The organism is Denitrobacterium detoxificans (genome assembly GCF_015062615.1).
Lineage (GTDB): Bacteria > Actinomycetota > Coriobacteriia > Coriobacteriales > Eggerthellaceae > Denitrobacterium > Denitrobacterium detoxificans_A.
Genome location: NZ_SUUH01000001.1, coordinates 222,366 through 453,051, shown reverse-complemented (window position 1 = coordinate 453,051; position 230,686 = coordinate 222,366). Strand labels below are relative to the sequence as shown.

At 59.4% G+C, this 230,686-nt stretch carries 182 protein-coding genes, 2 tRNA genes, 1 pseudogene and 1 riboswitch (1 of these 186 running past the window's edge); of the genes and pseudogenes, 133 read left to right on the top strand and 52 right to left on the bottom strand.

The window, feature by feature from the left end; all coding sequences use genetic code 11:
• The 7 genes from E7002_RS01955 to E7002_RS01925 all read left to right on the top strand — a co-directional run.
• Positions 1-425: the 3' end of a glycosyltransferase gene (locus tag E7002_RS01955; protein ID WP_303727243.1), read on the top strand. It extends 565 nt beyond the left edge of the window; the window shows 425 of its 990 coding nt (coding positions 566-990); its start codon lies beyond the left edge, outside the window; the stop codon is at positions 423-425.
• A gap of 108 nt (positions 426-533) precedes the next feature.
• Positions 534-2,054 (top strand): LCP family protein, encoded by a 1,521-nt coding sequence (locus E7002_RS01950; protein WP_303727242.1) that lies wholly within the window; start codon positions 534-536, stop codon positions 2,052-2,054.
• 83 nt (positions 2,055-2,137) lie between these two features.
• Positions 2,138-3,088, top strand: coding sequence for an LCP family protein (locus tag E7002_RS01945; RefSeq protein ID WP_303727241.1), 951 nt, complete (start codon positions 2,138-2,140; stop codon positions 3,086-3,088).
• A gap of 101 nt (positions 3,089-3,189) precedes the next feature.
• Positions 3,190-4,011, top strand: coding sequence for an ABC transporter permease (locus E7002_RS01940; protein ID WP_303727240.1), 822 nt, complete (start codon positions 3,190-3,192; stop codon positions 4,009-4,011).
• The gene (locus E7002_RS01935) at positions 4,001-4,843 is read left to right on the top strand and encodes an ABC transporter ATP-binding protein (RefSeq protein WP_303727239.1); all 843 of its coding nucleotides are present in this window, start codon (positions 4,001-4,003) and stop codon (positions 4,841-4,843) included. The genes E7002_RS01940 and E7002_RS01935 overlap by 11 nt, the downstream gene beginning before the upstream one ends.
• 76 nt (positions 4,844-4,919) lie before the next feature.
• Positions 4,920-5,645, top strand: a complete 726-nt coding sequence (locus tag E7002_RS01930; RefSeq protein WP_303727238.1) for a 2-C-methyl-D-erythritol 4-phosphate cytidylyltransferase — start codon at positions 4,920-4,922, stop codon at positions 5,643-5,645.
• Entirely contained in the window at positions 5,638-6,663 is a 1,026-nt protein-coding gene (locus E7002_RS01925; protein WP_303727237.1) for an alcohol dehydrogenase catalytic domain-containing protein, read from the top strand. The genes E7002_RS01930 and E7002_RS01925 overlap by 8 nt, the downstream gene beginning before the upstream one ends.
• Before the next feature lie 88 nt (positions 6,664-6,751).
• Here the strand turns inward: E7002_RS01925 and E7002_RS01920 are convergent, their stop codons facing one another.
• Together E7002_RS01920 and E7002_RS01915 are read right to left on the bottom strand one after the other, a co-directional pair.
• Positions 6,752-8,644 (bottom strand): MFS transporter, encoded by a 1,893-nt coding sequence (locus E7002_RS01920; RefSeq protein WP_303727236.1) that lies wholly within the window; start codon positions 8,642-8,644, stop codon positions 6,752-6,754.
• A gap of 262 nt (positions 8,645-8,906) precedes the next feature.
• Positions 8,907-9,581, bottom strand: a complete 675-nt coding sequence (locus tag E7002_RS01915; RefSeq protein ID WP_303727235.1) for a Crp/Fnr family transcriptional regulator — start codon at positions 9,579-9,581, stop codon at positions 8,907-8,909.
• A gap of 156 nt (positions 9,582-9,737) precedes the next feature.
• Between E7002_RS01915 and E7002_RS01910 the strand changes: the two genes are divergently transcribed.
• Positions 9,738-10,469 carry an ATP-binding protein gene (locus E7002_RS01910; protein ID WP_369692478.1) on the top strand — a complete coding sequence of 244 codons (732 nt, stop codon included), beginning with the start codon at positions 9,738-9,740 and terminating at the stop codon, positions 10,467-10,469.
• A 73-nt stretch (positions 10,470-10,542) separates the two neighbouring features.
• Here E7002_RS01910 and E7002_RS01905 read toward each other — a convergent pair whose 3' ends face one another.
• Entirely contained in the window at positions 10,543-10,884 is a 342-nt protein-coding gene (locus E7002_RS01905) for a helix-turn-helix domain-containing protein (protein WP_303727233.1), read from the bottom strand.
• Between the two features lie 121 nt (positions 10,885-11,005).
• Between E7002_RS01905 and E7002_RS01900 the strand changes: the two genes are divergently transcribed.
• The 3 genes from E7002_RS01900 (at position 11,006) to E7002_RS01890 (ending at position 14,137) form a co-directional block, all read left to right on the top strand.
• On the top strand, positions 11,006-11,398 hold the full coding sequence (locus tag E7002_RS01900) for a pyridoxamine 5'-phosphate oxidase family protein (RefSeq protein WP_303727232.1): 393 nt from the start codon (positions 11,006-11,008) through the stop codon (positions 11,396-11,398).
• 154 nt (positions 11,399-11,552) lie between these two features.
• A complete protein-coding gene (locus E7002_RS01895; RefSeq protein WP_303727231.1) occupies positions 11,553-12,410 on the top strand; it encodes a LysR family transcriptional regulator in 858 nt (285 codons plus the stop codon).
• A gap of 119 nt (positions 12,411-12,529) precedes the next feature.
• On the top strand, positions 12,530-14,137 hold the full coding sequence (locus tag E7002_RS01890; protein WP_303727230.1) for an FAD-dependent oxidoreductase: 1,608 nt from the start codon (positions 12,530-12,532) through the stop codon (positions 14,135-14,137).
• A gap of 158 nt (positions 14,138-14,295) precedes the next feature.
• Here the strand turns inward: E7002_RS01890 and E7002_RS01885 are convergent, their stop codons facing one another.
• Positions 14,296-15,258 (bottom strand): LuxR C-terminal-related transcriptional regulator, encoded by a 963-nt coding sequence (locus tag E7002_RS01885; RefSeq protein ID WP_303727229.1) that lies wholly within the window; start codon positions 15,256-15,258, stop codon positions 14,296-14,298.
• A gap of 296 nt (positions 15,259-15,554) precedes the next feature.
• Here E7002_RS01885 and ptcA point away from each other — a divergent pair, with 296 nt between their 5' ends.
• The 10 genes and pseudogenes from ptcA to E7002_RS09370 form a co-directional block, all read left to right on the top strand.
• Entirely contained in the window at positions 15,555-16,607 is a 1,053-nt protein-coding gene (gene ptcA, locus E7002_RS01880; RefSeq protein WP_303727228.1) for a putrescine carbamoyltransferase, read from the top strand.
• 59 nt (positions 16,608-16,666) lie between these two features.
• The gene (locus E7002_RS01875) at positions 16,667-18,121 is read left to right on the top strand and encodes an APC family permease (protein ID WP_303727227.1); all 1,455 of its coding nucleotides are present in this window, start codon (positions 16,667-16,669) and stop codon (positions 18,119-18,121) included.
• Between the two features lie 95 nt (positions 18,122-18,216).
• Positions 18,217-19,380 carry an agmatine deiminase gene (gene aguA, locus E7002_RS01870; RefSeq protein ID WP_303727226.1) on the top strand — a complete coding sequence of 388 codons (1,164 nt, stop codon included), beginning with the start codon at positions 18,217-18,219 and terminating at the stop codon, positions 19,378-19,380.
• A 4-nt stretch (positions 19,381-19,384) separates the two neighbouring features.
• Complete coding sequence (arcC, locus tag E7002_RS01865) at positions 19,385-20,347, top strand: carbamate kinase (RefSeq protein WP_303727225.1); 963 nt, start codon at positions 19,385-19,387, stop codon at positions 20,345-20,347.
• 204 nt (positions 20,348-20,551) lie between these two features.
• The gene (locus E7002_RS01860; RefSeq protein WP_303727224.1) at positions 20,552-21,079 is read left to right on the top strand and encodes a cysteine hydrolase family protein; all 528 of its coding nucleotides are present in this window, start codon (positions 20,552-20,554) and stop codon (positions 21,077-21,079) included.
• A gap of 256 nt (positions 21,080-21,335) precedes the next feature.
• Positions 21,336-21,953, top strand: coding sequence for an MOSC domain-containing protein (locus E7002_RS01855; protein WP_369692477.1), 618 nt, complete (start codon positions 21,336-21,338; stop codon positions 21,951-21,953).
• A gap of 208 nt (positions 21,954-22,161) precedes the next feature.
• Positions 22,162-23,442 carry an O-acetylhomoserine aminocarboxypropyltransferase/cysteine synthase family protein gene (locus E7002_RS01850; protein WP_303727223.1) on the top strand — a complete coding sequence of 427 codons (1,281 nt, stop codon included), beginning with the start codon at positions 22,162-22,164 and terminating at the stop codon, positions 23,440-23,442.
• A gap of 111 nt (positions 23,443-23,553) precedes the next feature.
• Complete coding sequence (gene metA, locus E7002_RS01845; RefSeq protein ID WP_303727222.1) at positions 23,554-24,498, top strand: homoserine O-succinyltransferase; 945 nt, start codon at positions 23,554-23,556, stop codon at positions 24,496-24,498.
• A gap of 231 nt (positions 24,499-24,729) precedes the next feature.
• The gene (locus tag E7002_RS01840) at positions 24,730-26,262 is read left to right on the top strand and encodes an ABC transporter substrate-binding protein/permease (RefSeq protein WP_303727221.1); all 1,533 of its coding nucleotides are present in this window, start codon (positions 24,730-24,732) and stop codon (positions 26,260-26,262) included.
• Positions 26,259-26,978: pseudogene (locus tag E7002_RS09370) on the top strand (amino acid ABC transporter ATP-binding protein); the annotation flags it as partial. The gene E7002_RS01840 and the pseudogene E7002_RS09370, both read left to right, overlap by 4 nt.
• Before the next feature lie 553 nt (positions 26,979-27,531).
• Here the strand turns inward: E7002_RS09370 and E7002_RS01830 are convergent.
• Positions 27,532-27,984 carry a DUF523 domain-containing protein gene (locus tag E7002_RS01830; RefSeq protein WP_303727219.1) on the bottom strand — a complete coding sequence of 151 codons (453 nt, stop codon included), beginning with the start codon at positions 27,982-27,984 and terminating at the stop codon, positions 27,532-27,534.
• A gap of 257 nt (positions 27,985-28,241) precedes the next feature.
• Here E7002_RS01830 and E7002_RS01825 point away from each other — a divergent pair, with 257 nt between their 5' ends.
• The 8 genes from E7002_RS01825 (at position 28,242) to E7002_RS01790 (ending at position 35,854) form a co-directional block, all read left to right on the top strand.
• Positions 28,242-28,526 (top strand): type II toxin-antitoxin system RelB/DinJ family antitoxin, encoded by a 285-nt coding sequence (locus tag E7002_RS01825; RefSeq protein ID WP_303727218.1) that lies wholly within the window; start codon positions 28,242-28,244, stop codon positions 28,524-28,526.
• Entirely contained in the window at positions 28,519-28,950 is a 432-nt protein-coding gene (locus tag E7002_RS01820) for a PIN domain-containing protein (protein ID WP_303727217.1), read from the top strand. The genes E7002_RS01825 and E7002_RS01820 overlap by 8 nt, the downstream gene beginning before the upstream one ends.
• Before the next feature lie 121 nt (positions 28,951-29,071).
• Entirely contained in the window at positions 29,072-30,007 is a 936-nt protein-coding gene (locus tag E7002_RS01815; protein WP_303727216.1) for an ABC transporter ATP-binding protein, read from the top strand.
• 142 nt (positions 30,008-30,149) lie between these two features.
• A complete protein-coding gene (locus tag E7002_RS01810) occupies positions 30,150-31,337 on the top strand; it encodes an ABC transporter permease (RefSeq protein WP_303727215.1) in 1,188 nt (395 codons plus the stop codon).
• Positions 31,324-32,550 (top strand): ABC transporter permease, encoded by a 1,227-nt coding sequence (locus E7002_RS01805; RefSeq protein ID WP_303727214.1) that lies wholly within the window; start codon positions 31,324-31,326, stop codon positions 32,548-32,550. The genes E7002_RS01810 and E7002_RS01805 overlap by 14 nt, the downstream gene beginning before the upstream one ends.
• Complete coding sequence (locus tag E7002_RS01800; protein ID WP_303727213.1) at positions 32,505-33,575, top strand: sensor histidine kinase; 1,071 nt, start codon at positions 32,505-32,507, stop codon at positions 33,573-33,575. Before E7002_RS01805 ends, E7002_RS01800 begins: the two co-directional genes overlap by 46 nt.
• Before the next feature lie 42 nt (positions 33,576-33,617).
• Complete coding sequence (locus tag E7002_RS01795; protein ID WP_303727212.1) at positions 33,618-34,247, top strand: response regulator transcription factor; 630 nt, start codon at positions 33,618-33,620, stop codon at positions 34,245-34,247.
• 188 nt (positions 34,248-34,435) lie between these two features.
• Complete coding sequence (locus E7002_RS01790) at positions 34,436-35,854, top strand: radical SAM protein (protein ID WP_303727211.1); 1,419 nt, start codon at positions 34,436-34,438, stop codon at positions 35,852-35,854.
• Positions 35,855-35,856: 2 nt separating this feature from the next.
• Here E7002_RS01790 and E7002_RS01785 read toward each other — a convergent pair whose 3' ends face one another.
• From E7002_RS01785 to E7002_RS01770, 4 genes are all read right to left on the bottom strand, one after another.
• Positions 35,857-36,675 carry a zinc ribbon domain-containing protein gene (locus E7002_RS01785; protein ID WP_303727210.1) on the bottom strand — a complete coding sequence of 273 codons (819 nt, stop codon included), beginning with the start codon at positions 36,673-36,675 and terminating at the stop codon, positions 35,857-35,859.
• Positions 36,676-36,839: 164 nt separating this feature from the next.
• Positions 36,840-37,364: an S-ribosylhomocysteine lyase gene (locus tag E7002_RS01780; RefSeq protein ID WP_303727209.1), complete on the bottom strand. Its 525-nt coding sequence runs from the start codon at positions 37,362-37,364 to the stop codon at positions 36,840-36,842.
• 137 nt (positions 37,365-37,501) lie between these two features.
• Positions 37,502-39,745: a DNA gyrase subunit A gene (locus tag E7002_RS01775; RefSeq protein ID WP_303727208.1), complete on the bottom strand. Its 2,244-nt coding sequence runs from the start codon at positions 39,743-39,745 to the stop codon at positions 37,502-37,504.
• A gap of 9 nt (positions 39,746-39,754) precedes the next feature.
• Positions 39,755-41,749, bottom strand: coding sequence for a type IIA DNA topoisomerase subunit B (locus E7002_RS01770; RefSeq protein WP_303727207.1), 1,995 nt, complete (start codon positions 41,747-41,749; stop codon positions 39,755-39,757).
• A 357-nt stretch (positions 41,750-42,106) separates the two neighbouring features.
• Here E7002_RS01770 and E7002_RS01765 point away from each other — a divergent pair, with 357 nt between their 5' ends.
• From E7002_RS01765 to E7002_RS01745, 5 genes are all read left to right on the top strand, one after another.
• The gene (locus E7002_RS01765; RefSeq protein WP_303727206.1) at positions 42,107-43,669 is read left to right on the top strand and encodes a class I adenylate-forming enzyme family protein; all 1,563 of its coding nucleotides are present in this window, start codon (positions 42,107-42,109) and stop codon (positions 43,667-43,669) included.
• A 14-nt stretch (positions 43,670-43,683) separates the two neighbouring features.
• Positions 43,684-45,234: a fatty acid--CoA ligase family protein gene (locus E7002_RS01760; RefSeq protein ID WP_303727205.1), complete on the top strand. Its 1,551-nt coding sequence runs from the start codon at positions 43,684-43,686 to the stop codon at positions 45,232-45,234.
• Between the two features lie 250 nt (positions 45,235-45,484).
• Positions 45,485-45,859 (top strand): GntR family transcriptional regulator, encoded by a 375-nt coding sequence (locus E7002_RS01755; protein ID WP_303727204.1) that lies wholly within the window; start codon positions 45,485-45,487, stop codon positions 45,857-45,859.
• Between the two features lie 28 nt (positions 45,860-45,887).
• Positions 45,888-46,757 carry an ABC transporter ATP-binding protein gene (locus tag E7002_RS01750; RefSeq protein ID WP_303727203.1) on the top strand — a complete coding sequence of 290 codons (870 nt, stop codon included), beginning with the start codon at positions 45,888-45,890 and terminating at the stop codon, positions 46,755-46,757.
• Entirely contained in the window at positions 46,754-47,449 is a 696-nt protein-coding gene (locus tag E7002_RS01745) for an ABC-2 transporter permease (RefSeq protein WP_303727202.1), read from the top strand. The genes E7002_RS01750 and E7002_RS01745 overlap by 4 nt, the downstream gene beginning before the upstream one ends.
• Before the next feature lie 90 nt (positions 47,450-47,539).
• Here E7002_RS01745 and E7002_RS01740 read toward each other — a convergent pair whose 3' ends face one another.
• The 3 genes from E7002_RS01740 to E7002_RS01730 form a co-directional block, all read right to left on the bottom strand.
• The gene (locus E7002_RS01740) at positions 47,540-49,066 is read right to left on the bottom strand and encodes a DUF2252 domain-containing protein (protein WP_303727201.1); all 1,527 of its coding nucleotides are present in this window, start codon (positions 49,064-49,066) and stop codon (positions 47,540-47,542) included.
• Between the two features lie 104 nt (positions 49,067-49,170).
• Positions 49,171-49,686: a flavodoxin family protein gene (locus tag E7002_RS01735; RefSeq protein ID WP_303727200.1), complete on the bottom strand. Its 516-nt coding sequence runs from the start codon at positions 49,684-49,686 to the stop codon at positions 49,171-49,173.
• 110 nt (positions 49,687-49,796) lie between these two features.
• A complete protein-coding gene (locus E7002_RS01730; protein WP_303727199.1) occupies positions 49,797-50,468 on the bottom strand; it encodes a Pr6Pr family membrane protein in 672 nt (223 codons plus the stop codon).
• Positions 50,469-50,809: 341 nt separating this feature from the next.
• On the opposite strand from E7002_RS01730, the gene E7002_RS01725 reads away from it, so the two are divergent.
• Together E7002_RS01725 and arsS are read left to right on the top strand one after the other, a co-directional pair.
• Positions 50,810-51,148, top strand: a complete 339-nt coding sequence (locus tag E7002_RS01725; RefSeq protein ID WP_066661297.1) for an arsenosugar biosynthesis-associated peroxidase-like protein — start codon at positions 50,810-50,812, stop codon at positions 51,146-51,148.
• A 126-nt stretch (positions 51,149-51,274) separates the two neighbouring features.
• The gene (gene arsS / locus E7002_RS01720) at positions 51,275-52,249 is read left to right on the top strand and encodes an arsenosugar biosynthesis radical SAM (seleno)protein ArsS (protein WP_303727198.1); all 975 of its coding nucleotides are present in this window, start codon (positions 51,275-51,277) and stop codon (positions 52,247-52,249) included.
• Between the two features lie 131 nt (positions 52,250-52,380).
• On the opposite strand, the gene E7002_RS01715 is transcribed toward arsS, so the two are convergent.
• A complete protein-coding gene (locus E7002_RS01715) occupies positions 52,381-56,088 on the bottom strand; it encodes a hypothetical protein (RefSeq protein ID WP_303727197.1) in 3,708 nt (1,235 codons plus the stop codon).
• Positions 56,089-56,305: 217 nt separating this feature from the next.
• Positions 56,306-56,743 carry a MerR family transcriptional regulator gene (locus E7002_RS01710; RefSeq protein WP_303727196.1) on the bottom strand — a complete coding sequence of 146 codons (438 nt, stop codon included), beginning with the start codon at positions 56,741-56,743 and terminating at the stop codon, positions 56,306-56,308.
• 103 nt (positions 56,744-56,846) lie between these two features.
• Here E7002_RS01710 and E7002_RS01705 point away from each other — a divergent pair, with 103 nt between their 5' ends.
• The 3 genes from E7002_RS01705 (at position 56,847) to E7002_RS09365 (ending at position 59,060) form a co-directional block, all read left to right on the top strand.
• Positions 56,847-57,824, top strand: a complete 978-nt coding sequence (locus E7002_RS01705; RefSeq protein WP_303727195.1) for an alpha/beta hydrolase — start codon at positions 56,847-56,849, stop codon at positions 57,822-57,824.
• 37 nt (positions 57,825-57,861) lie between these two features.
• The gene (locus E7002_RS01700; RefSeq protein ID WP_303727194.1) at positions 57,862-58,635 is read left to right on the top strand and encodes a carboxymuconolactone decarboxylase family protein; all 774 of its coding nucleotides are present in this window, start codon (positions 57,862-57,864) and stop codon (positions 58,633-58,635) included.
• Positions 58,636-58,700: 65 nt separating this feature from the next.
• Positions 58,701-59,060: a zinc-ribbon domain-containing protein gene (locus tag E7002_RS09365; protein ID WP_369692475.1), complete on the top strand. Its 360-nt coding sequence runs from the start codon at positions 58,701-58,703 to the stop codon at positions 59,058-59,060.
• Between the two features lie 171 nt (positions 59,061-59,231).
• Here the strand turns inward: E7002_RS09365 and E7002_RS01695 are convergent, their stop codons facing one another.
• The gene (locus E7002_RS01695) at positions 59,232-62,348 is read right to left on the bottom strand and encodes a hypothetical protein (RefSeq protein ID WP_303727193.1); all 3,117 of its coding nucleotides are present in this window, start codon (positions 62,346-62,348) and stop codon (positions 59,232-59,234) included.
• A 254-nt stretch (positions 62,349-62,602) separates the two neighbouring features.
• Here E7002_RS01695 and E7002_RS01690 point away from each other — a divergent pair, with 254 nt between their 5' ends.
• From E7002_RS01690 to E7002_RS01680, 3 genes are all read left to right on the top strand, one after another.
• Positions 62,603-62,779 (top strand): hypothetical protein, encoded by a 177-nt coding sequence (locus E7002_RS01690; RefSeq protein WP_303727192.1) that lies wholly within the window; start codon positions 62,603-62,605, stop codon positions 62,777-62,779.
• A gap of 124 nt (positions 62,780-62,903) precedes the next feature.
• The gene (locus E7002_RS01685) at positions 62,904-63,947 is read left to right on the top strand and encodes a prephenate dehydratase domain-containing protein (RefSeq protein WP_303727191.1); all 1,044 of its coding nucleotides are present in this window, start codon (positions 62,904-62,906) and stop codon (positions 63,945-63,947) included.
• A 33-nt stretch (positions 63,948-63,980) separates the two neighbouring features.
• Complete coding sequence (locus tag E7002_RS01680; RefSeq protein WP_303727190.1) at positions 63,981-65,672, top strand: bifunctional UDP-sugar hydrolase/5'-nucleotidase; 1,692 nt, start codon at positions 63,981-63,983, stop codon at positions 65,670-65,672.
• A 511-nt stretch (positions 65,673-66,183) separates the two neighbouring features.
• Here the strand turns inward: E7002_RS01680 and E7002_RS01675 are convergent.
• The 5 genes from E7002_RS01675 to E7002_RS01655 all read right to left on the bottom strand — a co-directional run bounded on the left by E7002_RS01675 (position 66,184) and on the right by E7002_RS01655 (position 73,297).
• A complete protein-coding gene (locus E7002_RS01675) occupies positions 66,184-67,755 on the bottom strand; it encodes an FAD-binding protein (RefSeq protein WP_303727189.1) in 1,572 nt (523 codons plus the stop codon).
• Between the two features lie 76 nt (positions 67,756-67,831).
• On the bottom strand, positions 67,832-69,490 hold the full coding sequence (locus E7002_RS01670) for an FAD-dependent oxidoreductase (protein WP_303727188.1): 1,659 nt from the start codon (positions 69,488-69,490) through the stop codon (positions 67,832-67,834).
• A gap of 207 nt (positions 69,491-69,697) precedes the next feature.
• Positions 69,698-71,068, bottom strand: coding sequence for a helix-turn-helix transcriptional regulator (locus E7002_RS01665; RefSeq protein ID WP_303727187.1), 1,371 nt, complete (start codon positions 71,066-71,068; stop codon positions 69,698-69,700).
• 596 nt (positions 71,069-71,664) lie between these two features.
• Positions 71,665-72,459 carry a protein-ADP-ribose hydrolase gene (locus E7002_RS01660; RefSeq protein WP_303727186.1) on the bottom strand — a complete coding sequence of 265 codons (795 nt, stop codon included), beginning with the start codon at positions 72,457-72,459 and terminating at the stop codon, positions 71,665-71,667.
• The gene (locus tag E7002_RS01655; protein ID WP_303727185.1) at positions 72,452-73,297 is read right to left on the bottom strand and encodes a Sir2 silent information regulator family NAD-dependent deacetylase; all 846 of its coding nucleotides are present in this window, start codon (positions 73,295-73,297) and stop codon (positions 72,452-72,454) included. Before E7002_RS01655 ends, E7002_RS01660 begins: the two co-directional genes overlap by 8 nt.
• 679 nt (positions 73,298-73,976) lie before the next feature.
• On the opposite strand from E7002_RS01655, the gene E7002_RS01650 reads away from it, so the two are divergent.
• Positions 73,977-77,687 carry an Ig-like domain-containing protein gene (locus tag E7002_RS01650; RefSeq protein ID WP_303727184.1) on the top strand — a complete coding sequence of 1,237 codons (3,711 nt, stop codon included), beginning with the start codon at positions 73,977-73,979 and terminating at the stop codon, positions 77,685-77,687.
• Between the two features lie 219 nt (positions 77,688-77,906).
• On the opposite strand, the gene E7002_RS01645 is transcribed toward E7002_RS01650, so the two are convergent.
• Positions 77,907-78,389 (bottom strand): GNAT family N-acetyltransferase, encoded by a 483-nt coding sequence (locus tag E7002_RS01645; protein WP_303727183.1) that lies wholly within the window; start codon positions 78,387-78,389, stop codon positions 77,907-77,909.
• A gap of 110 nt (positions 78,390-78,499) precedes the next feature.
• Positions 78,500-78,889 (bottom strand): helix-turn-helix domain-containing protein, encoded by a 390-nt coding sequence (locus E7002_RS01640; protein ID WP_090846776.1) that lies wholly within the window; start codon positions 78,887-78,889, stop codon positions 78,500-78,502.
• Between the two features lie 297 nt (positions 78,890-79,186).
• Between E7002_RS01640 and E7002_RS01635 the strand changes: the two genes are divergently transcribed.
• On the top strand, positions 79,187-79,459 hold the full coding sequence (locus tag E7002_RS01635) for a type II toxin-antitoxin system RelB/DinJ family antitoxin (protein WP_303727182.1): 273 nt from the start codon (positions 79,187-79,189) through the stop codon (positions 79,457-79,459).
• Between the two features lie 2 nt (positions 79,460-79,461).
• Complete coding sequence (locus E7002_RS01630) at positions 79,462-79,740, top strand: type II toxin-antitoxin system YafQ family toxin (RefSeq protein WP_303727181.1); 279 nt, start codon at positions 79,462-79,464, stop codon at positions 79,738-79,740.
• A 351-nt stretch (positions 79,741-80,091) separates the two neighbouring features.
• On the opposite strand, the gene E7002_RS01625 is transcribed toward E7002_RS01630, so the two are convergent.
• The gene (locus E7002_RS01625) at positions 80,092-80,724 is read right to left on the bottom strand and encodes an NAD(P)-dependent oxidoreductase (protein ID WP_303727180.1); all 633 of its coding nucleotides are present in this window, start codon (positions 80,722-80,724) and stop codon (positions 80,092-80,094) included.
• 168 nt (positions 80,725-80,892) lie between these two features.
• Here E7002_RS01625 and E7002_RS01620 point away from each other — a divergent pair, with 168 nt between their 5' ends.
• Positions 80,893-81,240 carry a helix-turn-helix domain-containing protein gene (locus E7002_RS01620; RefSeq protein WP_303727179.1) on the top strand — a complete coding sequence of 116 codons (348 nt, stop codon included), beginning with the start codon at positions 80,893-80,895 and terminating at the stop codon, positions 81,238-81,240.
• A gap of 175 nt (positions 81,241-81,415) precedes the next feature.
• Here E7002_RS01620 and E7002_RS01615 read toward each other — a convergent pair whose 3' ends face one another.
• On the bottom strand, positions 81,416-81,616 hold the full coding sequence (locus tag E7002_RS01615) for a Nif11 family protein (protein ID WP_303727178.1): 201 nt from the start codon (positions 81,614-81,616) through the stop codon (positions 81,416-81,418).
• Between the two features lie 531 nt (positions 81,617-82,147).
• On the opposite strand from E7002_RS01615, the gene E7002_RS01610 reads away from it, so the two are divergent.
• Together E7002_RS01610 and E7002_RS01605 are read left to right on the top strand one after the other, a co-directional pair.
• Positions 82,148-83,305 (top strand): ATP-binding protein, encoded by a 1,158-nt coding sequence (locus E7002_RS01610; protein WP_303727177.1) that lies wholly within the window; start codon positions 82,148-82,150, stop codon positions 83,303-83,305.
• Positions 83,306-83,523: 218 nt separating this feature from the next.
• Positions 83,524-84,027: an isoprenylcysteine carboxylmethyltransferase family protein gene (locus tag E7002_RS01605; RefSeq protein WP_303727176.1), complete on the top strand. Its 504-nt coding sequence runs from the start codon at positions 83,524-83,526 to the stop codon at positions 84,025-84,027.
• 168 nt (positions 84,028-84,195) lie between these two features.
• Here the strand turns inward: E7002_RS01605 and guaA are convergent, their stop codons facing one another.
• From guaA to E7002_RS01585, 4 genes are all read right to left on the bottom strand, one after another.
• Complete coding sequence (gene guaA / locus E7002_RS01600) at positions 84,196-85,782, bottom strand: glutamine-hydrolyzing GMP synthase (protein WP_303727175.1); 1,587 nt, start codon at positions 85,780-85,782, stop codon at positions 84,196-84,198.
• A 497-nt stretch (positions 85,783-86,279) separates the two neighbouring features.
• Complete coding sequence (locus E7002_RS01595) at positions 86,280-86,579, bottom strand: ferredoxin family protein (protein WP_303727174.1); 300 nt, start codon at positions 86,577-86,579, stop codon at positions 86,280-86,282.
• A gap of 24 nt (positions 86,580-86,603) precedes the next feature.
• Positions 86,604-88,559 (bottom strand): FAD-binding protein, encoded by a 1,956-nt coding sequence (locus E7002_RS01590; RefSeq protein ID WP_303727173.1) that lies wholly within the window; start codon positions 88,557-88,559, stop codon positions 86,604-86,606.
• A gap of 194 nt (positions 88,560-88,753) precedes the next feature.
• On the bottom strand, positions 88,754-90,088 hold the full coding sequence (locus tag E7002_RS01585; RefSeq protein WP_303727172.1) for a helix-turn-helix transcriptional regulator: 1,335 nt from the start codon (positions 90,086-90,088) through the stop codon (positions 88,754-88,756).
• 328 nt (positions 90,089-90,416) lie between these two features.
• Between E7002_RS01585 and E7002_RS01580 the strand changes: the two genes are divergently transcribed.
• Positions 90,417-90,698, top strand: a complete 282-nt coding sequence (locus tag E7002_RS01580; protein WP_303727171.1) for a chorismate mutase — start codon at positions 90,417-90,419, stop codon at positions 90,696-90,698.
• Positions 90,695-91,504: a 3-deoxy-7-phosphoheptulonate synthase gene (aroF, locus tag E7002_RS01575; protein WP_303727170.1), complete on the top strand. Its 810-nt coding sequence runs from the start codon at positions 90,695-90,697 to the stop codon at positions 91,502-91,504. Before E7002_RS01580 ends, aroF begins: the two co-directional genes overlap by 4 nt.
• Positions 91,505-91,980: 476 nt before the next feature.
• Here the strand turns inward: aroF and E7002_RS01570 are convergent, their stop codons facing one another.
• The 5 genes from E7002_RS01570 to E7002_RS01550 form a co-directional block, all read right to left on the bottom strand.
• The gene (locus E7002_RS01570; RefSeq protein ID WP_303727169.1) at positions 91,981-92,784 is read right to left on the bottom strand and encodes an ABC transporter ATP-binding protein; all 804 of its coding nucleotides are present in this window, start codon (positions 92,782-92,784) and stop codon (positions 91,981-91,983) included.
• A 20-nt stretch (positions 92,785-92,804) separates the two neighbouring features.
• Positions 92,805-93,845, bottom strand: coding sequence for an ABC transporter substrate-binding protein (locus tag E7002_RS01565; RefSeq protein ID WP_303727168.1), 1,041 nt, complete (start codon positions 93,843-93,845; stop codon positions 92,805-92,807).
• Positions 93,845-94,633 carry an ABC transporter permease gene (locus tag E7002_RS01560; RefSeq protein WP_303727167.1) on the bottom strand — a complete coding sequence of 263 codons (789 nt, stop codon included), beginning with the start codon at positions 94,631-94,633 and terminating at the stop codon, positions 93,845-93,847. The genes E7002_RS01565 and E7002_RS01560 overlap by 1 nt, the downstream gene beginning before the upstream one ends.
• 16 nt (positions 94,634-94,649) lie before the next feature.
• On the bottom strand, positions 94,650-94,982 hold the full coding sequence (locus E7002_RS01555) for a thiamine-binding protein (protein ID WP_303727166.1): 333 nt from the start codon (positions 94,980-94,982) through the stop codon (positions 94,650-94,652).
• Positions 94,983-95,037: 55 nt separating this feature from the next.
• Positions 95,038-95,151: riboswitch (TPP riboswitch) on the bottom strand.
• A 91-nt stretch (positions 95,152-95,242) separates the two neighbouring features.
• Positions 95,243-96,724 carry a LuxR C-terminal-related transcriptional regulator gene (locus E7002_RS01550; RefSeq protein WP_303727165.1) on the bottom strand — a complete coding sequence of 494 codons (1,482 nt, stop codon included), beginning with the start codon at positions 96,722-96,724 and terminating at the stop codon, positions 95,243-95,245.
• Positions 96,725-97,006: 282 nt separating this feature from the next.
• Between E7002_RS01550 and E7002_RS01545 the strand changes: the two genes are divergently transcribed.
• The 6 genes from E7002_RS01545 to E7002_RS01520 all read left to right on the top strand — a co-directional run bounded on the left by E7002_RS01545 (position 97,007) and on the right by E7002_RS01520 (position 105,462).
• Positions 97,007-98,146: a CDP-glycerol glycerophosphotransferase family protein gene (locus tag E7002_RS01545; RefSeq protein ID WP_303727164.1), complete on the top strand. Its 1,140-nt coding sequence runs from the start codon at positions 97,007-97,009 to the stop codon at positions 98,144-98,146.
• A 96-nt stretch (positions 98,147-98,242) separates the two neighbouring features.
• Positions 98,243-99,277 carry a glycosyltransferase family 2 protein gene (locus E7002_RS01540; RefSeq protein WP_303727163.1) on the top strand — a complete coding sequence of 345 codons (1,035 nt, stop codon included), beginning with the start codon at positions 98,243-98,245 and terminating at the stop codon, positions 99,275-99,277.
• Between the two features lie 97 nt (positions 99,278-99,374).
• Entirely contained in the window at positions 99,375-99,794 is a 420-nt protein-coding gene (locus E7002_RS01535; protein ID WP_303727162.1) for a GtrA family protein, read from the top strand.
• Positions 99,787-101,601 (top strand): hypothetical protein, encoded by a 1,815-nt coding sequence (locus E7002_RS01530; RefSeq protein WP_303727161.1) that lies wholly within the window; start codon positions 99,787-99,789, stop codon positions 101,599-101,601. The genes E7002_RS01535 and E7002_RS01530 overlap by 8 nt, the downstream gene beginning before the upstream one ends.
• A complete protein-coding gene (locus tag E7002_RS01525; RefSeq protein WP_303727160.1) occupies positions 101,594-102,652 on the top strand; it encodes a glycosyltransferase in 1,059 nt (352 codons plus the stop codon). Before E7002_RS01530 ends, E7002_RS01525 begins: the two co-directional genes overlap by 8 nt.
• Complete coding sequence (locus E7002_RS01520; protein WP_369692473.1) at positions 102,580-105,462, top strand: YfhO family protein; 2,883 nt, start codon at positions 102,580-102,582, stop codon at positions 105,460-105,462. The genes E7002_RS01525 and E7002_RS01520 overlap by 73 nt, the downstream gene beginning before the upstream one ends.
• Here E7002_RS01520 and E7002_RS01515 read toward each other — a convergent pair.
• On the bottom strand, positions 105,459-106,535 hold the full coding sequence (locus tag E7002_RS01515) for a glycosyltransferase family 2 protein (RefSeq protein ID WP_303727159.1): 1,077 nt from the start codon (positions 106,533-106,535) through the stop codon (positions 105,459-105,461). The genes E7002_RS01520 and E7002_RS01515 overlap by 4 nt on opposite strands.
• A 109-nt stretch (positions 106,536-106,644) precedes the next feature.
• Between E7002_RS01515 and E7002_RS01510 the strand changes: the two genes are divergently transcribed.
• The 21 genes from E7002_RS01510 to dxs all read left to right on the top strand — a co-directional run bounded on the left by E7002_RS01510 (position 106,645) and on the right by dxs (position 131,984).
• The gene (locus E7002_RS01510) at positions 106,645-107,733 is read left to right on the top strand and encodes a glycosyltransferase family 2 protein (protein WP_303727158.1); all 1,089 of its coding nucleotides are present in this window, start codon (positions 106,645-106,647) and stop codon (positions 107,731-107,733) included.
• Positions 107,734-107,846: 113 nt separating this feature from the next.
• Complete coding sequence (locus E7002_RS01505; RefSeq protein ID WP_303727157.1) at positions 107,847-110,966, top strand: CotH kinase family protein; 3,120 nt, start codon at positions 107,847-107,849, stop codon at positions 110,964-110,966.
• A gap of 69 nt (positions 110,967-111,035) precedes the next feature.
• Positions 111,036-112,352 (top strand): replication-associated recombination protein A, encoded by a 1,317-nt coding sequence (locus E7002_RS01500; protein ID WP_303727156.1) that lies wholly within the window; start codon positions 111,036-111,038, stop codon positions 112,350-112,352.
• A 48-nt stretch (positions 112,353-112,400) separates the two neighbouring features.
• Positions 112,401-112,976 (top strand): DUF948 domain-containing protein, encoded by a 576-nt coding sequence (locus E7002_RS01495; protein ID WP_303727155.1) that lies wholly within the window; start codon positions 112,401-112,403, stop codon positions 112,974-112,976.
• A complete protein-coding gene (locus E7002_RS01490) occupies positions 112,977-114,392 on the top strand; it encodes an AI-2E family transporter (RefSeq protein WP_303727154.1) in 1,416 nt (471 codons plus the stop codon).
• Positions 114,393-114,553: 161 nt separating this feature from the next.
• Positions 114,554-117,193, top strand: coding sequence for an alanine--tRNA ligase (gene alaS, locus E7002_RS01485; protein WP_303727153.1), 2,640 nt, complete (start codon positions 114,554-114,556; stop codon positions 117,191-117,193).
• Positions 117,193-117,654 (top strand): Holliday junction resolvase RuvX, encoded by a 462-nt coding sequence (ruvX, locus tag E7002_RS01480; protein WP_303727152.1) that lies wholly within the window; start codon positions 117,193-117,195, stop codon positions 117,652-117,654. The genes alaS and ruvX overlap by 1 nt, the downstream gene beginning before the upstream one ends.
• Positions 117,655-117,679: 25 nt before the next feature.
• Positions 117,680-118,816 (top strand): endolytic transglycosylase MltG, encoded by a 1,137-nt coding sequence (gene mltG, locus E7002_RS01475; RefSeq protein WP_303727151.1) that lies wholly within the window; start codon positions 117,680-117,682, stop codon positions 118,814-118,816.
• A gap of 14 nt (positions 118,817-118,830) precedes the next feature.
• Positions 118,831-119,367, top strand: coding sequence for a YqeG family HAD IIIA-type phosphatase (locus E7002_RS01470; RefSeq protein WP_303727150.1), 537 nt, complete (start codon positions 118,831-118,833; stop codon positions 119,365-119,367).
• A 107-nt stretch (positions 119,368-119,474) separates the two neighbouring features.
• Positions 119,475-120,644 (top strand): chorismate synthase, encoded by a 1,170-nt coding sequence (gene aroC / locus E7002_RS01465; protein ID WP_303727149.1) that lies wholly within the window; start codon positions 119,475-119,477, stop codon positions 120,642-120,644.
• A 4-nt stretch (positions 120,645-120,648) separates the two neighbouring features.
• Entirely contained in the window at positions 120,649-121,197 is a 549-nt protein-coding gene (locus E7002_RS01460; RefSeq protein ID WP_303727148.1) for a shikimate kinase, read from the top strand.
• Positions 121,179-122,282 (top strand): 3-dehydroquinate synthase, encoded by a 1,104-nt coding sequence (gene aroB, locus E7002_RS01455; protein WP_303727147.1) that lies wholly within the window; start codon positions 121,179-121,181, stop codon positions 122,280-122,282. The genes E7002_RS01460 and aroB overlap by 19 nt, the downstream gene beginning before the upstream one ends.
• Positions 122,283-122,330: 48 nt before the next feature.
• Complete coding sequence (locus E7002_RS01450; RefSeq protein ID WP_303727146.1) at positions 122,331-123,437, top strand: Xaa-Pro peptidase family protein; 1,107 nt, start codon at positions 122,331-122,333, stop codon at positions 123,435-123,437.
• Positions 123,438-123,475: 38 nt separating this feature from the next.
• Complete coding sequence (gene efp / locus E7002_RS01445; protein ID WP_303727145.1) at positions 123,476-124,036, top strand: elongation factor P; 561 nt, start codon at positions 123,476-123,478, stop codon at positions 124,034-124,036.
• 132 nt (positions 124,037-124,168) lie between these two features.
• The gene (sstT, locus tag E7002_RS01440) at positions 124,169-125,422 is read left to right on the top strand and encodes a serine/threonine transporter SstT (RefSeq protein WP_303727144.1); all 1,254 of its coding nucleotides are present in this window, start codon (positions 124,169-124,171) and stop codon (positions 125,420-125,422) included.
• A gap of 198 nt (positions 125,423-125,620) precedes the next feature.
• Positions 125,621-127,522 (top strand): acetyl-CoA carboxylase biotin carboxyl carrier protein, encoded by a 1,902-nt coding sequence (gene accB, locus E7002_RS01435; protein WP_303727143.1) that lies wholly within the window; start codon positions 125,621-125,623, stop codon positions 127,520-127,522.
• A complete protein-coding gene (gene accC / locus E7002_RS01430) occupies positions 127,522-128,868 on the top strand; it encodes an acetyl-CoA carboxylase biotin carboxylase subunit (protein WP_303727142.1) in 1,347 nt (448 codons plus the stop codon). The genes accB and accC overlap by 1 nt, the downstream gene beginning before the upstream one ends.
• A 2-nt stretch (positions 128,869-128,870) precedes the next feature.
• Positions 128,871-129,218, top strand: a complete 348-nt coding sequence (locus E7002_RS01425; RefSeq protein ID WP_066661525.1) for an Asp23/Gls24 family envelope stress response protein — start codon at positions 128,871-128,873, stop codon at positions 129,216-129,218.
• A 15-nt stretch (positions 129,219-129,233) separates the two neighbouring features.
• Positions 129,234-129,758 (top strand): transcription antitermination factor NusB, encoded by a 525-nt coding sequence (nusB, locus tag E7002_RS01420; RefSeq protein WP_066664910.1) that lies wholly within the window; start codon positions 129,234-129,236, stop codon positions 129,756-129,758.
• A gap of 13 nt (positions 129,759-129,771) precedes the next feature.
• Positions 129,772-130,023, top strand: coding sequence for an exodeoxyribonuclease VII small subunit (locus E7002_RS01415; protein ID WP_303727141.1), 252 nt, complete (start codon positions 129,772-129,774; stop codon positions 130,021-130,023).
• A gap of 104 nt (positions 130,024-130,127) precedes the next feature.
• The gene (gene dxs / locus E7002_RS01410; protein ID WP_303727431.1) at positions 130,128-131,984 is read left to right on the top strand and encodes a 1-deoxy-D-xylulose-5-phosphate synthase; all 1,857 of its coding nucleotides are present in this window, start codon (positions 130,128-130,130) and stop codon (positions 131,982-131,984) included.
• Here dxs and E7002_RS01405 read toward each other — a convergent pair.
• Positions 131,916-132,920, bottom strand: coding sequence for an EFR1 family ferrodoxin (locus E7002_RS01405; RefSeq protein WP_303727140.1), 1,005 nt, complete (start codon positions 132,918-132,920; stop codon positions 131,916-131,918). The two genes, dxs and E7002_RS01405, sit on opposite strands and share 69 nt — an antisense overlap.
• A 171-nt stretch (positions 132,921-133,091) precedes the next feature.
• On the opposite strand from E7002_RS01405, the gene recN reads away from it, so the two are divergent.
• Positions 133,092-134,720, top strand: coding sequence for a DNA repair protein RecN (gene recN / locus E7002_RS01400; RefSeq protein WP_303727139.1), 1,629 nt, complete (start codon positions 133,092-133,094; stop codon positions 134,718-134,720).
• Positions 134,721-134,737: 17 nt separating this feature from the next.
• Here the strand turns inward: recN and E7002_RS01395 are convergent, their stop codons facing one another.
• Both E7002_RS01395 and E7002_RS01390 read right to left on the bottom strand, forming a co-directional pair.
• A complete protein-coding gene (locus E7002_RS01395; protein WP_303727138.1) occupies positions 134,738-135,748 on the bottom strand; it encodes an MBL fold metallo-hydrolase in 1,011 nt (336 codons plus the stop codon).
• A 92-nt stretch (positions 135,749-135,840) separates the two neighbouring features.
• Complete coding sequence (locus tag E7002_RS01390; protein ID WP_303727137.1) at positions 135,841-137,226, bottom strand: CCA tRNA nucleotidyltransferase; 1,386 nt, start codon at positions 137,224-137,226, stop codon at positions 135,841-135,843.
• A gap of 162 nt (positions 137,227-137,388) precedes the next feature.
• Here E7002_RS01390 and E7002_RS01385 point away from each other — a divergent pair, with 162 nt between their 5' ends.
• Complete coding sequence (locus E7002_RS01385; protein ID WP_303727136.1) at positions 137,389-138,339, top strand: NYN domain-containing protein; 951 nt, start codon at positions 137,389-137,391, stop codon at positions 138,337-138,339.
• 64 nt (positions 138,340-138,403) lie between these two features.
• Positions 138,404-139,252 carry a bifunctional 2-polyprenyl-6-hydroxyphenol methylase/3-demethylubiquinol 3-O-methyltransferase UbiG gene (locus tag E7002_RS01380; RefSeq protein ID WP_303727135.1) on the top strand — a complete coding sequence of 283 codons (849 nt, stop codon included), beginning with the start codon at positions 138,404-138,406 and terminating at the stop codon, positions 139,250-139,252.
• On the opposite strand, the gene E7002_RS01375 is transcribed toward E7002_RS01380, so the two are convergent.
• Entirely contained in the window at positions 139,213-140,055 is an 843-nt protein-coding gene (locus E7002_RS01375) for a class I SAM-dependent methyltransferase (protein WP_303727134.1), read from the bottom strand. The genes E7002_RS01380 and E7002_RS01375 overlap by 40 nt on opposite strands.
• Positions 140,056-140,208: 153 nt before the next feature.
• Between E7002_RS01375 and E7002_RS01370 the strand changes: the two genes are divergently transcribed.
• Positions 140,209-141,294, top strand: coding sequence for a putative ABC transporter permease (locus E7002_RS01370; RefSeq protein ID WP_303727133.1), 1,086 nt, complete (start codon positions 140,209-140,211; stop codon positions 141,292-141,294).
• Positions 141,295-141,368: 74 nt separating this feature from the next.
• On the opposite strand, the gene E7002_RS01365 is transcribed toward E7002_RS01370, so the two are convergent.
• Positions 141,369-142,847 (bottom strand): DUF1846 domain-containing protein, encoded by a 1,479-nt coding sequence (locus tag E7002_RS01365; RefSeq protein WP_303727132.1) that lies wholly within the window; start codon positions 142,845-142,847, stop codon positions 141,369-141,371.
• 225 nt (positions 142,848-143,072) lie between these two features.
• Here E7002_RS01365 and E7002_RS01360 point away from each other — a divergent pair, with 225 nt between their 5' ends.
• From E7002_RS01360 to E7002_RS01345, 4 genes are all read left to right on the top strand, one after another.
• Complete coding sequence (locus E7002_RS01360) at positions 143,073-144,152, top strand: PTS transporter subunit IIC (protein ID WP_303727131.1); 1,080 nt, start codon at positions 143,073-143,075, stop codon at positions 144,150-144,152.
• A 119-nt stretch (positions 144,153-144,271) separates the two neighbouring features.
• A complete protein-coding gene (gene proC / locus E7002_RS01355; RefSeq protein WP_303727130.1) occupies positions 144,272-145,120 on the top strand; it encodes a pyrroline-5-carboxylate reductase in 849 nt (282 codons plus the stop codon).
• 96 nt (positions 145,121-145,216) lie between these two features.
• Entirely contained in the window at positions 145,217-147,811 is a 2,595-nt protein-coding gene (locus tag E7002_RS01350; protein WP_303727129.1) for a YhgE/Pip domain-containing protein, read from the top strand.
• Positions 147,808-149,994: a YhgE/Pip domain-containing protein gene (locus E7002_RS01345; protein WP_303727128.1), complete on the top strand. Its 2,187-nt coding sequence runs from the start codon at positions 147,808-147,810 to the stop codon at positions 149,992-149,994. The genes E7002_RS01350 and E7002_RS01345 overlap by 4 nt, the downstream gene beginning before the upstream one ends.
• A gap of 101 nt (positions 149,995-150,095) precedes the next feature.
• Here the strand turns inward: E7002_RS01345 and E7002_RS01340 are convergent, their stop codons facing one another.
• Positions 150,096-151,589 carry an MATE family efflux transporter gene (locus tag E7002_RS01340; RefSeq protein ID WP_303727127.1) on the bottom strand — a complete coding sequence of 498 codons (1,494 nt, stop codon included), beginning with the start codon at positions 151,587-151,589 and terminating at the stop codon, positions 150,096-150,098.
• Positions 151,590-151,997: 408 nt separating this feature from the next.
• Between E7002_RS01340 and E7002_RS01335 the strand changes: the two genes are divergently transcribed.
• Together E7002_RS01335 and E7002_RS01330 are read left to right on the top strand one after the other, a co-directional pair.
• Positions 151,998-153,692 (top strand): (2,3-dihydroxybenzoyl)adenylate synthase, encoded by a 1,695-nt coding sequence (locus E7002_RS01335; RefSeq protein ID WP_303727126.1) that lies wholly within the window; start codon positions 151,998-152,000, stop codon positions 153,690-153,692.
• Entirely contained in the window at positions 153,692-154,375 is a 684-nt protein-coding gene (locus E7002_RS01330) for a 4'-phosphopantetheinyl transferase superfamily protein (protein ID WP_303727125.1), read from the top strand. The genes E7002_RS01335 and E7002_RS01330 overlap by 1 nt, the downstream gene beginning before the upstream one ends.
• A gap of 30 nt (positions 154,376-154,405) precedes the next feature.
• On the opposite strand, the gene E7002_RS01325 is transcribed toward E7002_RS01330, so the two are convergent.
• From E7002_RS01325 to E7002_RS01315, 3 genes are read right to left on the bottom strand one after another with little or no spacing between them, the layout of a single operon-like run.
• Complete coding sequence (locus tag E7002_RS01325) at positions 154,406-155,440, bottom strand: Gfo/Idh/MocA family oxidoreductase (protein ID WP_303727124.1); 1,035 nt, start codon at positions 155,438-155,440, stop codon at positions 154,406-154,408.
• Complete coding sequence (locus E7002_RS01320) at positions 155,440-156,414, bottom strand: saccharopine dehydrogenase NADP-binding domain-containing protein (RefSeq protein WP_303727123.1); 975 nt, start codon at positions 156,412-156,414, stop codon at positions 155,440-155,442. Before E7002_RS01320 ends, E7002_RS01325 begins: the two co-directional genes overlap by 1 nt.
• Complete coding sequence (locus tag E7002_RS01315; protein WP_303727122.1) at positions 156,414-163,661, bottom strand: non-ribosomal peptide synthetase; 7,248 nt, start codon at positions 163,659-163,661, stop codon at positions 156,414-156,416. Before E7002_RS01315 ends, E7002_RS01320 begins: the two co-directional genes overlap by 1 nt.
• A gap of 163 nt (positions 163,662-163,824) precedes the next feature.
• Here E7002_RS01315 and E7002_RS01310 point away from each other — a divergent pair, with 163 nt between their 5' ends.
• The 4 genes from E7002_RS01310 to E7002_RS01295 all read left to right on the top strand — a co-directional run bounded on the left by E7002_RS01310 (position 163,825) and on the right by E7002_RS01295 (position 172,809).
• Positions 163,825-168,798 carry an amino acid adenylation domain-containing protein gene (locus E7002_RS01310; RefSeq protein ID WP_303727121.1) on the top strand — a complete coding sequence of 1,658 codons (4,974 nt, stop codon included), beginning with the start codon at positions 163,825-163,827 and terminating at the stop codon, positions 168,796-168,798.
• Positions 168,791-169,588: a thioesterase II family protein gene (locus E7002_RS01305; RefSeq protein ID WP_303727120.1), complete on the top strand. Its 798-nt coding sequence runs from the start codon at positions 168,791-168,793 to the stop codon at positions 169,586-169,588. The genes E7002_RS01310 and E7002_RS01305 overlap by 8 nt, the downstream gene beginning before the upstream one ends.
• Complete coding sequence (locus E7002_RS01300; protein WP_303727119.1) at positions 169,575-171,149, top strand: class I adenylate-forming enzyme family protein; 1,575 nt, start codon at positions 169,575-169,577, stop codon at positions 171,147-171,149. The genes E7002_RS01305 and E7002_RS01300 overlap by 14 nt, the downstream gene beginning before the upstream one ends.
• Before the next feature lie 88 nt (positions 171,150-171,237).
• Positions 171,238-172,809, top strand: coding sequence for a fatty acid--CoA ligase family protein (locus E7002_RS01295; protein WP_303727430.1), 1,572 nt, complete (start codon positions 171,238-171,240; stop codon positions 172,807-172,809).
• 85 nt (positions 172,810-172,894) lie between these two features.
• Here E7002_RS01295 and E7002_RS01290 read toward each other — a convergent pair whose 3' ends face one another.
• Genes E7002_RS01290 through E7002_RS01280 form a run of 3 tightly spaced genes read right to left on the bottom strand, consistent with a single transcriptional unit; the run spans position 172,895 to position 175,738 of the window.
• A complete protein-coding gene (locus tag E7002_RS01290) occupies positions 172,895-174,394 on the bottom strand; it encodes an ABC transporter ATP-binding protein (RefSeq protein ID WP_303727118.1) in 1,500 nt (499 codons plus the stop codon).
• Positions 174,391-175,113, bottom strand: coding sequence for an energy-coupling factor transporter transmembrane component T (locus E7002_RS01285; RefSeq protein WP_303727117.1), 723 nt, complete (start codon positions 175,111-175,113; stop codon positions 174,391-174,393). Before E7002_RS01285 ends, E7002_RS01290 begins: the two co-directional genes overlap by 4 nt.
• A 1-nt stretch (position 175,114) precedes the next feature.
• Entirely contained in the window at positions 175,115-175,738 is a 624-nt protein-coding gene (locus tag E7002_RS01280; RefSeq protein ID WP_303727116.1) for an MptD family putative ECF transporter S component, read from the bottom strand.
• Between the two features lie 176 nt (positions 175,739-175,914).
• Between E7002_RS01280 and E7002_RS01275 the strand changes: the two genes are divergently transcribed.
• Together E7002_RS01275 and E7002_RS01270 are read left to right on the top strand one after the other, a co-directional pair.
• Positions 175,915-177,798: an ABC transporter ATP-binding protein gene (locus tag E7002_RS01275; RefSeq protein ID WP_303727115.1), complete on the top strand. Its 1,884-nt coding sequence runs from the start codon at positions 175,915-175,917 to the stop codon at positions 177,796-177,798.
• Positions 177,795-179,543 carry an ABC transporter ATP-binding protein gene (locus E7002_RS01270; protein WP_303727114.1) on the top strand — a complete coding sequence of 583 codons (1,749 nt, stop codon included), beginning with the start codon at positions 177,795-177,797 and terminating at the stop codon, positions 179,541-179,543. The genes E7002_RS01275 and E7002_RS01270 overlap by 4 nt, the downstream gene beginning before the upstream one ends.
• A gap of 77 nt (positions 179,544-179,620) precedes the next feature.
• Here the strand turns inward: E7002_RS01270 and larA are convergent, their stop codons facing one another.
• Both larA and E7002_RS01260 read right to left on the bottom strand, forming a co-directional pair.
• Positions 179,621-180,871: a nickel-dependent lactate racemase gene (gene larA, locus E7002_RS01265; protein ID WP_303727113.1), complete on the bottom strand. Its 1,251-nt coding sequence runs from the start codon at positions 180,869-180,871 to the stop codon at positions 179,621-179,623.
• 66 nt (positions 180,872-180,937) lie between these two features.
• Positions 180,938-182,155 carry a 3-phosphoglycerate dehydrogenase family protein gene (locus tag E7002_RS01260; RefSeq protein WP_303727112.1) on the bottom strand — a complete coding sequence of 406 codons (1,218 nt, stop codon included), beginning with the start codon at positions 182,153-182,155 and terminating at the stop codon, positions 180,938-180,940.
• A 258-nt stretch (positions 182,156-182,413) separates the two neighbouring features.
• Between E7002_RS01260 and E7002_RS01255 the strand changes: the two genes are divergently transcribed.
• The 14 genes from E7002_RS01255 (at position 182,414) to E7002_RS01190 (ending at position 192,947) form a co-directional block, all read left to right on the top strand.
• Positions 182,414-183,811 (top strand): glucosaminidase domain-containing protein, encoded by a 1,398-nt coding sequence (locus E7002_RS01255; RefSeq protein WP_303727111.1) that lies wholly within the window; start codon positions 182,414-182,416, stop codon positions 183,809-183,811.
• Positions 183,812-184,055: 244 nt separating this feature from the next.
• A complete protein-coding gene (locus E7002_RS01250; protein ID WP_303727110.1) occupies positions 184,056-184,232 on the top strand; it encodes a hypothetical protein in 177 nt (58 codons plus the stop codon).
• 432 nt (positions 184,233-184,664) lie between these two features.
• Complete coding sequence (locus tag E7002_RS01245; RefSeq protein ID WP_303727429.1) at positions 184,665-184,916, top strand: TIGR03905 family TSCPD domain-containing protein; 252 nt, start codon at positions 184,665-184,667, stop codon at positions 184,914-184,916.
• A 133-nt stretch (positions 184,917-185,049) separates the two neighbouring features.
• Positions 185,050-186,177, top strand: coding sequence for an ABC transporter substrate-binding protein (locus tag E7002_RS01240; RefSeq protein ID WP_303727109.1), 1,128 nt, complete (start codon positions 185,050-185,052; stop codon positions 186,175-186,177).
• Entirely contained in the window at positions 186,164-187,066 is a 903-nt protein-coding gene (locus E7002_RS01235; RefSeq protein ID WP_303727108.1) for a hypothetical protein, read from the top strand. Before E7002_RS01240 ends, E7002_RS01235 begins: the two co-directional genes overlap by 14 nt.
• A 791-nt stretch (positions 187,067-187,857) precedes the next feature.
• Positions 187,858-188,778, top strand: a complete 921-nt coding sequence (locus tag E7002_RS01230) for a hypothetical protein (protein ID WP_303727107.1) — start codon at positions 187,858-187,860, stop codon at positions 188,776-188,778.
• Positions 188,779-189,036, top strand: coding sequence for a PqqD family protein (locus E7002_RS01225; protein ID WP_303727106.1), 258 nt, complete (start codon positions 188,779-188,781; stop codon positions 189,034-189,036).
• Positions 189,037-189,081: 45 nt separating this feature from the next.
• On the top strand, positions 189,082-189,654 hold the full coding sequence (locus tag E7002_RS01220; RefSeq protein ID WP_303727105.1) for an FmdE family protein: 573 nt from the start codon (positions 189,082-189,084) through the stop codon (positions 189,652-189,654).
• Positions 189,641-191,206 carry a nucleotidyltransferase family protein gene (locus E7002_RS01215; protein ID WP_303727104.1) on the top strand — a complete coding sequence of 522 codons (1,566 nt, stop codon included), beginning with the start codon at positions 189,641-189,643 and terminating at the stop codon, positions 191,204-191,206. The genes E7002_RS01220 and E7002_RS01215 overlap by 14 nt, the downstream gene beginning before the upstream one ends.
• Positions 191,207-191,318: 112 nt before the next feature.
• Positions 191,319-191,744 (top strand): hypothetical protein, encoded by a 426-nt coding sequence (locus tag E7002_RS01210; RefSeq protein ID WP_303727103.1) that lies wholly within the window; start codon positions 191,319-191,321, stop codon positions 191,742-191,744.
• A 362-nt stretch (positions 191,745-192,106) separates the two neighbouring features.
• Complete coding sequence (locus tag E7002_RS01205) at positions 192,107-192,265, top strand: hypothetical protein (protein ID WP_303727102.1); 159 nt, start codon at positions 192,107-192,109, stop codon at positions 192,263-192,265.
• A 27-nt stretch (positions 192,266-192,292) separates the two neighbouring features.
• The gene (locus E7002_RS01200; RefSeq protein WP_303727101.1) at positions 192,293-192,484 is read left to right on the top strand and encodes a hypothetical protein; all 192 of its coding nucleotides are present in this window, start codon (positions 192,293-192,295) and stop codon (positions 192,482-192,484) included.
• Between the two features lie 307 nt (positions 192,485-192,791).
• Positions 192,792-192,865: transfer RNA gene (locus tag E7002_RS01195), tRNA-Gln, on the top strand.
• 5 nt (positions 192,866-192,870) lie between these two features.
• A tRNA-Glu gene (locus tag E7002_RS01190) sits at positions 192,871-192,947 on the top strand.
• A 165-nt stretch (positions 192,948-193,112) separates the two neighbouring features.
• Here the strand turns inward: E7002_RS01190 and E7002_RS01185 are convergent.
• The 3 genes from E7002_RS01185 to E7002_RS01175 form a co-directional block, all read right to left on the bottom strand.
• A complete protein-coding gene (locus E7002_RS01185) occupies positions 193,113-193,526 on the bottom strand; it encodes a peptide deformylase (RefSeq protein ID WP_303727100.1) in 414 nt (137 codons plus the stop codon).
• Positions 193,527-193,673: 147 nt separating this feature from the next.
• Positions 193,674-195,167 (bottom strand): APC family permease, encoded by a 1,494-nt coding sequence (locus tag E7002_RS01180; RefSeq protein ID WP_303727099.1) that lies wholly within the window; start codon positions 195,165-195,167, stop codon positions 193,674-193,676.
• A gap of 207 nt (positions 195,168-195,374) precedes the next feature.
• Positions 195,375-197,426: a sodium:proton antiporter gene (locus tag E7002_RS01175; protein WP_303727098.1), complete on the bottom strand. Its 2,052-nt coding sequence runs from the start codon at positions 197,424-197,426 to the stop codon at positions 195,375-195,377.
• Positions 197,427-197,672: 246 nt separating this feature from the next.
• Here E7002_RS01175 and E7002_RS01170 point away from each other — a divergent pair, with 246 nt between their 5' ends.
• The 14 genes from E7002_RS01170 (at position 197,673) to E7002_RS01105 (ending at position 216,473) form a co-directional block, all read left to right on the top strand.
• Entirely contained in the window at positions 197,673-199,094 is a 1,422-nt protein-coding gene (locus E7002_RS01170; RefSeq protein WP_303727097.1) for an MBOAT family protein, read from the top strand.
• A gap of 12 nt (positions 199,095-199,106) precedes the next feature.
• Entirely contained in the window at positions 199,107-200,513 is a 1,407-nt protein-coding gene (locus E7002_RS01165; RefSeq protein ID WP_303727096.1) for a DHHW family protein, read from the top strand.
• 325 nt (positions 200,514-200,838) lie between these two features.
• Positions 200,839-203,217: a BTAD domain-containing putative transcriptional regulator gene (locus E7002_RS01160; protein WP_303727095.1), complete on the top strand. Its 2,379-nt coding sequence runs from the start codon at positions 200,839-200,841 to the stop codon at positions 203,215-203,217.
• A 114-nt stretch (positions 203,218-203,331) separates the two neighbouring features.
• A complete protein-coding gene (secA, locus tag E7002_RS01155; RefSeq protein ID WP_303727094.1) occupies positions 203,332-206,157 on the top strand; it encodes a preprotein translocase subunit SecA in 2,826 nt (941 codons plus the stop codon).
• Positions 206,158-206,205: 48 nt separating this feature from the next.
• Positions 206,206-207,294, top strand: coding sequence for a peptide chain release factor 2 (gene prfB, locus E7002_RS01150; RefSeq protein ID WP_303727093.1), 1,089 nt, complete (start codon positions 206,206-206,208; stop codon positions 207,292-207,294).
• A gap of 11 nt (positions 207,295-207,305) precedes the next feature.
• Entirely contained in the window at positions 207,306-208,124 is an 819-nt protein-coding gene (locus tag E7002_RS01145) for a transketolase (RefSeq protein ID WP_303727092.1), read from the top strand.
• Between the two features lie 13 nt (positions 208,125-208,137).
• Positions 208,138-209,109, top strand: a complete 972-nt coding sequence (locus E7002_RS01140; protein WP_303727091.1) for a transketolase family protein — start codon at positions 208,138-208,140, stop codon at positions 209,107-209,109.
• A gap of 182 nt (positions 209,110-209,291) precedes the next feature.
• Positions 209,292-210,008: a cell division ATP-binding protein FtsE gene (gene ftsE / locus E7002_RS01135; RefSeq protein ID WP_205630857.1), complete on the top strand. Its 717-nt coding sequence runs from the start codon at positions 209,292-209,294 to the stop codon at positions 210,006-210,008.
• Entirely contained in the window at positions 210,001-210,915 is a 915-nt protein-coding gene (gene ftsX / locus E7002_RS01130; protein WP_303727090.1) for a permease-like cell division protein FtsX, read from the top strand. Before ftsE ends, ftsX begins: the two co-directional genes overlap by 8 nt.
• A gap of 24 nt (positions 210,916-210,939) precedes the next feature.
• The gene (locus E7002_RS01125; RefSeq protein ID WP_066661720.1) at positions 210,940-212,223 is read left to right on the top strand and encodes a S41 family peptidase; all 1,284 of its coding nucleotides are present in this window, start codon (positions 210,940-210,942) and stop codon (positions 212,221-212,223) included.
• Positions 212,224-212,228: 5 nt separating this feature from the next.
• The gene (locus tag E7002_RS01120) at positions 212,229-214,271 is read left to right on the top strand and encodes a ribonuclease R family protein (RefSeq protein ID WP_303727089.1); all 2,043 of its coding nucleotides are present in this window, start codon (positions 212,229-212,231) and stop codon (positions 214,269-214,271) included.
• 99 nt (positions 214,272-214,370) lie between these two features.
• Complete coding sequence (locus tag E7002_RS01115; RefSeq protein ID WP_303727088.1) at positions 214,371-215,456, top strand: M20/M25/M40 family metallo-hydrolase; 1,086 nt, start codon at positions 214,371-214,373, stop codon at positions 215,454-215,456.
• 1 nt (position 215,457) lies between these two features.
• The gene (gene smpB, locus E7002_RS01110; protein ID WP_066661724.1) at positions 215,458-215,928 is read left to right on the top strand and encodes an SsrA-binding protein SmpB; all 471 of its coding nucleotides are present in this window, start codon (positions 215,458-215,460) and stop codon (positions 215,926-215,928) included.
• Between the two features lie 8 nt (positions 215,929-215,936).
• The gene (locus E7002_RS01105) at positions 215,937-216,473 is read left to right on the top strand and encodes a hypothetical protein (protein ID WP_303727087.1); all 537 of its coding nucleotides are present in this window, start codon (positions 215,937-215,939) and stop codon (positions 216,471-216,473) included.
• Between the two features lie 126 nt (positions 216,474-216,599).
• Here the strand turns inward: E7002_RS01105 and rpmB are convergent, their stop codons facing one another.
• Positions 216,600-216,791 carry a 50S ribosomal protein L28 gene (gene rpmB, locus E7002_RS01100; protein WP_066661728.1) on the bottom strand — a complete coding sequence of 64 codons (192 nt, stop codon included), beginning with the start codon at positions 216,789-216,791 and terminating at the stop codon, positions 216,600-216,602.
• Positions 216,792-217,099: 308 nt separating this feature from the next.
• On the opposite strand from rpmB, the gene E7002_RS01095 reads away from it, so the two are divergent.
• The 12 genes from E7002_RS01095 to ftsY form a co-directional block, all read left to right on the top strand.
• The gene (locus tag E7002_RS01095) at positions 217,100-217,450 is read left to right on the top strand and encodes an Asp23/Gls24 family envelope stress response protein (protein ID WP_066661731.1); all 351 of its coding nucleotides are present in this window, start codon (positions 217,100-217,102) and stop codon (positions 217,448-217,450) included.
• Between the two features lie 46 nt (positions 217,451-217,496).
• Positions 217,497-219,128, top strand: coding sequence for a DAK2 domain-containing protein (locus tag E7002_RS01090; protein WP_303727086.1), 1,632 nt, complete (start codon positions 217,497-217,499; stop codon positions 219,126-219,128).
• Positions 219,067-221,337 carry an ATP-dependent DNA helicase RecG gene (locus E7002_RS01085; protein WP_369692470.1) on the top strand — a complete coding sequence of 757 codons (2,271 nt, stop codon included), beginning with the start codon at positions 219,067-219,069 and terminating at the stop codon, positions 221,335-221,337. Before E7002_RS01090 ends, E7002_RS01085 begins: the two co-directional genes overlap by 62 nt.
• Positions 221,337-221,912: a 16S rRNA (guanine(966)-N(2))-methyltransferase RsmD gene (gene rsmD, locus E7002_RS01080; protein ID WP_303727084.1), complete on the top strand. Its 576-nt coding sequence runs from the start codon at positions 221,337-221,339 to the stop codon at positions 221,910-221,912. The genes E7002_RS01085 and rsmD overlap by 1 nt, the downstream gene beginning before the upstream one ends.
• Positions 221,909-222,418 (top strand): pantetheine-phosphate adenylyltransferase, encoded by a 510-nt coding sequence (gene coaD, locus E7002_RS01075; protein ID WP_066661738.1) that lies wholly within the window; start codon positions 221,909-221,911, stop codon positions 222,416-222,418. The genes rsmD and coaD overlap by 4 nt, the downstream gene beginning before the upstream one ends.
• A gap of 252 nt (positions 222,419-222,670) precedes the next feature.
• Positions 222,671-223,144: an ATPase gene (locus tag E7002_RS01070; RefSeq protein ID WP_066661741.1), complete on the top strand. Its 474-nt coding sequence runs from the start codon at positions 222,671-222,673 to the stop codon at positions 223,142-223,144.
• Between the two features lie 12 nt (positions 223,145-223,156).
• Positions 223,157-223,711, top strand: coding sequence for a DUF177 domain-containing protein (locus E7002_RS01065; RefSeq protein ID WP_066661744.1), 555 nt, complete (start codon positions 223,157-223,159; stop codon positions 223,709-223,711).
• 165 nt (positions 223,712-223,876) lie between these two features.
• A complete protein-coding gene (gene rpmF / locus E7002_RS01060) occupies positions 223,877-224,056 on the top strand; it encodes a 50S ribosomal protein L32 (RefSeq protein WP_066661750.1) in 180 nt (59 codons plus the stop codon).
• A gap of 94 nt (positions 224,057-224,150) precedes the next feature.
• Positions 224,151-225,173, top strand: a complete 1,023-nt coding sequence (plsX, locus tag E7002_RS01055) for a phosphate acyltransferase PlsX (RefSeq protein WP_303727083.1) — start codon at positions 224,151-224,153, stop codon at positions 225,171-225,173.
• Positions 225,174-225,226: 53 nt separating this feature from the next.
• On the top strand, positions 225,227-226,072 hold the full coding sequence (rnc, locus tag E7002_RS01050; RefSeq protein WP_303727082.1) for a ribonuclease III: 846 nt from the start codon (positions 225,227-225,229) through the stop codon (positions 226,070-226,072).
• Positions 226,073-226,075: 3 nt separating this feature from the next.
• Entirely contained in the window at positions 226,076-229,621 is a 3,546-nt protein-coding gene (smc, locus tag E7002_RS01045) for a chromosome segregation protein SMC (protein WP_303727080.1), read from the top strand.
• 3 nt (positions 229,622-229,624) lie between these two features.
• Positions 229,625-230,686 (top strand): signal recognition particle-docking protein FtsY (ftsY, locus tag E7002_RS01040; RefSeq protein WP_303727079.1); only part of this gene is annotated, 1,062 nt, incomplete at its 3' end.

The following is a 230,686-nucleotide window of genomic DNA, read 5'->3' as shown; positions in this document are numbered from 1 at the left end:
ACGCTTCGTTCGCCCACCAGTGCTGGATCGCCGCTCCGCGCGTCGTGCTTCTTCGCCAGGGCTACCTGCATTACCGCATCGATAACCAGGCAAGCTCCTCTAAGTCGTCCGCCAAGGTGTTCCAGGTTTGCTACGAATACCAGCGTACGTTTGATTTCCTAAGGAACCGTGGCCAGGACGCGTATCGCGCCTTCGCTCCGGCCCTGAACGCGGCGCGCTGGAATGGCTACAAGTGGAACTACAATCGCATTTCCGACGACAACCACCTGGCGTTTGCCCAGCAGTGGGCGCGCGAGATGGTCGATGCCCGCGAGGAGGGCATGCTCGACCTGTCGCTGCTGCCCGCGTCCGATGCGGAAAACGCCCAGCTCCTCATGAGCGATGCGCAGGAGTTTTGCAATCGCTTTCCCGACGAAATCGCCTAGCTGTCACTTATGTTTAATGGCCGCAAACGCCTGCGTTCGCGGGTAGGCTACGCCCGTTATGGGGTACTCTAAATGCTTATGTATGGCGTAGATAGCAAGAGGTAATCAGTGAGTCGCAAGAAGAAAGATTACAACGTGCCGCGTGGCGCCAATCGAATGCAGGGCAATCCCTACGCCCAGAACCCCTATGGTGGGTACGGCAATGGGGCGTATGGCGCGAATGGCGGCTATTCCGCGTACCAGAATGGCGGATATGCCCAGCCGCATCAGGCGTATGGTCGTCCGGCGAATGTCCAGAGCCCGTATTCCCAGAATCCCTACGGCCAGCCCCAGTACGGCAGGAACCCGTATACGAATAACACGCAGGGCCAGCCTTACGACTACGCTTCCAGCGCACGTCGTCAGAATGCCCAGCAGGGTCAGTACAACCCCTATACGCGCCAGGCCCAGCAGAACGCCTATCAGGCGGCCATGGGCGGCGCTCCCCAGAACGCATACAACTATCAGGGCTATTCCCGGGCTGCACAAGACCAGCCCGTCCACGGCCGGCATGCCAAGGGCGCTGGCGAGGCGTATGGCTCCCATGCGAGCATGCCCTCTACCACGGGCACTATTGGCAAGCGCAAGATGAAGCGCGGCAAGAAGATCGCCCTTATCGTCCTGGGCGTCATCTTGGCCCTGCTGCTGCTTGCGGGGGCGGCGTTCGCCTGGTACATGAGTTCCATTGATAGCGCCATGAAGCTCGACGATGCCGATGGCGTGAACGCCGCGCTTACCGACACGGCCATGGACGAGCCCTTCTACGTGCTCCTTCTGGGCAGCGATTCGCGCGAAGGCTCGTCTACGGAATCGTATAACACCACCAATGCGTCCGACGTGATCATCCTGGCGCGCGTAGATACCACGAACAAGCAGGTCACGCTCGTGTCCATTCCGCGTGATACCGCATGGACGGACAGCTCGGGCAATACCGTGAAGCTCGACCAGGCCTACCAGGAAGGTGGCGCCGCCACGAGCATCAAGGCGGTCGAGGGCATTACCGGCGTGAACATCAGCCATTATGCCGAGATTCGCTTTGCCCAGTTCGAGGAGCTCATCGATTCCCTTGGCGGCATCGACGTGAACGTGCCCACTACCGTTTCCTATGCTGACGCGCTTACGGGCGAGCAGGTCACGGTGGAAGCTGGCGAGCAGACGCTCAACGGGCAGGAAGCGCTCATCTTCGCGCGCGCCCGCCACGATTACGCCTCCGACGAGGAATCCAACAGGCAGAAGGCCGTTCGTCAGATTGTGGGTGCCATCGTCACGAAGATTCAGTCGAAGTCGGCCACCGAGCTCCCCGGCACCATCATGAAGATTGCCTCGTGCGTGGGAACCGACCTCAATAGCCAGGAGCTGCTTCAGCTTGCCCTGGCATTCAATGGCGGCGTTACCATGTACAGCGGAAGCGGTCCCTCGGCGGGCGATTATGATTCCGCCATGGGTGGCCTCTGGTTCTGCTACGATGACCCCACGGGGTGGTCGAAGCTCATGCAGGTTGTGAATTCCGGGGGCGACCCCTCTTCCGTAAGCTATTCGGGCGACGTGGTCACGCTGCCAGGATCTACGGAGGAAGTGACGGTCTCCTAAGAGGATAGACGCGCGGGGCTGGCGCAATGCAGGGTTTGCGTCGCATGGGTCCCGTTCGTTGAAATGGGAAAGGAATAGGGGAAATGAAGAGGAATGTTGCGAAAGCGCTAGCGCTTGCCCTGGCTCTTTGCCTTGGCGTATTTGGCTTGTCGGGGTGCTTCTGCTCGAAGCAGGAGACCACTCAGGAAGAGCCAACTTCGAATGTGTCGGATAGCAAGCCCGAAGTGGTTGTTCCCACCGAACCGTTCTACGTGCTCGTGGTGGGCGACGATAGCCGTACGGGCACCATCGAGGCGGAGAAGGAGAACCAGTCCGATACCGTCATGCTGGTGCGTGTCGACCCCACGACGTATCACATCACCATAGTTACCATTCCGCGCGATACCACCACGAACATCAACGGCACCGATACGAAGTTCGACCAGGCGTATCAGTATTACGGTATCGAGGGCACCGTTCAGGCTGCCGAGGACCTTACGGGCGTGAAGATCTCGTACTACCTCGACATGGGCTTTGTGGGCTTCGTCGACTTCGTTAACGACATCGACGGCGTCGACGTTACCGTGCCCATGACCATTTCCCTCACCGACATCATCACGGGCAACAAGATCACCGTCGAAGAAGGCGACCAGCATCTGAACGGCAACGAGGCCCTGGTGTACGCTCGCGTGCGCAAGGCGTACGGCGACGACATGGAGGCCATTCGCCAGACGCAGGACCGCCAGGTTCTGCAGAAGCTCATCACCAAGGTGAGCCAGATGCCCGCCGATCAGGCGAGCGCCGTCGTGCCCGTGTTCGTTTCCGCGCTCACCAATACCAACATGGATTCTGAAGTACTCGCGAAGCTGGTCGAGAACTTCTGCAATAACAGTGGCTCCATCACGTTTGATTCCACGAGCGGCCCGTATCAGGGCAGCATCGTGAACGACATCTGGCTTATCCCGCGCGACGAGGAAGCGTGGGCCGAGCTCATGGCCGTGGTGGATGCTGGCGGCGATCCTGCCACCGTTATCGCCCCCAAGAACGTCAACTAACGCAATGCGCAGTCCGCAAGCCGTCTCATCAGCGAAGACGCGTGTGGGTTGCGCCGTTGTGTGGTAGACTTACCGGGTTGCATTAGCTGGATGGACACAGATTGATAAAGACACTCACCAATATCCTGAAGGACAACTGGGAATGGCGTACGCAAATTGGCCATCTCGCTGTCTTCGAACTGAAGAAGCGCGCGCGTGGCGCCGTGCTCGGATGGGCGTGGCTCGCCATCAAGCCCATCGTCTTCGTTGTCGTTTTCTGGTTTGCTCTTGAAATTGGCTTGCGCGCAAGCAGCACCACGTCGGGGGCGTATCCGTACTTCGTGTGGCTCGTTGCGGGCCTTATCCCGTGGTTCTTCATGTCCGACATGACCAATACCGGTTCCGACGTACTGCATAGGTATCCGTACCTGGTCAACAAGGTGAAGTTTCCGCTCAGCGGCATTTCCACGTTGTATACGCTTTCCACCTTGCTCATCAATTCGGTGCTGTTCGTGATCCTCATGGTCATCTATACGGCGTATGGCATGCCTTGGGATATCTACCTCATTCAGGTTCCCATCCTGCTTGTGCTCATGTCGGTGTTCTGGAATATGGTTTCCATCATGAACTCGCAGCTCTCGGGCATGAGCAAGGACTTCGGCCAGCTCATGAAGGCGTTGAACAACCCGTTCTTCTGGCTTTCGGGCATCCTGTTCAACATGCAGATTCTGGGCCCTGCGGGCTTCGGCTGGGCGGCCGACATCATGCTGTTCAATCCCATCACGTTCTTCGTTACCGCATTTCGCGATGCGCTCTGCGAAAAGGTCTGGTTCTGGGAAGACCCGGTCTTCTTTGGATGCTTCTGCATCGTCTTCGTGGTAACGCTTGTCGTGATGGTTCTGGTGTATCGCCACTTCAACGAGGAGGTGTCCGATGCCCTCTAGCGCCGAGGAAAAGCTTCATCAGGTGCGCCTCGTACGTGATGCGCACAAGACCACCAGCGATGAGACCGCCATCCGCTTCGAGCACGTTACCAAGCAGTACAAGCTGTACAAGAACGAACGCAGCCGCTTCCTGGGCATCTTCAATACGAGGTCGCGCTCCTTGGTGGGCGTGGTGAATGCCAATGACGATTTGTCCTTCGAGGTGAAGAAGGGCGAGGCCGTAGCGTTGGTCGGTCGCAATGGTGCTGGCAAGTCCACCGCTCTGAAGATGATTACAGGCGTAAGCCACCCCACGAGTGGCACCATCACCGTGAACGGCCGGGTGAGCGCTCTGCTCGAGCTGAACGCCGGCTTCGATGGTCAGCTTACGGGTCGCGAGAACCTGGCGCTTCGCAGCCAGGTGCTGGGCATGACCAAGGCGGAGTTCCACGAGGTGGAAGAGCAAATCGTCGAGTTCGCGGAACTGGGCATCTACATTGACCAGCCCATGAAGATGTATTCGAGCGGCATGAAGGCCCGCCTGGGCTTTGCGTTGGCTGCCACCATCGAGCCCGACATCCTCGTAGTCGACGAGGCTCTTTCCGTGGGCGATCGCAAGTTCCGCGCGAAGTGCATCGAGCGCATGTCCGACATCATGTCGAACAAAGACGTGACCATCATGTTCGTGACGCACGAGTCCAAGGCTGCTCAGGAATTCTGCACGAGGGGCATTGTTCTGGAACAGGGCAAAATGATGTACGATGGTGACATCGAGGACGCTGTCGATTACTACAACAACGAAATCATTCAGCTGCCCGACAATGGCAAAAGCGCGCCAAACGCATCAGCGTAAAACACGTAGGGGGAGCGCGGGGTAGCCCGCGCTCGTTGGTTTTTAGACGATACGCATTCGATAGATAGAGGACGTAATGGTTTACGCGGCAATTCTCGCAGGCGGTTCGGGCACCCGTATGGGCAACCCCAACAAGCCCAAGCAGTTTTGGATGATGGGCGATCGCCCGGTAATCGTGCACACCATCGAGAAGTTTTGCCTGGTCGACGAGTTTCAGAAGATCATCGTGCTGTCTCCGGCAACGTGGCTGCAGCAGACGCAGGATATCGTGAGCCGCTACCTGGGTACATTCCAGCATCGCATTGACATCGTGGCGGGCGGCGCCGAGCGCAACGATACCATCATGAACGCCGTCGGCCATATCGAGAAGACGTATGGTATGGACGACGACACCATTATCGTCACGCACGATGCCGTGCGCCCCTTTGTCGATTACCGCATCATCGTGGAGAACATCGCTGCAGCGCGCGAGTATGGTGCTTGCGATACGGTGATTCCCGCCACCGACACCATCGTCCATAGCGTCGACTCCAGCATGATTGCCTCCATTCCGAATCGCGCGGAATACTATCAGGGCCAGACGCCCCAGTCCTTCAATGCCAAGCGCCTGAAGAAGCTCTTCCTGGAGCTTACCGACGACGAAAAGGCCATTCTCACCGATGCGTGCAAGGTGTTCGTTCTGAAGGGCGAAAAGGTTGCCATGGTCCGTGGCAGCGAGAGTAACATCAAGCTCACGTATACCAGCGACATGCGCATAGCCCGCGCCATGATGGAACAGGAAGAAGAGGGGCATCATGCTTAATTGCGTGTATCGCCTGGTTTCGCCGCGCACCATCGAGCCCGTGCAGGTCGATGTGGCGGTTGGCCCCGAAGATGTCGTCGTGCGTCCTACGCACCTTTCCATCTGCAATGCAGATCAGCGCTACTTTCAGGGGCGCCGTTCCGCGCGCGCCATGGCGAAGAAACTGCCCATGGCCCTTATCCATGAGGGAATTGGTCGTGTGGCTTGGAGTTCGAATGGTATGTTCGAGCCTGGTCAGCGCGTCGTTATGCTGCCGAACAACCCCGTGGAGACCGATGACGTCATCAAGGAAAACTACCTTCGCAGCAGCCAGTTCTGCGGCAGCGGATACGATGGCTTCATGCAGGAACTGGTTGTGCTGCCCACTTCTCGCGTCATTGCGCTTCCTGATTCCATCTCCGATGAAGTGGCGGCGTTTACCGAACTGGTGAGCGTTGCCGTTCATGCGGTTTCGCGGTTTGGCGAAATTGCCCATGTGCGTCGCGAGACGGTGGGCGTATGGGGCGATGGCAACGTGGGCTTCATCGTGTCGCTCGTCTTGCGTTCCATGTATCCCAACATGAACATCGTGGTGTTTGGGCGCAATGCCTACAAGCTTGCCGACTTTACGTTCGTGGACCAGACGTTTCTTACCACCGATGCGGCGAATGCGCCGCTCATCGACCACGCCTTCGAGTGCTGCGGCGGTGATGGGGCAGCGTCGGCCATTGGGCAGATCATCGATACCATCAAGCCCGAGGGAACCATTTCCCTCATGGGCGTTTCCGAGAACCCCGTTCCCGTGAATACGCGCATGGTGCTGGAAAAGGGCCTGCGCATGTTTGGCAGCAGCCGGAGCGGTCGCTTGGATTTCGAGCGCACGCTGCAGCTGTACCGCGAGCATCCGCAGATTGCCAGTTACCTGGAGTCCCTGGTGGGCACGGTGAACGACGTCGCGTCCATTCGCGATATCGCGCATGCGTTCGACGCCGATGCGCGTAAGCCCATGGGCAAGACCATCATGCGTTGGAATATGTAGCGCTTAGTTCGTGAACCATATGCGAAAACGGCGCCGCATTCCCGAGGGGAGTGTGGCGCCGTTGCATGTGCACTCGTGTTGTAGGGCGCTACAGGGCCGATTCCATGGCGTAACGCATGACGTCGGAGCGACTGAGCATGCCGGCTATCTTGCCGTTTTCGGTTACGGGTATCTTCTTGAGCTTGTACTGGGCGAGCAAGCCGCATGCCTCCTTGAGCGATGAGCCTGCCGAAATGGTGATGACGTGATCGGTGGCGATGGCGCTTACGGGCAGTTCTAGCAGCTCGTGTAGACGTTCGTCGACGCTTTGGCTGTTCACGGCTTCCATGAAGGTGTAGGGGCCGCTAATGGCGGGGTGCTTGTCGGCGAGGAACCGCATGATGTCGCCATCGGAGACGAATCCGACGAGCTTTCCGTTTTCGTCAACAAGGGGCATCCCGCTAACATGATGCTCGATCAGGCTGCGCATCGCCTTGCGTACGGGGATGTTTGGGGTAAGGCTGTATACCTCCGTGTTCATGATGCTGCCCAAGACCGAGGATGCGGCGGGCGTGTGTTCCGCTTGCTGCCTTTGCGCCGTGATGCGCTTGCGCGCGGCGAGCGAATGGGGGACGGCGATGGCAAGGCCCACCGTGGCGATGCCTGCGCCCACGAGCATTGCTATGCGGAAGCCCTCGGCAACGGCTAGGGCGTCGGGGATGCCCTGTGCTGCGGCGGCTGCCTGCGTCGAGGAAAGGATTCCCATGTAGAGCGAAGGCCCAATGCATGCGGCAATCTGCAGGAAGGTCGTATTGAGCGCGACTCCGAAGGGGTTGAGTTCTGGCGGGAGCGTTCGCAGGCCTGATGTTTGCGAGGGAGAAAAGACCATGCCGATGCCGATGAGCGCGACAAGCGCCGCCATGAACATCGACTCTACCGATTGCTGCGAGCTTACGATCGATGCCAAGACGAAGCCGACGAGCGTTACGGCAAATCCCGCGGGGATGAGTGGCCACTCTCCGAAGGTATCCATGGCGCGTCCGGCGAATATCGTGCATAGGGCATTCGCGAGCACGGGGACGAGGATTACCATGCCGGCGGCGAAGGCTTCCATGCCCAGCGCCCCTTCGAAGTACTGGGGCAACATGACCGAAAGCGAGAAGCTGCTCATCATGGCAATGGTGGTGAGAATGACCGTGGGCCAAAACGATCGCATGCGCAGGGGCGCAAGATCGATGAGCGGATGCTCGCAGCGTACTTGCCGCCAGGCGAATAGCGCAATCGAGGCGACCGCGATGACGAGCGCGACTCCTGCGATTACTGCGTTGATCGTGAGTTCTGCGAGCCCGTATGTAAGCGACGTGAGCAACGTCGCGGAAAGTGCGACGGAGGGGATATCCAGGTTTTCCCGTACCGTCTGCAGGTTGCGTACGAACGGGATGCCGAGTAGGGCAATGACGATGGAAGTCAGAATGGGGATGAGAAATACGCTGTGCCAGCCCAGGGCCGACACGAGGCCTCCCGTTACGACGGGTGCGAGCGCGGGACCGAACGTGATCGTGCAACTGCCGATGGCGACGAACGTGGCGATGCGATTGCGGGGGCTTACGACAAGGACGCTGTTTATCATCAGCGGAATGAATATGCCGCTGCCCAATGCCTGAACGAGGCGGGCGCATAGCAGCATGGCGAAGCTGGAGGATACGATGCCAAGGATGGATCCAGCTGCCGTGCAGGCTACGGCGCTGTAGAAGAGCGCCTTGAGGGGAACGCGGCGGAAGAGGAACGCCATGCAGCTTACCACTAGCGTGGCCACGATCATGTAGCCGCTTACGAGCCATTGCGATGTGGCCGAGTCGATGCCGTACTCGCCCATGATGGGCACGAGGGCCATATTGAGGAGGTTCTCGTTGAAGCCTCCGAGGAAGGCTCCTGCGTATAGTACGACCAGGAAGGGGACGGCGGAAGAAGAGCCGGGTGTGTTCGTATTGCTTGTGGGCATGCCTAACCTTTCTCGTTGTGCAAGATGCGGCACTGTTCTATGCCGCATTGCGGTTGCGGCGATGCTATTCGCTTGTAGGTGGGAATATGCACGCGCGGCAGCTGGGCTTACGCATGGTCGCTGCTCACTGCGCATATCAGTGTATCAGAGCGTGGATGCGCCTTCGAAAATCTCCGCATGGCATTGGTGCTGAATGCGCATGGGCTGGGTGCATGACGCATGCGCCATGCGTCGAGGAACAAGATGCCGAACGCGTCTCGCTTTAGCGCCCGTTTGCGTTGCTGTGCAGCACGAAATGGCTGCGCTTCGTTTCCAGGATGCCGTCGTCGCGCATTTTCGAAATCTCGTTCGACATGGCGCTTCTGTCGACTCCCAGGTAGTTCGCGAGCTGCTGGCGGTTGAATGGGATGTCGAACTCGTTGCTTCCCGCGCGTTCCGACTCGTGCGAAAGATACGAGAGCAGCTTGCCGCGAATGGACTTTGGGGTGGTGTGGAACAGCTGCTGGGAAAGCCCCAGGCTGCGTCGAGCGATCATCGTGGTGAGCTTCAGCGAGAGATGGCGGTGGTGCGGACACGCGTGAGGGCAGGTGGAGAGCGCCTTGCTCGCATTGAGGAACATGATGCGTGAGTCTTCCTGCGCGATGACGTCCACCATAAGGGGTTCGTTGGGTATGGCCGCCTGTTCTTCGCAGAACAGCTCGCCGGTCGAGCAGGTGCGCATAACGCGCGCGTCACCCCATATGTCCACGTTCTCGATGTAGACGCTGCCTTCTAGCACGAGCCCGATTTCGGACGTCATGTCGCCCATGTGGAATACGTATTCGCCGCTTCGGTAGGTTTTCACGTGGGACCCCAGGCACCCTAGCATCGAATCGATGTCCTCTTCGCTCGTGCTTCCAAAGAGCTCGGTGCGCTTGAGCGCTGACGTTTCGTTCATGGGGGTCCTCTTCTCGTAGGTGGGGTGGGGCGTTTGGCCCTAGGTTCGTGAAGATTGCTTGTTGCGGGATATCATATCCGCTCATTGTTGTAATCGCAACATACTTTTTCGGTGGGCGCAGATACTCTGCAGGAAGACGACGATTAGTGAGGAGCAATGGTGATTCGAAAGATTATCGAAATCAACGAAGAGGCATGCAATGGCTGCGGCATCTGCGTGGATGCCTGCCATGAGGGTGCCATCGAGATCATCAACGGCAAGGCCCGCCTGGTGCGCGACGACTTCTGCGATGGTCTGGGCGACTGCCTGCCCGAGTGTCCCATGGGCGCCATTTCGTTCGTGGAGCGCGAGGCCGCTGCGTATGACGAGGCGGCAGTTGCAGCTTCCAAGGCGAAGCAGGCTGCGTTTGCTGCGGCGGCTCATCGCCATGCAGGTGGCGGCTGCCCCGGTTCGGCTATGCGAACGTTCGACCGGTCCGCGCAGGCGGCTGCGAGCGCTCCTGCGTCATCTGCGGTGACGTGCGAATCGCAGCTGACGAACTGGCCCGTGCAGATCAAGCTCGTACCTACGCGTGCGCCGTATTTCGATGGGGCCAACCTGCTTATCGCCGCGGATTGCTGCGCGTATTCGTATGCGGCGTTTCACCAGGACTTCATTCGCAATCACGTATGCGTTATCGGTTGTCCCAAGCTTGACATGGTGGACTACACCGAAAAGCTGACCGCGATCATCGCGAACAACGACATCAAGAGCGTTGTCGTAACGCGCATGGAGGTGCCTTGCTGCGGTGGTCTGGAACATGCGGCCGTTGAGGCTCTGAAGGCGAGCGGCAAGTTCATTCCCTGGAGGGTCGTTACGTTTTCCCTGGATGGCCGCATACTCGAATAACGCTTCGACTCATCGTGTTGACTGCGAAGGGAGCCATCCCGTGGGATGGCTCCCTTTTCGTGTTTCGCCATGCCTACTTCTCGCTCTGCGAAAGGTAGGCGATGTACTCGTTTCCCCAGGTTTCGAGTGCGGAAAGCACGTTCTTGAACTTCATGCCCACCTCGCTGAGCTCGTATTCCACGTTGGGCGGTATTTCGGAATGGACGCGGCGGAGGACCAAGCCATCGTTGACGAGCGTCTTGAGCTGACGGGAGAGCGTCGTGTGCGTCATGCTTTCGGGCATGCGCCGTTGCAGTTCGTTGAAGCGCACGGGTCCATCCTGCAAGAGGTGGAGGATGTAGAGCGACCATTTTCCGCTGAGGACCTTTTGGGAGGTTACGTACGGGCACTTTCCAAAGAGTTCGTTCTGCTGCATGTTTGTCCTTCTAGGTATCGTAAATGATACTGGTATCAAAAAATATCGTACTTGCTTAGGCGAGACTACACTTGTTAAATGGTCCCTGCAACTGGTAAGAGCGAATACGAAAGGCATGCTCATGGAAAAAGCTCTCGACTATTTGGCGAAAAGCGGAACGTTCTACCTGGCTACGGTAGACGGCGATGTTCCCCAGGTTCGTCCCTTCGGCGCGGTATGCGAGTTCGAAGGCAAGCTGTACATCGTCACCAACAATCAGAAGGACGTGTACAAGCAGATGAAGGCTAATCCGCATGTTGCGGTAAGCGGCATGGTCGAGGGCACGTGGATTCGTCTGCGTGGTGTTGTGGCGGAAGACGAGCGTCGCGAGGCTCGCGTTGCCATGCTCGAGGCCAATCCTACGCTGACGAGCATGTACTCGGCTGACGATGGTCTCATGACCGTCTTCCGTTTCGAAGAGGGAACGGCTACGGTGTGCTCCTTCACCGATGCTCCCGTCGAGTACGCGCTGTAGGATTTCGGCTTATATAGCGCATGGCCCATGCACATGATGCTTAGGCGTCCGCTTCCGGTATGGGAAGCGGGCGCTTTTGCGGTTTGTCGTTGCGACATCCTGCGTAGCGGATGTCCTGGTCGTAGTATCATCTATCCAAAAGGGGAGGGATGATATGAGGACGACGCAGCTTGAGTACTTCAAGTCGGTGGCCCGTACGCTCAGCTTTACGCGTGCGTCGGAGGAATGCCATGTTGCGCAGCCGGCTATTAGCCAGCAGATCAAGGCGCTCGAAGATGAGCTTGGGTTCCCGCTGTTCGTGCGCTCCACGAAGGGCGTCCAGCTAACGGCGGCGGGCAGAGCGTACTACCACGATACGCTGGGCGTTATCGATGCGCTCGACAAGTCGGCCAAGCGTGCGCGCGCCATCGCGGAGGGCTCTGCGGGCGTGCTTACGGTGGGCGTGGCCAATTCTGGTCAGACGGCCTACTTCGACGCCCTGCGCGGTTTCATGGCCAGCTATCCCGAGGTCGAGCTGCGCCTGGCTCGTTCGCGTTCCCTTACGCAGCTTCAGGAGCTGCATGATGGCGCCTACGACATCATGGTCACTGCGGTGAACGAAGATGCGAAGGCGGTTTCCTATGCCGCGGTAGAGGTGAACGAGCTGTGCATCGTGGCGAGCGCCGATCATCCCCTTGCCAACGCGAAGGGGCTCGTTCCTTCCGATTTGCTTTCCTTTCCGCACATCATCGCCGATTGCGAGAACCAGGCTCTCGTGTATCAAACGTATCCGTATCTGGAAGGCTCTCCGGAAACGCCGCTCGTGCGCGCCGAAGACCAGGACATCGCCCTGGCAGACATGATCATGGGCTTGGGCGTGGAGGCTATGCCCGTGCACGTGGCGCAAGAGCTGGGAGCCGATTCCTGCATTCTGGATGTCGTGGGGTATCGTGCGAGCCTTGCCGTGGGATGGGCGTATCTTGCGAGCAACGACAACCCTGCGCTCGCCAAATTTCTCGAGTTCTTGAACTAGCGCATTACATCGGTCTATAAGCCTTTCTTATCGATTCCCGTAAAACCGATATTTTACGAATGGTCGCCCGCGGAATAGGGTAGGGCCATATTGGAAACACGGAGGGAAAAGAGGGAACTATGGCTGAAATCTCACGCCGTAATTTTCTGACGGGTGCGGGCCTTGCGCTTGCCGGCATTGCGGGAGCGGGTGCGCTTTCTGGGTGCGCTCAATCCAAGGGCTCTGCCGATAAGGCGGCTTCCGCCGAAACGAGCGAAATCAAGACGGCTGACGAAACGCGCGACGCCGATATCGTTATCGTGGGCTCTGGCGCCTGCGGTTGCTTTGCCGCATACGAGGCCGCAAAGCAGGGCGTGAAGAACATCCTGGTCGTTACCAAGTCGGGTAACGCAACCGACTCGAACTTCAACGAGATCAGCGGCACGTGCGCCGTCGAAACCGAGGGCACACGTTCGATTGGCCAGACGTTCACGCTCGTCGACCTGTACAAGCACATGATCGCCTATGCTCATTGGACGGTGAACGCCAAGCTGCTGCGCAAGTGCACCATGTTGCTGGCGGAAGATATCGACATCCTCACGAAGATGGGCGTCGAAACGCAGATCTTGGGCGATCGCTACAACGTTGGCTTTACCGACGTGCATGGCTTCATGACTCCCGATAAGGGCCAGCCCATCGAGCAGTACCTTACGGGCGAGGGCGTCGAGTTCATGTATGGCGCTCCCGCAACGCACATCCTCATGGAGGACGGCGTGGCCAAGGGCGTGCAGTGCGAGCAAAAGGGCAAGGTCATCAACGTGAATGCCAAGGCCGTGCTCGTGTGCACGGGTGGCTACATGGCCAACGAGGAAATGCTCACCGAGATCTACGGCGGTGTCGAAATCGCCAACATGGGTTCGAAGAACAATACGGGCGACGGCCAGAAGATGGTGCTCGAGGCGGGCGGTATGGAAGATCGCATCCATGGCCTGGGCATGAACGACATCTACGGCATGAACAAGAAGTCGACGCTTTCCGTGTTCAACGCCAACCCCCTCATGCAGCTTGCCTTCTATGGCGGTCTGGTAACCGATCCTTCTGGTAAGCGCTTCCTGGACGAGTACATGCTGGCTCAGCAGCCCATGAGCGGTGGTGGCGAGGCCACGCTGCATCAGAAGCGCTACTACGCCATCTTCTCGGGCAACGTGGTGAACTCCATGGCAACCCAGAGCTACTACGCTTCCATTGGCTCTCCTGCCGTATGGACGTCTGCCATGACCATGTTCAACGCCCCCATCCCCGACCTGGAGAGCAACCTGAAGAAGGGCAAGGACGAAGGCTGGATCTACGAAGGCGAGACCATCGACGAGCTGGCAAAGGCTGCGGGCCTGACCGACCTGCCCGAAACGGTGAAGAGCTACGATGCCATGGTTGCCGCCAAGGACGATACCGAGTTCTACAAGCGCGAAGAGTTCCTGTGGCCTGTGGAAGATGGCTCCAGCGTGTACTACGCATTCGAGTACAACCCGAGCGCCTTCAACACGTTTGGCGGTGCGCGCACCGACGATGATTGTCGCGTCCTCGATGTTGACCTCGAGCCGATTCCCGGCCTGTATGTTGGCGGCGTCGAGAACGGCAGCCTGTTCTGCACGCCGTACTATGACTGCGGCGGTTCCTGCTCGGGCCTGTCCATGGCTTCCGGCCGTATTGCCGCCCAGCATATGGCGGAGTACATCAAGCAGGCGTAAAGCGTCTCGTCTCCTGCTTGACTGTCTGCATAGCGCACCGCGGCACCGTGCCGCTGCGTCATAGCCGAATGGGAACCCTCCCTCCCATTCGGTTAGCAAAGAAAACGCGCCCACCTCTGCAGCGGTGGGCGCGTTTGCGCGTGCATGCAAGGCAGAAGCTAGCCCTTCCAGAAGTCGCGCTTCAGGTTCTCGCGGTTTTCCTGGTTCGTCTTCTTCAGGATGTTGTGCACGTGCGCTTTGATGGTGCCCAGTGCCAGCGTGAGCTCGTTGGCGATGTTCTGATTATCGCGGCCCAGTAGGATGAGGTGCAGCACCTCGCCTTCGCGCTCGGAAAGGCCGTAGCGTCTGCAATAGACGGGAAGCAGCTCTTCGATATGATGCTCGATAGGCACGTCCTCACGTTGGGGCGGTCGTTCGAATCGAATGGCCAGCGTATGGGCGGACCCGCGTATGGAAAACCAGGCAAGTACGAGGAGCATGACATTCTCGCTGAAGTTGCGCTCGGAAAGGTACAGCGGGAAATCCGACGAAACGAAGCCAGGGTCGAGTAGCAGGATGACCACGGTGTCTTCGAGCAGAATGCAGAGCACCAGCAGGGAACAGGCGATGAAGGGCTTTCTGAATCGCTCGAGGCGGATGATCTCCACCGGGTCGCTCGCGCGCCTGCGACGATGGATGCCATATAGCGAAATGAAAATGAGGAACGCCTGGCGCATGGAATAGTACAGGAACTGGCGCCAGGGCCCTTCGGGCAGCAGGAAGAGAACGGCGAGGCTGCCCACGAAGAACGCTACCAGCGGTCCGAACTCCAACGTGCGGTTATGCACGTCCAGATAGTCGCACACGATGAGCCAGAGGCATTGCAGGAACCCGCCGCCTACGATCATCTTCAGGATGGGGTAGTTGATGGCGTAGTACTGCGTGGAGTCGAAGACGAGGTTCTGCGACAGGAACTCTTCCTGGAAGATGAACGACACGTCGAAGAGGTAGAACAGGAACATGCCGGCGGCGTACAGAAACACCTTGCGATGGCATACTAGATGCGCGGAAACGCATACGGAAGCGGTGAGCGCGCAAATCACCAGAAGCGTGAGCGTGTATACGAAGAAAACCAGGCTCAAGATGCATTCTCCCCAAACGATGCAGTCTATTGAGGGAGAGTTTATCGCATGCGCGGGCGTTTAAACCACCGAACTTTGTCGCGATTGTCCATTCGAATGAAATCCCAGCTCAGGCGCTGGGTTAATTTGGGTATAGGCGTTTTGTCGCCAAATTAATCCCGATTATTTCTTTTCAATTCCCCCTCCCTTTTCGAATCTGTGCTCAGGAGGCATGCATCGTCCCATGCGATGCGCTTCGCAGCGGCGGGAGAGAGCCGCTGCGGGGGCCAGGTACTCGAATGAGAAAGGGAGTACAAATGGTAAAGGATTATCTGGATACCAACGACTTCACCAAGGAAGAGCTACTCGACATGGTCGATCTTGCCATGGCCATGAAGAAGAGCATCAAGGAAGCGGGCACGTATCCGCAGCTGCTGAAGAACAAGACGCTCGGCATGATCTTCCAGCAGGTATCCACCCGCACCCGCATCAGCTTCGAGACCGCCATGACCGACCTGGGCGGACATGCGCAGTTCTATGGTCCCGGTACCATCCAGCTGGGTGGCCATGAGTCCATCGAGGACACCGCCCGCGTCATGGGCAGCCTGGTGGACATCATGATGGCCCGCGTCGACCGCCACAAGGACGTGGTGAACCTGGCCAAGTACTCCGCCGCTCCCGTCATCAACGGCATGAGCGAGTACAACCACCCCACCCAGGAGCTGGGCGACCTGCTCACCATGATGGAGAACCTGCCCGAGGGTAAGAAGATCGAGGACTGCAAGCTCGCCTTCATCGGCGACGCGACGCAGGTGTGCGTGTCGCTCATGTTCATCGCTTCGAAGATGGGCATGGACTTCGTGCAGTTCGGGCCGAAGGGCCATCAGATCACCGACGGCGGCCTGCAGGTGGAGAACAAGGTTGACCTGCTGGCTATCGGCAAGGCCAACTGCGAGGTTTCCGGCGGTACCATCACCATCTCCGATGACATCGAGTGCATCAAGGGCGCCGACTTCATTTATACCGACGTGTGGTATGGCCTGTACGACGAAGAGGTTGAAGGCGCCAGCTACATGGACATCTTCTACCCGAAGTATCAGGTGACCATGGACATGATGAACTTCGCGAATCCGAACTCGAAGTTCATGCACTGCCTGCCCGCCACGCGTGGCGAGGAAGTTGTCGACGAGGTCATGGACGATCCCGAGCGTTCCCTGTGCTGGGTGGAAGCCGAGAACCGCAAGCATTCCATCCGCGCGATTCTTGCAGCGCTCTGCCCCCAGTCCCCGGTCAACGAAGCGGTGGCCGCAGAGGCCGCACGGGAAATCGACGCCGCCCTTGCCAAGTTCGGCAAGACCGCTCGCGCCTAGCAACGATGCCTGCCATGCGGCGGGTAGTCCCCGCCGCATTCTAGAAAAGGGGAGCCATCATGGCTGAAAAGAAATTTTCGTTTGCAAGCGTTATTCTCACCGTAATCTGCGTCGTGTTCGTGGCCGAGGCGGCGGCGCCAGCGTCGGCAATTGGCAACCAGCAGTTCTTCTGGTGGGTGTTCCTGATCATCACGTTCCTCCTGCCTTACGGCCTTATTTGCGCCGAGCTGGGTACTACGTACGAGGGAGACGGTGGCCTGTACGACTGGGTGCGAAATGCCCTAGGTGATAAGTGGGGCGCGCGCGTCAGTTGGTACTACTGGATCAACTTCCCCCTGTGGATGGCCAGTTTGGGAACATTGTTTCCCGACATCATCACCATGTGCTGTGGGGTGGAGTTCGACGTGGTAGGCAAGCTTGCCATCGAGCTTGTGTTCGTCTGGGTCGTCGTATTCCTGTCGTTCTTCAAAGTAAGCGACTCCGAATGGATCCTGAATGGCGGTGCCGTGCTGAAGGTGCTTATTGCGGTTACCGTGGGCGTTATGGGCATTTGGTTCGCGCTGACGTACGGCTTCGCGAACGACATGTCCGCCGAGACTTTCCTGCCCGATCTGACCAGTTTTAACTCGATTCAGTACCTGTCCATTATCTTGTTCAATTTCATGGGTTTTGAGGTAGTTACAACGTTCGCTAGCGACATGAAGAACCCCAAGACCGACATCCCGAAGGCCATTATCCTGGGCGGCATTGCCATCGCGGCCATCTACCTGTTCGCGAGCTTCGGTATTGGCGCGGCCATTCCCGCCGAGGAAATCGATCCCGATTTCGGCATGATCGTTGCCGTCATGACCATGGTGGGCGAGAACTCCTGGCTGTTCATCGTCATCTCGCTCGTGTTCCTGGTAACCCTGTTTGCGAACATGACCAGCTGGTCGTTCGGCGTGAACTTCGTTGCCGAATACGGTGCCAAGCACAACAACATGCCCTCCGTGTTCGCCATCGAATCGAAGAAGACGGGCATGCCCGCCGGTGCCGCCATCGTCAATGGCGTGGTTGCCACGCTGGCTCTGCTCATCCAGCTCATTCCCATCGAGGAGATTTCCTCGGGTCTGTTCTGGTCGATCTTCAGCATGAACGTGTGCTTCCTGCTGCTGGCCTATATTCCCATCTTCCCGGCGTTTCTGAAGCTGCGTAAGGTCGACCCCAACCGCGAGCGCACCTATGTCGTGCCCTTCAAAGGTGCTCTTCTGAAGATCGCCTGCGTTGTTCCCGCCATCGAGTTGGTTCTGGCTATCATCGCCACGGTCGTGCCGTTTGGCGCCATTGCCGAGGGTACGGTTGGCTTCGTGGAGCTGTTCCCGCTCATTGGCGTTGTCGTGGGTATCGTGGCTGGCGAGGTCATGCGCGTCGTGTGCGCCAAGAAGCGCGAGCGCGAGTTCCAGGGGCTTACCCCCGAGCTTTCCGAGAAGTGGCTCGCCAATCCTGACGAAGCCGATCCCGCGAAGCTCGCGTAGCAGTTCATTTACCCGGCGCGGGTTACCCGCGCAGCCTAGGCGGGGCGTTCCTCCTTTAGCCCCGCCTTCTCTCAAAGAATGAAAGAGGTCTTACTATGAAGACTATTTCCGAATCTGTATCCACCCCGAAGGCCGACGGTTTCCGCATGCCCGGCGAGTTCGAGCCCCAGAGTCGCGTGTGGATGGGCTGGCCCCATCGTACCGACACGTGGTCGTTTGGCGCCAAGCCCGCGCAGCGTCAGTATGCTGCCGTGGCGCGTGCCATTGCCGAGTTCACTCCGGTGACCATGTGCGTGAACCAGGTAGACTATGCGAACGCCAAGGCGGTGTTCGAAGAGGACGAGAACATCCAGGTCGTGGAAATGACCACCGACGATGCCTGGTTCCGTGACACCTGCGCCACCTTCGTGGTGAACGATGCGGGCGAAGTTCGTGCGAACCATTGGCACTTCAACGCGTATGGCGGCTTCGAGAACGGCCTGTACTTCCCCTGGGACAAGGACGAGCAGATTGCCGTGAAGGTGGCCGAGCTGGCAGGTGCGCGTACGTATCGCCCCGATGAGATGATCCTCGAGGGAGGTTCCATCACCGTCGATGGCGAGGGTACCGTCATCACCACCGACATGTGCTTGCTCGACCCCGGTCGCACGGCAAGCGCTACGGGCCTGGAGCCCTGGAGCGAGGAGCTGCGCGCCTATATGGAAGACCACCTGAAGTCATATCTGGGCTGCGAGAAGGTCATTTGGGTGAAGGATGGCATCGACCCCGAAGAGACCAATGGCCACATCGACGACGTTGCCACGTTCATCAAGCCTGGTGTGGTTGCGTGCATCTGGACCGACGACCCCGATTACCCGTTCTACAACGAATGCCATGCGGCATACGAGACGCTTTCGAACGCCGTGGATGCGAAGGGTCGCAAGCTGAAGGTCTACAAGCTTCCCATGCCCGTGAAGCCGCTATTCATGACCCAGGAAGCATGCGATTCCATCGACATTGACGAGAATGCCGAGCCGCGCGTTGCCGACGAGCCGCTCATTGCCTCGTACATGAATTACCTGGTGACCAACCACGGCGTCATCGTGCCCCAGTATGGCGACGAGAACGATGACCTGGCCGTTCGCACGCTGCAGGATATCTACGATGCCGAATGGGGCGAAGGCGTGTACAAGGCCGTGGGAGTGAAGAGCGAACAGGTTGTCTACGGCGGTGGTAACATTCATTGCATCACGCAGCAGCAACCGTCGGGAGGTAGGTAAGTCTATGGCTTTCGTCGATAACGATACGCGCGTCGTAGTGGCGCTGGGTGGCAATGCGCTGGGCGATACGCCCGAAGAGCAAATCGAGCGCGTGCGCGCCGCCGCGCCCGAGTTGCTCAATCTCATCACGCAGGGCAACGAGATTATCATCACCCACGGCAATGGCCCGCAGGTGGGCATGATCCAGAAGGCCTTCACGTACGCCCATCAGGTGGACGAGAAGATTCCCATGCTCGACTTGCCCGAATGCGGCGGCATGAGCCAGGGCTACATTGGCTACCACCTGCAGCAGGCGCTGGGCGTGGCGCTGCACAAGGCGTACAAGCGCTGGCATGTGGCGTCTGTGGTTACGCAGACGGAAGTCGACCCCGATGATCCCGCGTTTTCCAACCCCACGAAGCCCATCGGCGCCTTCCTTTCGGAGGAGCAGGCCAAGGCTGAAATGGCAGCGCATCCCGAGCAGAAGTACGTGGAGGACTCCGGTCGCGGTTGGCGTCGCGTGGTGGCTTCCCCCGATCCGAAGAAGATCGTGGAAGCGGAATCCATCCTGAATCTGCTCGACAACGACTTCATCGTCATCTGCACGGGTGGTGGCGGCGTTCCGGTAGTGCGCGACTACAACGACAAGGGCGCCTACCGTGGCGTTGCGGCCGTTATCGACAAGGACCTGGGCGGCGAGCTTCTGGCCGAGGACTGCAAGGCCGACGTGCTCATTCTGCTCACCGCGGTCGACCATGTGGCCATCAACTTCGGCAAGCCCGACCAGGTGGACCTGGAGGATATCTCCGTGGAAGAAGCCGAGCGTTACCTGGAAGAGGGGCAGTTTGGCAAGGGCTCCATGGAGCCGAAGGTTCGCGCGGGCATTCGCTTCGCGAAGAGCCGCCCCGGCCGCGTGTGCATCATCGGCAGCCTTGACAAGGCAGGCGATGCCATGGCGGGGAAGAGCGGTACGCGCATTCACCTGTAATGCGTTCAGTCGCTAGAAAGTAAGAAGCGGGCAGGTCGTATGGCCTGCCCGCTTTGCGTTTTAGCCTGCAATGCGCGCAATGAGCGCGTGGTTGCGGCCCGCGGTGCGCGCGTGGTTTCGGCGTATGGATTTGCGCATGCCCTAGGTTCTACGCACTCGGGGGCGTAGAGTGGTCGCAATTATTCTTACGACGGAGGAGCGCCTATGAAAGCCCTGGTTGTTGTGGACGTGCAGAATGATTTCGTATCCGGCTCGCTGGGTACGAAGGAAGCGCAGGAGATGCTTCCGCGTCTTATGAAGAAGGTCGAGGCTTTCGAGGGCGCTCTGTTCGTGACGCTCGATACGCATGGCGAGGACTATCTGCAAACCCAGGAGGGCCATAATCTGCCTGCCGTGCATTGCGTGCGCGGAACGTGGGGATGGGAACTGCCCGACGAGCTGAGTACCCTTACGGATGCCAAGGGCGCCGCGGTATTCGAAAAGCCGTGCTTCGGGAGCGTGCGGCTCGCGGAAGAGTTGGTGAAGCTGCATGCTTCCGAGCCCCTGGAGAGCATCGAGCTCGTGGGCCTGTGCACCGACATCTGCGTGGTTTCCAACGCCCTCATGATCAAGGCCGCCTTGCCTGAGGTTCCCGTTTCGGTGGATGCGTCGTGCTGCGCGGGCGTTACGCCTGAAAAGCATGAGGCCGCACTGGTTGTAATGGAAAGCTGCCAGGTAGCGGTAACGCGATAGCGGAATGCTTGATGTATGCCCGAAGGGGGCGGTTCCTTGCGGATGGCGTTGCAGGGGTTGAGCGTGGGATTGTTTATTCGCGGAAAAGGATTTTATGCTCTTTCAAGGAGATTGGGTGGTATACTTTCTCCAGCCTAATTAGCCGCGGCCCTTTGGGGCATTCCGTAGTGCAGCGGAACGCGGGATATGTTCATTGCACCGGGCGTGCGGGGTGGCTGCCGTTGCGTCGACTACAAGAAAGGTGCAATGGTTGGCCATGGCTGAATCTACTTGCACGAATACCTGCAAACGCATTCGCGAAAACGAAACCGCAAAGAAGCTGGCGAACGACCTTGGCGTCGATAATCCGTTGATGGTGTCCGACCAGGGGCCTGCGCCCGTTGAGGGCGACACGGGTGGCATTATGTCCGTGAACATTGCGCCGAAGAAGGGCATGCGCAAGGCCCCCGTTGAGCAGGGCGTTATCCACCTGAGCGCCGATTATGGCGTGGAGGGCGACGCGCACGCGGGCGATTGGCATCGACAGGTTTCGTTCCTTGCCGAAGAATCCATCCAGGTGGCACGCGATAATGGGCTCGATGTGGGCTACGGCGATTTTGCCGAGAATATCACCACGAAGGGCATTAACATCAAGCAGATGCCGCTTGGTACCTTGCTCGAGGTGGGGGACGCCCTGGTCGAGGTTTCCCAGATCGGCAAGATCTGCCATACGCGTTGCGCCATCTACTACCTGGCGGGCGATTGCATCTTCCCGCGCGAGGGTGTTTTCGGCTGGGTCGTAAAGCCTGGTGACGTGCGCGTGGGCGATGAAGTGCGCGTGGTGAAGCTGGGCGATGGCACGGTTAATCGCGCCTTTTCCGACAAGCCGCTGTAGCCTACTCGCTTCGTTCCGGTTCCAGAATGCCCGCATGCGCGCGTTGACGTGCATGCGGGCTTTTCGTAGCGCATTATTTCTTGGGATAGCTGCCTTTACGCGTGCGCATGAGCGCTTATCAATTATTTCTATTACGCGAAAGCGAGCGGCATGCGTATGCTATTGAGGTATTCGCGTAAGCGTTTTCCCCAGGTTCGAAAGGCTTGATATGACGTATCGGAAAGAAACGGAATGCGTGCAGGGTGGTTGGCAACCGGGAGACGCCCAGCCGCGTCAGGTTCCCATCTACCAGAACACCACGTGGCGTTATGCCACGAGCGAGCATATGGGCCGCTTGTTCGACCTGCAGGAATCCGGGTACTTCTATACGCGCCTTCAGAATCCCACCAATGATGCCGTGGCAGATAAGATTCGCCAGTTGGAGGGTGGTGCAGCGGCCATGCTCACCAGCTCGGGGCAGGCTGCCAATTTCTTTGCGCTCTTCAATATCTGCGAGGCTGGTAGCCATATCGTTGCGAGCTCGGCTATCTATGGTGGTACGTATAACCTTATTGCCGTCACCATGGCCAAGATGGGCATTGAGAGCACGTTCGTTTCCCCCAGTTGCACGAAGGAAGAGCTGGAAGCCGCATTTCGTCCGAATACGCGCGTGGTCTTTGGCGAAACTATCGCCAATCCAGCGCTTGCCGTTCTGGATATCGAGTTGTTTGCCCAGGTCGCTCATGAGCATGGGGTTCCGCTTGTCGTGGATAACACGTTTCCCACGCCCGTCAATTGCCGTCCGCTCGAGTGGGGCGCCAACATCGTCACGCATTCCACCACGAAGTACATGGATGGCCATGGTGCCGCGGTGGGCGGCGCCATCGTCGATGGGGGCACGTTCGATTGGATGGCCCATGCGAGCAAGTTCCCCGGCTTGTGCACGCCCGACGAAAGCTACCATGGCGTGGTGTATGCACAGGACTTCGGCAACGAGGGTGCGTTTATCACTAAGGCGACGGCGCAGCTCATGCGTGATTTCGGGTCCATCCCCTCGCCTCAAAATGCCTTCATTCTGAATCTTGGCTTGGAGAGCCTGCATGTGCGCATGGCCCAGCATTGCAAAAACGGCGAAGCAGTGGCCCAGTACCTTGCATCGCATCCGAAGGTTAGCTGGGTGCGCTATTGCGGCCTGCCAAGCGACCCGTATTACGCCTTGGCGCAGAAGTACCTGCCGAACGGTAGTTGCGGAGTAGTGAGCTTTGGCGTTGCCGGCGGTCGTGCGGCTGCCGAAAAGGTTATGGGTGGCCTGAAGATGGCAAGCATCGCAACGCATGTGGCTGATGCGCGTACATGTTGCCTGCATCCCGCGTCGAGCACGCATCGCCAGATGAGCGATGCTGAACTGGAAGCGGCTGGCGTAGCCCCCGATCTCATTCGCCTCAGTTGCGGCATCGAGGCAGCCGAGGATATCATTGCCGATATCGACCAGGCCCTTGCGCTTCTGTAATGCCGTTTTCGACCGCCCCGTTGGCTTTGCCTGTCGACGGGGTGGTCTGCCGTATGCGCCTCGTGCGCGTAAGCGGCTTGTTTGTTTCCGCTCTATTGGAAGGTGAGCATCATGCCTATTCGCATTCCCGATGCGCTGCCCGCAACCGACCTGCTTGCACAGGAAAATATCTTCGTGATGACCGAGTATCGCGCCATGCATCAGGACATTCGTCCTTTGCGCGTGGTGCTGCTCAATCTTATGCCCACCAAGGTTGCCACGGAAACGCAGATTCTCCGACGCCTCTCGAACACGCCGCTGCAGGTGGAGATTACGCTGCTGCGCATGGCGAGCCATGCTGCGAAGAACGTCTCGGAACAGCATCTCGATACGTTCTACCGTACGTTCAAGCAGATCGAGCATGAGCACTTCGACGGCATGATCATCACGGGTGCGCCGGTGGAGCGTCTTGAATTCGAAGACGTGGACTACTGGCCCGAGCTTTGCCAGATCATGGAATGGGGTGCGACGCATGTGCATTCGACGCTTCATATCTGCTGGGGTGCGCAGGCGGGCATGTTCTTCCACTACGGCATTCAGAAGCATGAGCTTGCACAGAAGATGTCGGGCGTGTTCAGGCATCGTCGTATCGTGGACAAGGTTACGACTCCCTTGCTGCGTGGCTTCGACGACATGTTTTGGGCTCCGCACTCGCGTTACACCGAAGTGCGCGCGGCCGATATCGAGGCTCATCCGATGCTCGATTTGCTTGCCGTTTCGGAAGAGGCGGGCGCGTATCTTGCGAAGAGCTCCGACGATCGCAATATCTTCGTGTTCGGGCACCCGGAATACGATCGCTACACCCTGGGCAATGAGTACGAGCGCGATGTTGCCAAGGGTATATTCCCGCAGGTGCCAAAGCATTATTATCCCCATGACGACCCGGCTCAGCCGCCGTATTCGTTCTGGCGCGCCCATGCTCAGCTGCTGTACACCAACTGGCTTAACTACTACGTGTACCAGACTACGCCCTATGATGTTCGCTTGGCTGGTGGCAAGGAGGACCGCGCGCTGTAGGGCCTGGATGCATCGTGCGCTATTGAGCCGCGTCGATGCATGCCCCTTGAGGGAGCCCTTGCAAGAAAGAGGCGCTGAGGTCGCGCAAGGTCGTAACCATTGCCTTCCACTCTGTGCGTTTGCATCCCTTTTCCTGTACGATAACAACGAGGGTTTGCATGGTGGCCGCTATAAGCGGAGGCCGTAAGCGTTTACGGTCGGGCTCGGGAAACATGACGGCGGGGTGACGGCATGGCAGGTAGGGCGATAAGGGTCATTCTGGTTTCGCTGTTCGCAGTGGTGGCGCTTGCGTTTGCGATTGCTCCAGCGCTTGCGTATGCAGACGAGGCAACTCCTGTGTATCAGACGCTCGACGAGCTGTCGGGCAAGCGCATTGCCTACGTGAATGGCAGCGTGTACAACCAGGCCGTTCAGGGCCGCATCGACGGCACTACCGAGGAATTCTATCCGTCGCTTGCCGAATGCGTTGCTGCCGTGGAGGCAGGCAAGGCCGATGCGGCGGTTCAACTTTCGTATTGCTGCCAGCTTGCCGTGAACAGGCGCCCGGGTACGGTGACGCTGCTGCCCGATCCGGTCGTTTCGGTGTCCGAAGGGTTCTTCTTCCCGCGAGGTTCGGCTCTTACCAGCCAGTTCAACGACATCATCAAGCGCTTTTCCGAAGATGGCACCCTGAAGGAGCTTGAGGAGAAGTGGGTCGCGGCAGACGAGTCGGGCAAGACCCTGCCCGAACAGGATTGGGACGCGCCTAACGGCACGCTGAAGTTTGCGACTTCGGGCGTTATCGAACCCTTCTCGTACGTTGGCCAAGGCGGGCAACCCAAGGGCTACGACGTTGAGTTGGCCCTGCTCATCGCTCGTGAGCTTGGCTACCATTTGGAAGTGACCACCATTCCCATGGATTCCATCTTCGCTGCAGTGGACACGGGCAAGGCCGATTTCGGCGGCACCCTTACGAACACGCCCGAACGCGCCGCCGTATGCGACTTCAGCGAACCCGTCATGCCCACCACCATTTCGGTCATCGTGAAGTCCGAAGAGTCGGCTGAATCCGCGGGGCTCTTCGGCGGAATCGCTACTTCTTTCCAGCGGACCTTCATCGAGGAAGACCGCTGGATGCTCGTCCTCTCTGGCCTGGGCGTTACCATTCTCATTAGCGTGTTCTCCGGCGTGCTTGGCTTGCTGTTGGGGTACGCCACCGTGCTGGCGCGACGCAGCGGAGTGCGCTGGGTTGGCAAGCTCGTGGATGGCTACCAAGCGCTCATGGGTCGAATCCCCATCGTGGTGGTGCTCATGCTGTTCTACTATGTGGTGTTCGGCTCCGTAGACGTTGCGGGCGAGCTCGTGGCGGTTATTGCGTTTACCCTGGCGTTCGGAGCAACCGCAGGCGCAACTATGTGGACGGCCGTGAAGGGCATTGACGTCATTCAAGAGGAAACGGGACTTGCGTTGGGCTACACCCGCTGGGAAGTGTTTTCCAAGATCGTCTTCCCGCAAGCGCGTCAGCAGTTCACGCCGCAGCTTATGGGGCAGTTCGTGAACTTGGTTAAGGACACTGCGATTGTGGGCTATATCTCGGTAACCGATCTTACGCGTGCGAGCGACCTCATTCGTGCCCGTACGATGGATGCGTTCTTTCCGCTCATTACGACGGCGATTATCTACTTCCTGTTCTGCATGCTTCTGGCTTACGTGCTGCGCAAGATTGCCGCGAGGTTCGATGTCACGAAACGTCCTCGCGAGATTCAAGGAGTCGATGAGAAATGAGCCTCATAGAGATACAACATTTGCGCAAGGAATATGGCGACGTCGTGCCCCTGAAGGACGTAAACGCTACCGTGGACGAGGGCGAGGTCATCTCCATCATCGGGCCTTCAGGTACGGGCAAGTCGACCCTCATTCGATGTCTCAACCGCCTGGAGACGCCTACCTCGGGTCAGATCATTGTCGATGGCATTGACATGTGCGCGCCTGATGCAAACCTGCCCATGATGCGCCAGAAGATGGGCATGGTGTTTCAGAACTACGCCCTGTTCAATCATAAGCTCGTCGTCGAGAACCTCATGATGGCGCCCATGGACCTGCTTGGCATGTCCAAGCAGGAGGCTTACGACCAGGCGCTCGATCTGCTGAAGATGGTTGGGTTGAAGGATAAGGCGCTCAGCTGGCCGCATGAGCTTTCCGGTGGACAACGCCAGCGCGTGGCCATCGCACGCGGCTTGGCCATGAATCCCAAGATCCTCCTGTTTGACGAGCCTACGAGTGCTTTGGACCCGCAGATGGTATCCGAGGTTCTCTCCGTTATCACCCGGCTTGCCGAGCGGGGGCTTACGATGCTCGTGGTCACGCATGAGATGCGCTTCGCTCGCGACGCAAGTACTCGCGTCTTCTACATGGACCAAGGTGAGCTTTGGGAATCGGGTACGCCGAAACAGATCTTCGAGAACCCTCAGCGACGCAGAACGCGCGACTTCGTTTTCCGCGTGCGCAATTGGAATTGGGAAATTCACAGCATCGACTACGACTACGCTGCCATGATGTCTTCGTTCGAGGACTTCTGTGCGCGTCAGTTCCTGGGGAAACGCATTATGTATGCATGTAAGCTCGTGCTAGAGGAATCCACTTCGAGCATCCTTATTCCATTGGCAAAAGAGTATGGACTCACCGACCCACGCATCGCCTACGAGCTTTCCGTAGGGGAGGGTGGCGAGCAAGCGGACTTGCGCGTTGACGTGGGCGAGCTTGCCGCTTGTGGAGTCGGCGACGAAGAGTTTAATGCGGTTGCCGACGATATTTCGAAGCGTATTTTGGAGAGCGCGATCTCGCGTTACTACGTGGACGAGTCCGGAGCGCCTCATTACGTAATTGGCTAGAACTGGTTTGGGGCTTTCCGAACGGTCGCAGCCGCGTTGTGCAATGCTAGCCGAGTCCGGCCAGCCAGTCATGCTCCTCCACGCTTGCCAGACCATGCCCTACAATGTTCGCTTGGCTGGCGGCATGGAGGACCATGCCTCGTAGGATCGCGTTGCCTTTGGCCTAACTTTGAAGATCGGCGCAGTCGTTTTCCGAAAGGACCTCTATGCCTGCGTCTATGAGCGCTTGAGCTGTCTTGCCCATTCCGGGTACGAGCGTGCCAGAAAACGTGCCATCGTAGACGAGTCCCTTACCGCACGAGGGGCTCTTGCTCTTCAGGATGGCCTGCTTGCAGTCATGCTCGCGTGCGATGCGCACCGCTTCGTGCGCGCCTGCCTCGAATGCGGCGGTTCTGTCGACGCCATCCGCATCGATTACGCGACCGTCGGGTTGCAGCTCGGCGCAAGTGCGTGGCGTGGGGAGTCCCGCCATGACTTCGGGGCAGATGGGGATAAGGGTGCGCGTGTCGGCTAGGTTCTGTGCGGCGGGGCAGGGATAGTCCTTGCCGTCGTAGCGACATGGCTCGCCCATCAGGCATGCGCTTACGAGTATGGGCGGTAGGTCGTTGCTCATCATGCGCTCGGTCGTGATCCTTTCGTGCGTGCGCTCTTGCCGTAGGCTCGTGCGTTTGGCGCTGGCGTCTACGTTGGCTGTCTTTTCGTCAATGATTCTTTGTCCTCGATTATGCGCGTGCAATCATAATAAACGGGAACCGAACGAAGGTTATTCTCGAGCTCGTTTTCGCCCAAGAGAGGGCAGGATAGATGCATTACCGTAATGCAGCATGCTATAATGCATTACGGTAATGCATTCCTTTTTTTGGGGTGGTTGGCATGGACGCAACATTGAACGTTCGTATGAGCACGACGCTTAAAGAGCGCGGTGATAAGGTCCTTCGCCAGAATGGCATTAGTACGTCCATGGCAGTTCGCGCGCTGTGGCAGGAATTGGCGTCTACGCGCGAGCTACCTGCGTTTTTACGCGAAGCCTCTTCCAATGCCCAGGAGATCGCTTCGAGGAAACGGGCTCTCGAATCGCTGGCAGGCATCGCTCAGGGGTCGTTGACGAATTGCACCGACGACGAGCTCGATGCGTTGGGGATGGCCCGCTATGAGTAGGGTCCTCATCGATACGAATATCTGGGTCGATATCGTGCTGAATCGCCCGAATCACGTTGCGGAATCGAAATGCGCCGTCATGGCTTGCTTCGATCAGGGCGATGAGGTGCTGGTTCCCGCTCCGTCACTCAAGGACATCTTCTATTTTGCGGCAAAATCGGCGGGCGCCGATGCGGGCTATGCGGCTGTTGGGTTGGTTTTGGAAATAGCCACGATTGTCCAAGTTGACGAATTGGTCTGCAAGAATGCCCTTTCGCTGGAACGTCCCGATTACGAAGATGGCATAGTCTCCGCGTGCGCGCTTGCCGAGCAGGCGAGCGCCATCGTTACGCGTGATGCCGCTTCTTTCAACGACCTTCCCATCCCCAAATACTCCCCAGCGGAATTCCTGGCAGTGCGGGGGTATGAACCGGTATCGGTGTAGTTGCGCGTTGCGTCAGCGCACATCATGACATTTGTCATGGGTGGTAGTGATTTCGCTCACTGGCGTGGGGTTTTGCTGAGCGGCACAATAGCTGTAGTAATCGACGGAGGAAGGATTAACTATGGCGATTGTGAACGTTCGCAACCTCGTGAAGCGATACGGGGACGTGCTTGCGCTCGATCACTTTAATTTGAAGATCGAGAAGGGCGAGGTCTTTGGCTTGCTGGGGCCCAATGGTTCGGGCAAGACGACGGCCATTAACTGTATCTTGCAACTGCTCACGTACGACAAGGGCGAGATTCACCTGTTCGGTGAGCCTATGAAACCTACGAGCTACGACTTGAAGCGCCGCATTGGCGTAGTGCCGCAGGACGTTGCCGTGTTCGAAGAGCTTACCGTGCGCGAGAATATCGATTACTTCTGCGGGCTGTACGTTTCCGACGCCGCCAAGCGCAAGGGTCTGGTAGACGAGGCCATCGAGTTCGTGGGGCTACGTGATTACGCGAAGTTCCGCCCCCGCAAGCTTTCCGGTGGTTTGAAGCGCCGCCTGAACATTGCCTGCGGCATTGCGCATAAGCCCGAGCTCATCTTCTTCGACGAACCCACGGTGGCCGTGGACCCGCAGAGCCGTAATTCCATCCTGGAGGGCATTCAGCGCCTGAACGCCGAAGGCGCCACGGTGGTGTACACCTCGCACTATATGGAGGAAGTCGAGCAGCTCTGCAACCGCATCATGATCATGGACCGCGGCGAGTCCCTGGCTGCGGGCACGAAGGATGACTTGGTGCGCATGGTGTCTACGGGTGAGAAGATCGAAATTGAGGCCCCCGACCTTCCGGGCGGGGCACTTGACGCACTTGGCGGCTTGTCGTTCGTGCGTCGCGTCTCGCACGATGGGACGACCATTCACGTGCTGTGCGACAACGGCCCCCATAATCTGGCGAGCATTCTGGGCGTGCTGCAGGAGCGTGCCGTGGTGTTCGGGCGCGTGTATTCCGAGCCGCCTACGCTCAACGACGTGTTCCTGGAAATTACGGGCAAAGAGCTGCGCGACTAGGGGCGAGGCCAATTCTGGCGGCGCATTTGCTCCTTGTTTCGCGCGCGGCGCGGGCCAAAGCCCGCTTGGCGCGAAGGCGGCGCAACTGCACTCGCCCGAATCGCCCTCGCTGACCTTAGTCCTGAAGGAGAGGCTGAGAAACGTGATTAATACCTTCAAGTACACGGTGCTGTCGATATTGCGGGAACGCAGCGTCGTAATTTGGGTTTTGCTGTTCCCGCTCATCCTGGCAACGATGTTCAATGCCATGTTCTCGGGGCTCGATGATGCGGCTTACGATTTGCCGATCATCCCCGTGGCCGTTGTTGACGAATCGCAGGGCCAGGCTGGCGACGCATTCGATGCCACGATGGATGCCCTGTCGGAAGGGGATGACGCGCTGCTGAGCGCTACGTACGTTGATTCGGCTGATGACGCGCGTGATCTGCTGAAATCGGGCGAGGCCATTGGCGTTGTGACGCTTGATGCGGAAGGATATCCCAGTTTGGAACTTTCCCCGGGTGTGGGCGACGTGGGCGTGTCCATGGAGCAGATCAAACGTACTGTGCTGGCTGACGTCATCGACGATTTCTGCCGCTCGCGTGCCGCTGCCGAGGACATCGCGGCAAACGACCCCATGGCACTTGCGAACGCCGACGTTGTAGCTTCGTTTTCCGATCGAAGCACGTATACGCAGGAACTGGCGATCACGCATAGCAAGACGAAGGAGTCTGTTCGCTACTTCTATGCGCTGCTTGGTTTTGCCGCGCTCATGGCTGCCATGGTAGGCCTCAACGCGGTGGGTCGCGTGCAGCCGAACATCTCCCCACTGGGTGCGCGTCGTGCGCTTAGCGGCACGAGCCGGGTTCGCATGCTCGTAGGCTGCATCTCCGCAAGCTGGGTTGTGAGTTTCTGCGCGCTTATGATTGCCTTTGCCTACATCCGCTTCGTGCTTGGCGTCGAATTTGGTGGCAGGGAGGGGGAATGTGTGTTCGGTCTGGCCGTCGCCGCTCTCATGTCCACTTCGCTGGGTGCGCTTATTGGTGCGCTGCCGGGGGTTCCCTTCAATGCGAAAAGTGGCATTCTCACGGGGCTTACCTGCCTGCTTTCCCTGTTTGCCGGCCTATACGGAACGCCTGCCATGCGCTTGGCCGACCAGATTGCGCACGATGCCCCTTGGGCGGCCCTGGTGAACCCAGCCAAGCAGGTTACCGACCTGTTCTACAGCCTGTACGTATACACCGACCTTACCCCGTTCCTCCAGACGATGGGCGCTCTGCTGGTGGCGACTGCCGTCTTCGCCTTCATCGCTGGACTGCTTATGAGGAGGCAGCGCTATGCAAGTCTTTAAGGCCGCACTCAAGACATTTTTCCGTCACCCCATCTACCTGCTCATTTACGTGGTATGGCTGTCCTGCATGGGCCTGTTCATGGGCATGAGCGTAAACGACGTCGCTTCTGATGAGTACATTGCACGTCCTACCGTTGCCGTGGTCAACCGCGATGGCGGCGAGCTCTCCCAGGGGCTGGAAGCGTTCGTGCACGAAAACTCCGAGGTCGTTTACGTAGAGGATTCGGAACGTGCGCTTCAGGATGCCGTAATGCAGGAGCGTGCGAATTACATCCTGATCATTCCGGAGGGCTTCTCGAATGATTTCTCTGCTCAGGCGGCTAACGCGAGTGCCGCACCCCAGGTGCAGACGGTCGTGAGCACGCAGTCTGCCGAGGTTACGATGATGGATAATCTGGTGGATGAGTATCTGAACGTTGCCCGCTCCTACACGCTGGCGCTTGCCGATGGCACCCAGGCCGATGTGGTGGCTCGCACCGATGCCGCCATGGAGCATGCGGCTGACGTGGCCGTGGTGCAGGTAGCCGATGCGGTGCCTGTGTCTAATGGGTATCTGCTGTATATGCAGTTCGTGAGCTATACCATTCTGCTTTCGATTGCCATCTGCTCCGCCGTGGTCATGTCTCGCTTTGGGCGTGAGGAGACGCGTCGTCGCATTAGTTCGTCTCCAATTCCCCAGATGTCGGTCAACCTGCAAATTGCTGCCGCATCCTTCGTGATTATGCTCGTGTGCTGGGCGTTCGTGAGCGCCTTGGGTCTCGTGGTGTTTGGCGGCAAGCTCGCGGGCGTTGGGGTCGATGTCATTGCGAGTGCCGTTGTCTCGCTGTTCTGCTATTCGCTCTTTGGTTTGGCGTTTGGCTTCTTCATTGGGCAGATTACGAATAGCGAGTTGGTAATGAATGCCGTGACGAACATTCTTGGGCTTGTCATCTCGTTTCTGGGCGGCGTGTGGGTTTCGCTTGACTTGGTGGGCGAGCCTATCCTGACGATTGCAAAGTTCACGCCCGCGTACTACTACAACGAGGCACTTCATACAGCGTTCGATGCAGCTGGTGGCGGCTTCACTTCGGAAGTGCTTGTTAATCTGGGTATCGTGTGCCTGTTCGCCTTGGCAGTATTTGCGGTTGGCATGGCCATTTCCCGCTTGAAGGTTGGTAGAATGGGCGCATGGAACAGCTCATCGACAAAGGTCTCATCGCGCTCTGCTGCCTAACGGCATTCCTCACGCTCGCCATTGACGCGTTTACGTTCGGGGGGTTCCTCATCGCGCTTGCGGTTTCCGCGCTCGGTGAGGTTCTCCCTCGTACCATTCGTCTTGCACTTGCCGCATGCTACTGTGCCGCGGCGCTTGCGTGCCCCCAACTCATCGCCTTTCTGCCTCTCATCGCCTATGACTGTATGCGCGATACGCTGTGGGTGGCGCGGTTTGCTTGGGCGATTCCGCTGCTGGCTGGTCTTCGTGCATGGCAGGCCTTGCCGTGGGCCGTCGTGGTGCTCATGTGCGTGGTTTCCGCTGTGCTGGCGTGGCGCACCACGTCGCTCGTCGCGGAGCGCGAGCATTTTCGTACGCTGCGCGATGATGCGCGCGAAGCGTCCATGAAGCTCGAAGCGCGCAATCGCGATTTGCTCGAGGCGCGTGATCTTTCTGCTCAGGTGGCCACACTGGCTGAGCGCGGTCGCATCGCTCGTGAAATCCACGACAACGTGGGGCATCTGCTCACGCGCGCCATCATGCAGGTTGAGGCGTTCAAGGTGGTTCACGCGCAAGATCCCGCTTTGGCGGGCGAATTCGATTCGGTTGGCGTCACGCTTCACGAGGCCATGAAGACGGTTCGCTCGAGCGTGCACGATTTGCGTGATGAGGCCACGGACCCTCGCAGTCTCATGCAAGCCGCGCTTGATGGATGCGGCGTTCAGCAGGTTCAGCTGACGTACGATGCCAAGGCGCTTCCGGCCGATGTGGCGCGATGCTTCGTTTCCATTGTGCGCGAGGCGTCCACGAATACGTCCAAGCATAGCGATGCCACGCGCATAGACGTGCACGTGCGCGAGCTTTCTGGCTTGTTTCAGCTGGTTATAAGCGATAACGGCACGCGTGGCGAAGCCGCGCTCGACGCAGGGTCGGGCATGGGGCTGCAGACTATGGACGATCGCGTGCGTGCGTTGGGTGGCATCTTGCGTGCAGGGTGGCAGCAAGACGGGGGCTTCCGCGTGTTCGCGACGGTTCCCCGGCAGTAGCGCGGTTGGCATGCCGCGCAGATGGAAAGGATGTTCGACCAGATGATTCGAGTCATCGTTATTGACGACGATCCGTTCGTATGTGCTTCCCTGAAGACGATTCTTGGGGCGCAGCAGGATATCGAGGTCGTGCAGGTTGGCTCCTCGGGCGAGGAGGCCATTGCGCTATACGGGGAACATGCTCCCGACGTACTGCTCATGGACATTCAGATGGCTCAGGGCGACGGCTTGAGCGCTGCCGAACGCATCCTGGCGGAACACCCCGACGCACGTGTTCTTTTCCTTACCACCTTTGCTGACGACGACTACATCGTGCGGGCACTTCACCTGGGTGCGAAGGGCTACCTCATCAAGCAGAACGTAACCGACATTGCACCCGCCGTGCGAGCCGTCGCTGCTGGACAGAACGTGCTGGGTGATGAAGTGGTGGGCCATATCACGCGCGCTTCGAATGGCCGCCCTTCGGGTGATGATCTATTCAAGTTGGGGCTCACCGAACGCGAAGTTCAGGTGGTGGAACTTGTTGCCCAGGGGCTGGACAATCACGAGATAGCCGCCCAGCTCTTTATGGGGGAGGGCACGGTGCGCAACCATATCAGCTCAATCCTTCAGAAGATGCAGCTGAAGAACCGCACGCAGATTGCGGTCATGTACTATCGCAGCATGCAATGAATTTCGTGAGCGGTTCTTTTTGTATCGAAGGTCTGTCGTAACGGGAACTTTCTTGTTGATATGGCGTTGAACAGGGATCGCCCTTGGGCTATCCCGGTTCTTGTCTTCTTGCTGACGACGGCTCCAATACCCTTGCGCTGCTGTATACTGAGACAAATGTTTACTTAGGGTCTTGAGGGTACGTTAGTATGGAAATCCGCAAAGTCCGCTTTATCGAGCCAGGTGTGCCGCCGTATCGTCGGTCGCCCTTGAACCTGTTTGTCTACGATCGCTATATACGCAACCCGTCAACGGGCCTTATGACGTTGGCTACCATCGTGCAGCATCAGGTACCCGATACGCTCATGTACAGCGAGTCGATTTCGAAGGTTCGCTGGGATGATTGCTACGACGCGGATGTCGTCTTCATTGGCGCCTTCACCTTTGCGGCTCCGCGTGGGTATGCCATTGCCGATAAGATTCGCCGTCATTCCAAGGCCATCGTGGTCATAGGCGGGCTGCATGCCACGGCATGTCCCGAAGAAGCGGCCAAGCATGCCGATTACGTGCTTCTGGGAGAAGGCGACGAAACCATCCTGGCGTTCCTGGATGCCCTGCGGGCGGGCCAGGTGCCCTCCTTCGATGGCATTGCGCGCTTCGACGAGGACGGCGTGCTGCACGATGCTGGCATGCCCAAGCCTCCGCATGACATCGATACCATTCCCAATCGCCACCTGGTCTGGAACTACCACAAGATGGCTGGTCATAATACGTTGTGGGGTCAGGTGCATGCTTCGCGAGGCTGTCCGTACAACTGCGACTACTGCGCGCTCGTTCGCTTGTATGGGCGCAGGGTGCGCACGCGCAGCCCGCAGAACGTGGTGGAGGACATTCGCCAGTGCATCGCCTTTCACGACGAGGGACGCCATCGCATCGCCACCATGCTTTGGCTTACCGACGACAATTTCTTCGCCGATAGGGAATGGGCCCTTTCGGTGCTCGACGCCATTATCGAGAGCGATATCGACTATCGCTTCACCATTCAGGCGCGCTACGAGGTGGGCTTGGATGATGAGATGCTCGAGCGCTTGGCGAAGGCGGGCTTCGTGGAATTGTCGCTGGGCATCGAGTTCATCGACGATGATTCCTTCCAAGAGTTTCACAAGCGCAGCACCACCAGCGAAATCGAACGGGCCATTGCGAATATCCACGCGCACGGCATTCGCGCACGTGGCCTGTTCATCTTTGGTGCGCCAGGCGATCGCCCGGGCGTGGGGAAGGCAGTAGCCAATTTCGCCATCGAAAACGGCATTCAGGGCATGCTGCTTCAGTCGATGTACTTCATCCCCGGCACGCCGGTCTACGATCGCTTCAAGGACGATTTGCTGCATACGAACTGGGAGAAATGCGTGGGCAACGTGGTTCATCGGCCGCGTGACATCACGCCGCGCCAGCTGCAGCGCGAGATGATCGTCTGCAGCAAGACGTACTATTCGTGGCGTCGCTTGCTTCACTCGCTCGTGCATGACCGCGGTATCGATCGCGTGCTGTTTGCGGGCGAGTTCTTCTGGCAGATGAGCGAACGTTCGCGCTATCGTCGCGAGCTGCGTAATCTACCCGACGAATAGGTCTACAGTCGTACCAGGCCGCACTTGGCGCCATAGGCGTATATCGTGCAGGGGCCTTGCAGCGGGAAATCCGCTGTTGCATCCTGCTCGGGATACAGGCGTTTGATGCGAACCAGGTCGTCTCCCACGGCGGCGATGAATGCCAGATGGTCTTCCTTGGTCATGGGGTGGGGAATGGATACGTGCTGGCGTCCGTCGATGGTGCTAATGGCGGCTTCAAGGTTGCCTTCGTTCTGATACACGGGAAGCGGGTCGAGTGCGTTCCCGCAGCAGCCTACGACCGCCTCTCCCATCGACCAGACGATGTTTCCGCAGTCGGGGCATGCGTAGAAAACGCTGCGTTTCGCGTTCGCTGATGCATTTTCGTTCGTAGTGTCCTTCCAGCGCTTCAGCGTGGGCATGACGGCACCCATGAACGAGACCGCCTCTTCCTGCGTATACCCTGTGGCCTCCATGAGGTAGGGAACGTTTCGCTCGATGAGGTCGTCAAGGCCGGGGCTCGTGAACTCTCCGTCTTTGTAGCACCAGGCGCAGTAGTCGCGGTTCTCCGATCCGTCGGCGTTCGTGCCGTAGGGCATGTTCGGTACGCTAAAGGGCGTGCCGCAGCATTGGCAGGCAGGTTCGTCGGGAAGGCCAAGCAAGTCTACGACGGGAATGCCCAGTACGCTTGCAAGCAGCTTGCGCATGTCAATGCTCGGCTCGCTATCGCCGTTTTCCCAGCGGCTCACGGCCTGGCGGGTTACGTACACCTTCGCGGCGAGCTGCTCTTGCGTATATCCTGCTTCTTGGCGTGCGGCTTTTAGTGCTTCGCTCGGTGTCATGATGCTCTCCTTTCCCTGTGTTGCTTCAAGCATACGAGCGCATAGGGGCGAAGTCACGCAATGAATGATTGCGTTTGCCTGCACGCCCTTTAATGGAAAAGAAAACGCCTCCCGGCTCGTGCGAGCAGAAGGCGTTCGTGTGGTGCGCTATGCGATGCGGTTCTCTACGAGTCGAAGAACTCCAGGCCGTTGTCGAGCGTGAGCCGTTCAGTCATGGGGTAGTCGAAGATGAGGCTCTTATCGGCGCCCTCCAGGTACTCCACGAATTTGGCGGCTTCCCACTTGGCCATGGGCAAATCGTGCATGAGATAGTTGCCGCAGTTCTCGGGCTGAGCGCCGGGAACCTCACCCTCGAAGTCGCGCATGTACTTGAACGAGTCGAGGATGATATCGAACATGTCGCGCGAGGAGGGGTGGCCCTTCACGATGATGTAGAAGCCGGTGAGGCAGCCCATGGGGCCCCAGTAGACCAGCTTGTCATTCCATTCGGGGTGATTGCGCAGGTAGGTGGCAATCACGTGCTCCATGGTGTGCATGGCGGCAGGGGCAACGACGGGTTCTGCGTTCGGCTTCTTCACGCGAATGTCGAACGTGGTTACCGTTTCGCTGCCCAGCGTATCCACGCGGCTTTCGAAAATGCCGGGGACGATGCGATTGTGGTCCACGGAAAAGCTCGGGATCAGGTCCATGCTTGTGTCCTCCTTCGAATTGATTCGGTGTTCCTGTTGCATAGTAAGCCGTAAGCAGGCTGTTTGGAACGAGAAGTTACGAAATCGGCGGTAATTCCAAGTGTTTGGCTAGGAATTACCGCCGAGATAGCGTTTGCTTACATGTCGAACAGCGTCATGCGGTCGCCGTCGGAAATAACGATGCCGGGGGAAGGCAGCTTGGCAACGACGAAGTGCGAGGCGTCCGCTTCCGCTCCCAGGAATTCCGCGGGTTCGCCCACGGCGATGATCTCGCGGCCGTTCTTGCAGGTGAAGGCAACCAAGCCCTGGGTGTTGTTGGTGGTCTTCGTCTTTAGCAGCGAGGTGTTGAACGTGATCATGCGGTTGTCGTTGGAAAGCAGCGTGACGTCCTGATCCTGGGAAAGGATGATGGCGCCGATGAGCGGACTGCCCACGTAGATGGCGTTCTTCAGCTTCTTGCGGTTCTGCTTGGTCTTGTAGCCCGCAAGCGCCACACGTGCGGCGCGGCCATTGCGGAACAGGTAGAGCACGTCGTTGCTGTAGTCGCCCGGGTCGAGCACGTAGATGATGTTCTCTCCGTCTTCCAGCTCTAGCTCGGTGGGCAGGAAGGTGCCCAGGTCGGCCGATTTCGTGTCGGAAAGGGTGCTGACCTTCAGCTTGTAGCACTGGCTCTTGTCGGTGAGGACCATGAGCTCGTTCTTGTTTGCCGACGGGAATTCCAGCCACACGGAGTCGCCGTCCTTGTACTTCAGGTCGGCGCCGGAACGAAGCACGCGGTCGGTGAGCTTCTTCAGGTAGCCTTCCTTCGAAACCATGATGGTAACGGGGTAGTCCTCGATTTCGGGCTCCAGGGAAACCTCGACGATTTCCTCGGCGGCCACGATGCCCGTCTTACGCGGCGTGACGTACTTCTTGTTGATGGCGGCCAGCTCGTCGTAGATGACCTTCTTGACGTTCTTATCGCTGCTCAAGATCTCGTTCAGCTTGGCGATTTCCTCGTCGAGCGTTTCGATGTCCTTGGTGCGGTTCAGGATGTACTCGCGGTTGATGTTGCGCAGCCTAATGTTTGCCACGTATTCGGCCTGCACCTGGTCGATGTTGAAGCCCTTCATGAGGTTGGGCACAACGTCAACTTCCAGCTCGGTGTGGCGGATGATGTCCACGGCCTTGTCGATGTCGAGCAGGATGGCTTCCAGGCCGTGCAGCAGATGCAGCTTCTCGGTCTTCTTGTTCAGGTCGAACTGCACGCGGCGACGTGTTGACTGCACGCGCCAGGCAACCCATTCGGTAAGGATCTCGCGCACGCCCATGACCTTGGGATAGCCGTCTACCAGCACGTTAAAGTTGCAGCTGAAGGTGTCCTGCAGCGTAGTCATCTGGAACAGCTTGCCCATAAGCTGCTCGGGGTCGGTGCCGCGCTTCACGTCGATGGCGATGCGCAGGCCAGAAAGGTCGGTCTCGTCGCGGATGTCGGAAATCTCGCGCACCTTGCCTTCCTTGGAAAGCTTGATGATTCGGTCGATAATGACGTCGGTCTTGGTGGTGTACGGAATTTCGTAGATTTCGATGATGCGCTCGTCGGGCAGGTAGCGCCAGCGGGAACGCAGCTGGAAGCCACCCAGACCCGTGTTGTACACGCGCTCCATTTCCTCGCGCTTGTAGATGAGCTCGCCGCCCGTGGAGAAGTCGGGAGCGGGCATGCTCTGGAACAGGTCGTAGTCGGGGTCCTTCAGGAAGTGCATGGTGGCATCGCAGACTTCGTTTAGGTTGAAGCCGCAGATGTCGCTGGCCATGGCAACGCCAATGCCCTTGTTTGCGGAAACGAGCACGTTCGGGAACGCGGTGGGCAGCAGGCGCGGTTCCTGCATGGCGCCGTCGTAGCTATCCACGAAGTCCACCGGGTCCTTGTCGATGTCCTTGAAGACCTCGGCGCAGATGGGGGAGAGCTTCGCCTCGGTGTAACGCGAGGCGGCGTAGCTCAGGTCGCCGGAATAGTATTTGCCGAAGTTGCCCTTGGATTCCACGAACGGCGTGAGCAGCGCTTCGTTACCCGAGGCCAGACGCACCATCGTCTCGTAGATGGCGGCGTCGCCGTGCGGGTTCAATTTCATGGTCTGGCCAACGATGTTGGCGCTCTTCTGGCGGGCGCCATTCAGCAGGCCCATCTTGTACATGGTGTAGAGCAGCTTGCGGTGCGAGGGCTTGAAGCCGTCGATTTCGGGGAACGCACGAGACACGTTGGTGCTCATGGCGTACGGCATGTAGTTGACCTCGAGCGTTTGGGTGATGGGCTGTTCCAGCACCTCGGAATGCAGGCCGATGACGTTCGGGTTGTCTACGTGCTTCTTTTTGGGAGCGGATTTCTTCTTGCTAACAGCCATGACGCCTCCTTACTGCAGATCCAGCTGGTCGAGATACTCTTTGCCGTGTTCGGCGATGTGCTTCTTGCGGCCCGCATCGTCGTTGCCCAGCAGCAGGTTGAACATGTGTTCCATCTGCTCCACGTCTTCCGGAAGCACCTTGATGAGGCGGCGCGTGTCCGGGTTCATGGTGGTGAGCCACATCATGTCGGGGTCGTTCTCACCAAGACCCTTGGAGCGGTTGATCGAGCACTTCTGGTCGCCTATTTCCTCTAGGATCTTGTTCTTTTCCATGTCGGTGTAGGCGAAGTACGTCTTCTCCTTGCAGTTGATCTCGTACAAGGGCGATTCGGCGATGAAGACGTAGCCCTCGCGAATGAGCGTGGGCACCAGGCGGTAGAGCATGGTTAGGATGAGCGTGCGGATGTGGTAGCCGTCGACGTCGGCGTCTGTGCAGATGATGACCTTGTTCCAGTTCAGGTTTTCCAGGTCGAAAGTGCCCAGGTTCTTCAGGCGCTTGTCGTTTACCTCTACGCCGCAGCCCAGCACGCGCAGCAGGTCCATGATGATTTCCGACTTGAAGATGCGCGGGTAGTCTTCCTTCAGGCAGTTCAGGATCTTACCGCGAACGGGCATGACGCCCTGGAACTCTGCATCGCGCGAAGTGCGGCAAGCGCCCGCTGCAGAGTCGCCCTCTACGATGTAGACTTCGCGGCGCGTGCGGTCCTTCGAGCGGCAGTCGATGAACTTCTGCACGCGGTTGGCCATGTCGGTCTTCTGCTGCAGGTTCGTCTTGATGCTTTGGCGCGTCTTTTCCGCATTTTCGCGCGAGCGCTTGTTGATGAGCACCTGCTCGATGATCTTGTCGGCCTGCGTCTTGTTCTCGATCAGATAGGTTTCCATCTGCTCTTTGATGAAGGCGGTCATGGCCTGTTGGATGAACTTGTTGTTGATGGCCTTCTTGGTTTGGTTCTCGTAGCTGGTCTGCGTGGAGAAGCAGTTGGTCACCAGCACCAGGCAGTCTTGCACGTCCTGCCACTTGATGGTGCTCTCGTTTTTCTTGTACTTGCCGGCCTTCTTGATGGCGGCGTCGATGGCGCTGGTGAATGCGCTGCGCGCTGCCTTTTCGGGCGATCCGCCGTTTTCCAGCCACGAGGAGTTGTGGTAGTACTCCTGCAGCTGCATGCCGCGCGAGAAGCAGAAGCATGCGGTGATCTTCACGTTGTAGTCGGGCAGGTCGTCTCGGTCGCGACCGCGGCGGTTCGTTTCGATGAAGAACGGCTCGGTCAGGTAGTCGTGATTGGTCTTTTCCAGGATGTAGTCCTCGATGCCCTTGGGGTAGCAGTATTCCTGCTCCTCGAAACCATCGATGCCCTCTACGCGCAGGCGGAACGTGACGTTGGCGTTTACCACGGCCTGGCGGCGCAGCGTTTCCTCAAACCATTCGCGCGGAATGTCGATGGCGGTGAAGACTTCCAGGTCGGGGCGCCATTTGATGGTGGTGCCCGAGCGCTTCTCGTCGGTGGGCTCTATGTGCAGGGCCTTCTTCTTCGAGCCAATGACCTTGCCCTTTGCGAAGTGCAGGTCGTATTTGTTGCCTTCACGCCATACGGTTACGTCCATGTATTCGGAAGCGTATTGCGTGGCGCAGGAACCCAGGCCGTTGGTGCCCAGGGAGTAGTCGTAGTCGCCGCCGTCGTTGTTGTCGTATTTGCCGCCGGCGTACAGTTCGCAGAATACGAGTTCCCAGTTGAATCGCTTTTCGCTGGGGTTCCAGTCGAGCGGGCAACCACGGCCGTTGTCCTCTACCTGAATGGAGCCATCTGCGAATTTGGTAACCGTGATGAGGTTGCCATAGCCCTGGCGGGCTTCGTCGACCGAGTTGGACAGGATTTCGAATACCGCATGCGCGCAACCGTCGAGGCCGTCGGATCCGAAGATGACTGCGGGGCGCATGCGCACGCGCTGCTCGTCTTTGAGCTGGCGAATGCTGTCGTTGCCATAGCTTGCCGTGCTTTTTGCCATAGTGTCGCTTTCGTATCGAGTGTGATTCTGTGTTGGCGGCGCCGATTGCGTTTGACCAGACGCACGCGCCGCAAAACAATAATGATACTCAAAGCTGCTTCGTTGGGTAAATAAAATACACTTCTCCCATACGCCATGGGGGAGAATGCCCTGATTTTCGCGCGCCTGAGTAATGCTTTTCTGCGTCAAAACTTCATATGCCATTTCATCAAGTTAGGCTAGACTAACCACAAAAGCGTTACCGGGAATCATACGTGCTTCTGATTCCCAATTCTCTGTTCGACCTACGGGTATTGCATGCTACGGGGTCCTTGGCTTTGTCTTGCCTCGCCGTGTGCAAGAAAGGGTGAGATGGATATGTCGTATTACGATTCGGTACGAGATAGGTCTGTCGTCCAGATGGTGAGGGATGCCCTCGCGTGGCCCGATAACGATGTCGTGGCCATATTTCCTTCGGGGGAGTTCACGCGCGATGTGCTCACGCAACGCTGCGACGCCTTGCGCGACGAGCTCGTGGGAAGGGGCGTGCGGCCGCAATCACGTGTGGCCTACGTAGGAAATCCCGATGCGTGCATCATGATTGCCCAGTTCGCGATAGCTTTGGCGGGCGGCGTGCCCGTGCCTCTGCCCGAGCGCAGCTCCCAGGATGCTTGGGCAGACCTTGTTAGCGTAACGGGCGCTTCATTCGTCGTGTGCGAGACGGGGCAGCGCGATAGGGTTGCCAGCATGATGGAGGATCGAGGGCTTGTGCTCCCCGTTATCGAGGTTACTCCCGATGGAACCCTGGTGAGCCCCCTGGGTGCCCAGCCATGCAGCGATTACGAATGCACGCCTTCCGGCTTGGCCGAAGTCGTGCTGAGCTCGGGTAGCACGGGAACTCCGAAGGCGTTCGCCTTCACCCAGGACGTGGAATACTATTTCGTCTCCACGTGGTTGCAGATATATGGCGAGCGGGAAGGGGGCCGCTTCCTTTCCGTGGGCCTTTCCGGATGCATGCACTCGTTGCTTTCGTGCCTGCTGCGTCGCGAAGTGTTTGTGGCCTATGCGGCTCCCATGACGGCTGTCGATTTCGCGCGGACCATCGAGCGTCATCGCATCACCGATGCGTTCGTCCCTCCGTTCATTTTGGATGATCTAGCCGATCTCTATGTCGAGGGCGATATCGACTTCTCGTCGCTGCAACGCATTGCTTATGCGGGGCAAGCCATGCCTGCTTCGGAAAAACAAGCCATTGCGCAGAAGATTGATTGCGAACTCGTTCAATTCTACGGGAATACGGAAAGCGGCCTTCTGGCCTGTTTGGGTCCCGACGATCACCGTTCGGGCGATGTGGGTATTCTTGCTTCGGCGGGCGTTCCCTTCTCCAACTTGGGTACGTGCATTCAGGTGTGGGACTTCAATACGGGCGAGCCGCTGGGCGCGGGCGCTATCGGGCGGGTCATGGTGCGCGGTCGCGGCGTCACGCGCAGGATCATGGGCGCTGACGCCGATTTCATGGTCGTGGATGGGTGGCGCGATACGGAAGACGCTGGTTACCTGGATGAATCGGGGCGCTTGTACGTGAAGGGGCGCGCGTGCGATGCCCTTGCAGGGCGCGATGGCGTCCTGTTCGCCATCGACATCGAGGGGAGCGTTCTTTCTCATTCGGCTGTGTCGGCTGGGTCCGTCCAGGTGGTTGCCGATGCTGCCGGAGCCAAGCATGTCTTCGCATGGGTTGAACTGGCGTCGGGTGAAAACCTGCAGCCCGAGCTCTTTGCGGTCGGGCTCGCGCGTGATTGCGGCATTTCGGAATCCCTTGTTCATGTGACGGTGCTTGATGAGATTCCGCGCTTGCCCCGTCCTCCGTACAAGGTTGACAAGTCATTGCTGAAGGGCGAGGCCCTTGCGGTTTTGAATGGAACGATGAGCGCTACGGCGTAGGAAGGGTGATATGCATGTCGTTACGCGATGGCGTCATCGATGGCGATCTTCAAACGTATTATCGGTCGTTGCTCGAGGAAGCGGGTGATGGCGAGGTCTTCGTGACCCAATCTGGTAGCTATTCGGGGGTGCAGGCGCTTGGGCTCTGCGAGGGCATTCGCGACGAGCTCATTCGCCGCGGGTTCAAGCCGAACGAATACTGCGCATATGGTGGCAGCGATGATATTGGCATGGTTGCAGCGGCGTTTGGCATTGCGCTGGCAGGCGGTGCCTCGTTCGGGCTGCAGAATTACGTAGGTGCCGATAGCTGGACGCGCTTCATTCGCGATACGGGCGCGCGGTTCGTGGTATGCGAGTCGTTCATCGTCGAAAAGCTGCGCGATCATCTGCTCGAGGCTGGATGCGAAGTTGAATTCATCGAGATAACGGCCCAAGGTAGCCTTCTGGCGCCTACGGGGAGCGAAACCTTCGAGGACCGTCATGTTTCCTACGACGATGCTTCTGTCGTGCGGTTTACGGCGGGGCGTGCGGGGGCGGCCCAGGGCATCGTGCTTTCCCATAGAGCGGAGTTCTATTCGCTCGCGAAGATGGCGGCGGTCTATGGGCAGCGAGAGCGGGGACGCTACTTGCAGCTTACTCCCACGACCGACTTGCAGGGCATTGGCATGCTCATTGCGGCGCTCTTCCGGCGCGAGACGGTCATCATCTATTGGGGCAAGCCAACTACCGAGGGCATCGTGCGCGCCATGGAGCAGCACCGCATTACCGATCTGTTCTTGCCCTCTTCGCAGATGGTGAAGCTGGCGCGAAGCGATGCGGCAGCCATGGCCGACCTTTCGGCATTGGATCGTTTCGTGTACGGCGGTCAGAAGGTCAGCGCCGAGGACATCATGGATGCGTACGACTTGCTCGATTGCGACTTCGCGCAGGTTTATGGCTCAACCGAAACGGGTTTGCTCATGTGGCTTTCTCCGGAAGACCATCGCAAGGGAGATGCGAAGGTGTTCGATTCTGCTGGCGTGAAGGTGCCTTTCGCGGGTACGGAAGTCGTCGTGCAGGATCCGCGCACGGGCGAGGAAATGCCTACGGGCAAAGCGGGTCATGTGGTTACCAAGAATCCCAGCGTATGCGTGCAAACGCTGGGCTATGACGCCCCTGTTGAAGTGGTTGATGGCTGGCGCGATACGTTGGATCAGGGGTATTTCGACGAAGAGGGGTACTTGCATATTGTGGGCGTCTCGCGGGACGTCATCTTGTACCGCGGATTCGTCATGTACGCGTTCGACGTGGAAAAGGTGCTTCTGGACATGGATGGCGTGCGTGCCGCGGTGGCTCATCCCATTTCCGATGCTGCCGATGGCGAGCACATCTTCGCCTGGGTGGCGCTCGACGAGGGCGTGCAGTACACCGAAGAGCAGCTGGGGAGCGAGCTCGAGGTCGTGCGCGGTCCCTGGTATCGTCCGTCGCGCATTCAAATTGTCGACGAGATTCCCGACCGAGACGCGTCGGGAGCGTACGACAAGCAGAAGCTGAGAGAACGTGCAGAGGCGATCATGGCCCAGTAAGGGCGAGCGTTCGTGGAGAGGCTCCTTCGGGAGCCTCTTTTTTGCGTTACCTGGCGAAATAACGGCTGTGATTGCGGGTGGTGGCAAGCGTTTGGACGAATGCTTGACAGTGCGTTCTGACGTGTGCATACTGTGTATGTAGCGTATATACACTATACCCGGTGCGAGACGTCAATCCGGGCAGTGCGCGAGCGGCGTTTCGCTAGCGCGCAGGCGTTTTCAATGGCGCCGTGAAAAAGGAGAAATTGGTTTGGATATTGTCATTTCCAATGCAAGCGATAAGCCCATCTACGAGCAGATCGTATTTCAGCTGAAGGATGCCATTTTGTCTGGTGCGCTTGAACCTGGTTCTTCGCTGCCGTCTATGCGCATGCTGGCCAATCGTCTTCATGTGAGCGTGATTACCACGAAGCGGGCATACGCGGAGCTCGAGGCCCAGGGGTTCATCGATACCGTGCAAGGCAAGGGCAGCTTCGTGGCGGGGGCGAATTTGGAACTCCTGCGCGAGGAGTGCTTGCGCAGGGTGGAAGAGCATCTTGTCGCAGCGCTATCGGATGCGCGCGTGGCTGGGGTCGATGTTGCGGAATTGCACGACATGCTCGATGCGCTTGCCGTGGATGAATAGGTGCGAGAGGGTAAGAGGGTGAGTAAAGATGCCTAACCTAATCGAAGGTGCGGGCCTGACGAAGCGATACGACGGGTTCACGCTCGATAACGTGAACATATCGGTGCCCGAAGGGTACGTTGTGGGCCTTATTGGCAGCAATGGCGCGGGCAAGACCACTATCATCAAGGCACTGTTGGGCCTGAATCGTCTTGATGGGGGCAAGGTGCGCGCTTTCGGCGAAAGCCCCAAGGGCGGGGCGTGGAAGCGCCGCGTGGGAGTCGTGTTTGATACGTGCGCGTTCGTTCCCACGATGCATGTGTCGGATATAGCGAGTATTGGCAAGGCAGCGTATGCGAACTGGGATGGTCCGGAGTTCAACAGGCTTTTGAACGAGTTCGATATCTCCCCCAAGAAGAAGATCGAAACGCTGTCGCGCGGCATGGGGATGAAGCTATCCCTTGCCTTTGCGCTGGCGCATCATCCCGAGCTGCTTATCTTGGATGAGCCTACCGCGGGCCTCGACCCTATTGCCCGCGACGAGGCCTTGGAATATCTGCGTGAGTTCATGAATGATGAGGGGCGTGGCATTCTCATCTCCAGCCACATTACGTCGGATTTGGAAAAGATTGCCGATCGCATCGTTTGCGTTGATGCGGGGCGCGTGATTTTCTCCAAGGAAAAGGATGATATTTGCGGCAGGGGCGGCGTTGCTCGTTGCGCCGAACGTCAGTTTGCGGCGATTGGCGAAAGCGGGTTCCTGCCCCAGGACGAGTTGTATTACCTGCGGCGCGATTACCAGATCGATGTATTCGTGCCTGATCGCTTTGCGTTCACGCAGGTGTTCCCCGATACACCGTGCGATCCGATTTCGCTCGACGACTACATGCTCTTGATGTTGAAAGGAGGCGCGCGATGAAAGCTATGCTCGCTTCCGATTTTGCCCAGGTAAAGCGCTTCGTTTTGCAGACGGCTGCCATATGCGCCTGCGTTATCGTCATCATGATCGTCTCGTGCGACAGCCTGATGATGGGCGTGTCGATGGGCGCAGCGGTCATTGCGGTGATGTTGCCCTGCCTCATGACGTATTCAGTGCTTAGCTATGACGAGATGGCTGGCTGGGCGAGGCTGCGCGAGACGCTGCCCTTGTCCAAGCGCGATATCGTTTTCGGTCGCTATGCGGGCGTGCTTGTGGCATCGTTGGCTTCCCTCGCGTTTTCGGTGGCTGTTGCGCTTGCCGCGTATGCCGTGATTCCCGCAACGGGGCTTGGAGGGTCCGCATTCGATGCCCAGGCCATGGGTGGGGTGAGTCTTCCCGCGATGGCAGGCCTTGCGGGGGTTGGCGGCATGTCCATCGCTCTCGTTATGCTCTCGGTGATACTTCCCATTGCCATGCGGTTTGGGGTCACGCGTTCCGTGCGCATTCTGCCGCTCGTCTTCGTGTTCGGGTTCTGCGCGTTCGCCGGCTTCATGCAGTCGAAGTTCACGCTGGATTTGCTAATGGGCATGACCCCGGTTGTTGCGGGGCTTTCCCTTGCGGTTGGCGCTCTTGCGCTGTTCATCGCAAGCGCGCTGGTTGCTCTGAGGCTTTACGGCACTCGCGAGTTTTAGCCCGTTCCCTCCTAGGCGCATGTTTGGAAGGGCCCGTGCGATGCATGGGCCCTGCCTGTGCTGTGTGGCGCCGAATTGCGTCGTGGACTGCTATTCGTCTTTGGCGGGTTGTTGCTCGCCTTGGGGCTTCTGCTCGTCGTTGGCAGAAAGAATCATGGCCGCTCGTAGTTCGCCTTGCGCGATCGCTTCCTGGAAGCGGGCGAAATCCGCTTCGTTCTGCACGGCGTATGCGCGCGAAAACTTTGCGATGGCCTTGTCGAACTCGTCGGTCGTACCAAGGTATCCCGCGATTCCGAAGCGGTCTCCCGTGCGCGCATGCGCGTGGGCGAGCGTGCGTCCGCAGGCGCGTGCGTAGATCGCAAGGTGCTTCGCATCGATGCGCTCCAGATCGACTGATCCCTTGCCGTCCCACAACTGGCGCACGTAGTAATCGCGCGTCTTTCCGTCGACGCCGGGAAGACGGCACCAGCCAAGCAGGATGTCGCTTGCCGTTTGCATGGCGCGCTGTCCCTCTACGACGCGTTGGCCATGCTGCTCGGCGTTGCTCTTGCCGCAGAAGCGCTCGAGCACCGATTCCTGTGCTTCCTTGATCTGCAACACCAAGGGGTCTTCGCAACCCGCGCCTTGCATCACGATGATGAACGCGCGCATTCCCACGCTGCCCACGCCCACCACTTTGATAGCCGAGTCAATGCCCTGGTATTGCCTGATGAGCATCTGCTTGTCGGGGGATAGCGTCTTTCGGTATGCCGCGAGCGCGAGTTTGACGATCTTTTCCGTGTCGAGAAGCTTGATCCAGGGAGCCGATTTGGCGGCGCTCGCCATGTCGCGCAGTGGAATCACGATGGGGGGATTGCTGATGATGCGCAGCTTTCCATCGACGACTTCGGTGAGCTTCGCAATGGCTCGCGTGCTGTTTTTGCTCTTCGCCTTGCCGATGGCCTTGGCGGCTTGCCTCTTTTCCTTCTTCGTCATCTTGCTTTTGAAGGCCGACGTGACTTCGTCGATGTCGATGTGCGCATACCATACGTCAAGGTTGCCCATCGCGGCGAATTCGAGCATGCTCTCACGATATCCGCGCACGCTGGCAAGCACGGCTTCCTTGCGTTCCTTTTTGGAGAAGCCACGGTCGAGGCCGCAAATCTCCACGCTAGCGGCCATGCGCTTGACGTCCCATTCCCAGGGGCCGATGGACGTCTCGTCGAAGTCATTGATATCGAAGACGGTGCGTCGTTCGGGGCTGGAGAAGAGCCCGAAGTTCGAGATGTGGGCATCGCCGCATGCCTGCACGTTGATGCCGGTGGCTGGCGTGTTTGACAGGTCGGACGCCATGATGAGCGCGCCACCCCGGTAGAACGTAAACGCGGATACCCCCATGCGCTCGTAGCGAAGGGGAAGGAGCTCCTGCAAGCGGGATTCTCCCTGTTCTTTCAGGAGGGCGACGGGGTCGGGGCGGTCTTCGGTGGCGCTCCATGTGGCGTGGGAGCCAAGGGGCACCGTTTCGCGGAGAGCCTTACCCGCCGCTTTGCGCTCCTCGGGTGAGCGCTCGTCCGTCTTGTACAGCGTCTCGGCTACGATTTCGCGCAGCTTGGTTTCCGTGTTCTTGTCGATGAACATAGACGACCGCCTTTCGACTGCCTCTGAAGTTCTACCCCATGAACTCCCCTTCGCCTATTGTACGCGCATGGGTAGCAATTCGTCGCGTGCTTTTCGGCGCGCTGCTATGCGAAGAAACGTACGTGCTCGATCAGGAATTCCTTTGCCCGTTGCATATCGTCTTCATTGGGGTGCCGTTGCGATTCCATGATGCGCGCGACGCCCGCGTCGTCTAGATAATGCGGGTCGTCGTGGGGAAGGGCGCGACGCTTTTCGATATTGTGCGTGCCCACCTTGCCTTGAGAAAGGAATACTCCCAGGCAGGTGTTGTGCTTGCCCACGTCGGCGGTTACGTTGGCGCGTACCTTGTTTCCGTAGGCGCTTTCCGGGTAGCCGCCGAACGTGCCGAATGCCAGAATGCGTTTGCCCGCCATGCCCTCAAGCAGCTTGGCGTTCAGCGGGTCGAAGCGCGATTTGAAGCACCAGAAGCAGACGATGACGTTTTCGGTGTGTACGGCTTCGCCCTTGTCTCGTTCGTGTACGCGATACCCTTGAAGCTCGAGCTCGTCTCTTACTGCGTTGGCAATCTTGCGTGTGTTGCCCGTACGGGATGATACGAGCATCGTGATGTCCTCGGCCATGCTACCTCCTAGTTACGAGCATGACGTTAGCATCGTGCGGAGGGCAATGATGTTGTTGTTGCAACATATGCGGGATATGCGTTGCGCGAGGCGCGGTCGCTGGCGTGTGGCTAGCACTTGCGGCCCGTGCGACCCAGTAGTCGGTCCACCGCCCATAACGCATAGCCAAGCACGACAAACGCCACGAGCATTGCTCCGCAGAATCCCACAACGCCTTCAACGCCCGAAATGCCGGGGTCTAGGAACGTGTAGGGGTACATGCTGATGTCCGCCGTCGTGCCTCCTCCCATGTAGACGCCGAAGACGCCCACCGCAATCATCGTGAAGGCAAGGTATGCCACTACGAGCGATAGCCATGCGAAGGGCCCCCAAGGGGGAAGCTTGCCCTTTTCGTCGAAAAAGGCCCAATCCAGTAGCGCCATGAGCGGCACGATGTAATGCAGCACGACGAGGTGGAATACCAGCTGGCCATCTTGGAACATCGCGTCGAAGAGCATGAAGTGGGCGATGAGCATGGTAACCAGCAGCGAGATGGTTGCCGTGTACTTCGCCGTGGGAGCGAGGGTGACGGCTGCATCGTCGTTGATGTTCTTGGTGAGCCAGACGGCCGCGCAGCTGAAGTAGACGAGCGCAAAGATATTCGAGACGTTTGTGAACATATGCGGGAAGCCCTCCTTGTACGCCCCCGCAAGAATGCCCGAGCCATCGAGCAGTCCGTAGATGGCGCAGGCGATGAGCGCGAGCTTCCACACGATCGAGAATGTCTTGCTTGTGTTGCGCATGACGTTTTCCCCGTTCCGAACAAGTGCCTTTACGCTGCATTGTACGAGCGTGCAGAACGTGTTTTGTCATCTGGAATATGCTTGTAGGCTGCTTGTTGATTCGCGTAGGCGTAATGCATCAGGCATGATGCGGAGTCGTTTTTCGGATGATATATCCGTTTGGATGCAGGTTTCGTCGAGCGCTGCGATGGCGGGTTTGCCATGCGTCCTTTAGGATGCTCCATCTGGTCGCCGTTGGTAACGTGCGGGGGACAATCGTCCAATTGGGATTTTGGCAATCACGATAGTTTTATAATTGAACTATCGTTTCGTGCGTTCCTATTAGGGAAAGGAAAGCTGTTATGGAAACCTATTACAATCCTGCCGATCTGGCCAACTTCTCTCCTGATGGCGTGGGCGCTCTCTCTCCCGAGCTATGGGACAAGTACATGGCCTACTATGGTTCCGTGTTTCAGGATGGGGCGCTGACGGGACGCGAGAAGTCGCTCATTGCGTTGGCGGTGGCAGCTGCGGTTCAGTGTCCGTATTGCATCGACGCATATACCAATGCGTGCTTGCAGCAGGGTTGCAGCCAAGAGGAAATTGGCGAGGCGTTCCATGTGACGAATGCCATTCGCGGCGGTGCGGCGCTTGCGCACGCCGTGCAGGCGGTCAAGATCATCGAGGATCAGGAGTTGTAGCGGGTAGGGGGTAGTAGCTTCGGCGACGTTGTGCGGTTGGCAATCGCGGCTCATTCGATGTGATTGCTCTTCGGCCTGCATGACGTCGCCGGACTCTTTTGCTTGCTTGTGGGGAAAGGGGCAATTATGTCGGAGAAGAGCATTCTTTCGATATTGCGGGATGCGGCGCCAGCGTTTTTCACGATGGTGCCTCCCGAACATCGCATGACGAACGAGCCCCTTACCACGTTGCAAATCAACATTGGCTATGTGTGCAACCTTGCGTGCAGGCATTGCCACCTGCAGTGCGGCCCCAAGCGCACCGAGGTTATGAGCCGCGAGGTCATGCAGGCGTGTTTCGATGCGTATGAAACTGGTGGCTTCACGTCGGTGGATATCACGGGTGGCGCCCCCGAGATGCATCCCGATATGGAATGGTTCCTGCGCGAATGGCAGGCGCGTGGCGTTCGGCCCATTGTGCGAACGAACCTGTGCATTCTCACCGACCCTCGCTACTCTCACTTTGTGAACTTGTATGCCGAGGTGGGGGCCCAGTTGTTCGGCTCTCTTCCGTTCTATAGCGCACGCAATGTCGACAAGATTCGTGGCGACGGCACATTCATGGCCTCGATTGAGGCATTGCGCATGTTGAACGATGTTGGCTTTGGCGATCACGACGGACAAGGCGACACTCATACCATTACGCTCGTCTTCAATCCCGCCGGGGCAACCATGCCTCCCGACCAGGCTTCCATGGAACAGCAATTCCATAGGAGCCTGGCACGCGATTTCGATGTGCATTTTTCCAATTTGGTGGCTATCACCAACAACCCCATCGGGCGTTTTGCCGAAGCGCTGAACCGCAAGGGGAAGCTGGAGGGTTATTTGCATCGTTTGGTGGATGCATTTAACCCGGCAACTACCGAAGGCATGATGTGCCGCGATCAGATAAGCGTCGACTATGCGGGTAGGGTATACGACTGCGATTTCAATCAGGCGCTGGGCTTGGAAATCGTGGGGAAGAAGACCATCTTCGACTTCGCACGAGAGCGGCAACCTTCGCGTCGCATCGTATTCGCCAACCATTGCTATGCCTGCACGGCTGGCGCGGGCAGCAGTTGAGGTGGCGAAACGGCTTAGGTCTAAGCCCGGAAGCGTCTCTCGCGCAACGCTGAATGAGCGATACATGGAAGCGGCCCCGAGGGGCCGCTTTTCGTTTGGATGGGTACAGTTCGAATGGCCGTAAGCCGGGCCTATTGCTTGTTTTTGCGCCGTGCCGCGAGGGCGATGGCAAGTGCTGCTATCGCGATGATGGCCGTTGCCGCTATGGCGATAGGGGGAATCGCGTCTCCGGTTTTGGCCATGGGCGAAGCCGATGTGGATGCATTCGTTGTCGTGGTTGGTGACTGGTTTGCGATCGCCTTGATCTGGCCTGTCGTATTTGTGCTGGTGTCGTCCGTGGTGCCGTTTCCAGTGTCGCCCGATTCAGATTCGTCGCCAGAATTGTTCCCACCTGGGGTATCACTGCTCGATTCGCCTTCGCTCGGGGTGTCGCCACCTTCACCCGAAGTACTGCCGCTCTCGCCACTTTCGCCCGAGGTACCGCCGCCCTCGCCACCTTCGGGGTCGGAGCTCTGTGCAATGGTGAAGGAGCGCGTTTCTCCCATGCCGTCGTCGAATTCAGGTTGAATGGTATGCGAGCCCGCTGAGAGTGTGTTCAGGTATGCGGGGGCAAGTTCGATGATGACGCTACCCGAGCGTGCGCTGAAATCGTTCTCCGCAAGGGGGCTGCCGTCTACGTAAACCCCCTTGAAGTGGCTGAACGTTGCGTCGCTGTCTGGGGTGCGCTCATAGGCGAATTGCAATGTCGAGGTGGTGCCCTTTTCCCATAAGCTGCTGCCCGATTTTGCTAGGTATGCTGCGGTGCCTTCTTCAACGGATGCGAGTTCGACGTTCGCAACCTGCGTTTCGGCCCATGTAACGTTGAAGGTGGCCATGTAGGTGCGCATGCCTGCTTCTGTGGCGGTAGGCATCCTGGTCGTTTCGAAGCTGATGATACCCGTTGCGCTTTCGCCATGATGGGAGTCGTCGCGCATACATGTTTGCGTGGCCGTGCAAGTCGAACCGTCTTCCGCCCATTCGTAGGTGGCCTCCCAGCTGTGTCCTAGTGCGGGAAGCGTTTCGGCCTTGGTTTCGCCGCACAGCGAGCAGGTGAAAGTGCGTTCGCCGTCTTCGGTGCATGTCCGCTGATGCGTGATTGCGCCCGCGCCCCAGTCATGGCTGAGGACGGGGATGGTTTCGGTCTTGGATATCCTGCCGAGGTTGTTGCCTTCCGCGTCGAATACGTTGCCGAGTTCTTCATTGATGAGCTGGGATGATTCGTACAGCATGCTACCTTCGAGCGTGCATGTTGGCGTCTGCGTTGGGTTTGATGCGTATGGAACGGTCTCGGTTTCCACGTGAGAGGAGTTGCGTTTGCAGGTACGCGTGGCCGTTACGCTCTGGTTGGCTTCGTTCCATTCGTATACCGTTTCGTTCCAGTCGTGGTTGGAGGCTAATTCTCCCGAAACGATTTGAGAGGAGACGACCTCGCCGCATTCTGAGCACTTCACCACTTCCTGAATGAGTTCTGGATTGGTGCAGTCGGCATTTCTGATGGTTTGTCGTATGGTCTCGGTGCTTGCATGCGAGCATGTGGGATTGGGGTCAACGTAGGCGTCGCGATATAGCTCCGTGCCGCATTCCGTACACGTGATTACCGTGTATTTGCTCCCGGATTCCTCGATCACCTCCGGTTCTCCTGGCACATGGGGCAGCATAGGGATGGCTTCGCTTTTCTTGTGGGAGGGGTCGTTTTCGCATGTGTAGGTGATCTTGCCGTCATGGGTGCACGTGGCCTCAATTTCCGTGATGCCTTCGCTCCATCGATGGCCAAGCGAGGTTGCATTCTCGACTATCTTCTCTTGCGGTTCGAACGCGGGGTTGTCGAACGTTACGCTCGAAGTTGACGTATCGGGCTCGGTGCAGGTGGCGGGGGTTCGAACCGTGTTGCTTTCCTTTGTTTCCGTTTCGGTGTAGCCTGCCGCGCCATGCCATGTGCGCGTTGCCGTGCAGGTTGTGTTGTCGGCACTCCATTCGTATGTTGCGTCGCTCCAGCCGCCGGTTCCTCCAGCGAAATTCGTGCGGTAGACGGTGCTGCACAGCAGTTCGTCGTCGTAGTCATTTGCCAGTACGCCTGTGAACATGTCGTCGCGGATGATCCATTCGTTATCGTATATCCACTGGTGGATTTCCTTGGCATTGCCGCGATAGTGGTACCCCAGTCCATTGGCGGAGCAGTTCGTGTAGTTGAATACCCAGGCGTTTTTGCCTTTTGCCAGGGCTTGGTCGCGTCGATATTGCGCTCCGTACGTTCCGTCGGGGAGGAGGGTGCCTAATTCGGGAATGTCGGTAAAGTCAAAGTAATCGGCCACGATGCCGTCGAGTCCCCCTACGATGTAGGGCCGTTTCGAGCTTTTGAACGCCGTCTCATGTGGCGTATGCGAGTACGAATCCTGTACCCAGAATTCGCAGTTGCTCCAATTATCGGTGCCGCTTGGCTGCGCTGTGCTGTGAATCTGCGGGCTTACCAGATGGGAAGAGCTTCCTGGGGGATTGACGTAGGCGGGATACGTGTCGGACTGTCGCCATCCGCCTACGTCGAGAGCCCACGATGTTCCGTCACCCATGCTGAAATCCCGGTTGGAGACCTCGCTGAAGCGGCTGATAATGACGATCTTGCCCCGTGCCTCGCCCAGGGTTGGCACGTGGTCTCCCGACCAGATGATGCTGTTCTCTTGTTTGGCGATTGCGCCAAGATGGCTCAGCGCTTCCGTTTCGACATTCTTTTCGTTTTCGTCAGCCTTGATCTGCATGATGATAGTTTCGCTTGGGTTGGCCTGGAGAAACGCGGTCATCCACTGCAGGACCTCATCGAGCGTGAGGTCTTGGCCATTGTGGTTGAGCGCATCGGTGTCATCGCTGTGCACGAGTGTGAGCGTGCTATGTTCCCAGCCCAATCGCGTATCGAAATGTCGTACGCCCGCCATGAGCATCTCGTCGATGTAGTACTGCTGCGTGCGTCGACTTTCCTTGTCGTCTGTGTCGACTTTCGCGGTGGCAGAGTCGTGCGTGCCTGGAATGCTCAGGTCCGAAAGGGGCATTCCGTCGGGTATGCAGCTCATCCAGTTGAGGGACGTTATCGTTTCGCCGTCAAACGAGAAGTTAAGCGAGTCGTATTGCTTGATCGACTCCATGTGGTTGACGTCGTAATCAGATGTCGAAACGAGTTCTATTTCCCACTTGAGGGGCGTTTTTCGCTGGATGATTTTATTGTTGTTCGAACGGGGCTTGTCGAGGTCCTCAAGCGACCAGTACAGGCCGGAAAGCTTGTTCTGGATGTAATACGTGCCATCGCTTTGCTGGATAAGCCGCCAGCGCTTGTTCAGCGCATTGCTGTCGCCGCTCACCATATGGATGTTCTGGCCCTCGCGGTAATAGGTGCTGTTGTCGTTGTTGTTGCGTTCGACGTCGAGTACCTGGGCCTTCTTGCGCTGTACGTCTTGATTGCCGAAGTCGTTGAAGAATCGAATCTTGTAACTATCGTCGTCGGCTTTTTCCAAGCGGAAGTGGGTCGATTCGCCAAGATAGTAGAGGAGCAGGTCTTTCTGGTCGCCGTCGCCGTTGTCTTCGACGGATACGGGCTTGTATGATCCCGCGGGCCTGAAGCGTACCTTTACGCCATCGAGGTCGTCTCCGGGAACGATCTGCCCTGTAGTGTCGTCAGCAGCCTGAAGGGCGTTCGTTGTGCTTGCGTCTGCGACTTCTTCGTCTGCTACGGCGTTGGAGGGAACGATGGGAATCATGCTTGCTACCAGGACGAGCGAGAAGAAGAGACAGGCTATGGATTTCGAACGCTTCATAACATGCCCCCGCTTTCCTTGCTGGAATTAATTGGCACGGAATTACTACCAAATTATATTCCTCCGAGGATGCGAGTGGGGGCCAACCACGTCACGGGTGCGTAACAATATGCGTTCGGGCTGGGCATTCTCGCGGAGACAGGGGGCGAATTGCGTGGGGTGGCGGCGGGCTTGGTCATGTCCGCTTGGCGTTCTTGCGGGGGTTGAAGCGGGCAGCCTAGCTATGCGCCAGGTCGTAGAGCTTTTGGATGTTTGGGGGCAGCTTGTCGGGCATCATGGACTGCGGGGCATCCTCGCTGCCCTCGGCGATGGCTGTGTCGTAGTACCAGCACTTGAATTCGAGCATGGCAAGTGTCTTTTGCAGTCGTGCCATCTCTTCTTGCACCGCTTCGCGCCTGCACTCGAAGAGTTCCTTGCGCTGCGCGTACGTTTCGGGGCCTTCCGTACACCATTGCATGAAGCGCTTGATGTCCTTGATTTCGAGCCCCGATGCTTTTAGGCATTCGATGACGCGAAGTGCTTCTAGTTCTGTTTCGCCAAACTTTCGAATGCCGTTTTTGCGCTCCATAGCGGGGAAGAGGCCCTCTTTGTCGTAGTAGCGCAGCGTGGATATGGGGAGGTCGAACATTTCGGAAACCTGGCCGATGGTGTACATGATGTCTTCTCCAATTAACTTCTTGACCTAAAGTTAGGTTCATGTCTTAGGGTGCACATAGTAACATAGTCACGTATGGTTTCAACTGAAAAGGAGATCCGCCATGATGCAAGCAGAACAGCTCGAGCTCGTTCAGGATTGGGACAAGGTGTTTCCGCGTAATGAGCGCGTTGAGCATTGCAAGGTAACGTTCGTCAATCGCTACGGCATTACGTTGGCGGCCGACCTGTATAAGCCGAAGGGTGCCGAGGGGGCACTTGCCGCCCTTGCCGTAAGCGGCCCGTTTGGCGCCTGCAAGGAGCAGTCGAGCGGCCTGTATGCTCAGGAAATGGCGGCTCGTGGCTTCTTGGCGATCGCCTTCGACCCTTCATTTACGGGCGAAAGCGGCGGCGAGCCCCGGCGCATGGCATCGCCCGACATCAACACCGAGGACTTCTGCGCGGCCATCGACTACCTGAGCTGCCGTGACGACGTCGATGCCGAGCGCATTGGCATCATTGGCATTTGCGGTTGGGGTGGAATGGCCATCAACGCCGCGGCGCTCGACCCGCGCATCAAGGCGACTGCCGCAATGACGATGTACGATATGACGCGCGTCACCCGCGAGGGCTATTTCGGAAGTGCCGACAACAAGGAAGCGCGCGACCAGCAGCGTGCGGCTTGGGCGGCGCAGCGCACGGCCGAGTATGCGTCTGGCTCCTACGAGCGCGCTGGCGGCGTTGTCGATCCGCTGCCTGAAGATGCTCCGCAGTTCGTGAAGGATTACCACGCGTACTACAAGACTCCGCGTGGCTATCATGAGCGTTCGGGCAACTCGACTGATGGTTGGAACGTCATCGGCACCGTCTCGTTCATGAACCAGCCCATCCTTTCCATGGCAGGCGAGATCGATACGCCGGTTCTGCTCGTCCATGGCGAAAACGCCCACTCCCGCTACTTCAGTGAGGGTGCGTTCAAGCTGCTCAAGGGCGATAACAAAGAGCTCATGATCATTCCCGGCGCGAACCATGTCGACCTATATGACAATTTCGACGCCATCCCCTTCGATAAGCTTCAGTCGTTCTTCGAAGAGGGAATGTAGGGTGCGTAACGCGCGATAGATGCGAAGAGAGGAAGCTATGACTAAGAAGATCGTGCAGACGGCTGGGCGGGCCCAACTTGGCGAATTCGCCCCCGAATTCGCGCATTACAACGATGACGTGCTGTTTGGCGAGAATTGGAATAACCAGGACATCGACGCGAAGACCCGAAGCATCCTCACGGTTGTTGCGCTGATGTCACAGGGCATTACCGACTCGTCCCTTGTCTATCATTTGCAGAATGCGAAATCCCACGGCGTAACCCAGACCGAGATTGCCGCCGTTATCACGCATGTTGCGTTCTATGCGGGGTGGCCTAAGGCGTGGGCCGTGTTTAATCTGGCGAAGAGCGTGTGGAATGTGGGCGAGGGCGACCTGCCGTACGACGATGCTGCCATGAGGGCGCATGCGAAGGAAATGCCGTTCCCCATTGGCAAGCCGAACGATGCGTTTGCGCAGTACTTCGTGGGGCAGAGCTATCTTGCGCCGATATCTACCGAGCAGGTGCCTGTGTTCAATGTGACGTTCGAGCCGGGCTGCCGTAATAACTGGCACGTGCACCATGCGAATGAGGGTGGTGGCCAGATGCTCATCTGCGTCGCAGGGCGTGGCTACTACCAAGCTTGGGGCGAGGAGCCTGTGGAACTCACGCCCGGTTCCGTGGTGAACATCCCGGCTGGCGTGCAGCACTGGCATGGCGCGGCGCCTGATTCGTGGTTCTCGCACCTGGCCATCGAGGTGCCGGGCGAGGGTGGAAGCAACGAGTGGCTCGAACCCGTTTCGGACGAGGAATACGGGAAGCTGGCCCAATAGCCCATCAACAGATTATCGATCCCCAAAGCGGGTAGGGCGAACGGAAATCATTTCGGAGCGAGTGCATGGGGAATCCAATGCGTGTCCTCGAGGTAACCTCTTGGCAACGTGGTTGCTGCCGCTGGGCTCTATGGCGATTGACGGGAAAGAGTGCTTTGTATAATCATGCGAGAAGCGGATTACCGCGCATATCGACGAAAAGCGCGTGGCACGATGCAGGCTGGCGCGCAAAGGAGGGGAGCGTCATGTGCTTCAGGCCAAGTCCCGTAACGCGAGATGACAGCAATCAGAAAACTTGTCAGACATGCGGCATGCCCGTTGATTCTGATGCGACTACCTGCCCGTATTGCGGGGATCCCATTCCGCAGAATCCGCCTGATGACTACAGTGATATCGACCCATCGCATAGCACTCGAATTCTCTAGTCTACCGAGGTGGCGGGTTGTGTGTGGTGTGTACGGTGTCGGTCGATAAGCCTGTTAGGCGTCGATAGCCGTTCTAGCATTCCATCTGCGGCAGATCCTGCAAGGGGCGTTTTCGTGAAATAAAGGCGGTGCGTCGATAATCTCGACGCACCGCTTTTTGGTTCGAGCAGTTTATTCCGCTTCTGAATCGCTTTGTTCGTTCCTCACGCGTCGTGCGGAGTACGCTGTCATTGCCGCGCCTGCCACGGCTGCAGCCGATAGCAAGACATTTATGCCGGAAAATGGGTCCCCTGTATACGGGAGGGTGGAGGCGGGGACGGGTGTTTCCGAGTCGCCTGATTGCGGGGGCGTCGGAGTGGAGCCGGTTGTTCCTGGGTCGTCTTCCGTCGAGGGGTCCGGGGCGGGTGGCGCAGGGTCTGGGTCGTCTTCGTCTGCGGGCGTGCCCTTTTCGTTCGTGCCCAAAATGACGCTGGCCACATGGGATGTGTCGTTGCCATACGTGAGGGTGCCATACTCATCGCCAAGCTCGAGATAGCCGGCGCTAGCCGAATCGGTGAGCTCGTCTTCCTCGCTTTGCGTAGAGAGGCCCGTGGATGCAGTGGTCTTGCCGCCCGTGGCGATCGCCCTTTCGTCTACGCCGGTCGTATCGCCGTAGACTTCGTCGTAGTAATACACCGTGACTTCGTAGCCCTCTTGCGGTATCGAACGCACGTCGGCCGAACCGTAGTCGACCAGCAGGTAGTCGCGATAGCCGTCGTCGGCGTTGGAGTCGCCTGCGTTTGTGGCCAGCCACATATGCGAGCCGTCGATCCTTGCCACCGGATACGTTTCCTTTACGAGCTTGTCGGGAGCGCTGAGCTCATCGTAGCCCACGAGCTCAAGGCCTGCCTCGCCATGGGAATAGCGCGCGCAAACATACGTGCCGACTTGCGGAATGTCAGTTAGTCCGTCGCGGATGTCCAGTATGAAGTCGCTGATGCCGTTCAGGTCGAGGACAAGGCTCTTCTTGTCCTCGGATACCGATTTCACCGTACCCGTGACAAGGTACACGCCCTCTTCCATGTCGGAGTAATCGATATCGGCTACGACGTATTGATAGTCGGGGTCGCCTTCGAATTCCGTTTGGAGGGTATACGTTATGGTCAGGTTTTCAAGACCCTTCTTTAGCTTGTCGATGCCGGGGGTGTCCTTGGGGACGGTCATGATGCTCGTTTCGAGCGAGTCCATGTCACGCACGGCTATCAAATAGGAGCCATCATCGAAGCCAAGGCTGTCCTCGATGGCCATGTTCGACGTTGCGAAGAAATCGTCGTCTTGGTCATCATCTGCCTGAATCGAGAGGGGGCCGCCGTCCGATTGCGCTGCCATCTTGCCCGTTCCCTTTAGACCGGATGCAAAGAACTTGCTCGTCTCTTCGAGTTTCTGCATGACGGAGTCGTTATTCGGGCGCAAGCTTCCTCGCAGGTCGATGTTGAACTCCTGGAGCATGCCCCTTACTCGATTCAGCGCGTCCACCATGTCATGGCATCCGTTGGGGCCTACCTTTGCAAGTAGGTAATCTTGCTTGCTTACGCTTAGGCTGCCGAAGCCCTCGTTGATCGTGTCCACGAGGCCGATGAGCCTATTTTCTCCCTCGCTGTCGGCCCAGATGGAATCGCTTTCATTGCCGGACGTGACGTACTTCGACTTGCTTGTGTTGTACTTTCCCGAATAGAAGGCATGGGCGCCGCGTTGCCAGGCGTCGTAGCTGTTTGCGGCGTCGATCATTTCTTGGAAGTTGTCCGCTAGTTCCGCTTTGCCGTATGCTAGTTCCATCGATTGTATGGCGGCGGTTATGTACGTGGGGGTGTGCAGGCTGCGCCTGCCGGCGTCGCACACGTAGGATTGCCCGTTCGCGTCGAAATATGTGGGCATGACTTGGGTATCGACCCAATTGCGCACGCCGTCGTCCCAGGTGGTCCCTTGGTAGAGGTACTCGAGCAACTTGGTGATGCAGGCGATGGTTTCGTTCATGCCGAGCGTATTGAAATACGTGTGAGCGTCGTCGAGGCAGCTCATGCCATCGTCGAGCACGTTCGCAAGCGTTTCGGTGCCCTTGTAATCGCCTGTGCCTCGCGTGAGCGCCTCTCGCCAGTTGGTGGAGTTTTCCCTGTCCGAGATGGCATAGCGATCGAAGGGGATGTGATATCCCAGCATGGGCGGCTTGCTTCCGTTCTGCAGCTTGTAGTTGCAGAACGCGAGGATCGAATACTGGGGAATGGTGCCACCGGCATGGTACGTACGGCAGGTGTGGGCGGGGCACCAGAAATCTTCCATGGTGTGGCACATCATGCCGAGCGCGCGCAGCCGCAGCCTACGATGCGGTAGCTTTATCGAAGCTTCCGACGAGCCTACCTGTAGCGACACGCTCATGCCATGCTCATCTTCGTCGAGCTGGCCATAGGTATCGATGAAGCCCTTGAAGATTTTTTCGGCCTGGGCTTTCGTGACGTCGCTTGTTGCCCGCACCTCGCCTGTGCGTGCGTATTCGTAGGCGACGCCAAGCCATTGCAATGCGAACGTCTTGATTTCGGAGTGCTTCAGGTACTGCGAATGGTTTGCCGTTGATGACAGCATGCCATGTATGAAGTTGTTGCGGTCGTTCATCGTGAACTGCACGAGCGCGTCGAGTCCCATGTTGCTAGCTGACTGGTTTCGCTCGTTTGTTTCCCAGATATGCTGGCCAACATCCCAGGCTCCTTCGTACTGATTGCTGCCCGAGAAGACGGGAATGTAGTCGGGGTAGAAGCACGAGTAGCCGAAGTCTACGAGCGTGTTTGCGGCTGCGTCGTTCCAGTATGAGCCAATGCGCAGGTAGGCAAGGTTTTCGCGGAAGAGCCGCATGGCGAGGTCGTCGGCGTCTTGGAACGCCTTGCCTTCGCCGATGTCCACGATGTCTCCCGCGATTTTCGCGTATCGCGCATCCTCTTCGATTGCTCCGGCCCAGGGGTTCAGAAGCGAGTTCGGCGTGGTGTCCTTCGCGTGGTTTCGCAGTACGCGCGCATAGGATATCTGAACGAGGTCTTCGTGCACGCAATCGCCCATTCCGATGTTCTTCAGGATGGACGAGGTCGCGTTCGTCCAGGAGCTCCATGCAAACGCGTGCTCGGTTGGATGCGTGAGCGCCGCGAAGCCCAGGATGGCTCCAGCGCTGAGGAGGCTACGACGCGATATGCTTCGCCTGAGAATTCCTTCTTCCGGCTGGCGCGACGTTGCGTCGTTTTCGGGATTCCTTGCAGTTCCGAACATTGTTCCTCACCCCGAATCGGTGCCCCGTACAAGCGGGGGCCTAGCTAGAGGTTCTTTGTCTGGGAATCGTTATGTTTCACGTATCAATTATAAGGGGATGAGCCGAAACTGGGAATTCGGGAATTCTTTCGGTCTCTCCGCCTTCGAGTGTTGGCGTACGGCTAGAGATTGTCGGCCCCGTCGAGGAACTCAAGCATCAGGATTATCGCGGCAAGCGTGTGCGCTTGCGTATTACGGACAATGGTGGAGTCAGCATGGATACCAAGCTTGACCTGGGTGTCCACGACAGGCTTTCGCTTGAGCGGCAGGAGCTTTGGTTCGATACCGCGTTGCAGGATGAGGGTATTTCGCTGATGGCCAATAGCAAGGAACAAATTTGCGCCGGGAAGCGCGTTTCACGAGGGCGTGTGACCTTGCCGGCGGGCCGATAGCGTCGTCGGTTTCATGCTGTTTGCCCGAGCTTGCGTTTACGGCGAGTCGTCGTTTATGCTCTCTGTAGTCTCATTATGGTGTACTTGCTAAAGTGACACGTTGACCATGAGGGGGATGGTTCGAATGGGAATGACTGCAATACCATCGGGGCGTAAGATGGCGATGTATGCGAAGCTGCTAGCCGGCGTTCTTGCGGTTTCATTGAGCATTGCGCTAGTCGGTTGCTCTCAGGGCCAAGGCGGATCAGATAGCGGCGGTTTGGCATCCTCTTCTTCCGTCGAGAGCATCGAGGTTCCGGCTCCCGATGCCGAAATCGCCGATGTCACGACTGTCGCGTATTTGGGGCCCGAGGGAACCTACACCGAAGAGGCGGCTAAGCTCTTCTTCGGCGTCAACGATGATTTGAAGCCGCAGGCCACCGTTTCCGATGCGCTTGCGCTCGTGGCCGATGGCACGGTTTCCTATGCTGTCGTGCCGCAGGAGAATACGCTGGGCGGCCCGGTGACCGACTACATCGATGCCCTTCTCGCATCGCAGAACCTCAGCGTGGTGGGTGAGGTCGTCTTGCCGATTCGCCAGACGCTCATGGGCCTTCCGGGAACAGATCTTACCCAGGTCAAGCGCGTGCTTTCCCATAAGCAGGGTTTGGCTCAGAGTTCGGCCTGGCTCGACGAGAACCTGCCTAATGCCGAACGTGTCGAGACGGCCAGCACCGCTGCTGCCGCTCAGCAGGTGGCTGACGGAGGCGACACCTCGACGGTGGCCATCGCGGCGCCTGGTGCGGCCGACCTGTACGGACTCGAAGTGCTGCGGGAAAACGTTTCGAAATCCGACGCGAACAAGACGCGCTTCTACGTCGTGTCGCGTCATGCGAACGAGCTTGCGGGTTATGATCGCGCTCTGTTCGTGGCGAGCATGTCGGCTGAGGAGCTGCCCGGCGTGCTGGATGCGGCATGTGCCAATGGGGCGAAGCTCGTTTGCGTGCACGACCGCCCCGGAAAGACTGCGCTTGGAGATTACCGTTACGTGGTCGAGCTCGAGCGCGAAGGTGGCTTCACGGACGAGGAGGTCTCGCGTCTCGAGGACATCGCGCAACTCCAGCTTCTCGGTCGGTTTACCAGCGTCGAGACAACGAGTGCTGGCAATTCGGCCAGTTCGAGCGAATAGAAAACGACGGAGGCGGAGAGAGAGGGGTGTCTCATGTCTGACGTTCCAGGGCGCGTCATGGTCACGCGCCGTACGTTCGTGAAGGGCGTCGGCCTGTTGGGCGCCTCCGCAGCGCTCGCCTCCTGCTCGTGGGGGCCGAACGGAGGCGGCTCGGCTGCGAGCTCGCGGCAAGCTTCCGGTCCGCTTCTCGCGATTATCCATACCAATGACACTCACGGCCACGACGCCGCCGTTGAAGCGACCGACGAGGCTGCGGGTAATTTCTCGATGGCGGCCGTCGCGGCGCTGAAGGCTGAGTGGGAGGGCAAGGGCTATGAAGTGCTGCTCGTCGATGCGGGGGATGCCACGCAAGGTATGCCGCTTGTCGACACGGCGTTAGGCGCGCCCGCGATAGCGTTCATGAACGCATGCGGTTATCAGCTCATGACGGTGGGAAATCACGAGTTCGATTGGGGCTCTGACGTACTTGCTGCCAACGAGAAGGCCGCCGAGTTCCCGTTCCTGTCGGCGAATGTGCTCGACAGGCAGACGGGGGAGCTGCGTTTCACCGCCAATAAGGTGTTCGAGCTCGCCGACGGCACCAAGGTGGGCTTCTTCGGGCTCACGACGCCTTCGACTATGACCACCGCGGGGCCAAAAGTGGTTTCCGGCTTCGATTTCCTGAATGGCGATGATCTCATTGCGTGTGCGAAGGGCCAGGTGAAGGAGCTTCGTGACCAAGGCTGCGACATCGTGGTGTGCTTGGGCCATCTTGGGAACAACGAGGCGGGTGTTATCACGAGCAGGGATTTGCTGCGGCAAGTGGATGGCATCGACCTGCTCATCGACGGTCATGATCACAAAGAAGTCCAGGAAGACGTGTCGGGTGCGTTTCTCGTGGAAACGGGGTGCTACCTGCGCAACATCGGCGTGGTGGTCATCGATGGGGGAGTCCCCTCGCCGGAGCTCGTCGCGGCGGGTTCCTATGCTGGGATTGACAATGCGGTGCAGTCGATCATCGATAGCGAGAACGCGCGTACAGAGTCCGAGTTGAACGTGGTGTTGGGCTTGACGCCTTTCCGTCTGAACGGCGAGCGCGAACCTGGTGTGCGCTCGCAGGAGACGAACCTCGGCGATTTCTGCGCCGAGGCTCTTCGCTGGACGGCTTCGGCGGAATTGGGGATCGAAGTCGACGCCGGCCTCCTGAACGGCGGCGGGATACGCGTCTCCGTGGAGCCGGGAGACATCACGCTGGGGACCATCAAGGCGGTCTTTCCCTTTTCCAACGACCTCGCGGTCGTTAACGTTACGGGGGCTCAGCTCCTCGAGGCCCTTGAGGCTGCGTGCCAGGCCGTGGGTACGGACAAGAGGATTGGGGCGTTCCCGCAAGTTTCGGGAATCACGTTTATCGTTGATGCATCGGTTCCCTATGCCGAAGGGCCAGCCTATCCGAACTCGACCTATCCCTCGCCGGCCGCTCCGGGCGCACGCGTGACAATAACCGATGTCGCAGGTCGTGGCTTCGACGAGGGTGCATCCTACTCGATTGCTACCTTAGCTTTTATCTGTGGCGGCGGGGACACCTATCATGCGATCAAGGACGCTGCCGATGCGCGGCAACCGGTGACGTTTGGCTTCGATTACGAGGCACTCGTGAGCTACCTCGTTCAGGGGTGCAACCATGAGGTGCCCGCCGAATATGCCAATCCGCAAGGGCAAGGTCGCATAACGATAATCGGCGCGTAATTCTTGTTCTTCCTGGATATGATTTCGCGAACGAGATCGGTCGATGCCTCCCGAGGACGAAAAGTCGCTCTCGGGAGGCAGTTCTTTTATGGGGTCAATCATCGTGGCGTGCATTACCGGTGTCGTAACGCTGATTGGGGTGATCCTTTCCAACTCTAAGAGCAGAGCCGTCATGGAGGTCAAGCTCGGGGTCCACCATGATCGCAGGCATTGTGGTCGAGGCGCTCGAACACGCCTGGCGGCGCGGCTACGTCGCTGGCAACGCGATCTTCCATTCCGACCGCGGGTCGCAGTACGCCGGCAGGATCCTGGCCCGCCGGGACGACGAGCGCGGCGCGAGGCTCTCGGTCGGGCGCACCGGCAGCTGTCATGACATTTTCTGGCACCGCTGCCGAGCAAGCGGCCGATCGCATAAAAGCATAAAAGGGACTGTCCCCATTTATGCAGAATCCGACCAGGAGAGACTCTCTTCTGGTCGGATTTTTGGAGGGGGCTGAAGTTGGACGGTTGGCTATGCGGTAATCGCGTCGGCAGCCACGAAACCGCTGGTGGCGGCGAAGCCCTGCGCGGTGCCGCCGACGATGTGCATCGGGTAGTTCGTGTAGTACATGGACCCGTTGTCCGAACCGACGGCGTACAGGCCGGGAATGGGCTCGCCGGTCTCGCCGCTGAGCACCTGCATCTTGTCGTTGGTCAGCGGACCTCCCTCGGTGCCGTACGCGGACGGGACGGTCTTCGCCGCATAGTACGGAGCATCGAGAACGGGGATGACGAACTCGCCGGTCAAACCGAAACGGGGGTCGGGCTCGCCGTCGGCGATGGCGTTGTAGTGCTCGACCGACGCCTTCAGCGCATCGGCGGGAACGCCCATCTTCTCTGCAAGTTCGTCCAAAGTCTGGGCGGACACGATGGAATCATACGACTCGATTTCCTGCATCAGGTCGCCTTCGGTCTTACCGGTAACGTAGTCGACCTGGCCCATCTCGGCAATAGCGTTCACGTAGGGCGCGTCAGCCACAGCCCACGCCGTCTTTTGGTTGCGCACGGCAAGGTTGCGGACGGCCGTCCGGTCGTTTACGGTTGCGGCCTCGTTGAAGAAGCGCTCACCCTTTTCGTTCACCGAAAGCGTTGCGTCCCAGCAGAATACCATGTTCACGATGTCGTTGAACCCGGTTGCCCCTTCTACGGCGCCGAAGGTGTACATCATGGCGGACTGCCCGTGCATCCTGCCGCCAGCGGAAAGGCACATTTTCACGCCCGTGCCCATGCGGCCGCCCATGCCCGCGATGACGATCTCGCCCTCGTCGGCGCCAACGTACTGCTTCATCATGTCGGGGTTGTCGGCAAAACCGCCCGTTGCCAGCACCACGGCCTTGGCGTTCACCTGGATGGTGCCATTGCCGCCCTCGGCCAAAAGCCCGGTCACGGCGCCGTCCTGTATCACGAGCTCGGACGCAGTGACGCCAGTACGCAGCTCAAGGTTCGGCATGGTGTCGCCGTAGTCCCACAGCGGCTGAAGCATGCCCTTGCCCATGTGCAGGAAGTTCCCCTCGTCGTCGAGGCACACGCTGCCCCAGTAGGTGTCCTCGCTCATGGGGCTGTACTGTAGCTTCGCGCCATGGTCGATGGCCCAGTCGGTAGCGGGGCCGTTGTTCGCCAGATACATGGACAGCACGTCGGGCGACGCTCCCCACGACTGAAACTCCATGTAGTCGTGATACAGCTGGTCGAGCTTCAGGTCCAGCCCCTGCTCGCGCATGGCGTAGCCGCCGATGGTGGCAATGCCCTCCGTAATGGCCGATGTGCCCCCTCGAACCGGGTTCTGCTCCAGCCACAGCACGTTGGCTCCGTTCTCGGCGGCGCGCACGGCTGCATAGGTTCCCGCGGTGCCGGAGCCCACGACCACCACGTCGACGTCTACGGTCTCGACGATGTTGGCGGCGGATGCGTCCCGTGCCGCACCGTCGGATGCGTCTGAGGGCTTCTGGCGGTGGGCGGGCGCCGAGCACCCTGCAAGCGCGGCGAAGGCCCCTGCGCCGGCCACGCCGGCTGCTGCCAGGAAGTTTCTGCGGTTCATGTCCATAATGTGTCCCTTCTTCGATAGAACAAAAAGAATGCCCGGTTCGCCGAACTGAGCCGGGCACAGGTTTCGGTATGCCTTACTGCTGGGCGACGTGCTTGCCGGCCAGGTAGCCGTAGGTGAGCGCCGCGCCGTGGCTTGCGCCGGACAGGCTGAAGGGGTAGTCGTCCACGAAGCGGCCGCCCTGCGTGTTGCCCACAGCGTACAGGCCGGCAATGGGACGCAGGTCGTCGTCGAGCACCTGGGCGTTGTCGTTCGTGACCAGGCCGCCCATGGTCACCAGAAGGCGCATGCAGCTGACGTCCAGAACGGAGGTGTGCTTCAGCATGTCGTAGGTGATGGCCTTGAACGGAGGCGTGGCAATGGCGTGCATTTTCTCGGCCGCCTTGCCGAAGTCGTCGTCGTGACCCTTCGCGCACAGCTCGTTGTAGCGCTCCACGCTGGCCACGAACTCCTGCGCATCCTCGCCGGTAAATCCCAGCTGAGCGGCCAGGTCTTCCAGCGTGTCCGCTTCGGCCGAGAACATTTCGCCGTTGTTGCGGAAGGAGCTCAGCATCGTTTCCACTGGGTAGTAATCTCCAGCCGTGGCGTCCATAATCTGGAACACCTTGCTGCCCGGCTGGTTTACCATCACCTTGGCGATGTTGGTCATGCTCAGATCCTCGTTGCAGAAGCGCTGGCCGTGCTCGTTCAGCTCGAGGAAGAACTCGACGCCGAACTGGAGGATGTGTGCCATGACGGCATGGGGCGCCACGTCCACGTGACCGCCCGCGGCAATGCCCAAGCGCTGGCCGTCGCCCATGCTGGCGTGGTTGCCGTTCATGTCTATGGCTTCGTGCGAGAACAGGTACTTGTCCTTGTTGGCGTACACCCAGGGCGCGTACTGCTTCAGCATGTCGTCGTTGAAGCTGTAGTCGCCGGTTGCCAGCACCACGCCCTTGGCGGCCACGTAGCGCGTGTACGACCCGTCGGCCAGATTCTGGCACACGGCGCCGGTCACGCGGCCGTCGGCAACGTCCAGCTGCACCACGGGCGAATTGAAGAAGGTCTGCGCGTTGCCTGTGTCCAGGGCCTTCTGGATATTCGCCTCGAGGATGGGACGATGCGTCTCGTTGCCGCCGCCCACGCAGCAGCAGCCGGAGAAGGTGCGCTCGTGGTCGATGCCGAAGCGGTACGGCGCGGCCATGGTGTCAGCGCACAGATAAATCTGCTCAGGGTCTTCGGGGTATTCGTCTTCCGGGCCCACCATCACCAGGCCGTCGTAGGCGCCCACGTACCACTCGAAGGCCTCGCCGCAGTTGGCCAGCCACTTGTTGATGACGCGATAGTCGCCGCGGTGCGCCATCTGGATCATGAGCTCGTTGGCGATCTCGGTGGGATCGATGTCCTCCACGCCCAGCTGGCGGGCGGTATCGCAGTTGAACGCAGCGAACATGCTGGAGCGGCAGTTGGGTATGCTGGTCTTTTCCACGCCGACCACCTTCGCGCCGGACTCGGCAGCCGCACGTAGCGCCGCCACGCCCGAAACGCCCAGGCCGCACACCACCACGTCGCAGTCCACCGTGTCGGCAATCAGGCTCTCGTCAATGGTATCAGGCCCTTCGACGGCGGCCTCCTTGCTTTCCACTTCGGTTCTCTGCTTCGGGCTGCAGCCAGCCAGCGCTGAGCCTGCCGCCAGGACGCCCGCAGCGGCCCCAAGACTCAGAAAGCCCCTGCGCGTCATCTTGTTCGTAGTCATGGTTTCCTCCTTCATGTGCTGCGCCCCGCATTGCCGAGGGCGTTTGACAGAGAAGGATTCTAGGGGCGTTAAGACCGCCGAAAAAAGACGCGAAACGTACGCTATTGCAGAAAAATGCCGTACATACGAATCGGGTGTAGGCGTTTTATCTGGGGTTTTGCAATAAGGTTGTGAAAGCCCCGCCGAAGCCCAAACCTAATCTGAGGCCTAGGCGTCCGCTGCGTCCTCGACCAGCGAGATAAGCTCCTGACGCGAGTGCACCCCGCATTTGACGTAGACTTTCTGCAAATGGGACTTTACCGTGTTCTCGCTGAGCACCAGCTTCTCGGCAATGAACGGAACGCTTCGGCCGGTTGCGGCAAGCTCGAACACGTCTTGCTCCCTGGGCGTGAGCCCTGCGGTCTGCGCGACTGATCGAATCTTCTCCTTGAAGAAGCGCAAAGGGCCGGCATCGTCGCTTGCTGAGACGGGCTGCTTGGGGCTGACCAGCTGGTCGACGCCGCGGTCGCCCATAAGCCATATGGTCGGCAACGCGAACACCAGGGCAAGGCCTGCGATGAAGGTGCGGTCGGCAACGTTCAGCCCCAAAAGCGCGAAGGCCGCAAGGACGATGGCCCCGGACGAAAGCATGACGCCCATGACGCCGAACACTCGCAGGGGCGCAAACACCCGGGACTTGGCAACCAGCACCGCCACGTAAAAGGCCAAGCTGCTCATGAGCGTATATGCGACGCTCGACAGCAGGTAGGCCTGGTATACAAGCCGATCGGACAGAAGCAGCAGGACCAGCGAGGCCACGATGAGGCTTGAAATGAGCTTCACAGCGGAAGACACGTTGGTGTCGCTGGTGAACAGCAACAGGTACGCCAGAAGCGCAAACGCAACGATGGAGGTGATTTCCGGGTACATGGGGCTTGCGACGTCCTGCATTGCCGTGATGTTTTGCGTGATGGCGGTCGAAAGGCCCGCCAAGAAGAGCCCGCAGAGCGTTCCCCAAAGAATTTTGGGGTCCACGCCAAGCTCGGCGCTTTGCGGCTCCGTTTCGGACGAGCCCAGCGTTTCGTCCAGATATTTGATGCAGAACAGCGCGGCGAGCAGCGTTATAACGCACACGAACGGCCATGCGTCGATCGCGTTCAGGGCCAGGGAACCCACCGTGGAGATTGCGAGCCCCGCGACGATGACCAGCGCAAGCTCGATCGAGGAAACCTCGAGCAGCAGCTCCAGCAGGAAAAAGAGCAGAAACGCGTTACCAATGGAATAGGCGCAGAAGCTTGCCAGGGAAAGTGCGGGCGCGGTCCAAAGCGTCAGAAGCCCCAGCGCTGCCACGAAGGCGAACAGATAGAAGGTGGCTTTGTGCGCACGAAGCGAAAGCGGCCGCCCGCCGAACAGCGCGAACGCAATGGAGGCAACGGCCAGCATGGCGACGAACAATATCGAAGGATACAGGCCTGGAAGATACGGCGCGCCGCCCATGAACGAGATCATGGCCAGGCTGGAAAGGTCGAGAAGGGACAATGCGCACGCGGCAACGCCGATTCGACCCAAGGATTCCTTCGATAGTGAGAGAGATTTCATAATGCTTCCGACTGCCGCTCCAACGTTGTGCAAAGTTTGTTCCGTTGCAAGTCTAGCTGAAGTCGAACGCGTCCGCACAACAAAAAGGCGGGACAGAGGGAAACGTTCCCTTAGCCCCACGGGAACGATGATTGCCCTTTGGGGAATCGAGCAGAGCTTTGCTTGATCGGGATTCCCGCGGGCCCTTTGACAAGAATAGAGTTCCGGTGTGTCGGGCCTGGCGGCTTTGGGCCTCCCGTGTGTCGGTCTTGGCAAGAAAGCGGGCTTCGTGTGTTTGAGCTGTGTCAAGATTTCGGACACAAAAACGCCGCTCCCTTTCCATGCTGCCATCTTCCCCTCGCATCCGTGCCGGTCTACGGCGCTTTCCGACCGACTTCAAACGGCTTACGACCGATGACGTCGCCGCCATTCTGCGTGAGAGCATGTAGGAACCATAGCCTAGAACGGACTATACGGACTTATGTGTAGCCCCTCGGCGACATGCTTGCTGCCGAGGGGCTATCGTGTTGAACTGGGTAAATGTGTATTTACAAGCCACCAGATGCTATTCCCACTCGACAGACGCTTCCCAACCCCTCCGTCCAGCACTGGGCGCATCAGGTGAAGAGAAGCGACTGGTATATCGCCTCGTCCGTATCGCCGAATACGTTGAAGATCACGGTGATGCCCGCGTCCTCGTGTGTGTCGAGCCACTCGTGCACGGTGCGCACGGCAATCTCGGCGGCCTCCTCCTGCGGGAAGCCGAAGATGCCCGTGCTGATGCAGCAGAAGGCGATGGACGTTAGGCCGCTCCTGGCTGCGAGGTCGAGGCAGCTGCGGTAGCACTGAGCGAGCTGCAGGTGGTGCCGTGCGGTCGGCCTCCCCTGCGCGATGGGCCCGACCGTGTGGATGACGTGCCTCGCAGGCAGGTTGTAGGCGGGCGTGATCTTTGCCAGGCCCGTGGGTTCCTCGTGGCCCTGCGCCTCCATGAGCTCGGCACACGCGCGCCGCAGCTGCACGCCGGCGAACGTGTGGATGGCGTTGTCGATGCAGTGGTGCCCCGGCACCCAGCAGCCGAGCATCTGGCTGTTCGCGGCGTTGGTGATGGCGTCGGCCGCAAGCGTGGTGATGTCGCCGCGCCAGAGGCGCAGGCGCGGGTCGACCGCCACGGTCGGAATGTCCTCGACGTGCGTGATGCCGGCATCTGCGATCATGCCCCGCAGCAGCTCGTCCTGCATCGCGAGCCAGCCGGAGTCGGCAGGGATTGGCGGGCGCGTGTTCACGAGGGCGCGGAAGGCCGAGAAGAGCTCGTCCGTGGTGGCGTCCTCGCCCAGGCCCGCCTCCATGCCACGCTCGTCGCAGAGCGCGGGGACGAGCGCGAGCAGCAGCTCGCGCTTGCGGTTCTCAGTCATTGCGCACCTCCAGGAGCTCGTCCAGCACCGCGTCGATGTCGCCGTCGACGAGGATGGAGCGGTCGGCGATTTCGCGCGCTGTCATCACCTGGCCAAAGTTCACGCAGGCGTAGGTGGCGCGCGGGTTGCTGTACGTGCGGCGCCAGAAGGGGTACTTGATGATGGCGGGCGTGTTGCCGCCCACGCCGAGCTCGAGAAAGAGCACGCGCAGGCCCTCGTGCCGCTCGAGGAAGCGCCGGTAGCGAAGCGCGGCCGCGTGCCAACCCTCGTCCTCCACGAAGGTGTCGTCTACCCGCAGGTTCATGGACATGGGCCCGCCGCACACGGGGCAGCGCGGCACGAGTTCGCCTGGCACGTGCATGTCGCGCTGCCGCTCGACCATCTGCCTCACGGTCTCGTGGTTGTCGTAGGTCTTGTTGTGGCAGGGCTTGGAGCACTGCCACAGGCCGTAGTCGCCCTGCGTGTAGAAGAGTTGCCCCTTGGGGAATCCTGCCCGCTGGAACTGGTGGTCGACGTTGGTGGTGATGACGAAGAAGTCCTTGCCGTCGAGCAGGCGCAGGAGCTTCGCGTAGGTGTCCTTGGGCGGATCCACGTAGCGGTTGTGCCAGATGTGGCGGCTCCAGTAGGCCCACCGCTCCTCCTCCGTGGGGAACGGGTAAAAACCCGCCGAGTACATGTCGGTGAAGCCGTACTTGGCGATGAAGTCGGCGAAGTGCCGCTCGAAGCGCTCGCCCGCATACGTGAGGCCGGCTGCGGTGGAGAGGCCCGCGCCTGCGCCCACGACGACGGCGTCGGCGTCGCGGATGGCATCGCGCAGCTTTATGGTTTCCTGGTTCATGTGCTGCCTCCTCATGCGAATCGGGACGGCCGGGCCACCCCATAACTTTACTGCTTTAGCCCTCGGCCTAGAACTTGCCGTTCTCATTCAGCTACGTGTCGCGCTTTCCTGCATGGGCACGCTCCTCATGGTGCGCTTCCTTTCTGCCCCGGCGCGCCCCACGCTTTGCTTCCACGTCTCATAGTCTGCTACAGTTGGTATTGGATGGTAAGTAGGCACAATAATGTGGTGTAGGTACTTGCTGGTAACCATTGGTACCTACCTGCGGTTAGGCCAATTGGGAGGTTATGGAGATGGCCGCACCGAGGCTCGAAGAGCTGCCGGCCTGCCCGGTGGAGACGACACTCACGATCATACGCAGCTGGGGGATACTCCCTTTTCCACGTTTTTACGAGGGTGTGACAATTTGGGGCAGCCTGTTACCAGTTGGGGCAATGACTGCGTATGATCGTACATAGCTGAATTTAGCTAACGGTTATAGAGGAGTTTTATATCGCAAAAGTCAAAAACCTCGGAGACGAGAACTCGTCTCGAACCGCGAAGTGTACATGACTTCTGCGAAGTGTTTGGAAAGAAAACGACTTGAATGACGACAGCTCGATATGGGGGCTGCGGTGAAGATGGCCAAGGGTGTGACTGATAAGAGTCATTCGACGCCTAGGATGGAGGCGGCTTCGTCATGAAGAGGGTATCGAGAGAGTCGAAGAGTCTTTTGCTGGCATTGGTGCTGGCCATGGGGTTCTTGTTTGCGACGAGCGGGACAGCATACGCGGTCGAGAATGTCAGCTACGTCGAGAAGAGCTGGGACGGCACGAAGGTCGTGTCGGAAACGAAGACCGTCGAGTGTGCGCCCATTACAAAAGACACGGAGAACATACAAGGCTGGTACTACGTGAGCGGTGCCATCGAGAGCACGAATAGAATCACAGTTGCGGAGGGGGCGGAGGCCAACATCATCCTCACGGACGGTTCCAAGCTCACGCTGGAAAAGGGCATCAATGTTTATTGGTCATCGAGGCTCAACATCTACGCCCAGCAGGGAGAAACAGGCGAGCTAGTCTGCTATGCCGACACCAGCAAAGAGAACGCGCCAATCGGCTCCGACAATAACTCGGGTCCGAACGGCCCTATCACGATTCATGGCGGCAAAATAACTGCTAATAACGATAACAATGAAGCTCACGCAGCGGGCATCGGTGCCGGTAAAACGGGTGCCGGCGGCACCATCACCATCTACGGCGGCACGATCGAGGCACGTGGCGGCAACGGCTCCGCCGGCATCGGTGGCGGCGATGCCTACGGCCCAGGCCGGGACGGCGGCACAATCACCATCTACGGAGGCGATGTCAAGGCGTACGGCGGTGGTGGGGCCGCCGGCATCGGCGGTAGCAGGGGCGGAAACGGCGGTACCATCACCATCTGGGGCGGCAAGGTCTATGCAAAAGGCGGCCCTCAGTCATCTTATAGCTTTCCCAGTGATAGCGGCGCGGGTATTGGTTCGGGCGACGACGACGCTGGCAGCACGGCAACCACTGGCGGCACGATTAGCATCTACGGCGGCGAGGTCGAGGCCTACGGCGGCCCGGACGGCGCAGGCATTGGCGGTGGCGATGGCTGCATCGGGGGTTACATCACCATTGCCGGTGGTACGGTGAAAGCCTCGAGCAATGGCTACGCATCGGGTATCGGTGCAGGTGACGACACCGACGGCAGGGTCAATGCCAGCATTATCAATATCACTGGCGGCACTATAGAAGCTACGGGTGGCCAGTATGGGGCCGGCATTGGTGGCGGCGAAGGCGGCGGTGGCGGCAATATCAACATTTCCGGTGGCGCCGTAACTGCAAGCGCTGGATCCGATGCAGCTGGTATCGGCGGCGGGAAGGGCGGCAACGGCGACAACGTCACCATCTCCGGCGGCACTGTTGTAGCCACCGGCAACGCAGGCGGCGCGGGCATCGGCGGCGGCGACCGTGGCGCCGGCACCACCATCACCATCAGTGGCGGCACCGTAGAATCCATAGGTGGCGCCAATGGATCTGGCATCGGCAACGGTAAAGACGGAATCGGCCTTGCGACCACCATCACGCTGAAGTACGCCGAAGACGAATACGACATAAGTGTCAAAGCGACTTCTTACCGCTGCAACAACGAAAATACGTCAGTCACACTGACGATGGAAAGCCCCTTCACGGACAAGAGTACAAGGGAAGCCTTTGCGGCCACGAGTTATACTGCAGCTAATCTTGACACGCTTAGTAACAAGACTTTGGTTCGTTCGAGCACTTTTGGGGTTACCGTGTCTGAGGCTCAAGGCGGCAGCGTTGTCGTCGGCAAGTCTCGTGCGGTGCCGGGTAACACAGTAACTCTCACCGTAGCGCCGGACGCAGGCGGCTGGGTGCTAAAGCCCGGCACACTGAAGGCTAAAGCTGGAGAAACCGAACTCGCGCTCACTCAGGATACAAACGATTCTTCCAAATACACCTTCACCATGCCCGCAGCAGATGTGACCGTAACGGCAGAATTCGTGAGGAAGGTTGCCGTGGAAGGCGTCTCGCTCAACAAGGAGGAAACCAATCTTGTCATAGGTAACACAGAAACACTGGTGGCCACGGTTTCGCCCGAAGGCTCTGACGCCATCGTGGTGGACAAGACCGTTACCTGGAAAAGCAGCAACGAGAGCGTCGCCACGGTGGATAGTACCGGCAAGGTGTCCGCCGTTGCTGTGGGCGAGGCGACCATCACCGTCACCGCGACCAACGGAACGGACGATACAGCAGATGACAAGACTGCGACCTGCTCGGTAAAGGTAACCCAGGCGCAGGTGGCTGCACCTGCGATCGATTCCAAACCCTACACAGGCGAAAAACAAGTCGCCGACGTGCCCGCGAGCGACCTGTACACCGTGACAGAAAACAAGGGCGGTACGGAGCCCGGGACCTACCCCGTTGTGCTCACGCTGAAGGACCCCGCCAACTACGCGTGGGAAGGCGTCGAGGGCCCGACCGTGACGCTGGACTTCGTGATCAGCGAGTGCGAGCACGACTGGAACGATCCTATCTACACATGGAACGAAGGCAATACCAAGGTCACGGCGAAGCGCGTCTGCAAGAAGGATACAAGCCACGTAGAAACAGAGACCGTGGGCGTCACCTCCGAGGTGACCAAGCAGCCCGCCGGAGACGAACTCGGCGTGAGGACGTATACGTCGGGCTCCTTCGCCAATCCGGCCTTCACCGTGCAGACCAAGACGGAAGCGATTTCGGCAGAGGGGCACGCACATAGCTGGACGGAGCCGACTTATGAATGGGCGGCCGACAACATGGAAGTAAAGGCCTCGCGCGCCTTGACGGATGATCCGAGCTTCGTAGAGGTCGAGACGGTCACCCCCATCGTTACGGACGTGAATCCAAAATGCACCGAGGCGGGCACGAGAACCTACACGGCAAGCTTCAAAAACGTCGCCTTCGCGACGCAGACGAGGACAAGCGGGATTCCCGCGACGGGCCATACGGCCGCCGCGCCCGTGCGCGAAAACGAGGTAGCGGCCACGTGCGAGAAGGCCGGAAGCTATGACGAGGTCGTCTACTGCTCGGCTTGCGGCGCCGAGCTTTCTCGCGAGGCCAAGACCATCGACCCGCTCGGCCACGACTGGGGCGATCCGGCCTACGAGTGGGCGGCCGACAAAGGCAGCGTGACAGCGACGCTTGCTTGCAAGAGGGACGCAAGCCATGTCGAGACGGAAACCGCCAAGACCACGTCGGTGGTAACCAAGGAGCCGACGGAAGCCGAAGAGGGCGTAAGGGCCTATACGGCGACCTTCACGAACCCTGCCTTCGAGACCCAAGTCAAGACCGAGTCGATCCCCAAGCTGAAGCCAGATGAGGGCGTTTCCTACAGGAGCGCCGAAGGCGACGGCCTGCAGTGGGCGAGGGGCAGCTCGGCGACGGCGGACTTCACCTTCAAGCGCTCGGTGGACGACAACGTGACCTTCTCCCACTTCACCGGCATCCAAGTGGACGGGAAGGACGTCGACGCGGTCAACTACACGGCAGAGCCCGGCAGCGTCATCGTGAAGCTGAAGCCGGCCTACCTCGAGACGCTGGCAGTGGGCGAGCATACCCTGACCGCGATGTTCGATGATGCCGGCAGTGTGGATGCACGCTTCGAGGTGCTTGCGGAGCCCGCGGCGAAGGGCGCTGCCTCGAAGGCCAACTCCGCGTCAGCCAACTCCGCATCAGCCAACTCCGCGTCAGCCAAGACCGGCGACGCCATGCCGGTCGCGCTGCTTGCGTCGCTCGCCGTCCTGAGTGTCGCCGCGCTGATTGTGGCCGGGGTTGCGAACCGCGCCCGCCGTTCGGCGCATGTCGGCAAGCATGCCCGCCTCTAACCTGCAGGAGATGCTTCTCGCCGCGTAAAACGTGGAAAGGGGAGTATCCCCTGATGAAAAACTGCAGGTAAAACCCCTTTTTAAATCACAAAAAGCCCCGAAGCGCTTCGGGGCTTGAATACTCCCTACGATTTCGACGCGTTTTGTCCAAACGGTGCTACTCGGTGACACGTACTTTCGCATAGACATGGCGAGCATGCCGGGGTACGTCACTGTCGCCTAGAGCTCGTGGTAGTAGGGGCAGATGTCGGCGTAGGTGCCGTCGGGCATGCGGAAACCGCCCGGGATGGTTCCCAGCTGCGTGAAGCCGAGCTTTTCGTAGAGGTGACGGGCTCCGGCGTTGGTGGCGACCACGGCGTTGAACTGCAGCACGCGGAAGCCGTGCTCCCTGCCCTGGGCCATCGAGTCCTCGACAAGGGTGCGGCCCACGCCCTTGCCCCTCGCATCCGACGATACCGCGTAGCTGGCGTTGGCGATGTGGCCGCAGCGGCCGACGTTGTTGGGGTGCAGGATGTAGAGCCCGAGCACGCGCCCGCCCTCCACGGCGACGCCGCAGTGGGTCTGCGAGGCGAAGAACTCCGCGCCGCTCGCCTCGTCGAGCTCGTCCTCCTGCGGGAAGGCGATGCCGTCGCGGACGACCTCGTTCCACACCTCGACCATCGCCGCAACGTCCGCCATCTCGTATGCTCGCACCTCGACCATCGTTTGCCTCCTTATTGCCTCGGATTCTTTTCGCTGCCGCTCATACCGATCTTCGAGTTCTACGACGATGTGCGTAGGGCACACGAGGGCAGGTAACGCGGAAGGCCGGTTCAGCGGACCTGGGCTACGCCGAGCCGCTCGCGAGCCTCGCGCATCTGCTCCGCCTCCGCCTGGCTGAACTCGAACTCGGCCTCACTCCAGTCCCACATGGCCTGCAGGAGCGGCCTGAAGCTCTCGCCCCGGCGCGTCAGCCGGTACTCGACGCGCGGGGGCACCTCCTGGTAGTCCACACGCTCCAGGAAGTCGTCTGCCACGAGCTCCTTGAGCTGGCGCGACAGCGTTGACTCCGACACGCCCCGCAGGCACCTGCGCAGCTCGCCGAAGTGTCGCACATCCTCGAGCGCAACGTAGAACAGGATTTCTATCTTCCACTTCCCGCCGACCACGCGCTGAAGAGACGAGATGGCTGGGCACCAGCTGACATTTCGACGTTCACCCATGACGCGCTCCTTGATGTAGGTTGCAGTACTCCAAATATTGTTAGTACTTCTCGATGAACTGCACCCCCGAATTTGGACTCAGAAATGAGGGTCTGGATTCTAGCTAGCTGAGCTCGGTCATCTTCGCTTCGTTGATCATCTTTCCAATCTCCTCTCAGTACCTAGCATCGTGAATGGTGGCGCTGGGGTGGTACGAATGCGCAAAAGTCAGTGAAAACTCAGTAACGGATGTGCTTCGGTCGGGCGGTTGCCAATCAGTGCTGCAATAGATATAATCTGTAACACAAGGAGGCAGCTATGGACACCATCACGACAAGCATACGCACCGACGCCCAGTTGAAGCGGGAGGCAGACAGGCTCTTCGCCGACCTAGGGATGAACTTCTCCACCGCCGTCAACACCTTCCTGCGCCAGGCCGTGCGGGAACAGGGACTCCCGTTCCGCCCCACGCGCGATGTTCCCAACGCGGAGACGCTGGCCGCCATGCGCGAGGCCGACCGCATCGCGGCCGATCCAGACGTCAAGGGCTACTCGAGCGTCGACGAGCTGTTCGCAGACCTGGACGCATGACCATGAGGGAGATTCGCCAGACGGCGCGCTTCAAGAAGGACTACAAGGTGGCCGTAAAGCGGGGGCTTCCCAAAGGCGAGCTGCGCGCCGTCATCGAGGCGCTCGCCAACGACGAGCCCTTGCCGGAGCGGTGCCGGCCCCACATGCTCTCCGGCAACTGGTCGGGCCACTGGGAATGCCACATCCGCGCCGACTGGCTGCTCATCTACAAGCTCACAGATAACGTGATGGTACTCACGCTCGTGCGCACGGGATCGCACAGCGACCTGTTCGACGAGTAACGCGGGGCCGTCATAAGGCGCGCATTCAACAATTCCATCGCTCGGGCCCCTCTGCTTGCCGCCGCCGTCCTTACCGCGTTCATCGCCGTCTTTTCCCTCGTGGGGTGGCAGGCCGCCCGCGTCCACCGTGGCGAACGCAACGTCGCGGATCGCCCGCAGGAAGCGCAAGCGCCATGCAGCGTCGACCTCTTCGGGATCGGGAACCGCCGCCAGGTCAAGTCCTTCGCCCTCTTTGAATGCCGAGGCGTCGTTTCCAGTGCGGTAGGCCATGTTCTCTCCGTTTCCCTCCATGCAACGTTGGGGGCAGTGCGCAACCACCCCCAACGAACGATTTAGATTCGAGTTGATTCGCTACTTGCGCACGGTGCTGATGCGCTGTTGGATGTGATCTCCGGACTCGATTTCGTCGACCATTGCGATGGCATAATCGGCATAGCTGATGATCGATTCGCCGGCCGCGTTGAGCGTCAGCTCCTCACCGCCGAGAGTGTAGGAGCCAGTGCGCTCGCCGTCGGCCTGGAAGTCGCCCGCGGGGGAGATGTAGGTCCACTTCACGTCGTCGCGTTCGCGCAGCTCGCTGAGCGCCTTACCCATGGCGGCGGCCAGCGGCTTGAACGCGTCGGGGAAATCCGGCGTTTCGGAGACAGTCATGGTGTGCTCGGGGTCTACATAGAGCGAGCCCGCGCCGCCCACGACGAGCAGTCGAACGTTGGTGCCCGCCACGCAGTCGCACAGGTGCGCGAGAGTGGTGGAATGCTGGTCGAGGGTCTCGGGCGTCCATGCGCCGAAGGCATCCACGACCGCGTCGAATCCAACCAGGTCGGAGGCTTTGATGTCCATGATGTCCATCACGACGGATTTCTCGGCCGCGGTCCTGTTCTCGCCGCGTACGAAGGCCGTTACGTCCATGCCGCGCGACATGGCTTCCTTCACGATGAGCTGGCCTGCCTTGCCGTTGGCTGCGACTACTGCGATCTTCTTCATAGTGGCGTCCCTTCGTATCCGGCGGCTTCATGCCGCCCATTGCTTGCTGACAGTGAATACTGTATGCTCTGCGGTATCTAGATGAAAGTAGGCACTATAAAGTGCTTCAGGCACCAAATAGTAACTTTTGCTGTTACCTGCTGTAATGGATCTTGAGGAGATGCGAAGATGACGGAACCGAGACTCGAGGACCTGCCGGCATGTCCGGTCGAGACGACGCTTTCCCTCATAGGGAACAAATGGCAGGTGCTCATCCTGCGCGACCTCGTGCTGAACGGTACGATGCGCTTCAAGGAGCTGCAACGCTCTATCGGGAAGATCTCGCAGAAGGTGCTCACGAGCAATCTGCGAACGATGGAGGACACCGGGCTCGTGCACCGCGAGGTCTTTCCCGAGGTGCCGCCCCGCGTGGAGTACTCGCTGACGGAGACGGGCAAGACGCTCAAGCCCGTGCTCGATGCGCTGTGGGCCTGGGGCGAAAGCTACAAGGAGTCGCTGCGAGTGGGGGAACTCTAAGGGGAGGGGTGCGTCAGGGTCGCGTGCCATCCTCGCGATCGGTGCATCGCGGCGTACGAGCCCGGCATTTGCCATGTGCCCAAGGGTTCGGCGTAGCAGCTATTATGTGCAAGCAATAGGCGCGCGCCTGAACGGGCAGAGCGGGCTTTGCCCTTGGTGAATTAAGGCTTGAAGCTTACTTTTTGCGGGGCTTCCCCTGCCTGGTGAAATCGTTGCACTCTTCGTGAGCCCACTTTCCCTTGCCCCCGGCAACCTGCTCGAGGTCTTCGTCGCTCAGGACCATTCCCTCGTCCTTGGCGAGCGCCAGCATTTCTTCCGGCGTCTTGCATGCCTTGGCACGTTCCTTCAGGTCTTCGCTCAGCTCATCGAATTCCATGGCGATATCCTTTCGTTTGGGGCGCGGCTTGTTTCAACCGCGGCTTCCAACAGCATGTATTATAAGGCCTTCTTTGACCTTGCGTCGCGCGGCATGATGCAAGGTCAAAGAAGGAAAAGCCCCTCGTCAACATGTTTACTGGCGAGGAGCTATCGTGCTGAAATGGGATAATGCGCGCTTTTGGTCGTAAATTACTATTCCCACTCAACTGAATCACTGTACTGGCATTTATTATTTCTTTCACAACACAGCAGGTAGATGGCTTGTATTTTGCAAGAGCAGCACGGCGGAGCCAGTCCATGGACAAATCTTGGGCAAACCGTGCTCGGTCATCGGGGTCCCAAGCTCAACTCGATGGGGTTCCTATCCGACTAAATGCAAACAGCCATGAACGTCGGGCCATGCAGTCAGAGGTAAGTTCGAAGCGCATCTATGATGGTTTACAGTTATGGTTTCTGACACTTTGCAAATCTGGTATTGTACATCTTGCATATATGGTTTATCGGGCTTGGCAATTACGGAAGGTAGAGCATGATAGAACGAACACTCTCGTCTTTCGTGAAGGACAACGCAGGATGGTTCCCCATTGTGTCCGTGACCGGCCCGCGCCAAAGTGGAAAATCGACGCTCGTGCAGCACGTCTTTCCTGATTATGAATATGTCAACCTCGAGGACGAGGCGACCCGCAATCTTGCCCAAGCCGATCCCACCGGATTCATCCGCGAGCGACCGGCGCGCCTCGTCATAGACGAAGCACAGCGCGTGCCCGAGCTCTTCAGCGCCATCCAGGTTGCCTCCGATGCCTCCGGGGAGCCGGGACAGTACGTGCTTTCCGGATCCCAGAACTTCCTGCTGCTCAAGCAGATAGGTCAGACCCTTGCCGGGCGCGTAGGCATCTGCAAGCTTCTGCCGCTCTCATATCGCGAGTGTAAAGAGCACGGGGAAGAGCTTGTGCCCGACTCCTTCATGCTGAAGGGGGGTTATCCGCGCTTGCACGTCGCGAATATTCCTCCATCGGTCTTCTTCGAGAACTACCTGCAGACCTACGTCGAGCGCGATGTGGCAGGATATATCGACGCGCGCAGCACGACTTCGTTCCACACCCTGCTCGGCCTCTGCGCTCAGGGGTGTGGGCAGCTCCTCAACGTGTCACGGCTATCGGGGGACCTGGGCGTCGCGCGGGCGACCGTCGACTCGTGGCTTTCTATCCTCGAGTCGAGCTACGTCCTGTTCAGGCTCCCTCCCTACCACGCCAACCTCCGCAAGCGGCTCACCAAGACCCCGAAGATCTACTTCTACGACACGGGGCTGCTCTGCCATCTCCTGGGGATAAGGACTCCCGAGCAGCTGCGCGACAGCCCGGCCCGAGGAGCCGTGTTCGAGAACCTCGTCGTGGCGGAGACACTCAAGCGGCACCTGCATGTCGGTCGAAACCCCGAGCTGTATTTCTACCGCGACGACAGCAAGATCGAGGTGGACCTCGTCGACGTCACCGATCGCGTCGCGCCGGAGCTCGTCGAGATCAAGTCGACGACCACGTACAAGCCCGAGCTCGCACGGCACTTGAGCGGCGTCGGCGACTCCCTCGGCATCCCCGAGGAGGGCCGTAGCGTGGTCATGCGCTCGGATAAAAGCCATGTAGTGAACGGCGTCAGGCACTGGTCGGCGCATGAATGGCTGATGCGCTAGGCGAACGATAGGCTAACGCAAGATGGCGGGAGGGAAACGATGGATGGCAAAGGCATGATTGCGTATCTCGTCCGACTATCAGTCGAACGCGCGCTTGGCCTGCTCCTTTACTTGCTCGGCTCAGGTTGGGTTTTGGGGCAAGGGGCACGCTCTGGTTTGCCGTCTACTTCGCCGCTATAGGCACGGTCATCTGGCTCTACCGCACGGCGCCCGACACGATGGCAGCAAGGCTTTCCATCGCCGACGCCAAGGACGTGACTCCCGTGTGGGACAAGGCCTTACTCGCGGTGTTCTGGCTGCTTGCCTACTTCGTAGTGTACTGGGTCGCAGGCAGGATGTGCGGCCCGTCGCCGGCCATAGACGTCGTTTCTGTTCTCGGCGCGGTCATATATCTGCTCTCATCCATGCTCACTGCCTGGGCCCTTTCCGAGAACCTCTATGCCGAGGCCGTCTCCCGGGTGCAGAAGGAGCGCGGACAGCGCGTGTGCAGCAGCGGTCCCTACGCCTACGTTCGGCACCCTATGTACTCCGCCATCATCATGTGGTGCGTCTCTGTGGTCATGGTATTCCCGAGCGTGTGGGTGGCGCTGGTTTTGGGCGCGGTCGCGCTCGTGATCGTAGCGCGCACGGCTCTAGAGGACGCGATGCTCACAGACGGGCTTCAAGGCTACTCGGAGTATAAGGTCAGCGTGCGATGGCGGCTTGTTCCCTTCATTTGGTAGCGCAGGCATCTTGCGTCCTCTGTGGTTTGCGCCCGTGGACAAATCGTCCCGAAAGAGGTGTTGTTTACCAATGCGAAGTGGTGCGCCGATTTCTCGGACACACCACTTTTGTCCTGCGGATTTGTTGTGTTTCGGGGTGGAGTGTGGAATAGTGCTTTGTGCGAAATTTTATTCCCACTCGATCGTCGCGGGCGGCTTGCTCGTGATGTCGTAGGCCACGCGGTTCACGCCGGGTACCTCGGCTACGATGCGGCCGGAAATGCGTGCCAGCACGTCGTAGGGGAGCTTCGCCCAGTCGGCCGTCATGGCGTCGCTGCTTTCCACGGCGCGTAGGATGATGGGGCGCGCGTAGGTGCGCTCGTCGCCCATAACGCCCACCGAGCGGATGTCGGGCAGCACGGCGAAGTACTGCCAGCAGCTATGCTCGCTGTTGCGCTCGCCGGTCTCCTCGAACAGACGCGCGTTGTAAGCGTCCAGCTCCTCGCGCACGATGGCGTCGGCGTTCTTCAGGATCTCCAGCTTTTCGGGACTGACCGAACCAATGATGCGGATGGCCAGGCCAGGGCCGGGGAAGGGCTGGCGATGCACGATATAGTCGGGCAGGCCCAGGGCCGTGCCCAGCGCGCGCACCTCGTCCTTGAAGAAGTGGTCGAGCGGCTCGATGAGGTCGAAGTGAACCCCTTCGGGGAAGGGGATGAGGTTGTGGTGGCTCTTGATGGTGGAAGCCTTGCCGCCCGTCTTGCGGGCGCCGCTCTCGATGATATCGGGGTAGATGGTGCCCTGGGCCAGGTGCTTCACGCCACCCGTATGCTGGGCCACGGCGAAGAACTCTTCCCAGAACTGCGTGCCGATGATGCGGCGCTTCTGTTCGGGCTCGGTTACGCCGTCGAGCAGCTTGGCGTAGCGTTCTTCTGCATGCACGTGCACGAAGTCGACGTCGAACTGCTTGGTGAAGACTTCCTCCACCTGTTCGGGCTCGTTCTTGCGCAGCAGGCCGTGATTCACGAATACGCAGGTGAGCTGCTTGCCAATGGCGCGAGCACACAGGGCGGCCACGACGCTGGAGTCTACGCCGCCGGAAAGGGCCAGAATCACGCGGTCGTTGCCGACCTTGGCGCGGATGTCTTCCACCATAGAGTCGATAAGACCTTCCATGGTCCAGTTGGCTTCCAGGCCGCAGATGTCGAACAGGAAGTTGCTGAGCATCTGGTTGCCGTTGGGCGTGTGGCGCACCTCGGGGTGGAACTGCGTGGCGTACAGGTTGCGCTCGGCGCATTCCATGCTGGCCACGGGGCAGGTGTCGGTGACGGAGGTGATGGTGAAGCCCTCGGGCACCTGGCTTACGGCATCGCGATGGCTCATCCAAACCGTCTGCTCTTCGGGCGTGTTGGCCAGAAGGCGGCTTTCGCCCTTGCGCGTGAGCGGCGCTGCGCCGTATTCGCCCTTTTCGGTGTGGCCCACGGTGCCGCCCAGGGTGGTGGCCATGATCTGCTGGCCATAGCAGAAGCCCAGTACGGGTACGCCCAGCTCGAATACGCCAGGGTCTACCTTCGGGGCGTCTTCGGCGTATACGCTTGCAGGACCACCCGAGAGGATGATCGCGGAAGGCTTGGCGGCTGCGATCTCGCTTGCGGGAGCATCGCAGGGCAGAATTTCCGAGTAGACGTGCAAATCGCGCACGCGACGTGCAATGAGCTGGCCGTACTGAGCGCCAAAGTCCAGTACGATGACTTTCTGCTGGGTGGTTTCCGCCACTGTTACCGCCTTTCGCGTAATGTGTAAACGCCGCTATCATAGCGCCTGCGCCTGAACGTGGCGTGCGCGTTGGCTCGTTCTCATAAAAACGCTAGGGAGCACGATGCGCCTTCGCCCGTATAATCGGGGCATGGTAGATAAGTGGGAACAGATTCAAAACATCCTTAGCGCAGAAGCAGCGGGTGCGGAACGCCCTCCCCGATTGCGTTCCCAGCGCACGCTCTTTGGCATACCCAGCGAAATCGAGCAGATTATGGCCAATGCTTCCCAGGAGGGTACGCGCGCTGCGCGTGACAAGAAGCAAGGCCAAGCTCGCAGTTCGTCTGACAATCGCTCTTAGTTCCACCTTCTCTTCTAGGTTGCGGACGCGATTGCCCTATGTCCCGAAAAAGGGCATCGCCCCTCTGCAGGGAGCGATGCCCTTTGCATAGCCTGTCGTGGGAGGGTTGCGGCAGGCGAGATGCGTATGGTGGTAGCGCCGGGCGCCGATATGCTGCCTAGCTTTCTTGCGTCTCGTAGAGCTTGGCGATAATCGCTTCCTTAACGTGCGTGGGCGTTGCGTTGTCCGTGGCTACCGCGCGGATTGCGGGCATCTGGAAATCCTTTGCGTAGAAGCTGATTTCCAGGCTGCGGCCCTGGCATCCCACGTAGCACTGCCCACAGCTCTGGCAGTTTTCGGGGTAGGCGATGATGCTCTTCTTCTGCGTGCTGTCGAATCGGAATACGTCCATCGGGCATACGGTTACACAATGCTGGCACCCAATGCACTTATTTAGGTCATAGCGCGAAACGGCCATGTTGAACCTCCTTCAATTGCTTCTCTATTTGCCCCAGCTGCTGCCGGACTGCTCTTCGGGCAGGCCCAGCGTCTTTGCCTCAGTGGGGAAGCGCACGCTGTAGCGCGTTGCGTAGTCTTCGCTCGTGTCGCCCTTCCATTCGTCCTTCACGGGAACGCGCTCGATGATGGGCTCGCCGTCTTCGCCCCTCGTGAGCGTGATGTAGCACAGGAAGTTTTTGTCGTCGCGGAAGGGGTAGTCGGTGCGGAAGTGCAGGCCGCGGCTTTCCTTGCGTTCAAGGTTCGCGCGCAGCTTCAGTTCTGCAGAGAGGACCTTGTGCTTCATTTCGATGGCCATGCGCAGCTGATGCGGGTTGCTTGCCGAGAGCTTCGGGATGACCTTGTCGCGCATGTTGATGACCTGCGTGAGCGTTGCCTGGAGTGTCGCCTCGTCCTGGGCGACCAGAACCCAATAGGGGGACATGATTGCCTGAAGCTGATCGCGTGCGCCATCGGGCGAGAAGCCCGTTTCCACGCTCAGGGGAGCCAGGATTTCTTCGCTTAGCTCCGCCAGGCGGTCGCTCGAAATGGAGCCGGCGGAAGCCGTTTGGGCGTAGGCTGCTGCTGCCTTGCCTGCAATGTCGCCCTGGATGCTGGCGTAGTTGCTGGTGAAGCCAACGCCTACGGGGTAGGCTGCGCCCGTGGGAGCGCTTGCGTTCGCGCCGTCGCCGGCAACCCACAGTCCTGGAATGCCCGTGTAGCCTTCCAAATCGTCCAGGCCGCAGAATACGCCGTTGCTCATGTGGGCGCTCATGCCCAGTGCTGCGCCATATACATCTGCCTTGGGCTTGGGCGACATCATCTTGCCGATGCGGATGTCGTCGGGATTGCCCGTCACCGTGCCGCCGCGACGCGTGATGTCGGCCGTTGCCTGATGCTCGATGTTCGTGCCGTCGTTGGCGCTGGCGCCATTGATGGTGCCCGTCACGCGGCCCATGACCATTGTCTTTTCCTTGCTCGTGGCATAGCTAGCGGCCGTGTCGGCCGTGATGTCGCCACCGCAAAGCCAGATGTTTTCCAGGTAGTCCCAGTTGTTGTTGATGAAGCTGCAACCAGGGGCGAAGCTTGTGGTTGCGTGGAAGTCGTCGTATTCCTTGCCTGCGATGGGGAGGCCAAGGTTGTAGGCGATGTACTCGCCGTCGAAGGTATTGCCGCCCACGGGGTATCCGGTGGGCTTGTAGCTGCCGCCGCCCATGGCCATGACAATGGCTTTCGCGTTGAACGAGATGATAGTTGCCGAAGGAACGTGCAGGCCCACGGCGCCTACGATGCGATCTCCGTCCTTTTCAACGTTGGTAATCATGGTGTAATCGACAACGGTGATGCCGTTTTCCTGCAGCAGGGGCACGACGCGGGCGTGGCGATCGTGCTCCGCGTTCATGTCGTAGTATGCCTGGTAGTCCAGGGTGTCCCAGATGCTCGTGTCGGCTGCTCGGTCGTAGCGGTCCATGATGCCCCAGGCGACCAGGCGCTCGTAGGCCTCCTTGCTGTGGTCGATCCACTGCTGGTACCAGTCCAGGTTCACGACATACTCTCCGCCACGCTGGATTGCGGTGCGGAAGGCCTCGGCGTCATCGCCCATATCGGGGTCGAACCAGCGATGGCTTGAAGGCCAGGGGGATAGTCCCGAGTAGCCCGGACGGCCCTTGTCGACGAGGACAACGTTGCAGCCGGCGTTCTTTGCGGCCATGGCGGCGTTCATGCCGGCGAAGCCACCGCCGATAACGAGTACGTCGCAATCGTATGCGGTCGTGCTGGGGGCGGAAACTTCGGGTACGGGCAGCTCTTCCGTTACTACTTCCGCTGTCGTCGTCGCGCTTTCCGACTTCGATTTCGGCGACGAACATCCGCCGAGTGCAGCTGCTGCGGCTGCCGACATTCCTACGAGGCCAGCATCGCGCAGGAACGCGCGGCGTGATAGGCCGTGGGATGCGTTATTCATGTTCCCTCCTTGGTATGCGGTCTTGCGACCTTGTCTGCTACATGCCCGATGGGGCGCTTCCAAGGTAGGGGTGGGGATGGGTTCGGTCTTCAGACGAAACGGGCATTTTCCGGAACGCCTCTCATACGAAACGTATAAATGCCTGGTAGATGGGTTGTTCTATTTCGTGGAATGTAAAGGCTCGCAAGCAGAGGCTACGAGCGCAGGGAGTCCACGTAGGCGATGAAATCCTGCTTGCGATGGATGTCGAGCTTCCGGTAGATATGGCTCTGGTGCGTCTTCACCGTGCTCTCGCTCACGAAGAGCTCTTCGGAAATGCGCTTGGCGGAAAGGCCGCGGTAGGTGAGTACGGCAACGTCTTTCTCGCGCTGGGTGAGGCCCTTACCTTCGCAGGCCTTCATCACCAGGTTGCGCTGCCAGTCCTCGTTGGTCATGGCGGCTTCCCTGTTGGTTCGTTCGGTGTTGCGAAGCAGAAGCAGCACGATGATCGTGGCGGCAAGGAATGCGGAGATGCACGCAATGGGGATGATGAGGTTCGTGCCCGTTGCGTAGGTGAGCGCGCCCGTAATGGATAGGACGTCAATCGAGACGAACTGCGGAAGCGCGATGACGGTGATGCCGTATAGCGCGAGCGAACGCGTGATGTGCGATGGGGTGGGCGAACCGCTCGTTACGATAATGATGGCGGCGAGAAGTGCGAACAGGTGCTCTCCGCTTACCATGAGGCGTTTGCCCATGAGCGCGCCCATGCCATCTCCGCACGTGGCTACCAGCAGCAGCGTTCCCATGAAGAACAGGGCCAGGATGGCAAAGACGGTGAATAGCGCGCTGGGGGAATTGCTACGCTTGAGCAGGTATGCGCATATGCCTGCGCTGGCCAGCAATCCTCCTGCGGCGGTGATCGCGTATTGCATTCCGCTAAGCGAACCAGCGGAAAGCGTACCCTGCTCCATGGCGGTGAAGAGCCGAACGCATATAGCCGCGAAAAAGACGAATACCAGGCAGAAGGCAAGCATCTTCCGCAGCTCTATGTATCGTTCTCGCGAGAAGGTGCTGGTGGGGGCTTCGAGTTCCGAACCCGAATTGGATGCCGCGGCTGTGCGCTTGCCGGTCGTGCTTGGTTTTCCGTATGCGCTGATAATGGCTGCTGCGCTTACTGTCGGGCATAGCATCGTTGCGGCCATGCAGATTTCGGGGGCCAGGAGCGTTATGCAGAGCCATATGAGGCTGAAGAGGCAGTAGGAGAGTGCTATGGCGCAAGCGGCGATATGCGACGAAAGCTTGGATGCTTGGCTAAGCAAGAGAAGCGTGAAGGTTGCTACTGCGTAGGCGCATAGGATGATTGCCGCCCCCTCCACTACGCTGGGGCTGGCGCCTACGGTTGACGCGGCGATCGTAGGTAGGTCTGCCAGGATGATGCCTTGTCCAGCAGTGCCTGCGACGCCAGCCGATAGGGCGAGGGCCCAAACGACCCGGTTGCTTGCTTGCATGCGGTCGCGCGTGGCTATTGCCAGAAGAAAGAACGCCATAAGCGCAAATGCGTAGAGTGCGTGCCTGAGCGGTATGTCGGAGAATGACGACGAAGAGAAGTGCGGCGAAAGCGAAAATGGGAAGTAGGGGCTTACGTGGAGGTACGCCCATAGGCTGGCCATTCCAACGATGAGACGTGCGTCTTGCTTTGCTATGTTTGCGAGGGTCGTTTTCATCGAGTGAATTCTAGCAAGTTTAACTTGCTATGGCATGAGGCTACTTTGCCTTTATATCAAAGCATTTTCCGCGGGAAAACATGATAACACTCTATCGCGCTGGAGTGTTTCTTGCTACGATGTGCGCAATTGCCGTACGAAAGGATGCATCATGGCTGAACAAGAGGAAAACTTCGAGCATATTCAGGAGCATCGTGCACAGATTGACGCTATCGACAAGCAGCTCGTTGCGCTTCTGAACGAGCGTGCCACGCATCAGCTCGCTATTCGCGCGCTGAAGCCGGGCGCTCACATGGGCCTGTTCGACCCTAAGCGCGAGGAGGAGATCTTCGCCCGCGTGCAGGAGTATAACCAGGGTCCCCTGTATCCCGATAACCTCCGTGAGATTTACGCTACCATCCTCAAGGTCTCGAAGGAGATGCCGTCCGCATGAGCGAATCGAAGCTGAAAGGCGTGCAGGGTCTTCCCGATTACGGCACCCGCACCGATGAAATTACCATTTTCGCTGGCCCCTGTGCGGTGGAGTCGTACGAGCAGTTTGCCACCGTTGCCGAGGTAATCGCCGAGGAGGGGCTGCATTGGATACGTGGCGGTGCCTTCAAGCCGCGCACCAATCCCCATTCGTTCCAGGGCCTGGGCGAAGCCGGCCTGCAGATTATGCAGGAAGCGGGTCAGAAATATGGCCTGAAGACGCTTACCGAGGTGATGGATTCCGCCCATTGCCCCATGGTGCACAGCTACGTCGACGGCCTGCAGATTGGCGCGCGCAACTGCCAGAACTTCAGCTTGCTACGCACGGTGGGCCAGGTTACGGCCGATACCGACAAGTTGGTGCTGTTCAAGCGCGGCTTGGCTAATAGCGTTTCCGAATGGCTTTCCGCCACGGAATACATCACCATGAACGGTAACGAGAACGTGATGCTCTGCGAGCGTGGCCTGCGTACGTTCGAGACTTCCACGCGCTTCACGCTGGACATCTCGGCCGTGCCCGTTATTCACAAGCAGAGCCTGTATCCCATTTGCGTGGACGTAAGCCATCCGGCTGGCGTGCGCGACTTGGTTCCGCCGTTGGCTCGCGCGGCTATTGCCGCCGGTTGCGACGCAATTATGGTGGAAGTGCATCCCGATCCGCAGAATGCCAAGTCCGACAATGCGCAACAGCTTACGCCTGCTCAGTTCAAGGACCTGCTGGCCGATCTTAGGGAGATTGCGGCGGTGTTTGGAAAGAAGCTCGTCTAGAACGCTAGAGCTTGCATATCGAAAGGAAAAAGCCGGGGCGTCTGGGCCGCCCCGGCTTTTTCATGCGCGCATGTAGGTTAGGGGGTGTGCGCGCGAACGCACGAAGCGTATTCAGGTTGACGAAGCGCGTCACGGGGTGACTGATGGTAAGCAGGCGGCATCGGGGCAGCGAAGATAGGGGGTTGTGGTCACGCTGCGCGTCCGGATGGAGAGCCGACTGGCAAAGAAAGCCGCCAAAGGTAGGGCATGCAGTCAATGCGTTCGTGCCCGCGCTCGTCTCCCTATGGCTTACCGCAAGCCCTCCCAGATGTTTGCCTCCGTGCTTCCACGAATGCGGCCTAGCGGCTCGCCATGCGCAGAGTATTCCCCAGTGTAGGGAATTCGTCTACCACCCAAAATGCGGGTATTTTCATATATCCCAAAACGTTTATCCCCATGTATTGGGGGAATGTGCGTTTTGTGAACCCTAGATGGTGCTATTGGGCGTTTTCTTGAAGCGCCGCCCATACGCTTCGCTTTGCTTTTAGGAACTCCTCGGTTAGCTCGAACGGCCCGTCGGGGTTTCCGTTTCGTTCCACGTGTATTTCGGCATGGATGGTTGAGGGCTGTCCCAGTCGGGGGTTTCCCGCAAGCACGTAGACACGCTGGGCCAGGCTCACCGCTTCGTCTACGTCATGCGTGATGACGAGCGCTGAAAGCCCAAGCTTCTGGGTGACTTTGGTGAACCAGAAGCGCATGTCGGCGCGCGTGATGGCGTCAAGCGCGCTAAAGGGCTCGTCGAGCAGAAGGCATCGTGCTCCCGTGACGTAGGTGCGCAAGAGGGCGACGCGTTGCCGCATGCCTCCCGAAAGTTGGTGGGGCCACAACTCTTCGGTGCCTTCCAGCCCGAACGTGGGGAAGAGGCGCGCGGCCGTTTCGCGCGCCTCTTGCTTCGCCTGCCCCTTCAGCAACAGCGGTAGTGCGGCGTTGTCGATAATGCGCAGGTGGGGAAGGAGCAGGTCCTTCTGGAGCATGTACCCAATGCTTCCCGGTTTCCCCGTGACGTCTTCGCCGAATGAGAGCACGCTGCCTTGCGTGGGCGTTACAAGACCGGCGAGGGTGTTAAGGATGGTCGTCTTCCCGCACCCCGATTTGCCTATGAGGCAGCAGATCTCGCCCGCGTTTACGTGCAGGTTCGCCTGCGCTACGACGGTTGTGTCGTCGTAGCGTATTTCCAGGTTTCTTCCCTCGATTGCGGGAAGTGCGGTCTGCTTTGCCGGTGTCGGGATTGCCTGCGCCATTGTTCGTCCTTGTGCTGGGGCTAGGCCAGATAGTCGTTCGTGAAGCCCGCATCGACGTCGAGCGTGGTTTCTACCAGGCCGTTGTCGTTGAGCCACTGGTAGAAGCGTGCCCAGCGGTCTTTGTCGATGTAGCCCCATTCGCTTGCGTCGTCAATGTACTTGCCCGCCAGGTATTCCGCGCTCTTGGCGACCAGCTGGGCGTCGAGCTCGGGTACGGCTTCGACTAGGATGCGCGCGGCGTCGGTGGGGTTCGATGCGGCATATTCGTAGCCCCTGCGCGTGGCGCGCATGAAGGCACGCGCGGTGTCGGCGTTTTTGGCCAGGAATTCGTTGTTTGCCGCGATGACGGGCGTGTAGTAATCGAGCGAGTCGTCGTAGTCGATGAAGGGGAAGTAGCTATAGGCGAAGTTCTGCAGCGCGGCATTCTGGACGGCCCAGCCTTCGTAGACCCAGACGCAATCGAACGCGTTGCTGCGCAGCCCCGCAACCTCGTCGTCGACGGCGTAGGGCACGAGCTCGATCTTGGAGTAGTCGCCGCCATCGTAGGCCATGATGTCTCGGATGATGGCCTGTTCCACATCTTGGTTCCAGGTTGCGTACTGATGACCTTCCATGGCCCGGGGGCGGGTGATGCCGTCTTCCTGGCGGCTCATGATGCCGCTCGTGTTGTGCTGCACGATGGCACCGATGGCCGTGTAGGGCAGGGGCGTGCTGCTGGCAAGGTAGTTTGCCATGACGTCCTGATACGAGATTCCCAGCTGGACAGAACCTGCGCCAATGAGCGCATCGGCGCCGTCTTCGGGCGGCGAGACGATCGTGAGGGAGATGCCCTCTTCGGCGTAGTAGCCAAGGGATTGCGCGACGTAGATGCCCGTGTGATTGGTATTGGGCGTGTAGTCAAGCACGAGGGAAAGATCGGTCGCGTTTGCCGCGGAGGCAGACTGACGGTTGTTATCGCAGCCTCCCAGTGCATATGCCGAGGCGATTCCTGCGCCTGCTACGCCTGCGGTTTTCAGAAACGAACGCCTGGTGAGAGTGGTTTTCATGGCGTCGAGGTTCATTATTCGTTCCTTTCGGTATGCTTCCAGGGCATACATATCTTCTTGAGAATGTCGATGATCTTGATGAGCATGAGCGAGAGCGCACTGATCACGATGATGACGGCGAACATGCGGTCGTACGAAAACGACTTGCGAACGCGCGTCATGTAGACGCCCAGTCCTGCGTCGCCTCCCAGCCATTCTGCGATGACCGCCCCGATGATGGCGTACGTCGCGCTGATCTTCAGCCCGCTGAAGAAATGGTCGGCCGCCTCGGGCAGCTTTGCATAGCGGAAGATGTCCCAACGCGAGGCGCCCATGGAACGCAGCATGTTCACGGTGTCGGCGTCGACCGAGGTGAACCCTGCGATGAGCGATATGGCCACGGGGAAGAACGTCGTGAGCGTGATGAGGACGATTTTCGGCAAGATGCCGTACCCAAGCCACAGCACCAGCAGGGGCGCAATGGCAACCGTGGGAATGGTTTGCGATACGGTAATGAGAGGCGAAAGGGCCAGGTAAATCACTTCGAAGCGATCCATGGCCACAGCTGCCACGAAACCGAGCGCCACGCCGGCGGCAAGACCAATGGCTGCTTCCACGAGCGTTGTGCCCGCATGGCTTGCCAGCAGCTGCCAATCGCTGGCAAGTGCTTGCGCAACCTGCAGCGGAGTGGGCATGAGGAAGTTCGGAACAAGGCCGCTGATAATAGCGAGGTGCCAGCAGATGATGGTGCCTACTACGACGGCCAGGGGAATTCCGATGCGCTTGGCCTTGCGTGATGTGGTGTCGCTGGGTGCGTGCTTCATCGTGCGTGTGCGCGTGCTATGCGATTTCGCGCGAGTTGAATTCGCTGTCGGTGGGGTGGTACTTGCCGATCTTCTCTTCGGTCGACATGACGCGTCCGCCGGGGCGCCAGCAGATGCGCACGTGGCTTTCCATTTCAGTGCAGCCTGCCGCCTCGCCTGCTTCGATGCAATCCTTCAGTACGCGCATGCAGCTTTCGAAATCGCCTTCCACGGTGGTTTCGAAGGGGCCTACGTAGTAGTCGAGACCGCTTGCGTCGATGGCGGCAATTACTTGGTCGACGATTTCGCAGACGCGTTTGTCATCGTGTGCGTCCAGGGGTAGATAGTGAATTGCGATTGCACATTCCATAGCGTGTTCCTTTCGTACCGCTACGGGGCGAAGCCCCGCGCCAAAGCAGGGCCCGCACATGCGTGCGCGCATTTCCCTACGCTGGCATTATCCAGACAGGTTCCATGAGTCGAGGGCCGCGAGCCCTCCTCTCAGCCGGGCGATCGCCCCAGCTCCCCGAGAAGTTCGGTCATTGTAGCACAGCGTTTTGTGGATGCTATAGCGTGGTAGAGCGCAGATGAGGAATTGCCTCTAGCGGTGCATATGGGCCGGTAAGCGGTTTATTCGTTTGAAATGGCTTCCGCCAGGTCAATGAGTTCCTGCTTCGAATGCACGTTCATCTTCGCGTAGAGCGACTTGGTGTAGCTTCGCACCGTGTTGATGGAGAGCGTAAGGTCCTCGGCGATGTACTTGGCCGTTCGGCCGCGAATGAGAAGAGCCATGATTTCCTCTTCGCGGGAGTTCAAGTTGTAGCGCTGCGAGATGATCTCGTGCGAATCGCGCTTGTCCGCGGCGGGTTTGGGTTCGGGTGCTGGCGCGGGTGCTTTCGAACCATTTTTCGCAAGCGTGTAGATGGAAGTGAAGGCGAATACGACATACACGATTGTCAGTATGATCGACATGCTCGTTTCTGCGCTATCGCTTGCGTTCAGATAAAGCGCGTGTCCTAGCCCAATGCCCAGGCTCATTCCAATCCATACGCAGGAAATCATGATGGGCATTGCGCGTCGCCGCAGGCGAGCATCTTGCGTTGCGACGCAGAGGCCCAAGAGCAGGAGCGCCGATATGCGGAAGACGGTAAGCACGATGACGTTGAAGACGCTTACATACCAATCTGGGGCGAATGGCAGCAGGAACGCGGAGGTGACGTCAATGAGGTAGCAGATGTGTATCAGCATGAGCGGGTTTGCGCGTTCGCACCGGTACTTTGCCTGCAAGAAGATTATTCCCACGCTCAGGCACACGGTGAGTATCTGGTTGCTCTCGGGGTTTTCCAGGAAGGGCAGCGTTTCGGTGCTTTGCAGGAACATGGGTCCGCTGATGCCGTAAATAAAGCTGAGGATGAGCATCGAAAGCACGACGGCCCGAATGTCGCGCGAAGAAAGGCGCCTGGCCGTTTGGGGCTTCGGGGGTGCGGATGCTTGCGAACGCTCGATGGTGAGCGTCCTTCCCATGTAAGCAACGACGAGGGCCAATGTGGCCATGAGGGCTACGAGCGGGATGGTGGGAATAACGTAGGACAGGCAAAAAAGGATAGCCCCCATCACGTATGAGCCGAGTAGCTCAAGTCGGACGTTTTCCCAGCCTCGCGTGGCGAGTATGCTCAGCCATGCGTAGTAGCCGAACGCGGTGGCAATGCCGGTTGCGAACCCTAACGCGTAGCGTAGGGTGTAGGAAGGGGTGTATTGCGTTTGTATGCCGATGCATACAATGCACATGGCCAACATTACTCCGCTAATTGTGGCGAGCGTTCGATGAAGTGCCAGGTTCCCGTCATCGGTGGGGGTGATGGGCTTGTTGAGTGGTTTGCCCTTGCGAATGAGCTCGGTGTACACAAAGAGCGCCGCGCACGTGACCACAATGCCCGTTGCGAGGGTCGAGTTGAAGAAATCGACGATGCGTGGCATGTCCCTGGCGGCAAGCTTGCTCGAAAAAAGAATGATGATGTTGAGCGACCATAGCAAGCCAAACCCCAGGCTTTTCCATTGGCCGAAGAGCGCGCGCATGGTGATGGTTACTTTTGTTGCAGTTGCATACCCCATTGCAATCCTCCCGGAGGGCATAATACGACATCGTTCCTGTTCCTAGGCGTGTTTTTTCGGGGATGGCGCACCTTATTCCAAAATCCCCACGTTTTGGGTGAGTAGTTAGGGGTCTCTCACTATGGGGGTGCATATTTTGAGCGAATTATTAATTCAGATGTGAAAATATATGATTTTACAAAGAGATAATTCTTTTTCTGGGAACGTAGCTCCGAGTCCGAAATCCAGAGTGGTTGCCCCCTCGCTATTGATACGTTAATGCTCTGATATACTTCTCCGCGTATGAAAACCTTTCTAGTACATATTGCCAAGGGCTTGTTCAATATCCTGTACAAGCTTTTCTGCGCTACCACTAAGCGTAGGGATGAGATTCTCTTCTTTAGCCGCCAGACCAACGAGCCGAGTTACGATTTCTGCTCGCTTGCGCGAGATTTCGAGGCGCTGGGCTGGCATCCCGTCATTCTGGTGAAGAAGCTAGCCAAGTCCAGCGTCATCCCGTATTCGGGAATGGTCTTCAGGGAAATCTACCATTTGGCGCGTTGCCGCATTTGCGTCGTCGATCGCTACGATCCGGTCATCTGCATGCTCAACTTCAAGAATGACGAGACCACCTTCAAGGGCTCCGTGCCTGTGCATACCGATTACCCTGCCGAGCCGGTAGTGGTTCAGATGTGGCACGCATTCGGCGCATTCAAGAAGTTCGGGTATCAGAGCCTCGATACGCCCGAGGGGCATCGGTCCCAGACGCTCGAGCGCTTCGATATCCACCGCAACTACTCTTGGGTGGTTTGCTCGGGCGAGGCGTGCCGCGCGGCGTTTGCCGAGGCCTTCGGATATCCGAAGGAACGCGTTATCGCGCTTCACCGCCCCGAATACCATAAGCTCCAGGGGCTGCGCCGCAGCGGAGGGGCGGAACTGGTGTTCAACGACCCGCCCATTGCGCTTTTCGCGCCCACGCTGCGTAAGAGCAAGACATCACCGCATCCATTTCGCGATGCGTTCGAGCATAGAGACGAGCTGCAAGGGAGCCTTCGGGCGAAGATCGCGTGGTCGTTCCATCCTCTCGACCAGGGGCTTTCGGCGCCAGGTGATGTTTCCGAAGCCTTGCTTACCTGCGATTTCGTGGTAACCGATTACTCGTCGATCGTGTACGAGGCGTACCTGCTGGGCAAGCCCGTCATTTTCTACGTTCCCGATATCAAGCGCTATCGCACGAGCCCCGGCTTGAATGCCGACCCCTTGCGCGTGGCGCCCGAATTGTGCGCTCGTACCGAAGATGCGCTCATCGACCAGGTGAACAAGGTTGCCTGCGACCCCGAAGGCTATCGATGGGATGCCTTGGAGCGCTTCGTGGCCCAGGCGTTCGATGGCGGTCGCGATGACTGCGTCGAGACGCTGCGCGCCTTGGCGGAGCGTTCGTAGCGTAGCGGCTCCATGCGTGCGGGCTCGCTTGGCGGCGCGCGCGGCATGGCTATATTGAACATGAGAACTTATCTTCAGTGATGGGGGAATGAGATTATGGGATGCGAAGCCCCTCGGATATCGGTCATCGTTCCATGCTATAACGTGCAAGCCTACATTGGCGAATGCTTGTCTTCGTTGACGGGGCAGACGTTTGCCGACTTCGAGGTCGTCTGCGTTGACGATGGCTGCACCGACGACACGATGCGCGTTGCGCGCGAGGTCGTGCAGGGTGACGAACGCTTCGTGTTCGTGAGCCGTGCCAACGGCGGGCTTTCGGCGGCGCGCAATACCGGCATCGATGCTGCGCGTGGCGAGTACCTTTTGTTCCTCGATTCCGATGATTACTACGTGCCCACGGCTCTCGAGAGGCTTATGGCCCGCGTAAGCGAAGCGGGCGTCGACGAAGACGGGGTCCCGCTGGAGTACGTGGACTTTACCGCCGAGTCGTTCTACGAGAGCAGCGCGCTGCGCAAGTCGAACGAAGAGGAATACGGCACACGTTCGAATATCGAAGGCGTAATGACGGGGCAGGCCCTGTTCGCACGCTACCAGGGAATGCGCCAGTACATTTGCTCCGCGTGCTTCCACATGCTGCACCGTGGGCTGTTCGAGCGCAGCGGGATTCGCTTCCGCGAGGGAATCATCCACGAAGACGAGCTGTTCTCGCCCATGATCATCGCATTCGCGCGTCGTGCCGCGTTCCTCAACGAGCCGTTGTACATGCGTCGCATGCGTGAGGGGTCCATCATGACGGTGGAGCGCGGGTTGCGCAACGTGAGCAGCTTCTTCGCCCTTACCCAGGAACTGTATGCCTGGGCACACGAACATGCTTCCGAATTTGAACCCGCCTATGCAGATGCCTTGGCCCAGCGCATCTATGAATTGCGTTCCATCATGGCGTCTGACGTGCGCTCGGTTCCCGAAGATGACATCGCCGCGTTTGCGCAGGGGCTTCCCGCTGCCGACCGCATGGATTTCCAGATGTACGCTGTTCAGCCTGCTGCGTGGGATGCGGAGGTTCGCAATTCCCATTCGTATCGTCTGGGACACGCACTGCTCGCGCCAGTTCGCTTGCTGAAGCGTAAGTAGCCTGATTGCAGTCGTATTCCACGTGAAAAAACGCCTCGGGGTGGCGTTCCTTACCCTGTACCTGCGATAATACGGGGGAAGAATAATCGGAGGTTACATGAAGAAACTAATTGCCCAGTTCATGAAGTTTGGCGTCGTCGGCGTCATAGCGTTTGTCATCGACTATGGCCTGCTCGCGCTTCTCACCGAAGTGTTTAGTGTGAATTACCTGGTGAGCGCCACCATATCGTTTACGGTGTCGGTCATTTTCAACTACATCGCCTCTATGCGTTACGTGTTTACGCACAAGGAGGACATGTCGCGCAGGCGCGAGTTTGTCATCTTCGTCATTCTTTCTGTCATTGGCCTGCTTATCAATAACCTCTGCATGTGGGCGGGCGTGGAACTTGCTGGTATCCATTACCTCATCACCAAGATCGTGGCCACGGCCATCGTCATGGTATGGAACTTCGTAACGCGAAAGATTTTCCTGGATGCGGGCGATGCCCCGCAGGAGGGGGCAAGCAGTCATGACTGATTCCTCTAAGAAGTCGGGTTCGTTCGCCGTGCGCTCGTATGGCATGAGACTGGGGAAGGGCGCCAAGGCATCTCAGGAAGCTTCGGCCGTCTCTCCCGCGGTAGCCGCCGCAAAGCCCCAGGCGGGGCAGGCCGACGCCCCTACTGCGTCTGCAACCCAGGTGCCTTCTGCCGACACCACCGCGGCCCTTACCCGGGCTCAGGTGGCCGAGCTCGAGTCGCGGAAGCAAGCTGATGGCGCGCAGGCTCCCTCGGGTGATGCTCAGCCCGCTCAAGATGCTGCCCCCGCGGCAAGCGCGCCCGTAACCTACAATGCCCCCGTTGCCGCAAGCAAGCGTCAGATGGGCACTGCCGCACGCGTTGCCATCATTCTGGGGGCCATCCTCGTGGCCCTCGTGCTGGTTGCGCCGCTGCTGGCCGTTTCCGTGTACGACCGCCCCAGCGGCGACGACTTTTCCTATGCGCTTGCCACGTCGCAGCTGGTGGCAAGCGGCAATGCCAATCCCATTACGCTCGTTCAAACGGCCGTTCAGACGTCGCTTTCGTATATGCAGACCTGGCAGGGCCTGTATACTTCGGCGTTTTTGCTCGCGCTTCAGCCGGGCATCTTCGGAATGCAGTACTACGGCATTGGGGCAATCGTCCTCATCGTGTGCACGTATCTTGCTAGCCTCTATTTCACGCGTGGGGTGGAGTGCAGTTTGCTTGGCCTTCCTGCACGCTGGTGGATTCCCGCTGGCATTGCGCTCGCCACGTTTTTGCTGCTGTGCATGCCCGATATCTGCGAGGGCATCTACTGGTTCAATGGCGCGTGGAATTACACGCCGTTCTTCCTGCTCGCGCTTGTGAATGCGGGGCTTTCCATTAGGTCGCTCACGGTGCGGTCTACGGTTGCTCATGGCTTCTGCGTCGCGGGGCTGTGCGTGCTGCTGTTCCTCACGTCGGGCGGCGATCACGTCATGGCGTTCTACAACCTCATGCTCGCCCTGGGGTGTGCCGTCATTGGCTTCGCGCGCCGTCGTTGGGCCCAGATCTTCCCTCTTCTCGTGGGCGCCTTCGGGTTCTACTTGAACGTAACTGCTCCGGGTACGGCTGTGCGCCAGGCATTCTTCGTGAGCCCTGGCATTCCGAAGACCATTGCCGTTTCCGCCCTGTACACGCTGCAGAGCTTGCAGGAGCTGCTGAGCGTTTCCTTCCTGCTGCTTCTCGTTATCCTCACGCCCATCCTATGGTCGTGGGCGGGGACTACGCAGCGCAAGGTACGCGGTGTCTACCTGGTCGTTTTCTTCGTGCTTTCCTATCTGGCCATCGTGGGCCTGAACTGCGCGCCCTATTACGGCATGGGCGTATTTGGCGAAGGCCGCGTGCGTAACGTCGTGTGGTTCGCCAGCGTGGTGCAGGCGCTCATGCTGTATGGCTACGCGCTGTGCGTCGTTCGCCAGCGTGCGCGTAATGCCAGCGTGCGCGTCGACCTCATTACCAAGAACATTCCCTATGCGCTCGTTGCCCTGGGCATCGTGGCGTGCATCGTGGGCGTTGCCGCGTTTGGTGGCGCTTCGGTGGGGAAGAGCAATGCGCTTCTGGCGCTCAACGACGTGCGCAATGGCAGCGCCGCCCAGTTCGCTTACGAGAACGACCAGCGCGACCAGATTCTCTCGGAAGCGAAGTCGACCGATCTCGTTGCCGTCCCACGTTTGGAATCGCATCCCGTTACGCTGTTCTTTACCGATCTCGACAACGACATGGGCGACGATTGGGCTTCCACGGTTGCGGCCTATTACGGATTGGTGGGGGTAGTCTATGAGTAGCGCTGCTCCGCAGCTTTCCGTAATCGTTCCCGTCTACAACGCCCAGACGTATTTGCGCCAGGCGCTCGATTCGGTTGCGCACCAGACGTTCGAAGACTTCGAGGTGCTGCTCATCAATGATGGCTCCACCGATGATTCCGCTGCCATCCTGGAAGAGTATGCTTCTGCCGATGCGCGCTTTCGGGTTATCTCGAAGGAGAACCAGGGCTACGGCGCTACGGTGAATCGTGGCATCGACGAAGCGCGTGGCGTCTACGTGGCCGTGTTCGAGCCCGATGACTTCCTGGAACCGAGCGCATACCATACGCTGATGCAGCTGGCGTTGTTCGCTTCGGCCGATGTGGCCAAGGCAAACTATTGGTTCTACTGGAGCAAACCCCAAGATCGTAACCAGGTTATCTCGGTGGTTACCGAGCAGATGGCCGCGCAACCGTTTTCCCCGCACGACATTCCCGAAGTCGTATTCGGCATTCCGTCGATCTGGTCGGCGGTGTATCGCCGTGCCTTCTTGGACGAACAGGGGATTCGCCTTTTGGAAACGCCTGGGGCCAGCTATCAGGACCTGGGCTTCTCGTTCAAGGTGTTTTCGAGCGCGCACGTCATTGTGGCTACGCAGGAACCCGTGCTTCACTATCGCCAGGATAACGAGTCGTCTTCGGTGAATAGCCCGGGCAAGGCACTGTGCGTCTGCGGCGAATTCGATGGCATTGATGCGTTCATCGCGCGGGATTCTAGCCGTTCGTGGCTTGAGCCCTATGCGTTCCGGTTGCGCTACGATAGCTACATGTGGAACTTCCAGCGGCTTGAGGGTGAATTGCGCACCCAGTTCGTCGATCGCATGCAGGCTGATTTGCAGCAGGGCGTGAACGCGGGTGCGTACGATCCTCGCTTGTTCAAGCCCCACCAGCGTAAGAATCTCGACGTTATTCTGAACCGCCCCCACGTGATGCTTCGTCATTTGCCCGCGCATCCTTCCGCATGGCAGAAGATGGCGTATTACATGCGCATTGGCGGGTTGGGAACCGCTCTGGCCATGGCGAGGGCCCGATAGGCTGCGATATGACGATGGCCGCTCGAGCTCACAGGGAAGAAGGGGGCTTCGTGCGCGCCCGTGTTGCGATCCTTCACGTCCTTTCATTCGCCCTTCCCCTAGTCATCCTTGGTTGCGTTTACGCGCTCCGGGGCATGTACCCCTTTGGGGAAACGGGCGTTGCCGTGTGGGATATGGACATCCAGTACATCGGCTACTTCGAATGGCTGCGCGACGTACTGCATGGGCAGGGTTCGCCCTTCTACTCCTTTTCCATGGGCATGGGCGAAAACACCGCTGCGCTCGTGGCCTATCACCTTTCCAGCCCGTTCAATCTTCTTTTGGCCTTTTGGGGCGAGGGTAGCATCGTTGGCTTCTTCAACGTGGCGGTGCTGCTGAAGCTCTCCTGCGCGGGGGCAACCTTCTTCGCCTTTGCCCGCAATCGCTGGCATCTGGGTGCGACAGCATTGCTCGCCTCTACGTCGTATGCGCTGTGCGGATGGGCGTTTGCGCAGGCCAGCAATATCATGTGGCTCGATGGCTTCGTCATGTTGCCTTTGGTGGCGTGGGGCACGTATCGCGCCGTTGAGGGCGAGCGGTACGGGCTGCTGTTCTGCTCGGTTGCGCTTGCCGTCTTGTTCAATTGGTATACCGCCTACATGGATTGCCTTCTTTCGCTCCTGTTGTTCCTGGTGTATCGCTGGGAGCTTACGGGTGCGTCTCACCCTGTGGGCGAGGGGGTTTCCCGGGCGGCGCGCATCGTGCGTGTATGTCGTCGCGTCGTGGCGTCTCGTTCGACGCTTCGCTACGTTGTTACCATGCTGCTGGCCCTCTGCGCGAGCATGGTTTTGCTCCTGCCCTCCATGCTGTGCCTCATGCAGGGCACCGAAAGCAGCTTCAATCTGCTGAAGGCGCTTATGCCCATTCCGCTGTTTCCGCCCTGGGATATGGGGGCGTATGTCGTTTCCGGCGTGGTTCCCGAAACGTCTACGAGTCGCGTTCCCGCGCTGTACACGAGCGCGTTCGTTTTGATTGCGGCCGCTTTGCTCTTCTGCGATAAGGGCGTTTCCAAGCGCAAGCGCATCGCCTTGGCGGTGCTGCTTGTCTGCGCCGTTGTGGGCGTCATGTTCGTGGGCCCTTCCGTTGTGTGGAGCGATATGAAACTCACCACGTCGTTCTACTTCCGACATGGCTACATCGTGGCGTTCGTCCTGGCGGTGTGCGCGTGCGAAGAGCTTTGCTCGCTTCGGTGCGCTCGCGATGAAAGGGACACTTTCTCTGGGCTGCCCCAGCGTATGGCGGTCTTTCGCGCGCGAGTGATCCGATGTGTGGGGGTTCTCGCCCTTGTGGTGCTTGCATCGTCGGGTCTTGCGATCGTGACGCATGCCGAGGGAGCGCCCTCGGGTGTGGCCGTAGCCGCTACGGCGGCATCGCTGCTCGCGTCGGGCGTCCTGCTTGTTGCATGGCATTCTCGCGCCCGCGGCAATGGCGGCGTTTCGGCGCGCGTCGTGCTCTGCGTTGCCGTAGTCGTCCTTTCGGTGGACGTGGGCTTCAGCGCGTATCAGGCGTTTCGTATCTACGGTTCCTCTGTGGATGCACATGCGCAGGAACAGGCCGCCATCGATGCGTTCGTGCAGGGTTCGGTTGACGATGCGGCGGGGCAGAGTGGCCTGCTCGTGAACATGGCGGGCGCCGATCGCGATGGCACGCGCACCCTAACGCAGATTCCCCAGACGACCGCGTTGTTCACCAGCTCGGTGCAGAGCATGGGGGAGTACACGTCCATGGTGAATGGCTCGCTCTACACCATGCTCTCGGCGCTTGGCTATACGGAAAACGACCCCATCTTTGGCTACTATTCCAATTCGTCGCAGTTGCTTGCCGATTCTCTGCTGGGCGTTGACTACGTGCTTTCCGCAACGCAGCCTGCGGGCGATGTGACGCTCGTTTCCCCTGCCGCCTTGTACGAATATGATTTGTATCGCTACAACGCTTCGCTGCCTGCGGGGTATGGCATTGCGGGGAGTGGCTCTGTTTCGTGGGGTAGCGACCCGTTTGCCAATCAAATGCTCATGCTCCAGGACGCCACGGGCAGCGATGGCGCCTTGAGCGCATATGTCGACGCGGACGTATCGGAAGTCTCTCGCGTCGTCGAGGGCGCATGCGAATGCTCGTTCCAGGTCACCGTCGAACAGGATGGCCCCCTCTATCTCGATTTTCCCGTTATCGCGCAAGCGACGCGGAACCATTGCTGGAACATGGTTGCCCAGGTGTACGTGAATGGCGCGCCCGTTGAACTCGTTGGTTCTAATTTCAGTGGAAACGTGCTCTATGCTGGTACGTTCTCCGAAGGCGATACGGTTCAGGTGGCATTGTCGTTTGCCGAGCCCCAGGCTTCGTGCGTAACGGTTCTTGATGGCGAGCAGTGCAAGGGCACGGTGGAGGAATGCGTTGCACGCGCATCAGCGAGCGATCTCGTCGTGGCGAAAACGCTCGATGAGGATGTGCTGGCGGATTGCCTCTCTATGCTCGATGCCGAAGGATTCAGCGTTCTTTCTTGGGAAGACGGCCACGTTGCCGCTACGCTCGACGCCTCGTCGAGCGAGCTGCTCATGTTGCGCATACCCTATGCGCCGGGTTGGGAGGCGTTCGTGGATGGTGAACGCGTCTCCGTCGTCTCGTGCTATACGGGGCTTTCGGGCGTATGGGTGGAAGAGGGAAGCCATACGGTCGAACTGCGCTTCACGCCGCCAGGCCTGTATGCGGGAATCGCCCTTTCCGCGTTTGGCGTGCTTGCCTTCTTCGTGCTTCGCCGCAGGTGGGAAAGCTAGCGCTCGCTCTTGATGCGCGTGAAGAGCGGCAGCAGCTTGCCGCGCGCGATATGGATCAGGCGACCCAGGGAAAGGCAGGTGCCTGCGCGACGCGCCTTCAGGGGGCGTAGGCAGAACGCAAGCGCGCGGCTGTTCTGGGCCTGCGCATGCGGAATGAGATCGCGGTACAGCTCGTCGGAAAACGTCTTCCTGATCCATGCTTTGCGATCCGCGTGGCTCATGTGCGCTTGGGGGTCGCAGTTGCGTTCCAGGGCGGAAAGGACATAGCGCGCAAACAAGCTTCCCAGCGTAGCGCGCGTCTCGCCGTCGAGCGTTCCCCAGGAGCGTTGCTGGTCGGCGAGCATGTCAATGCGTCGGCGATGGAGCTCGTAGTAGTCGGGGATGAACTTGTTCGTTAGGTTGTCGCGCAGGCGGCGTGCATAGTGATACGGCGCGCTGGCCAGCACGTTGAGCGAATCCAGGTTCTGGAAGACGGCTACGTTGAAAGCGATGTCCTCGATGAGCTTCACCGTCTCGAACCGTGCGCCCGTCGTACGTAGGTATGCCAGGTCGTAGATCTTGTTCCATGCGTATCCCAGAAGCGTCTGCCGTTCCAGCTCGACTACGTGGGGACGCAGCTCTGCGGCGCTTGAAAGTGATTGCCTTGCGGGCGTGATGGCGTGGTCGTAGAGAAATGCACCCTGCGCGTCGAAGTAGCATTCGTCCACGCCGAACACGGTAACGCATGCGGGGTTTTCCCGCAGCGCATCCAAGCAGTCTTGCAGAAGCGTGGGCTCGTAGGTGTCGTCGGGGTCGGGCATCCACAGGTACGTGCCGCGCGCGGCGGCCATGCCCGTGTTTCGCGCTTCCGAGAGGCCCTTGTTCGCATCGTGATGTACCACGCGAATGCGTTCGTCGCTTTGCGCTGCCTGTTCGGCAATGCGCGCGCTTGCGTCGGGCGTGGCGTCGTCTACGCAAATGAGCTCCCATGCGGGGCAGGTCTGCGCCTGAATGCACGAGATGGCTTGGGCTATGTAGTCCTCCACGCCGTATACGGGCATAACGATGCTGAATATGGGCTGTTCCTGGGTCATGTTCTCTCGCAAGATTCGTTGGGTTCTTTGAAGATGATACAGGAATGAGGGGCGGTGGCGGTAAGATACGGGAAAACGATAAAGCGCTGCGCGAAGAGTCGGAGGTTCCGTGGCACGCATTTCAGTCATCATGCCGGTCTACAATGCCCAGAGCACCGTGATGCGGGCGCTGCAGTCGCTGCTTGCCCAATCGTTTGCCGACTGGGAGTGCATTTGCGTAGACGATGGGTCCACCGATGGTTCTGGCGAGCTGCTCGACGAAGTGGCGCGTGGTGATAGCCGCATTCGCGTTACGCATCAGGCGAATGCCGGCGTGTCCGCGGCTCGCAATGCGGCTCTGTCCCGGGTCTCTGGCGCGTACGTGACGTTTCTCGATGCCGATGATGAATTCGAGCCCTCCGCGTTCGCGCGTATGATCGAGGCGCTTGGTGCGTCCCTCGCAGATGGGGCGTCGCTCGATACGTGTCCGTGGGATGCGCTTGCGTTTGGCGCGCGATGCGTTCCCGCCGGCAGTGAATCCGCCTGGTTCCAGGCTCATGCCGTCCCGCGCGACGTGGAATATGCCGAGTTCACGCCTGCCTTGTTGTTCGCCGAAAACACTATTCCCCGACTGCAGGTGCTGTTTAGGGCTTCTCTGCTCGAGGATTCGGCCATTCGCTTCGACCCGTCTCTGTCGATGGGCGAGGACCTTGCATTCTTGTGCGCGCTCTATGCGCGCGCCCATGGCGCGAAGCTCGTTTCCAGCCAGGTGTATATCTATCGCGTCGACAGCCAGGGATCGGCTATGCAGCGCGCCGCAGCAGACGTGCGCGATAAGATTGATCGCGACCTCGATGCCCTGTGCGCGGTGTTTGCCGATTGGCAGTCCGCCGGATTCTTTCCGCGGTATGCTTCTGCGCTCGTGGAATGGTCGGTTGCGTTCATCGAGTACAGCATCTTGCGCCAGGAGCCGCAATGGCGTGCCTCTCGTCTGGTGCGTTTGCGAGATGCCTGGCGTGGGGCCCTGCCTGGCGATGACGCGCTGCGGGGCATCGCTTCCCATGCCGTGCCCATGGTGCGGCTGTGCCTTGACTGTTCGAACGATGGTGTGCTTGCGGTGGGGGAATCGAAGGCTTCGCGCATCGCCCTTGCGTGGCGTTTGAAGCATTACGGCGTGGGAGATATTGCCGCCAAGGTGGTCGGTAAGCTGCATCGCTAGCGCTTCGGTTCGTCTGTTCTCGTCGACGTATTGTTTCACCGGCGGTGGCATATATTGTGCATAACGAGACTTGCGGGTACCCTACTTGTATTGTTTACGCTTGGGAGGGTCACGTGTCTCGTTTGTCAGGTATTGCTCGTTTTCGTTTCGTCGTCCTTTTCATTGGCATGCTCATTGCATGTTGCGCGTTCGCGCCGGTTGCCGCGTATGCTGCCGAGGGCGATGCCGATCAGGTTTCGCCCGTGCAAGCGGTAGCTAATGCACAGGTTGAAGAGGGTGCCGTAGTGGGCAGCGACCCGCTTCCTGCGGTTGAAGGCTCTGCCTCTGAGGGCGGTGCGGACCAGCTTGCGCAGTCCCTTGACGGATCTGGCTCTTCTCAGGACAATTCCTCCGCGAATGATGAAGTTGACGAGGGGCTTTCTGGCGATGCGTTGCTTTCGCAATCCGTCGGTGCGGAAGATTCGCTGAACGAGGGCGCGTCGTCTTCGTCCGCTGCCGCGACGGAGGGTGCCGATGCGGCCCTTTCTGCGCAGGGCGAGACTGAGGCTAGCGACGTTGCAAGTGGCGAGACCGAAGGCGAAATACCTGCTGCATCGGAATCAAGCTACGAGGAATCTCATCAGAACGTCTATCGCCTCTACAACCCAAATTCGGGTGAGCATTTTTACACGGTGTCGCTCGATGAAGCCGTATCGGTTTGCCAGGCGGGTTGGCAGTGGGAGTCGGTTGGTTGGGTGGCTCCTATCACGTCGAAAGCTCCCGTGTTTCGACTGTACAACCCCAACGGGGGCGATCACCATTACACACGCTCTGTCGTGGAACGTGATCGTCTGAGGGCGTTGGGTTGGAAGTACGAAGGCATTAGCTGGTATTCCGACGATTCTTCCCAGTTGCCCATCTATCGCGAGTACAACCCCAATGGGGTGTCGGGCGCGCATAACTTCACCGCAAGCTTGGCCGAGGATACGTCCTTGGGTAAGGCGGGATGGAATCGCGAGGGCATTGCATGGTATGCCACGAATGGTTCCGTCATCGCCATTCAAGGTCAATGGATTACCACGTCGGCGTGGGGGTCCAAGCAAACGTACTGGCTTGCTTCCGATGGCTCTATTGCGCGTTCCCGCATCGTAACTGCATCGGAAGGCGCGGGCTACGACATCTACGTGGGGTCAAATGGCGTGGTCCAAAAGGGGCTCGTGACGCTTTCGGATGGGTCGACGTATTATGCGGGGTCCCATGGTGCTCTTGCCCCATCGTTTTCCGCGGTCGTGGCGAATGGGCAGAGCGGTGTACTGCAGACTCTCTCTTCTGCGGTAGCGTCGAACGGCGTGCATCTGTTCCTGCCCGCGTGCGCGTCTACCAGTTCGGTTGCGTTTACCGCTCGGGCGCTCGATGGCGAACTGGTGAGCGTTTTACTTTCGGGCAACGGCATTTCGGCAGTGGTGCAGGATGGCACCGTGATCAGCTTCTCCTCGTTGGATGCCCTGCTTTCCTCGCAGGGAAGCGCGACGTTTTCCATTTCGTACGGCGCGGGGCATACGGCTCCTTTCATTATCATGAAGTCGGCTTACGTCGATGCAATGTTCCTTACCAGTGCAGATGCCGAAAACTATGGGCGGTCGTATGTCGAGGGGAGCGCCGACCATTCTGCGAAGGCGAGCATTGCCGTAACGCTCCTTACGCCTTCGGGCGATGTGGTGTACGATGCCGATGATTTGGCTTCGGGTTCCTTGTCTACTATCAAGGGGCGCGGTAATTCCACGTGGGGGCTTGGCGTGAAAAAGCCCTATCAGATTTCGCTTTCGAAGAAGGCCGACCTGCTGGAAACGGGCGACTCCGCGAATAAGGCGAAGAAGTGGATTCTGCTGGCGGGGTCTGCCGACCCTACCTTGATTCATACCGCCATAGCCTATGACCTGGGCCTTGAGTTGGGAATGCTTGGCATGCAGGGTGCGTTCGTCGACCTGTACTACGATGGCGAGTACCGGGGCACGTACTACCTATGCGAAAAGGTGGAAATCAAGTCGGGGCGCGTTTCCATTACCGATTTGGAAAGCGCCATCGAGAAGGCCTGCAAGAAGGCGGGCGTCGACCTGGAGGCATTGCCTACGGCGCAGGGTACGAATGCGTATGGGTACGCTTACCAGTACGTTGATGGCGCCGAAGATCCCGATGACATAACGGGCGGTTACCTTATCGAGCGTGATGGAGCGTACTATGCCTCCGAGACGTGTTGGTTCTCTACGAGCATCGGCAACTTCGTGGTGAAGAGTCCCGAGCTTTGCTCCGAGGCGTGCATGAAGTACATCAGCGAATACATGCAGCGTGCCATCGATGCAGTCTATGCCGACGTGTTCTATACCGATGGGTCTGCTCCGTCGTTTGACCTAGAGTCCTTGGCCCAATCGTTCGCGGTAAGCGAATTCTTCAAGAACATCGACGCCTTCTATACTTCCACGTTCTTCTATAAGGACGCCGATGGGCCCGATGGTTCGTATTCGGTTCTCTACGCGGAGCCGTTGTGGGATTTTGACGCCTCCATGGGCATGCGCATCGATTGGAGCACCAATGCATTTCGTTCGTACGAGGGCTTTGTGGTCCCGGGTACGAAATGGCTGTACAACAGCACCGTGGTGCTCGAACGCGTGCGGGAATTGCTTTCGTCGAGTATCTGTCCGCTCCTTTCGGACGTCGTGTTGGGCGGCGCGGATGCGGTGGGTAGCAATGGCTACCTGCATTCCATTGCCTATTACCAGAACCTCGTGTCGTTTTCCCAGCGCATGAACGAAGTGATGTTTGGTGTCACCTCGTTCAATAACGAGTTCGAGCCCTTCGAAACGTATGATGCGAACGTTGCCTACCTGAAGGATTGGCTGACTTGGCGCGTTAGGTGGATGAACGACAACATCGACACGTTCACCGCCGATAATGGCGTCATCGAGAACCCGACGAGCGTCTACCAGGGCGTCGATTATTCCGACGTGTACGATTTCTACTACTACCAGGCCATGAATCCCGATGTTGCCGCGCATTACGGAAACGATTACGTGGGTACGCTCGAGCACTTCGTGCGGTACGGCATGGCGGAGGGGCGTATTGCCTCGTACAACTTCAACTGGGCTACGTATCGGGCGCGCTATGCCGATCTGCGTGCAGCCTTCGGCAAGGACAAGGCCGCGTACTATCTCCATTTCATCGAGTACGGGTTCCTCGAGGGGCGCACGGCGTGCTAGCACATGCGCTAACGTGGCGTTCCCGTTGCGTTACGGTGGGCTTGTGCCCCATGTGCTAAGCTTGCGGGCATGGATACTCTTTTCAGCGAAATAGAAAACCAGGCGCGCCGTTCGGTTGCGCCCCTGGCTGTGCGCATGCGCCCTCGTGCGCTCGACGAGCTCGTGGGCCAGCAGGAAGCTTGCGGCCCCGATAGCTGGCTGCGCGCCGCCATCGACCGCGACGATCTTACGAGCGTCATCCTGTTCGGGCCTGCGGGTACGGGCAAGACCTCCATCGCGCACATCATTGCCGAGAGCACGAAGGCCACGTTCGTGGAGGTGTCCGCCATTGGCGGCACCGTAGCCGATCTGCGCCGCGAAATCGCGGCGGCGGAAAAGCGCCTCACCTCGAGTGGCCTGCGCACCATCCTGTTCGTCGACGAGATTCACCGGTTCAATCGCAGCCAGCAGGATTCGCTGCTGCATGCCGTGGAAAATCGCATCGTCGTGTTGGTGGGCGCTACCACGGAAAACCCGTTCTTCGAGGTCAATTCCGCGCTCATATCCCGCAGTCGCATCGTGGAGCTGCACGGCCTTTCCAACGAGGACATCTGCACCCTGCTCGACAACGCGCTAAGCGACGAGCGCGGCTTTGGCGGCAGGTACGAACTGTCGCCCGAGGCGCGCGAGCGTATCGCGCTGCTCTGCGGCGGCGATGGCCGTTCCGCACTTACTACGCTCGAGCTGGCCGCCGCCCTGGTTGAGCCGGGCGAGCCGGGCAAGCCCGCGACCATCGACTTGAATGCGGTCGATACCGCCACGCCGTATCGCAGCCTGCCGTACGACAAGAACAAGGACATGCACTACGACGTCATCTCCGCGTTCATCAAGTCCATGCGCGGCAGCGATCCCGACGCCGCGCTGTATTGGCTTGCGCGCATGATCGATGGTGGGGAAGACCCCAAGTTCATTGCGCGACGCATGATGATCGCCGCTTCGGAAGACGTGGGCAATGCCGACCCTCAGGCGCTGCTCATTGCGCATGCGGCCTTCAAGTCCGCTGAGGTCATTGGCTACCCTGAATGCCGCATCAATCTTGCGCAGGCGGCCATCTACCTGGCGCTTGCCCCCAAGAGCAATGCCGCGGAAGCGGGTATCGACGCCGCCTTGCGTGAAGTGCGCAACGGCCCGGCGCGTCAGGTGCCCTCGTATCTGCGCGACCGCCATCGTCCTGGTTCCGAGAAATACGGGCAGTACAAGTATCCGCATGACTACCCCGCGGGGTGGGTCGATCAGCGGTACCTTCCCGATGGCCTCGAGCCCGGTTGCTTCTTCAACCCCACGGAACGGGGTTGGGAAGGGTATCGCATGGACGTTACCCGACGTGACCGTGGCCAGCGTCGATAGTGATAGAATCAAAGTAGTATTTGTCTACGCGCACTCAGGAGGATTCCCATGGACGCGTCTTCGGTTTTCGGCATCATCGTTCCCATTGTCTTCTCGCTTGTGGGAATTGCGCTCATCTGGCTCATCATCGAGCTCGTCAAGACGGTGCGCAATGCGAACAATATGGTCGTGTCCGCGCAAGAGAAGCTCATTCCCGCGCTCGATCACATCGAGAAGGTAACGGGCTCCCTCGAGCCTGCAGCCGAACGCGTCGATCCGCTCGTCGAGCGCGTATCGCTTACCGTCGACGCCGCGAATCTCGAGCTCATGCGCGTCGACCAGATTCTCGAGGACGTTTCCGAGGTGACGGGTACCGTCTCCAGCGCCGCTGGCTCCATCGATTCCATCACGAAGGCTCCTGCCAACCTGGTGAACACCATTTCCACGAAGGTGAGCGATGTCCTGGGTGGTCACAAGTCCAGCGACGTGGCCGAACAGCTGGCCCAGGCGAAGGCTCAGGCCGAGGCTGCCCAGGTGGCTCCCGAAGAGCCTAAGGCCGCTCCCCAGCAGGAGCCCCAGTCCAAGGCCGAAGCTTCTTCCGATGCTCCGGCGTATTTCACCTATGGCAAGGAAAAGGCCGAATAGATGCCGCTGCCTGTGGAGGGGGAGGCATCTGCCCCCGACGAGCGTTCGGTGGACGCATCGTCTTCCAGCGAAAAGGTAAAGATATGGGGCGCGCGTGCGCTCAAGGTGTGGACGCTCATTGGCGCCGCGTTTCTGGTGTATGCCCTCGGGTTGCTGCTCAAGGTCATGGAGCTTCCCGTTGGCATTGCCATTTGGACGGGCATCATCTTCTTCTGCCTGCGTGGGTTCGTGAATGGGCTCTCGAATAGGGGAATGAGCCGCTTTTGGGCCGTGGTGTGCGGCTATGCGCTGTTCGCTGTGGTTATAGCGGCGGTCGTGCTGCTCATGTCGTCGCCCCTCCTTGGCATCGGCGACCAGTTCGTTAGCCTGGCGCAGGACATTCCCGCCTACGCGAACGACCTTGGGGCGGCGTACCAGTCGTTCATGGCCGAGCATCAGGACCTGCTTGCCAACCCCACGGTGAGTGACATCATCAACGACGCCACGAACGCCGCTGCCGATTGGGCGAACGGGCTCGTGTCTTCCAGCGTAACCGCCATGGCAAGCATTGGCTCCGCCATTTCGGGGACGCTGTTCTGCCTGGGATTCGCCCTGGTAGTTGCGTTTTGGCTGCTTCTCATCTCGCCCGACATGGTGCGCGAGATGCATCGCCTGGTGGGCGACAAGCATCGCGAGGGCCTGTCGTTTCTGCATTTCACGTTCACGCGCGTGGTGGGTGGCTACATCAAGGGCACGGCGCTGCAGTGCGGCATCATCGCCCTGGGGTGCGCTATCGCCTTCGCCATACTGGGCATTCCCAATGCCATCGCCTTCGCCATCATTACGGGTTTGCTTAACATCATTCCCGTCATCGGTCCCTGGCTCGGTGGCATTGCCGCCGCAGGTGCCGCACTTCCGTACAGCCTGCCCGTTGCCGCCATCGCCCTGGTGGTCACCATTACGATCCAGCAGGTGGTCTACACGTTCATTAGCCCGAAGATCATGTCGGAATCCGTTGACGTGCATCCCATGCTCGTCATCTTCGCCATGACCATTGGCCTGGCTGCGGGCACCCAGATGAACGGCATGGTCGGTGGCCTTACTGGCATGCTTTTGGGCATTCCCGTTGCCGCCATGAGCAAGTCGATGTTCGTGTACTTCTTCGAAAAGCGCACCGGTCGTTCCATCGTTTCCGAAGATGGCGTCTTCTTCAAGGGAACGCCGGCGGGCGAGGGGTCGGTCGATCCGCGCCGCGATGCCGTTTCGCCAGTACGGCTTTCCACGCGTTTGAAATCGGGAATGAAGCGCGCCGCCCATAAGGCGGGCGAGTCGGCGCACCATGCCATCGAGGCTGCCGACGAAGCCGCTCATCATGCGGTTGATTCCGTCGAGGAGTCGGTCGATCGCCTTTCCGGTCGCGACGATTCGAAGCACTAGGCTCCCTTCTTCTATTGATTTGCGGAAACTTCACGTACTCGTGCCCGAGTAACTACGTGGGCGGTAGAATGTACGTTCGGAAATCAACGGGGCCGTAGGCGTAGCCATTGCACGTGCGGCTCTCGTGCATATATTGGGCAATCCAATGGCAGAGGAACCACATGCACTACATGACTACCGCCGAAATACGCGAAGCGTATCTGCATTACTTCGAGGAAAAGGGCTGCAAGCGCATGCCTTCTAGCTCGCTTATCCCCGACGATCCCAGCCTGCTGCTCACGAGCGCCGGCATGGTGCAGTTCAAGCCTTACTTCCTGCAGCAGAAGCACCTCGAGGCTCCCTACATTGGTACCACCACGGTTCAGAAGTGCGTGCGTACCAACGATATCGACATCATCGGCACCGACGGTCGTCACCTCAGCTTTTTCGAGATGCTCGGCAACTTCAGCTTCGGCGAGTACTTCAAGAGCGAGATGTGCGCCTGGGCCCTCGACTTCAGCGTGAACGTGCTTGGCCTTCCCATGGAAAAGCTCTACTTCACCGTCTTCGAGAACGACGATGAGACTATCGAGATCTGGAAGGATCTGGGCGTCGAGGAAAGCCACATCACCAAGCTTGGCGAAGACGACAACTTCTGGCGCGCCGGCCCCACCGGCCCCTGTGGCCCCTGCAGCGAAATCTACTTCGACCAGGGTCCCGAAGTGGGTTGCGGTAGCCCCGATTGCGCTCCCGGTTGCGATTGCGACCGCTTCCTCGAGTACTGGAACTGCGTGTTCACGCAGTACGACGGCCAGGAAGATGGCACGCTTGCCCCGCTTCCGAAGAAGAACATCGATACTGGCATGGGCCTCGAGCGCATCGCGGCCATCATGCAGGGCGTGCAGAGCAACTTCGACACCGACGTGCTCCATGGCCTCATTCAGGTGGGCGAGCGTCTTTCCGGCAAGACGTACGGCGAAGACGAGGCCGTCGACATGGCGCTGCGCGTTATGGCCGACCACGCTCGTTCCGTCACGTTCATGATTGCCGATGGCATCCTGCCTTCGAACGAGGGCCGTGGCTACGTGCTGCGCCGCCTGCTCCGCCGTGCGGTTATGAAGGGCCATCTGCTGAACGTCGAAGGTGCCTTCCTTGGCTCGTTCGTCGATAACATCATCGAGGTCATGGGCCCCGTATATCCTGAAATTGTCGAGAATCGCGAGCTCATTCACCGCGTCGTGCTCTCCGAGGAAGAGCGTTTTGGCGCCACGCTGCGCCAGGGCCGCACGTTCCTGGCCGAAGAGCTCGATGCCCTTTCCGGCAACATGCTTTCCGGCCAGGCCGCATTCACCCTGCACGACACCTACGGCTTCCCGCTGGAGGTTACGCAGGAGATGTGCGCCGAGCGCGGCATCGAAGTTGATACGAAGGAATTCGAGGAGTGCATGCAGGCCCAGCGCGAGCGTGCGCGTGCCGCCACGCAGGGTGATGCCGAGGCCGCATGGAGCACCTACGATGGCTCCATGAATGCCATTCTGGAAGAAGTGGGCGCTACGGAGTTCTGCGGTTACGCTCAGAACGAGGCTCAGGCTACCGTGAAGGCCCTCGTACGCGATGGCCAGCGCGTTACGGAACTGCATGCGGGCGAAGAGGGCGGCATCGTGCTCGACGTCACGCCGTTCTACGCCGAAATGGGCGGCCAGGTGGGCGACACCGGCGCCATTTTCTGCGCTTCCGGCCGCGCTGCCGTAAGCGATACGAAGCAGCCCGAAAAGGGCCTCTACATGCATTACGTTCGCGTCGAAGAGGGAACCCTTTCCCAGGGCGATGCCGTTACGGCATCCATCGACGTGCTGCGCCGCGAGCGCATTCGCCGCAACCACACGGCTACCCACATCCTGCATCGTGCGCTGCGCGAGGTGCTGGGCGATCACGTAAAGCAGGCCGGCAGCCTCGTTGCCCCCGACCGTCTGCGCTTCGACTTCACGCATTTCGAAGGCGTTTCGCGTGAGCAGCTCGACCAGGTCGAGGAAATCGCCAACCGCATCATCATGGAGAACCACGCGGTGAACACGTACGAGACGTCGCTTTCCGAAGCGCGCGAATCGGGCGTTACGGCGCTGTTCGGCGAGAAGTACGGCGAGGTCGTGCGCGTGGTCGACGTCGATGGCTTCAGCAAGGAGCTCTGCGGCGGCACCCATGTTTCCAACACCTCCGAAATCGGCTTCGTGAAGATCACCGTCGAGCAGAGCGTTGGTGCCAACCTGCGCCGTATCGAGGCTGTGAGCAGCTTCGATGCCCTGGCATACATGCATCGCATGGAAGCCGAGCTGCGTGCCACGGCTGCCGAGCTCAACGTGCCGCTGTTCGACGTGAACGAGCGCACCGCCTCTACGCTGGCAACGCTGAAGGACCTTCAGTTCAAGAACAAGCGCGCACGCCAGGCGGCAGCCGCGGGTTCGCTCAAGCAGATCGTCGACGAGAACCTGAAGCGCGCGAAGGCGGGCTATCAGCTGCTGGCCGTGCGCATCGACAACATGGACGCGGGCGCGCTGCGCAACTCGTGGGATATCTTCCGCAGCCATGCCGAGCCCGCCTGCGCTTGCGTGTTCGTTAGCCTGAATGGCGAGACGCCGCTCATCATGGCCGCTGGCACCGACGAAGCCGTGGAAGCTGGCTTCAACGCTGGTGCGCTCATCAAGAAAATCGCTCCTGCCATCAAGGGCGGCGGCGGTGGCAAGCCCACCATGGCCCAGGCAGGCGGCAAGGACGCCTCCGGTCTCGACGAGGCGCTCAGCCTGGCTCTTCAGGAGCTCATGTAGTGAGGGTCATGGCCCTCGATATCGGCAAGGTTCGCTGCGGCGTCGCAATCTGCGACCCGCGCGAATCCGTTGCCAGCCCCGTGTGCGTTCTTCCCACGAACGAAGTCGTGGGGAACGCCGCGTCGTTTCGTCGGGTGCTCGAAGATTGGGAACCCGACATGCTGCTTTCCGGCTTGCCGTACACCATGGCGGGCGAGGAGGGACCGCAAGCCCAGCGCATCAGGGCCGCTGCCACGGCCATTGCGAAGGCGACGGGCCTTCCGCTGGAATTCACCGACGAGCGCCTGAGCTCCAGCGAGGCGAAACGCTCGTTGCGTGAAAAGGGATATCATGAGCGCGAGATGCGCGGAAAAGTGGATATGATAGCCGCGAGCCTGTTCCTGCAGGCTTGGCTCGATGAGCGTCGTTCGCGGCGCGAGGCCGAAGAAGGCGCCTCGTCATCGGGTACTGGCGCTAGGTAATCGTCCGAAAGGTTTGTGCTTATCTATGGCTCTTCATCGACGCGTTACGTACTCTTCGCGTTCCAGCCATGCGGCGCGTCATGCTCATGCGCGTGGTGCGCGCGAATTTCGCACGTATGATACATCGATGATCAAACCCAAGAAGCATCGCGGGCCCCTCGTGTTCGGGCTTGTGCTCGCCGTCATTCTCACGGTGCTGCTCGTCTTCGGGTTCCGTTCGTGCGCGGGTTGCTCCACGTCCGACGTGCTGCCCGAGGGCACGCAGGCAAGCTTCACGATCGAGCAGGGCGAATCCACCTCTTCCATTGCCCAGACGCTTGCCGATTGCAAGCTCATTTCCCGCACGTCCGATTTCACCGATGCCGTGAAGGCCGCCAATGCGGAAAGCTCGCTGAAGCCCGGCACGTACACCATTGCGGGTGGCACGAGCGTCGATGACATCATCAGCCAGCTCGTTGCGGGCCCCAGCCTCGTAACCTTCACCGTTTCCGAGGGCCTTACCGTTCAGCAGACGGCTCAGATCGTGGCGGAAGCGTACGATGGCTCCATCTCGGCAGACGATTTCCTTGCCGCAGCCTTCAACGCTTCGGCCTACGTGTCCGACTATCCCTTCGTCGAGGGCGCGTACAACAATAGCCTCGAGGGCTTCCTGTTCCCGAAGACGTACAGCATCCAGTCGGGCGATACCGCCGACTCCGTCATTCGCCGCATGCTCGACCAGTATGCGCAGGAGGTATCCTCGCTCGATTACTCGTATGCCCAGAGCCAGGGCCTTTCCGCCTACGATGTCGTGAAGCTCGCGAGCGTCGTTCAGCGCGAGGCTGCTTCCGACAACATGGCTACGGTTGCCTCGGTGTTCTACAACCGCCTTGCCTCGAACATGGCGCTGCAGAGCGATGCCACGGTTGCCTATGTCGTGGGGCACGATCCTACGTCCGACGATATTTCCACCGACAGCCCGTACAACACGTATGCCCAGAAGGGCCTGCCGGCTGGCCCCATTTGCTCGCCGGGCCTCGATGCCCTGCAGGCGGTCTGCTCGCCCGATCAGACGAACTACCTGTACTTCTACTTCGTGCAGAACGACCAGGGTGGCACCGATTACTACTTCAGCGAAACGTTTGAAGACCATCGCGCTGCCATCGAGGGCACGTCCAACTAGCCTGGGGTTGCGCTATGGGCATCGTTCATCCCGATAGGTATTTCGCTCGCATTTCCGCAATTGACGTGCAGAAGGACCTTCTGGGGTGCGGCATTACCCATGCGCTGCTCGACATGGACAACACGCTCGTTTCCCGCGCCTCGGGTGATGTGCCCTCCGACGTGCGGAATTGGCTTTCCCGTGCCAGGAATGCGGGCGTGAGCCTTTGCATCGTCTCGAACAACTGGCACGACACGCCCCGTATCCACGGTAGGGAACTGGGCATTCCCGTCGTCGCGAAGGCATGCAAGCCGCTTCCTCATGGGCTCTTGGCTGCCCGCGCGGCCATTGGCGCGCGCAGCAACGACACCGTCGTCATTGGCGACCAGCTTCTCACCGACGTGATGGGCGCCCACATGCTGGGCATGAAGGCCTATCTCGTCGCGCCGCTTTCGGAAGTCGACTTGCGTCACACCAACGCCCTCAAGCCCCTGCGCGAAGCGCTGCTTGCGGGTCTCGTTCCCGAAAACGAGCACGCTGCCTCCTCTTGTGCGCCAGACGCGCGCGATTAGGCCAAACCGTTCGTTTGCTCCTTTCGCGGCGCGGCTTGACGCGCGGTCGCTCTGGCACTTTATCGTGCTAGAATCTCCCTAACATCCACAGCGACGTGAGGAATCGCATGCAGTTCGTTACAGCTGGCGAAAGCCATGGTCCGGCGCTCACCGCCATTGTCAGTGGGGTGCCTGCGGGCCTCCGCATTTCCGAATCACATGTCAACTCCGACCTTCGGCGTCGTCAATCGGGGTACGGCCGCGGTGGTCGTCAGAAGATCGAGGCCGACCATGTCGAAGTGCAATCGGGCGTTCGCTTTGGCGTAACGCTGGGCACTCCCGTGTGCCTGCGCGTTCCCAACCGCGATTGGCAGAACTGGACGGATCGCATGGCCGCTTCCGGTTCCGCTCCCAACGACCTCGTACGCGAGGTGACGCCCCGTCCTGGTCATGCCGATCTGGTGGGCATCCTAAAGAACAACTCCGACGATTGCCGCAACGTGCTCGAACGTGCCAGCGCGCGCGAAACCGCTGCTCGCGTTGCCGCTGCGGGCATTGCGCGTGAGTTCTTGGCCGAATTGGGCGTCGAGGTGTTCAGCTACGTCACCTCCATCGGCAGCGCACGATACGAGGAATCCGACGCGTTCATGCGTTGCGGGAAGTACAACCTGGCCGACATCGAGCTTTCCGAAGTTCGCTGCCCCAGCGCCGAAGCTTCTCTGAAGATGATGAAGATGATCGACGTCGCCCGCATCAAGGGGGAAAGCCTTGGTGGCACCTTCCGCGTCGTGGCCACGGGCCTCGTTCCCGGCTTGGGCGATTTCTCGAGCGGTGCCAGCCGCCTTACCAGCAAGATTGGTGCCGCCCTGTTTGGCATTCCCGCCATCAAGGGCGTGGAATTCGGCATGGGATTCCAGGCCGCTTCACTCGAAGGCAGTCACGTTCACGACCCCATTGCGCTTACGCACGACGGTTTCACGCGCACCAGCAACAATGCCGGCGGCTTGGAAGGCGGTATGACCACGGGCATGCCGTTGGTCGTCACGTGTGCCATGAAGCCCATTCCCACGCTGAAGAACCCCCTGGAAACGGTGAACATCGACACCATGGAACCCGCGCTTGCCAGCAGGGAGCGCAGCGACGTTTGCGCCGTGCCCGCCGCGGCCGTGGTGGGCGAGGCCGAAGTCGCGTTCGCGCTGGCTGCTGCCTACACCGAAAAGTTCGGCAGCGACAACATGCATGACATCAAGGCGAATCTCGCCTCGTACATGGACCGCATCCGCACGCAGTCACGGTAACGTCATGGAACGCACGTTGTACACGCTTACGCAGCCGGTGTTCCTCATTGGCTTCATGGGGGCGGGCAAGACCACCATGGCGCGCCGCCTTGCGCGCGAGTGTGGCCTCATCTGCGCCGACACCGATCGCTGCATGGAGCGCAAGTACGGCATGAGTGCAAAGGAGCTCTACGAGCAGGCGGGCGAAGAGGGCTTCCGTCAGATGGAAGCCGAAACGCTCGAGGAATTCGTGCAGGGCGAGCCCCGCATAATCGCATGCGGTGGTGGCATCGTCATGGGCGAGCGCAGCCGCGAAATCATCCGCACGTGCGGCTTTGCCGTCTACGTGCACGTCACGGCCGACGAAAGCGCCGAGCGCATCAGCAATCACGATTCGCGTCCGTTCTTCCACAGCATGGAATCGGTCCGTTCGGTCAATCAGGTGCGCGTGCCCCTCTACGAAGAGCTGGCCGACGTCACCGTCGATTCCTCCAGCCGCACGTCGGGCCGCATGGCCTATGAAGTGAAGGATATTCTCGTTAAGGAGGGCATACTGTGCCCAGTACGAAAGTAGTCGTCAATTTCGCCGATAAGTCCTCGTACGATGTTCGCGTGGGCGCGGGCATTCTGCAGGGCATTGGTCAGCGCGTGCGCGCTACGTGCCCCCAGGCGCATCAGGCCCTCCTCATTACCGACTCGAACGTGGCTCCACTCTATCTCGATATTGCCGTTTCTAGCCTGAAGGCCGAGGGCCTGCGCACGTCGAGCATTACGATTCCCGCAGGCGAGGAAAGCAAGAGCGTTGCCTGCCTTTCCGAGATTTGGCAGGCCATGGCCCAGAAGGGCCTCGACCGTTCCGCGTGCGTCGTTGCCTTGGGCGGCGGCGTCGTTGGCGACTTGGCGGGGTTTGCCGCGGCCACGTACATGCGCGGCATTGGCTTCGTGCAGGCGCCCACCTCGCTGCTTGCCATGGTCGATTCTTCCGTGGGCGGCAAGACGGCCATCGACCTGCCGGCGGGGAAGAACCTGGCGGGTGCCTTCTACCAGCCTGCGTACGTATGCGCCGACACTTCCACGCTCGCCACGCTGAACGAACGCGAATGGGCGTGCGGCTGCGGCGAGATTGCCAAATCCGCCGTCATAGGTGGCGACGATTTCTTCTTCTGGCTCGTCGAAAATGCATCGCGCCTGGCCGAGCGCGACCCCGAGGTGGTGAACGAGGCCATCGTTCGCAGCGTGGTGTTCAAGGCCGATGTAGTGGCTGCCGACGAGCAGGAACGTTCCGGTACGCGCGAGTGCCTGAACTATGGCCATACGCTGGGCCATGCCATCGAGAAGCTTGCGGGGTACGGCGTGTATTCTCATGGCGCCGCCGTGGCCGAGGGCATGCGCTTTGCGATGCGCCTGGGCGTTGCCTTGGCCGACGCTCCCATCGACCTGGTGCACGAGCAGGACGCCCTGCTTGACAGCCTGGGTCTCGATCCGCTTGCGTTCAGCGCTTCGCCCAGTCAGATCATCGATGCCATGCGTTCCGACAAGAAGAACCGTGATGGTCAGATTCGCTTCGTCATCCCCAGCGATGTGGGCTCGTGGTCCGTCCTTCCCGTGGAAGAGGATATTCTGCGCGAGCACCTTGACGCGTGGTCTCGCTCGAAATAAGGTTCCAACTGGAATAACGCTATCAAATGTAGATGGGGGATGAGCTCCATGAGCTTTGCCACTGCGGCGAGCGACCTGCGCCTGGCACGCATGCGATCGCGGATGAAACGAGAGGGCATCGAGGCGTTGTATCTGCGCGATACGAGCAATATCGCGTGGCTCACGGCGTTCGATGACGTATTCGACGACGAGCGCGCGCATGCCGTTCTGGTTACGGCTGATTCTTGCGTGCTGCATACCGATTCGCGCTATGCCTCGGCGTGCCGTTTCGCAGCGCAGGGGTCGCAGGTGGAAATCGACGATACGCGCGTGGGGCATGCCTCGTGGCTTGCGAGCATGCAGCCCGATGCGCGCGAGATCGCCATCGAAGACGATATGCCCCTCTTGGAGTTTCGCGCCCTGGAGCGCGCATGGCAGGGGAGTGCGCCTTCGCTGCTCGAGACGTCGGGCTTCGGCGTTTCCCTGCGCGCAGTGAAGGACAGCTACGAAGTGGAGCGCCTCGTGGCCGCCCAGGCCGTAACCGATGCCGCCTTCAGCCATATCGTCTCGTTCATGAAGCCGGGCATGACCGAGCGCATGGTGCAAATCGAGCTCGAGGATTACATGACGCGCCACGGGGCCCGTGGGCTGGCTTTTTCGTCGATCGTCGCCACGGGTGCGAACGGCGCCCGCCCGCATGCCATTCCCGGTAACACGCGACTCGAAGCGGGTCAGTGCGTGGTCATGGATTTCGGCGCGCGTGCCCTGGGCTATTGCAGCGACATGACGCGCACGGTGTTTTTGGGCGAGCCCAGCGCGCAGCTGGCGCATGCCTACGAAGTGCTGCGAAGCGCCAACGAGCAGGTAGAGGCGATGATTCGTCCGGGCGTTACCGGTGCGCAGGCGCATCAGCTGGCCGAAGACGTGCTCGCCCAGGGCGGCTATGCGGGTGCGATGGGGCATGGCCTGGGTCATGGCGTGGGCATCGACATTCACGAGCGCCCCGTGCTCAGCCCGCGCAACGATAAGCCCCTCGAGGCGGGCAACGTCGTGACAGTGGAGCCTGGCATCTACATCGAAGGCGAATTCGGCATGCGTCTCGAAGACTTCGGCCTGGTTACCCATGATGGTTTTAGGGTATTTACACAATCTACGCACGATTTAGTTATAATCTAGCGGTTATCTTGCAAAGAAGACAAGAAGGGTAATTCGATATGGCAATCTCCACCGCAGACTTCAAGAACGGCATCTGCATCGAATACAACAACAAGCTCTGGACCATCGCCGAGTTCCAGCATGTGAAGCCCGGCAAGGGCGGTGCGTTCGTGCGCACGAAGCTTCGCGATATCCGTTCCGGTCGCGTGGTCGAATACACGTTCAACAGCGGTACGAAGTTCGACAGCGTTCGCCTGGAAGAGCGCAAGATGCAGTACCTGTACAACGACGGTGCCGATTACTACTTCATGGATCCCGTCTCCTACGAGCAGATGAGCATCCCCGCCGACGTCATCGGCGACAACGCCAAGTGGCTCAAGGAAAACGACGAAGTCACCCTGCAGTACGCCGGCGAAGAGCTCATCAGCATCTCCCCGCAGATGTTCGTTGAACTGGAAATCACCGAAACCGACCCCGGCTTCAAGGGCGACACGGTTCAGGGCGGCACGAAGCCCGCTACGCTCGAAACGGGCGCCGTGGTGAACGTTCCCATGTACATCAACGTGGGCGAAGTCGTTCAGATCGACACGCGCGACGGTCGTTTCGTAAAGCGCGTCTAGTTCGCATTACACTGCATGTCGCGGCGGGCGGTTCCTTATGGGGCCGTCCGCCTTTTTATTCTGGTAAACCCTCTTGCCACTACAGCCTAATAGAGTGAAAATAGTTAGATAGTCTAACCGAGAGGAACCACCGTGAAAAAGATCTGGGATACTTGGAATTCGTGGAGTCTCATTCTGCGTATCGTTTGCGGCCTGGTCATAGGCACCATTCTCGCGCTCGTTGCGCCGAATTCAGAGTGGATCACGTTGCTCGGCACGCTGTTCGTATCGGCGTTGAAGGCGATTGCCCCCATTCTCGTTTTCTTCCTGATCATCAGCGCACTGTGCAACGCGAACCGCGTGGGCGCCATGAAGCGCATCGTCGCGCTGTACCTGGTGAGCACGTTCGTAGCTGGCGTCGTCGCCGTGCTCGCAACGTTCATCTTCCCGCTGCACGTTACGCTCGAAGGCGTGGAGGCCGCCACGAAGACGGCTCCCTCTGGCGTGGGCGAGGTGCTCTCCAACCTGCTGGTCAGCGTGGTGTCCAACCCCGTGGGCTCGCTTACCGAGGCGAACTACCTGGGCATTCTGTGCTGGGCCGTGCTCCTTGGCGTGGCGCTGCGCGCTGCTTCCGATGGCACCAAGAATCTGTTCTCCGACATCGCTGGGGCCGTTTCGCGCGTGGTGCGCATCATCATCTCGTTCGCCCCGTTCGGCGTTCTGGGCCTGGTGTACGACGCCGTTTCCACCAGTGGCCTCGACATCTTCACCGAGTACGGCACGCTGCTGCTGGTGCTCGTAGGCTGCATGCTCTTCATCGCCTTCGTCACGAACCCGCTCATGGTTTGGGTCAACATCCGCAAGAACCCCTATCCGCTGGTGCTTCGCTGCCTGCGTGACTCGGCCATTACCGCGTTCTTCACGCGCAGCTCCGCGGCAAACATCCCCGTGAACATGGAGCTGTGCCGCCGACTCGGCCTCGACCCCGACAACTATTCCGTGTCCATTCCGCTGGGTGCCACCATCAACATGGCCGGCGCCTGCGTGACCATCACCGTTATGGCCATGGCCGCCGCACAGACCATGGGCGTTCAGGTCGACTTCCTCACAGCCGTCATCTTGTGCGTGCTCGCAGCCGTTTCCGCATGCGGCGCTTCCGGCGTTGCCGGCGGCAGCCTGCTGCTCATCCCCGTGGCTTGCTCGCTTCTGGGTATTGGCGGCGACATCGCCATGCAGATGGTGGGCATTGGCTTCATCATCGGCGTGGTGCAGGACTCTTGCGAAACCGCTCTGAACTCTTCCTCCGACGCGCTTTTCACGGCCACGGCGGAATACGTTCAGTGGAACAAGGATGGCAAGGACTACGTCCCCGGCAAGGATGCCGAGGGGGTTCCGGCTGCTCTATAGCCCATACCCGCTCCAGTGCGCGAAACGGGTTGGGGCACGAGCTTCCAACCCGTTTTTCGTATCCTGCATGTGACGGTCGGCACCCAATGCCGTCATGCACACAGTTTGTGTACCTTGTCCATGAAATTACCCGCGTAAGAGTATCGAACTGCGCGTCTATCTATAATATTGAGTTCGAAACCTAGGAGGTTTGCACATATGCCCAAGCTTCAGATCATGGATACCACCATACGCGATGGCCAGCAGAGCCTGTGGGCTACGCGCATGCCCGTTGGCGATATGCTCCCCATTCTTCCCAAGATGGACGAAGTGGGGTACTGGGCCATCGAGGCGTGGGGCGGTGCCACGTTCGATTCCTGCCTTCGCTTCCTCGATGAAGACCCGTGGGAGCGTCTGCGATCGATCAAGGCCAAAACGCCCAATACGCGTCTGTCCATGCTCTCGCGCGGCCAGAATCTCGTTGGCTACAAGCATTACTCGCGCGAAGTCTGCATGCGCTTCATCGCTGCGGCAAAGCGCAACGGCATCGATATCTTCCGCGTGTTCGACGCGCTGAACGATATTCGCAACGTGGTCGACAACGCCGATGCCATCAAGGCATGTGGCGGCCACTTCGAAGGCGCCATCAGCTACACCATGAGCCCCGTCCATACGCTCGATAGCTACCTGGAATACGCTCAGCAGCTGAAGGACCTGGGTGCCGATTCCATCGCCATCAAAGACATGGCAGGCATGCTCACGCCGTATCGCACGGAACGCATGGTACGTGCCCTGAACGCCGAAATCGGCCTGCCCGTGCACGTGCATTGCCACTACGTTGGCGGCATGGCCCCCGCGAACTACATCAAGGCCGCCGAAGCCGGCGCTGCCATCGTCGACACGGCCACGGCGCCGCTCGCATTCGGCAACAGCCAGCCTGCGGTGGAAATGATCGCAGCAGCCATGCAGGAAAGCCGCTACGACACTGGCTTCAACCTCGACCTGCTGTTCGAGATCGCCGAATACTGGGAGCAGGTGCGCGAGCGTAGCCACTACAAGCGCGGCGTGTCCAGCCTCATTCACATGAAGGTCTACAGTCATCAGGTGCCCGGCGGCATGATGAGCAACCTCGTCTCGCAGTTGAAGACGCAGAACGCGCTCGACCGCCTGCCCGATGTTATGGAGGAGATCCCCAAGGTGCGCGCCGAGGTTGGCTATCCGCCGCTCGTAACGCCCATGAGCCAAATCGTTGGCACGCAGGCCGTGTTCAACGTGCTCACGGGCAAGCGCTGGGGCATCGTCTCCAAGGAAATGAAGGACTACATCTGCGGTTACTATGGCAAGGCCCCCGGCCCCATGGATCCCGCTATCGTGAAGAAGGTCGTGGGTGCCGCCGAGCGCCTCGATCCCAGCGTTGCACCTGGCTCTTTGGTCACCACCACGTTCGCCGAGCTCGAAGAGGAAATCGGCGATCTGGCGCAGAGCGAAGAAGACGTTCTCATGTACGCCATGTTCCCGAACGAAGCGCGTACGTACCTGAGCAAGCACCGTACATCGAAATCGGTCGAATTCCTGATGGAAGAGGAGTCGAGCGAAACCAAGGAGGAAGATTACGTGGATATCAATCAGATTCGCGAGCTGGTTCGCGTTGCAGAGGAAAGCGGCGTAGGCGAAATCGTCGTTGAAGAGGAAGGCGCTCGCATCGCCGTCCGCATGCCCAGCGCCATGCAGGCTGCTCCCGCTGCAGCCGTCGCTGCCGCACCTGCTGCTCCCGCAGCGGCTCCCGCTCCTGCTCCTGCGGCCGCCCCGGCTTCCGCTCCCGCAGCCGAGTCGAACCGTCCCGCTTCGTGGGTTCCCGTTACGGCTCCCATGGTGGGCACGTTCTACGTTGCTCCCGCGCCCGATCAGCCGCCCTTCGTCACCGTGGGCGACGAGGTCGCAGCCAACCAGACGCTGTGCATCATCGAGGCCATGAAGCTCATGAACGAGATTGGCGCCGAGCAGATGGGCACCATCCGCGAGGTCTGCCTGGAAGATGCCACGCCCGTTGAGTTCGGCACGGTGCTCTTCTACATCGAGCCCCACAATGCAAACGACGCTACCGGTCCGGAGAACGCATAATGTTCGATAAAATCCTCATCGCCAATCGCGGGGAAGTGGCGCTGCGCGTCATGCGCGCTTGCCGCGAGTTGGGCGTTAAAACGGTTGCGGTGTATTCCACCGAAGACAAAGACACGCTTCCCGTTCGCTATGCCGACGAAGCCGTGTGCATCGGCCCTGCTCCCGCGAACAAGAGCTACCTGGTCATGGCGAATGTCATTGCCGCCGCGAAGAACACCGGCGCGCAGGCCATTCATCCGGGCTATGGCTTTCTTTCCGAGAACGCCGATTTCGCCCGCGCCTGCGCCGATAACGACATCGTGTGGATTGGCCCCTCTCCCGAGTGCATCGAGAGCATGGGCAACAAGTCGGTCGCGCGCGACACTATGAAGCGCTGCGGCGTGCCCACCGTTCCTGGTAGCGATGGCACCGTGGAAACGGTTGAAGAGGCTCGCGCCTTCGCCGAGCGCGTGGGCTATCCCGTGCTTATCAAGGCCAGTGCTGGCGGTGGCGGCAAGGGCATGCGCGAGGTGCACAAGGCCGAAGACCTGGAAAGCCAGTTCTTGGCCGCCAAGTCCGAAGCGAAGGCCGCCTTCGCCAACGACGACGTGTACCTGGAAAAGCTCGTGCTTCGCCCGCGTCACGTGGAAATTCAGATCCTCGCCGACGACTTCGGCAACCGCGTTGCCCTGTGCGAGCGCGATTGCTCCATCCAGCGTCGTCATCAGAAGCTCCTGGAAGAGGCTCCCAGCCCCGCGCTCGACGCCGAGACGCGTCGTGCCATGGGCGTTGCGGCCATCAAGGCCGTGCGTGCGGTCGACTATCGCTCTGCGGGCACCATCGAGTTCCTGCTCGATCAGGACGGCAAGTTCTATTTCATGGAAATGAACACGCGCGTTCAGGTAGAGCATCCCGTTACGGAACAGATTACGGGCACCGATATCATCAAGGAGCAGATTCGCATTGCCGCTGGCGAACCCATGACGTGCGCCGAACGCGCTCCGTTTACGCCGTATGGCCATGCCATCGAGTTCCGCATCAACGCGGAAGACCCCGAGCATGATTTCCGCCCCAGCCCCGGCACCATCACGAAGTTCACGCTTCCCGCTGGTCCTGGCGTGCGCGTGGAAAGCTATCTCGAGCAGGGTTCCCGCATTAGCCCGTACTACGATTCCCTTATCGCGAAGCTCATCGTATGGGGCTCTACGCGCTCCGAGGCCATTGCCCGCGGCAAGCGTGCGCTCGATGAGTTCAAGATTGAGGGCGTCAACACTACGATTTCCTTCCACCAGTCGGTACTCGACGTTCCGGCGTTCGTGGAGGGCAATGCCTATACCGATTTCATTGAAACCGAGATGGGGGATTAAACATGTCAGACTTGAATATTGAGGGCATGGCTCTCGCCGAAGGCGTGGTGGAAACCATCATCGCCATCGCGCTGAAGGATGTCGAAGGCGTTGCCAGTGTTGGCGCACCTTCCACCACCAGCGGCCTGCTTTCGGCCATTCAGCAGAAGCCCAGCACCCAGGGCATCGAGGTTCAGGCTACCGAAGCCGGTACCATTTCCGTAAGCGTTCGCGTGGAAGTGTACTTTGGCCAGGTCCTGCCCGAGCTCGCCAACCGTATTCGCGTTGCCGTTGCCGACGCCGTGAATACGCAGGTGGGTATTAATGTTTCTAACGTCGATGTCTTCATCGACGGCATTCGTTTCGAATAGACGTGGTTGTATAGCATGAAAAAACGTCATGAACGTATTCTGTCCCGTCGCATGGCGGTGCAGGTTCTGTATCAAAGTGAAATTACCGGCGTTCCCGCATGGGAAATCGCCGATAAGGGCGATGCCCTGCCCGAGGGCGGCACGCTTCCCCCGTATGCCATCGAGCTGCTGCGTGGCGTAGCTGCGCATCGCGTGCGCATCGACAAGCTTCTCGACGAGGCTTCCTCGAATTGGTCCCTCGAGCGCATGCCGCTCGTCGACCGTTCCATCATGCGCATGGCGGTATACGAGATGCTGCACGAAACCGACGTTCCCGTTTCCGTGTGCATCAACGAGGCCGTCGAGCTGGCCAAGGAATTTGGCGGCGAAGACGATTCCTCGCGCTTCGTGAATGGCGTTCTGGGTCGCATTGCTCGTGACCAGGGCCTTTCCGACGATGTGCCCGAGGTCGACGAAGATCTTTCGCTCCATCGTGACGTAATGCCTGAAGGCGTTATCGCCGCAGCCGAAGAAGAGCCTTCTTCGGACGACGAGCAGTAGGAAGCTTAGGCGCATGTCCGAAAGCGAAAAGCCCTCATTCGAGAGCATCAATACGCGTTTGAAGGAAATCCAGGCGGCTGTCGAAGATGATGACATGCCCCTGGATGATGCGCTTTCTCTGTTCGAGGAAGCGGTTCAACTTGGCATGCAGGCCTCTTCGCTGTTGGAAGAGGGTATTGCCCAGGGTGGCGCGCCGGAAGGCGACGAAGCCAGCGCCCCTGGAATCGAAGAATCCGTTGCGAGCGACGGAGAACGTTCGCTGTAAGCCGTAACCTAATGCTTGCTGGTAAAGCAGGTTTTAGCGTGCTACGGTACTCAGTGACGTTGAATGGAAGGGGAAGCGTGGAAGACAAGCATCGAATTATCGATATGATTTCAAATCCTAGCGATATTAAGCTGCTTTCTGAACCGGAGCTTTCCATTCTCTGCAAGGAAATTCGCGAGGAGATCGTTTCCGTCACCTCCACGAATGGCGGTCACTTGGCCTCTAGCCTGGGCGCCGTGGAAATCATCGTGGCGCTCCATTCTCTCTTGAATTGCCCCGAAGATCGCATCGTGTTTGACGTGGGCCATCAGGCATATGCCCACAAGCTCCTTACGGGGCGTCTTTCCCAGTTCAACACGCTGCGCAAGCTTGATGGCATAACCGGGTTCCCCAACCCTCTGGAAAGCGAATACGATGCGCATCCTTCGGGTCATGCGTCAGACAGCCTTTCCGTCGCCATGGGCCTTGCCTACGCCTCCAAGCTCAATGGCGATTCTCGCAAGATCGTCTCCGTTATTGGCGATGCCTCGCTTGCGGGCGGCATGGCCTTCGAAGCCCTCAATCACATTGGCCAAGAGCAGCTTCCCATTGTCATCGTGCTCAACGACAACGCCATGTCCATTTCGCGCCCCGTGGGCGCGCTCGTGCGTCATTTTGGCTATCTGCGCGCTTCGGCTCGCTACCGCCAGACGCGCGACGCCGTGCAAGGCGCCATGGAGGATGGCGGCAATGTGACGCAGGGTATGCTGAACCTGGGCCGCAATATGAAGGATTCGGTAAAGCACCTGGTCATCCCCAAGGCAATGCTCTTCGAGCAGCTGGGCATCACCTGCACGCCGCCCGTTGATGGCCATAATCTGCATCAGTTGCGCGAAATGTTCAACGTGGCGCTCCAGAGCAATGGCCCCGTGCTGGTGCACGTCGTTACCAAGAAGGGCATTGGCTATGGCCCTGCCCGCCAGAATCCCGAGCTCTTCCATGGCGTGGGGCCCTACGACATCGCCACGGGCAAGGTGCACAAGAACCCGAATGCGAATCCCAAGTACACGAGCGTGTTCGGCAGCGCGCTGGTAAGCGAAGCCCGCAAGAATAAGGACATCGTGGCCATTACGGCGGCCATGAAGGACGGTACCGGGCTCGACCCGTTCTCTTCGGAGTTCCCCGATCGCTTCATCGATACGGGCATTACCGAAGAGCATGCCGTGGGCATGGCGAGTGGCTTGGCGGCGGCGGGCAAGGTTCCCGTCGTGGCTATCTACTCAACGTTCCTCCAGCGTGCCATCGACCAGATTATCATCGACAATGCCCTGGCCAAGCGCCATGTGGTATTTGCCATCGACCGTGCTGGCCTGGTTGGCAGCGATGGCCCCACGCACAATGGCGTGTTCGATATGGCGTATCTGCGTATGATCCCCCATATGCGCCTTCTGGCGCCTTCCAACGAGGCCGAATTGGTGAATGCATTGCATACGGCGCTCGAGCTTACGGGCCCCGTTGCGCTGCGCTATCCGCGTGGCGAGGCCGAAGGCGTTGCCCTGCCCGAAGAGCCCCAGTCTTGGCCCGTGGGGAAGGGCGTCGTGGTACGTCAGGGCTCCGATGCCGCCATCTTGGCATTTGGGCATATGGTCAAGTACGCGCAGGCTGCAGCTTCCATGCTGGCCGAAGAGGGCATTTCCGTGCGCGTGGTCGACATGCGCTGGGTGAAGCCCGTCGATGACGAGGCGGTTCGCGAAGCCGCCGCTACGGGTTTCGTTCTTACCGTGGAAGAGGGCACCGTGTGTGGCGGTGCTGGTTCGGCCGTGCTCGAGTCCATGGCCCGTCAGGGGCTCGTTGCTCCCGTGCGCGTTATGGGCTTGCCCGACGAGTTCGTTGAGCAGGGCCCGGTCGACGAACTATTCGACCGACTCGGCATCGGCGCCAATGGCATCGCTAGCGCCATCCGCTCCCAGCTCGGTCGCTAGGCTTTCTTCTTCGCCCTGTTCGCCGTGGTGCGGCAGGGGCTCTTCCTGATTGGCTTCCATAGGTTCGCTCTGCTCGAGCGTGCCGTACACGGGTGCTTCCGGTTCGGGCACCTGCATGTCGAGCGTGCGCGCAATCGCCTCGTTCATGTACTGGTGACGCTGCAGGATGGGGTGCAGGTAGCGAGGCCTATGCTGGGTCGACGTGCCAAATTGGATGGCGTGAACGGGGCAGCGCTGCAGGCACGCCAGGCATTGCGTGCAATTGCCCTCTATCCATACGGGGTAGCCGTTATCCAGGCGAATGGTGTTGGTGGGGCACATTTCCGCACAGGTACCGCAGTGCAGGCAGGCGTTCGTGTCCACGAGGAACTTGTCGACGGCGAAGCGCTTTCCCTCTTTGCCGGTAACTGCCGAGAACGCCGAGCCCAGGGGGTTGCGCGCTTCGAAATGCCCGAACTTCATGCCGCTGACGCTGCGTGCAATGGCGCGGGCGTTCCTGTGCGCCTCTTCCTGCTTGCGCGTTTGCGACGCGCGGGACCCGGGGCTCGTAAGGTAGATGCAGCTGCTCACGTTGCGTACGGAATACGAGGCGTCGAGCCTGATGTTCTGGTACTTCTTCAGGGTTCGCTCGAATTGCTTGGGCGTGGTGCCCACCAGCCCCGCGTACGTTACGACGCAATAGCAGTACCCGGGAACGAAGGGATTGCCGTTCGGCGTGAGGAAGCGCACGTTGCGCAGGAACTCGTCTACGATGCGCGGCGTGGAGAACATGTACACGGGGAAGACGAAGCCCAGCGGCTCTCCCTGCTCCACCTCGAAGCCATACGCCTCTTCCTTCGTGGCGTGGCCAATGCTTGCGATGCGGTCGTTCGTTGCCTCGGCGATGGTATAGGCTGCGTCGAGGGAGTTTCCGGTTGCGGTGAAGTAGAAGATCATATTGTTCCTGGTAAAGCTTGTTGCGTTCGTCTGGGGCGCCAGGCTGGCCGCGTATGCGCCTGCTTGGCTAACCGTGCCCTCTCGTCTCTCGTTTCGTTTCAAGACGTTATTATACGATACGCAAAACATGGTACACTTGTTCGTGTTCTATATCCCAGAAAAGGCAAGTCTATGATCGACGAACTGCATGTGAAGAATGTTGCCCTCATCCAGGAGGCCACCCTTTCGCCTGCCCAGGGCCTTACGGTGGTCACGGGCGAAACGGGTGCCGGCAAAACGGCCCTGCTGTCGGCGTTGAAGCTGTTGGTGGGCGAACGTGCCGATGCCCATATGGTTCGGGAAGGCGCCAGCTCTTTGTCGGTCGAGGGGCGCTTTTACACGCCGTCGTCGAACGAGGCGGAAGGCGTGGTGGTAAGCCGCACCCTTTCCGCCGATGGTCGAAGCAGGGTGCACGTCGATGGTTCCATTTCCAGCGTGCAGCAGCTTGCGCACACGGTGGGCGCCAGCGTCGACTTGTGCGGCCAGCACGAGCATCAGCGCCTGCGCGTGGCCGCCAACCACCGCAAGATGCTCGACGCCTGGATGGGCTCCTCGCTTTCCCAGCCCATGGAAGCATATGCGCAGGCCTGGCGCGCGGCGAACGAGGCCGCCAGCGTCCTGCGGGCGGTGCGTGAAGCGGGGAATATGAGCAACGAGGAAGTCGACCAGGCGCGCTACGTGGTAACGCGCATTGGCGAGGTGAATCCCATGCCCGGTGAATACGAAGAGCTGCTTGCCAGCGTTCCGCGCGCCGAGAATGCCGAGCAGCTCATGATGTCCGTTTCCGGTGCGTATCAGGCCCTTTCGGGCGAGGGCGGGGCGCTCGACGCGCTTTCGCAGGCTGCAGGCCTCCTGGAGCGCGTTTCGGGTGTCGACGAGTCGTTGGGGGCGCTGGCGGAAAGCCTGCGCGAAGCCAGCTACGTTGTTGAGGACGTTTCGCGCGACACGCGTGCCTATCGCGACGATTTGGAATACTCGCCCGTGAACCTGGCGGAAATGCAGGAGCGCCTTGGCGAGCTGCAGGGGCTCATGCGCACGTGGGGGCCTGGCATGGAACAGGTCTTCGAAGCGCGCGAGGCAGCCTTGCAGGCGCTTGCGGCCTACGATTCGCTCGACGAACGCCTGCGGGAAGCGCAGGCGGAAGTCCAGGCGGCGGAAGAGGCCTTGGCTCGTGCGGCCAGCGCGCTGCACGACGCCCGCGCCAGTGCCGCTCCCCAGTTCGCCGAGGCGGTTTCCGCCCAGATGGGGCGCTTGGAAATGAATGGCGCAACGCTGGAATGCGGCGTTACCCAGTTGCCGCGCGAATCGTGGACGGCCCAGGGGCCCGACGCCGTGGAGTTCCTCTTCAAGCCTGGCGCGAACATGAGCGCGCGCCCCTTGGGAAAGATTGCCTCGGGCGGCGAGACGAGCCGCGTCATGCTTGCCATCAAGGTGGTCATGGGTTCGCGCGACGACGTGGAAACGCTCGTGTTCGACGAGGTCGACGCTGGGGTAGGGGGCAGCGCTGCGCGCGCTCTGGCCGACGTACTAGTCGATCTTTCGAAGACGCACCAGGTTATCGTCGTTACGCATTTGGCCCAGGTGGCAGTGGCGGGTGCCTGCCATTACGTGGTAAGCAAAACGGGCGGAAGCGAACCTTCCACCCAGCTCGAACCCGTAAGCGGCACTAGCCGCGTGCGCGAAATCGCGCGCATGCTTTCGGGCGATGCAAGCAGCATGAGCATGGAACATGCCCGCGCGTTGCTTCAAGAACGGGCGTAGCGGGTGCCCTGCGTGGGCTACGAATGCGCCATGGACGTGAAGCGCATGTCGTTTCCGCAGATGGTGCAGGCAACATGTTCGCTTTGCATAAGGTGCACCAGGTGCGCCATGGTCTCGCCCAGCGAAAAGTACTTCTGCTGAAGCGACCAGGCATCCCAGTTAGCGTGCTTCCATGCGCAGTTGCGTGCGATGTCGGCGAGCGTGGAAGAGCCTGCGGCTACCAGCCCATCGATCTCGTCCAGGCGCTGGGCGTGATGGTTCAGCAGGAACGCCAAGCGCTCATGTACCTGCTCGAAGGGCTCTCCGTGTCCTGCTAGGGCAAGGTCGATATCGAGATTGCCCAGCTTGCGCAGGCTGGAAAGGAAGTCTCCCAGATTATCGCGCGAGGTAAGCCACGTGGAAACCGTGGGCGTAATGCGCTCGAGCACGGTATCGCCGGCAATGAGCAAGCGTGCGGTGGGCTCGTAGAGGCAGATGTGCCAGTTGTCGTGACCGGGCGTGGCGACTACGCGGAACGTGTAGCCAGCGGCCTTGAATTCGTCCCCGTCGTCCAGGAAGTGGAAGTTCGGGCGCTTCTTCAGGGGGAGCAGTTCGCTGGTGAGCACGGTGCGCGATCCGTCGCGGCCACCACTGCCACCTGCAAGACCAACCTTTTCGCCGACGATTCGCTCCAGGACGGGCTCGATGATTTCCGCCTCCATGGCCAGGTTGTCGCTTACTTCCTGGAAGGAATGCATGTTTGCGTGAATGGTCATGCCGGGCGTCCACAGGCGGTCGAGGCAACCCGTGTGGTCGGGGTGGGAATGCGTGAGGATGATCTCTACGGTATCCCAGCTGCGGCCGAAGTATGCCAGCGCTGCATCGAGCGTATCGGAGCATTCCTGGTTATCGAATCCCACGTCCACGATGGTCGTCTTGTCGTCTCCCAGGATGAAGTAGGAATTCAGGAATCGGAGGGGGTTGTCGGGCAGGGGAACCTGAACGCGCCAGATGCGCGGTCTGATTTCCTCGATAGGCTGCAGATTCACCAGGCCCTCCTTCCGACATTTCGCTTGATTGCCCGTATTCTATCGCTTGCGAAGGGAATGAGAGCTTTGAAGTGCGCTTAGCGGCTGCTTTTCTACGCTTGCTTTATCTCGGTTTCACGTTTGCTCCACCATTCGCGTGCGAAACGCAGAAGGGCGTCGCGTTCGTTGGGGAGCGTCTCGTCCATGACCGCCTCGAGCATGGCGTTCAAGGCCGCGCCAATGTGGGGCCCTTGTGGCATGCCCATTGCCAGCAGGTCCTTTCCGCTTACGTTGAGGGCCGCTACCGTGAAGGGCTGGCTCTGCGCGAGGATGAGGTCGAGGCAATCCTCGATGGCCTGCGCATGGGCAACGCCCGATTGGTATTCGGGGGCATGCGATAGGGAATCGGCGCGCTTCACGCTGCAGAGGGCGCGCAGCAGCTCGGGGTCTCCGTTGAGCTTGCGCAGGAGCCGCTTCACGTATTTTGGCTCGGGGATGGTTGGGCAATCGTGATAGCGCACGAGCGTGGTGACGCGTTCGATGAACGCGGGGCTCATCTTCAGGCGCTTCATCGCGCGCTTCGCAAGGGGGATGCCCTCGTGGGCGTGGCCGTAGAAATGCCCCACGCCTTCCTCGTCGACGGTGAACGTGCTGGGCTTGCCGATGTCGTGGAAGAGCGTCGCCCAGCGCGCAAGCGGATCGGGCGTGGCGTACTGCACGGCGTAGGCGGTGTGCTCCCACACGTCGTAGATGTGGTACTTCGTTTTCTGATCGAACCCGATCATGGGAGTGACCTCGGGGATGACGCGGCCGATGATGTCGGCGTATGCCATGAGCGCGCCATGTACGTACTCGCCGCATATCAGGCCTTCGAGTTCGTGGGATATGCGCTCGGCCGCGATGAGCTTCAGGTTGGAAGCCTGCGCGCGCATGCCCGATGCGGTCTGTTGGTCTATGGCGAACCCAAGCTGGCTTGCGAATCGAACGCCTCGCAAAATGCGCAGGGCGTCTTCCATGAACCGCTTTTCCGGTTCGCCCACGGCGCGGATCGTTCGCGCGCGAAGGTCGGCCTGCCCGTTGAACGGATCGAGAAGCCCTCGCGTGGGATGCCAGGCCATGGCGTTGATGGTGAAATCGCGTCGTGCCAGGTCTTCCTGGATGGAACGCGTGAACTGCACGGAATCGGGGTGGCGGCCGTCGGTGTACGCTCCGTCGATGCGGTACGTGGTGATTTCCAGGGGCGTTCCCTTGCTGATGGCCGTGAGCGTGCCGTGCGCTATGCCGGTTTCCACGGTGCGAATGCCGCTGGCCTCGAGTACGGCTTGCGTTTCGTTCCAGAGCGCATTGCAGGCAATGTCGAAGTCATGCACGGGGCGGCCTAGTAGGGCGTCGCGTACGCAACCGCCCACGAGCCATGCCTCGAGCCCGGCATCTTCCAGGATGCCGAGGACGCGAATGGCCTGATTGCCCTGCTCGTTGTTGTCGAAAGGATTATCCATGCCCCTATTCTACCCGCAGTGACCCGTGCCCGCGCACCGCGTTCCGCACTTGATATCGACGTGCAATGGGCAATTGCGTAGACGTTCATATGACGTGCCGCGATGCGCTAGAATGCGAGGTGATTAGAAATTCACGGCGCGAAGCATGATAGGGGCTAACCCATGGAAGACCGTAAATCGTTTGCGCTTCTCATTGATTCCGACAACATTTCCGCAAAGTACATTCAGGCCATCATGAACGAGCTGACCAGCCGTCATGGCCAGGTTACGTACCGTCGCATCTACGGCGACTGGACGAGCAGCCAGATGGGGAAGTGGAAGGATGTGCTGGCGGAGTATTCGCTTACCCCCATGCAGCAGTTTGCCAACACCAAGGGCAAGAACGCCACCGATTCGTTTCTCATTATCGATGCCATGGACATCCTCTACGAAGGCAAGGTGCAGGGGTTCTGCATCGTTTCCAGCGATAGTGATTTCACGCGCCTGGCGAGCCGCCTGCGCGATGCCGGCATGACGGTGGTGGGCATGGGCGAGCAGAAGACGCCTCGCTCGTTCCGCAATGCCTGCACGGTGTTTACGGCGCTCGAGGTCATCAGCCAGGATCAGGAAGATGCCGAGACGGCCGCATCCGAGGTTCATTCCCTCGAGGAGAATGGCGTCAGCCTGAAGGAGACGTCTTCGGCGATCGTGGACATCATCAACGAGTACAGCGGCAAGGGCACGCAGATCTCGCTGGCCGAAATAGGCAGCCGCCTGGTGGACATCTATCCCGATTTCGACGTGCGCGCCTTTGGCTACAGCCAGCTTTCGAAGTTCCTGGAAAGCTTCCCGAACCTGCAGCTGGAACGTCGCCACAACGTGGTGCTCGTGGCCCTGCGCGATGCCGATAGCCTGCGTGGCGAGGTTTCGTCGTTCATCGTCGACGAGGTGCGCAAGGGGAAGACGGGCGGCGTGAGCTTGAGCAAGATCGGCGATATGGTCTACGAGGCGTATCCCGATTTCAACGTAAAGGACTTTGGCTACTCGAAGCTCTCGAAGTTCGTGCGCGATGTCGACGGCGTCATCGTGAGCGTCGACGAGTCGGGCGCCCGCGTGTACCCTGACTACGATTAGGCGGGGCCTGCATGCTGCATGAATGCAAGGGCATGCTTGCCGCTGCTTGTTGCGAGGTGCGTTCGTGAGGAATGACACTGCGGTAGCGCTTGCCAGCCTTAACAATGCCTTCTACGCCGCCCATGCCGATTCGTTTGCGTCGACGCGTCGTTCGGCTTGGCCGGGGTGGGTGCGGTGCGCCCAGCAGCTGCGCGATTGCTGGGGCGCGGGCGATCCGCGTCTTTCGGGCGAGGTTCCGCTGCGCGTTCTCGACGTGGCATGTGGCACGCTGCGTTTCGAGCGATACCTGAGGGAGGCGTTTCCCGAAGCGAACCTACGCGTGACGGCGCTTGATTCGTGCCCCCAGCTCGTGTGCGAGGATGGGCTGGAAGACGTTGCCATCGAGTACCATTGCATCGATATCGTGCGGGCACTTTTGGGTCAGGCTGCGAAGACGGATGCGTGGCTGGGCGTTCCTGCGGGCGCCTTCGACATCGTGGCTTGCTTTGGCTTCTTCCATCACGTGCCCGGGGCTGCCAACAGGGACATGCTCGCGGATGCGCTTTTGAGGGCGCGTGCGCCCAAGGGGGCCTTGGCGGTTTCCCTGTGGCGGTTCATGGACGATGCGGGGCTTGCGGCCAAGGCGCGCATTGCGCATGAGCAGGCTCAGACAGCATTGCCCCTGCAAGGGGAGTCGCTTGATTTTTCCGACCTGGAGCCTGGCGATTGGATTATTGGCTGGCAGGGGCGCCCGGGTGCGTATCGCTACTGCCATAGCTTCGACGACGGGGATGCCACATTGCTAAGGGAGCACATGGCCCGCGTGCAAGAGGTCGACGTAGCGTGCTTTCGTGCCGACGGCCGCACGCATGCGCTCAACGAGTACCTAATGGCCTATTCCGCGACTGCACTTGGCAAGGCGATGCAATCGTAGCGCACGGCCTTTCCCGATAGGGAATAGCTTGGCTTGCGTTCTGCCAGGTATGGCCCCTTGACGGGGCGCTTGATGACCACCTTGCGGGGATGTGCCGCCAGTGCGGCTTGCAGCAGCTCGTCCTGGTTCTCGCAGGGGCGTTCCAGATGATGAAGCAGCTGGAACTTCTTCTTTACGGCAGCGCTTTTCGTGCGCTCGGGAAACATGGGATCCAGGTAGACCACGTCGGGCGCATGCCTGCCTTCCGCAAGCGCCTGAATGCTATCGCCTTCGATGACGTGCAGTCGCTCTGCCGCCTGTGCGCATGCGGGGTCTTTCGCCGCGCGTGCGATGGTGTCGGCGAGCAGGGCGGCGATGATGGGGTTTGCCTCGTAGGCATATACCGTGAACCCTGCAGCGGCAAGTAGCATGGCGTCTTCGCCCAGGCCAGCGGTCGCGTCAAGCGCCACTGGGTCCGCGACGCCCTTTAGCTTCGCCGCGCGTACGAGCAGCTCGCGGTGTACCTTGCTGGGATGCAGGCGGCGGGCCAGATGGCCCAGGTCGACGCGCATGGTCATTCCATCGGAAACGAGCGCCATGCCCGCCTCGTCGATGGTCAGGAGCGTGGCGGCAGGCGTTTCCGATGCGTCGGGAGCAAGGTAGGGCACGCCCAGGTGCTCGGCAAGCTCTCTGGCTGCCTTGTCGTATTGGTTCAGGGTGGCGCGTACGGCGATGTCGTATGTCTTCGGGGTTTCCATGGTGCCAGTGTAGCGTGTTGTTCCGTGCTGCACGGCGAAATGGGTGCGGCACGGGGGCGTTTCCATGGCTCGCACAAGTTGCCTTCCATCGCGTGCGCGCATGATACGCGCACAAAGAGCATTCGGCAGGTAACAATTGCCTTCCCGATGCCCGCGCCCGAGCTACCGGCTGGGCATGCGGGATACACTGGCACTATGCGCTCGTGAGAGGGGGTTCGAATGAAGCATGCCGCGCCAAATGGCTCGCGCCGTCAGGCTCTGCCGCCGCTGGGCCCTGGCCTGCAGATCGTGCGTGCCCTGTTCGTCTTGGAGCTCCTGCTTGCGTTCGCGAATGCGGCTATCCTGAATCCTGCCGAGTTCGACTACGACCTTTCGCTCTTTCGCTCGGTGTTCGCCGTTATTTCCTCTACGCTTTCCGTATGGTTCATTTCCAGGCGCGCTGCTTTTGGCAGGCCGTTCATCGTGGTTACCTCGCTTCTCACGTGCATTCTGATGCTCGTCGACGAGTTCTACCTTGGCGCGGGCAACGAGGTGGTCACCTCCATTGGCGTGGTGCCCATGTTCGCCATTGTGACCTTTCAGCTGCTGATATACGTATCGGCGGCATCGTATGTGGCGGTGTCCAGTCGCGTGCATGCAACGCTCGTCGTGCGCTTGCGCAGCGTCACCCAGGTCGAGAAGTTCCTCACCGCCGCCGTTCCCGTGCGTCATCGCATGCGGAAGTGGCCGTTCTGGCGTGACCTTGCCATCTACTTCGTGGCCTTCTCGTTCCTGGGGCATTGGGCGGAAATGCTGTTCTGCCAGCTCATTGCCGCGGGTGTCTTCATGGGCGACTACGATTTGAGCAATGCGATGCTTTGGGAGCAATGGCTGTATCCGTTTTCCGCCGAGGGCATCGCCATTGCATTGGTCGTCGTGATCCTGCATCCATTCAAGGAATGGCTCATGAAGCGTACGGGTGGCCGCGTGGCCATAGCGCTGCCGCTGAGCTTCGTGCTCATCGCGCTTTCGTGCACCGCTATCGACTTCACCACGGGCATTACGGCGAATGCCGACTATCATCTATGGGATTATCGCAACATGCCCTTCAACTTCATGGGGCAGATCTGCCTGCAGAATTCGCTCGTGTATTCCGTGGCTGCCACGTTGATCGTGTGGTACGTCTATCCGCTTATGGACAAGGGCATGTCGCGCTTGCCGCGATGGTTCGCCGATATGCTGTTCTGGGTACTCGTTTCTGCCTATGGCTTCCTTGCCCTGCTGCATTTCATGTATCTAAGCCCCACGGGTTGGGTGTTCGGCTAGCGTCTACTGCGCGAAAAAAAAGAGCGCCCTGCAAGATGACAGGACGCTCTTCGGCGTTTGACGTGGCGTGACGCTTATTTGTGGTAGTACGTGCTCAGCTCGTAGCGCGGTTCACAGCATACGTTGATGCCGAGCTTCTTGTACAGGCGCTCGTCGGCTTCGGAGATGATGACGCTGAAGAACGCGTCGCAACCGCGCAGGGCGTCGGTGTGTTTCATGAGCTCCTCGGCAATGGGATTCGTCGTCGTGCTCACGGAAAGCGCCAGCAGCGTTTCGTCGGAATGCAGGCGCGGGTTGCGGCTGCCCAGGTGCTGCGTCTTCAGGTGGCAGATGGGGTGAATGGCCGTATCGCTGATGACGTCGATGTCGCCGATGCCCGCAGCGTACTTGAGCGCGTTCATGAGCGTTGCCGATGCGGCACCCAGAAGATCGCTCGTCTTGCCCGTGAGGATGTGGCCGTCGGGCATTTCGATGGCGCCCGCGGGGCCACCCGTGGCCTCGGCCTTCAGCAGAGCCTTCGTGCGAACTTCGAAGTCGGCTTCGTTTACGCCCGCCTGGTTCATGAGCAGGCGCAGCTTTTCGATCTGTATGCTTTCCGCCTTGCCCTGCTTCACGGCAACCGAGGTGTGGAAGTAGCGGCGCAGGATTTCGCGCTTGGCGGCTTCGCGAACGATCTCGTCGTTGGAAATGCCCAGGCCAGCCATGTTCACGCCCATGTCGGTGGGGCTCTGGTAGGGGCTTTCGCCCATGATGCGCTCCATGAGCGCCTTCAGCACGGGGAAGACTTCGATGTCGCGGTTGTAGTTGACGGTGGATTCGCCATAAGCCTCCAGGTGGAAGGGGTCGATGGCGTTAGCGTCGTCGAGGTCGACCGTGGCGGCTTCGTAGGCAATGTTCACGGGGTGACGCAGCGGCAGGTTCCAGATGGGGAACGTCTCGTACTTGGCATAGCCGGCCTTCACGCCGCGCTTGTGCTCGTGGTAGATCTGCGAGAGGCAGGTGGCCATCTTGCCCGAACCGGGGCCGGGGGCCGTAACCACTACGAGGGGACGCGTCGTTTCCATGAACTCGTTCTTGCCGAAGCCGTTGTCGCTTACGATGCCCTCGATATCGGTGGGATAGTTCGCGATGGGGTAGTGCAGGCAGCTGCGCACGCCCAGAGCAGCCAGGCGGGTGCGGAATGCTTCCGCGGAAGGCTGGCCGGTGTAGCGCGTGATGACCACGCCGCCCACCATGAATCCCATGCTGGAAAAGACGTCGAGCAGACGCAGCACGTCATCGTCGTAGCCGATGCCCAAGTCGCCGCGGATCTTGTTCTTCTCGATGTCGTTGGCGTTGATGGCGATGATGATCTCGACGTCGTCCATCATGCTCTTGAGCATGCGGATCTTCGAGTCGGGCTCGAATCCGGGAAGTACGCGGCTCGCGTGGTAGTCGTCGAAGAGCTTGCCGCCGAATTCCAGGTACAGCTTGCCGTCGAATTGGGCAATGCGTTCGCGGATGTGGTTTGCCTGAAGTTCGATGTACTTGTCGTTATCAAAGCCTATGCGCATACGTATTCCTAACTTGCTAGCCAATGGCGAAACCGGGATTGTGCAACCCCTCCATGTTAATGCAAATGCCCCGTCCTTTGCATTCGGTGCCAGACCATTCACCATCGTTTCATTTTGCCAGGTCGGGAATAAGTTCACTCTTTGAAGATTGTTCATTTGCGGAATTGATTTTTTGCACGAAGCGTAATGTATCCGCCAATAATCTCAACGAGGGAAGGATGTGTTATGGCGCGTGCTGGTGGTCAGGTAGCGAAGGGCGGGCAGGGCGGTTTCCGCGGATTCCTGTCGCGTAAGGACATCGAGGTGAGTTTCCAGCGGTATGCCATCGATGCCATGTCGGCCATGGCCCAGGGTCTGTTTGCATCGCTGCTCATGGGCACGATTCTGAACACCATCGGTTCGCTTACGGGCGTTTCCTTCTTCAACGACATCGGCGCGTTCGCCCAGGCTGCCACGGGTGCCGCCATGGCCGTTGCCATTGGCTACGCACTCAAGAGCCCCGGCCTGGTTCTGTTCTCGCTTGCCGCAGTGGGCTATGCGTCCAACACCGCCGGCGGCGCGGGCGGGCCGCTTGCCGTGCTCGTCATTGCCATCATCGCCGCCGAATTCGGCAAGGCGGTTCATGGCGAAACGAAGGTGGACATCCTCGTTACCCCTGGCGTGACCATCTTGGTTGGCTGCGGCCTCGCGATGGCCATCGGTCCCTGGATTGGCGCGCTTGCCTCTGCCGTGGGCGGCTTCATCATGTGGGCTACTGAGCTCCAGCCGCTTTGGATGGGCATCATCGTTTCGGTCGTGGTGGGCATCGCTCTTACGCTGCCCATCTCCTCGGCTGCCATTTGCGCTGCCCTGGGCCTTACGGGCTTGGCCGGCGGTGCCGCGCTTGCCGGCTGCTGCGCCCAGATGGTCGGCTTTGCCGTGCTGAGCTTCCGCGATAACGGTTGGGGTGGCGTCGTTTCCCAGGGCCTGGGCACCTCGATGCTGCAGATGGGCAACATCATGCGCAAGCCCGTCGTGTGGGTCGTGCCCATCCTCGTGTCCGCCATTACCGGCCCGGTGGCAACGTGCCTGTTCCACATGGAGCAGAATGGCGCTGCCATTGCCAGCGGCATGGGCACGTGCGGTTTGGTGGGCCCCATTGGCCTGTATACGGGCTGGGTCTCGGGCGGTGCCGTGCCCGGCGTCGCGGAGTGGCTGGGCATGATCCTCGTTTGCTTCGTGCTTCCCGCCGTTCTCGCCTGGGCGTTTGGCGTTTTGTTCCGTCGCCTTGGCATTATCCGCGAAGGCGATCTGAAGCTTGACTAGCCGTTTATAGTGGCTTTATGGCAAAAGCGTCCATCTGGACGAATCGCGCAAGATGTACGATTCGTTCGGGGGCGCTTTTCGGTATTATGGAACCATATGTATACAGGAGGTGCTTGAGCATGAAAATCGGCTTTATCGGTGCAGGTAATATGGCATCGGCGATCATGGGCGGCATTATCGAATCCGGCCTTGTCGACGCCTCGAGCGTATTCGCCAGCAATCCTTCTCGCGAGAAGCTCGACGAGCTTTCCTCGCGCTTGGGCATTACCCCGGCAAGCAGCAACTCCGAAATCGTGCGCACGTGCGATGTGGTGGTGCTGGCGGTCAAGCCGGCCGTGCTCGAAACGGTTATCTCGGAAGTCGCGACCGTCGATTCCGATCCTCTGTTTATCTCCATCGCCGCGGGCAAGAGCATCGAATGGATCGAAGCCTCGTTCGTGCACGCGCGTGCCTTGGAAGGCAATCTGAATGTGTTCGAGCGCATCGAGGGCGCGGCGCGCTCCGTGCGCCTCGTGCGTTGCATGCCCAACACCCCCGCGTTGGTTGGCCAGGGCATGTCGGGGCTGTGCGCCAATGCTACCGCCACCGAAGAGGACATGCGCATTGCGCTCGACATCTTCGGCTCGTGCGGTCGCGCTCTGCAGATGTCCGAGCAGATGGTCGACGTCATTGGCGTCGTTGCGGGATGCACGCCCGCGTTCACGTTCCTGTTCATCGAGGCGCTTGCCGATGCGGCCGTTGCCGAGGGCATGTCGCGCGCCGATGCTTACCAGGTCGTTTCGCAGGCCGTTATGGGCAGCGCCCAGCTGGCGCGCGACACGGGGAAGCACCCGGGTCAGCTGAAGGATATGGTCACGTCGCCCGCGGGCACTACCATAGAAGGCGTGCAGGCGCTCGAGGAAGACGGCTTCCGCGCCGCTGCCATGCATGCCGTTCGCCGCGCCATGGAGAAGACTCGGAAGCTGTAGTCGAGCCTGTGGTGCCTCTGCTTCGAAACACGGCCTCGGGCATGCTCGGGGCCGTGACTTGCTTATTGGATACGAGAAAAGGGAAGGAAGGGTAGCTTGCGAAATATTCTGCGCGTATTCGGTCGCGATTTCATGCGGTTGCTTAAATCGCCCGCTGCGCTTGTCGTAATTGTCGCCCTCATCGTTCTCCCGTCTATGTATACGTGGTTCAACGTCCTGGGCTTTTGGGACCCGTATAGCAATACGGGCAATTTGAAGGTCTGCGTCGTCAACGAGGATACGGGAGCCTATTCCGAGGATATGGGTCAGCTCGACCTCGGTAGCCAGATCGTTTCGAACCTCGAGGAAAATACCCAGCTGGGCTGGGAGTTTACCGACCGCGATACCGCCATCCAGAAGGTGCAGTCGGGTGAGGCGTACGCCGCATTCGTCATTCCCTCCGATTTCAGCTCGTGCTTTACCACCCTTTTGTCGGGCGACATCCAACGCCCCCAGCTCGAGTACTACGTGAACGAGAAGCTGGGTGCCGTGTCGCCGAAGATCACCGATACGGGCGCTACCTCGCTCGACCAGACGATCAACGCCGCGTTCGTTTCGTCGGCAAGCGAAGTGGTTACCGCCAAGCTCGACGAGGCCGTTGACAATGCCCAGGCCGACATTGGCCAGGCGCGGGAAAACGTGATCGCGCGCTTCACCACGGCGCAAGAGAGCATTGCCTCGGCCCGCCAGTCTGCATCCGAGCTGTCCAGTTCCGCCGAAGAGGCGCTTACGAAGTCGGCCGATGCGCGGCAGAAGCTGCAGGATGCCAAGGGCGACATCGCGCTCATCTCCGGCTCTCTGAACGACGTCCAATCGCTTACGCTCACCGCGCAGGACAATCTGGCGACCATGTCGTCCACCGTGTTCACCAACATGGACCAGGGCTCGGTGCTTGCTTCGCGCGCGGCTTCCAATGCCAATATTGCCGTGAGCGAGACCTGCTCGTCCGTCATTGCCGCCGAGGGCTCCGTGGAAAGCGCCATCGCATATGGGGAGTCGTCCGTTTCGCAAAACGAGACGACTATCGCTCAGCTAAAGGTCATCGCCAACGCTCTACCCGATGGCCAGGAGAAGACCTCGCTGCTTGCCGCAATCGACGCCATGGAGACGCGCAACCAAAGTCTCTCCTCGTCTCTGCAGAACCTGAAGACCATCAGCGCGGATACGAAGAAGGCCGCAGCCGATACTTCCGATGCGAGCAACACGGCCAACGAAGCGGCTCAGTCGGCCATCGCGAACGCCGACGAGTACCGTACGGTGCTTGCCACCTCCGTCATCCCCAATGTCGATAGCGCGCTGTCCGGCATCGCCTCCACGTCTGGTTCGCTTTCCTCTACGGTGGCGCGCCAGTCTCTTCTCATCGATCAGACGCTTGCCGTTCTCGATCAGCTCGACGAGACGCTGCGCTCTTCCAAGGACGCCCTTGACCAAACCGACGACCTGCTCGCTACGCTTCAGACGAGCATCGATACGGTGAAGGCCGACGTAGAGGCGCTGGGTACGTCGCAGCTGTTCGGTCAGATCTTCGGGGTCGACGGGAACATCGATTCCTCGAAGGTGGCCGACTTCATGCTTTCGCCCACCGAGCTCACCACCGAAACGCTCTATTCCGTGAATTCCTTCGGTTCGGCCATGGCCCCACTGTTCACCAACCTCACGCTCTGGATTGGCGTGTTTATGCTCATGGTCATCCTGAAGCAAGAGGTCGATAGGGGAGACATCAAGGGGCTTACCTTGCGCCAGGCCTATGTTGGCCGTGGTCTCTTCCTCTCGGTGCTCGTCATGCTGCAGGCGATCGTGTGCTGCGTGGGCAATATGTTCCTGGGCGTGCAAACGGTAAACGTGCCCTTGTATTTGCTTACCGCCGTCGTGGCCTCGCTGTCCTATTTGGCCATTCAGTATTCGCTCTCCGTGCTGCTTCAGCATATCGGCAAGGGCATCTGCATCATCTTGGTATTCGCGCAGATTCCCGGTGCCACGGGGCTATACCCCGTCGAGATGACGCCTTCGTTCTTCCAGGCCATTTACCCGCTGCTTCCGTTTACGTATGGCATCAATGCCATGCGCGAGACCATAGCCGGCTTCTACGGCGATCATTGGGCGTTTTGCATGGGCATGCTCGTTGTGTTCTTCGTCGTCTTCACGGGGCTTGCCCTCATCGTGCGGCCGTACCTTACGAATCTCAATCGCCTGTTCTCGCGTCAGATTCGCGAGAGCGACATCATGAATGGCGAGGAGTCGGAGCTGCCTGCGCGTAGGTTCCGCCTGGCTCAGGTGATCAGCGTACTTGCCGATCGCGAAGACTACCGCGAGCAGCTGCTCGTTTCCGTGGAACGCTTTGCGTTTTGGTATCCGCGCCTCATGCGTGGTGCGTGGATTCTTGGCTTTGGCGTGCCCTTGGTGGTAACGCCCTTGTTGGCGTTTTCGGGTACGGCAAAGCTCGTAATGCTCACGGCATGGCTTGTCTGGCTCATATTGATCATGATCTTCCTGGTTGTCGTGGAGCATATTCGCGACAATATCGAGCATCGCGTGAGCGCCATCGGTCTTACCGACGAGCAGCTGCGCGAGGTGTACAGCCAGCATCAGAGCGTTCACGGTACGCCTCTGGCGCGTGCCATTGACGTGCTGCGTGGGGGTGGTGCACGATGAAGAACGTATGGCGCCTGTTCGTAGGCGATCTGAAGCGCGTTTTCAGTAACGTGGTCACCGTGATCATCGTGTTGGGCTTGGTGTTCTTGCCCTCCATCTTCAGCTGGTACAACATCCTGGCGTGCTGGGACGTGTTTGGCAATACGGGCAACTTGAAGGTGGCCATTGCCAACAGCGACGAGGGGTACGAAAGTGACCTCGTTCCGCTCGAGATCAACATCGGCGACCGTGTCGTTTCCACGCTTCGCGCAAACGACCAGCTGGAATGGCAGTTCGTTAGCGAGGACGAGGCTATCGAGGGCGTTGAATCGGGCGAGTACTATGCCGCCATCGTCATTCCTTCCAGCTTCAGCCGCGATATGATGACGTTCTATTCGGAAGACTCCTCGCATGCGGAAATCGTCTACTACACGAACGAGAAGAAGAACGCCATTGCCCCCAAGGTAACGGGGCAGGGCGCCGATCAGGTTGCCTATCAGGTGAACGAGGCTTTCACGCAGACGCTTTCCGATACGGCGCTTTCCATCGCCTCGGCGTTGTACGAGTATGCGCAGGACAGCGATGCCAACGGTCGTATTGGCGAACTTGCCGATCATATTCAGACCATGGGCGACACCATGTCGCGTACGTCGAGCCTGCTTTCCTCGTATGCCGGTTTGGTTGACTCGGCCGAATCGCTCGTTTCCAGTTCGTCGCAGTTGCTCGATGATGCCCAGAACGCCGTTTCCGACGTCGAAAGCGATGCCCAGGGGGCAGACGCCGCGTTCGATAGCCTGTCTTCGGCGCTCTCCACGTCTACGTCGGCGCTTGAGGTCGCCCTTTCCAACACGGCCCAGGGGTACGACGACCTTTCGTCTTCGCTTGATGTCGTTTTCGGCGATGCCAATACGCTCGTTTCCGATCGCGTGAGCCAGCTCCGTAGCGAGGCGAGTGACGAACGGGCGCATATCAGCAGCCTGGAGAATCTGAAAGCGTCGCTCGAGACGCTGGAGGGCCAGGTCGACGAGCAATATAAGCCGTACATTCAGGCTGCCATAGCATCGGTGGACAACACCATCGCGGCCGATACCGCGCTTGCCGATACGCTCGATGCCGCTGCCGACGAGATCGAGAGCGGTACGGGTGATGCACAGGACAAGTATGCCCAGGCGAAGGAGTTGGTCGACCAGGCGAAGGCGAGCATTTCCGAGCTGCAGACGAATTACAGCACCGAGGTTAAGCCCGTGCTCGACGACCTGGCGAGCAACGTCTCCTCCTTGGCCGATTCGCTTGCCGTGAATGCCGCAACGCTTTCATCTGCCGCCGACGACCTGCAGGGTGACGCTGGGTCCATTTCCGAGAAGCTCTCTTCCGTGCGTGACGACCTCAATTTCGCCGCGCAGGACATGACGGCATCTGCCGATCGCCTGACCCAGCTTTCGTCCGAGCTGAAGGAGGCGCTCGCTTCGGGCGACACGGGCAAGCTTGCCACGTTGCTTTCAACCGATCCGAGTACGCTCGCCGAGGCGCTTTCCGCGCCCGTGCAGCTTGATAGGCATGCCATTTTCCCCGCTGAAAACTTCGGATCGCAGATGGCGCCCCTCTATACGACGCTTGCGGTGTGGATTGGCTCGCTTTTGCTTACCGTGGCCATTCGCGTTCTCGTTTCCAAAGATGCCCAGCGCGAACTCGTCGACCCCAAGCCGCGTCAGCTCTTCCTGGGTCGCTTCGGCATTTTCGCCCTTGCGTCGCTTGCCCAGACTACGGTAATGGCCTTGGGCAATATGTTCTTCCTGGGCGTGCAGGTGAACGAGCCGTTGCTGTACCTGCTGTGCTTCTGGTTTGGCGGACTGGTGTTCACGTTCCTGCTGTATTCGTTCGTGGTGTCGTTTGCCAACTTGGGCAAGGCCATGGGTGTTCTGCTGCTCATTGTGCAGGTTACGGCGGGCAATGGCAGTTATCCCTTGCAGGTGCTTCCCGATGCGTTCCAGGCCATAAGCCCCTATCTGCCTGCTACGCATATGATTGCCGCCATGCGTGCCGCCATGATGGGCGTGTATCAGAATGACTTCTGGGTGCAGCTTGGCCAGCTTGCCCTCTTCCTGGTGCCCGCCGCCTTGCTGGGCCTCGTGCTGCGCAAGCCGCTCGCGAGCTTCCTAAGCTGGTACGTGCGCAAGACGGAAGATTCCGGTCTCGTGCAGTAGCGGTAGGGTGGGGCGCAGTCCAGTGACGCGCGTTGTCATAGCATGTAAAACGGCCCGCGACAGGTAGTCGCGGGCCGTTGCGTATCGTATGCGCTGAGGGGCTAGGCGGCCTTGCGCGTGTGCGAGAGATGCAGGTGGGAGGAGAGCTTACTTGCGATGGCTCGGTATCCCGTCTTCTGCCCCGATTCGATGCGCGTGACCTTGGCAGCACGCTTGGCCTGCTTTCGTTCCGCACGCTGGGCAACGATGCCCTTCTGCACGCGGTAGGTGAAGATGAAGTAGGCGCCCATCATGGCGATGCCCGTTGCAAGCCAGGAAATGGGGTAGACGTTCATGAGCGTCTCGAACGTGGGGTCTGCGGCGAATACCGTACCCACCCAGGCTAGACGTAGCGCGCAGGTGCCGATGACGGTGATGATGGCTGGCATGAGCGACGATCCCATGCCGCGCATGGCGCCGGCGGGTACCTCGTAGAATGCGGGGATGAACTCGATGACGGCGACGCGCCACATGCGGATGCTCGCGAATGCCATGGCCAGCGCGTCGGCGGTGAAGAGCGCCTCGAGGGGCTGCATGAACACGGCGAAGAGCACGCCCATGATGCCCGTGAATACGATGGATCCGCCCATGCAGATGGCGAAGATGCGGCGGCAGCGCCCGTACTGCTTCGTTGCGAAGTTCTGCCCCATGAAGGTTACGGCCGTCTGCGCAAAGGCGGATACGGCGAAATAGGAATAGCTTTCCATGTTCAGGGATGCGGTGGAGCCTGCCATGGCCTCCGACCCGAAGCCATTGATGGCGGCCTGAATAACCAGGTTGGATATGGCGAACACGGCGCCTTGGATGCCCGCGGGCACGCCGATCTTCAAAAGCGTGGAAAGGGGGCCACGCGCGATGCGGAGCTGGCGGAGGTTCAGGTGGGTTACGCCCTTGTCGCGAATCATGGCCGCAAGCACGATGGCGGCGGCGCTGGCGTAGGCGATGACCGTGGCCAGGGCAACGCCCGTGACGCCCAGGGGCACGACGGTGGTGAACAGTAAGTCGAGAAGACCGTTTACGGCGCATGCAACGGCAAGCGCATAGAGCGGGCTGCGCGTGTCGCCTTTGCCGCGCAGCACGGCCGATCCGAAGTTGTAGAGCATGATGAAGGGCGTGCCAATGAAGTAGATGCCCAGATACTGAGCTGCCGGCTCCATGACCGATTCGGGCGTGGCGATGGCGTTCAGCAGGGGGCCCGTTGCGCCCAGGCCCACGGCGATGAGGGCGAGGCCGCATACGATCGAAACGGTCATCGAGGTGTGCACGGCCTGCTTGATCTCGGCTTCGCTGCCGTTCGCAATGCGCACGGCGACGGCAACGTTTGCGCCTACGGAAAGGCCCACGAATACGTTGACGACGAGGTTCACAATGGGTGCCGTAGCGCCGATGGCGGCAAGGGCTTCGTTGGATACGAATTGTCCTGCGATGGCCGAGTCTACGGAATTGAATAGCTGCTGCAGGCAGCTCGTGATGATGAGGGGGAGCGCGAAGAGGAGGATTTTGCCCAGCAGGGGGCCATTGAGCATGTCGATGCTTCTATCGCGGCGTTGCGCCATTGCGCGGCTCACTTCCTTTCACCCTGTTTTTGGGCGTAAAAAGCCCCGCATGTAGCGGGGCGCGTATTCGTATTGTTGACGAACGTCACTATAGTCCCCTCGGCAAAAAATGGCATTGCCTGAGTCGCGAATATCACTAGGTGTTCAAATACGGTTCACGGTTGCTTCGAATGTCCAATGGGATGGAGTGGCGTTTTTTCACGCGTTTTCGCCTTTCGTCGAGCGCGTGGCGTGCGCGCTTCGCTTTTGCGGAAGCGGGGATTGCCCAGGATGGTGCTACATGGTACAGTCACATAAGTTAGACAAGCCTAATAGTAGTGTTGACGTGCTAAAATAATCGAATGTGGTAACGGGAGGGCGCATGGTTCGCCTCCCGTTTTTGCGTAGGGCATTCGGGATGGGAGAAACATGGTCGAAGAAATGCAATGGGGCGCTTATGACGGCGGCGAAGAGCCTATGCCGGCTCGAGGGTGTGTGGTAGGCCCTCATCCCGAACATGTGCTGCTCGAAGGCGTCGTTCCCTTCCCGGCCGAATTCGCCGAGCGCTACCGCGAACGGGGCTATTGGAAGGGCGAGACCATTGCCGATATGTTTTTCGGTTCGGTTCGCTCGTTTGCCCATAACGTTGCGGTGGTCGATGGGGAAGAGGAGATTACCTACGCCAAGCTGGGCGAACGCGTGCTGCGTTTGGCTGGTGGCCTTTCCCGTCTTGGCATTGGCAGGGGCGATCGCGTAGTCGTTCACCTTCCCAATGTGGCCGTGTATTTCGATGTCGTGTTCGCCCTGTTCGAGCTTGGGGCCATTCCCGTGTTCGCCTTGCAGGCGCATCGCCGTACGGAAATCGAGTACTTCTGCTCGTTCGCGCAGGCGAAGGCCTATATCACCATCGATTCATGCGAGGGGTTCGACCATGCCGCTTTGGCGCGCGAGATTGCCGCATGCGTGCCAAGCGTCGAGCATGCGCTGGTCGTCGATACGCAAGACGATTGTCGCGAATTCGGCAAGCTGTATGGCGAACCGCTTTCCCATCAGGAGCGTTGTAATCCTGCTGACGTTGCCTTCCTGCAGCTTTCGGGCGGCACCACGGGCAAGCCCAAGCTCATTCCCCGCACGCATGACGATTACCTGTACACCATCCGCGAATCGGCGCGCATTTGCGGGCTTTCTTCCGAAAGCGTGCACCTCATTGCGCTTCCCATCGCCCATAACTACACCATGAGCTCCCCGGGCATCCTTGGCTGCGTGTATGCGGGCGCGAAGATGGTGCTCGCGCCAAGCGGTAGCCCCGATGTGGCGTTTCCGCTCATCTCGAAGCATCATGTTACGAGCTCTTCGCTCGTTCCGCCGGTGGCCCTGCTGTGGCTCAACTCCTCCGTTCGCGACGAGTGGGACCTTTCTTCGTTGCAGGTGCTTCAGGTGGGCGGCGCGAAGCTTAGCCAAGAGGCGGCGCGACGCGTAAAACCCGAATTGGGTTGCACGCTTCAGCAGGTCTTCGGCATGGCCGAGGGGCTGGTCAATTACACGCGCCTGAACGATCCGGAATCCCTCGTGGTGTCTTCGCAGGGCTTGCGCATTTCGCCTGACGATGAGGTTCGCGTCGTTGACGACGATGGCGTCGACCTGCCCGCGGGCGTTCCCGGTAACCTGCTCACGCGCGGGCCGTATACCATTCGCGGCTACTATTGCGCGCCCGAGGTTAACGAGCGCGATTTCACGCTCGACGGGTTCTATTGCACGGGCGATATCGTCTCGCGTGACGAACGCGGGTACCTCACGGTAACCGGCCGCAAGAAGGACCAGATCAACCGCGGCGGCGAAAAGGTCTCTCCCGAGGAGATCGAGAATCTGCTGCTTTCCCACGAGGCCATTCACGACGCATCTGTGGTGGGCGTGCGCGACCAGGTGCTGGGCGAGAAGGTGAAGGCGTTCGTGGTGCTGCGCGAAGACGTGGATCCGGGAAGCGTGAGTCCGTTCAAGCTCAAGAAGTTCCTGCGTCAGAAGGGCATTGCCGGCTTCAAGATTCCCGACGAATTCGAAATCGTCGATGAGTTCCCCGAGACGTTCGTGGGCAAGACGAGCAAGCGCGCGCAGCGAGAGTCGTAATGCCCGCATTGCAGAGCCTAGACGGTCCCGTCGTATGGATTGTCGATACGCGCAATACCCCAGGGTCCTGCGAAGAATGGGATGCTTGGCTTACCGAGCGGGAGCGCAACCGCGCTGCGTCGTTCAAGTTCGAGCGACTGGCGTCGTTCTACCGTGCCGTCCATGCGGGCGTACGCCTGCATGTGGCGGCCCTTGCGAGGGTGCAGCCGAATCAGGTGGCCATCGACCAGCTGCCATGCCCTCGGTGCGGGTCTGTGCGGCATGGTCCGCCGTCTCTCGTGGTAGATGGCGTGCACCTGCATTTCTCGCTCTCCAAGGCCCAGCCGTATTGCGCCTTCGCCATTGCGCCTTTTCCTGTGGGCGTGGACGTGGAGCGAAGCGATGCCTCCTCGATTGCGGGTGAGCTTGCCTCCGATGCCTTCACCGCGCGCGAGCTGGATGCCATTCGCGCTCATGGGCCGCATGAGGCGCTACGCTTGTGGGTGCGCAAAGAAGCGCTCGTGAAGGCTCGTGGCATTGGCTTTGCGGATGCGCCTTCGAAGATTTGCGCGATTGACGACGTGCATGCGTGCGAAGACGGTACGTGGCATGTGCGTGACATAGTGCAGGGGGAAGCCCTTCAGGTGGCGTTATGCGTGCCCCTCGAGCGGGCGGAAGCCCCCGTGTGCGTGAAAGCCCCGTAGGCCCTGGGTTTGGGCCCTACAGGGCTTTGCCTATTCTGCGGCGGGCGTAACGGATAGGTTGCGTGGCTCTTCCACGCTTGTGGGATAGCCCGCTGCCTTCGTGAGCGCCGTCCAGTTTCGCGCGTGCTGCATGCACGCGGCAAGGGCGCGGTTGCCCTCGGGCGCCTCTGCGAGCTCCTTCATGTCGCGTGCGATGGCCTGCGTCCATGTTGTGCGCATCCAATCGCCGAATGACGCATCCTCGTTGGCAGCGAACAGCGTTTGCGTGGCGGCATGCGCGTGCGTATGCGGAAGGCCGCTGGCATCGCGTTCGATGATCTCCATGCGCGGGCTCCACAGTACGGGGCCCGTGACGTCCGAAAGCGCGAGCGTACCCGCTTGCGTATATGCCTCTACGCGCATGAAGAGATGCGCATAGGCGTCGGGCTTCGTGGCATCCATCTGGTTCCAGATGTCAATGGAGCAGGGGATGCGCCCAAGGGTGGCAGCCACGTGCTTGAAGGGCCCCTCTTCCTGGGTGCTGCGTACCTGAATGGCCGCGCCGGGCATGACATCGGCAAGCAGGCCGCAGAGGTAGTGCGTAACGTGAGTGGATGCGCTTATGCGCAGATGGGAAATCTCGGCATGCGCTGCAATCGAGCGCAGTGCACGAGCGAATGCTCGTGCGGCGGGCAGATTGCGATAGAGGTTTCCCACGCCCAGCTTGCGCCCATGCTTCTGCGCGCTGCGTGCAAGCTCTGCGATGTCGTTTGCGTGCACGGGAGGTTCCAGCAGAACGTCGTATCCGCGCTCCATGAGGCTCGTGGCGATTTCGTTTCCCCGGCCGCCCAGAATCGATGAGCGCAGGGCAACGCTCGCGATGTTTGCCGCGCCTTCGACCGGTTGCGGAACGGCGCTAGGTGACGTGAAGAGCGTCGTGTCGTAAGCCGATGCGATGCCCTTGGATCGTTCGCTGCCGCCGGCCAGGATGCCCACGAGCTTCAAATCGGGGTCGTCGTAGACGGCTTTCGCATGCATCGCGCCAAAGGTCGTTCCGCAGACGATTACGTGCGTCTTATCGGTCATTACAGCTCTCCTTCTTCCGCTTCGTCTTCCCCGGGGTGGGAAATCCAGCCACCGCTCAATTGAAGCGTCCGTTCGATTATGCAGGGTAGTTTCTCCTCTACGATCAGGGCAAACGGCTTGGCGGCATCGATATTCTGGCAGGAGGATTCCCGCCAGGCGAGCCATGCTCCCGCGGCGCTGAGCTCGTAGAGCGAGGGGATATGCAGGGTTATCGTATCTTGGTCGTGCATACCAGGATTGGTGATGATATGAACGAGCGTGTCGTGGTTGTATCCAAGCGTTGAAGCGGCGCTCATCGATAGGGCCCTGCGATCGAGCTCCATGTTGGTGGGCGCGCGAAATGCTTCGAGGAGCGCCTGGGGCCATATGCTGAAGGCGTGCGCTTCTATGCGGTGCCTTTGGGCAATTTCCCAGGTCACAGCGTCTGCATAAGGTATTGCCCCTGTTGTGTCCACGGACGTGGCACGTGGCGTCCCATAGGATGTATCTAGCCCATCACTATAGTCAGTGGCTAGGATATCGTGCGCTGCCGCAGGGGTGAGCGTTCCATTGAATTCGTAAACCATTTCAACGTCATTTTTGGCCGAGGTGTCGGCGAGCAGGAATGCGCCTGCAAGGAACCCGGGTATGGCGCCTGCTTGCAGAATCTGCCCTCGGGCGCCTTGCGTATGCACGTGCCCAAGCGAGATGAGTGGCGTGTTGCATGCGTCGCAGACGCGCGAGACGCGTTCGCCGTAGACGGCCGACGGCCCTAGGCAGTCGATGACGGTATCGCTCTGCGCGCAGAGCGCGGCAAGGGCCTTCTCGTCGTTCGCGTTGAGCTGCATGCCTTGCACGCCATCGATGCTCAGTGGCGCGTTATGGTAGGTTCCAATGACGGTTTCCTCTATGCCCGCGTTCGCGAGCTCTCTTGCGAAGAGGTTCGCGACCGCCGATCCCATGCGCCCGCTGGCGCCCAATATCGTGATGGTCATTACAGTTCGCCTTCGTCGAAATCGCCCAACGCCAGGCGGTGCTCGTCAACGAGCGCAGCCGCGGCGGCAATCGAGGGTGCTTCGAGGAAGTCGCGCAGGCTGAATTCGTCATCGAGTCGCGTCCTCACGATGCGTGCCACGCGCGCGGCCGTAAGGGAGTCGCCGCCCAGTTCGAAGAAGCTTGCATCGGGGTTGCACGAGTCGATGCCCAGCGCTTCGCACCAAATGGCTTCCAGACGTCGCTCCGTTTCCGTTTCCTCGCGCGTTTCGCTCGTGACGCCCATGCGGTCGAGGGCCGCCATCGCGCGCTTGCGGTCGACCTTCCCATTGCGGGAAAGGGGCAGCGTGTCGATGAACGAGAGATGCGCGGGGATGTGGGATGCCGGCACGTGATCGCGCAGGAATGCATGCACGTGCGCAAGGGGCGCGGCATCCATCTTGCGGAAGCAGATGACGTATGCGTCGTTCGTGGTGGCGCGGTGCAGTGCGGTTGGCACGAGTCCCACGGTAGCCGCATCGTTCATCCAGGCTTCGGCCGAGCAGATGGTCGAAGCGTCATCGTTCGTGGCATACGGATTGAGTGCGCCACGGGAAAGCGCTACCGCCGAAATCATGGCTGCGGGCGAGAGCGTCTCGATTTCCGCGACTACGAGCACGCCGTCTTCCCTAAGCGCGCTTGCCGCACGGCCAAGAGCTGCCTGGCGCGTGTCGAAGCGGTGCATGCTGAATGGTGCGATAAGGCAATCTAGTTGCAAGCTCTCGCATACGCAATCGACGTTGGGGCCGGGTACGCCCTGGAAGGATGTGCCGTCTGCGATAGCATGCGCAACGCGTTCCGAGGCGGCGAGCATGCCCACCGCGCCCGTTTTCGGGATGCACTCGGAAGCCAATGCGAGCGCCGCGCGCGATGCGGGGTCGGCGAGCATCTGCTCTTCGAAATCGAGGAACGGATTACCTGCGAATACGTCGGTTCCCGCTTCGCCTGAAATGAGCCTCAGCAAGTCGTCGACAATCGACTGAGGCGCATCTTCCTTGTTGTTTGCGGCCTCTGCGTGGTCTTCGAGCCATTGCTGCCATACGGCTACCAGCGGGCGGTATTCGGGGTTGACGTCCTGCTTGCGTTCCAGCACCTGGGAGAGGATGCGGGCTATCTGGCGTTCGCTCAAATACGCCTCTCCAGCGCTGGACGGTTCGAACGACGCGCACGGGGGAAGCGCTGCCTTTGGCGCGCTCCATTCGCGTTCGAGGGCCAGGCCAAGCTTGCCTTCGGAAGTGATGCCGGCTACGGCGCGTCCCACGAAGGGAAGCGATTCGGCGAACGATTCAAGCTCGCCGAGCTCAATGCGATGTCCGCCAACCTTCACCTGCGAATCCGACCTGCCGCGGATCTCGATGATGCCACTGGGGCGAATGCGGCCCATGTCGCCCGTGCGGTACGTGCGCACGCCGTTGCGTTCGAAGAACCCGTCTTCGCCCGTGACGTAGTCCATGCCCACGCCAGCGCCGGTAATGGCCAGCTCGCCGATGGTCCAGTGCGGGCACGTTTCGCCCGTAGCGGGGGCGAGCACTTCGTAGCCTTGTCCGGGGAGGGCGTGGCCATACGGCACGCTTGGGTAGCGGGGATCGGCCTGCTCCCATGCGGTCTCCTCGAGCGGGGCAAACCAGTTCGACCAGATGGCGGCTTCGGTTGCGCCGCCCATGGCTATGAAGCGCGCCATGGGGGCCGCCTGTTTTGCCTCCTTGGGCATGTCGAGCGGCACCTTGTCGCCCGATACGCAGGCCATGCGCAGCGACTGCAGCTGGCCCGCTTCGGCGCTTGCGATGGTCATCTGCAGCAGCTGGGGCACGGAATTCCACAGCGTGACGTGCTCGTCTTGCACGGTGCGGGCAAGCGTTTGAGAATCGCGGTTGTCGGCTCCGTCTAGCGCCACGATGGTGCCGCCTGCGCTGAGCGTTCCGAAGATATCGAAGATGGACAGGTCGAAATCGGGCGAGGATACCGCGAGCGTGCGTGGTGCCTCGCTTGCCTGCCAGAACCCCAATACGGCCTCGATGGTGGTCATGGCCTGGCTGTGGGAGATGGCGATGCCCTTGGGCGTGCCCGTGGTTCCCGAGGTGAAGATGATGTATGCCATGGCGTTGGGGTCGCATGCCTGCGGGGCGGTTTCAGGTTCTCCGTCACTTTCGATCATCGTTTCGTCGTCGATGACCTGGCGTGCGCCGCTCTGCTCGATGACCTGGTGGATCCTATGGCCGTTCTGCGTCGACGAAACGGGCACGTATACGGCCCCTTCGCAGAACAGGGCGAGGGCGAAGGCAATGCGACGGCGCATGGCGGTGCAGCATACCACGACGCGGTCGCCCTGCTGCACGTTGCGGCTTGCAAGGTACGTGCGTGCGACGCGCACGTCGTGGGCCAGTTGGCCATAGGTCACGCTTTCGTTGGTCTTCGGCATGCGAATGGCGATGGCGTCGGGCGTGGCCTGCGCGTGGGACCAGACGAGCTCGTGCAGGCAATGCGTGCTGCGGGCGCCCGGCGCCTGCACGCGTGCGGGCGTGGGCTCGGGGAATGCGCCATCCCAGCTTTCCCGCGCGCACCATTCGAGCGTGCGCCAGAAGTAGTCGAATGCATCCTCTAGGAATCCTTCGGGGAAGAGCCCCTTCACATGATCCCAGGTTACGGTGATGCCATCGCCGCCGAAATCGCTCACTTGGCAGTCGAGCCACGTTTGCGGCGTTTGGGAGAGGCCGTGCACGCACGTGGAGAAGAGGCCAGCATGCTCTTCGTTGCGCTCGAGTCCCAGCGCCGCGGTGAACACGACGGGGAAGGACTTTCCCTGCTGGAAGAGCTCGCTTCGCACGTGCTGCATGGCGCCTTCGGAGCAATGGTCCAGGTCGGCAAGGAGGTTGCGCGTGGTTGCGCGAAGCGTTTCCTCCCAGCTCTCGCTTGCATTGCGCGTATAGCTGGAAAGGACGAGCTTCGTGAAGTCGCCGATCACCCTATCGATGTCGGGGTGTACGGGTTCGCGGTCGAACGCAGTGACGGTGATGGTGACGCCTTGCGAGGCCGAATAGCGTCGAAGCGTTTCGCCGTAAAGGGCGAACAGCAGCGCGGCCACGGTGGATCCATGTGCGCGGCATGCTGCTTCGAGCTGGGCCGACGTAGCCGCATCGAGCGTGCGCGCCATGCGCGAGAAGCGCGGCGCGCCCATGGTCTCGGGCGAGCGAAGGAGCGGCAGCTCGGGTGCCTTCGGCATGTCGCCTGTTCGGTCGCGCCAGTAGGTCAGGTCGGCTTCCGCGCGGTCTTCCAGGAACTTCGTGCGGTTGAGCATGTAATCGCGGAACTCGATGCCGGGCGCCGAAGGCAGCGATTCGCCATGGTATGCTGCGCTGATTTCGCGCAGCAGCATGAGAACGCTCGCCGCGTCGATGGCGATGTTGCAGAATGCGATGCCCACGATGGACTCGTTGGCATCTTTCGCCACGCCCACGGCCATGAGCGGCGCGCATGCCAGGTCGAACGTGCGGTGGCCCAGCGTTTCGTGCATGTGTGCGGCGCTGTCGAAGCGCTCGATTTCGATGCCCGTAACGGATTCGTCGTAGCGCTGCTTGCCGTCGTCGATGCGCATGCGCAGCATGGCGTGTCGCTTCACGATGGTGCCGAGCGCCGCCTCAAGGCGCGCTTCGTCTAGATTTGCGATGTGGTACGCCCGGTAGAACGTGCAGCTGATGCCGCCCAGTTCGACGGTTGGGTCCTGTCCGTAGAGATACGCCTTCTGCACCTGGGTGAGTTCGAACGGCTCATCGGGAGCGCCTGCCTCCAGGGTGGCGTGCTCTTGCGGGGCCGATGCCTCCTCGAGCGTGAGCGCAAATGCCTGCAGCGTGGGATGCTCGAAGAGGTTCACGAGGGATGATTTCTTCCCCTGCGCACGCAATGCCGCTAGGACCTTCGTGCCGCTGAGCGAGTCGCCCCCAATGTCGAAGAACGACTCATCGCGCCCGATGGCGTCGATATCCAGGACGGATTCCCAGATGGAAGCCACCAGCTTCTCGGCTTCGGTTTCGGGTGCCTGCTGCAAGGCGCTTGCGTTGGAGCGCGTTTCCTCGAGCATGGCCTTCAGCTGCTTCATGTCGATCTTCCCGTTATGCGTGATGGGGAAGGCGGGCATGAACAGGATGTTATGGCAGACGGCGGCTGAGGGGAGCTGCGGTTTCTGGTGGGCGACGAGCTCTTCTGCGGAAAGGTCGCCCTTGGTGATGACGGCTGCGCCCAGCGAGCGATTCGACTTTTCGCCCAAGATGACTACGCGCGAGCGTTCTACCTTGGGGTGCGCGTTGATGGTCGCTTCCACTTCCGCCACTTCGATCCTGTTGCCGCGGATCTTCACCTGCGTGTCGCGGCGGCCCAGGAACTCGATCTCGCCGCAGGGCAGCCAGCGACCCACGTCGCCCGTGCGGTACCAGCGCTCCCCGCCGGGGCCCTCCACGAAGGCCGCGGCGGTGAGGTCGTCGCGGCCCAGGTAGCCCTCGGCCAGGCCCGCTCCCGAGATCACGATCTCGCCGGGAACCAGGTCGGGGCGGGCCCGCATGCCCGGCCCGGCGACCTCCATGCGCTGGCCGGTGAGGGCCGCGCCGTAGGGCACCGAGGGGCGCGCGGCGTCGGAGCCGTCCATGACGTGCACGTTGGACCAGATGGCGGCCTCGGTGGCGCCGCCCAGGGCGGCCACGGTGGCGCCGGGCGCCCAGCGGCGCACGCGCTCGAGCGAGTCGGCGGGCACCCAGTCGCCCGACAGCAGGGCCAGGCGCAGCGTGGGCGGCAGCCCCGGCTCGCCGGCGTCGAGGGCCATGGTCATCTGCGCGGGGCTCGAGTTCCACACGGTGGCGCCGGCCTCGCGCGCCGCGGCCGTCCAGCGGGCGGGGTCGGCGATGGGGCCCTGCTCGCAGAACGCAAGCGAGCCGCCGGCGCCCAGCACGCCGAACAGGTCGAACACCGACAGGTCGAAGTCGAGCCCCGACACGGCCAGGGCCACGTCGGAGGGGCCGACCTGGAAGCGGGCGCAGACGTCGCGGATGGTGTTGAGCGCGGCGGCGTGGCTGACCACGACGCCCTTGGGCTCGCCGGTGGAGCCCGAGGTGAAGATCACGTAGGCGGGCTCGGCGGGTGCGGCCTGCGCGGGCGGCTCCCAGCCGGCGGGCGCCTCGTCGCCCGGTCGCGGCGCGGCGATGGCGGCTCCGCCCCACCAGGGCGCGGCGGAGTCGCACAGCAGCGCCGAGAGCCCCGCGCGCTCGGCGATGCGGGCCCTGCGGGCCTCGGGCACGGTCGGGCTCAGGGGCACGTAGGCGCACCCGGCGAGCAGCGCGCCGTAGGCGCAGGCCACCTGGGATGCGCCGCGCCCGGCGCACACGCCCACGCGCGAGCCGGGCTCCACGCCGGCGGCGCCCAGGGCCGCGGCGGCCGCGCGGGCCATGGCGGCGAGCTCGCCCCGGGTGGCCGAAGCCGCGCCCGGGCCGGCGACCGCCGGGGCGGCCGGGTCCTCGGCCGCGCGGGCCAGGAAGGCGTCCTGCAGCAGGCCGGGGGCCCAGGAGCGGCCCTCGGCGGCCGCGTCGAGGGCGGCCTGGTGGGCGGCGCGTGCGGCGCCCTGCGCGGCGGGCAGCGCCACGGCCAGGGGCTCGCCGGCCGGGGCGGCGCCCGATGCGGCGTCGGAGAGCGCGCGGCGGAACGCGTCGAACATGGCCTCGGGCACGCCCGGGGCCAGCACGCCGGCGCGCACGTCCCAGTTCACGTGGAGCGCGCCTGCGACCAGGCTTAGCTGCACGTCGAGCGCCGTGTAGGGGCTATGGCTGGTAATCCAGGTGGGCTCGCCTAGGTTCGCGCGGAACTCTTCGCTGAAGAGCTCGCCGATGCCCATGGCGGAGGTGAAGACGATAGATGCGCGCGCGGGTTCGCCGCGGTATTTGGAAAGGTCGCGCAGTACCTTTACGCCCGGGTACTCATGATGGCTCAGCGCTTCGGCAAGCGTGTGGTGCACGCTATGCAGCGCGTCACGCCAGGGCCTCTCCGAATCGATGTCCACGTCCACGAGCACCGATCCCGTGAAGTCGCCCACGACGTCGTTGATGCCGGGAATGTCGGTGGGCCTGCTGAATACGGGTACGTTCAGGATGAAGCGGTCGTTCTCGCTCCAGTTCTGGACGACGTAGCCGAACAGCGTCATGAGCAGCGCCGTGAGCGTGACGCCCTCACGGCGCGCCAAGGCGTCGAGCGCGTTGTACTCGCTGGTGGATAGGCGCATGTTCAGGCGATACGAGCGATTCTCGGGCGATTTACCACTGCTTGCGAGGGGCAGGCGTGGCTGGTCGGGCAGGCTGTCCAGGCGATCGCTCCACCAGGCGCGATCGCGTTGATCCTGCTCGCTTGGTTGTGCAAGGCGCGCAATGTACGTGCGGTAATCGGCCGTGACGGCGGGTAGCTCCTCGTTGGGGGCGACGTAATAATGCGCCAGTTCGCCAAGGACCGTGCGGAAGCTGCGTGCGTCGGAAACGCCCATATCCAGGAGGATGGCCAGAACGCTCGATTCATTGCAGCGGTGCACGAGGTGCACGTCGAATACTTCGCCCTTCGAAATGTCCATGGTCTTGTTCACCATGCCCGAGCGGAAGGCCTCGTATGCTCGTTCTTCGTCGCACGAGCTGAGGGTCGAGAAATCGTGAACGGTGCACGTGGGGTGGGCGGGGGAATCGCAGATGTGCTGACGGCCGCTTTCGTCGACGCGCGCACGCAGCATGGGATGTCGTTCGAACACCTTGCCGAGCGCGTAGTCGAGGCGGCTAGCGTCAATGCGATCTGCCGTGAATTCGTGGTAGAAGTGGGCGGGAACGCCTCCGTTGCCCGCCATATCCTGCCTGCCTGCCCAGTACGCATGGCCCATGATGGAGAGCGCGAATGATTCGTCTTCGCGTGGGGCAGACTGGGTTGCCTTGCTGGCGTCCTGCTCCGTTTCCGGCTCCTTCACGCCTGCCTCTTCCGCGCATTTCACGAGCGCATCAAGCGTGGGCGCCTCGATGGCATCTGCGTATGACAGCAAAACGCCCATTTGTCCATGGGCGCGATCGATAAGTTGCATGAGCGTGATTGACTGGAGTCCGATGTCGTAGAGCGAGTCGCTTCCTTCGAGCTCTTCGGGTTCCGCACCGACTAGTTCGGCGATGTTTTCGTATAGCCAGGTCTTCAACGTTGGGATGTTCACGAATCTCCTCTATCTTTCTTACATACATGGAAAAAAATTTGAACATGGGATAACAATCTTTCCGAGTTAGTGTATCCTGACATCCGCACAGTTAGCAATACCTAACTTTTTGACTCAAACCCCTTGCGGGGCTGGTAGGTACATACGGCAAGAAGGGCTTTTCATGAATCAGAATGCAGCTGAGATTATTTCCGATGCGGCCAGACAGGGCGTGAAACTGTGGGTGGAAGACGGCAAGCTGCGCTTCCGCACTGAGCATGGCAAACTGCCTGATGAATTGCGTGCTGCCATCAAGGCGAATCGCTCCCAGATTATGGACGAGCTCGAGCATGGGGGGTCGTCGTCCTTCCAGGCGCATCCCGAGGATGCGCATCAGCCGTTCCCCCTTACCGATGTGCAGTCTGCGTATCTGCTGGGTCGCCGCGATTCCGTTTCCGGCGGTGGCGTTTCATGCCATGCGTATTTCGAGATTGGCGCGCGCGAGTTGGAAGTCGCCGATATCCAACGTGCGTACGAAACGGTGGTAGCCGCTCATGATGCCCTGCGTACGCGTTTCGACGAAGCGGGTTTCCAGCAGGTTCTACCTGTGGGCCAAGTGGAAGTGCCGCGCATCGTGGAAGCCCATAGCGACGACGAAAGCGCTCTGCTCGATCTGCGCGAGCAGATGTCGCACATGGTGCATGATGCGAGCGTTCCTCCGCTCATGGGCATTGGCTATAGCACGCATGGTTCCGTGCGAACCGTTCATGTCTCCATAGACTTCCTGGTGGCAGACTGGACGGGCATTATGCGCATCTTGGACGATCTGTTCGAAGTCGCCCATGGTCGATCGCTTTCCCAGGAGCCCGCGCGCATCACGTTCCGCGATTACGTTCTCGCCCTTCAGGCGGAAGACGATTCCGAAGCGCGCGAATACTGGCAGGGTCGCCTGGGCGATATTGCCCTCGGCGCCGATGTTCCCATGTGCTCGGGCGAGTGGGAAAAGCGCTTCACCCGCCTGGAATGCACGCTCGATGAAACCGAGTGGGAACGCTTCCGCACGGTTGCCCAGTCTATGGAAGTAAGCCCCAGTGCATTGCTTTTGGCGCTGTATGCGCAGGTCATTTCCTTCTGGTCTGCGCAGGAGCGCAACGCCATCACGGTAACGTTGTTCAATCGCCGTCCGTATCACGAAGACGTGTCGAAGCTCGTTGGCGATTTCACGTCAACGGGTTTTGCGGTGCTCGGGTCGTCCGAGAGCACGTTGCGCGAGCTTGCGCACCAGGCTGCGGGCGAGCTTATGGCCATCGTCGAGCATAGCGCCTATTCGGGCGTGAAGGTCATCCGCGACGTGGTGAAGCAGCTCGACGGCGAGACACCCAGCTATCCGTTCGTGTTTACGTCGGCCGTTGCCGATGACCGCTCGAGCGAGTTCGAGCATAGCTGGTCCATCGACTATGGCATTACGCAGACTCCCCAGGTGGGAATCGACTTCCAGGCGGCAACGATAGGGGGCGCGCTCCACGTGAACTGGGACGTGCGCGCCGGCGTGCTGGCCCCGGGCGTGCCCGAGGCCATGTTCGACGCGTTCCGCCGCGCGCTCTCCGACGCCGCATCGGGCGCCGCCCCGGCCGGCGAGCCCCTGGCCGTGGCGCTGCCCGCCGCGCAGGGCGCCGCACGCGCCGCCCACCAGGCCGCCCTCGACGCGGCCGCCGAGGGCCGCTCCTGGGCCCCCGGCCTGCTGCAGGACGCCTTCCTGGCCCGCGCGGCCGAGGACCCGGCCGCCCCGGCGGTCGCCGGCCCGGGCGCGGCTTCGGCCACCCGGGGCGAGCTCGCCGCCATGGCCCGCGCGGCCGCCGCGGCCCTGGGCGCCGCCGGCGTGGAGCCCGGCTCGCGCGTGGGCGTGTGCGCCGGGCGCGGCGCATCCCAGGTGGCCTGCGCCTACGGCGCGCTGCTCGCCGGGTGCGCCTACGTGCCCCTGAGCCCGACCGTGCCCGAGGCCCGCAGGGCCCGCATCGCCGAGCGCGCGGGGCTCTCGGCGCTGCTGTGCGACTCCGCCGCGCCCTGGTGGGGCGGAGCCGCCATCGCCGCGCCGCGACCGGGCGACGAGGCGCCCGCCGGCTGGGAGCCGCCCGCGCAGGCCGCACCCGCCGAGCCCGCCTACGTGATCTTCACCTCGGGCTCCACCGGCGAGCCCAAGGGCGTCGTGGTCAGCCACGCCGCCGCGCTCAACACCATCCGCGACGTCTGCGCCCGCTTCCAGGTCGGCCCCTCCGACGTGGCCCTGGCCGTGTCGGGGCTCGACTTCGACCTGTCGGTGTTCGACCTGTTCGGCGTGCTGGGCGCCGGCGGCTCGCTTGCGTTCTGCGAGCAGGGCCCCATCGCCGACCCCGCCCGCTGGACGGCCGCGGCGCGCGAGGCCGGCGCCACCGTGTGGAACTCGAGCCCCGCGCAGATGACCATGGCCCTCGACGCCGGCGAGCCGGGGCTGCCGCCCACGCTGCGCCTGGCCCTGCTGTCGGGCGACTGGGTGCCCGCCGACTCGCTCGAGCGCGTGCGCCGCTGGGCGCCCGGCGCCACCGTGGCCGCCCTGGGCGGCGCCACCGAGGCCGCCATCTGGTCCAACGTGCACGTCATGGACGGCTCCGACGCCGCGCGCCCCTCGGTGCCCTACGGCGCGGCCCTCACCGGCCAGCGCATGGAGGTGGCCGGGCCGGGCTTGCGGGCCCGTCCCGACCTGGTTCCCGGCGAGATCGTGATCTCGGGCGCGGGCCTGGCCGAGGGCTACCTGGGACGCGACGACCTCACCGCCGCCGCCTTCGTGGAGGGCCCCGGCGGGGAGCGCTGGTACCGCACGGGCGACGTGGGGCGCTGGCTTCCCTGCGGCGAGATCGAGTTCCTGGGCCGCCGCGACACGCAGGTGAAGATCCGCGGCAACAGGATCGAGCTAGCCGAAATCGAAGCCGTTGCGCAAACGCATCCGGGCGTGGCCGAGGCATGCGCGCTCGTCATTCGCCCCGAAGGCGCCCAGCCGAGCGTTGCGCTCGTGGTGCGTCCCGAGCGTCGATACGAGGCCGATCTTTCCGGCCGCGTTACCGCAATCGATGGCTGCATGGCTACGGTCGAGCGACTTCTGACGCGCCGCGCCAAGCGCAGCGCAAACGGGCTCGTGAGCATTGGGCAGTGCGTTTCCAGCGTCGTCTATCGTGCGGCCATGGATGTCTCGCAGGCCGAGACGGGCATACAGCTGAACATCCTGGACCTTCGCTCTTCCGACGATGCGCTTCCGCGCACGATCATGGATGCCGTGGAGGGCTTCGATTACGTCTACACGCTCAGCCCGCGTAGCGGGGAAGAGCGTGAGAAGGCCGTTTCCTTCTGGGCCGATAATCCTCGCGTGCGCGTCATCGACGCCGATCCGTGTTCGGAGGAAGTCGAGCTTCGCAGGGACGAATACGACATCGTCATTCTTCCCGAAGACGGCGCTTCGGGCTTCGAGCGCTATTATGCGCCTACCGTTTGGCTGCTCAGTGGGGCTGCCCTTGCGCATATCGATCAGGAGGCCGCCGTTTCGTTTTCCGATACGCGCCAGGTCCGTCGTACCGATGGCGCTGCAGTTCGCGGCGAGGCCGATGTGCTGTTCGAGACGTCGACCGATGATGGCGATGCCGCATTGCATGTCGAGCTCTCGGCTTTTGGCTATAAGCGCATCGACCGCGATACGCTGCGCATGGATCTTGCTGCCGGCCTTCCTGCCGCCGCCGTTCCCTCGACGGTGTGCCTGGTCGATGAGTTCCCCATCACCGAACATGGCAAGGTGAATCGCAAGCTGCTCAATCGCCTGATCGTTGAATCGCTTTCGCGCGATCATGCCGTGTTGGGCGCCAATGCCGAGGATGCCTATGGGGTGCTTGCAATCGTGCGCGAGATCCTGGGCAAGATGGATATTTCCCTCGTGGACAACCTGGTTACCTATGGCGCCGATTCCCTTATCCTCGCGCGCATCATTGCGGGCATTCGCGAACGCGTTCCCCAGGCCGAGCATATCGAGTTCGACGCATTCCTACGTGCGGTGCTCGACGAGCCCAGCGTTTCCAGCCTGGTGTCTGTTATCGACGAACGTTCGGGCGAAAAGGCCGACACCTGCGAGAGCGCATCTGCCCCGCAGGCCGAAGCCGATACGCGAACGGGCTGCGTGCTCATGACCCAGCAGGGCGATGCCGTGGCGCATGACGATGTCGTGCGTATCGTCATTCACGGCGCGGAAGGCAAGATGGATACGCTTTCCGAGCTCATTGAGGAATTGCGCAATTCGGGGGCATGCCGCGTGTATGGCCTGGTGCTTCCCGATCGCGAGCGGTATGTTTCTGCAGGTGCGGCCCAGCTGGCCGAAACGATGGCGCCGGAATATGCGCGTCTCATCGCCGATCTGGGGTATTCCCGCGTGCAGGTCATCGGCCATTCCGTGGGCGGCCTCATCGCCGCTGCGTGCGCGTCCCAGCTTCAGGCCATGGGCATCGAGGCGTCGGCTGTCGTCATCGACAACCTGCCGTCTCCGCTCGACCTGCAGGACGATTTCTTCTCCGATCTGTTCTTCGTGAGCATGTACGGCGTGAGCCCGCTTTCCATGGGCCTTGATGCGCAAGACCTCATGACGCTGCCCAAGGCGCTCGAGGCGGTCATCGCCGAGCACGATGGCTCCGTTCCCCAGGATGCGCTCATGCGCATTGGCGGTTCTACGGAATTCGATGCCCTCGCGCATAAGATGGCGGCGTTCCATGCGCGTGACGTGCGCGAACGCGCCGCGCAGTATGCGGGCCTCATTCGCTCCCAGGTGGGCGTTTCCTACGATGCCGATGAGACGCTGCAGATGATGAGCGTGTTCAACCGGAGCTTCCGCGAGAGCGATGCCCCCGTGCCCCTTTCGTTCAATGACGTCGATTACATTGCGGCGACCGACCATGGCCTGTTCCCTGAGGAAATGCTTGCGTGCGCCGTGGATCGTTGGCGCGAGTCGTCGCTTGGAGCGTTTCGCGTTCATTCGGCGCAGGGGTCCCATTATTCGATCGTTCATGGAGAGGGCTGCAAGCAGGTGGTTCGCGTAGCCGATGAAGCGCTGGCGCTGCTTGTGGCCGAGAAGGCGGCTGATCGTGGCTAGTTCAGTGACAAGTGGCGATAGCCTGTTTTCCGCTCGTGCAGGCATCGAGCGAATTTGCGGCGATGGCAGTGGCACGCGCGTGCTCTGCTTTCCGCATGCTGGCGGCAATGCGACGTGGTTCCATGCGTGGAAGAGCGCCGCACTTGCGCATGGCATAACGCTCGATGCCGTTCAGTACCCTGGTCACGCGGGCATGCTGAAATACGCATGCGCACGTGACCTGCCTCATCTTGCCGATCTCATTCTCGATGAGGTGGGGGAGGACCACGCTCGAACGCATCTCTTCGGACACTCCATGGGTGCGCTCGTGGTCTTCGAGCTTGCATATCGCGCCCAGCGTCGCGGCATCCGCTTTGCGGGCGTGCATTGCTCGGGGTCGCGTCCGCCCAGCATGCCCGTCGTGGATCCGCGTAGCGCTCTGCCTAACGATGCGTTTATTGATGCCGTGGGTGGCTTGGATCCAACCGAGGTGAATGCGCTTGCGGTTCCCGAGATAGCGGAGCTCTTCCTACCCATCGTGCGCCACGATTTCCGAATCGCCGAGGATTATTGTTCGGCGTCCGTTCTCGACCATCAGGGGATTCACGTATACGCCGGGCGCTCCGACGACGAGTTCCTGCCTCGCGATGCCGCAGGCTGGCAAGCGCATACCACCGCATGGGTGGAGTGCCATGCCTTCGATGGCGGCCATTTCTTCCTTCGCGATGCGGGCTGGGAGATTCTCGCGAATATGGTCGAACCGAATCAATCGTCTAACCTTGTGAAAGGATCACTGTATGTCAATGGCTAATGGCGTGCTCGAGAGGAGCTTTCAGGCTGAATTGCGTGACGTCATGGAGCGTCATGTGCATGACGAGATGCTTGTAGGCTCGGCAGGGCGCCTGACCGGTGGCGAAGTGCTGCGCCGATGCGAGACAATCCGCGACGAGCTGCTCTTTGCGGGCTTGGATGCTGGCGAATACGTTGCTTGCGCGGGAAACGGAGATATCGATATGATGATTGCCTCCATGGGCATTATGCTCGCTGGCGGCATTCCGCTTCCTATGCAGCTCTTCCGCGAGGTGGAGTCATGGTCGGTGGGGCTTGCCCAGTCGCATGCGCGCTTCCTGGTTGCCGAGGAGGCCTGCGAGCGATTGGTTGCCGATGTCATGCGCGGCTTTGGCGTCGAGCCTGCTGTGGTTCTCATTGCGCTTGATGGGTCCGTTTTGCATCCTCGTGCGACTAGTTCATATGAAGACGTTGAGGTCGATCCCGCCAATATCGGCATGGTGCGCTTCACGTCGGGGAGTACGGGCGTGCCCAAGGGGATTCTCATGTCCTATGCAGCCGTGTTCTACAATATCGCAGCATCTCAGACGCTTATTGGCTACCGCGACAACGGTCGATACCTCAATGTCGTTCCCTCGTGCGACTACGTGAGCCTGGTGTTCTGCATTGCCGCGCTCATGCGCGATGAGGTTGCGGTGTTCTGTCCGAGCATGATGCCCGCGGCCGACGAGGTCGTTGGCATGCTTGAGCAGGAGCGCATTACCGACATGCTCATGATTACGCCGCAGTTGCTTGCCCTGGCAGAAAGCGGCCTTATGGCGGGGCGCGACGTGTCGCATCTCCAGCGCATTCTGTACGCGGGGCAGGCCATCACTGTCCCCGCGCTTCGTCGCCTCATCTCCGTCATGCCTTGCGAGCTGGCCCAGTTCTACGCTTCCACCGAGGCGGGCATTCTGGCGGGCCTTACCGCGCAGGACCACAAGAGCGACGACGATCGCATCCTTTCGTCCGCGGGCCGTCCCTTCGATTTGGCGGGCACGCGGGTTGCCATTCGCAATCCCGCAACGGGTTGCGATGTCGCCCAGGGCGAAATTGGCCACATCATGGTGAGCGGCCCGGGCGTCTGCCCATGCAAGCTGGGAAGCGATGAACCCTTCGACATGGTCGATGGGTGGCGCGACATGCTCGACCTTGGCGTCATCGACGAGGATGGCTATCTGTCGGTGAAGGGGCGCACGCGCGACGTCGTTATGTACCGTGGATCCATTGTATATGCCCAGGATGTCGAGGAGCGCATTGCCAACGTTCCCGGTGTGTGCGATGTGTGCGTGCACCCCGTAACGCATTCCGCCGATGGGGAGCGCACGTTCGCCTGGGTTGTTCCCGACCAGGGTGCATCTCTCGATCCTAATGAGATTATGGAATGCGTGGAGGCCTCCTTCGGATGGGCTTCCCGTCCTGCGTATATCGAATTCATCGACGAGCTTCCCAAGATGGGGTCGTTGCAGAAGGTTGACAAACGTGGCTTGCGCGCACGTGCCGAGCAGATGCTTGAATCGTGGCGTGCGGGCATCGTGGATTAGCCGACGTATTGGATTGCGCGACAAGGGTGCGTGGCGTGGCTGCGCTACCCGAGTCGCGCCTTTGTTTGGAGTGTTTGCAGTGGAAAACATGTTTGACCTCGTAAGGGAAACGGGCGCCGCTCCCTGGCGAACCGCCCAGGAGCAAGTGCGCGATGCGCTCGAGTGGTCGGGCGATTCGTGCCTGGCGGAAACGAAGTCGGGTTCGTATAGCGGCAACCAGGTGCTCGAGCGCGTCTGCGCCATTCGCGACGAGCTCCTTCGCCGCGGCTTGCAGCCCCAGGAGTTCTGCGCGTATGCGGGAACCGACGACCTGGCGGTCATGTGCGCTCCGCTTGGCATCATGCTTGCAGGTGGCGCGTTTCTGGGCCTTCCGAACTACCATGGCGTCTCCGAATGGGTGCGCTTCCTGCGCGAGACCGGTGCCCGATTCGTGTTGTGCGAGGGCTATCTGGTTCAGCGCCTGCAAGATGCCGTGGCGCAAGTCGGTCTGTGCGTCGAGTGTATCGAGGTTACGCCCGATGGCACGCTCGTTGCGCCTTCCGGGTCCGATTCGTTTGACGATTACGAACCAGCTTCGGTTGACGAAATCGTCACGGTTCGCTTCACCACGGGTGCGTCGGGGTTGTCGCAGGGCGTTCTCTTCACGCATACGACGTGGTGTTACGACGTTTTGCGCATTGCGTTTCTGTTCGGTTGTCGCGAAGCGGGGCGCTATTTGCAGTTGACGCCCAATACCGACGTGCAGGGCATCGCCATGTGCCTGGCTGCCTTGGTGCGTCGCGAGGCGGTGGTCGTATACCAGGGAAAGCCCAGCAACGAGGGCATCGTGTGCTCTATCGAACGCGATCGCATTACCGACCTCTTCCTGCCGTCGTCGCAGATGATCAAGCTCGCCCTAAGCGATGCTTCCGCCATGGCCGACCTTTCGAGCTTGAAGCGATTCGTGTATGGCGGACAGAAGGCCGCTGCGGCCGACATTCGCCTGGCGCATGAGTATCTGGATTGCGAGCTCGTGCAGATGTACGGATCGACCGAAGCTGGCATACTCACCTGGCTTTCCCCCGAAGACCACGAAAGGGAAGACGACGCGGTCTTCGACTCGGCGGGGCGCCCCATTCCCATCCCTGGCGTGCAGATCGAGATTCGCGACCCGCGTACGCGCGAGGTCTTGCCCACAGGCCAGGTGGGCCACGTCACCACGTGCGGCTGCGGCGTGAACGATCGCTCCCTTGGCGTCGACACTCCCGCGGAGATGATGGGCTCGTGGCGTGATACGCTCGACAAGGGGTATTTCGACGAGGATGGATATCTGCATATCTGCGGCGTCGATCGCGACGTGATCATGTATCGCGGTTTCGTCATGTACGCCTCCGAAATCGAGGATGCGCTTACCGCATGCTCTGGCGTGCGCGAGGCGGTTGCCCATGCCGTTTCGAATGACAAGGACGGAGAGCACGTTGTCGTTTGGTGCACCTCCGAAGAGGATGCGTGCGTCGATTCCGCCGCGCTCTCCGATGCGCTGGCAGTTGAATGTGGGCCCTGGTATCGCCCCGAGGAAATACGTATCGTGCGCCAAATTCCCTGCAAGCGCGAAGATGGTGCCTACGATAAGCAGGCGCTGCGCACTCTCGTGGAAAGCGGCGATTTCGCTATGGCGTAGGCATGTGCACAACTAGTTCGTATCGTGCGTAAAAGAACCCCCGCTGGCAGCGCCAACGGGGGCTCTTCAGGCTATGCGGGTTGTCTTATCGTGCCCAGGAGCCATTTCCGAGCATGCGGAAGAAGCCGTACATGCGATCGACGCCCGTATTGTCGAGGGCGTAGGGCAAGCCCGTATAGCCACCCGAAAGCTCGAGGACGTGCGTGCAGCATTCCTCGATGAACTCGGGGTCGTGCGTGACGACGATTTGTAGCATGCCCTCTTCCTTCATGTGGCGGGTAAGCTTGGCTACCTCGCGCATGTGGCGCAGGTCCAGGCCGCTGGTGGGCTCGTCGTAGAGGATGATCTTGCGGTTTGCCGCAACGGCCGAGGCAATGGCGACACGTTGCTTCTGACCGCCCGAAAGCGAGATGGGGTGCCTGTCTACCACTTCGGTGAGATTCAGGCTCTCTGCGATGCGCAGGGCGCGCTCCTTGTCCTTCTGGGGCATGCTGAGCAGGATCTCCTCGAGCACGCTTTCGGTGAAGAGCTGGTGGGTTACGTCTTGCATGACCATGTACACGCTATCGCAGAGCGTTTGGCCCTTGTACGTTTCCCCGTCGATTTCCAACTTGACGCGTGCCTTCTTCTGCAGGCCCGCAAGGCATTGCAGAAACGTGGACTTTCCCGCGCCATTGCGCCCGATGAGGGCGATGATACCATGGCGGGGGAGTTCGATCTCGTCGATGGAGAGAACGTTTCCGGCGCCCTTGTACGAGAAGTGCATGTCCGTGATGCGGACGTGCGCGAGCTCACATGCGTCGGCGCTGCCGCGATGGCCGCTTTCCTCGAGTTTGATGGCGCGCAGCCCCATGGAGCGCATGTCCTGATTGCTCATGGCGCGTACCTCGTCACCGGTGAACGTGCGCTCGATGGCTCCGTTTCGCACGATGGCCATGGTGTCTACGATTTCGTTCAGGTAGAAGATGCGATGCTCGGCGATGATGATCGTCTTGCCCTCTTCCTTCCAGCGCGTGATGACGCGTTGGAGTTGTGCGATCGCCTCCATGTCCAGGTTGGACGAGGGTTCGTCGAGCACGAAAATGCTCGGTTCGATGGTGGACGCCGCAGCGCAGGCAATCCGCTGTCGTTCGCCGCCCGAAAGTTGGAAGACGCTGCGGTCGAGCAGCTCGTTGATTTCCAAATCGCGGGAGATGAGATTGATTCGATTGATGATCTCTTCCCGGGGAATGCCCTGGTTCTCGCACGCGAAGGCCAGCTCGTTCGTGGTGTCGGTGGTGAAGAACTGGCTTCGGGGGTTCTGGAAAACGGAACCTACGTGCTGCGAGATGCGGAATAGCTCGGTGTCGGCTACATCGAGGTCCTCTACGTACGCCTTTCCCTGAAGGGAGCCTTCGTGGAAGTGGGGGACCAGGCCGTTCAACAGCTCGGTGATGGTTGTCTTTCCGCTTCCGGATTCTCCTACGAGCAGGATGACCTGACCGCGTTCACCCGAAAGGTTGATGTTGTGTACGCTTGCGCCCTCGTCTCCTCCGTCATAGCGAAAGCTCACATTGTCGATCTTGAAAGCGGTATTGGTTGTCATAGCAGGTGAAGCTCCGAACATACGTAAGCGATGAAGCAGGCGAGGCAGATGAGGATGCAGAGGATGTCTGTGACCCTAAATCCTATCTCGCTGATGGTGGTGCGATGGACGGGCGCGCCCAGGCCTCGTGTGAGGGCGGCTGCGGATAGTTCCTCGCCAATGCGAATCGAGCTCATCATGAGCGGGATAAGGCGGTACTCGAATGCCGCTGCCACACCCGTCTTTCCCAATCGGATTCCCCTCATTCGCATGGCTGCGCCAATGGCGCGGTTTTCCTCGGCGAGCGTGGGGAAGAATCGAAACATGACCGAAAGCGGGATAACGATTGTTTGCGGCAAGTGCATCTTCTCGAGCCCTGCAACCAAATCGCCCACGGTTGTGGTGGTAACAAGGTAGTAGAAGGCCGCAACGCCAGGAGCTAGTCGCAGCATGATTCCACTAAGGAGCAGGATGAACACCGTCCACGCACCCGATGTGAGTGGGGCGACGTACATTTGCAATAGCTCGGCTGCGATGAACGCCACGGCGTAGCCTAGGGCGATTTTTAGCTTTCGTTCCATGAGTAGGAGTCCCATGGGGAGAACTGCCAGGATGGGGCGTACGTAAATCATTGCTCCATTATAGCCGCCCGTGAGGAGGACTATTGCCAGCGTGATGATGATGAGTAGCTTGGTACGCGGGTCTAGCAGCCCTTGGCGCTTGCGGTCTTCTGATGTCATCTTATGCGATACCTGCTCGTTCGAAGTGCTTCCGGTAGATGCGCTTGCCAATGGCCGCGCCTGCAAGGCCCGACACGAACGCTACCACTACGAGAAGCGGGATGATCCACGGCGACATGAGTCCGGAAAGGGCGTTCGCGTAGTCGGTGCCGTAGTTTGCGGCCTGCTGGGCCAGGAACGAATCGCGCGTGAACACGAACGGCATGAAGTTGCCGATGATCCACATGCCCGTAACGGCATAGGCCAAAGTTGCCGCACGCATGCTCTGGTAGTTGCCCGAACGCAGGATGAGCTCGGCGAGGATGGCGCAGATGATGCAGGTGAACAAGCTGAAATACCCCATCCCCCCTACGAGCATGAAGAGACCCACGAGGGTGAAGAGTATGACGAGCGCGCCAAATTTGTGCACTTTGGCAATGAGGTACATAACGGGGATGCCGCCAAGCAGCGGAACGAGCACGGCTGCGAGCGGAACGAAGATGGGAATGATGGCCAGCATGCCGGGGATGCTGGAGAGAACCACGTAGATGGCCGTGAAGATGCCGATGGTAATGAGGTCCTTCGGCTTGAGTTTTGTATCGGTCTTACTTGCAGATCCGCCTGCCACCGTCTCATTGACTGACATAGTCTACCTTTCCCTTGGGCTGTGATATTTGCGTGACGGGTCATAAAACTTCATTCGTGAAATGAAATGTTATTATAATGACTCGTGTTAGGGTAGCCTAATTAAATCACACTATAGGTAAAACGCAAGTTGATAACGCGTTATCTACCTCCTATTTTTTGCGAAGGGAAGTGCATATGTCAGAAAACAGCACGCAAGACGCCTCTGAAGGCGAGGAGAAGCGGCAGCCCCGCTCATCTTCGTCTCGCAAGGCGCGCACGCGCGATACGCGCGGGTGGTTCAAGACGCTCATGTCGTTTGCCAGCCGCTGTCGGGGTCGCATGATTTTGGCCGAGATCCTCTCCATTATCAGCGTGTTTTCGGGTCTCGTTCCGTTCTATTCCATTTACCGCATCATCGGCGAAGCGACGTCAGTTGCCTCGCCTGCGGAAATGTCCTGGGATGTCGTGATGTTCTGGGTGGGCATCGCCATTTTGTTCTATGCCGCCCAGCAGCTGTTCTTTGCTGCCTCCACGGTGAACTCCCACATCAGCGCCTATACCATCCTGGGCAGCCTGCGCGAGGGAATCGCCACGAAGCTCATGAACGCCTCGCTGGGCACGGCGCGATCGAAGAGCATCGGCAACTTGAAGAACCTGGTTATCGACCGCATCGAACAAATCGAGATCCCGCTCGCGCACTTCATTCCCGAGCTTTCCGCGAATCTGCTTTTGGCCTTGGCCATCGTGGTGTGGTTCGTCGTCATCGACTGGCGCCTGGCGCTTGCCTGCATCGTTACGGTGCCCATTGGCCTGCTCGTGCTCACGCTGGGCATGCAGGGCTATTACAAGATGTACGACGGCTACATGGACGAGCAAGACCGTGTGAACTCGGTTGTCGTGGAATACATCGAGGGCATTCACGTGGTGAAGGCATTCAACCAGGCCACCTCTTCGTATGCGAAGTTTTCTAGCGCGGTTACGGGCTTTTTGTCCTACACGCTCGAATGGATGCGCACGTCGTGGGTGGCAACGAGTCTTGCGATGTCCGTGCTGCCCACCACGCTGCTTGGCGTGGTTCCCGTGGGCATTGCCCTCTATTTGGGCGGCGATATCGATCCCGCTTCGTTTGGCCTTGCGTGCGTGCTCGCCATTGCCGTCGTCACGCCCGTAACGTATTTGGGCAAGGCGTTCAACGACATTAACCTCGTGGCGTATTGCATCACCGATGCGCGCGAGTTCCTGGAACTGCCCGAGCTTGCCCAGGGCGACCAGCCCATTGCGGTTGCGGATTATGGCGTGGAGATTTCCGATGCGCGCTTCTCGTATACCAATGGCGTGGAAGTGCTGCATGGGGTCGACCTGTCGGTTCCCACGGGTAGCTTCACCGCGTTGGTGGGCCCCAGTGGTTCAGGCAAGTCCACCATTGCGCGTCTGATCATGCGCCATTGGGACGTCGATTCGGGTTCCGTGAGCATTGGCGGGGTAGACGTGCGCAAGATGCCGCTTTCCCAGCTTTCCAGCTTGGTGAGCGTGGTTTCGCAGGACGACTTCCTGCTTGATGGCACGCTGCGCGAGAACGTGGCCATGGGTCGCCCCGGTGCATCCGACGAGGAAATCGATGCGGCATGCCGTGCGGCCAGCTGCGAGGAATTCATCGAGCGCCTGCCCAAGGGATGGGATACTCCCGCAGGTGAGGCGGGCCATGCCCTTTCGGGTGGCGAACGTCAGCGCATCTGCATTGCCCGTGCCATCCTGAAGGATGCGCCCATCGTGGTCTTCGACGAGGCGACCGCCTTCGCCGATCCCGAAAACGAAGCGCGCATCCAGCGCTCCGTGGCCCGTTTGTCGGAGGGCAAGACACTCATCGTCATCGCTCATCGCCTTTCCACCATTACCGCTGCCGATTGCATCTGCGTCGTGAACGACGGGCAAATCGTGGCGCGTGGCACGCACGACGAACTGCTTGCGCAAAACGACCTGTATGCGTCCATGTGGAAGGCCCACATTGGTGCGGCCGATTGGGCTGCGGGTTCCCATGCCGGGGAAGCCGCCGCTTTGGAAGGGGGTGATGCGCGATGATTCGTGCATACCGAAGGATCATTGCCTGGGTTTCCACCCTGAAGGGTCGCGTATACGCTGGGTTCGTATTGTCCATCTTCTCCGCCATCGCCACGGCTATGCCCATCTTCCTAGCGGCATGGGTGCTTGGCCAGCTTGCCGCCGACATGCGTGGTGAAACCCAACTCGACGGTTCGTTCGTATGGCTGGCGCTCGGCGTTATCGTCATCTGCGTTCTCGTGCGTGCGGTTTTCACGTACGCGAAGGCGCGCTGCCAGGATTCCGTGGGCTACGAAACGGCCGCGCAGATGCGTCTTTCCGTGGGCGACGTGCTCAAGCGCGTTCCGCTTGGCTATTTCCAGCAGGTGAAGACGGGCGATATTCTTTCCGTGGTTACCACCAACCTGAACATGATGGAGCTCGAGGCCGTACGTCAGGTGGATGCGGCGCTGGGGGCCTACGTATCGGCTGCCATCATCATCCTATGGCTTCTGGTTACGTGCCCTCTTGCCGGCATTATCGCCATCTGCGCCATTGCCCTCGTATCGCTTACGCTTACCGCGGTGAACAGGGCCAGCGCGAAGAATACGCCCGCTGCGAAGAATGCGACGGAGCGATTGGCGGGTGCCACGGTTGGCCTGTACAACGGCCTGGGCACGGCGAAGTCGTACGGCACGAGCGAAGCCGTACGCCGTCCGTACGACAAGGCGGTTTCGGAGCTTACGAACGCTCGTATCGTCATCGAGAAGTCGTATACGCCGCCTAACATCACCCACAACTTCATCCTGCAGGCTTCTTCCGCCATTCTTCTGGTGGCGGTGTGCGCAGCATTCGTTGCGGGCCAGCTTCAGCTGTGGGAGTTCATAGCCATCGCGTTCCTCTCCACGACTATCTTTGCGCCGCTTATGCGCCTGACTGACGCTGCCCACCTGTTTGCCGAGTTCAATGATTCGCTCGATCGCCTGGAAGCTATCGAGAACGCCAAGTTCATCGACGAGGACGGCTCCGACGTGCAGATCGATTCGTATGGCATCGAGTTCGAGGACGTGCACTTCGGCTATAGCGACCGCGAAATTCTGCATGGCATCTCGTTCGACATTCCGCAGGGCACCACCACGGCCATCGTGGGTCCCAGCGGTTCGGGCAAGACGACGATATCGAACCTCATGGCGCGCTTCTACGATGTGTCGTCGGGTTGCGTGCGCGTGGGTGGCCATGACGTACGCGAGTTCACGGTTGACAGCCTGCTCTCGCACTTCTCCATGGTGTTCCAGAACGTGTACCTGTTCAACGACACCATCGAGGCGAATATCGCCTTCGGCACGGCCAACGCCACGCACGAAATGGTTGTCGAGGCAGCCAAGCGTGCTCGATGCCACGACTTCATCATGGCGTTGCCCGATGGCTATCAGACGGTTGTTGGGGCTGGTGGTTCCACGCTTTCGGGTGGCGAGCGCCAGCGCATCTCCATTGCCCGTGCCTTGCTGAAGGATGCTCCCATCGTCATTCTGGACGAGGCGACTGCCTCCATCGACCCGGAAAACGAGCGCCTCGTGCAGCAGGCTCTTTCCGAGCTCACGCGTGGCAAGACGGTCGTGGTTATTGCTCATCGCCTGGCCACGGTAGAAAATGCCGATCAGATCCTGGTTATCGACGCTGGCAACCTCACGCAGCGTGGCACCCATGCCGAGCTGGTTGCGCAGGAAGGCACGTATCGCAATTTCGTGCAGACGCGCGCCGAAGCGGAAGGATGGCGCCTGGGGTAGGGCGTTATCGCGCAAGAACAAGGAAGCCTGGCGCGCGTTGTGCGGCCAGGCTTCTTTTTGCTTGCTTGCCGTGCGTGCTATGCGAGCGCGTGGGGAACGGTGCTTCCTCCGTGGGGCATGACCAGTACGCTGGCCTCTTCGCCCATCTTCGCCACGGCAGCCGCATACGCTTCCTCCAGCGTGGGGAAGGGCGTGAAGAAGCAATCGCGCGCAAGTTCCTCGGGAAGGTCGCTTACCAGGTACACGTCGGCCATAAGCTGGATTTTCGCCACAGCTGCGGCCTTGTGTCCGCCCAGGGCGAACGTTGCTTGCAGGTGCTCCAGAACATCGGCTGGCGTTTTTGCCTCATGCATCCACGCTTGGAACGTGGCGTTTCCCAGGCCTTCGTTGCAGCGCCCCACCAAAATGATCACGCCGCCTTCGCGTACGGCGTACTTTGCGTTGTCCAGGGCCTTCTGCGTCTGATAGAGGTTGAGGTCCTTGGGCGCTCCGCCTTGCGAATCGATGACGATGTCGGCGCGGTGAGGAATGTCGATGCGGTAGAGCGTATCCAGGAATGCGCAGCCCTGTCGATGGGCGGCAACGGGATTGCCAGCGAAAGCGCGGATGATGCGCTTGTCTTCGTCGAGCACCACGTTGACGATGAAGTCGCAGCCCACGATGGCGCCGGCTTCCTCGATGTCCCTGCGCACGGGGTTGTCTTCCAGATTGCCGGCGCACGAGCGCGCATCGACGATCATGGCGTGGTTGTTCGCGATGGCGCTGCTGGTGGATACGCCGGGCATGATGGCCTTTACGCCGCCGGAGTAGCCCGCAAAATAGTGGTATTCGATGTTACCCATGCAGATGACGCGGTCGGCGCGTGCAACGGTGCTGTTCACTTCCACAGGGGTGCCAGCCGCGGTCGTGCCCAGGGTTACGAATTCCTCTGCGGAAGAGTCGATGCAGCGAATCTCGTTCCAGCCGCGTTCCCCGGCGAGACGCCGCTGCTCCTCTTCGGTTTGCGTGCGATGGCTTCCCAGGCCGAATACGAGCGTGATGTCTTCGGGGCGCACGCCGCCTCGATAGAGCTCGTCGAGCACCGCGGGCAGTACCTCGGGTGTGGGCATGGGCCGGGTTATGTCGCTCGTGATGATGGCAACCGTTTCGCCGGGCTTCACGATCTGGGATAGCGAGGCGCTTTCGATGGGCTCGCGAAGCGCGCGTTCGACTTCTGCGCTGCCCGTGAGGGATACGTCCACGTCGTTTGCGGCGAGGATTCCCATGAGGTTCTGATCGGGCACTTCGCATTTCTGCGAGCCTTTTCCGTAACCCACTTCGACGATCATTCGGTTCCTTTCGGCATTATGAGGGCATGAAAAGGGCCCGGCGAAACGCGCGGGCCCATACGGTTGCTAGTTGGTAGCGGTTCCAAGGCCGCCGTCGAGGCCGTCTGCGGGAACGACGATGCGAACGCGATAGATGTTCGGGATGGCTCGTAGCGCATCAACGGTTTCCTGATCGAGTTCGTTGTCGATATCGACCAACGTGTAGGCGTGCTCGTTTGCCGGCACGCTCATCATGCGCGCAATGTTTACGTTGCGCGAAGCGAGTTCATTGGTGATCTGGCTAATCATACTGGGTACGTTCGCATGCAAGAAGGCGACGCGTCCGGTGCAGGTGCAGGGGCCCATGTCGCAATCGGAGTAATTAACCGAATTGCGGATGATGCCATGGTTGAGGTAATCCTTCATGGAGGCGATGGCCATGTGCGCGCAGTTCTCTTCGGCTTCGCGCGTGCAGGCGCCCATGTGAGGCGTCACGATGACGTTCTTCATCTTCATGACCTCGGGGTTGGCGAAGTCGGTGATGTACAGGCCCAGCTGACCGCTTTCCAGCGCGGCGGCAACGTCGGCTTCGTTCACGATGGTGTCGCGGGCGTAGTTGATGAGCATGGCGCCCGGGTTCAGCAGGTTCAGCTGCTCGGCGCCAATCATCTGCAGGGTGTCTTCCTTCGAGGGCACGTGCAGGGTCAGGTAGTCGCAGCCCTTGCACATCTCGTTCAGGTCGGCATCGCGGATGACGCGGTGGGAGAGCTCGTAGGCGTGCTGCACCGAGATGTAGGGGTCGTAGCCATGGACTTCCATGCCAAGCGCGACCAGGGCGTTGGCTACCTTCGAGCCAACGGCGCCCGTGCCAACTACGCCTACCTTGCGACCGATGGCCTCGTGGCCTACGAATGCCTTCTTGGCCTTTTCGGCGCCCTTCGCCACATCGGCGTCTTGCGCATGGTCGAGCACCCACTGCTCACCGCCGCGCGTGTTGCGCGAGTTGAGCATGATCTGGCCAACGACCAGTTCCTTTACGGCGTTCGAGTTGGCACCAGGGGCGTTGAAGACCACGATACCCTCTTTAGCGCAGCGGTCGAGGGGGATGTTGTTGAAGCCAGCTCCAGAACGGGCGATGCAGCGCAGTGAAGCAGGGAACTCCATCTCGTGAAGACTACTCGCGCGCACCAGGATGGCATCGGCCTGTTCCAGGTTGTTGGTTCCCTGGTAGCCATCTCCCAAGTCGGGCGTGCTATCGCGCGTGATGCCGTTTGCAATGTTGTCGACGATCTTTACGTAGCGCATACATTCCCTTTCTTTCTTCTACCCGTATACACTCTTCGGGGTTCAGAACAGGATACCCTAACTGCGTTGTATTGCCAGGAAACTCACGCTAACTGCACTCCATTGCATTAAAGCGTCTTGGGTGTAACCCAATTGGATTATGTGCAACCGATGGGCTCTTCGTGCAGCGCTGTCGTATACTGGTGTGGGGGGTCGTGAATAGAGTGTTGCGCATGCTACCATGGCGGCGCAAGAACGATGACTAAGGGAGAACGCACTATGAAACGAACCCTCGCCCTGTTGGCCACCGTATGTCTTTTAGCGTGTTTGGCGGTCTCGTCTACCGCCTATGCTGCCGAAGTCGTAACGGGATCCGAAAGTGCCGACGAATCGTCGTACGAGACGATTGACACGGATGACTACACGCCCCAGGCCCTGGCGGAAGATACGAGCGATCCGCTCTCTTCGCTTAGCCTGCAGTCCACATCGGGCAGTATTACGTACCTTTCCATCTCTATTGAACAAATGGCTTCCCTCGAGTATGCGAAGGGCACCAACAAGTATGGTGGCTCTACCGCCACGTACAGCCAGATTCTGAATGCGCTCAACCCCAATAGCGTGAGCCTTTCCGAGTTCGCCGACATTACCGTTGCCTCGGGGCTTACGGCATCCCAGATCGATGCATTCATCGACTCGACTTCGAATGGCCGTTCCGGCACGTTGCATGGCATGGGGTACGCCTTTATCAAGGCCGAGCAGATGTATGGCGTAAGTGCCGCCTATTTGGTGGCGCATGCCGTTTTGGAGTCGGGGTGGGGAACTTCCACGCTGGCGCGAGGCTATTACTATGATGGCACCATCGATATCGAAGGTACGACCTATGCTGCGGGAACGTATTACAACTTCTTCGGCATTGGCGCGTACGACAGCAGCCCGCTTTCGGGCGGTCGTAGCATGGCGGTTCAGAATGGCTGGAACTCTCCCGAGGCTGCCATTCTGGGTGGCGCAAAGTGGATTTCCACTCGTTATGTGCATCGCGTGTACGATTCCTATGCCGCTTCCACCATCTACAACATGCGCTGGGATTACAACAGGGCAAATGACTATGGTTGCTCTTCTGGTTCCGCGTGGCACGAGTACGCAACCGACGTTCAGTGGCCGGAATCCATCGCCAACCTTATGGATTCGGTATACGCGAAGAACAACGTAGAGCCCTCGTACGCCTACATCATTCCGTGCTATTCCGGTTCCTCGGTTCCCAGCCTCAATGGGGTGGCTATGTATCGCCTGTACAACCCCAACGGCGGCGAGCATTTCTACACCTCGAGCGTTGTCGAGCGCAGCAATCTGGTGAGCCTGGGCTGGCAGCAGGAGGGCATTGGCTGGATTGCTCCCAATAGCTCCTCTACGCCCGTCTATCGTCTCTACAACCCCAATGGCGGCGATCACCATTACACCCTGAGCGCCGAGGAGCGCGATGGTCTGGTCGAGCTAGGCTGGCGCTACGAGGGCATCGGCTGGTATAGCGATGACTCCAAATCCGTGCCGCTGTATCGCCAGTACAACCCAAACGCAACGTCGGGTTCGCATAACTTCACCACGAGCGCCGAGGAGCGAGATTGGCTGGTTTCTCTGGGTTGGAACGACGAGGGAATTGCCTGGTACGGTATTAGTTAGCAGGTGCTTCCCTCAATTGAATTCGTAGCCTGAACACCCATCTAGGTTAATGTTGCAGTAGGGGCGGGTGCAAGCCCCGCCGCATGCGAGGTGCGCGCTTTGCGCCGAATGCAGGGTCGTCATGCTGTGCTTCAAGTGCACGTCGGGCGCCGCCTCGTGCAAGCGGTGCCCCCAAGTGGATGTGGTAGCGTAAAAGTCGACACTTGAAAATGTCTTGCCAAAGACACCCCCAGGAAGCGGCGGTATGACCCGTGCGGCAATCGAGCATGCGAACAGTGCCCTCTCCCGGGCCGGGCACGCGTACATGTCGAACTTGCCTCAAGTGCGAATGCACGCCAACCTGCTCGAGAACCTCGGCGTCACTGCCGTCCCGCCAGACGGCGACGTGATGAAGCTGGGCCTGTTCGAGCTGCAACGATAGCAATCCTAGCCTAACTGAGGGCCGAGATAAGGAGACATACGAGGCATCTCGAAGCGTCCAGACTGCTTTTGCAAAACTTCGCTGGGGTTGGCGTGAACATGCCCCGATGCGTCAGCCGTCCAGAAGGTGGTTACAAGATGCCGCGAAAACGTCCTTTAAAAGCATAAATTGTAAGTAATCTGGCCATTCTCTGGTACTTGCGCCTTGAGGGGATGCGGAAATAAGGCAGCTGTCCAACTTGCTGTTGTAGTGTCCAGTTTGCTTTTGCAATCAAGAAGAATACGATCCGCAACTAATAGTTGACGAAAGAATAAATATTCTGTATTGACTATATCCTTAAACCAGAATAATCTTGCTGAAAGAGGGAGTTTGGCAGAATACCCTGTTTCCGTTATTGCGTCGGGTATTTGCTCAATAGTGAGGGTGGCGATTATGTATACGTATAGACCAAATGGTGTGTGTTGCTACGCCATAGATATTGAGCTTAAGGGAGATGTAGTTAAGGTCGTCAAGTTTCATGGCGGCTGTGACGGTAACCTTAATGCTGTTTCGAAACTTATCGAGGGTCTTTCCGTCGATCATGTTTGTAGTCTGCTTGAAGGTAATACGTGCCATCGTCACGATGAAACCTCGTGTTGCGATCAACTTACGAAAGCTCTCCGTTCTGCGCAAGTCCAACTTTAAATCCATTATTTGAATTAATCGAAATAATTATGCGGTTAAAAGCTCTTGGGGAGAATGCGGATTAGAGCTTGATTCTCTGTCAATGACGTTTAATTGGGAATGAAACATTTCGTACTTGTAATAGGGGGGTCTGATGGGAATTGCTGTGAGAAGCTCTTCAAGGGATTTTTCTCGCCGTAGGTTTGCGCAGATGGCGTCTGTTGGATTGCTCTCTACGCTTACTTTGGGGCTCCCGGATTTGGCTGCGGCCCAAGGAGCTCATCGAGGGTTCACGGATTCGCTTGGTAGAGTGGTGAAGGTCTCAAGCCAGGTTAAGAGTGTAATGCCTCTCGGCGACATCGCTCAGTGTCTAGTTTGCACGCTATGTCCTGATGCTCTTGCTTCCGTTGTTTCGGAGATTGATGATTCAGATGGACATGAATGGCGTAAGACGAGCATAGGGGGAATCGCACAGCTGCCAAATACTGGTGGAGGCGCCAAAAGCGGAGTAGATGTAGAACCCCAATCGGCTATAGTTGTAGGTGCGGATGTCATGCTCGATGCGGGGATTCCTAGGGATGGTCTTTGCGACGAGCTCGATTCACTGCAGAATCATGGGGAAATACCTTGCGTATTTCTGGATACGTCTTTTGGAAACCTTTCGCGAGCGTTTCGTTTGCTTGGTGAATTACTGAACCGGCAACAACGCGCAGAGGAGCTTGCGAGCTTTGTCGAGAGTGCTATGGCTCGAGTGGAAGCGCTTAGGCGGAGAATCGACAACCCTTGCTCGATTTTTTACGCTCCAAGGCGATTGGGCCTTGAGGTGAAGAGCAGCGTTAGCGTCCAAATTGATGCAATTTCGTATATTGGTGCGCGGCCGGTTGTTGCGCCGTATGATTTCACTACTAGAAGCGTCGATTTTGGTAAGTTAAATTCAGCGAATCCAAATCTTATTGTCTTTGATGACACGAGTTCCCTCGCTTCTCTTATTGTGCGCGAAGGTACCGCATGGGATGTATGGCGAAATGTCAAAGCGGTTTCGGATCGTAGATTTGCCGTTTCGCCAGCTCTTTTTTATAGCTGGTTTGGTTCTTTGGTGCATGTCCAATCTATTGGAATACTGTGGTTGGCGAGCATCGTGTGGCCCTCTCAATGCAACTATGATGTAAGAACTCTAGCGGCAGATTTCTATCGACTTTTCTATGGCTACGAATCAGACGAGGGTGAGATTGAAAAGCTCATTGGCACATATCGGAAGGGCGGATACCTTGTTGAATGCTAGCACGAAAGCCGCATATGAAACGCCTGCGATTGTCACTTGGACGGCTGCTGAACTCGATAGCGTAGAAGCGTCGATGTCTGGAGGATGGGGAGGGGGAGGTGGCGGAGGCGGTGGCATTGTCGTCCCGCCAATTTCTAATCAACGAAATTATACTTCTGTAAGTTGCGATAGCACTGAGTACACCGATTACGTGTCTGGCTACTATTATCCAAATGTGGATTCGGGCCGCGTTTATTTTGAAGGGCATCGGACATGTTATTTAGCTATGGGAATGCGGGTCGGGTGGAGTGGTCCAATCTGGTCAAATGGTAACTTTAATTACTACTTCACTATTGTTGCCGCATGTGAGGGGGCGGTTATTCCTCAGTCCAATGACTCCGGGGTTGCATTCGCCGATGTCGTCGACAATCTTTCTCTGCAGGTTTCATCTTCTACGCGAGAAGCGAGAATCAATGAAAATACTATTGAGTTTTTTGCAAGTCCCCCTCTTCCAGATGACGTGTCTTCAAATGACATTGATGAATTAAATAATTTAGGCTATGCCTTAGACGCAGTTACGTCTCTCATTACTCTTCCTGCATCTATGCCGGTTGGGGCCGCCTTTGCCATTGGCGACTACGTGCTGTCGAATTATGGGTATACTCTTGGGCAGCTTGCAACTCGTGGATGGTTTATTTCTCATCAAAATGATGTAATGTTCTCCCCTCCTTGGAGGACATATTCTCGTTATCCTTGCGTATCCGCTGGTCTTACATTTGAAGTGAGCTCTCCAGTTGGATGTGATTTTACGCTTAGCATGAACGCTTTCTCAGCTGGAGGAGGCGAGAGCTTCTCTATGGTTAATAAAACTGTTGAGGTCAGCGGAAACGGCAAAGTGAACGTTCTATGAAGGATGCTGAATTATGGCTGGCGAACTTGGAGGGGATTCATGCTTGACGGAAAGCGTGTGTGGCGTCGCGTGCTCTGGGTGTCCATCTTCGCATTAGTTGTGTTTGCTGTAGGATGCAATTCGCTGGTTCGCACCGTTGTCCAGATGTCTTCGGTGCCTCCCCTTTGGGTCGCGACATGTATTGCGGATGGGGTATTTGTAATATTCGTTTCGGCTTTTACCCTTATTACGGCATGGCCTGCTCGTACTTTGTCATTTGCTGACTCGGATCATTTACGGGTTGTTTTTTTCTCGAATGATGCTCGATATAGTATCGGATCTCTATTTGGCGAAATGTTTAAACAGCGGTTCGTGAGAACCCTTGGTTCTGAGCGCGCGTACAAGCTGCGTAGGCGGCTTCTGGTAATCGCGTGCATGACGACTCTCGTTGGTATGTTGACGGCTGCTACGATGATATTCGGCGCTGGCGCAGAGGGGTACTTCCATACGAAGGAGCCCGTGTTGAATTCTCCTGGTATTACATGTGGGCTCCTTATTGTGTATGGGGGACATGCTGTGTGGGCAGCAAAGCGCATTGAAATACTTCGTTTTGCCGCTTCTTTGCCTGATGTCAAGGATGCGAATTGACCTTTCTTTTGACGATATCGATGAGGTAGATGCGGTGCAACGCTCGTTGCTTTTGAAATCGATTAATTCGATTCGACAGTATGATGGAGTGCCATATTTTGATAAGGATTCGAAGTGTCTTTCTGCTTTAGAGCGATTGTTCCCGTGATGGGCATTCGCGCGCCATGGTCAATAATGTAGGGGAGGATAAAGTGGATGAGGGTGAAAGAGGGACTCAAAAGCTTAAGTCGATTAATAGAATCCCAATCCAATTAAGCTCATGTGTTCTCGAACTATTCGTAAGGGATTCATCTATTGCCTTGCTGTTTTCCAAGATTTTTGCGGTTGCTGATATAAAGTCCGATTCTGATTTTGCTCGGCTACGTCAGATTGTCTTGATTGACGGCTTTGGACCTTATGAGCTTTGGGTGAACGGAATTCCTGTAGCTAACGGATTAAATCGCACTGCGGTTTTGACTTTAGCAATGTGTCGCATTGAGAACCTGCTTCTGAGCAATTTGGATGAGTTTGAGTATGTCATGCATGCTTCTTCTGTCTCTTATCGCGGCAGACAGGTTGCTTTCGTGGGCGCTTCTGGCAGCGGAAAGACAAGTATTGCGCTTACCTTCTCCCAATACGGATCGTTTATTGGGGATGAATGTGGCTTTCTTAACGTGACGTTGGGAAGCTTGCGTTATGAACCTTTCCCTTTTCAGTTGAAGGCAACGAACTATGCGCTGTTGGAAAAATATGACGCAAGTCGCATGATCGAGATTGAAGACCCCAATCATGGAAGAGCGTTCTATGTCGCACGTACCGAGGTCGATTGCTACGGTGGTCCAGACTATGGGGAGCTCATTGGGGCAATCGTTTTTCCGAAGTACGATCCTGAAGCTCGAGCAACGACAATCGCCAAAGCTTCATTTAGCAGTTTGCCTATTGGCATTCTCGGGTCGCTATTTGGAAAAGAGCGACCTTCGAGGTCGCTCGCTCGGTTTTTAAATATGAGCAACGCAGGATGCATTTTATTTTTAGACGTACGTTTTTCAGATGTAGACAATGCATCTGCCTGCTTGGATGTATTTCTGACTGAGGAAGGCTGGTGAATGATGTTTCGTTTGGCTGATGGTGTGAGCATGGAGCAAATTAACGGGTCTCTTTTTCTTTCATCTAAAGAAGGCGATATTTCGGGCTTGAACGCTACCGGTTCGGTTTTCTTGGAGTGTCTTCTCGAATTTCAGGATAAAAATGCCGCTGCTGCGATGATTGCGGAGATGTTCGAGACGGACAATCAGGATGTTGACACTGATTGTTTGTGTTTGCTCAACGAACTCATCGATCTTGGCCTTGTTGTTGCTAACTGAGAGGATGAAGGTGGCGATGGTCGTTCTCAAGGAGGAGGTTTCAGAGTGAATCCAGCCATAGAGAGTTGCGAGTTTATAGCGCTTCTTGAACGCGCCTCTGCATTTCATGGCCATATGTGCACTGGTCTATATGTTGGAGTTCGGATGGCTTTGTTTGCGTCTGATTTGCTAGATGCCGATTGGGCGGATGAATCGTTTGTTGTTGAGGTGGAAACTGATCGTTGTCCAGCAGATGGGATCCTCATTGCAACAGGGCTTTCGGTAGGTAGGAAACGATATAAGATTCTCGATTATGGCAAGTGTTCAGCCTCGTTTTACAACACGCGTAGTGGCATGGGGTATCGGATTAGGTTTAGAAGTGAAGCATTCCCATTTTCTCGATTAGATGTTGTAAAGAAATTTTCTTCCGTTTCCGATTCTGACCTTTTTGAAATTAAGAAAGTTGCGAAAAGATTCTCCGATTTCGATTTGCCGGGAAAAATAACTCGGGAGGTAGTTTGCTCTCGATGTGGCGAGATGGTTCAGGATGGTCGTGAGGTATATTTTTCGGGGAGTGCCTATTGCATTCCTTGCGGGGATTATTTTTTGCGAGGAGGCATTCACGATGCTGCCTACTAAAGAGCTTGTCGAGCGCATTCGCGTTTTCGAGGGTTGCACAAGTCAGAATGATTCGTTTGGGATGATGCGAGTAGTCAATCGTCTTTCTGCGTTTGGGGTTTTGCTGCCCTGCAAAGAAGAGCTTAGCTTGATGTCGGGTGTGCTGCAGGATTCGTTCCGTAGGATGATTTACTCTTTTGAGCGTAGAGATCGTCTTTTAATCCAAGCGCTTATCTTGTTTATCGAGGAGGCGCGAAGGCAACATCTGAGATTTGTCGTTATGAAAGGGGCCCCGCAGGCCAAGCGACTATATGGGTCGGAGTTGATGAGATCGTACTCCGATGTCGATATACTTGTGGCTCAAGAAGATTTGCCAAAAGCTGATTATGTGGCGCGTACGTGTGGATTTATGCAGCCAGCTGAGTTTTTTGCTATCAGGAATCACCTTGATGATCTTTCGCAAAGTGAAGTAGAATCGATTCAGGCACCCTACATGCTTCGGCATAGATTTGATGTCGCTCATCTTTCTCCGTATGTCGCGCTTGTGAACGGAACCTGGGTTGGATTGGAGATCCATGACAGGCTATTTGGGGTTGGGCCTTTGGAATCAACCCCCTTTGTTTGGGACACATGCATATGCTCGATTAGCGGATTCGATGTAAATGTCCCTTCCGATGCGCGAATGCTCGCCATGTTGCTCCTTTTTGCTTACGAGGATTCTGAAACGTATTTTTCAAACGCAACGCCTAATTCTTTGGGTTTAAAAATCTACCTCGACCTTGCTCGCGCGATTGAAGTCTGTGGGGTTTCTCTTCTTAACGAAGCTACCTGTTTTCTGTCTGAATGGGGTTTGGATGATTGTGGAAATGCCGTTTTGAGCAATCTGGCGGATCTCCTTCCGTCTTTCAGCGGCATTTACGGCTTGCCTGACTCTAATAAACATTTTCCATGCTATACAGACCGCCTCTTCGATACTGAGTTAAGGAAGGAATCGGCTGAATGTACTTTCCTTGGGAAGTTGCGTGGCTCTGAAGATGAGCTTGTTTTGAAGGATGGTCGTTATGTACATTTCGAATGGCGAAAGAGTATAGCGCCAGGGATTGCTTGTCTTGTTTGTGTCTCGGAAGGTTTTTTACGGTTGAAATGGGAAATCCCCTCCTGTCTCGTAGTGGACATTGCGGGATTCGTATTTCAAGTGAGGCTCTACCCCCTGTTTCAATGCGATATTTCTGAGGTTATGATTGATTTGTTTGTGCGTAATGGTGAGCCCGTATGTCGTGCACGTATTTCACATCATATCTCTCGCAGAAAAAAAGCTAGTTATGACGTGAGTGGCTTTTGTTGTCGATGCTCTATCAATGCTGGGGGCTGCAGCGAAGGGATTAGCGTGGATGTTACGTCGCTACTTTCGACTTTGTTTAGCGTTCAGGTAGAAAGAAAAGACCATTTTGTATCGGATGCAAGCGTTTTTCAGCATGAATGTGGCCGATTGTTTCACGAAAAGTGGAGTGATGGCCTAAGGATCAGCGGCGCTGGGCGTAGAAGTGTGGTGGATCCGGATGTATCGAAGTAATCCCCGTCAGGCGTCTTCATCTTTGTTGCACGAAAGGGGGGTTCGTAACGCTGCCCTGGTTGCCAAGCTACATAGGCGAGGGAGTTTGATTGTTCCGCTTTCGGGGCATTGTATGGAGCCGCTGCTTTTTGCTGGTGATTATGCCGTTATTCAGCAGCCGATCGCTTTGGAGGTTGGGCATTTGTTTCTTGTTGTGCAGGAGAGTGGTGAGCTGGCCCTTCATCGGCTTGTGGCTCTCTACGAGCGGTCTTTATTATTTAAAGGAGACGTGACAGGTTCGTTTGAATGCAGGAGGGCGGAATCGGTAATTGGAAGACTTGTTGGCATTCAATTTCGTGACGGTGGCGAGATTGTTCCATGGCATTACAGTTGGTTCGAAATGAATGTGTTGGTGGCCATCTCGAGGTCTCTTATAGTTCATGAAGGGGATGTAAATCCAATCTGCGGCAAGTCGCGGTGGAGGTTGTTTCGAGGGATTGTTAGGATATGGGGGCGTCGGCGTAGGCGAATCATGGTGGATTCGGCTTTTAGCGGCTAGCTTTATGCCTGCTGCTAGATGAAATATTTCATAATGAGTGCGGTTCGTGCGAATACATCTGTTTTGCCGTTGTCGTATCCTAACCTCGTGTTCCTTCGTTGTGGAAGACTTCTATGTCGTAGAAGAGTGATCAAGGCTTGCGACTGCCGTCTCGACAAGATTGCGCCCTCCTCGCGCCGGTTGTCTGGCCGATAATCTCCCCGTTTGTAGAGGACGATAAGTAGGTGGTGGGTGATGATCGTGCCCTAAAAGTTGGTGTAACGGCCGTTTCGCGGGAGGGATGATCTCGTGAAGGAAATGGTCATCGCCTAGAATCGTCAATTGTCGAAGTTGGCGGATTCGCGAGAAAGGCGATGACCGCAATGGAAAGTTTAGAGCAGATGGGTGTCGTCGTGCCCGAGGTTCCGAGATTTGACGATGGTGTGGTGAACCTGCAGGAGTCGATACGGTTGATGGCCGAGTCCCCGGTGAACGAGATCATGGACGCGCAGGCCGAAGATGCGTGCGCCGACGGCAACTAGCGCAACGGTTACCGCGAGCGCACGCTCGTGACGAGCGTTGGGCCCATCACGCTGAAGGCTTCGAAGCTGCGCATGGGAAGCTGCTTCCCAGAGGACCTGATTGTGCGCTACTCTCGCATCGACCGGGTGGTTAGTCGCCGCGGTTTCCGGGAGGGTGGTCAACAGCGTCAGCGCGCAAGGTGGAGCGGGTGGCGACGGCTATGGACATCGACCGCATGAGCGCCGGCCAGGCGTCTCGCATATGCGAGACGCTCGACGAGATCGCCGAGGACTTGTAGGCCCGCGCATTCGACGAGGTCAGAACGATGTGGCAGCGCAGCGTGGAACGGTGTAGAAAAAACGGCGCAATCGTCAGCTCGAGCAAATCGACAATATGCGGAACGGCTATCGGTGAAGCGCGGGAAAAGCTTGTCAGCCCTCTTCGTGAAGATATATCCACATTTTCGAAAGGGGGTTGACGGCATGGGGGATGACCCGTAATATACTCACTCGCGTTGTGAAACACAGTGAAGCAACGAAGTGCTACTGGGGTATCGTATAATGGTAGTACAGCGGTTTCTGGTACCGTATGTGTGGGTTCGACTCCTGCTACCCCAGCCATATATGGCCCGTTCGTCTAGCGGTTTAGGACATCGCCCTCTCAAGGCGGAGATCACGAGTTCGAATCTCGTACGGGCTACCAAATGTTCGCAGGCCAGGATGTATCTCCTGGCCTGCTTTGTTTTTTCCTGCGGACTGGATGCGCGACAATTCGTGACATCTTTGCGAGCAGCTTCAGAGTGTTGCTCTTCTCGCTTCCTCTTTGCCGTCCGTTGGTGAGGAAGCCTGCCAGCGAACGCTGGGGTACCTAGATGAGGATGCCGTTGCAGTGGTCGATTTCGTGCTGAATTGCCTGCGCGACCCTGCCCTTGAAGGAGCGTTTGATAACCTGCATCGCTTCATCTTGATAGGACACGGTGATGCGTTCGTAGCGGAGTGTTTCCCGTTCCCCTGGGAGCGATAGGCATCCCTCTGTGGCGTTGTATGGTTGCTTGCAATCGACGATTTCCGGGTTGAGCATCGTAAGGATGTTGCCTGCCTCGTCCAGGACGGCGATGATTCGCTTGCGTTCCCCGATCATGTTGGCTGCCATGCCAACGCATGTTGCGTGGTGCGCCTTTAGCGTTTCGGCCAGATCGCGTGCCGTGGCAATGTCTGCTGCCGTAGCCTCAACGCTCGGTTGTTTTAGGAAGAACTGCTTGTCCATAATGGGCCGAATCATACTGCCTCGCTTTCTCATATGCTCTAGTGTACAGCGAGGGCTTGCGGTTTCGCGCATTTTGCGGTTACGCGGGAATGTGGTGGGGGATGGCGGAATGGTGTGCAAAGTGAAACGGGGAGGGCCAATGGCTCCTCCCCGTCACGTGCGTTAGGCGATGGCCAGGGGCAATGCGTAGAGAAGTAGCGCGATGAGCGCTGCTGCTATCGAGATGACGGTCCAGAGCTTGAATTCTCGGTCCATCTTGGCGCGTTCCTCGGGCTCGGGTTCGGCGGGAGCCTTGTCCGGAATGACAATTTCGCTCTTGCCGTAAATGCTCTGGCAGATGAAGAAGATGACAAGGCCAGCGACGCACCAAATGGCACCCGTAATCATGGCGTCGGATTCGAGTTGCGTCATCATGATGGCATAGATGACGGCGCTTACGATGCCGCCCGCCATCAGACCGCGCACCTTGAAGGGGCGATTCATTTCGGGGTAGCGCACGCGCAGGCCAATGGCCGCGCAGATGCCGATGATGTAGTAGAACAGGTCGGCGAACAGGCTTAGCGAGGCGATGTAATCCAGCGTGTTCGTGCATACGAGCAGGATGGAACCGGCGCCGAGCACGATGATGGATACGAAGGGCGTTTCGTACTTCGGGTGCACCTTCGCGAATACGCGCGGCATGGCCCCATCGCGTGCCATGGTGAACAGGTAGCGCGGCGGCACGGCGATGCTTGCGTTCAGGGTGGAGAAGTCACCGCCGAATGCGATGCCAGCTGCGAGCAGGGCGAGCGGGAGACCCAGGATACCCGCTGTCATCATGCCCTCTGCGTATGGGGCCGACGATTCGGCGATGGCCGCTAGGCTTTCCGTGGGTGCGATTCCTACCAGAAACCACTGAAACAGTGCGTTGACTGCGAAGATGATGAAGGGCGACAGGATGAGCGCGCGAGGAATGTTGATGTGCGGATACTTGATTTCCTCTCCCATGGCGCAGCAGGTTTCGAAGCCTGCGAAGCACCACCAGATGATGGCTACGCATGCGATGAAGCCCATGCCGTCCGTTTGCCCTAGGAAGTCGGGAGCCTGGACGAAATGGGGAAGCGATACGTTCGGGATCATCGTGAGGAACCAGATGAGCGCCACGCCCCAGAAGAAGAACATGAAGGCGTTCTGCAGGCGGCCCGTGATCTTCACGCCGCGGACGTTCGTGATAGTGAATATGGCCAGCGCGATGGCAGCGATAACGGCGTCGGGAATGGGCAGTTCTACGCCGAAGGCGAGGAATACCGTTTTCAGGTAGTAGCTGAAGGCGAGCGATTCGCCGCCGGTTACCGCCACAAGCGAGATGATGAAGTTCCAGCCTGCGAGCATGCCGAAGGGGCGTCCAAGGCCCAGTGAAGCGTATTGGTAGGTTCCGCCTGCGTAGGGAAGGGCTGCGCCCATTTCGCCGTACATGAGGGCGGGAAAGATGCTCACCAGCATGGCGACGAGCGTGGCCAGCACAACCTGCGGACCCATTTGCCCTACGATGTTACCGCCTGTGGTGAAGAGCCCCACGCCAATCACCGTACCCACGGTGATGGTGACGCATTCCTTCATTCCGAATGCGCGCTTCAGATGGGGCTGTGCCTCCGCCTGCGCAATCGCGTCTTTCATGTGCGTTCCTCCGGTTTGCATTCGCTTGTTTCCTGCATATCGTTCGGGGCACGTGTGGCAGCGGCCACCTGCGTCCCTTGGTGCGTCACTATAGCACTACAGCGTGGCAAAGTGTCAGACGATATCCGTCGTATGCGGAAAGACCGAATTATTGGGTTTTTGCGGTATGCGCAATGGCGCCATCGCTTCCTGATGACGCCGGGTTCGCTAGGCGATGAAGCCCTCCAGGTCCATTTGCATGAGGTAGACGTCCTCGCGCATGGACTGGGCCTGCTGACGCGTCAGGCGGCCCTTCTCGTATTCCTGCTGGATGGTTTCCAGCTCGAGTTTCAGGCCGACTGTCTGCATGTCGTTGAAATCCTCGTTGTACGAGGCGATTTGCTGCGTGATCGAGGGGATGCCCTGGCGTAGGCGGGCAAGGGTGCCATGGTGCGCCGCGAGCACTGAGGCGACGGTCGTGGAGCTGAAGAGCTTGCCGTCGAGCATGCCTTCGAGCTGCTTGATGGTGGCTTCCTCCACCTCGATTTGGAGGTTTGTCATGGCAATCTTGTCTTCCAGGCCGGCGGGCTTCACGCTCTTGCGTATTACGCCGATGGCCATATGCACGGAGCGCAGGCCCCGCTTGGCGATGCGTGCGATGGCGCGGCGGAAGCTCCCGTGGGAATGTCGGGCGACGTTCTCCATGCGGTCGAGCTTCTTCAGGAACTCGTAGCCCAAGACGAGGTCGACCTTATCCTCGTCCATGAGCGTGTTCACATAGTCGCTTTGGAATTGCAACACCCAGAGGCGCGCGTTCGTCCCCTCGTCACGCAGGCGGGGGTCGGCGATGTCGTTTTGCGTTCGTATGCGCGATATGCGGTTCAGGTACGAAACGACTACGGATTGGATGGCTGCCGCGTTGTCGTCCTCGATTTGCGCGTTAAGGCGGGCGATGACCTTCTGCAATACGGCGATGCGTCGCTGCGCGAACTGCATCTCGGCTCTCTCGTTCGTTTCCTCGGTTGCGGGGGCCAGCAAAGGCAGCGCGATGTTGGCGAGCACAAGCGTGCATACGATGACGCCCGATGCCAGGAAGATGATCAGGTCGCGTTGCGGGAATGCCGAGCCGTCCGCCACTACGTAGGGCAGGCTGAAGACGATGGCCAGCGTAACGGCGCCCTTGGGGCCGCCGCACGTGGTGATTAGGGCAGAAAGCACGCGCTGCTTCCACTTGACCTTCGTGCGGTTTGCCCCGCGCCCGGCGCGGTAGTTCGTGGCGAGTAGCCACAGGAAGCGAACGAGCACGATGATGGCGGTGATGCCCAGGACCCAGCCGATGAGCTGCAGGTGAGATACTTCCAAGTTACCCCACACGACCTGCATGGCGCGGGGGAGCTGGAAGCCCAGCATGACGAACACGATGCCGTTGATGAGGTACGAAAGGAGATCCCATACGCTCTGCGATTTGATGTTGAGCTGCGAAATGCTCGGCCCAATGCGCTGGTCGCGATAGCTACCGAGTATGATGCCTGCGGTGACGACCGCCAAAACGCCGCTGAAGCCGAACACTTCTTCGGCGGCCAGGTAGATGGCGAAGGGGCAAAGGATGTCGTAGAGGATGTAGAAGGTGGTGGACTCCATGCCCGAATTGCGGATGCGGGTTTCCACGGCGTGAAGCACGAGCGCCATGACCGCTCCCACTGCGATGCCGCCCACGAAGAGCGTCGAGAACGACGTAATGGCTTCGCCTGCTGAAAAGCCTCCCGTCGTCGCATAGACGACCGCAAACTGGAACGCAACGACGCCCGATGCATCGTTGAGCAGGGCTTCGCCTTGAAGCAGGGCGTTATCGTCGCGATCGAGCTCGGCGCTTTCCGACATGGAGGCCACTGCGACCGCGTCGGTGGGGCCAAGCGTTGCCCCCAGGGCCAGGGCGACGGCGAAGGGCACGGCGGGAATGAGCCAGCTTATGAAAAGGCCCACGCCAAGGGTGATGGCGATAACCAAGCCGACGGCAAGCGACAGGATGATGTACCGGTTGGACCAGAGCGCCGTTTTGTCGGCGCGTTTTGCGTCGTGAAAGAGCAGGGGCGCGATGAAGAGCAGCAGGAAGAAATCGGGGTCGAGCGTGGGGTCGATGGGCGAGAGGTAGAGCATTGCGCAGGCCAGGCCCGTGCCGATTTGAATGAGGGGGAGCGAAACGCGGTGGGTGAACTGCCCGATTATGGCGGAGACGAGAATTGCTACGACTAAGATGAGAATAAACTCGAATGTTGCCAAAGGGCTTCCTACCTGCTTTCTTTTCCATGTTCTTTTCTCTAGTGTACTAAATCGTCTTTTGCCTTTTGGAAAGCTCCGTCAGATTTAACCATTCCGTTCCCGAACATGCCCTTGCTTAGCGCGCGTGGAAAGTTGCAATTCCGTTTTCGGAAAAGCCCCTATCTTCGAGGACGTTTGTCGTGCGCAATCTGCTAGTATGCTTTGCGTACGGTAGGGTTTCGCTGGATTGGGGAAGGCAGCGAGGGTATGGTTTTCTCGAGTCTCGTTTTTCTGTTTGCCTTCCTTTCCATTCACCTCGTCGTCTATTTTTTCGCGCCCAAGCACTTCAGGAATCCCTGGCTTCTCATTTCCTCGCTCGCGTTCTACGCATGGGGTGGCCCACAGTATCTGCCCCTCATCATGTTTGAATCGCTCGCCAGCTGGTTCTTTGCTCTTCGCATTCAGTCGAGTCAATCGGCTTCGCGCAAGCGGGCGAATCTTGTCGCATGCTGTATCGTGCTCTTGGGGCTGCTTGCGTATTTCAAGTACACGATGTTCCTGTTGGGCAACATCCAGTTTCTTACGGGCGTGCCCGCCGAGATTCCCACCATCATCCTGCCCATCGGCATCTCGTTCTACACGTTTCAGCTCATTTCGTACGTAGCCGACGTATACCGAGGCGACGTGACTGCGCAGCCAGCGTACTGGAAGGTCCTCATGTACGCTTCGCTGTTCCACCAGTGCATTGCGGGCCCCATCATTCGCTATGAAACGGTGCAGTCGGAAATCGACAACCGACGCGTAACGCGCAAGGACGTGTTCTATGGCGTGCGCCGTTTCTGCGTGGGGCTTGCCAAGAAGGCCATCCTGGCGAATTCCTGCGCCGAGGTGGCCGATACCCTGTTACCTACGGGCGTGGGCGCGGTGTTCTCCGAGCCCACGTTGGGCTGCTGGCTGGGCATGATCTTCTACATGTTCCAGATCTACTTCGACTTCAGCGCGTATTCCGACATGGCCATTGGCTTGGGGCGCATGGTGGGCTTCCACTATCTCGAGAATTTCAATTACCCGTATATGGCTACGTCCATCAAGGACTTCTGGCGTCGTTGGCACATATCGCTCTCGTCGTTTTTCCGCGATTACGTTTATATCCCTCTGGGTGGCAGTCGCTGCGACGAGGCCCTGGTGGTGCGCAACTATTGCGTCGTGTGGTTCCTTACGGGGCTGTGGCATGGCGCAAGCTGGAATTACATCTTCTGGGGTTTGTTCTACCTTGCGTTTCTCATGCTCGAACGCTACGTCATCAAGGGGCGCATTCCGCGTGGCCTCGACCATGCATATGCCTGTCTGGTAGTACTTGTGGGCTGGGTTCTCTTTCGCTTCGAAGATATGGGCGAACTGCTTTCGGTGCTTGCCAATATGTTTCTGGTCGGGGGCGTTCCCCTTACGAGCATGGAAGTGGGGACGCTCTTTTTGCAGAACGTGTTTCTGCTTGCGTTTTGTATCGTGGCCTGCACCAACCTGGGTAAGGTCCTTCGGGGGAAGCTGTTCAAGATGGCGAAGCGCAATACCGTGGCGGGCGTGGTGTTTGGCGTGACCGAGGCGATTACGCCCGTAGTGTTGCTCCTGCTGTCTGTCGTGTCCCTTGCAGGTGCCACGTACAACCCGTTCATCTATTTCCAGTTCTAAGGAGGTGCGAACGTGAACGATAGAGAATCAAGCAACCGTGCCTCGCATGCGCGTCAACGCAAGGCTTCGCGGTCTCGTCATGGCGCGGCTTCGTCCAAGCACTCTCGCTTTAGCCTGGCTGCTTGCCAGCGATTTGCCGTGCGGTCCGTCATGTTCGTCTTTCTCCTTGGCACGATCGTGGGGCTGGCGTTCTTCGCGCGTCCTTCCGTATCCGAAGCGGAGAAGCGCGAGCTGACGGAGTTTCCCGCGTTCACCGTGGAAAGCTTTCTTGACGGCTCGTATTTCACGCAGGTGTCCCTGTGGTATTCCGATACCTATCCGTTGCGCGAGATGCTCGTCTCGGCCGATCAGAGCCTAAACGACCTGTTTGGCATTCAGCCGGAAACGCGTTTTGTTGGTGGCAACGTGCAGGCCGATGAGCTTCCCGCGGAAGGCGAGATGTCTCAGGGCTCCGCCGCCAAGACGCAGGAGCACGAATACGTCGATACGCCCACCGAGCAAAGCCGCGATGCCGAAGTCGAGGACAGCATCATGGATGGCTTGTACGTGCAGGGCTCGTCTGCCTATAGCATCTACTACTTTTCGCAAGCGTCAGTGCAAAGCTACGCGGCCGCGATGAACCATGCTGCGGAGCTACTCGATGGCCAGGCCCAGGTCTATTCCCTCATCGTTCCTAACAATTCGGCGGCCATGCTCGACGAGGACGTGCTCTCTTCGCTGGGCGGCACCGATCAGGCGCAGGCCATCAAGTACTTCTTCAGCCTCTACGACGAGCGGGTGATAGGGGTCGATCCGCTGGAGGCCCTTCGCGCGCATCGCGACGAGTACATCTACTTCAAGACCGACCATCACTGGACGCAGCTTGGCGCATATTACGCTTACCAGGTGTTCTGCCAGCAAAAGGGCATCGAGCCCGTCGATATGCTCACGTGGGAAAAGCGCGTCTACCAGCCTTTCCTGGGGTCGTTCTATACCGAGCTGGGCGAAGATGCCGCCATGGCCGCCGACCCCGATTACGTGGAGGCCTACGTACCCTCCGCCACCAACGATATGACCTACGTCACGGCCGATGGCGAGGAGCTTGAGGGAAACGTGATCATGAGCGTTGACGGATGGAGCTCGAACAACCTGTATAGCTGCTTTATAAATGGCGATCAGGCCGAGCAGCATATTCACAACCCCGAACTATCCGATGGCTCGGCGTGCCTGGTGGTGAAGGACTCCTTCGGCAATGCGTTCGTTCCGATGCTCGTTGGCTCCTACGAGGACGTATACGTGATCGACTATCGATACAGCGATGCGAGCATCCCCTCGTTCGTGCGGGAGCATGGCATAAGCGACGTCATCTTCGTGAACAACATCTCGCTTGCCGGCACCACGAAGGTGCCCCAGCAGATAGAGGCTTTGCTTTACGAGTGATTGTCGTGCCAGGCGGCGAACGGTATGTTTTTGCTGGCGAACGGAAGCAATCGATAAGTATTTTCCTGGGCGTTTGTGGTGTGTGCGTCTTTGAAACGCAGTATGTTGCGCGTGGGTCGTGCGTAGGTGTTGCGCGTTTGTTGCGGCATACGTGCCATGCTGTACAATCGTGGTCCCCGATGTTGCCTCCTCTCTGCTACGCAGGAGGCCCAAAATGTCCAAGTTTCTTCTTAATTCGTCATGCAATGGTTCGGCGCCGAAGAAATTCGCCCATTGCACCCTCTTTGACCGGGACGTGTTGCTCTTACGCATGATGCGCGATCGCATGCGCGTACGTCGCATCGTCGCTCCCGCCTCTTTTGGGAAGACGTCGCTTGCCCTCGGCTACGCTTCGGTCGTGTTCGGGTTCGAGCGCGTTTGCTGGGTCAGCGCCACGAGTCCTTGTTTCGTGCGTGATCTTGATGGTGGCTCGATGGGGGTCGAGCTCCTTGACATCGTGCCTGAGGGCCTGGTGGTGTTCGAGGACGTTCCGGCATTGGATGCGCATCGCAATTCGTTGCTCGAAGACGTGTGTCGTACGCTTACCTCGGCGGGGGTCGAGGTTATTCTTACGGCAACGCCCGCAAGCAATCCTCTTCCCACCTGCGATGCGTGTGATACGCTCACGGCGCGCGATTTGATGTACGACGAAAATGAGCTGTCGATGGCCCGGATGTCCGATCCATCGTTGCGCATCGTTGAGGGCTCGTCATGTCCCGCCGATCGCATTGCGGGCGTAGCCATGCGCGATGACATTGCTCGGGAGCGTTTTCTGTCGTCTATATTCTGCGATGAATCACCCGCTGTGGCGGCGGTTCTTTTCGAATCTCTGGTGCTGGGGCGCGGAAGCGTTGATGGCCTGGTGGTAGGCGGGGCGTTGCGCTCTTGCTTCGATTACGTGGAAATGCATTATCCGTTCGTGGAGGTGGATTCCGATGGGGGAGAGTTCCAGGTTCGGGGTTTTTCCATCGATGTGTCCATCCGAGCGGGGTTGCCCTACCTGAAGCGCATGGCGCTGGCGGCGGGCTTCGAGGAGTCGTCCGCCTTCGTCGTGCACCTTGCCAGCGAACTGCTCGCCGCTGGTCGTTATGAGCGCGTTTCTCGTTTGATGAGCAGTGCGGTGGGAGTGCGTACCAAGACTCAGTGGCTTAGGTCGCATCAAGACGAGTGCGCCGAAGCGCTCTCATTGGCTTCGGTGGAAGAGCTGTACGAGTCCATCGCGTCCGGCAGCGTGTTGCTCAGCGACGCGTTGCGTGCGGGTTCGGCCATGCGACGCCTGTTCATAGGCAATACGCTTCGAGCCTTCGATATACTCGCGCGGCTGAGCGCGAACCCCGAATTGCCCGCTGCGTGCCGCTTGAAGTGCTCGTCGCTTGCCTTTCTTCATGCCGAAAAGGTTGACCGCGCATGTCGGGTGCTCTTGCATGGTGATTATCGCGCCTTGTTGTCTAAGGCCGATGCGAAGGCGGTGGCGTACCTGTCGTTCTGGCTGCATGTCGACGACAAGGATGGAGGCGTTCAGTCGGTGCTCTTGTCTTCCCGAAAGACGCTCGGAGAGGATGAGGCGCACGCCCTTGCCCTGGCATGTGCTGTCCATAATGCCCGTTTGCAGGGTTCCGACGTCGAATCCATTAGGCTTGCCTGCGTGTGGGCGGCTCGTTACGTATCGGGTAGAGCCATGTGCCTTTCCGCCTTCGTGCTGTTGCGTGAGCTTGTTGCCTACGTTGACGTCGAGGGCGCCTCGCCGCTCGTTTCGCCCTTCTGCTCCATGGTAGAACGTTGCCAAGCGCAGATCGCCTCGCAGCAGGCGCTGTATCGCCGTGCCCATGCATCCGAAGATGTCATGAGGGGGCGGTTTGTCGGGCTTGAGTCGGGACTGACGCTCATGCGCTCGCGCCCTCGCACTCCTTTGCTCCGAATCAAGCTCTTTGGTGGCTTTCAGCTTGGCATCGATGGCGTGGATATCAACATGGAGTACTTTTCGCGTATGAAGGTGCGGGCACTTCTGGCGCTGCTCGTCATCGAAGCCGACAAGGACGTTCCGCGCGACACCGTTGCCGAGCGTCTCTGGCCCGATAGCTCTCTGTCGAAGGCGCGCCACAATCTGAATTCCACGTATTCCCGCCTGAAGAAGGCGCTTACGTTGCCCTCGGGGGAAAGTCCCTACGTCACGCGCACGCAAAACGTCCTGCGCCTTCGGGGCGCTCTGGTGGAAAGCGACACCATGAACCTGAATGACGTATGCCACACCATGCGGTTCAACCGCCTGGACGCCGATGGCTACAATCGCCTGCTTGGGGAATTGCGTGCGGTGTACTCGGGCGAATTGCTTCCTGGGGATGGGTGCGATTACCTGGTGAATTACGCACGGAACGAATTCCGCCACAAAACGGTTGATGCCGTGCTCTGCGCAGCGCGCGCATTGCAGACCCAGGGCGAAAACGAGATGGCGCTTCTTTTCGCGCGACAGGCCATCGAGTGGGATGCGTATCGCGAGGATTGCTACGAGATGCTCATGAATCTTCAAGCTCGGTGCGGGCAGCGTCCCGCAACGGGGGAGACGTGGTCGCTGTATTGCCGCCGCATGCGCGAATTGGGCATGGAGCCTTCGCTCCACATGAATAAGCTCTACGCGCGCATTATCTCTTCCGAGGGCGTTGCCTAGGGCCAATCGAGTATCCGCTGGGTAACATTGGTATTACTGTGAACACCTTGCGTCTATGCTAGAGTGAAACGTTGATAACTATGGGGTGTACCGTTCACAAGAAAGTGAAGCTCAATGGGATTGTTTTCCAAGATTCTCACGATGGGCGAGGGACGTCAGCTCAAAAAATATCAGGCTGTCGTCGATCGTATCAACTCCCTCGAAACCGAAATGGAAGCGCGTAGCGATGAAGAGCTCCGTGCCCTCACGTTCGAATTTCGCCAGCGCATACAGAATGGCGAAAGCGAAAACGAACTGCTTCCCCAGGCCTTTGCCTGCGTAAGGGAAGCATCCAAGCGCACGCTGGGGCTGCGTCACTTCGATGTGCAGCTCATCGGCGGCATGGCGTTGAATGATGGCCAGATCGCCGAGATGAAAACGGGCGAAGGCAAGACGCTCGTCTCCACGCTCGCCGGTTACCTGAATGCCCTGGGCGGCAACAACGTTCACATCGTCACCGTCAACGACTATCTGGCCAAGCGCGACAGCGAGTGGATGGGCCGCGTCTATCGCTTCCTGGGCATGGAAGTGGGCCTCATTCAGAATGGCATGCGCCCCGAAGGCAAGATTCCTGCCTACAAGGCCGACGTCACGTATGGCACGAACTCCGAATTCGGCTTCGACTACCTGCGTGACAACATGGTCACGCGTGCCGATAGGCGCGTGCAGCGTGGCCATCATTTCGCGGTCGTCGACGAGGTCGATTCCATTCTCATCGACGAAGCGCGTACGCCGCTCATCATCTCGGGCGCGGGTAGCCAGGCGGCCGACACGTATCGCAAGTTCGCGCGTGTTATGCCCGGTCTGCGCGAGGGCGAGGACTTCGAGATGGACGAGGCGAAGCGCACCATTACCGCTACGGAAAGCGGCCTGGTGAAGATCGAGAATCGTCTGGGCATCGAAGATCTGTACAACGATCCCTCTGGTCTGCTTGCAAATCATCTGCAGCAGGCCCTGAAGGCTCAGTTCCTCTTCCATCGCGACAAGGATTACGTGGTCGCCAACGGCGAGGTGAAGATCGTCGACGAGTTTACGGGTCGCATCATGGAAGGCCGTCGCTGGTCGGAAGGCCTGCATCAGGCTATCGAGGCCAAGGAAGGCGTGCTGGTAAAGGAAGAGAACCAGACGCTTGCCACCATTACGCTGCAGAACTACTTCCGCCTATACGAAAAGCTCTCGGGCATGACGGGTACCGCCATGACCGAGGATTCCGAGTTCAGGGAGATTTACAAGCTGCCGGTCATGGCTATTCCGCCGAACAAGCCGGTTGCCCGTAAAGACGAAAACGACCTGATCTACCGCACCATTGATGCGAAGTTCAATGCCGTGGCCGATGATATCCAGCGTCGTCACGATGCGGGCCAGCCTTGCCTGATTGGTACGGTGTCCATCGAGAATTCCGAGCGCCTCTCGCGCCTTCTCGACAAGCGCGGTATCGTTCACGAAACGCTGAATGCGAAGAACCACGAGCGCGAAGCTCATATCATTGCCCAGGCTGGTCGCGTTGGTGCCGTTACCATCGCCACGAACATGGCTGGTCGTGGTACCGACATCCTGCTTGGCGGCAATCCCGAAGTGCTCATGGAAGACGTGCTGCGCGGTAAGGGGCTCAACCCCGACTTGGAACCTGGCACGGAAGTCGAGGAAGGCGAGATGCCTGCAGCCTCCGAAGAGCAGCGCGCCCTTGCGCTGAAGGAGGCCAAGGCCATCACCAGCGCCGAACACGACAAGGTGCTTGCCGCGGGTGGCCTTTGCGTCATTGGCACCGAACGCCATGAGAGCCGTCGAATCGACAATCAGCTGCGCGGTCGTGCTGGCCGTCAGGGCGATCCGGGTTCCACGCAGTTCTACCTTTCTCTGGAAGACGACCTGATGCGCCTGTTTGGCGGCGACCGCATGGACAAGATCGGCGCCATGATGGAGCGCACCGAGATGCCCGAGGACATGCCCATCCAGGCGTCCATGGTATCCAAGGCCATCGAGAACGCCCAGCGCCAGGTCGAGACGATGAACTTTGCCGCACGTAAGAACGTTCTCGAATACGACGACGTCATGAATCTGCAGCGCAAGGCCATCTACGAGGAGCGCAATGCCATCCTCGACGGCAAGGATGTCTCCGAGCGAGTTCCCGCAATCATGCGTGATTGCGTTGAGCCCATCGTTCAGGAGAACTGCCCCGATCGCTCGCCCAGCGACGACTGGGATATGCATTCCGTCGACGTGTGGGTTCAGAACATGGACGGCGTACCGTTTTCCACGGAATCCATCGACCACGAAGACGACCCCGAGATCGTTGCCGATGCCATCGTCGACGAATTCAGTCGCATCTACGAGGAAAAGCACGCGCTTTTGGGCGATGAGGTCATGAAGGGCCTCGAGGCCAACATCATGCTCCGCATCATCGACACCCGCTGGATGGAGCATCTGTCGAACATGGATTATCTACGCACGGGCATTGGCCTGCGTGCGTTTGGCCAGCGCGATCCGCTCGTCGAGTACAAGAACGAGGCACATCGTGCATTTGGCGAGATGACGAGTGGTATGTACGAGGCATTCCTACGCACTATCCTGCGTCTGCAGATTGCCAAGAAGGCCGCCCCCACCGTGCCCGAGCAGTCCGATCCGCTTAGGGGCAAGATCAGCTATTCGTCGCCCCAGCAGACACTCGATGATTCTTCGCGCAGCACGGCTCAGCGCGTGCAGCAGGCGGCCGCGGCTGCGCAAACGTCGGCGCCCGTGCCCACCGCCGTTCCCAAGCCCGCCGCTACGGCCAAGCCGTCCACCTTCGTAAAGGACAAGGACGACCCCTACGCCAATGTGGGTCGTAACGACCTTTGCCCATGTGGCAGTGGCAAGAAGTTCAAAAAGTGCCACGGCCGTCCGGGCATGCTCGACAACTAGGCATTACAGCGCGTTCGCCTTCTGGCGAACGCGCGCATTAGGAAGACAGTGACAGATCTGAAAGACATACAAGAACTATCCCGCAGGCTCGAAGCCGCTCGCGAGTACCTGCATATTCACGAGGCGACCGAACGTCTGGCAGAGCTCGACAAGGAATGCTCCAAGCCCGATTTTTGGAATGACTCCGACCGAGCGCAGGCCATTTCCAAGCAGGCGAGCGATACGCGTTCCACTATTCAAGCGTTTAGCGCTGCTTGCAGCATGCTCGAAGACATCCGCACGGCATGCGACCTTGCCGACGAGGACCCCGATTTCGCGGAAGAGGCCGAGGCCGCGCGCAATCGCCTCGTTGCCATGCTCGATCAGTTCGAAATCGAATCGTGGTTCGACGGGCGCTTCGACGAGGGTTCCTGCATCGTGACCGTCAACCCCGGTTCCGGTGGCCTCGAGGCCCAGGACTGGACGGAGATGCTCTTCAACATGTACTCGCGCTATGCCGAGGGGAAGGGGTGGGACGTCAAGGTGCTCGACGCCCAGCCGGGCGAGGTCATCGGCATCGAGCGCGCCAGCTTCCAGGTCGACGGCCGTTTCGCCTATGGCATGCTGCGCAGCGAAATCGGCGTGCATCGTCTGGTGCGCATTTCGCCTACCGACGACAAGAAGCGACGTCACACCACGTTCGCCAGCGTTGAGGTCATGCCCGTTCTGCCCGACGACATCGAGGTCGACCTCAATCCGGCCGACGTTCGCGTCGACGTGTACCGCTCAAGCGGACCGGGCGGGCAGTGCGTGAACACCACCGACTCCGCCGTGCGCCTCACGCATATGCCTACGGGCCTGGTCGTTACGTGTCAGAACCAGAAATCCCAGCTTCAGAACAAGGACGCGGCATTCCGCGTGCTGAAGGCGAAGCTCTACGAATTGGAAGAGCGCAAGCGGCAGCAGGAGATTGCCGAATTGCGCGGCGAAAAAATGGAGAATTCCTTCGGAAGCCAAATACGCAATTATGTGCTCTACCCTTATCAGTTGGTTAAAGATCTGCGCAGTGGCGTCGAGACGGGCAACGTCGACGCGGTGCTGGGTGGGGAACTCGAGGAATTCGTCATCGGCTATCACCGCTGGCGTGTTTCCCAATAGGAAGGATTAGGATGGACTCAATGGCTTTGCAAGATCGTGCGCGCGCCATGCGCGTCGATATCGTGAAGATGATCGCCGAGGCAGGTAGCGGCCATCCGGGTGGCTCCCTTTCGTGCATCGACATTCTCACGGCGCTTTACTTCGGCGGTGTCATGAAGCACGATCCGGCGAACCCTGCCGATGATACGCGCGATCGCTTCATCCTCGCAAAGGGTCACGCCGCCCCGGCACTCTATGCCGCCTTGGCGCATGCTGGTTATTTCCCTCATGACGAGCTCATGACGCTCCGTAAGCTCGGCACGCGTCTGCAGGGCCATCCCGATTGCCATTTGGTTCCGGGTGTTGAGGTGTCCACCGGTTCGCTTGGCCAGGGCCTTTCCGTGGCTGCCGGCCTTGCGTGTGGTCTGCGCCTGAACAGCAACGATGCCCGCGTCTTCACGGTACTCGGCGACGGCGAATGCGAAGAGGGCCAGGTATGGGAAGCGGCTATGTTCGCTGCGCACCAGAAGCTTGGCAACCTCATCGCCATTGTCGACTCCAACGGCCTTCAAATCGATGGTCCTGTTCAGGAAGTCGTGCAGGACGGTTCGCTTGCCGACAAATTCAAGGCGTTTGGCTGGAGCGTATCCGAAGTCGACGGACACGACATCCCTGCGCTCATCGAGCACCTTTCCGCCCTCAAGCAGCAGGGTGGCCAGGTGCCGCACGCCGTCATTGCCCACACGGTAAAGGGCAAGGGCGTTTCGTTCATGGAAAATCAGGTGGGCTGGCATGGCAAGGCCCCCAATGCAGAGCAGCTGGCCACCGCACTGGCCGAGCTTCAGGCTTAGAGGAGGCCCAGGCATGGTAGAATTCGCCACTCCCGAACAGGCTCAGGAGAAGAAGGCCACGCGCGCTGCGTTTGGCGTAACCCTTGCGGAACTCGCTGAAGAGGGCGTGCCCGTCGTTGCCGTAGATGCCGACCTTTCCGGCTCCACCACCACGGCCAAGTTCGCCAAGGCTTCCGATGACAACGCCGATCGACTGTTCAACTGCGGCATTGCCGAGCAGAACATGATTGACGTGGCCGCGGGCCTTTCCCTGGCTGGCCAGATTGCCTTTACCGGTTCGTTCGCCGTTTTCGGCACGGGCCGTGCTTACGACCAGATTCGCAACACGGTTGCCTATTCCGGTCTGAACGTGAAGATTTGCCCCACGCATGCGGGCGTTTCCGTTGGTCCCGATGGCGGTAGCCACCAGATGCTGGAAGACGTTGCGCTCATGCGCGAGCTGCCTGGTATGACGGTACTCGTTCCCGCCGATTACGAAGCCGCTCGCAGCTCCATCAAGCTTGCCGCGAAGACCGATGGCCCCGTGTACGTGCGCATGGGGCGCGCCGCCGTTCCCGCTGTCTACGCTCCTGGCGTGGAACTGGAAGTGGGCCGCGCATATGTGCTGCGCGAGGGTACCGATGTCACCATCGTTGCCAATGGCGTGGAAATCCGCGAAGCCCTGCTGGCTGCCGACGAACTTGCCGAACGCGGCATTTCCGCCGAGGTCATCGACGCGTTCTGCGTGAAGCCGCTCGACGAGGAGACCATCCTCGCATCGGCTCGCAAGACGGGTCGCGTGGTCGTTGCCGAAGAGCATTCCAAGTTCGGAGGCCTGTGCTCGGCCGTTGCGGAAACGCTGGCGCTGAACCATCCCACGCGTTGCGCTTTCGTGGCCATGAACGACAAATTCGGCAAATCCGGGTCGTTCGAGGAGCTCATGTCGTACTTCGGGCTCGATTCCAAGGCCATTGTTGAAGCTGTGGAGAGCATCGTGGCAAAATAGCACCATGCTAGAATGGCATTGTGTCTCAGTACATCACTATTCGAACGGAGCATTCTGTGACAAACGCTAACAACCAAGGGACCAATACGCCTGGTGCGTATCCCGCGGGTGCGCGTGCGGGTCATGCCAAGCAGATGACGGCCCAGCTGTCTTCCACTCTGCCTGACCTCGACCTCGACAGCATGCAGCAGCCTTCGGGCACTCCCGTCGTCACGTTCGACCATGTGACGAAAATCTATCCCGCTCAGCCTAGCAAGCCTGCGCTCTACGATGTGTCTCTGCAGGTCTACGCCGGCGAATTCGTCTTCCTGGTCGGTCATTCCGGTTCCGGCAAGACCACGCTCACGCGTATGATCATTCGCGAGATCAAGCCTACCGAAGGCCATATCTACATCGCCGACGAAGACCTTTCCACCATGCGCAATTGGCGCGTGCCGTACCTGCGCCGCAACATCGGCACGGTATTCCAGGACTTCAAGCTGCTTCCGAACAAGACGGTCTTCGAGAACGTCGCGTTCGCACTCGAGGTAATTGGCAAGTCGCGCCACGTTATTCGCACGCAGGTGCCCGAGGTTCTTCGCCTCGTTGGCTTGCAGGATAAGCTCGACAAGCGCCCCGATCAGCTTTCCGGCGGCGAGCAGCAGCGCGTTTCCATCGCGCGTGCCATCGTGAACCGCCCGCCGCTGCTCATTTGCGACGAGCCTACGGGTAACCTTGACCCGCAAACGTCGCGCGGCATCATGGATCTTTTGGAACGCATTAACCGTACCGGCACCACGGTGCTCGTTGCCACGCACGACCGCGAAATGGTCGATAACATGCGTCGTCGCGTTATCGCGCTCGACAAGGGTCATCTCACGCGCGACCAGGACAGGGGGGTGTACGGTTTCGATGTCTAGTTTGGGCTATTTCTTCTCCGAGTCGCTCAAGGGGTTCGCTCGTAACCTCTCCACGGCGCTCGGTTCCATCGTTACGATTTTTCTCTCGCTGATGATTATCGGAATCTTCCTCATCGGCGGTTTCGTTGTCGACAACATCGTCAACTCCGTCGAGAGCAAGGTTTCCATCACGGCGTACATCGCCGACGATGCTTCCGAAAGCGACATCCAATCGCTTCAGAATGAAATCAAGAGCATGAGCGGCGTTTCCACCGTTTCCTTCACCACGAAGGACCAGGCTCTCGAGAACTTCAAGAACTCCATGACGAGCAATCCCGAAATCGTCGACCAGCTCGATGGCGAGAACCCGCTTCCCGCTTCCATCGAAGTAGAGCTTTCCGAAGCTCAACAGGTCGAAGATGTTGCCGACCAGATCTTGAACAACTCTACGTTCCAGAAGATCTGCGACAACACCAGCGATCCCAGCGATTCGCTCAAGTATGGCCAGAAGACGGTCGAAAAGCTGTTCACGGTTACCAACTACATCCGCTACGTCGGCATTGCCTTGGTTGCCCTGCTCATCTTCATCGCATTCGTGTTCATCAACAACACGATTCGTCTTTCCATCCTTGCCCGTCGCAAGGAAATCGCCATCATGCGTCTCGTGGGTGCGTCCAATAACTTCATTCGTGGGCCCTTCCTCATGGAAGGCGCACTGCACGCCATTATTGGCGCTGCTCTGGCGGTCGTCGTGCTCGAGTTGCTCCGCAACCTGGCCATGCCTCGCTTCCAGGCGGCATTGCCCTGGTTGCCCATCGATATTGCAGGCTCGTCATTCCTCTTCATTTACGTTATCCTGTTCGTGAGCGGCCTGGTCATCGGCCTGCTCGGTTCGACGCTTGCCATGCGTCGTTACCTGAAGGTGTAGTAAAGGAATCGTGGGCTAGCGCTCATGGCGCGCAAGATTACACGCAACGCTAAGAAAAGCATTCGCAAGCGCGATGCACACAACATCAGGCTGATCAAAATGCTGGTCAGCCTGTTGTTCGTGGCTGCTGCCTTCCTTGCCGGCTTTGCCCTACGCGGTAACGATGTCGTGGTCGATCGCTTGGGTCTCGACGATTCCTCTGCCGATAGCTCCCAGAATCCCGGTCTTACTGTATCGGGCAACACATACGATTCGCTTTCCGCGCGCGTAGCGGAGATTCAGGGCATCCTTAGTTCCGAAAGCCTCGATACGTATAGTCTCGATACGGCTACGGAAAACGTGCTCAAGGCTCTTGCCGATTCGACCGATGATTCCTATCTGCGTTATTACGACGAACCGCACTACTCTGCGTACCTAAAGGAGATGTCTGCCACCTACGCAGGTGTTGGCATTCTCTTCGCTGAGAGCGACGGCCAGGCGTATGCGGTCGATATTTTCTCGGGTTCCGAAGCCGAGGCTGCCGGCGTGCAGACGGGGGATTTCGTCGTCGCTATCGATGGCGATCGTGGCACCGATGGTTGGACGGCTGCCGAGGTCGTGAAGCAGGTTTCCCGTGATAGGGGCAGTTCGGTCGTTCTTACGTTCCGTCGTCCCGCGTCGCTCGATGCAGAAGGCGGTGATGAATTTACGGTCACGCTTACGTGCAGCGATTATTCCGAGCCCAATGTAACTACCGAGCTCGTCGATGGCGTTGGCTACATCAAGCTTGCCCAGATCACGCAGAATGCCGATACGCTCGTGGAAACCGCCGTCAACTCCCTTGCTGCCGAAGGCGCGAAGAGCTTCGTGCTCGATTTGCGTGACAATCCCGGCGGTTATCTGACGCAGGCCGTCGACATCGCTTCGCTGTTCGTTGGTAGTGGCACGATCGTGAATATCCAGACGAAGGCATCTACTTCTACGCGCACCGCAACTGGTTCCGTAGCGACGACGCTGCCCTTGGTTGTCTTGGTGAACGGCAATACCGCGTCTACGTCCGAGGTTATCGCAGGCGCCCTGCAAGATACCGACAGGGCGGTTATCGTGGGCGAGCGTACCATGGGCAAGGGCTCCGTTCAGTCGGTGGTGGAGCTCTCCTTTGGTGGGGCCCTTCGCTACACCAGCGCCTATTACAGTACGCCCAAGGGCTACGCCATCGATTCCAGTGGCATTTCTCCTGACGTTGTTGTAGCCGATAACGCCAGCGAAGACGGTGACGAGCAACTGAACCTGGCGCTTGAAACGGCGCGTTCGCTCGAGACTGTATAATTCGCATGCCTCGATCTCGTCGCAACACGCGTCGTCGCCCCAAGAGCAATCCTCGGGGCGTCATTTCGATTCTTCCCGATGGCTTCGGCTTCGTGCAAACGGCTGAAGGTGAGTTCTTCGTTCCCGCTTCGAAGATAGGCGGCGCCTTCGATGGCGACGAAGTGGAGCTTGTCCCCATTCGGGTCAATCATGATCGCCCTCAGGCTGGCAAGAGCCATAACCAAGTGGGGGAGCGTCCTTCTGCACGCGTTGTTGCGGTAGTGCATCGCGCGCATGAGACCCTTATTGGGCGTTACGAAGTTGCCGATCCGTTTGGCGTCGTCGTGCCAAGTGATCGTCGCATTCCCTACGATGTGTTCACCATGCGAGCGGATAATCCCGACATTCCCGATGGGGCTATCGTGCGCGTGCGACTCAACGCATTTCCCTCGCGTAAGAGCGCTGCTACGGGTGTTGTGGAAGAGGTGCTTGGCATGAGCGCCGATGACCCCGGCATGGATGTCGAGGCCATCATTGGACGCTACCGACTTGAGACTACCTTTTCCGAAGGGGCGATTGAGCAGGCGAATCGCGCGAGCGTATGCGAGTCCGATGCTCTTGCTCATGGCTATCGCGACATTCGCGATCGATTCGTCTTTACGGTCGACCCCGTTGATGCGCGCGACTTCGATGATGCCCTATCGCTGCAGGAGCTGCCGGAAGGCGGCTTCCTGTTGGGGGTGCACATTGCCGACGTGGCCCATTACGTGCCGTGGGATTCTTCCGTCGACCTTGATGCGCGTAGGCGTGCGACCAGCGTGTACGCCGTCGACCGCGTAATACCGATGGTCCCCGAACATCTATCCAATGACATTTGTTCGCTTGTTCCTGGCGCAACGCGCAGGGCTATGACGGTCGATATTCGCATGACGTCATCGTGGCAGGTCGAGCACGTTGAGGCATATGAATCTCTCATCGTTTCCCAGGCGCGTCTCTCGTATGAGCAGGCGCAATGCTATATCGACGCGGAGGATGTGCAACATGCCAGGCTTCTTGCCCGACGTGAAGACGAGCCTCATGCCGCGATGCCCCTGAGTGATCGTTCTTCGGAACTGTTGTTTGGCGCCTTGCGTTCCCTGAATGCCATGTCTCATGCGCGCATAGCCAGGCGCCAGGCTCGAGGGGGCATGGATTTCTCCTCTCGCGAGGCAAAGGTCGTACTCGATGGGGAAGGGTCTGCCGTTGACGTGCGCATTCGCGTGAAGACGGATGCCACGAGCTGCATCGAGGAGGCTATGATCCTCTGCAACGAGTGCGTTGCGGAAATGCTTCGCGATGCGGAATCGCCCTCGGTCTTTCGCGTGCATGATGCTCCTTCATCCGACGCGCTTGCCGATTTGGTCGGTGTTCTCCATGAGTTTGGGTACGACCGAGAGGTTGCGCCCGAGTGCGTCGTCGCAGGCAATCGTCATGCGCTGCAGGGCATGCTTGCCCTTGCGAAGGGCCGCCCCGAAGAGGAGCTTGTATCCTCGCTGGTGCTTCGTAGCATGAAGCGTGCCGAGTATCGTCCGCGCTGCGAGGAGCACTATGGACTCGCAAGTGAGGCATATTGTCATTTTACCAGCCCTATTCGACGCTACCCCGACCTTGTTGTGCACCGTGCGCTCAAGGCCCTCATCCATGGCGAGGGTGCACTGCCTGCTTCCCAGGTCGAGTCGCTTTCGTGGATATCCGAGCATTCCTCGAAGATGGAGCGCATTGCTGACGCATGCGCTCGGGAGACGCAGGAAATCAAGCTCGTGGAGTACATGGCTCGCTACGTGGGGCAAACGCTTCATGGCATTGTTTCGGGCGTTACTTCGTATGGGCTCTACGTACGCCTCGATACTACTTGCGAGGGTTTTCTGCCCGTTCGCTTCCTGGGATTCGATTACTTCACGCTCGATGCCCAGCGCCATCGCCTGGTGGGGCAGGATACCAATCGCTCATATCGCCTGGGTCAGCCCCTGCGTGTAATCGTGCATGACGCGCCCGCCCATGCACGTAAGCTCGACCTGCGCTTGGCGTAGCATTTCGTAGCCCTTGTATCAAACGCGCCCTGCCTTAATGCGGCGCGCTTCCTTCGCGTATAATGATGGGCGAAATTCAAGGAGAATAGAGGTCTCATCGTGAATGACGAACAGTTCGAATATCTAAAGTCCCTGGTGGAGACGCCCTCGGTTACCGGTACGGAATACAACGTGGCTCGTTTGGTGCGTGAATACGTTGCCGATATTGCCGACGAGGTGGAAACCAACGTTATGGGCTCCGTGCATGCCGTCCTGCATGCCGCGCAGCCCGAAGACAACGATGCGAAGGTGCCTTCGGTTCTCATCGCCGCGCATATGGACGAAATCGGCCTGATGGTCCATTACATTTCCGACGATGGCTTCCTGTACGTTTCCGCGGTGGGCGGCGTGGATGCCGGCCTGCTCCCCGGCCTGCGTGTTGACGTCCACACGAAGGACGGCGATTTGCGTGGCGTGGTGGGCCGCATGCCCATTCACCTCATTCCCGCCGACGAGCGCAAGAAGGTTGCCTCGATTGACAAGCTCTGCATCGACCTTGGCATGCCTGCCGAAGAGGTGAAGAAGCGCGTGCGCATTGGCGATACCATTACGTATGGTGTTGGGTGCGAGCACTTCGGACAAGGTATGGCCGTCTCCCGTGCCTTCGACGATCAGGCGGGCGTGTTCATTGCCACGCGCGTCATGGAAGAGCTTGCCAAGGCAGGGGATAGCAAGGCTGATTATGTGTGCGCTGCAACCGTGCAAGAGGAAATTGGCTGCCGCGGTGGTCTCACGAGCGCATTCAGCGTCCGTCCCGACGTAGCTATTGGCTTCGATGTTACGCATGCCACCGATTATCCCGGTATCGACAAGAACAAGTTTGGCGGCGTTGAGTGCGGTGGCGGCCCTGTGATCGCACGTGGTCCCAACATCAACCCCGTCGTTTTCGAGCGCTTGGTCATGGCTGCCGAAGAAGAGGGAATTGCCTATCAGCTCGAAGCTGAACCGGGCGTCACGGGCACCGATGCCGGCCCCATGCAGGTCCAGCAGGGTGGTATTGCCACGGGTCTGGTTTCTCTGCCGCTGCGCTATATGCATACGCCAAACGAGGTCATTTCGCTTGCCGACGTGGAGGGGTGCATCAAGCTCCTCACGCGCTTCATCCGCGACCTCGATTCCGATATTTCGTTAGTTCCGGGTATGTAGCATGGCCAAGCGCGAGGAAAAGCTCATTGCCAAGAATCGACGTGCGCTTCATGAATACGAAGTGCTGCGCACGTACGAATGCGGCATCGTCCTCACGGGCACCGAGGTTTGTTCGCTGCGCGAAAACAACTGTCAGCTGAACGATTGCTTCGCGTTGGTGCGCAAGGGCGAGGTGTGGCTCATGAACCTGCACATTGCCCCGTACAGCCACGGGAACATTGCCAATCCCGACCCCGATCGGAACCGTAAGCTCCTGCTGCACAAGACGGAAATCCGTTCGCTGCTCGAGCAAACGCGCGAACGTGGCATGGCCCTCGTTCCCCTGAAGATGTATTTCTCCACGAGCAATATGGTCAAGCTCGAACTGGCCGTTTGCCGTGGCAAGAAGCTCTACGACAAGCGTCAGGACATGCGCGCCCGCGATGCGAAGCGCGATGTCGAACGCGCATTGAAAGACCGCTCTCGTTATTAGGAGACCCCATGGCCGATCTCGAGGATGTAGTGTTCGAAGACGAAGACGACGAGGAAGTCGAAGCCGCCTTGGCCGAGCTTGCCGAGGAAGAGGATGTCGAATACGAGTACGTCTACGTCGATGAAGACGGGAACGAGATTCCCGCCGATGAGGTAGACGACTTCGACGAGGAGCCTCTCGAGTCCGAGGACGTCGAAGAGCTTGGCGAAGAGGATGTCACGTACGTCTATGTCGACGAAGATGGAAACGAGATTCCCGTCGATGAACTCGATGACGTTGAAATCGTCGAGGAAGACGAGGCGGAGGAATATGTCTACGTCGACGAGGATGGCAACGAAGTCGTCCTCAGCGAAGACGAACTGGAAGGCTATGAAATCGTCTCGGAGGATTCCAGCGACGATAACCCGCTTGCTTACGACAAGGTTCAGCGCGCAACCGACGATCTGAATTCCATTGCCCGCGAGGGCATTCAGATGGGCAGGGAATTGAAGGAGACGGTCGACGATTTCAAGTCGATGCTCGACTTCAAGAGCATGTTCAAGTAATCCTGAACTCGTTTCGGTAATTGCAAGCGGTCTCATGCAGGGTATGCATGAGACCGCTTCGTTATAGGGCAATAAAAAACCCGCTCGTTCGAGCGGGTTTCAATTCAGAACGTATGCCAAGAAATGTTAGGCGCGTTCCACCTTGCCAGCCTTCAGGCACTTCGTGCAGACGTTGGCCTTGCGCACATGACCCTTTGCGTCCTTGATGGTGACGCGCTGGATGTTCGGGCGGAACATGCGGTTCGTAACACGGTGCGAGTGGCTTATGTTACGACCAGCAACAGGTGCCTTGCCGCATACTTCACAGATCTTAGACATTCGTATCACTCCAGACGATTATGTTCTATGCTTGCCAAACATATCCAGGCAAGCGTGGATTACCAAAAGCTCTCGTACTATAACATGGATATACGGGAGCGCCAACACTTTTATGAGTTGCTTGCCGCTCGCATCCATCGTTTCTTCGTAAAGGGTGCTCCTTTCGCGCCATATGGCGTTCGTTGCTTATGGAGAACTCGCCTTTACTTCCCAGGGCTTCTGAAGCAGTTTAGCCTATGGGGTATACTGAAAAGCTGACAAATTGACGTAGATCAACCTAATTTGCGTGTACCGTGAAAGGATACCCAATGCCAGATATTATTTCCGGTGAGCTTCACGTCGCCAATGATGTGCTGTCCGACCTGGTCGGCAATGCCGCAATGAACGTATATGGCGTAGTCGGCATGGCCGCGCCTTCCGCGTCAGACGGCATCGCCAAGATTCTCCCCGCGTCGCGTCTGCGTCGTGGCGTGGTCGTGCAGACCAGCGAAAACGGCGTGCATGTCGATTTGTACGTCATCATCGAATACGGCACGAATATCAATGTCATTTCCCAGAACCTCGTCGAGGCGGTCGAGTTTGCGCTCACCAATTACGCTCAGGTGCCCATCACCGGCGTCGACGTTCACGTACAGGGTGTAAAGGTGCGCAATATCTAAGCGGGTTCACGAAGCAAGCGAATCCGAACAAGGAGTTTAGACCGATATGTCAGAAACATATACGAGTAACGATATCTTAAATGCCATCGCGGTAGCTGCACGCACGCTGGGCGAGCGCAAAGACGAGGTCAACCGCCTCAATGTGTTCCCCGTGCCCGACGGCGACACCGGAACGAACATGTCTCTTACGGTGAAGATGGTCGTAGACAACCTGGCCAAGCTTCCCATCGGCTCTTCCAATGCCGATGTTCGCAAGGCCATCACTACGGGTGCGCTCATGGGCGCGCGTGGCAATTCGGGCGTTATCACCTCGCAGATTCTTCGCGGTCTGTGCGAGGGTGCGGCCGACGCTACCGAGTTTTCCGTGGCTTCCATCGACAAGGCGTTCGACCAGGCCGTAACCACGGCATTCCAGGCCGTGCGCAAGCCCGTCGAGGGCACGATCCTCACCGTTCTGAAGGACACTGCCGCAGCGGCTCGTCGCGCCAACAAGAAGAAGATGGAGCTCGACGAAGCGCTCGCGTACATCGTCAGCGAATCGTACGCCTCCGTTCAGCGCACGCCCGAACTGCTTCCCGTCCTTGCGGAAAACAATGTTGTCGACGCTGGCGGCTATGGCCTTGCCATTCTGCTCGACAGCTTCGTTTCCGCCATCACTGGTCGCGAAGCGCCCCTGGGCGACGAGCTTGCGTTCTCGCGTGGTTCCGAGCCCAAGGTCGAAATCGAGCAGATTAACGACTGGGAAGGTTCCCGCTTCCGCTATTGCAACGAGTTCCTGGTAGATTCCGAGACCCTCGACAAGGACGAGGCGCTCGACTTCCTTTCCACTATGGGCGACTGCGAGCTCTGCGTGGGCTCTATCCCGAAATTCAAGGTGCATGTGCATTCGAACACGCCCGATAAGGTGCTTGCCTACTTCCTCGAGCGTGGCCAGATTTCCGAGGTGTTCATCCACAACATGCAGCTTCAGGCTGCCGACCGCAACGCCAAGCTTGCCGAAGAGCAGAAAGCTGAGCACAAGGCGCTTGGGTTCGTTGCCGTGGCAGCGGGCGAGGGCAACGCCAAGATCCTCGAGAGCTTGGGCGTCGACCGCGTCGTTTCTGGCGGTCAGACCATGAACCCCTCCACGAAGGACCTGCTTGACGCTGTGAACAGCGTGAATGCCGACGCCGTCATCATTCTGCCGAACAACAGCAACATCATCATGGCCGCTCAGAGCTGTGCTGGCGTTTCCGAGACCCCTTGTGGCGTGGTTCCCACGAAGAGTGTTCCGCAGGCGTTCTCCGCCATGTTCGCCGCCAACGTCGAGGCTAGCCTGGAAGAGAATGTCGAAGCCATGTCTGATGCCATTGGCGAGGTTCGCACGGGCGAAATCACGCAGGCCATCAAGGACGCCAAGGACGCACATGGCAACCCCATCAAGAATGGCGACACCATTGGCATCGCCGATGGTTCCATCGAAGCGGTTGGTGCTTCCACGGAAGAAGTAACGCTGGCCCTTCTGGAATCCCTCGAGGCGGAGGATGCCGACACGCTCACCCTTCTGGCCGGTTGCGATTTCTCCGACGAACAGCTCGACGCGCTTGTAGAGCGCATCGAAGAGGCCTACGAGGATCTTGAGGTCGACGCCCACCGCGGCGAGCAGCCCCTGTATCCCATCGTGTTTGGTCTTGAATAGCGAATCGCTATCATCTCGCAGGTCCCAGGCCGCATTCTCCCTTGACTCGCCGATTACGGTCATCAAGGGCATTTCAGGAGTGCGGGCTGGGGCCTTGCGTTCTCTGGGCATAGAGTCGCCGCGCGATCTGCTCGCGCATTACCCTCGCAGGTACCTCGACATGAGTCGGGTTTCCACGTGCGCGGATGCCCGCATTTCCGATTCCTGCACCGTCGTTGGCACCGTGTACGAGGTGAAGGTCAAGCGTCCGAAGAACCTTGTGCTCACCGAGATAACCATCAACGATGGCACGGGCACGTTTATCGTCACGTGCTTCCGACAGCCTTGGTGGGGGAGCAAGCTTTCCCGGGGCAGTCGTATTGCCGTTTCAGGAACCGTGGAATTCAATTTCGGTTTCAAGCGCATGACGAATCCTCTCATCGAGGTTATCGAAGACCCTGCTCAGGAAGTCACTGGGGCTATCGTGCCCGTTCATCCCGCATCTGAGAAGCTTCCGGCGAACACCATGCGCAAGCTCGTTTCCGCCGCGCTGGACATGTCGGTGGGGCTTGAAGACCCGCTGCCGCTCGACTTGCGCACGCGCTATAGGCTCATGTCGCGTGCGTCGGCACTTCGTTGTATTCACTTTCCCCGCACTATGGATGAAAGCACAGCGGCCCGCAGGCGCCTCGCCTACGAAGAGGTGCTCATGCTCGAGCTGCATCTCATGCGCTCCCATGTTGCGCAGGCAGCGCGCCAGCAAGCTATGACCCATGTCGTGGACGGGCCTTGTTGCACGGCGTTGCGTCAGGCCATTCCCTTCGAACTCACGTCGGAGCAGCAGGATGCGGTGCGCGATATCCTGGGGCACATGTCTCGGCCTTGCGCCATGCATCACATGCTCCTGGGCGACGTGGGTACGGGCAAGACAGCCGTTGCTGCGTTTGCCCTGGCTGCGGTAGCCGATTCCGGCACCCAGGCGCTCATGATGGCGCCTACCGAAGTGCTTGCACGACAGTACGCCCGCTCGCTTGGTGCCTGGTTCGATGCCGCGGGCATTTCGTGGGGTGTACTCACGGGGTCTACCGATTCCGATGCGCGCGCCGCCTTGCTCGATCGGCTTGCCTCGGGCGAGCTTAGCGTGCTGTTTGGCACGCATGCCCTTATCGAACCCGAAGTGCAGCCCAAGTGCTGTTCGCTCGTGGTTATCGACGAGCAGCAGCGCTTCGGCGTGGCCCAGCGCAACGCGCTCATCGAGAAGGGCCGTGCGGCCGATGTCCTTTCGCTTACGGCGACGCCCATTCCTCGTTCGCTCGCACTGGCTACGTATGGCGATATGACGCTGTCGTATCTGCGCAGCAAGCCTCACGAACATGCCGCTACCGCCACGAAGGTTCTTTCGTATTCGCAGATAGGCGAGGCGTACGAAGCGGCTCGCAATGCGCTCGACGCAGGTAGACAAGTTTACGTGGTGTGCCCGCTCGTGGGCCAGTCCCATAGCCAGAAGGATGGTGCGGCGGCCGAGCGGCGCAATGATTCGACGGATTCCCGCTCCTCGCAAGAGGGAGAGCAGTACGTGTACGCCTCCATCGCCATCGAGGATGTGGCCGATTTCCAGAATGATGATACGCGTGCGGCTATCGAGCAGGCTCGCTTCCTCGAGCAGAAGATCTTCTGTGGGTATCAGGTTGGCGTCTTGCATGGCCGCATGAAGGGCCCGGAAAAGCAGGCTGCCATGGCCGATTTCGCCGAGGGACGCACCCAGGTGCTCGTTGCGACTACCGTTATCGAGGTGGGTGTCGACGTTCCGAACGCCACTGTCATGGTCATCCAGGATGCCGACCGCTTTGGCTTGGCCCAGCTCCATCAGCTGCGTGGCCGCGTTGGCCGCGGTCAGGCGGCGGGCGAGGTGTTCCTCGTTTCCGGTAGCAAGGCACCGCTTGCTCTCGAGCGCCTTTCCGCCATGGAGCGCATTTCCGACGGATTCGAGCTTGCCGAATACGACCTGTCGCTTCGTCGCGAAGGCGACATCCTGGGCAACAGGCAGCACGGTGCATCCACGTTGAAGCTGGTGAACGTCGTGCGCGATGCCGCCCTCATCGAGGCGGCGCATGCCGATGCGCGGGCTCTGCTCGACGCGGATCCCGATTTGACCCAGCCCGAACACCGCGCGCTGCGCTACGAGGTGGCGCGCGCTTTCCCCGAGCAAGCTCAGAGAAAGGAAGACTAATGCGCATTATTGCAGGCGAATTCCGCGGGAGGCCCCTGCGGGCTCCCAAGGGCCGCACGACGCGACCCACCGTCGACCGCGTACGTGAATCGCTCATGAGCACTATCATGTCCGCTCGTGGCACATGGGAGGGTGCGTATGTTCTCGATGCATTTGCGGGCAGCGGTGCCCTGGGTATGGAGGCGCTTTCCCGTGGGGCCGAATATGCATGCTTCTGCGAACGCGATCGCGAAGCGCTTGGCTGCCTTGCCGTGAATACCGTTATGGCTGAACCCCAGCGCACGCGCATCGCGCGTGTGGACATCGAGAAGCGTCTACCTCCGATTCCCGATTCTCCCTTCGACTTGGTCTTCTTCGATCCGCCCTATGCGTACGGTATCGAGGTGGTGGCGGGCGTGCTGAAGCGCCTCGATGAGGCGGACATGCTTGCCGATGATGTGCTGATTAGCTATGAACATGACGCATCCGTCGATTGTTCCGATGCGCCGGAATTCGTTGCCCTACAATTGCATCACCTTACCCGGAAGAAATACGGTGATACCGCTCTCGACCTGTTCAGAAAGGAACTCGCATGAAACGCGCGCTCGTGCCCGGCACATTCGACCCCATTACGGAAGGGCATCTGGACATCATCCGCCGCGCTTCCCAGATCTTCGATGAGGTGATCGTTGCCGTGGCCGCTTCGCCCAACAAGGGCGGTCGCAGCAGGCTCTTCACGCTCGAGGAGCGCGTCGAGCTGGCTCGCAAGTCGGTGGCCGACATTCCGAACGTGCGTGTCGAGCCCTTTAGCGAGCTGCTCGTCTCGTTCGCGCGTCGCATGGATGCGAAGGTACTGGTAAAGGGCCTGCGGGCTATCACCGACTTCGAATACGAGTTCCAGATGACTGCCATGAATTACGACATCGATCGCGAGGTCGAAACCGTGTTCATCATGTCGCCCCCGAAGTACATGTACCTCTCGTCTTCCATCGTGCGAGAGATTGCCAGCCTGGGCGGGCCGTTCCGCGAGTTCGTGTCGGACCCGGTCTATCGCGCGCTTTGCGAGAAGTACGATCTTCCCCTCAATGAGCAGGGTGAATAGCAAATAACGGCTTGCTGGCCCCCATGCTTGCCGAATCGGCATCGCAGTGGGGAAGTGGCTTTCGAGCATTATCGGCAGCCTGCGTCTACGGCGTTTTCAGCGGGGTGGAATGCGCGAACTGGCTCTATGTCGTATAATCGCACGTGGAGCCTGAATGTGCATTTTGCCCCATGTGTAAGTGCATGATAGAATGCAATGGATTGTTTTGACATATTCACCGCAGCTTAGACGCAGCATACGGAAGGAATAACTATGGACGAAACAGGGGTTTTGGGGCTTATCGAGGAGCTTTCTATCCTCCTGGAAGATGCGAAGCCCGTCTTTGGCAAGGGTAACCTGCGCCAGGTAGACGTTGCTGCCGCCTTCGAAATCATCGATGACATCCGCGACGCGTTCCCGAGCGAATTCGCTCAGTCTCGCCAGATCGTGCGCGAGCGTCAGAGCTTGCTCGACGATGCCGAGGCCGAGGCCACCCGCATGATCGAGGATGCCCGCAGCCAGGCGCTCACCATCGCCGGCGAACAGGAAATCGTGCGCATTTCCCAGCAGCAGGCAGACACCATCATGGCCGAGGCCCGTGAGCTCGAGCGCGAGACCCGCGCGGGTGCCGAAGACTACGCCGACGAGGTATTTGGCCACGTGGAGCAGAGCCTCGACACGCTGCTCTCCAATGTGCGCCGTTGCCGCGAGCGTCTGAATTCCAACTCGTTTGGCAGTGGTCGATAGGCTTATTTGGGAATGGATTCCACAACTATCGAAATCCCATCCGAGCTCTTCGCCCCTGCGGAGAGCTCTTCCTATTCGGGCGTATTCGAGCTGCCCGAATTGGTTGCCGGCCCCGATGTCTACGCATTTGCCGAACCCCTTGCCTGGAACGTCATCGTGTCCAATACGGGCGATGCGCTGCTGGTAAGCGGTACGGTCACCGGGTTGGCTACCACGGCGTGCGCTCGTTGCCTCGATCCTATCGAGGTTGATTTTCAGGGCGATATTGAGGGCTACTTCCTCATCGGGGAAGCAGAGACGCCCGAAGATATGGACGAAGACGAGTTCGAGCGACTCGACGACTCCAACACCATCGATCTGGTGCCGCTCATGAAGGCCGCGTTGCTGGTCGACACTCCGCTCGTTCCGCTGTGCCGCGACGATTGCAAGGGCATTTGCCCCGACTGCGGTGCCAACCTGAACGAAGGTGATTGCGGTTGCGCTTCGAAGCGCGAGGCCGAACGCTTGGCGGAAGCCGAAGCCGCAAATCCGTTTGCCGCGCTGAAGAACCTTACGTTCGACGAGTAGCGTGCGCTTTCTATGTGGAAGCGCATGTGAGGCGATGTGCGAGTGTGCAGTCTCGGTGAACATGCCTTGCGTCGCTATGGCGCGGGTGTTAACATACCCATTCGCGTATTCGTGTTATATGTTGCAGGCGCTAGGGAGCGTCTCAGCTGTAAGAAGGAGATAATAATGGCAGTACCTAAACGCAAAACGGGCCGTGCTCGCACGCATTCCCGCCGTTCCGCTAACGACAAGATCGCAGCTCCCGCTCGTTCTCTGTGCCCGAAGTGCGGCGAAGTGAAGCTCCCGCATCGCGTGTGCCCGAACTGCGGTTTCTATCGCGACCGCGAGGTCATCGAGACGGCTTAGTTCTAGCTGCCATAGTTTGTTAACGGGTCCCCTGATCGCATAGTAGGTCAGGGGATTTTTACTTTCGCTACCACTGCATGAAAGGGATGTACGCATGAGCCAACCTGTAACCATCGCCGTAGACGCCCTGGGTGGGGACGCGGGTGCTTCCGTAGTTCTGCCCGGAGTCGAAGCTGCCCTCTCCGAAGATGCCTCGCTGTCCGTTCTGCTTTGCGGACCCGAGGAGGTCGTGGTTCCGTTCTGCGCTTCCCATGAACGCTGCGAAGCCGTAGTGACCACCGAGGAAATCGCCATGGGCGAGCATCCTGCCCAGGCGGTTCGTAAGAAGAAGGACTCTTCGCTCGTGGTTGGCTGTCGTATGGTGAAGGAAGGGAAAGCCCAGGGCTTCTTTTCTGCTGGCTCTACGGGTGCCGTCCTTACGGCGGGTACGCTCGTCATTGGTCGCATCAAGGGCGTAGCGCGTCCTGCCCTCTGCACGGTTCTGCCTACGCCTACGCGCGACGTCGTCATGTGCGACGTAGGCGCCAATGCCGATTGCAAGCCGGAATACCTGGTGCAATTTGCCCAGATGGCATTCATCTACGCCGAGAAGGTGCTGGGTCGCGAAAACCCTCGTGTCGCGCTTCTGAACATCGGTTCCGAAGAGGCCAAGGGCAGCCAGTTCGCCCAGACGTGCCACGCCCTGCTGAAGGAGCAGGTTCCCAATTTCGCGGGGAATGCCGAAGGCAACGACGTGCTTGCCGCCACGTTCGATGTGTACGTTACCGACGGATTTACGGGCAATGTGTGTCTGAAGACCATCGAGGGCACCTCGAAGGCACTTTTCGGTGCTATCAAGGGCGCGTTCACGAAGAGCCCCCTTACCATGCTGGGTGCCCTGCTCGTAAAGGGCGGCCTGCGCGAGCTGAAGGACAAGGTTTCCTCCGATCGCATGGGCGCGGCTCCCGTTCTGGGCGTCAAGGGCGCTTGCATGGTGGGGCATGGCTCTTCCAATGAAATCGCCATCAAGAACGGCATTCACGCGGCTGCGAAGACGGTCCGCCTGCAGGTTTCTGAATTAATCGCGCAAGCCGTCTCTTCACCTGCAGTTTCGGGTAAAATAGATAAATCTGAATAGGTATTCGTTTTTACGCATTCTAGGAAGGGGGCGGGCCCTCGGGGGTCTGTGTTATGAATGGTATTCCGCGCGACGAGCAGCGTAAGAAGCTCGACCTAGCGCAGGACATTCTTGGGTACCGCTTCACCAACGAGCGGTACCTCCTCTCCGCCATCACGCATCCGTCGGCGGTGGAGGGAAAGCCCGTAAAGTTTTCGTACGAGCGCTTGGAATTCCTGGGCGATAGCATTCTGGGTGCCGTGGTGGCCGATGCGGCATTTCACAAGTTTTCTGAAATCGACGAAGGCGGGCTCACGCGCATCAAGGTTTCGCTCGTAAGTGGCGCCTCGCTTTCCCATGTGGCGAGCGAGCTCGGCTTCGCCGATTTCATCATCTTCGGCCTTTCCGAACGCGGAACGGGGCGTCGTGGCCTGCATTCCGCACTCGAAAACGTGTACGAGGCCATCGTGGCTGCGTTGTATCTCGACGGCGGCATGGAAGCTGCGCGCGAGTTCATTTCCAAGACGCTTCTTGGTTACATGAGCATCGACATGGCGCGCGAGCCCGAAAACCCGAAGAGCGTTCTGCAGGAAAAGCTCCAGGAAGATGGCATCACGCCCACCTACAAGCTCATCGAGACGCAGGGCCCTCCGCACGACCGCACCTTCGTAACGCAGGTGTACGCAGGCTTGCAGGCCCTGGCCCGTGGCGTTGGCCGCACGAAGAAGGAAAGCGAAAGTCAGGCAGCTCAGAGCGCCCTTACGCAGATGTCCTTCAACTCCGCGAAGACCGAACGCGAAATCCAGCGTGAGCAGAAGGCTGCTCGCCGCGCCGAGCGCAAGGCCGAACGCGAAGCGGAAAAGGCCCGCAAGGTCGAAATGAAGAGCAAGAAAAAGTCCTCGTCTTCCGAGCAGGGATAGCCCGTGTATCTCAAGTCGCTCGTTTTGAAGGGGTTCAAATCGTTTGCCGATCGCAGCGTGCTTAGCTTCGAGCCGGGCATTGCCGCGGTTGTGGGTCCCAACGGTTCGGGAAAATCGAACATTTCCGATGCCGTTCTGTGGGTGCTGGGCGAACGTAACGCGAAGAACCTCCGTGGCCAGGCCATGGAAGACGTCATCTTTGCCGGCTCCTCGGCGCGCAAGCCTGTTGGCGTTGCCGAAGTCGAGCTCGTGCTCGATAATTCCGACGGTACGCTGCCCGTGGAATTCAATGACGTATCCATCATGCGTCGCATGTATCGCAGCGGCGAAAGCGAGTACCTCATCAATGGCACCATCGCCCGACGCATGGACGTGCTCGACATCCTGCACGACAGCGGACTGGGCACGGGAACGCATTCCATCATCGCTCAGGGCCATCTGGCCGAAATCCTGCAAAGCAAGCCGGAAGACCGTCGTGCCCTCATCGAAGAGGCCGCGGGCGTTTTGAAGCACAAGCAGCGCAAGGCGAAGAGCCAGCGCAAGCTCGAGCGCATGGACGAGCATCTCGCACGCGTGCGCGACGTGGTGGCGGAAGTAGAACGCCAGGTAAAGCCTCTGGAGCGCAAGGCGAAGCGTGCCTTGCAATATCGCGATGTGAGCAAGCAGCTTGCCCAGGTCAATCTGGAACTCGCCGTCGACGACCTCCGCACTCTCCAGCGATCGTGGGATGAAACGCTCAAGCGTGAGCAGTCGCTGTCTTCGCAGCTCGAAGGCCTGCGCACGCAGATCGAGAAGACCGAGGCGGTTTCGGAGGAACTGCAGAAGAAGCTCCAGGCCGAAACGGCAGAGGCGGGCGTCGTTGCCACGCACCAGCGCCGCGCCCAGGCCGCATCCGACAAGCTCGATTCGAACGTGCTGCTCCTGCACGAACGCAAGCGCTCCATCCAAAGTTACCTCACCGATCTGCAGTTGCAGCTGCAGGGTTCCGAGCGCTCGCTGCAAGATCTCGAAGAGCGTAGGGAGCAGGCCCAAAAGCAGCTCGATGAGGCTGTTGCCGCACGTGAAGCTGCCGATTCCGCCTATGCGGCAGCGCGTACGCGCACACAGGAGCTCCAGGAGAAGAAGCGTTCTCTGCAGCAGCAGCTCGACGATCAGACGCGCAAGCGTCGCGATGCGCTTCAGGAACTTGAAGGCGTTCGCGCGGCTCAGGCGCGTACTCAGGAAATCTTGGCAAGCAGTCAGGCTCAGCAGAAGCTCATTGCCACGCATGCTGCCGAGCTCGACGAGCGCTTTGCCGCCGCCAAGGCTGCGGTGGGGTCGGCCCAGTCGCAAGCCGATGCCATGGCGCGCGATTTGGAAGAGGCGAAGAAGGCCGAAGCGGAGGCGCGGGCCAACGTGGGCGCGGCCGTGCGTAAGCGCGACGAGCTCCGCCAGGCGCTCGACGAGGCGCGTGACGAACGTGCGACCGCATCCGCCCTGGTAAAGAGCCTTGAAGAGCTTGAACGTGCGCGCACGGCAGCCAATCCTCTCTTGCTGTGGACCAAGGAACATGCAGACGACCTTCAATCGCACATTGCTCCTTTCATCGATACTCTTACCGCGGCGCCCGAAGTCGAGGCGCTCGTAACGCTCTTGCTTGGCTCCGACGTCGAAGCGCTCTTCGTCGAAGACGAGCCAAGTGCCCTTGCTGCCGCTACGCGCATTGTCGCGTCGGGGGAGACGGGTTCCGTGTCGCTGCTTCCGCGTGACGGCATGCGCGCTGCGGAATTGCCCCAGGTTCCTGAGGGCGCCCGTACGCTCGTTTCCATGCTTTCGTATCCCGAATCCGCGGCTGCGTCGGTCAAGGCCCTTTTGGGCGACGTGCTCATCTGCGACGATATCGCCTCGGCGCAGCGTGTCGCCGCTCAGGTATCTGGCGTGCGCGCCGTTACGCTCGATGGCGTCATCGTGTGGCCCAATGGCAAGGTCACCTATGCGCTGCCGGGCGACGATGCAGAAAACGCCCTGGCCGCTCATCGCGAGCTGGAAGCTGCGCGCGATCGTCTCGCTGCAGCCCTGGAGGCTCAGGAGCTTGCCCAGCGTGCGCTCGACGAATCCGAGGAAGAACTACGTACCGTGCAGTCGGCCGTGCTTTCCACCTCGCAAGACAAGGCGAAGCTGCAGGGCGCATCCGATGCCGCCGCTTCCCAGGTGAAGCAGGCACAATCCGCGCTCGACGCGCTCAAGCGCGAATCTGATTCCATCGAATCCCAGCGTACGGCAGCGCAGCAGGCGCTCGAGGCCGCTCAGCCCGAAGCCGTTTCGCTTGACGAACGTGCGACCATTCTCTCGGGTACTATCGACGATGCGAAGAATCGCATCGAAGCGCTTCGTGACGAGCTTGCCCCCGTACGCGCCCAGGCCGATGAAGCCTCGAACGCTCTTGCGGAAGCCAAGCTCGCGGCCGCTACGGCCAAAGAGCGAACCGACTACGCCAAGCGTATGGTCATCGCTCGCGAGCAGGACATTCGCCAGGCGAAGAAGACGCGCGAGGTGGCGCGTCGCAACATCGAGCGCAAGACGGTTGCCGCTCGCCGTATCGACCCGCTGCTCGAGGTGTGCCGCTCCCTGGCCGAGGTGTCGCGCATTCGCTCCCAGCGTCTGGAAGATGCCAGCGCGGCTTCGCGCGAGCTTTCCGCGGGCCTGCATGAGCAGATCAACGATGCGCGCACGAAGGCGAAGGAAGCGCACGACGCGTTCGACGAATCGAACGAGCTTCTCTCGCAGGTGCGCGTTGAAAAGGGCAGGCTCGAGATGCAGGTGGAAACCGCCATCCGCACCATTACCGACGATTGCGCCACGCCCCTGGAAGTTGCCATGCGCACGCCCGAGCTGGAAGATCGCGCCGCTCTCGAGGCCGAATCGTTCAAGCTCCAGCGTCGCATCGCCAACATGGGCACCATCAACCCCGACGCCGCTGCCGAATACGAGCAGCTCAAGACGCGCTACGACTACCTTCAGTCGCAGCTCGACGACATGATGGCGGCCCGTCGTTCCCTCGTGAAAATCGTCCACGTCATCGACGATCGCATGAAGGACGATTTCGTGAATACGTTCGAGCAGGTGAACGCCAACTTCCAGCGCATCTTCCGCGAACTGTTCCCCGGTGGTTCGGGCGAGCTTTCCCTGGTGGATCCCGACGACCCCGAAAACACGGGCGTGGAAGTGAGCGCCCAGCCCAGTGGCAAGCGCATTCTGAAGATGTCGCTCATGTCGGGTGGCGAGAAGTCGCTGGTGGCAATGGCCCTGCTGTTCGCTGTGTACGAGACGCGTGCCACGCCGTTCTACATCCTCGACGAGATCGAAGCCGCACTCGACGACACGAACCTGCGCAGGCTCGTTGCGTATCTCGATTCCATTCGCGATACCACCCAGTTCATTATGATCACGCATCAGCGTCGCACGATGGAAATGGCCGACGTGCTCTATGGCGTGTCGATGCAGTCAGACGGCGTTACGAAGGTAATGAGCCAGCGTCTTGATGCTGCTCTACGTTACGCGGAAGGATAATCCATGTTTGAGAGTATGAAGCGGGGCATGCAGAATACGCGCCAGCGTTTTGCCGAGCGCATGAACATGCTGCTCGACCGCGGTCCCGATGTCGACGATGATTTCTGGGATGGCCTGGAGGAAGCCCTCATTCTGGCCGACGTTGGCGCTCCTGCCGCGTGCGATATCGTCGAGCGCATGCGCGAGCTTGCCACGCGCCAGGCGCTCCCCGATGCATATGCCGTCATGGATGCGCTCGCCGACCAGCTTGCCGAGCGCTTTGCCAGCACCGAAGTGAACCTGTTCGACGAGAATCCCGTGTTGGTGCTGTTCGTGGGCATCAACGGGGCGGGCAAGACGACCACGGTGGGCAAGATCGCCTATTCCGCCAAGGAAGCGGGCCGAAACGTGCTGCTTGGCAGCGCCGATACGTTCCGTGCAGCTGCCATCGAGCAGCTCGAGGAGTGGGGAAGGCGTGCGAACGTGGAAATCGTCGAACGCGAGCGCGGTTCCGATCCCGCCAGCGTCTGCTATGACACGATCGAGCGCGCCGAGGCAACGAACGCCGATTTGGTGCTTATCGACACGGCGGGGCGCCTGCATACGTCCGACGACCTCATGCGCGAGCTGAGCAAGGTCGTTAGCGTCGTGCGCAAGCGTTCAAGCATTCCCGTGAAGACGGTCCTGGTCATCGACGCCACGACGGGTCAGAATGGCCTTTCCCAGGCGCGCAAGTTCAACGACGCCCTCGACCTCGACGGGCTTATCGTCACGAAGCTCGATGGCACGGCGAAGGGCGGCATCGCGCTTGCCGTTTCCTACGAGCTGGGCCTTCCCATTGCCAAGATTGGCGTGGGCGAGGGCCTTGCCGACCTGCAGGATTTCGACGCGCGCGAGTTTTCCGCCGCGCTCATCGGTACCGAACCCGTAGACGAATCGGGCCAGGTTGCCGTCGAAGAAGAACCGGTTGTTGCCAGCGAAGAGCCGGCATGGCAGGCTCCCTCTGAGCCTGAGCCTGAGCCTGAGCCTGAGCCTGAGCCTGAGCCTGAGCCTGAGCCTGAGCCTGAGCCTGAGCCTGAGCCTGAG

Bases quoted from the DNA above. Each gene is read 5' to 3' on its own strand.
- E7002_RS01695 (WP_303727193.1), bottom strand. From the start codon at position 62,348: ATGTTCGGAACTGCAAGGAATCCCGAAAACGACGCAACGTCGCGCCAG.
- E7002_RS01250 (WP_303727110.1), top strand. From the start codon at position 184,056: ATGACCCGTGCGGCAATCGAGCATGCGAACAGTGCCCTCTCCCGGGCC.
- E7002_RS01550 (WP_303727165.1), bottom strand. From the start codon at position 96,724: ATGGGGTATGCAACTGCAACAAAAGTAACCATCACCATGCGCGCGCTC.
- E7002_RS01095 (WP_066661731.1), top strand. From the start codon at position 217,100: ATGCCAGATATTATTTCCGGTGAGCTTCACGTCGCCAATGATGTGCTG.
- E7002_RS01635 (WP_303727182.1), top strand. From the start codon at position 79,187: ATGGACACCATCACGACAAGCATACGCACCGACGCCCAGTTGAAGCGG.
- E7002_RS01370 (WP_303727133.1), top strand. From the start codon at position 140,209: ATGAAGCATGCCGCGCCAAATGGCTCGCGCCGTCAGGCTCTGCCGCCG.
- E7002_RS01310 (WP_303727121.1), top strand. From the start codon at position 163,825: ATGAATCAGAATGCAGCTGAGATTATTTCCGATGCGGCCAGACAGGGC.
- E7002_RS01490 (WP_303727154.1), top strand. From the start codon at position 112,977: ATGCCGCTGCCTGTGGAGGGGGAGGCATCTGCCCCCGACGAGCGTTCG.
- E7002_RS01450 (WP_303727146.1), top strand. From the start codon at position 122,331: ATGAGCTTTGCCACTGCGGCGAGCGACCTGCGCCTGGCACGCATGCGA.
- E7002_RS01570 (WP_303727169.1), bottom strand. From the start codon at position 92,784: ATGGCGCAGGCAATCCCGACACCGGCAAAGCAGACCGCACTTCCCGCA.
- E7002_RS01725 (WP_066661297.1), top strand. From the start codon at position 50,810: ATGGAAACCTATTACAATCCTGCCGATCTGGCCAACTTCTCTCCTGAT.
- E7002_RS01425 (WP_066661525.1), top strand. From the start codon at position 128,871: ATGTCAGACTTGAATATTGAGGGCATGGCTCTCGCCGAAGGCGTGGTG.
- E7002_RS01590 (WP_303727173.1), bottom strand. From the start codon at position 88,559: ATGAATAACGCATCCCACGGCCTATCACGCCGCGCGTTCCTGCGCGAT.
- E7002_RS01705 (WP_303727195.1), top strand. From the start codon at position 56,847: ATGATGCAAGCAGAACAGCTCGAGCTCGTTCAGGATTGGGACAAGGTG.
- proC (WP_303727130.1), top strand. From the start codon at position 144,272: ATGAAAATCGGCTTTATCGGTGCAGGTAATATGGCATCGGCGATCATG.
- E7002_RS01615 (WP_303727178.1), bottom strand. From the start codon at position 81,616: ATGGAATTCGATGAGCTGAGCGAAGACCTGAAGGAACGTGCCAAGGCA.
- E7002_RS01385 (WP_303727136.1), top strand. From the start codon at position 137,389: ATGGAAGACCGTAAATCGTTTGCGCTTCTCATTGATTCCGACAACATT.
- rsmD (WP_303727084.1), top strand. From the start codon at position 221,337: ATGCGCATTATTGCAGGCGAATTCCGCGGGAGGCCCCTGCGGGCTCCC.
- E7002_RS01320 (WP_303727123.1), bottom strand. From the start codon at position 156,414: ATGACCATCACGATATTGGGCGCCAGCGGGCGCATGGGATCGGCGGTC.
- E7002_RS01210 (WP_303727103.1), top strand. From the start codon at position 191,319: ATGGAGCCGCTGCTTTTTGCTGGTGATTATGCCGTTATTCAGCAGCCG.
- arsS (WP_303727198.1), top strand. From the start codon at position 51,275: ATGTCGGAGAAGAGCATTCTTTCGATATTGCGGGATGCGGCGCCAGCG.
- ftsE (WP_205630857.1), top strand. From the start codon at position 209,292: ATGCAGCAGCCTTCGGGCACTCCCGTCGTCACGTTCGACCATGTGACG.
- E7002_RS01545 (WP_303727164.1), top strand. From the start codon at position 97,007: ATGAAAACCTTTCTAGTACATATTGCCAAGGGCTTGTTCAATATCCTG.
- E7002_RS01260 (WP_303727112.1), bottom strand. From the start codon at position 182,155: ATGCGCTACGTAAAGATCGTCGACAACATTGCAAACGGCATCACGCGC.
- E7002_RS01790 (WP_303727211.1), top strand. From the start codon at position 34,436: ATGGAAATCCGCAAAGTCCGCTTTATCGAGCCAGGTGTGCCGCCGTAT.
- E7002_RS01735 (WP_303727200.1), bottom strand. From the start codon at position 49,686: ATGGCCGAGGACATCACGATGCTCGTATCATCCCGTACGGGCAACACA.
- E7002_RS01860 (WP_303727224.1), top strand. From the start codon at position 20,552: ATGAAAGCCCTGGTTGTTGTGGACGTGCAGAATGATTTCGTATCCGGC.
- E7002_RS01070 (WP_066661741.1), top strand. From the start codon at position 222,671: ATGGACGAAACAGGGGTTTTGGGGCTTATCGAGGAGCTTTCTATCCTC.
- E7002_RS01750 (WP_303727203.1), top strand. From the start codon at position 45,888: ATGCCTAACCTAATCGAAGGTGCGGGCCTGACGAAGCGATACGACGGG.
- E7002_RS01630 (WP_303727181.1), top strand. From the start codon at position 79,462: ATGAGGGAGATTCGCCAGACGGCGCGCTTCAAGAAGGACTACAAGGTG.
- E7002_RS01515 (WP_303727159.1), bottom strand. From the start codon at position 106,535: ATGACCCAGGAACAGCCCATATTCAGCATCGTTATGCCCGTATACGGC.
- E7002_RS01915 (WP_303727235.1), bottom strand. From the start codon at position 9,581: ATGAACGAAACGTCAGCGCTCAAGCGCACCGAGCTCTTTGGAAGCACG.
- E7002_RS01345 (WP_303727128.1), top strand. From the start codon at position 147,808: ATGAAGAACGTATGGCGCCTGTTCGTAGGCGATCTGAAGCGCGTTTTC.
- E7002_RS01525 (WP_303727160.1), top strand. From the start codon at position 101,594: ATGAGTAGCGCTGCTCCGCAGCTTTCCGTAATCGTTCCCGTCTACAAC.
- E7002_RS01905 (WP_303727233.1), bottom strand. From the start codon at position 10,884: ATGCAGCAGAACGAACTCTTTGGAAAGTGCCCGTACGTAACCTCCCAA.
- E7002_RS01290 (WP_303727118.1), bottom strand. From the start codon at position 174,394: ATGACAACCAATACCGCTTTCAAGATCGACAATGTGAGCTTTCGCTAT.
- E7002_RS01270 (WP_303727114.1), top strand. From the start codon at position 177,795: ATGATTCGTGCATACCGAAGGATCATTGCCTGGGTTTCCACCCTGAAG.
- E7002_RS01540 (WP_303727163.1), top strand. From the start codon at position 98,243: ATGGGATGCGAAGCCCCTCGGATATCGGTCATCGTTCCATGCTATAAC.
- E7002_RS01585 (WP_303727172.1), bottom strand. From the start codon at position 90,088: ATGGCGTTCTTTCTTCTGGCAATAGCCACGCGCGACCGCATGCAAGCA.
- E7002_RS01650 (WP_303727184.1), top strand. From the start codon at position 73,977: ATGAAGAGGGTATCGAGAGAGTCGAAGAGTCTTTTGCTGGCATTGGTG.
- E7002_RS01225 (WP_303727106.1), top strand. From the start codon at position 188,779: ATGATGTTTCGTTTGGCTGATGGTGTGAGCATGGAGCAAATTAACGGG.
- E7002_RS01500 (WP_303727156.1), top strand. From the start codon at position 111,036: ATGGATACTCTTTTCAGCGAAATAGAAAACCAGGCGCGCCGTTCGGTT.
- E7002_RS01340 (WP_303727127.1), bottom strand. From the start codon at position 151,589: ATGGCGCAACGCCGCGATAGAAGCATCGACATGCTCAATGGCCCCCTG.
- rpmF (WP_066661750.1), top strand. From the start codon at position 223,877: ATGGCAGTACCTAAACGCAAAACGGGCCGTGCTCGCACGCATTCCCGC.
- ptcA (WP_303727228.1), top strand. From the start codon at position 15,555: ATGGTAAAGGATTATCTGGATACCAACGACTTCACCAAGGAAGAGCTA.
- E7002_RS01840 (WP_303727221.1), top strand. From the start codon at position 24,730: ATGGCAGGTAGGGCGATAAGGGTCATTCTGGTTTCGCTGTTCGCAGTG.
- E7002_RS09365 (WP_369692475.1), top strand. From the start codon at position 58,701: ATGGGGAATCCAATGCGTGTCCTCGAGGTAACCTCTTGGCAACGTGGT.
- E7002_RS01945 (WP_303727241.1), top strand. From the start codon at position 2,138: ATGAAGAGGAATGTTGCGAAAGCGCTAGCGCTTGCCCTGGCTCTTTGC.
- E7002_RS01640 (WP_090846776.1), bottom strand. From the start codon at position 78,889: ATGGGTGAACGTCGAAATGTCAGCTGGTGCCCAGCCATCTCGTCTCTT.
- mltG (WP_303727151.1), top strand. From the start codon at position 117,680: ATGGCTCTTCATCGACGCGTTACGTACTCTTCGCGTTCCAGCCATGCG.
- E7002_RS01330 (WP_303727125.1), top strand. From the start codon at position 153,692: ATGCCCGCATTGCAGAGCCTAGACGGTCCCGTCGTATGGATTGTCGAT.
- E7002_RS01850 (WP_303727223.1), top strand. From the start codon at position 22,162: ATGACGTATCGGAAAGAAACGGAATGCGTGCAGGGTGGTTGGCAACCG.
- E7002_RS01230 (WP_303727107.1), top strand. From the start codon at position 187,858: ATGGTCAATAATGTAGGGGAGGATAAAGTGGATGAGGGTGAAAGAGGG.
- E7002_RS01740 (WP_303727201.1), bottom strand. From the start codon at position 49,066: ATGTTCATCGACAAGAACACGGAAACCAAGCTGCGCGAAATCGTAGCC.
- E7002_RS01215 (WP_303727104.1), top strand. From the start codon at position 189,641: ATGCTGCCTACTAAAGAGCTTGTCGAGCGCATTCGCGTTTTCGAGGGT.
- recN (WP_303727139.1), top strand. From the start codon at position 133,092: ATGATCGACGAACTGCATGTGAAGAATGTTGCCCTCATCCAGGAGGCC.
- E7002_RS01670 (WP_303727188.1), bottom strand. From the start codon at position 69,490: ATGACTACGAACAAGATGACGCGCAGGGGCTTTCTGAGTCTTGGGGCC.
- E7002_RS01645 (WP_303727183.1), bottom strand. From the start codon at position 78,389: ATGGTCGAGGTGCGAGCATACGAGATGGCGGACGTTGCGGCGATGGTC.
- E7002_RS01730 (WP_303727199.1), bottom strand. From the start codon at position 50,468: ATGCGCAACACAAGCAAGACATTCTCGATCGTGTGGAAGCTCGCGCTC.
- E7002_RS01805 (WP_303727214.1), top strand. From the start codon at position 31,324: ATGCAAGTCTTTAAGGCCGCACTCAAGACATTTTTCCGTCACCCCATC.
- nusB (WP_066664910.1), top strand. From the start codon at position 129,234: ATGAAAAAACGTCATGAACGTATTCTGTCCCGTCGCATGGCGGTGCAG.
- E7002_RS01875 (WP_303727227.1), top strand. From the start codon at position 16,667: ATGGCTGAAAAGAAATTTTCGTTTGCAAGCGTTATTCTCACCGTAATC.
- E7002_RS01920 (WP_303727236.1), bottom strand. From the start codon at position 8,644: ATGCCCACAAGCAATACGAACACACCCGGCTCTTCTTCCGCCGTCCCC.
- E7002_RS01690 (WP_303727192.1), top strand. From the start codon at position 62,603: ATGGATACCAAGCTTGACCTGGGTGTCCACGACAGGCTTTCGCTTGAG.
- E7002_RS01275 (WP_303727115.1), top strand. From the start codon at position 175,915: ATGTCAGAAAACAGCACGCAAGACGCCTCTGAAGGCGAGGAGAAGCGG.
- secA (WP_303727094.1), top strand. From the start codon at position 203,332: ATGGGATTGTTTTCCAAGATTCTCACGATGGGCGAGGGACGTCAGCTC.
- E7002_RS01240 (WP_303727109.1), top strand. From the start codon at position 185,050: ATGGGAATTGCTGTGAGAAGCTCTTCAAGGGATTTTTCTCGCCGTAGG.
- accB (WP_303727143.1), top strand. From the start codon at position 125,621: ATGCCCAAGCTTCAGATCATGGATACCACCATACGCGATGGCCAGCAG.
- E7002_RS01205 (WP_303727102.1), top strand. From the start codon at position 192,107: ATGGAAAGTTTAGAGCAGATGGGTGTCGTCGTGCCCGAGGTTCCGAGA.
- E7002_RS01285 (WP_303727117.1), bottom strand. From the start codon at position 175,113: ATGACATCAGAAGACCGCAAGCGCCAAGGGCTGCTAGACCCGCGTACC.
- E7002_RS01775 (WP_303727208.1), bottom strand. From the start codon at position 39,745: ATGGCTGTTAGCAAGAAGAAATCCGCTCCCAAAAAGAAGCACGTAGAC.
- E7002_RS01685 (WP_303727191.1), top strand. From the start codon at position 62,904: ATGGGAATGACTGCAATACCATCGGGGCGTAAGATGGCGATGTATGCG.
- E7002_RS01900 (WP_303727232.1), top strand. From the start codon at position 11,006: ATGGAAAAAGCTCTCGACTATTTGGCGAAAAGCGGAACGTTCTACCTG.
- E7002_RS01185 (WP_303727100.1), bottom strand. From the start codon at position 193,526: ATGATTCGGCCCATTATGGACAAGCAGTTCTTCCTAAAACAACCGAGC.
- E7002_RS01610 (WP_303727177.1), top strand. From the start codon at position 82,148: ATGATAGAACGAACACTCTCGTCTTTCGTGAAGGACAACGCAGGATGG.
- alaS (WP_303727153.1), top strand. From the start codon at position 114,554: ATGCACTACATGACTACCGCCGAAATACGCGAAGCGTATCTGCATTAC.
- E7002_RS01360 (WP_303727131.1), top strand. From the start codon at position 143,073: ATGGCGCGTGCTGGTGGTCAGGTAGCGAAGGGCGGGCAGGGCGGTTTC.
- E7002_RS01460 (WP_303727148.1), top strand. From the start codon at position 120,649: ATGGAACGCACGTTGTACACGCTTACGCAGCCGGTGTTCCTCATTGGC.
- E7002_RS01855 (WP_369692477.1), top strand. From the start codon at position 21,336: ATGGCTGAATCTACTTGCACGAATACCTGCAAACGCATTCGCGAAAAC.
- E7002_RS01820 (WP_303727217.1), top strand. From the start codon at position 28,519: ATGAGTAGGGTCCTCATCGATACGAATATCTGGGTCGATATCGTGCTG.
- coaD (WP_066661738.1), top strand. From the start codon at position 221,909: ATGAAACGCGCGCTCGTGCCCGGCACATTCGACCCCATTACGGAAGGG.
- E7002_RS01925 (WP_303727237.1), top strand. From the start codon at position 5,638: ATGCTTAATTGCGTGTATCGCCTGGTTTCGCCGCGCACCATCGAGCCC.
- arcC (WP_303727225.1), top strand. From the start codon at position 19,385: ATGGCTTTCGTCGATAACGATACGCGCGTCGTAGTGGCGCTGGGTGGC.
- E7002_RS01605 (WP_303727176.1), top strand. From the start codon at position 83,524: ATGGCAGCAAGGCTTTCCATCGCCGACGCCAAGGACGTGACTCCCGTG.
- E7002_RS01470 (WP_303727150.1), top strand. From the start codon at position 118,831: ATGGGCATCGTTCATCCCGATAGGTATTTCGCTCGCATTTCCGCAATT.
- E7002_RS01825 (WP_303727218.1), top strand. From the start codon at position 28,242: ATGGACGCAACATTGAACGTTCGTATGAGCACGACGCTTAAAGAGCGC.
- E7002_RS01555 (WP_303727166.1), bottom strand. From the start codon at position 94,982: ATGGAATGTGCAATCGCAATTCACTATCTACCCCTGGACGCACACGAT.
- E7002_RS01620 (WP_303727179.1), top strand. From the start codon at position 80,893: ATGACGGAACCGAGACTCGAGGACCTGCCGGCATGTCCGGTCGAGACG.
- efp (WP_303727145.1), top strand. From the start codon at position 123,476: ATGGCAATCTCCACCGCAGACTTCAAGAACGGCATCTGCATCGAATAC.
- E7002_RS01785 (WP_303727210.1), bottom strand. From the start codon at position 36,675: ATGACACCGAGCGAAGCACTAAAAGCCGCACGCCAAGAAGCAGGATAT.
- E7002_RS01145 (WP_303727092.1), top strand. From the start codon at position 207,306: ATGGACTCAATGGCTTTGCAAGATCGTGCGCGCGCCATGCGCGTCGAT.
- E7002_RS01245 (WP_303727429.1), top strand. From the start codon at position 184,665: ATGTATACGTATAGACCAAATGGTGTGTGTTGCTACGCCATAGATATT.
- dxs (WP_303727431.1), top strand. From the start codon at position 130,128: ATGATTTCAAATCCTAGCGATATTAAGCTGCTTTCTGAACCGGAGCTT.
- E7002_RS01495 (WP_303727155.1), top strand. From the start codon at position 112,401: ATGGACGCGTCTTCGGTTTTCGGCATCATCGTTCCCATTGTCTTCTCG.
- E7002_RS01280 (WP_303727116.1), bottom strand. From the start codon at position 175,738: ATGTCAGTCAATGAGACGGTGGCAGGCGGATCTGCAAGTAAGACCGAT.
- E7002_RS01530 (WP_303727161.1), top strand. From the start codon at position 99,787: ATGACTGATTCCTCTAAGAAGTCGGGTTCGTTCGCCGTGCGCTCGTAT.
- E7002_RS01675 (WP_303727189.1), bottom strand. From the start codon at position 67,755: ATGGACATGAACCGCAGAAACTTCCTGGCAGCAGCCGGCGTGGCCGGC.
- E7002_RS01895 (WP_303727231.1), top strand. From the start codon at position 11,553: ATGAGGACGACGCAGCTTGAGTACTTCAAGTCGGTGGCCCGTACGCTC.
- E7002_RS01710 (WP_303727196.1), bottom strand. From the start codon at position 56,743: ATGTACACCATCGGCCAGGTTTCCGAAATGTTCGACCTCCCCATATCC.
- E7002_RS01760 (WP_303727205.1), top strand. From the start codon at position 43,684: ATGTCGTTACGCGATGGCGTCATCGATGGCGATCTTCAAACGTATTAT.
- plsX (WP_303727083.1), top strand. From the start codon at position 224,151: ATGAGCCAACCTGTAACCATCGCCGTAGACGCCCTGGGTGGGGACGCG.
- E7002_RS01795 (WP_303727212.1), top strand. From the start codon at position 33,618: ATGATTCGAGTCATCGTTATTGACGACGATCCGTTCGTATGTGCTTCC.
- E7002_RS01655 (WP_303727185.1), bottom strand. From the start codon at position 73,297: ATGAACCAGGAAACCATAAAGCTGCGCGATGCCATCCGCGACGCCGAC.
- E7002_RS01765 (WP_303727206.1), top strand. From the start codon at position 42,107: ATGTCGTATTACGATTCGGTACGAGATAGGTCTGTCGTCCAGATGGTG.
- E7002_RS01520 (WP_369692473.1), top strand. From the start codon at position 102,580: ATGGCAGAAGATGGCGTATTACATGCGCATTGGCGGGTTGGGAACCGC.
- E7002_RS01180 (WP_303727099.1), bottom strand. From the start codon at position 195,167: ATGAAAGACGCGATTGCGCAGGCGGAGGCACAGCCCCATCTGAAGCGC.
- aroC (WP_303727149.1), top strand. From the start codon at position 119,475: ATGCAGTTCGTTACAGCTGGCGAAAGCCATGGTCCGGCGCTCACCGCC.
- E7002_RS01715 (WP_303727197.1), bottom strand. From the start codon at position 56,088: ATGAAGCGTTCGAAATCCATAGCCTGTCTCTTCTTCTCGCTCGTCCTG.
- E7002_RS01255 (WP_303727111.1), top strand. From the start codon at position 182,414: ATGAAACGAACCCTCGCCCTGTTGGCCACCGTATGTCTTTTAGCGTGT.
- smpB (WP_066661724.1), top strand. From the start codon at position 215,458: ATGGCCAAGCGCGAGGAAAAGCTCATTGCCAAGAATCGACGTGCGCTT.
- E7002_RS01565 (WP_303727168.1), bottom strand. From the start codon at position 93,845: ATGAACCTCGACGCCATGAAAACCACTCTCACCAGGCGTTCGTTTCTG.
- E7002_RS01295 (WP_303727430.1), top strand. From the start codon at position 171,238: ATGTTTGACCTCGTAAGGGAAACGGGCGCCGCTCCCTGGCGAACCGCC.
- E7002_RS01935 (WP_303727239.1), top strand. From the start codon at position 4,001: ATGCCCTCTAGCGCCGAGGAAAAGCTTCATCAGGTGCGCCTCGTACGT.
- E7002_RS01405 (WP_303727140.1), bottom strand. From the start codon at position 132,920: ATGATCTTCTACTTCACCGCAACCGGAAACTCCCTCGACGCAGCCTAT.
- E7002_RS01830 (WP_303727219.1), bottom strand. From the start codon at position 27,984: ATGATGAGCAACGACCTACCGCCCATACTCGTAAGCGCATGCCTGATG.
- E7002_RS01375 (WP_303727134.1), bottom strand. From the start codon at position 140,055: ATGGAAACGCCCCCGTGCCGCACCCATTTCGCCGTGCAGCACGGAACA.
- accC (WP_303727142.1), top strand. From the start codon at position 127,522: ATGTTCGATAAAATCCTCATCGCCAATCGCGGGGAAGTGGCGCTGCGC.
- E7002_RS01700 (WP_303727194.1), top strand. From the start codon at position 57,862: ATGACTAAGAAGATCGTGCAGACGGCTGGGCGGGCCCAACTTGGCGAA.
- E7002_RS01170 (WP_303727097.1), top strand. From the start codon at position 197,673: ATGGTTTTCTCGAGTCTCGTTTTTCTGTTTGCCTTCCTTTCCATTCAC.
- E7002_RS01580 (WP_303727171.1), top strand. From the start codon at position 90,417: ATGGCTGAACAAGAGGAAAACTTCGAGCATATTCAGGAGCATCGTGCA.
- E7002_RS01560 (WP_303727167.1), bottom strand. From the start codon at position 94,633: ATGAAGCACGCACCCAGCGACACCACATCACGCAAGGCCAAGCGCATC.
- E7002_RS01105 (WP_303727087.1), top strand. From the start codon at position 215,937: ATGGCCGATCTCGAGGATGTAGTGTTCGAAGACGAAGACGACGAGGAA.
- E7002_RS01160 (WP_303727095.1), top strand. From the start codon at position 200,839: ATGCGCGTACGTCGCATCGTCGCTCCCGCCTCTTTTGGGAAGACGTCG.
- E7002_RS01625 (WP_303727180.1), bottom strand. From the start codon at position 80,724: ATGAAGAAGATCGCAGTAGTCGCAGCCAACGGCAAGGCAGGCCAGCTC.
- rpmB (WP_066661728.1), bottom strand. From the start codon at position 216,791: ATGTCTAAGATCTGTGAAGTATGCGGCAAGGCACCTGTTGCTGGTCGT.
- E7002_RS01910 (WP_369692478.1), top strand. From the start codon at position 9,738: ATGGTGATTCGAAAGATTATCGAAATCAACGAAGAGGCATGCAATGGC.
- larA (WP_303727113.1), bottom strand. From the start codon at position 180,871: ATGATCGTCGAAGTGGGTTACGGAAAAGGCTCGCAGAAATGCGAAGTG.
- E7002_RS01300 (WP_303727119.1), top strand. From the start codon at position 169,575: ATGTCAATGGCTAATGGCGTGCTCGAGAGGAGCTTTCAGGCTGAATTG.
- E7002_RS01815 (WP_303727216.1), top strand. From the start codon at position 29,072: ATGGCGATTGTGAACGTTCGCAACCTCGTGAAGCGATACGGGGACGTG.
- E7002_RS01780 (WP_303727209.1), bottom strand. From the start codon at position 37,364: ATGGACCTGATCCCGAGCTTTTCCGTGGACCACAATCGCATCGTCCCC.
- ftsX (WP_303727090.1), top strand. From the start codon at position 210,001: ATGTCTAGTTTGGGCTATTTCTTCTCCGAGTCGCTCAAGGGGTTCGCT.
- E7002_RS01535 (WP_303727162.1), top strand. From the start codon at position 99,375: ATGAAGAAACTAATTGCCCAGTTCATGAAGTTTGGCGTCGTCGGCGTC.
- E7002_RS01090 (WP_303727086.1), top strand. From the start codon at position 217,497: ATGTCAGAAACATATACGAGTAACGATATCTTAAATGCCATCGCGGTA.
- E7002_RS01390 (WP_303727137.1), bottom strand. From the start codon at position 137,226: ATGGATAATCCTTTCGACAACAACGAGCAGGGCAATCAGGCCATTCGC.
- E7002_RS01800 (WP_303727213.1), top strand. From the start codon at position 32,505: ATGGAACAGCTCATCGACAAAGGTCTCATCGCGCTCTGCTGCCTAACG.
- E7002_RS01415 (WP_303727141.1), top strand. From the start codon at position 129,772: ATGTCCGAAAGCGAAAAGCCCTCATTCGAGAGCATCAATACGCGTTTG.
- metA (WP_303727222.1), top strand. From the start codon at position 23,554: ATGCCTATTCGCATTCCCGATGCGCTGCCCGCAACCGACCTGCTTGCA.
- E7002_RS01125 (WP_066661720.1), top strand. From the start codon at position 210,940: ATGGCGCGCAAGATTACACGCAACGCTAAGAAAAGCATTCGCAAGCGC.
- E7002_RS01665 (WP_303727187.1), bottom strand. From the start codon at position 71,068: ATGAAATCTCTCTCACTATCGAAGGAATCCTTGGGTCGAATCGGCGTT.
- E7002_RS01930 (WP_303727238.1), top strand. From the start codon at position 4,920: ATGGTTTACGCGGCAATTCTCGCAGGCGGTTCGGGCACCCGTATGGGC.
- aroF (WP_303727170.1), top strand. From the start codon at position 90,695: ATGAGCGAATCGAAGCTGAAAGGCGTGCAGGGTCTTCCCGATTACGGC.
- E7002_RS01680 (WP_303727190.1), top strand. From the start codon at position 63,981: ATGTCTGACGTTCCAGGGCGCGTCATGGTCACGCGCCGTACGTTCGTG.
- E7002_RS01120 (WP_303727089.1), top strand. From the start codon at position 212,229: ATGCCTCGATCTCGTCGCAACACGCGTCGTCGCCCCAAGAGCAATCCT.
- E7002_RS01335 (WP_303727126.1), top strand. From the start codon at position 151,998: ATGGTCGAAGAAATGCAATGGGGCGCTTATGACGGCGGCGAAGAGCCT.
- rnc (WP_303727082.1), top strand. From the start codon at position 225,227: ATGAATGGTATTCCGCGCGACGAGCAGCGTAAGAAGCTCGACCTAGCG.
- E7002_RS01660 (WP_303727186.1), bottom strand. From the start codon at position 72,459: ATGACTGAGAACCGCAAGCGCGAGCTGCTGCTCGCGCTCGTCCCCGCG.
- E7002_RS01595 (WP_303727174.1), bottom strand. From the start codon at position 86,579: ATGGCCGTTTCGCGCTATGACCTAAATAAGTGCATTGGGTGCCAGCAT.
- E7002_RS01365 (WP_303727132.1), bottom strand. From the start codon at position 142,847: ATGCGCATAGGCTTTGATAACGACAAGTACATCGAACTTCAGGCAAAC.
- E7002_RS01140 (WP_303727091.1), top strand. From the start codon at position 208,138: ATGGTAGAATTCGCCACTCCCGAACAGGCTCAGGAGAAGAAGGCCACG.
- E7002_RS01770 (WP_303727207.1), bottom strand. From the start codon at position 41,749: ATGGCAAAAAGCACGGCAAGCTATGGCAACGACAGCATTCGCCAGCTC.
- E7002_RS01325 (WP_303727124.1), bottom strand. From the start codon at position 155,440: ATGACCGATAAGACGCACGTAATCGTCTGCGGAACGACCTTTGGCGCG.
- E7002_RS01065 (WP_066661744.1), top strand. From the start codon at position 223,157: ATGGATTCCACAACTATCGAAATCCCATCCGAGCTCTTCGCCCCTGCG.
- E7002_RS01745 (WP_303727202.1), top strand. From the start codon at position 46,754: ATGAAAGCTATGCTCGCTTCCGATTTTGCCCAGGTAAAGCGCTTCGTT.
- E7002_RS01890 (WP_303727230.1), top strand. From the start codon at position 12,530: ATGGCTGAAATCTCACGCCGTAATTTTCTGACGGGTGCGGGCCTTGCG.
- aguA (WP_303727226.1), top strand. From the start codon at position 18,217: ATGAAGACTATTTCCGAATCTGTATCCACCCCGAAGGCCGACGGTTTC.